Annotated in this window: 204 protein-coding genes and 2 pseudogenes (2 of these 206 cut by a window edge); 108 read left to right on the top strand and 98 right to left on the bottom strand. The window is 47.9% G+C overall.

The genetic code is table 11. The annotated features are described in order from the left end of the window. A protein-coding gene (locus EXU85_RS17735; RefSeq protein ID WP_142773363.1) for a DUF6089 family protein crosses the window boundary here: on the bottom strand, positions 1 to 816 show its 5' portion. The gene continues 123 nt to the left of window position 1, outside the view; the window shows 816 of its 939 coding nt (coding positions 1-816); it begins with the start codon at positions 814 to 816; its stop codon lies off the left edge, out of view. A 374-nt stretch (positions 817 to 1190) separates the two neighbouring features. Between EXU85_RS17735 and EXU85_RS17740 the strand changes: the two genes are divergently transcribed. The 6 genes from EXU85_RS17740 to EXU85_RS17765 all read left to right on the top strand — a co-directional run bounded on the left by EXU85_RS17740 (position 1191) and on the right by EXU85_RS17765 (position 14513). After that, the gene (locus EXU85_RS17740; RefSeq protein ID WP_142773364.1) at positions 1191 to 2615 is read left to right on the top strand and encodes a DUF5723 family protein; all 1425 of its coding nucleotides are present in this window, start codon (positions 1191 to 1193) and stop codon (positions 2613 to 2615) included. Positions 2616 to 2812: 197 nt separating this feature from the next. Continuing rightward, positions 2813 to 4921 (top strand): ATP-dependent DNA helicase RecG, encoded by a 2109-nt coding sequence (gene recG, locus EXU85_RS17745; RefSeq protein ID WP_142773365.1) that lies wholly within the window; start codon positions 2813 to 2815, stop codon positions 4919 to 4921. A gap of 164 nt (positions 4922 to 5085) precedes the next feature. Then, positions 5086 to 8388, top strand: a complete 3303-nt coding sequence (locus EXU85_RS17750) for a TonB-dependent receptor (protein WP_142773366.1) — start codon at positions 5086 to 5088, stop codon at positions 8386 to 8388. A gap of 18 nt (positions 8389 to 8406) precedes the next feature. Continuing rightward, entirely contained in the window at positions 8407 to 10260 is a 1854-nt protein-coding gene (locus EXU85_RS17755) for a RagB/SusD family nutrient uptake outer membrane protein (RefSeq protein WP_142773367.1), read from the top strand. Positions 10261 to 10345: 85 nt separating this feature from the next. Then, positions 10346 to 11053, top strand: coding sequence for a hypothetical protein (locus EXU85_RS17760; protein ID WP_142773368.1), 708 nt, complete (start codon positions 10346 to 10348; stop codon positions 11051 to 11053). Positions 11054 to 11075: 22 nt separating this feature from the next. Then, positions 11076 to 14513 carry a VCBS repeat-containing protein gene (locus tag EXU85_RS17765; protein WP_142773369.1) on the top strand — a complete coding sequence of 1146 codons (3438 nt, stop codon included), beginning with the start codon at positions 11076 to 11078 and terminating at the stop codon, positions 14511 to 14513. Positions 14514 to 14607: 94 nt separating this feature from the next. On the opposite strand, the gene EXU85_RS17770 is transcribed toward EXU85_RS17765, so the two are convergent. Together EXU85_RS17770 and EXU85_RS17775 are read right to left on the bottom strand one after the other, a co-directional pair. Further along, positions 14608 to 15909: an amidohydrolase family protein gene (locus EXU85_RS17770; RefSeq protein WP_142773370.1), complete on the bottom strand. Its 1302-nt coding sequence runs from the start codon at positions 15907 to 15909 to the stop codon at positions 14608 to 14610. A gap of 108 nt (positions 15910 to 16017) precedes the next feature. Continuing rightward, positions 16018 to 19110, bottom strand: coding sequence for an amidohydrolase family protein (locus EXU85_RS17775; RefSeq protein ID WP_142773371.1), 3093 nt, complete (start codon positions 19108 to 19110; stop codon positions 16018 to 16020). A 168-nt stretch (positions 19111 to 19278) separates the two neighbouring features. Between EXU85_RS17775 and EXU85_RS17780 the strand changes: the two genes are divergently transcribed. From EXU85_RS17780 to EXU85_RS17805, 6 genes are all read left to right on the top strand, one after another. Beyond that, positions 19279 to 20025: a hypothetical protein gene (locus EXU85_RS17780; RefSeq protein ID WP_142773372.1), complete on the top strand. Its 747-nt coding sequence runs from the start codon at positions 19279 to 19281 to the stop codon at positions 20023 to 20025. 159 nt (positions 20026 to 20184) lie between these two features. Further along, positions 20185 to 21426 (top strand): BamA/TamA family outer membrane protein, encoded by a 1242-nt coding sequence (locus tag EXU85_RS17785; RefSeq protein WP_142773373.1) that lies wholly within the window; start codon positions 20185 to 20187, stop codon positions 21424 to 21426. 217 nt (positions 21427 to 21643) lie between these two features. Continuing rightward, positions 21644 to 22099, top strand: coding sequence for a MarR family winged helix-turn-helix transcriptional regulator (locus EXU85_RS17790; protein ID WP_142773374.1), 456 nt, complete (start codon positions 21644 to 21646; stop codon positions 22097 to 22099). 7 nt (positions 22100 to 22106) lie between these two features. Beyond that, the gene (gene ppsA / locus EXU85_RS17795) at positions 22107 to 24800 is read left to right on the top strand and encodes a phosphoenolpyruvate synthase (RefSeq protein WP_142773375.1); all 2694 of its coding nucleotides are present in this window, start codon (positions 22107 to 22109) and stop codon (positions 24798 to 24800) included. A 73-nt stretch (positions 24801 to 24873) separates the two neighbouring features. After that, complete coding sequence (locus tag EXU85_RS17800) at positions 24874 to 25572, top strand: SDR family NAD(P)-dependent oxidoreductase (protein WP_142773376.1); 699 nt, start codon at positions 24874 to 24876, stop codon at positions 25570 to 25572. Between the two features lie 34 nt (positions 25573 to 25606). Then, on the top strand, positions 25607 to 25891 hold the full coding sequence (locus EXU85_RS17805; protein ID WP_142773377.1) for a TIGR03643 family protein: 285 nt from the start codon (positions 25607 to 25609) through the stop codon (positions 25889 to 25891). Positions 25892 to 25939: 48 nt separating this feature from the next. Here EXU85_RS17805 and EXU85_RS17810 read toward each other — a convergent pair whose 3' ends face one another. Together EXU85_RS17810 and EXU85_RS17815 are read right to left on the bottom strand one after the other, a co-directional pair. Next, positions 25940 to 27055: a Gfo/Idh/MocA family protein gene (locus EXU85_RS17810; RefSeq protein WP_168207813.1), complete on the bottom strand. Its 1116-nt coding sequence runs from the start codon at positions 27053 to 27055 to the stop codon at positions 25940 to 25942. Positions 27056 to 27137: 82 nt separating this feature from the next. After that, a complete protein-coding gene (locus EXU85_RS17815) occupies positions 27138 to 28613 on the bottom strand; it encodes a DEAD/DEAH box helicase (protein ID WP_142776752.1) in 1476 nt (491 codons plus the stop codon). Positions 28614 to 28818: 205 nt separating this feature from the next. Between EXU85_RS17815 and EXU85_RS17820 the strand changes: the two genes are divergently transcribed. After that, the gene (locus tag EXU85_RS17820) at positions 28819 to 30051 is read left to right on the top strand and encodes a mandelate racemase/muconate lactonizing enzyme family protein (RefSeq protein ID WP_142773378.1); all 1233 of its coding nucleotides are present in this window, start codon (positions 28819 to 28821) and stop codon (positions 30049 to 30051) included. A 66-nt stretch (positions 30052 to 30117) separates the two neighbouring features. Here EXU85_RS17820 and EXU85_RS17825 read toward each other — a convergent pair whose 3' ends face one another. Beyond that, positions 30118 to 31470 carry a hypothetical protein gene (locus EXU85_RS17825; protein ID WP_142773379.1) on the bottom strand — a complete coding sequence of 451 codons (1353 nt, stop codon included), beginning with the start codon at positions 31468 to 31470 and terminating at the stop codon, positions 30118 to 30120. Positions 31471 to 31544: 74 nt separating this feature from the next. Here EXU85_RS17825 and EXU85_RS17830 point away from each other — a divergent pair, with 74 nt between their 5' ends. From EXU85_RS17830 to EXU85_RS17845, 4 genes are all read left to right on the top strand, one after another. After that, positions 31545 to 32621, top strand: a complete 1077-nt coding sequence (locus tag EXU85_RS17830; protein ID WP_246859141.1) for a major royal jelly family protein — start codon at positions 31545 to 31547, stop codon at positions 32619 to 32621. 188 nt (positions 32622 to 32809) lie between these two features. Further along, entirely contained in the window at positions 32810 to 34921 is a 2112-nt protein-coding gene (locus tag EXU85_RS17835; RefSeq protein ID WP_142773381.1) for a TonB-dependent receptor, read from the top strand. Between the two features lie 144 nt (positions 34922 to 35065). Beyond that, complete coding sequence (locus EXU85_RS17840) at positions 35066 to 35701, top strand: ATP-binding cassette domain-containing protein (protein ID WP_142773382.1); 636 nt, start codon at positions 35066 to 35068, stop codon at positions 35699 to 35701. Positions 35702 to 35708: 7 nt separating this feature from the next. Further along, positions 35709 to 36767 carry a hypothetical protein gene (locus EXU85_RS17845; protein WP_142773383.1) on the top strand — a complete coding sequence of 353 codons (1059 nt, stop codon included), beginning with the start codon at positions 35709 to 35711 and terminating at the stop codon, positions 36765 to 36767. Between the two features lie 44 nt (positions 36768 to 36811). Here the strand turns inward: EXU85_RS17845 and EXU85_RS17850 are convergent, their stop codons facing one another. Continuing rightward, the gene (locus EXU85_RS17850) at positions 36812 to 39475 is read right to left on the bottom strand and encodes an ABC transporter permease (RefSeq protein ID WP_142773384.1); all 2664 of its coding nucleotides are present in this window, start codon (positions 39473 to 39475) and stop codon (positions 36812 to 36814) included. Continuing rightward, positions 39472 to 39807 carry a PadR family transcriptional regulator gene (locus EXU85_RS17855; protein ID WP_142773385.1) on the bottom strand — a complete coding sequence of 112 codons (336 nt, stop codon included), beginning with the start codon at positions 39805 to 39807 and terminating at the stop codon, positions 39472 to 39474. The genes EXU85_RS17850 and EXU85_RS17855 overlap by 4 nt, the downstream gene beginning before the upstream one ends. Before the next feature lie 199 nt (positions 39808 to 40006). Here EXU85_RS17855 and EXU85_RS17860 point away from each other — a divergent pair, with 199 nt between their 5' ends. Both EXU85_RS17860 and EXU85_RS17865 read left to right on the top strand, forming a co-directional pair. Then, positions 40007 to 40201 carry a hypothetical protein gene (locus EXU85_RS17860; RefSeq protein ID WP_142773386.1) on the top strand — a complete coding sequence of 65 codons (195 nt, stop codon included), beginning with the start codon at positions 40007 to 40009 and terminating at the stop codon, positions 40199 to 40201. Positions 40202 to 40394: 193 nt separating this feature from the next. After that, positions 40395 to 40694, top strand: a complete 300-nt coding sequence (locus EXU85_RS17865; protein ID WP_142773387.1) for a DUF6169 family protein — start codon at positions 40395 to 40397, stop codon at positions 40692 to 40694. Positions 40695 to 40701: 7 nt separating this feature from the next. Here EXU85_RS17865 and EXU85_RS17870 read toward each other — a convergent pair whose 3' ends face one another. The 6 genes from EXU85_RS17870 to EXU85_RS17895 form a co-directional block, all read right to left on the bottom strand. Then, positions 40702 to 41682 (bottom strand): Gfo/Idh/MocA family protein, encoded by a 981-nt coding sequence (locus tag EXU85_RS17870; RefSeq protein ID WP_142773388.1) that lies wholly within the window; start codon positions 41680 to 41682, stop codon positions 40702 to 40704. 120 nt (positions 41683 to 41802) lie between these two features. Continuing rightward, positions 41803 to 43119 carry an aminotransferase class V-fold PLP-dependent enzyme gene (locus tag EXU85_RS17875; protein WP_142773389.1) on the bottom strand — a complete coding sequence of 439 codons (1317 nt, stop codon included), beginning with the start codon at positions 43117 to 43119 and terminating at the stop codon, positions 41803 to 41805. 189 nt (positions 43120 to 43308) lie between these two features. Further along, complete coding sequence (locus tag EXU85_RS17880; RefSeq protein WP_142773390.1) at positions 43309 to 44385, bottom strand: endonuclease/exonuclease/phosphatase family protein; 1077 nt, start codon at positions 44383 to 44385, stop codon at positions 43309 to 43311. A gap of 79 nt (positions 44386 to 44464) precedes the next feature. Continuing rightward, on the bottom strand, positions 44465 to 45376 hold the full coding sequence (gene bla / locus EXU85_RS17885; RefSeq protein ID WP_142773391.1) for a class A beta-lactamase, subclass A2: 912 nt from the start codon (positions 45374 to 45376) through the stop codon (positions 44465 to 44467). Between the two features lie 166 nt (positions 45377 to 45542). Beyond that, entirely contained in the window at positions 45543 to 46367 is an 825-nt protein-coding gene (gene menB / locus EXU85_RS17890; protein WP_142773392.1) for a 1,4-dihydroxy-2-naphthoyl-CoA synthase, read from the bottom strand. Positions 46368 to 46444: 77 nt separating this feature from the next. Next, positions 46445 to 46915 carry a DUF2452 domain-containing protein gene (locus tag EXU85_RS17895; RefSeq protein WP_142773393.1) on the bottom strand — a complete coding sequence of 157 codons (471 nt, stop codon included), beginning with the start codon at positions 46913 to 46915 and terminating at the stop codon, positions 46445 to 46447. 119 nt (positions 46916 to 47034) lie between these two features. On the opposite strand from EXU85_RS17895, the gene EXU85_RS17900 reads away from it, so the two are divergent. From EXU85_RS17900 to EXU85_RS17915, 4 genes are all read left to right on the top strand, one after another. Further along, positions 47035 to 47502: a ubiquinol-cytochrome c reductase iron-sulfur subunit gene (locus EXU85_RS17900; RefSeq protein WP_168207815.1), complete on the top strand. Its 468-nt coding sequence runs from the start codon at positions 47035 to 47037 to the stop codon at positions 47500 to 47502. Between the two features lie 98 nt (positions 47503 to 47600). Beyond that, positions 47601 to 48713, top strand: coding sequence for an AMP-binding protein (locus EXU85_RS17905; protein ID WP_142773395.1), 1113 nt, complete (start codon positions 47601 to 47603; stop codon positions 48711 to 48713). Positions 48714 to 48739: 26 nt separating this feature from the next. Next, on the top strand, positions 48740 to 49480 hold the full coding sequence (locus EXU85_RS17910) for a hypothetical protein (RefSeq protein WP_142773396.1): 741 nt from the start codon (positions 48740 to 48742) through the stop codon (positions 49478 to 49480). Further along, positions 49480 to 50634: a P1 family peptidase gene (locus tag EXU85_RS17915; RefSeq protein ID WP_142773397.1), complete on the top strand. Its 1155-nt coding sequence runs from the start codon at positions 49480 to 49482 to the stop codon at positions 50632 to 50634. Before EXU85_RS17910 ends, EXU85_RS17915 begins: the two co-directional genes overlap by 1 nt. A 46-nt stretch (positions 50635 to 50680) precedes the next feature. Here the strand turns inward: EXU85_RS17915 and EXU85_RS17920 are convergent, their stop codons facing one another. From EXU85_RS17920 to EXU85_RS17990, 15 genes are all read right to left on the bottom strand, one after another. Next, positions 50681 to 51325, bottom strand: a complete 645-nt coding sequence (locus EXU85_RS17920) for a class I SAM-dependent methyltransferase (RefSeq protein ID WP_142773398.1) — start codon at positions 51323 to 51325, stop codon at positions 50681 to 50683. A gap of 49 nt (positions 51326 to 51374) precedes the next feature. Next, positions 51375 to 53831 carry a hypothetical protein gene (locus EXU85_RS17925; RefSeq protein WP_142773399.1) on the bottom strand — a complete coding sequence of 819 codons (2457 nt, stop codon included), beginning with the start codon at positions 53829 to 53831 and terminating at the stop codon, positions 51375 to 51377. Next, entirely contained in the window at positions 53788 to 54852 is a 1065-nt protein-coding gene (locus tag EXU85_RS17930; protein ID WP_142773400.1) for a hypothetical protein, read from the bottom strand. Before EXU85_RS17930 ends, EXU85_RS17925 begins: the two co-directional genes overlap by 44 nt. A 31-nt stretch (positions 54853 to 54883) precedes the next feature. Next, entirely contained in the window at positions 54884 to 55240 is a 357-nt protein-coding gene (locus EXU85_RS17935) for a hypothetical protein (protein WP_142773401.1), read from the bottom strand. A gap of 181 nt (positions 55241 to 55421) precedes the next feature. Beyond that, on the bottom strand, positions 55422 to 55961 hold the full coding sequence (locus tag EXU85_RS17940; protein WP_142773402.1) for a hypothetical protein: 540 nt from the start codon (positions 55959 to 55961) through the stop codon (positions 55422 to 55424). Positions 55962 to 55968: 7 nt separating this feature from the next. Beyond that, positions 55969 to 56418 (bottom strand): hypothetical protein, encoded by a 450-nt coding sequence (locus EXU85_RS17945; RefSeq protein ID WP_142773403.1) that lies wholly within the window; start codon positions 56416 to 56418, stop codon positions 55969 to 55971. Positions 56419 to 56616: 198 nt separating this feature from the next. Then, positions 56617 to 57252, bottom strand: a complete 636-nt coding sequence (locus EXU85_RS17950; protein WP_142773404.1) for a response regulator transcription factor — start codon at positions 57250 to 57252, stop codon at positions 56617 to 56619. Between the two features lie 37 nt (positions 57253 to 57289). After that, the gene (locus EXU85_RS17955) at positions 57290 to 59248 is read right to left on the bottom strand and encodes a tetratricopeptide repeat protein (RefSeq protein ID WP_142773405.1); all 1959 of its coding nucleotides are present in this window, start codon (positions 59246 to 59248) and stop codon (positions 57290 to 57292) included. Between the two features lie 112 nt (positions 59249 to 59360). Beyond that, the gene (locus tag EXU85_RS17960) at positions 59361 to 60002 is read right to left on the bottom strand and encodes a hypothetical protein (RefSeq protein ID WP_142773406.1); all 642 of its coding nucleotides are present in this window, start codon (positions 60000 to 60002) and stop codon (positions 59361 to 59363) included. 122 nt (positions 60003 to 60124) lie between these two features. After that, the gene (locus EXU85_RS17965) at positions 60125 to 60538 is read right to left on the bottom strand and encodes a Uma2 family endonuclease (protein ID WP_142773407.1); all 414 of its coding nucleotides are present in this window, start codon (positions 60536 to 60538) and stop codon (positions 60125 to 60127) included. 38 nt (positions 60539 to 60576) lie between these two features. Beyond that, on the bottom strand, positions 60577 to 62907 hold the full coding sequence (locus tag EXU85_RS17970) for a glycoside hydrolase family 65 protein (protein ID WP_142773408.1): 2331 nt from the start codon (positions 62905 to 62907) through the stop codon (positions 60577 to 60579). Continuing rightward, on the bottom strand, positions 62907 to 63497 hold the full coding sequence (locus tag EXU85_RS17975; protein WP_142773409.1) for a DinB family protein: 591 nt from the start codon (positions 63495 to 63497) through the stop codon (positions 62907 to 62909). Before EXU85_RS17975 ends, EXU85_RS17970 begins: the two co-directional genes overlap by 1 nt. 86 nt (positions 63498 to 63583) lie before the next feature. After that, entirely contained in the window at positions 63584 to 64138 is a 555-nt protein-coding gene (locus tag EXU85_RS17980) for an NTP transferase domain-containing protein (protein ID WP_246859634.1), read from the bottom strand. 160 nt (positions 64139 to 64298) lie between these two features. Further along, positions 64299 to 65057 (bottom strand): tRNA pseudouridine(38-40) synthase TruA, encoded by a 759-nt coding sequence (truA, locus tag EXU85_RS17985; protein ID WP_142773411.1) that lies wholly within the window; start codon positions 65055 to 65057, stop codon positions 64299 to 64301. A gap of 296 nt (positions 65058 to 65353) precedes the next feature. Beyond that, a complete protein-coding gene (locus EXU85_RS17990; protein ID WP_246859142.1) occupies positions 65354 to 66643 on the bottom strand; it encodes a helix-turn-helix transcriptional regulator in 1290 nt (429 codons plus the stop codon). 124 nt (positions 66644 to 66767) lie between these two features. Between EXU85_RS17990 and EXU85_RS17995 the strand changes: the two genes are divergently transcribed. Both EXU85_RS17995 and EXU85_RS18000 read left to right on the top strand, forming a co-directional pair. Next, complete coding sequence (locus tag EXU85_RS17995) at positions 66768 to 68198, top strand: aldehyde dehydrogenase family protein (RefSeq protein ID WP_142773412.1); 1431 nt, start codon at positions 66768 to 66770, stop codon at positions 68196 to 68198. 60 nt (positions 68199 to 68258) lie between these two features. After that, entirely contained in the window at positions 68259 to 71207 is a 2949-nt protein-coding gene (locus EXU85_RS18000) for a hypothetical protein (RefSeq protein WP_142773413.1), read from the top strand. An 89-nt stretch (positions 71208 to 71296) separates the two neighbouring features. Here the strand turns inward: EXU85_RS18000 and EXU85_RS18005 are convergent, their stop codons facing one another. The 5 genes from EXU85_RS18005 to EXU85_RS18025 all read right to left on the bottom strand — a co-directional run bounded on the left by EXU85_RS18005 (position 71297) and on the right by EXU85_RS18025 (position 76246). Then, a complete protein-coding gene (locus tag EXU85_RS18005) occupies positions 71297 to 72619 on the bottom strand; it encodes an ABC transporter permease (RefSeq protein WP_142773414.1) in 1323 nt (440 codons plus the stop codon). Positions 72620 to 72726: 107 nt separating this feature from the next. Further along, positions 72727 to 73638, bottom strand: coding sequence for an ABC transporter ATP-binding protein (locus tag EXU85_RS18010; RefSeq protein WP_142773415.1), 912 nt, complete (start codon positions 73636 to 73638; stop codon positions 72727 to 72729). 167 nt (positions 73639 to 73805) lie between these two features. Beyond that, complete coding sequence (locus tag EXU85_RS18015) at positions 73806 to 74225, bottom strand: RDD family protein (RefSeq protein ID WP_142773416.1); 420 nt, start codon at positions 74223 to 74225, stop codon at positions 73806 to 73808. Positions 74226 to 74329: 104 nt separating this feature from the next. Beyond that, positions 74330 to 75577 (bottom strand): dicarboxylate/amino acid:cation symporter, encoded by a 1248-nt coding sequence (locus EXU85_RS18020; RefSeq protein WP_142773417.1) that lies wholly within the window; start codon positions 75575 to 75577, stop codon positions 74330 to 74332. A gap of 216 nt (positions 75578 to 75793) precedes the next feature. Beyond that, positions 75794 to 76246, bottom strand: a complete 453-nt coding sequence (locus tag EXU85_RS18025; RefSeq protein ID WP_142773418.1) for a hypothetical protein — start codon at positions 76244 to 76246, stop codon at positions 75794 to 75796. 157 nt (positions 76247 to 76403) lie between these two features. Between EXU85_RS18025 and EXU85_RS18030 the strand changes: the two genes are divergently transcribed. The 7 genes from EXU85_RS18030 to nth all read left to right on the top strand — a co-directional run bounded on the left by EXU85_RS18030 (position 76404) and on the right by nth (position 85133). After that, a complete protein-coding gene (locus EXU85_RS18030) occupies positions 76404 to 80405 on the top strand; it encodes an ATP-binding protein (RefSeq protein ID WP_142773419.1) in 4002 nt (1333 codons plus the stop codon). A 220-nt stretch (positions 80406 to 80625) separates the two neighbouring features. Continuing rightward, positions 80626 to 81015 carry a LytTR family DNA-binding domain-containing protein gene (locus EXU85_RS18035; protein WP_142773420.1) on the top strand — a complete coding sequence of 130 codons (390 nt, stop codon included), beginning with the start codon at positions 80626 to 80628 and terminating at the stop codon, positions 81013 to 81015. 335 nt (positions 81016 to 81350) lie between these two features. Continuing rightward, a complete protein-coding gene (locus tag EXU85_RS18040; RefSeq protein WP_142773421.1) occupies positions 81351 to 81869 on the top strand; it encodes an RNA polymerase sigma factor in 519 nt (172 codons plus the stop codon). After that, positions 81853 to 82638, top strand: coding sequence for a HEAT repeat domain-containing protein (locus EXU85_RS18045; RefSeq protein ID WP_142773422.1), 786 nt, complete (start codon positions 81853 to 81855; stop codon positions 82636 to 82638). The genes EXU85_RS18040 and EXU85_RS18045 overlap by 17 nt, the downstream gene beginning before the upstream one ends. 123 nt (positions 82639 to 82761) lie before the next feature. Then, positions 82762 to 83541, top strand: a complete 780-nt coding sequence (locus EXU85_RS18050) for a DUF4097 family beta strand repeat-containing protein (RefSeq protein WP_142773423.1) — start codon at positions 82762 to 82764, stop codon at positions 83539 to 83541. Between the two features lie 24 nt (positions 83542 to 83565). Next, on the top strand, positions 83566 to 84273 hold the full coding sequence (locus EXU85_RS18055) for a hypothetical protein (protein ID WP_142773424.1): 708 nt from the start codon (positions 83566 to 83568) through the stop codon (positions 84271 to 84273). Between the two features lie 128 nt (positions 84274 to 84401). Continuing rightward, positions 84402 to 85133, top strand: a complete 732-nt coding sequence (gene nth / locus EXU85_RS18060) for an endonuclease III (RefSeq protein WP_142773425.1) — start codon at positions 84402 to 84404, stop codon at positions 85131 to 85133. A gap of 75 nt (positions 85134 to 85208) precedes the next feature. Here the strand turns inward: nth and EXU85_RS18065 are convergent, their stop codons facing one another. From EXU85_RS18065 to EXU85_RS18075, 3 genes are all read right to left on the bottom strand, one after another. Continuing rightward, the gene (locus EXU85_RS18065) at positions 85209 to 85958 is read right to left on the bottom strand and encodes a hypothetical protein (protein ID WP_142773426.1); all 750 of its coding nucleotides are present in this window, start codon (positions 85956 to 85958) and stop codon (positions 85209 to 85211) included. 119 nt (positions 85959 to 86077) lie between these two features. Beyond that, a complete protein-coding gene (locus EXU85_RS18070) occupies positions 86078 to 86566 on the bottom strand; it encodes a hypothetical protein (protein WP_142773427.1) in 489 nt (162 codons plus the stop codon). Positions 86567 to 86676: 110 nt separating this feature from the next. Beyond that, entirely contained in the window at positions 86677 to 87669 is a 993-nt protein-coding gene (locus tag EXU85_RS18075; RefSeq protein WP_142773428.1) for an OmpA family protein, read from the bottom strand. Positions 87670 to 87915: 246 nt separating this feature from the next. Here EXU85_RS18075 and EXU85_RS18080 point away from each other — a divergent pair, with 246 nt between their 5' ends. From EXU85_RS18080 to EXU85_RS18090, 3 genes are all read left to right on the top strand, one after another. Further along, a complete protein-coding gene (locus EXU85_RS18080; RefSeq protein ID WP_142773429.1) occupies positions 87916 to 88953 on the top strand; it encodes a low specificity L-threonine aldolase in 1038 nt (345 codons plus the stop codon). Between the two features lie 148 nt (positions 88954 to 89101). Next, positions 89102 to 90703, top strand: a complete 1602-nt coding sequence (locus EXU85_RS18085; protein WP_142773430.1) for a carbon-nitrogen hydrolase family protein — start codon at positions 89102 to 89104, stop codon at positions 90701 to 90703. Positions 90704 to 90843: 140 nt separating this feature from the next. Next, entirely contained in the window at positions 90844 to 91569 is a 726-nt protein-coding gene (locus EXU85_RS18090; RefSeq protein WP_168207816.1) for a hypothetical protein, read from the top strand. Between the two features lie 10 nt (positions 91570 to 91579). Here the strand turns inward: EXU85_RS18090 and EXU85_RS18095 are convergent, their stop codons facing one another. The 5 genes from EXU85_RS18095 to EXU85_RS18115 all read right to left on the bottom strand — a co-directional run bounded on the left by EXU85_RS18095 (position 91580) and on the right by EXU85_RS18115 (position 96028). Beyond that, a complete protein-coding gene (locus tag EXU85_RS18095; RefSeq protein ID WP_142773432.1) occupies positions 91580 to 92737 on the bottom strand; it encodes a DUF819 domain-containing protein in 1158 nt (385 codons plus the stop codon). 178 nt (positions 92738 to 92915) lie between these two features. Next, positions 92916 to 93590, bottom strand: a complete 675-nt coding sequence (locus EXU85_RS18100; RefSeq protein WP_142773433.1) for a chitosanase — start codon at positions 93588 to 93590, stop codon at positions 92916 to 92918. Between the two features lie 66 nt (positions 93591 to 93656). Continuing rightward, on the bottom strand, positions 93657 to 94475 hold the full coding sequence (locus tag EXU85_RS18105; RefSeq protein WP_142773434.1) for a peptidoglycan-binding protein: 819 nt from the start codon (positions 94473 to 94475) through the stop codon (positions 93657 to 93659). 263 nt (positions 94476 to 94738) lie between these two features. Then, on the bottom strand, positions 94739 to 95137 hold the full coding sequence (locus EXU85_RS18110; RefSeq protein WP_142773435.1) for a DUF2809 domain-containing protein: 399 nt from the start codon (positions 95135 to 95137) through the stop codon (positions 94739 to 94741). Between the two features lie 12 nt (positions 95138 to 95149). Further along, positions 95150 to 96028: a glycerophosphodiester phosphodiesterase family protein gene (locus EXU85_RS18115; RefSeq protein WP_142773436.1), complete on the bottom strand. Its 879-nt coding sequence runs from the start codon at positions 96026 to 96028 to the stop codon at positions 95150 to 95152. A gap of 199 nt (positions 96029 to 96227) precedes the next feature. Between EXU85_RS18115 and EXU85_RS18120 the strand changes: the two genes are divergently transcribed. After that, a complete protein-coding gene (locus EXU85_RS18120) occupies positions 96228 to 97244 on the top strand; it encodes an LLM class flavin-dependent oxidoreductase (RefSeq protein WP_142773437.1) in 1017 nt (338 codons plus the stop codon). A 34-nt stretch (positions 97245 to 97278) separates the two neighbouring features. Here EXU85_RS18120 and EXU85_RS18125 read toward each other — a convergent pair whose 3' ends face one another. The 3 genes from EXU85_RS18125 to leuS form a co-directional block, all read right to left on the bottom strand. Further along, on the bottom strand, positions 97279 to 97803 hold the full coding sequence (locus tag EXU85_RS18125; protein WP_142773438.1) for a transposase: 525 nt from the start codon (positions 97801 to 97803) through the stop codon (positions 97279 to 97281). Beyond that, positions 97758 to 98492, bottom strand: coding sequence for a hypothetical protein (locus tag EXU85_RS18130; RefSeq protein ID WP_142773439.1), 735 nt, complete (start codon positions 98490 to 98492; stop codon positions 97758 to 97760). The genes EXU85_RS18125 and EXU85_RS18130 overlap by 46 nt, the downstream gene beginning before the upstream one ends. Positions 98493 to 98695: 203 nt before the next feature. Then, the gene (leuS, locus tag EXU85_RS18135; protein ID WP_142773440.1) at positions 98696 to 101596 is read right to left on the bottom strand and encodes a leucine--tRNA ligase; all 2901 of its coding nucleotides are present in this window, start codon (positions 101594 to 101596) and stop codon (positions 98696 to 98698) included. A 210-nt stretch (positions 101597 to 101806) separates the two neighbouring features. Between leuS and EXU85_RS18140 the strand changes: the two genes are divergently transcribed. From EXU85_RS18140 to EXU85_RS18190, 11 genes are all read left to right on the top strand, one after another. Beyond that, positions 101807 to 103627 (top strand): hypothetical protein, encoded by a 1821-nt coding sequence (locus tag EXU85_RS18140; RefSeq protein WP_142773441.1) that lies wholly within the window; start codon positions 101807 to 101809, stop codon positions 103625 to 103627. Between the two features lie 137 nt (positions 103628 to 103764). Continuing rightward, positions 103765 to 104952 carry a S8 family peptidase gene (locus EXU85_RS18145; protein ID WP_142773442.1) on the top strand — a complete coding sequence of 396 codons (1188 nt, stop codon included), beginning with the start codon at positions 103765 to 103767 and terminating at the stop codon, positions 104950 to 104952. 182 nt (positions 104953 to 105134) lie between these two features. Next, positions 105135 to 106202, top strand: coding sequence for a sulfite exporter TauE/SafE family protein (locus EXU85_RS18150; protein WP_142773443.1), 1068 nt, complete (start codon positions 105135 to 105137; stop codon positions 106200 to 106202). Between the two features lie 68 nt (positions 106203 to 106270). Then, positions 106271 to 107464: a PLP-dependent aspartate aminotransferase family protein gene (locus EXU85_RS18155; protein ID WP_142773444.1), complete on the top strand. Its 1194-nt coding sequence runs from the start codon at positions 106271 to 106273 to the stop codon at positions 107462 to 107464. 190 nt (positions 107465 to 107654) lie between these two features. Then, positions 107655 to 107948: a hypothetical protein gene (locus tag EXU85_RS18160; RefSeq protein ID WP_142773445.1), complete on the top strand. Its 294-nt coding sequence runs from the start codon at positions 107655 to 107657 to the stop codon at positions 107946 to 107948. Then, positions 107945 to 108397, top strand: a complete 453-nt coding sequence (locus EXU85_RS18165) for a type II toxin-antitoxin system VapC family toxin (protein WP_142773446.1) — start codon at positions 107945 to 107947, stop codon at positions 108395 to 108397. Before EXU85_RS18160 ends, EXU85_RS18165 begins: the two co-directional genes overlap by 4 nt. Before the next feature lie 7 nt (positions 108398 to 108404). After that, positions 108405 to 109511 carry a Gfo/Idh/MocA family protein gene (locus tag EXU85_RS18170; RefSeq protein WP_142773447.1) on the top strand — a complete coding sequence of 369 codons (1107 nt, stop codon included), beginning with the start codon at positions 108405 to 108407 and terminating at the stop codon, positions 109509 to 109511. Positions 109512 to 109609: 98 nt separating this feature from the next. Further along, positions 109610 to 110341, top strand: a complete 732-nt coding sequence (locus EXU85_RS18175; RefSeq protein ID WP_142776754.1) for a phosphoadenylyl-sulfate reductase — start codon at positions 109610 to 109612, stop codon at positions 110339 to 110341. An 80-nt stretch (positions 110342 to 110421) separates the two neighbouring features. After that, positions 110422 to 110919 (top strand): four helix bundle protein, encoded by a 498-nt coding sequence (locus tag EXU85_RS18180; protein WP_246859144.1) that lies wholly within the window; start codon positions 110422 to 110424, stop codon positions 110917 to 110919. Between the two features lie 34 nt (positions 110920 to 110953). Then, positions 110954 to 111850 (top strand): sulfate adenylyltransferase subunit CysD, encoded by an 897-nt coding sequence (gene cysD, locus EXU85_RS18185; protein ID WP_168207817.1) that lies wholly within the window; start codon positions 110954 to 110956, stop codon positions 111848 to 111850. Between the two features lie 92 nt (positions 111851 to 111942). Further along, positions 111943 to 113193 (top strand): sulfate adenylyltransferase subunit 1, encoded by a 1251-nt coding sequence (locus EXU85_RS18190; RefSeq protein WP_142773449.1) that lies wholly within the window; start codon positions 111943 to 111945, stop codon positions 113191 to 113193. A 75-nt stretch (positions 113194 to 113268) separates the two neighbouring features. Here the strand turns inward: EXU85_RS18190 and EXU85_RS18195 are convergent, their stop codons facing one another. Then, positions 113269 to 114765 carry a glycine--tRNA ligase gene (locus tag EXU85_RS18195; protein ID WP_142773450.1) on the bottom strand — a complete coding sequence of 499 codons (1497 nt, stop codon included), beginning with the start codon at positions 114763 to 114765 and terminating at the stop codon, positions 113269 to 113271. A gap of 197 nt (positions 114766 to 114962) precedes the next feature. On the opposite strand from EXU85_RS18195, the gene EXU85_RS18200 reads away from it, so the two are divergent. The 6 genes from EXU85_RS18200 to EXU85_RS18225 all read left to right on the top strand — a co-directional run bounded on the left by EXU85_RS18200 (position 114963) and on the right by EXU85_RS18225 (position 121853). Next, a complete protein-coding gene (locus tag EXU85_RS18200; RefSeq protein ID WP_142773451.1) occupies positions 114963 to 115904 on the top strand; it encodes a ribose-phosphate pyrophosphokinase in 942 nt (313 codons plus the stop codon). A 127-nt stretch (positions 115905 to 116031) separates the two neighbouring features. Next, a complete protein-coding gene (locus EXU85_RS18205) occupies positions 116032 to 116601 on the top strand; it encodes a 50S ribosomal protein L25/general stress protein Ctc (RefSeq protein WP_142773452.1) in 570 nt (189 codons plus the stop codon). 995 nt (positions 116602 to 117596) lie between these two features. Next, the gene (locus EXU85_RS18210) at positions 117597 to 118118 is read left to right on the top strand and encodes a papain-like cysteine protease family protein (RefSeq protein ID WP_142773453.1); all 522 of its coding nucleotides are present in this window, start codon (positions 117597 to 117599) and stop codon (positions 118116 to 118118) included. A gap of 36 nt (positions 118119 to 118154) precedes the next feature. Then, a complete protein-coding gene (locus EXU85_RS18215; protein WP_142773454.1) occupies positions 118155 to 119606 on the top strand; it encodes a hypothetical protein in 1452 nt (483 codons plus the stop codon). Positions 119607 to 119636: 30 nt separating this feature from the next. Continuing rightward, positions 119637 to 120806, top strand: a complete 1170-nt coding sequence (locus EXU85_RS18220) for a hypothetical protein (protein WP_142773455.1) — start codon at positions 119637 to 119639, stop codon at positions 120804 to 120806. A 66-nt stretch (positions 120807 to 120872) separates the two neighbouring features. Beyond that, positions 120873 to 121853, top strand: coding sequence for a hypothetical protein (locus EXU85_RS18225; RefSeq protein ID WP_142773456.1), 981 nt, complete (start codon positions 120873 to 120875; stop codon positions 121851 to 121853). 111 nt (positions 121854 to 121964) lie between these two features. On the opposite strand, the gene EXU85_RS18230 is transcribed toward EXU85_RS18225, so the two are convergent. Both EXU85_RS18230 and EXU85_RS18235 read right to left on the bottom strand, forming a co-directional pair. Next, on the bottom strand, positions 121965 to 124292 hold the full coding sequence (locus EXU85_RS18230; RefSeq protein WP_142773457.1) for a cation-translocating P-type ATPase: 2328 nt from the start codon (positions 124290 to 124292) through the stop codon (positions 121965 to 121967). 15 nt (positions 124293 to 124307) lie between these two features. Further along, a complete protein-coding gene (locus tag EXU85_RS18235) occupies positions 124308 to 124514 on the bottom strand; it encodes a heavy-metal-associated domain-containing protein (protein ID WP_142773458.1) in 207 nt (68 codons plus the stop codon). 224 nt (positions 124515 to 124738) lie between these two features. On the opposite strand from EXU85_RS18235, the gene EXU85_RS18240 reads away from it, so the two are divergent. Beyond that, positions 124739 to 127837: an efflux RND transporter permease subunit gene (locus EXU85_RS18240; protein WP_142773459.1), complete on the top strand. Its 3099-nt coding sequence runs from the start codon at positions 124739 to 124741 to the stop codon at positions 127835 to 127837. Positions 127838 to 127869: 32 nt separating this feature from the next. Here EXU85_RS18240 and EXU85_RS18245 read toward each other — a convergent pair whose 3' ends face one another. Further along, positions 127870 to 128199 carry a hypothetical protein gene (locus EXU85_RS18245; RefSeq protein WP_142773460.1) on the bottom strand — a complete coding sequence of 110 codons (330 nt, stop codon included), beginning with the start codon at positions 128197 to 128199 and terminating at the stop codon, positions 127870 to 127872. 110 nt (positions 128200 to 128309) lie between these two features. Here EXU85_RS18245 and EXU85_RS18250 point away from each other — a divergent pair, with 110 nt between their 5' ends. Further along, positions 128310 to 128987: a response regulator transcription factor gene (locus EXU85_RS18250; RefSeq protein ID WP_198174813.1), complete on the top strand. Its 678-nt coding sequence runs from the start codon at positions 128310 to 128312 to the stop codon at positions 128985 to 128987. A 94-nt stretch (positions 128988 to 129081) separates the two neighbouring features. Beyond that, complete coding sequence (locus EXU85_RS18255; protein ID WP_142773461.1) at positions 129082 to 130500, top strand: cell wall metabolism sensor histidine kinase WalK; 1419 nt, start codon at positions 129082 to 129084, stop codon at positions 130498 to 130500. A 106-nt stretch (positions 130501 to 130606) separates the two neighbouring features. Here the strand turns inward: EXU85_RS18255 and EXU85_RS35665 are convergent, their stop codons facing one another. From EXU85_RS35665 to EXU85_RS18300, 10 genes and pseudogenes are all read right to left on the bottom strand, one after another. After that, positions 130607 to 130789, bottom strand: coding sequence for a hypothetical protein (locus tag EXU85_RS35665; protein ID WP_210422381.1), 183 nt, complete (start codon positions 130787 to 130789; stop codon positions 130607 to 130609). Positions 130790 to 130808: 19 nt separating this feature from the next. Then, positions 130809 to 131126, bottom strand: a complete 318-nt coding sequence (locus EXU85_RS35670; RefSeq protein WP_210422382.1) for a hypothetical protein — start codon at positions 131124 to 131126, stop codon at positions 130809 to 130811. A gap of 203 nt (positions 131127 to 131329) precedes the next feature. Then, positions 131330 to 131512: a hypothetical protein gene (locus EXU85_RS18265; RefSeq protein WP_142773462.1), complete on the bottom strand. Its 183-nt coding sequence runs from the start codon at positions 131510 to 131512 to the stop codon at positions 131330 to 131332. Further along, positions 131499 to 131942, bottom strand: coding sequence for an ISAs1 family transposase (locus EXU85_RS18270; protein ID WP_246859145.1), 444 nt, complete (start codon positions 131940 to 131942; stop codon positions 131499 to 131501). The genes EXU85_RS18265 and EXU85_RS18270 overlap by 14 nt, the downstream gene beginning before the upstream one ends. Next, entirely contained in the window at positions 131939 to 132160 is a 222-nt protein-coding gene (locus EXU85_RS18275) for a hypothetical protein (protein WP_142773464.1), read from the bottom strand. Before EXU85_RS18275 ends, EXU85_RS18270 begins: the two co-directional genes overlap by 4 nt. An 81-nt stretch (positions 132161 to 132241) precedes the next feature. Then, positions 132242 to 132442 carry a transposase family protein gene (locus tag EXU85_RS18280; protein WP_142773465.1) on the bottom strand — a complete coding sequence of 67 codons (201 nt, stop codon included), beginning with the start codon at positions 132440 to 132442 and terminating at the stop codon, positions 132242 to 132244. Positions 132443 to 132755: 313 nt separating this feature from the next. After that, the gene (locus tag EXU85_RS18285; protein ID WP_142773466.1) at positions 132756 to 133442 is read right to left on the bottom strand and encodes a hypothetical protein; all 687 of its coding nucleotides are present in this window, start codon (positions 133440 to 133442) and stop codon (positions 132756 to 132758) included. Beyond that, positions 133442 to 133816, bottom strand: a complete 375-nt coding sequence (locus EXU85_RS18290; RefSeq protein WP_142773467.1) for a GntR family transcriptional regulator — start codon at positions 133814 to 133816, stop codon at positions 133442 to 133444. The genes EXU85_RS18285 and EXU85_RS18290 overlap by 1 nt, the downstream gene beginning before the upstream one ends. A 2-nt stretch (positions 133817 to 133818) precedes the next feature. Beyond that, on the bottom strand, positions 133819 to 134655 hold the full coding sequence (locus EXU85_RS18295) for a hypothetical protein (RefSeq protein ID WP_142773468.1): 837 nt from the start codon (positions 134653 to 134655) through the stop codon (positions 133819 to 133821). Continuing rightward, positions 134652 to 135422, bottom strand: a pseudogene (locus EXU85_RS18300) (ATP-binding cassette domain-containing protein); the annotation flags it as partial. The pseudogene EXU85_RS18300 and the gene EXU85_RS18295, both read right to left, overlap by 4 nt. A 571-nt stretch (positions 135423 to 135993) precedes the next feature. Between EXU85_RS18300 and EXU85_RS18305 the strand changes: the two are divergent. Continuing rightward, positions 135994 to 136179 (top strand): hypothetical protein, encoded by a 186-nt coding sequence (locus EXU85_RS18305; RefSeq protein WP_168207819.1) that lies wholly within the window; start codon positions 135994 to 135996, stop codon positions 136177 to 136179. Between the two features lie 120 nt (positions 136180 to 136299). Here EXU85_RS18305 and EXU85_RS18310 read toward each other — a convergent pair whose 3' ends face one another. The 6 genes from EXU85_RS18310 to EXU85_RS18335 form a co-directional block, all read right to left on the bottom strand. Then, positions 136300 to 138552: a xanthine dehydrogenase family protein molybdopterin-binding subunit gene (locus EXU85_RS18310; RefSeq protein WP_142773471.1), complete on the bottom strand. Its 2253-nt coding sequence runs from the start codon at positions 138550 to 138552 to the stop codon at positions 136300 to 136302. A gap of 106 nt (positions 138553 to 138658) precedes the next feature. Further along, on the bottom strand, positions 138659 to 139114 hold the full coding sequence (locus EXU85_RS18315) for a (2Fe-2S)-binding protein (RefSeq protein WP_142773472.1): 456 nt from the start codon (positions 139112 to 139114) through the stop codon (positions 138659 to 138661). Positions 139115 to 139173: 59 nt separating this feature from the next. Further along, on the bottom strand, positions 139174 to 140307 hold the full coding sequence (locus tag EXU85_RS18320) for an XdhC family protein (protein ID WP_142773473.1): 1134 nt from the start codon (positions 140305 to 140307) through the stop codon (positions 139174 to 139176). A 456-nt stretch (positions 140308 to 140763) separates the two neighbouring features. Continuing rightward, positions 140764 to 141132, bottom strand: coding sequence for a hypothetical protein (locus EXU85_RS18325; RefSeq protein WP_142773474.1), 369 nt, complete (start codon positions 141130 to 141132; stop codon positions 140764 to 140766). 237 nt (positions 141133 to 141369) lie between these two features. Continuing rightward, positions 141370 to 143811, bottom strand: coding sequence for an alpha-L-rhamnosidase C-terminal domain-containing protein (locus EXU85_RS18330; RefSeq protein WP_142773475.1), 2442 nt, complete (start codon positions 143809 to 143811; stop codon positions 141370 to 141372). A 12-nt stretch (positions 143812 to 143823) separates the two neighbouring features. Beyond that, complete coding sequence (locus tag EXU85_RS18335; RefSeq protein WP_142773476.1) at positions 143824 to 145485, bottom strand: carboxylesterase/lipase family protein; 1662 nt, start codon at positions 145483 to 145485, stop codon at positions 143824 to 143826. Between the two features lie 307 nt (positions 145486 to 145792). Here EXU85_RS18335 and EXU85_RS18340 point away from each other — a divergent pair, with 307 nt between their 5' ends. Further along, positions 145793 to 147391, top strand: coding sequence for a carboxylesterase/lipase family protein (locus EXU85_RS18340; protein WP_142773477.1), 1599 nt, complete (start codon positions 145793 to 145795; stop codon positions 147389 to 147391). 80 nt (positions 147392 to 147471) lie between these two features. Then, positions 147472 to 148728, top strand: coding sequence for a PQQ-dependent sugar dehydrogenase (locus tag EXU85_RS18345; RefSeq protein WP_142773478.1), 1257 nt, complete (start codon positions 147472 to 147474; stop codon positions 148726 to 148728). A gap of 103 nt (positions 148729 to 148831) precedes the next feature. Here the strand turns inward: EXU85_RS18345 and EXU85_RS18350 are convergent, their stop codons facing one another. From EXU85_RS18350 to EXU85_RS18360, 3 genes are all read right to left on the bottom strand, one after another. Continuing rightward, positions 148832 to 149590: an SDR family NAD(P)-dependent oxidoreductase gene (locus EXU85_RS18350; RefSeq protein ID WP_142773479.1), complete on the bottom strand. Its 759-nt coding sequence runs from the start codon at positions 149588 to 149590 to the stop codon at positions 148832 to 148834. A gap of 112 nt (positions 149591 to 149702) precedes the next feature. Continuing rightward, on the bottom strand, positions 149703 to 150329 hold the full coding sequence (locus EXU85_RS18355; RefSeq protein ID WP_142773480.1) for an NADPH-dependent F420 reductase: 627 nt from the start codon (positions 150327 to 150329) through the stop codon (positions 149703 to 149705). 52 nt (positions 150330 to 150381) lie between these two features. Beyond that, a complete protein-coding gene (locus tag EXU85_RS18360; RefSeq protein ID WP_142773481.1) occupies positions 150382 to 151134 on the bottom strand; it encodes an SDR family NAD(P)-dependent oxidoreductase in 753 nt (250 codons plus the stop codon). A gap of 106 nt (positions 151135 to 151240) precedes the next feature. Here EXU85_RS18360 and EXU85_RS18365 point away from each other — a divergent pair, with 106 nt between their 5' ends. Together EXU85_RS18365 and EXU85_RS18370 are read left to right on the top strand one after the other, a co-directional pair. Then, positions 151241 to 151654: a helix-turn-helix domain-containing protein gene (locus tag EXU85_RS18365; protein WP_142773482.1), complete on the top strand. Its 414-nt coding sequence runs from the start codon at positions 151241 to 151243 to the stop codon at positions 151652 to 151654. A gap of 168 nt (positions 151655 to 151822) precedes the next feature. After that, positions 151823 to 152842 carry an LLM class flavin-dependent oxidoreductase gene (locus EXU85_RS18370; RefSeq protein ID WP_142773483.1) on the top strand — a complete coding sequence of 340 codons (1020 nt, stop codon included), beginning with the start codon at positions 151823 to 151825 and terminating at the stop codon, positions 152840 to 152842. Positions 152843 to 153005: 163 nt separating this feature from the next. Here the strand turns inward: EXU85_RS18370 and EXU85_RS18375 are convergent, their stop codons facing one another. Continuing rightward, on the bottom strand, positions 153006 to 153908 hold the full coding sequence (locus EXU85_RS18375) for an AraC family transcriptional regulator (RefSeq protein WP_142773484.1): 903 nt from the start codon (positions 153906 to 153908) through the stop codon (positions 153006 to 153008). A gap of 156 nt (positions 153909 to 154064) precedes the next feature. Between EXU85_RS18375 and EXU85_RS18380 the strand changes: the two genes are divergently transcribed. Further along, positions 154065 to 154913: an aldo/keto reductase gene (locus tag EXU85_RS18380; protein ID WP_142773485.1), complete on the top strand. Its 849-nt coding sequence runs from the start codon at positions 154065 to 154067 to the stop codon at positions 154911 to 154913. Between the two features lie 106 nt (positions 154914 to 155019). On the opposite strand, the gene EXU85_RS18385 is transcribed toward EXU85_RS18380, so the two are convergent. Beyond that, positions 155020 to 155958 (bottom strand): AraC family transcriptional regulator, encoded by a 939-nt coding sequence (locus EXU85_RS18385; RefSeq protein ID WP_142773486.1) that lies wholly within the window; start codon positions 155956 to 155958, stop codon positions 155020 to 155022. 263 nt (positions 155959 to 156221) lie between these two features. Here EXU85_RS18385 and EXU85_RS18390 point away from each other — a divergent pair, with 263 nt between their 5' ends. The 18 genes and pseudogenes from EXU85_RS18390 (at position 156222) to EXU85_RS18470 (ending at position 173731) form a co-directional block, all read left to right on the top strand. Next, on the top strand, positions 156222 to 157313 hold the full coding sequence (locus EXU85_RS18390; RefSeq protein ID WP_142773487.1) for an aldo/keto reductase: 1092 nt from the start codon (positions 156222 to 156224) through the stop codon (positions 157311 to 157313). 25 nt (positions 157314 to 157338) lie between these two features. Next, a complete protein-coding gene (locus tag EXU85_RS18395) occupies positions 157339 to 158187 on the top strand; it encodes an aldo/keto reductase (RefSeq protein ID WP_142773488.1) in 849 nt (282 codons plus the stop codon). A 127-nt stretch (positions 158188 to 158314) separates the two neighbouring features. Continuing rightward, positions 158315 to 158698, top strand: coding sequence for a nuclear transport factor 2 family protein (locus EXU85_RS18400; protein ID WP_142773489.1), 384 nt, complete (start codon positions 158315 to 158317; stop codon positions 158696 to 158698). A gap of 351 nt (positions 158699 to 159049) precedes the next feature. Next, positions 159050 to 159520, top strand: a complete 471-nt coding sequence (locus EXU85_RS18405; RefSeq protein ID WP_142773490.1) for a cupin domain-containing protein — start codon at positions 159050 to 159052, stop codon at positions 159518 to 159520. Positions 159521 to 159531: 11 nt separating this feature from the next. Continuing rightward, positions 159532 to 160011 carry a nuclear transport factor 2 family protein gene (locus EXU85_RS18410; protein ID WP_210422383.1) on the top strand — a complete coding sequence of 160 codons (480 nt, stop codon included), beginning with the start codon at positions 159532 to 159534 and terminating at the stop codon, positions 160009 to 160011. Positions 160012 to 160131: 120 nt separating this feature from the next. After that, positions 160132 to 160437, top strand: a pseudogene (locus tag EXU85_RS36195) (cytochrome c); the annotation flags it as partial. A gap of 405 nt (positions 160438 to 160842) precedes the next feature. Further along, entirely contained in the window at positions 160843 to 162066 is a 1224-nt protein-coding gene (locus EXU85_RS35805; RefSeq protein ID WP_246859146.1) for a sorbosone dehydrogenase family protein, read from the top strand. 102 nt (positions 162067 to 162168) lie between these two features. Further along, entirely contained in the window at positions 162169 to 162654 is a 486-nt protein-coding gene (locus tag EXU85_RS18420; protein ID WP_142773492.1) for a nuclear transport factor 2 family protein, read from the top strand. Positions 162655 to 162891: 237 nt separating this feature from the next. Further along, complete coding sequence (locus tag EXU85_RS18425; protein ID WP_142773493.1) at positions 162892 to 164067, top strand: aldo/keto reductase; 1176 nt, start codon at positions 162892 to 162894, stop codon at positions 164065 to 164067. Between the two features lie 102 nt (positions 164068 to 164169). Beyond that, complete coding sequence (locus EXU85_RS18430; protein WP_246859147.1) at positions 164170 to 164799, top strand: flavodoxin; 630 nt, start codon at positions 164170 to 164172, stop codon at positions 164797 to 164799. A 10-nt stretch (positions 164800 to 164809) separates the two neighbouring features. After that, positions 164810 to 165793, top strand: coding sequence for an aldo/keto reductase (locus EXU85_RS18435; RefSeq protein WP_142773495.1), 984 nt, complete (start codon positions 164810 to 164812; stop codon positions 165791 to 165793). 315 nt (positions 165794 to 166108) lie between these two features. Further along, positions 166109 to 166921 carry an alpha/beta hydrolase gene (locus tag EXU85_RS18440; RefSeq protein ID WP_210422384.1) on the top strand — a complete coding sequence of 271 codons (813 nt, stop codon included), beginning with the start codon at positions 166109 to 166111 and terminating at the stop codon, positions 166919 to 166921. Between the two features lie 234 nt (positions 166922 to 167155). Continuing rightward, positions 167156 to 167638, top strand: coding sequence for a (2Fe-2S)-binding protein (locus EXU85_RS18445; protein WP_305851947.1), 483 nt, complete (start codon positions 167156 to 167158; stop codon positions 167636 to 167638). Between the two features lie 71 nt (positions 167639 to 167709). Continuing rightward, entirely contained in the window at positions 167710 to 168351 is a 642-nt protein-coding gene (locus tag EXU85_RS18450; RefSeq protein WP_142773496.1) for a hypothetical protein, read from the top strand. Beyond that, positions 168287 to 170524 carry a molybdopterin cofactor-binding domain-containing protein gene (locus tag EXU85_RS18455; RefSeq protein ID WP_246859148.1) on the top strand — a complete coding sequence of 746 codons (2238 nt, stop codon included), beginning with the start codon at positions 168287 to 168289 and terminating at the stop codon, positions 170522 to 170524. Before EXU85_RS18450 ends, EXU85_RS18455 begins: the two co-directional genes overlap by 65 nt. Before the next feature lie 23 nt (positions 170525 to 170547). After that, on the top strand, positions 170548 to 171273 hold the full coding sequence (locus EXU85_RS18460) for a carboxymuconolactone decarboxylase family protein (RefSeq protein ID WP_142773497.1): 726 nt from the start codon (positions 170548 to 170550) through the stop codon (positions 171271 to 171273). A gap of 41 nt (positions 171274 to 171314) precedes the next feature. Next, positions 171315 to 171809: a cupin domain-containing protein gene (locus EXU85_RS18465; protein WP_142773498.1), complete on the top strand. Its 495-nt coding sequence runs from the start codon at positions 171315 to 171317 to the stop codon at positions 171807 to 171809. A 350-nt stretch (positions 171810 to 172159) separates the two neighbouring features. Then, on the top strand, positions 172160 to 173731 hold the full coding sequence (locus EXU85_RS18470) for a glycoside hydrolase (protein ID WP_142773499.1): 1572 nt from the start codon (positions 172160 to 172162) through the stop codon (positions 173729 to 173731). A 227-nt stretch (positions 173732 to 173958) separates the two neighbouring features. On the opposite strand, the gene EXU85_RS18475 is transcribed toward EXU85_RS18470, so the two are convergent. The 5 genes from EXU85_RS18475 to aroQ all read right to left on the bottom strand — a co-directional run bounded on the left by EXU85_RS18475 (position 173959) and on the right by aroQ (position 179820). Next, complete coding sequence (locus EXU85_RS18475) at positions 173959 to 176148, bottom strand: glutamine synthetase III (protein WP_142773500.1); 2190 nt, start codon at positions 176146 to 176148, stop codon at positions 173959 to 173961. Positions 176149 to 176279: 131 nt separating this feature from the next. Continuing rightward, entirely contained in the window at positions 176280 to 177311 is a 1032-nt protein-coding gene (locus tag EXU85_RS18480; protein WP_142773501.1) for a glutamine synthetase beta-grasp domain-containing protein, read from the bottom strand. Positions 177312 to 177696: 385 nt separating this feature from the next. Continuing rightward, entirely contained in the window at positions 177697 to 178272 is a 576-nt protein-coding gene (locus EXU85_RS18485) for a MarC family protein (protein ID WP_142776759.1), read from the bottom strand. A gap of 42 nt (positions 178273 to 178314) precedes the next feature. Continuing rightward, positions 178315 to 179322, bottom strand: coding sequence for an aminotransferase class V-fold PLP-dependent enzyme (locus EXU85_RS18490; protein ID WP_142773502.1), 1008 nt, complete (start codon positions 179320 to 179322; stop codon positions 178315 to 178317). A 72-nt stretch (positions 179323 to 179394) separates the two neighbouring features. Continuing rightward, positions 179395 to 179820: a type II 3-dehydroquinate dehydratase gene (gene aroQ / locus EXU85_RS18495; protein ID WP_142773503.1), complete on the bottom strand. Its 426-nt coding sequence runs from the start codon at positions 179818 to 179820 to the stop codon at positions 179395 to 179397. Positions 179821 to 179921: 101 nt separating this feature from the next. Here aroQ and xerD point away from each other — a divergent pair, with 101 nt between their 5' ends. Then, the gene (xerD, locus tag EXU85_RS18500; RefSeq protein ID WP_142773504.1) at positions 179922 to 180839 is read left to right on the top strand and encodes a site-specific tyrosine recombinase XerD; all 918 of its coding nucleotides are present in this window, start codon (positions 179922 to 179924) and stop codon (positions 180837 to 180839) included. Positions 180840 to 181012: 173 nt separating this feature from the next. Here xerD and EXU85_RS18505 read toward each other — a convergent pair whose 3' ends face one another. Then, a complete protein-coding gene (locus EXU85_RS18505; RefSeq protein WP_142773505.1) occupies positions 181013 to 181549 on the bottom strand; it encodes a hypothetical protein in 537 nt (178 codons plus the stop codon). A 93-nt stretch (positions 181550 to 181642) separates the two neighbouring features. Here EXU85_RS18505 and EXU85_RS18510 point away from each other — a divergent pair, with 93 nt between their 5' ends. Continuing rightward, positions 181643 to 182836: an aminotransferase class V-fold PLP-dependent enzyme gene (locus EXU85_RS18510; RefSeq protein WP_142773506.1), complete on the top strand. Its 1194-nt coding sequence runs from the start codon at positions 181643 to 181645 to the stop codon at positions 182834 to 182836. A gap of 72 nt (positions 182837 to 182908) precedes the next feature. Here EXU85_RS18510 and EXU85_RS18515 read toward each other — a convergent pair whose 3' ends face one another. From EXU85_RS18515 to EXU85_RS18525, 3 genes are all read right to left on the bottom strand, one after another. Next, the gene (locus EXU85_RS18515; protein WP_142773507.1) at positions 182909 to 183298 is read right to left on the bottom strand and encodes a VOC family protein; all 390 of its coding nucleotides are present in this window, start codon (positions 183296 to 183298) and stop codon (positions 182909 to 182911) included. A gap of 5 nt (positions 183299 to 183303) precedes the next feature. Continuing rightward, positions 183304 to 183495 (bottom strand): hypothetical protein, encoded by a 192-nt coding sequence (locus EXU85_RS18520; RefSeq protein WP_142773508.1) that lies wholly within the window; start codon positions 183493 to 183495, stop codon positions 183304 to 183306. 111 nt (positions 183496 to 183606) lie between these two features. Continuing rightward, complete coding sequence (locus EXU85_RS18525) at positions 183607 to 184107, bottom strand: histidine phosphatase family protein (RefSeq protein WP_142773509.1); 501 nt, start codon at positions 184105 to 184107, stop codon at positions 183607 to 183609. 163 nt (positions 184108 to 184270) lie between these two features. Here EXU85_RS18525 and asnS point away from each other — a divergent pair, with 163 nt between their 5' ends. Beyond that, positions 184271 to 185710, top strand: a complete 1440-nt coding sequence (asnS, locus tag EXU85_RS18530) for an asparagine--tRNA ligase (protein WP_142773510.1) — start codon at positions 184271 to 184273, stop codon at positions 185708 to 185710. 77 nt (positions 185711 to 185787) lie between these two features. Then, positions 185788 to 186870, top strand: coding sequence for a complex I subunit 1 family protein (locus EXU85_RS18535; protein ID WP_142773511.1), 1083 nt, complete (start codon positions 185788 to 185790; stop codon positions 186868 to 186870). A 78-nt stretch (positions 186871 to 186948) separates the two neighbouring features. Here the strand turns inward: EXU85_RS18535 and EXU85_RS18540 are convergent, their stop codons facing one another. Beyond that, positions 186949 to 187524: a dihydrofolate reductase family protein gene (locus tag EXU85_RS18540; protein ID WP_142773512.1), complete on the bottom strand. Its 576-nt coding sequence runs from the start codon at positions 187522 to 187524 to the stop codon at positions 186949 to 186951. A gap of 256 nt (positions 187525 to 187780) precedes the next feature. Here EXU85_RS18540 and EXU85_RS18545 point away from each other — a divergent pair, with 256 nt between their 5' ends. Beyond that, positions 187781 to 188596, top strand: a complete 816-nt coding sequence (locus EXU85_RS18545; RefSeq protein WP_142773513.1) for an ion transporter — start codon at positions 187781 to 187783, stop codon at positions 188594 to 188596. Between the two features lie 213 nt (positions 188597 to 188809). Beyond that, positions 188810 to 189469, top strand: coding sequence for a phosphatase PAP2-related protein (locus tag EXU85_RS18550; RefSeq protein ID WP_142773514.1), 660 nt, complete (start codon positions 188810 to 188812; stop codon positions 189467 to 189469). 97 nt (positions 189470 to 189566) lie between these two features. On the opposite strand, the gene EXU85_RS18555 is transcribed toward EXU85_RS18550, so the two are convergent. Continuing rightward, the gene (locus EXU85_RS18555) at positions 189567 to 190658 is read right to left on the bottom strand and encodes a BamA/TamA family outer membrane protein (protein WP_142776760.1); all 1092 of its coding nucleotides are present in this window, start codon (positions 190656 to 190658) and stop codon (positions 189567 to 189569) included. A gap of 229 nt (positions 190659 to 190887) precedes the next feature. Here EXU85_RS18555 and EXU85_RS18560 point away from each other — a divergent pair, with 229 nt between their 5' ends. The 3 genes from EXU85_RS18560 (at position 190888) to EXU85_RS18570 (ending at position 194280) form a co-directional block, all read left to right on the top strand. Beyond that, a complete protein-coding gene (locus EXU85_RS18560; protein ID WP_142773515.1) occupies positions 190888 to 191703 on the top strand; it encodes a phytanoyl-CoA dioxygenase family protein in 816 nt (271 codons plus the stop codon). A 122-nt stretch (positions 191704 to 191825) separates the two neighbouring features. Continuing rightward, the gene (locus EXU85_RS18565) at positions 191826 to 192599 is read left to right on the top strand and encodes an SDR family oxidoreductase (protein ID WP_142773516.1); all 774 of its coding nucleotides are present in this window, start codon (positions 191826 to 191828) and stop codon (positions 192597 to 192599) included. A gap of 196 nt (positions 192600 to 192795) precedes the next feature. Continuing rightward, a complete protein-coding gene (locus EXU85_RS18570; protein ID WP_142773517.1) occupies positions 192796 to 194280 on the top strand; it encodes a DEAD/DEAH box helicase in 1485 nt (494 codons plus the stop codon). Positions 194281 to 194382: 102 nt separating this feature from the next. On the opposite strand, the gene EXU85_RS18575 is transcribed toward EXU85_RS18570, so the two are convergent. Then, entirely contained in the window at positions 194383 to 195048 is a 666-nt protein-coding gene (locus EXU85_RS18575; RefSeq protein ID WP_142773518.1) for a GDSL-type esterase/lipase family protein, read from the bottom strand. 171 nt (positions 195049 to 195219) lie between these two features. Between EXU85_RS18575 and EXU85_RS18580 the strand changes: the two genes are divergently transcribed. Both EXU85_RS18580 and EXU85_RS18585 read left to right on the top strand, forming a co-directional pair. Further along, complete coding sequence (locus tag EXU85_RS18580; protein WP_142773519.1) at positions 195220 to 195564, top strand: single-stranded DNA-binding protein; 345 nt, start codon at positions 195220 to 195222, stop codon at positions 195562 to 195564. Between the two features lie 260 nt (positions 195565 to 195824). Further along, the gene (locus tag EXU85_RS18585) at positions 195825 to 196565 is read left to right on the top strand and encodes a carbon-nitrogen hydrolase family protein (protein WP_142773520.1); all 741 of its coding nucleotides are present in this window, start codon (positions 195825 to 195827) and stop codon (positions 196563 to 196565) included. Here EXU85_RS18585 and EXU85_RS18590 read toward each other — a convergent pair. Further along, positions 196562 to 197965: a four-carbon acid sugar kinase family protein gene (locus EXU85_RS18590; protein WP_142773521.1), complete on the bottom strand. Its 1404-nt coding sequence runs from the start codon at positions 197963 to 197965 to the stop codon at positions 196562 to 196564. The genes EXU85_RS18585 and EXU85_RS18590 overlap by 4 nt on opposite strands. Positions 197966 to 198142: 177 nt before the next feature. Between EXU85_RS18590 and denD the strand changes: the two genes are divergently transcribed. Then, on the top strand, positions 198143 to 199090 hold the full coding sequence (gene denD / locus EXU85_RS18595) for a D-erythronate dehydrogenase (RefSeq protein ID WP_142773522.1): 948 nt from the start codon (positions 198143 to 198145) through the stop codon (positions 199088 to 199090). Positions 199091 to 199126: 36 nt separating this feature from the next. Here the strand turns inward: denD and EXU85_RS18600 are convergent, their stop codons facing one another. Further along, a complete protein-coding gene (locus EXU85_RS18600) occupies positions 199127 to 200146 on the bottom strand; it encodes a TrkA family potassium uptake protein (RefSeq protein ID WP_142773523.1) in 1020 nt (339 codons plus the stop codon). A 291-nt stretch (positions 200147 to 200437) separates the two neighbouring features. Here EXU85_RS18600 and EXU85_RS18605 point away from each other — a divergent pair, with 291 nt between their 5' ends. After that, positions 200438 to 201757 (top strand): glycoside hydrolase family 2 TIM barrel-domain containing protein, encoded by a 1320-nt coding sequence (locus EXU85_RS18605; protein ID WP_142773524.1) that lies wholly within the window; start codon positions 200438 to 200440, stop codon positions 201755 to 201757. A 44-nt stretch (positions 201758 to 201801) separates the two neighbouring features. Further along, entirely contained in the window at positions 201802 to 202653 is an 852-nt protein-coding gene (locus tag EXU85_RS18610; RefSeq protein ID WP_142773525.1) for an FkbM family methyltransferase, read from the top strand. A 19-nt stretch (positions 202654 to 202672) separates the two neighbouring features. On the opposite strand, the gene EXU85_RS18615 is transcribed toward EXU85_RS18610, so the two are convergent. The 4 genes from EXU85_RS18615 to EXU85_RS18630 form a co-directional block, all read right to left on the bottom strand. Then, complete coding sequence (locus EXU85_RS18615; RefSeq protein ID WP_142773526.1) at positions 202673 to 203989, bottom strand: gluconate:H+ symporter; 1317 nt, start codon at positions 203987 to 203989, stop codon at positions 202673 to 202675. A gap of 120 nt (positions 203990 to 204109) precedes the next feature. Beyond that, positions 204110 to 205402, bottom strand: a complete 1293-nt coding sequence (locus EXU85_RS18620; protein WP_142773527.1) for an McrC family protein — start codon at positions 205400 to 205402, stop codon at positions 204110 to 204112. 7 nt (positions 205403 to 205409) lie between these two features. Continuing rightward, positions 205410 to 206171 (bottom strand): HpcH/HpaI aldolase/citrate lyase family protein, encoded by a 762-nt coding sequence (locus EXU85_RS18625; RefSeq protein WP_142773528.1) that lies wholly within the window; start codon positions 206169 to 206171, stop codon positions 205410 to 205412. Positions 206172 to 206235: 64 nt separating this feature from the next. Further along, positions 206236 to 207138: a histone deacetylase gene (locus EXU85_RS18630; protein ID WP_142773529.1), complete on the bottom strand. Its 903-nt coding sequence runs from the start codon at positions 207136 to 207138 to the stop codon at positions 206236 to 206238. Between the two features lie 147 nt (positions 207139 to 207285). Between EXU85_RS18630 and EXU85_RS18635 the strand changes: the two genes are divergently transcribed. The 5 genes from EXU85_RS18635 (at position 207286) to EXU85_RS18655 (ending at position 211831) form a co-directional block, all read left to right on the top strand. Then, positions 207286 to 208035 carry an SDR family oxidoreductase gene (locus EXU85_RS18635; protein ID WP_142773530.1) on the top strand — a complete coding sequence of 250 codons (750 nt, stop codon included), beginning with the start codon at positions 207286 to 207288 and terminating at the stop codon, positions 208033 to 208035. Positions 208036 to 208109: 74 nt separating this feature from the next. Beyond that, positions 208110 to 208550, top strand: coding sequence for a hypothetical protein (locus EXU85_RS18640; RefSeq protein ID WP_142773531.1), 441 nt, complete (start codon positions 208110 to 208112; stop codon positions 208548 to 208550). A gap of 47 nt (positions 208551 to 208597) precedes the next feature. Then, positions 208598 to 208921, top strand: coding sequence for a hypothetical protein (locus tag EXU85_RS18645; protein WP_142773532.1), 324 nt, complete (start codon positions 208598 to 208600; stop codon positions 208919 to 208921). A gap of 457 nt (positions 208922 to 209378) precedes the next feature. Continuing rightward, positions 209379 to 211538, top strand: a complete 2160-nt coding sequence (locus EXU85_RS18650; RefSeq protein ID WP_371732050.1) for a DUF5916 domain-containing protein — start codon at positions 209379 to 209381, stop codon at positions 211536 to 211538. 98 nt (positions 211539 to 211636) lie between these two features. Beyond that, the gene (locus tag EXU85_RS18655) at positions 211637 to 211831 is read left to right on the top strand and encodes a hypothetical protein (protein ID WP_142773534.1); all 195 of its coding nucleotides are present in this window, start codon (positions 211637 to 211639) and stop codon (positions 211829 to 211831) included. 56 nt (positions 211832 to 211887) lie between these two features. On the opposite strand, the gene EXU85_RS18660 is transcribed toward EXU85_RS18655, so the two are convergent. After that, positions 211888 to 212910 carry a hypothetical protein gene (locus EXU85_RS18660; protein ID WP_142773535.1) on the bottom strand — a complete coding sequence of 341 codons (1023 nt, stop codon included), beginning with the start codon at positions 212908 to 212910 and terminating at the stop codon, positions 211888 to 211890. A 194-nt stretch (positions 212911 to 213104) separates the two neighbouring features. On the opposite strand from EXU85_RS18660, the gene EXU85_RS18665 reads away from it, so the two are divergent. Next, positions 213105 to 213728, top strand: a complete 624-nt coding sequence (locus EXU85_RS18665) for a hypothetical protein (RefSeq protein WP_142773536.1) — start codon at positions 213105 to 213107, stop codon at positions 213726 to 213728. 42 nt (positions 213729 to 213770) lie between these two features. Here EXU85_RS18665 and EXU85_RS18670 read toward each other — a convergent pair whose 3' ends face one another. After that, the gene (locus EXU85_RS18670) at positions 213771 to 214196 is read right to left on the bottom strand and encodes a hypothetical protein (RefSeq protein WP_142773537.1); all 426 of its coding nucleotides are present in this window, start codon (positions 214194 to 214196) and stop codon (positions 213771 to 213773) included. Positions 214197 to 214303: 107 nt separating this feature from the next. Between EXU85_RS18670 and EXU85_RS18675 the strand changes: the two genes are divergently transcribed. Next, entirely contained in the window at positions 214304 to 215209 is a 906-nt protein-coding gene (locus EXU85_RS18675) for a LysR family transcriptional regulator (protein WP_142773538.1), read from the top strand. Positions 215210 to 215390: 181 nt separating this feature from the next. Here EXU85_RS18675 and EXU85_RS18680 read toward each other — a convergent pair whose 3' ends face one another. The 3 genes from EXU85_RS18680 to EXU85_RS18690 form a co-directional block, all read right to left on the bottom strand. Further along, entirely contained in the window at positions 215391 to 215804 is a 414-nt protein-coding gene (locus tag EXU85_RS18680; protein ID WP_142773539.1) for a cupin domain-containing protein, read from the bottom strand. A gap of 16 nt (positions 215805 to 215820) precedes the next feature. Beyond that, a complete protein-coding gene (locus tag EXU85_RS18685) occupies positions 215821 to 216864 on the bottom strand; it encodes an NAD(P)-dependent alcohol dehydrogenase (protein WP_142773540.1) in 1044 nt (347 codons plus the stop codon). Positions 216865 to 216934: 70 nt separating this feature from the next. After that, positions 216935 to 217348: a cupin domain-containing protein gene (locus tag EXU85_RS18690; protein ID WP_142773541.1), complete on the bottom strand. Its 414-nt coding sequence runs from the start codon at positions 217346 to 217348 to the stop codon at positions 216935 to 216937. 441 nt (positions 217349 to 217789) lie between these two features. Here EXU85_RS18690 and EXU85_RS18695 point away from each other — a divergent pair, with 441 nt between their 5' ends. Then, positions 217790 to 219343 (top strand): serine hydrolase, encoded by a 1554-nt coding sequence (locus tag EXU85_RS18695; RefSeq protein ID WP_168207821.1) that lies wholly within the window; start codon positions 217790 to 217792, stop codon positions 219341 to 219343. Positions 219344 to 219419: 76 nt separating this feature from the next. Here EXU85_RS18695 and EXU85_RS18700 read toward each other — a convergent pair whose 3' ends face one another. Together EXU85_RS18700 and EXU85_RS18705 are read right to left on the bottom strand one after the other, a co-directional pair. Continuing rightward, on the bottom strand, positions 219420 to 220388 hold the full coding sequence (locus EXU85_RS18700) for a zinc-binding alcohol dehydrogenase family protein (protein ID WP_142773543.1): 969 nt from the start codon (positions 220386 to 220388) through the stop codon (positions 219420 to 219422). 153 nt (positions 220389 to 220541) lie between these two features. Next, on the bottom strand, positions 220542 to 221528 hold the full coding sequence (locus tag EXU85_RS18705; protein WP_142776761.1) for an aldo/keto reductase: 987 nt from the start codon (positions 221526 to 221528) through the stop codon (positions 220542 to 220544). 326 nt (positions 221529 to 221854) lie between these two features. On the opposite strand from EXU85_RS18705, the gene EXU85_RS18710 reads away from it, so the two are divergent. The 3 genes from EXU85_RS18710 (at position 221855) to EXU85_RS18720 (ending at position 224412) form a co-directional block, all read left to right on the top strand. Further along, a complete protein-coding gene (locus tag EXU85_RS18710) occupies positions 221855 to 223021 on the top strand; it encodes an MFS transporter (RefSeq protein ID WP_371731915.1) in 1167 nt (388 codons plus the stop codon). A gap of 222 nt (positions 223022 to 223243) precedes the next feature. Next, positions 223244 to 223756 (top strand): RNA polymerase sigma factor, encoded by a 513-nt coding sequence (locus EXU85_RS18715; protein ID WP_142773545.1) that lies wholly within the window; start codon positions 223244 to 223246, stop codon positions 223754 to 223756. Between the two features lie 2 nt (positions 223757 to 223758). After that, on the top strand, positions 223759 to 224412 hold the full coding sequence (locus EXU85_RS18720; protein ID WP_142773546.1) for a hypothetical protein: 654 nt from the start codon (positions 223759 to 223761) through the stop codon (positions 224410 to 224412). Positions 224413 to 224486: 74 nt separating this feature from the next. On the opposite strand, the gene EXU85_RS18725 is transcribed toward EXU85_RS18720, so the two are convergent. Together EXU85_RS18725 and EXU85_RS18730 are read right to left on the bottom strand one after the other, a co-directional pair. Further along, the gene (locus EXU85_RS18725; protein WP_142773547.1) at positions 224487 to 225401 is read right to left on the bottom strand and encodes an AraC family transcriptional regulator; all 915 of its coding nucleotides are present in this window, start codon (positions 225399 to 225401) and stop codon (positions 224487 to 224489) included. A gap of 547 nt (positions 225402 to 225948) precedes the next feature. Next, the gene (locus EXU85_RS18730; RefSeq protein ID WP_142773548.1) at positions 225949 to 226746 is read right to left on the bottom strand and encodes a hypothetical protein; all 798 of its coding nucleotides are present in this window, start codon (positions 226744 to 226746) and stop codon (positions 225949 to 225951) included. Between the two features lie 266 nt (positions 226747 to 227012). On the opposite strand from EXU85_RS18730, the gene EXU85_RS18735 reads away from it, so the two are divergent. Next, entirely contained in the window at positions 227013 to 228059 is a 1047-nt protein-coding gene (locus tag EXU85_RS18735) for a sensor histidine kinase (RefSeq protein ID WP_168207822.1), read from the top strand. Then, on the top strand, positions 228059 to 228787 hold the full coding sequence (locus tag EXU85_RS18740; protein ID WP_142773550.1) for a LytTR family DNA-binding domain-containing protein: 729 nt from the start codon (positions 228059 to 228061) through the stop codon (positions 228785 to 228787). Before EXU85_RS18735 ends, EXU85_RS18740 begins: the two co-directional genes overlap by 1 nt. Positions 228788 to 228802: 15 nt before the next feature. Here EXU85_RS18740 and EXU85_RS18745 read toward each other — a convergent pair whose 3' ends face one another. Continuing rightward, positions 228803 to 230059, bottom strand: coding sequence for a thioredoxin (locus tag EXU85_RS18745; RefSeq protein ID WP_142773551.1), 1257 nt, complete (start codon positions 230057 to 230059; stop codon positions 228803 to 228805). A gap of 130 nt (positions 230060 to 230189) precedes the next feature. Here EXU85_RS18745 and EXU85_RS18750 point away from each other — a divergent pair, with 130 nt between their 5' ends. Next, a protein-coding gene (locus EXU85_RS18750; protein ID WP_142773552.1) for a M81 family metallopeptidase crosses the window boundary here: on the top strand, positions 230190 to 230686 show its beginning. The gene runs 1081 nt beyond the window's last position; only the first 497 of its 1578 coding nucleotides appear in the window; it begins with the start codon at positions 230190 to 230192; its stop codon lies off the right edge, out of view.

The raw sequence follows: 230686 nt of genomic DNA on the forward strand, positions 1-230686 counted from the left end.
CAGCGTATTCAAGGCTGTAGTCCGATCGCTTCCTGTACGGGCAGCAATGACTTCGTTACGTCGGTCAGCAAACGTAGCCGACAGGGCCTTGGGCAAGTCAGCTGGGTTTGGATAAAGGCCGCCTACATCGTCTAAGTAATCAGTAAACGTATACCGAAAGCTAATTTCTGCGGCCAGGTTCAGGCTTTCGGTGAGTTGCCATCGGATACCGGCTCCGGCGGGTATCGCTACTGTAAGGAGTGAGTACGGTTTGGCATAACCGGGTTGGCCCTGTCCTTCTGTACCCAACGGCTGTAAGGCTACCCAATCGCCAAGTGACCCATCCGCATTAACGGGCATACGCGCTTTTGGATTATGCGCTACCAAGGCTACACCCAGCGTTAGGTAAGGCGTAACCGCAGGGCGCTGATTGGGCTTACGTCCTTCCGACTGGAATTGGTATATCCCACTAAATGCCAGTTCTTTCAGGTCATTACGAAAATGCAGATTCCGTTGAAACTGTATCGGATGCAGGTTTGGTTCATCCTTGTTGAACGAGTAATCATCTCCAGCCAATCGTACTACAGTAAAGGATGCCCGAGCGGAAAAATGGGGGCTAAGATGACGAATAAAACTCCCCCCGAGATTCCAGCGGGGCAGGAGCGAAAAACTTTGAAACGTTTGGCTGGGAGGAGACAGATCACCTAAATAAATAGAAGCTCCTCCGCCTAATCCAACTTCAGAATACGGGATAAATTGTGAGTTCCCGCGACGCTGTGCCTGGACATTCGATAGACAAAACAGCACTAGAAAAAGGAGAGTCAATAAAAATTTCATGTACGTACAATTCGGTAGGTATCCAAATAACGTAAAATAGCGCCTTATACAGATAAAGTCCGGGAAACTTTGTTGTGAATTAGTCCAACATCAAGTGGAAGAAATGGGGTGCCTCGTTCTCGGTATAGGAACGTAGCCTTCTAGTATGGGCTGGGAATTGGTACAATTGGTGGTTTACTGATATTGTTGGTAGCCGTTTGCGAGTATTTACCATTATTTCCCCTACGAAACGTACAAGTATCAGCACCACTTACTTAGGGAAACTTATCACCCCAATCTTTACCGATCAATCAAAATAAATCCGTCTCGATCTAACCCTGGCGTCGGAATTGCGTTTCATTTGTAGAACGCTTTTTCATTCATTTATTCACTACATGAAGTATTTGCTCAGTTTAGGGCTGTTTTTGCTCCTAGCAACATCAGGTTTTACCCAAAATCTTCTTGGTATTTCAACCAGCCGGTATGGCGGAACAAACCGATTGTACATAAACCCCGCTTTAGCCGCTGATTCACCGTCCAAACTTTACGTAAACGTATTTACAGGCAATGGACACGTTGATAACAACTACGTACGCTACCAGGCACCGTTTTCATTACTTAGCCTGATAGCTGGGACTGTGCCCGCTCAGTATAAAAATGCAAGTGGCACTATTAAATTTGAAAAAGAGTACACCCAGGAAACATTGAACGGCAGAACTAAGAACGGGACAATTTGGGGTGAAATCCGTGGGCCTTCACTTTTGATACGAGCGGGTTCAGGTGGCGCATTTGCCATAACAACCCGCTTTAGGGGCGTTGCTCAGGTAGTTGGCGCATCGGAGAACCTACTCTCGGCCGTTCGGGCTAGTTTAAACGATGGGGCCTTATACAGCATTCCTAGTAACGATAATAAATTCAATGCCAATACCAATACGTATGCCGAGTTGGGTCTTACCTATGCGGGAACTGTTATGGAGGGCGATGGGCGAAGACTCCTGCTTGGGGCCACTGCCAAATTTTTGTTGGGATATAATGCCCAACAGTTAATTAATCGGGGTTTGAACTACAGAATTATAGAGGATCCGGCCAATGCAAATAGTGCCCTACTGGAAGTCAATAAACTAGACGCGACCTTTGCTTATACAACCTTCCTTCAGAACCGTAGTTTGACCCCCTCAACCCTGTTTAGCACATCAGTACCCGGCCGTGGCTTGGGCTTCGATTTGGGTCTGACGTATATAGACCAGTATGATGCGGAAAGTCCGAAATTACAATTGGGTTTGGCTGTTACCGATATTGGCGGATTAACGTATCAAGGCCAGACATATACGTATACCAATATCGGCGCGAATCCAGTCAACTTCAGAAGTAGCGATTTTAATAACCTCAATGGAACCGGTTCGATCATTGAGGTTATTCAAAACAAATTAAACACTGGTCGAACTCCCGACAGTAATACATTCAGGGCGGGCCTCCCAACCTCCCTTAATCTTACCGCCGATTATCAATTGCCCGGCGGTTTTGGAATAAACCTGACCTACCTGCAGGACGTTCGGGCGGTGCAGGCAGCCTCTATCCATCAACCTTCCCTGCTGGCAGTCACCCCCCGCTATGATGTGCGATGGCTCAGTTTAGCCTTACCCGTTGCCTACCTAAATGGCGGGTTAACTGCTGGGGCGTCAATACGTGTAGGGCCGGGCTGGTTGGGTACAGATAATTTCCTGGGCTTAGTGGGGACCAAGTCCAACGGTATCCAACCCCGCGGGCTGGATATCTATGCTGGCCTCGCCTTTGGAATCGGACGTTTGGATGAAGAGTAATTTAGTGGAGTAAGTGAAGTAGGTGGAGTGAGTGCAGTATGTGAAGTGAGTAAAACGAATTGGCCTTACTCGACTCATTCCACTTACTGCACTCACTCCACCTACTTCACTTACCCCACCCACTCCACATCATTTCCAATAGAAATCCGTATTTTTGGTCAAATCCTGCCAATAAACTGGGGTTTACCGGGTCTGTTATGACCGAACGAGCTACTTTTTTCGACACACCGCTAGTATACCTGAAAGGGTTAGGACCGCAGCGTACGGAACTGCTCAATAAAGAGTTGAACCTGTTTACCTACGGTGACTTAATTCAATACTACCCCTTTCGCTACGATGACCGATCCCGATTTTATACCGTCAGCGAACTGATGGATTCGATGCCTTCTGCTCAGATACGCGGGCGTCTGCGCGACTGGTATCTGGAAGGTGAAGGTTCAAAAAAGCGCTTAGTTGCCACGTTTACGGACGGAACCGGCTCGCTGAGTCTCGTCTGGTTTCAGGGCATCACGTACATTGAGAAAATTCTCCGGCGTGACGGCGAATACGTTGCCTACGGCAAACCACAGTCATTTAACGGGCAGTTTAGTATTATCCATCCTGAACTGGAAAATGCGAATACCGCTTCGGAAACCGAGCCCGGCTTTTTCCCGGTATATAACCTGACTGAAAAACTCCGCAAACGACATCTCGACAGCAAAGTCCTTGGCAAGGTGATGCGGATACTGCTGGAACTATCCTGGCAACACATTCACGAAACCCTGCCCGATTCGCTTGTTCAGCAATACCGGCTCATCGGGAAACGGGAGGCTATGTGGAATATTCACCTGCCCCAAAATCAGGCCTGGTTGAAGCAGGCCCAACGGCGACTGAAATTTGAGGAATTGTTCTACAACCAGCTCCGACTGATCAAGAATAAACTCATTCAGAAAGAGGAGTTTCCGGGTCAGGTATTCCGGGATACATCGCTGATGAAGCACTTTTATAACGAGCTGCTACCCTTTGAATTGACGGGGGCACAACAGCGCGTTATTAAGGAAATCTATGCTGATTTTCTAACCGGTAAGCAGATGAACCGGCTGTTGCAGGGGGATGTGGGAAGCGGCAAAACCATTGTGGCTTTCATTGCCTGTCTGCTGGCTATTGGCAATGGAGCGCAGGCTTGCCTGATGGCCCCTACCGAAATTCTGGCCGATCAGCATTTTAACGGACTAAAGCCGTTCGCCGATGCCATGGGGCTTAATCTCGGCATTTTAACTGGCTCCACGAACAAGAAACGCCGGGTAGTCCTGCATGAAGAACTACAATCAGGCAAGATGCACATTCTGGTGGGCACGCACGCCTTGCTCGAAGATGCCGTACAGTACAAAAACCTTGGGCTTTGTATCATTGATGAGCAGCACCGTTTTGGCGTTGCACAACGGGCCAAACTCTGGCGGAAGAATGAAGTTGTTCCCCCGCATATTCTGGTCATGACCGCTACGCCAATTCCGCGGACGCTGGCCATGACGCTTTATGGCAACCTCGACGTATCCGTTATTGACGAACTGCCGAAAGGTCGAAAACCCATCAAAACTGTCCATAAATACGATAAACACCGCTCAGAGGTATTTGGATTCATGCGCCAGCAGATTGAATTGGGAAGGCAGGTGTACGTAGTGTATCCCCTCATTGAAGAGTCGGAGAAGCTCGATTACAAAGACCTGATGGATGGCTTTGAGAGTATGCAGCGGGCATTTCCTCGTCCAACGTATGAAGTCGGAATGCTCCATGGCAAAATGCTTCCTTACGAAAAAGATGACGAGATGAAGCGGTTTCTAAAAATGGAAACCCAGATTTTGGTAGCTACCACTGTCATTGAAGTAGGCGTAAATGTACCTAATGCCAGCGTAATGGTCATTGAAAGTGCCGAACGCTTTGGTCTGTCTCAACTGCACCAGCTTCGTGGTCGAGTTGGTCGCGGAGCCGAACAGTCGTATTGCGTGATGATGACCGGCTACAAACTCAGCAGCGATACCCGTACTCGACTGGAAACGATGGTGCGAACCAACAACGGCTTTGAGATTGCGGATGTGGACCTCCAACTGCGCGGCCCCGGCGACCTGACTGGCACACAGCAAAGTGGCGTAATGGATTTGATGATAGCCGATTTAGCCAAAGACGGTGCTATTCTGGCAGCGGCCCGCGAGTCTGCCCAGGCAATTCTGACTGAAGACCCTGAGCTTTTGCTGCCCCAGCATGCACCTATCCGAAACCACGTAGATAACCTGAAACAGAGTGAAAATAACTGGGGAAGGATTTCATAAAATATATTATTAACCTCCAAACTTCCTCTAAAATAATATGAATATACCATGTTTTATTTAAAATATTGTTAAAAAACAGTCGATATTGAGTAATATTTGATAAGTAAAAACCCCTGAGTAGTAAGCTTTCCCTGTTGTTACAAACCCCTATACAGGTTAAGCTTATGCAAAAAGAATGTACACACCAGAAGGTCTTCTTTCTACGAGATGACACCTTCCTAACCAATGCGATCCGACCCAGGCGAATCGCGTTCTGTTCTCTCCTCCTGTTCAGTTTATTTTGCTCGATAGGCGCTTTTGCTCAGTCGAAGCTAACGGGCAAAGTGATTGATGCGCAGGGCTTAGCTCTGCCAGGTGTTAGTATTGTGGTGAAAGGAACCACTACCGGTACGGTTACCTCCGCTGATGGTGGTTACACACTGAATCTGGCACGAGGCACCGAAACGCTTGTGTTTTCCTACATCGGCTATGTAAGCCAGGAAATCGCTGTGGCTGGCCGAAGCTCACTTGACGTCACGATGGCTTCCGACGACAAAATGTTGAATGAAGTTGTTGTCGTGGGTTATGGTGAGCAGAAAAAAGAAACCGTAACGGGAGCCGTAGCCACGGTAAAAGGAACCGATCTGATCAAGTCACCAGCCGTAAACCTGAGTAATTCCATTGCGGGCCGGATGCCAGGCGTTATTGCCACAAATTCCAGTGGTCAACCAGGGAATGACGGTGCTGCCATTCGGATTCGTGGGTCAAACACCCTGGGAAATAACGATGCTCTGATCGTTATTGATGGTGTACCCGCCCGGGCCGGGGGTATTGATCGCCTGAATCCGGCTGATATCGAAAGCATGTCGGTTCTGAAAGATGCCTCGGCAGCTATCTATGGTTCGCGGGCGGCCAACGGGGTAATTCTGGTAACGACCAAACGGGGTAAAAGCGGTAAACCGGAGTTGTCATACAGCTTCAATCAGGGCTTTGCTCAACCAACTGTTATTCCCAAGATGGCATCAGCGGCCGAATATGCTCAGTTGAATAACGAGATTAATCTGTATAACAACCTGCCTTCGCAGTATTGGAAAGATGCTAATGCAGCATTCAATACTACGGGAAGTTACACCCGGCCCGACAATGGAGCTATTGTTAAAGCCGCTTACTCTCCCGATGATATCAAGAAGTTTCAGGATGGTTCAGACCCCTGGGGACACCCAAATACTGACTGGTTCGGCGCAGCTCTAAAAACCTGGTCGCCCCAAGTGAGGCACACATTGCAATTGGTGGGTGGTTCGGAAAATATCAAATATCTGACCTCCGTCAATTACCAAAACCAGGATGGCTACTACAATAAATCGGCTACAGGTTATAAGCAATACGACTTCCGCCTGAATCTGGATGCCAAAATCAGTAAGTATATTAATCTGGTTACGGGTGTGGTGGGCCGTCAGGAGAATAGGTTCAATCCAACGGTAGACCCAGGGGCTATTTTCCGGATGCTCATGCGGGGCTATCCAAACAAACCCGCTTTCTGGCCAAATGGGCTACCTGCTCCTGATATCGAGAATGGACAACAGCCCGTACTAGTCACGACCGATGCAACAGGTTATAACAGAGACACACGCTATTATGTGCAAAGTAACGCCAGTATTAATATTACGAACCCCTGGATTCCAGGGTTAAAGTTAACTGGTAGCGTAGCGTTAGATAAGTACATCCAGCAGGGTAAAACCTGGCAAACTCCGTGGTTCGTTTATAGCTGGGATTATACCTCCTACGACCCAACCACAAAGGAACCGCTTCTTCAGCGCGTACAGAAAGGACCAGCTCAGGCAACGCTTAACCAGTACACAAACGATCAGTTCAACTCGTTGCTTTCCGGTATCTTGTCTTATGACCGCACTTTTGGGGCAAATCATGCCGTTACGCTGTTGGCCGGTATTACCAAAGAGCAATCTAATTCAAACGGTTTCCGAGGTTTCCGCCAGTACTTTAACTCGACGGCTATTGATCAGTTATTTGCCGGGGGGAGTTCCCAACAGGTTGCCACCAATGATCCAACTCAAACACCAATCTGGCAACGGGCTCGCATGAGTTACTTCGGTCGGGCCGCCTACAATTACAAAGAGAAATATCTGGCCGAATTCCTGTGGCGGTACGATGGGTCGTACATGTTCCCCGCTTCAAGCCGATGGGGTTTCTTCCCCGGTGTAACAGCGGGCTGGCGTATCTCAGAAGAAGATTTCTTCAAGAAAGCCCTACCAGTAGTTAGCTCCCTGAAACTGCGGGCATCCTGGGGCCAGTTGGGTAACGATCAGGTATATTTCAATAATACCCTGCGCGAATATGATTACTTGCCAACGTATGCCTACGGCGACCGCGTCAACTCGAACTGGGGCTATGTCATAAATAACCAGGTTTCGCAAACGCTCTACGAAAATGGTGTTCCCAACACGTCTCTAACCTGGGAAGTAGCCAACAATTCGGACATTGGTCTGGAAGGCTCTCTGCTCAACGGGAAGGTGTTCTTCGAATTCGACGTGTTTCAGAATAAACGGTCGAATATCCTGTGGCGCAAGAGTGCGTCTATCCCGCAAACAACGGGTGCCACCTTACCCGCTACCAACATCGGTAAGGTTACCAACAAGGGTTATGAATTCCGGGTTGGCTATAATGGACAGGCTGGCGACTTGAAATACAGCGTCAGCGTGAATGGTGGCTACGCCAAGAATGAAATTACGTTCTGGGATGAAACGCCAGGTGCCCCAGAGTGGCAGCGTTCAACGGGTAAACCCATTCCATCTGATGTAAATAACCCCAACAATGCCAATGGTACGCTCCTCTATCAGTACGATGGCATTTTTAGTACACAGGCCGAAATTGATGCCAATAAACTGGATTACAGCGGTGTAGGTGCGAGTCTGTTACGCCCTGGTGATATGAAGCTGAAGGATATCAACGGTGATGGTAAGATCAATGGTGACGATCGTGTACGGGCCGACCGCAACAACCAGCCTCGTTTTCAGGGTGGTTTGAATGCCAGTGTTCGGTACAAAAACTTCGACCTCAGCATCCTCTTACAAGGCTCAACAGGCGCTCAGATCTTCCTCCAAACTGAGTCGGGCACGATTGGTAACTTCCTGAAGTACAGCTACGATCACCGCTGGACCGTAGATAATCCAAGTACCGTTGACCCACGCATTGTAGATCGGAGCAACCAGTATTTCTCCAATGGTACCAGCTACTGGCTGAGAAGCACAGACTATCTGCGCCTGAAAAACCTGGAATTAGGCTACACGTTGCCGAATACGATTTCAAATAAGGTTGGCCTGAGTAACCTGCGTGTATATGTAAACGGCCTTAACCTGGCAACTTATTCACCTGATATGAAAGGTATATTCGATCCAGAATCGACTAACAGTGGTGGCCAGTATTACCCACAGGCGCGGGTTATCAACACGGGTTTAACAGTTAGTTTCTAAACGATTAATCAGACAAGTATGAACTATATAGCAAAGTGTCTATCGTTTAGCCTGTTATTAGGCACAACGATGATCGCCTGTAACACCGATTTCCTGAATACGAAACCGCTTGATAAGGTGTCGGGCGACGCTGTCTGGTCCGACCGTTCCCTTTCCGAAGCGTTCGTAACGGATGTGTATAACGGAATTCGGGATGGTCTACTGGATCAAATGAGTTTTGACTGCCAGACTGATAATGCCCTGTATAGCTTTGGCAAACAGGACGTTAACGAAGCAAACGTTAGCCCATCTAACACGGGTACGGTTAAAAGTACGATGGAATGGCAGGAAATGTACGCCCGGATTCGGTCCGCTAACATTGCCCTGTCAAAATTAGCCAAGCCCACATTTGATAATAGTGGTGATCTGGCCGGACGGATGCGCGGTGAAATGTATTTTATGCGCGCCTACTTCTACAATCAGTTGCTGCGTTATTATGGGGCGGTGCCCATCATCAAAACGCCTTATACGCTGGACGAACCAGATTTTACGATTGCCCGGAATACGTATGAAGAGTGCGTCAACGCCATTGTTACGGACCTGGATTCAGCTTCTACGCTGTTAAAAGGCAGGAGCATGGCCGCTGGCCGGGCTACGATGGGCGCTTCCATGGCCCTCAAGGCACGGGTACTATTGTATGCCGCCAGTGATCTCCACGACATCCCAACGGCCAAAGCCAAGTCGAGTGTAATTGCCGGCTTCGCTAAGCCTGAACTGCTGGGTTATGTGAGTGGCGACCGGACAACTCGCTGGAAAAAAGCTCAGGATGCAGCGAAAGCCGTAATGGATCTGAATCTGTACGGTTACAAATTGAACCTGACCGCTCCTGTTACAGCTGCCGAAGGGCAACAGAACTATATTAACTTGTCTCTGTCGCAAAACGGTGGTGAAACGGATGGTATTTTCCTGAAATACTACATCCGGGCATCCAATGACGACTGGGGTTCCTGGTTCCCGCGCAATAACCAGCCTAACGGATACCATGGCTGGACTTCCAGCGAACCAACCCAGCAAATGGTCGATAACTACGAAATGATGGACGGCACGAAGTTCGATTGGAAAAACCCGACCCATGCTGCAGCTCCTTACGAAAACCGCGACCCCCGCTTCTATGCCTCGATCCTGTACGATGGTGCACAGTGGAAACCCCGCACGCCCGATGGCGCCGGTATTGATCCTGCTGGGCAAATTCAAATGGGCGAATACGAAGTAGGTACCTCAGCCGCCCCTACTAAGTTTTCGGGCTTAGATACACGTAACAGCACAATCGAAAACTGGAACGGTACCTGGACAGGCTACGCTATTCGTAAGTTTTTCAATACCGACGTTTCTATTGTGGATCAGAACATCCGTCAGGAAATTCCGTCTATCCAGATTCGCTACACGGAAGTGGTGCTTAACTACGCTGAAACCTGTTTGATGCTGGGTCAGGAAGCGGAAGCCAAGAAATGGATCAACGCCGTTCGCTTCCGGGTGGGTATGCCCGCCATCACCGAAACAGGTGCTGCCCTAATAGCGCGCTACCAGAATGAGCGAAACGTTGAAATGTTTTTGGAAGATCAGCGTTTCTACGACGTTCGTCGGTGGATGATTGCGCCAACCGTACTCGGCCAGCAAGCCCGAATTATTTCGATCACGGGTAAACTCAAACCGGGCAAATCGGTCACGACCTATAAGTATAGTAAAGAAAACTACAACTATACCTATAGCGTACAGGATCTGGGCACAGGTAAAGAAAACCGAAAGTGGGACGATAAAATCTATTTCCTACCCATCAGTCGGGATGAAATCAACCGGAATAACAAACTAGTTCAAAACCCCGGTTACCAATAACCAATAGGTTGGTTGTAATGCAGAACTGGTGTCGGCGCAGCAATGTGCTGGCACCAGTTTTTTGCTGATAATTCGTTTTACTGCTATGAAACCTCTCTTAATTGCCTTAATAGTCGGGATAGTGATCCACCATACGTCTCAGGCTCAGTCAACTCGTGTGATTCGGGTGAAAGGCGGTATCAGTGAGGTTAGAACGATTCCCATACCAGACCGATACCGATTTGATCAGTTTCGCGATGGTTCAATTTTATTCCAGAATGGAACATCAGGGACAGCCCGGTTCAATTACAATGTTTTATTGGGCGAAATGCAATTCATTGATTCACGAGGTGATACACTAGCCGTGGCTGATCAACCCACAGTCCAACTAGTTGGGATTGGGAATACTGTCTTCTGGTATGATCAGCGATCAGGTTATCTGGAAATTATTGGCGACTATACTTCGGTGAAGCTAGCGGTAAAACAAGGGCTGAAAACGGCAAAAAATGAAAAGTTGGCCGCTTATGGACAATCGTCGGGAAGCTCGTCCATAACTAATTATCAGTTTTATTTATCGGATAATACGTCAGTAAATAAGCTTGACCCAAAAGGTGATCTTCTATTGATAGTTGATAAAACTTACTTTATTATTGATCAGAATAAGCGCTCTAACCCCATTAATAAAGCTAATCTTCTAAAGGTATTTGGCAAACACCGTGAACAAGTACTGACCTACCTAACAGGCAAATCCATCGACTTCAAGCAGGAGACTGACGTAAAAGAACTACTTACTTATTGTAGCAGCTTGCTATAAACGCCACTTTTCGTTTTTATCTATGAAACTAATTCTACGTTCAATATACAGTGGCTTACTACTGATAGCCTGTCTATGGACGAACAGCTGCCAGGATTCTTCCTCCGACGAACATTCCAACGCTACAGATACTCCTGTCCTTTTCACCTCGCTATCGCCCGAACAAACCGGCGTTACTTTTTCCAATAACCTGACCGAAGGACTGAATACCAACGTCCTGATGTATGAATACTTCTACAATGGCGGTGGTGTTGCCATCGGGGATTTGAACGGTGATGGACTGGAAGATATTTTTTTCAGTGGTAACATGGTTCCTAATCAGTTGTATATCAATAAAGGAGGGCTACAATTTACCGATGTAACGGCAACAGCAGGTGTGGCCGGACGGGAAGGTCCCTGGCGGACAGGCGTGTCAATGGTCGATGTCAACGGCGATGGTCGACTTGACTTATTCGTCTGCTATTCAGGAAGTTTGCCGCCCCAAAAACGAATCCCCCAACTCTTCATCAACGATGGCCCCGATGCACAGGGCATTCCGCATTTTTCTGACCAGACGGCCCAATACGGCTTAGACAGACCCGGTCAGAGTACACAAGCAACGTTTTTTGATTACGACCGAGATGGTGACCTCGACCTGTTTTTGCTCAACCATAACCCTCGCCTGTTGCCCATACTCGATCCGCAGGCCACGGCGGCCATCATGAAACAACCGAATCCAGAAATCGGGGTTCGACTCTTGAAGAATACCGGCAATCATTTTGACGATGTTACGGAACAGTCTGGACTGAGCAGTTCGGTGCTAAGTTATGGCTTGGGGGTTGGCGTGGCCGACCTGAATGCGGACGGCTGGCCTGATCTTTATATCTCCAATGATTATGGTGTGCCCGATTACCTATACATCAATAACCAGGGTGGCCGGGCGGGGGGGCCTACCTTCACCAATCAGTTAAAAAACAGCATTGGGCATATATCCCATTTTTCGATGGGAAACGACGTGGCCGATGTAAACAACGACAGCCGCCCGGACATCCTAACACTCGATATGCTGCCCGAAGATAATCGGCGGCAGAAGCTGCTGATGGCTCCCGACAACTACGACAAATTTGACCTCAGTGTCCAATCAGGCTTTCATTACCAGCACATGCGCAATATGCTTCAGATTAATGAAGGGTTGATGCAGGGAACTGCCATACGCCGTGCTCGGGGCGCCACGCCTTTATTCTCCGAAATGGGTCAGTTGGCTGGTGTATCGAATACCGATTGGAGTTGGTCTCCCCTATTGGCCGACTATGATAATGATGGCTGGAAAGATTTGTACGTGACCAATGGGTACGTTCGGGATTATACCAATCAGGATTTCCTGAAGTACATGACCGACTATATGCAGAACCGCCCGGCCAATTTCAGGCGCGAAGATGTTCTGGAACTGGTGCATAAAATACCTTCCTCTAATGTCGTGAATTATATGTTCCGGAATCGTGGGGGCGAACAGGCCGATGCCGTTACCTTCGCGAATGTTGGCACAGCCTGGGGACTAACGCAGCATTCCAACAGCACAGGGGCGGCCTACGCCGACCTCGACAACGATGGCGATCTGGATTTGGTGGTTAATAATACGAATCAACCCGCCTTTATTTTTCAAAATGAGGCCAACAAAGAACTTCATCATCATTACCTAACTGTACAACTGACAGGTAACGGGGCCAATACTCAGGGCGTTGGCACCAAAGTGACGCTTTATCGAAAGGGTAAGCTACAGTACGTTGAGCAAATGCCAACCCGTGGCTATCAGTCCAGCATGTCGCCCCGGCTTCATTTTGGCTTGGGAACTGACCCAGTCATCGATTCTCTTCGTGTTGTATGGCCAACGGGTAAAGAGCAGCTACTCACCAATGTGAAAGCGGATCAGATGCTCACGGTACAGGAAAAAAATGCGCAGTCTCCTGGTAAAACGGTACCAATTGCCCCTTCCCTATTCCGGCCCGTACAATCACCGATTGCCTTCACCGATCCTATTAACAAAGTCAACGACTTCAAACGACAGACCCTCCTGGTCAATGCCCAGTCATTTAATGGACCTTGCTTAGCGAAAGCCGACGTAAACGGCGACGGTCGTGAGGACGTGTATGTAGGTGGGAGCATCGAACAGGCTGGCGCGTTGTTTATCCAACAGGCTGGTAGCTCGTTCAGTCGCAAGGCTGAGTCCGCCTTTGAGGCTGACAAATTGAGCAATGATGCCGATGCTGTTTTCTTCGATGCCAACGCTGACGGTTTCCCCGATCTTTATGTTTGTAGTGGTGGCTACGGTAACCTACTACCTGGTGATCCTCTTCTACAGGATCGGCTTTATCTGAATGACGGGAAAGGGAATTTCAGCAAAAGCCCCAGTGCCTTACCTGCAATGAACACCAGCGCAGCCTGTGTTCGGGTAGCCGATGTAAATGGCGATGGACGCCCGGATTTGTTCGTGGGTGGTCGGGTGGTGCCGGGACGTTACCCCGAAACACCAAAGAGCTTTTTGCTAATAAACAATAGTAAAGGAACAGGCGGTCAACCAACCTTTAGTGATCAGACAGCCAAGTTAGCACCCATGCTGTCTACGCTGGGCATGGTAACCGATGCCGCCTGGGTTGACCTGAACGCCGACAAGAAGCCAGAACTAATTGTTGTCGGCGAGTGGATGCCTGTCATTGTCTTGGGGGTCGGTAACGGAGGACAACTAACCGAACAGACGAAAACCTACTTCAACAAAGAGTACCGCGGCTGGTGGAATAAACTACTGGTAGACGATTTCAATGGCGACGGCCGACCTGACCTTGTCGTCGGGAATCAGGGGTTGAATACTCAGTGCCGCGCCAGTGACAAAGAACCTGCCGAACTGATTTACAAAGATTTCGACAACAATGGCAAGATAGATCCAATCCTGTGCCTGTATGTTCAGGGCAAAAGCTACCCCCACGCCACCCGCGATGAACTACTGGATCAACTGGGCATGCTGCGCCACCGCTTCACGAATTACGACAGTTATTCGAATGCAACGCTGGATGACGTCTTTACTAAAGAGCAATTAGAAGGCTCGAGCAAATTGATAGCAAATGAGCTAAAAACAACGCTTTTCATGAATTCGCCAGGTGGTAAGCTGACCGAGAAAGCCCTTCCTTTAACGGTTCAGGAATCCCCAATTTTCACCATTACTTCCCTGGATTATGATCAGGACGGGCGAAAAGATCTGCTTCTGTGCGGTAATACGGCACAAGCTCGCTTACGGTTTGGTCGGGCGGATGCCAACTATGGGTTGTTATTGCGGGGCGATGGGAAGGGGAATTTTTCGGCGGTGCCGCAGCAACAGGCGGGATTTCAACTGACGGGCGATGTGCGCTCTGTGCTAACAGTTGGAAGCAATTTGCTCTTCGGCATTAATCAACAGTCTTTGCGGACTTACCAACTCGCTCATCCATAAAAAAAGGATTAACCATAGAGGCACGGAGAATACAGAGTTTAGGACTGTCTAACTCTGTATTCTCCGTGCCTCTGTGGTTAATCTCTTTTATCTATTACTTGCCTTCGTATTTGTCTTTATACGTCTTGTAAAGGCGCTTATGGCGATCATCCAGATTTACCTTCCGACCCTGAATAAACACCTGTTCAATTACATTAGTCCGCATATCTAACGCATCGCCCGCCGAAACAAACAACGTAGCCTGTTTGCCCTTTTCAAGTGTACCCACGAGGTTATCGATACCCAGAATTTTAGCTGTGTTCGAGGTTACCATTTTCAGGGCCTCTTCTCGATCTGTCACGCCAAAACCAGCGGCTGTACCGGCCAGAAACGGCAGATTACGTGTCCGCCACCAGCCATCGGCATAACTCAGTCCAACCAGAATACCAGCCTTTTGCAGAATACCCGGCATTCGATAGGGCATGTCAACGTCTTCGTCTTCGCGGTTAGGCAAGCGGTGTAATTCACTCAAGATAACCGGAATATTGTTTTCCTTCAGGAACGCAGTGACACGGTAAGCTTCTTCACCCCCAACGATCACTACTTTCTGCACACCCAATGACTTGGCGAACGTAACGGCTTCCATAATGTCCTTACCATAATCGGCCCGGATGTATAGATTCTGTTTCCCCGTGAATATGCCCTTCATCGCTTCCAGCTTGAGGTTCATTGGGGTTGGATTCGTGAGCGCTGCATAAGCCTTAGCATCGGCAAACGTGGCTCGCAACGCTTCAATGGCAGGGCCGCGTCGTTCGTTTTTGCGAACAATTGTTGAGAAGTCTTCCAGGTTAAAGTCTCTTGCTAAATAGGCAGGCCAGTTGAGCCAGAGACCATCGTCTTTTTTAAGCGCAGCATCTTCCCAGTTCCAGCCGTCGGACATCATGACACTCGAACTTCCCGAAATGGTACCGCCTTGTGGGGTGGCCTGCGAAAACAGCACACCATTATTTCGAATGGTCGGAATGATTTCAGAATCCGTATTGTAGGCAATCAAGGCCCGAATATTGGGATTCAGAATACCAATTTCCTGCTTATCGACTGTAGCGCGAACGGCCCCGGTTTCCTGTAAACCCACCGTTGATACCGGAGAGATAATGCCCGGATACACATGCTTGCCCGACACGTCGATCACCTCCACATCAGTCAGATTGAGCTTAACCGTCGTTCCATCTACGACATTTGTAATGACGCCATTGCTAAACAGGACAACACCGTTGGGAATTACCTGTCCGGTACCCACGTGTACAGTACCACCTGTAAGCGCAATAGCCTTCGTCTGCGGCTTAGCCGGAGCGGGGTTCTGGCCGTAGCTCGTAAGCGCGACCAGGGTTAATATGGGAATTAAGATTTTTTTCATGATAGTTTTTTAAACACAGAGGAACAGAGGATTCACAGTGGCCACAGACAAGCGAAATCTGTTTTAATCCATAAATCAGCTAAATCCCGCGGGGCCGCCCGTGCGGTTCTATTTTTCCTCCTCTTCAGCCATAACACCTTCTACATCTTCGCAATGGAACATACGAGCCCGACGGAAGTTAGGTCGAACGGTGGATGCACCACCGGCTTTAGCCGTTAGCATCTTCTGAATAATCCGGGCACGTTCGGCTTGCAGAGCGTCCCGCTTGGCGTCTTCATCTTTAAGGCTGAAGTAGGTGGCTCCTTCAATCATCGTGATTTCAGGGCGGGCATAAATAGACAATGGATGGGCATTCCAAAGCACCAGGTCGGCATCTTTACCGGCTTTGATACTACCTAGCTTGCTATCCAAGTGCAGCAATTTAGCTGGGTTAAGCGTTACCATTTTCCAGGCATCCTCTTCAGGTATGCCACCGTATTCGACCGTTTTAGCTGCTTCCTGATTCAACCGACGGGCCATTTCGGCATCATCGGAGTTGATAGAAACCGTTACACCCTGGCGGTGCATAAGGGCCGCGTTGTACGGAATGGCATCGTGCACTTCCATTTTGTACGCCCACCAGTCGGCAAAGGACGAACCACCAACCCCATGCTTCGCCATTTTGTCGGCCAGCTTATACCCTTCCAGAATGTGGGTAAACGTATTTACTTTGAATCCCAGTGAATCGGCCACTTTCAGCAACATATTGATTTCAGACTGCACGTAGGAGTGACAGGTAATGAACCGTTTGTGAGCCAGAATTTCAGCTAATGCATCGAGTTCAATATCCCGATGGGGAGCAATAGCCGTGGCTTTTTCTTTAGCCGTCAGCTTATTGTAATCAGCCCATCCTTTCGCATACTCCTTTGCACGGGTAAAGTGGTCCATATACACCTGCTCTACGCCCATACGCGACTGTGGGAAACGGGTTAGCACGTTCGGGTTTGGGTAGTTGGCTTGTTTGACGTTTTCGCCAAGGGCAAACTTGATAAACCCATCGGCACCTTTGATGAGCATCCCATCTGCCGACTCACCCCACTTCAGCTTCACAATAGCCGACTGCCCACCGATGGCGTTAGCCGAGCCGTGCAACAGTTGCGACGTAGTAACCCCACCGGCTAGTTGGCGGTAAATATTGATATCGTCCGGGTTGATTACATCGGCCATGCGTACCTCCGCCGAACTGGATTGCCCCCCTTCGTTAATGGACAGCAACGCAATGTGTGAGTGTTCGTCGATAATACCATTGGTCAGGTGCTTACCGGTTCCATCCACCACTTTCACGTTTGCTGGAACGGTGAGACTTTTACCGATTTTAGAAATCTTACCACCCTCTACCAGCACATCTGTACTGGTCAGGATACCGTCTTTCTCATTCGTCCAAACCGTCGCATTCTTAATCAGTACGGTTTCAGCTTGTGGCTTTTTCAGATTACCCATACCCACAAATGGATACAGTAGCGTGGCCGCAGTGATGCTACCCGGTGCAGTAGCCGTTGTGGAGGCTATTGCCGAAGTCGAACTCGTTGCGGATGTAGACGTGGCTGTTGTGGAGGCTGGGGCATCACCGGTACGAACTGCCGACCAGGTAATTGCCTTTCCATCCGGCGATTCGCCATCCCCTTTGATTGTCGTGTCTGTACGGTAGCCTGTCAGGCGTGTCGTACCTGGTCTCCGCCGATCCAGTTGAACCTGAATCGAAATAATATCCCCGGCTACCGTTACTTTAGGCGTTAGTTTAACCGTATCGACTACAATCTGGTAGTCAGGCTTATCCAGGGTCTTGCCGGTGATATTCAGCTTAAGGTTGCTTCGGTCACCAACGGTCAGATTCCAGGTTCCCCGTAAATCGGCTGCGTTTTTATTGGCAACAATGTACTGCTTACCCTGCATCCAGTTCTCATAAATCACATTGTCGGCACTGAATAGGTTACCGGATGTGATGATGAAATTCGCGACGCGACCTTTCTGCAAGGTACCCAGCATATCGTCCGCGTGGATTAACTTAGCGGGTACAGTTGTCAGAGCTTCCAGAGCCTTTTGTTCCGACAAACCACTTTCAATCGCTTTGCGAAGATTAGCCCAGAAATCAGCCTTATTGCGTAGTCCGGCGGTTGTCAGTGCAAAGGGAATATTCGCCATGGCTACCCGCCCGGCGTTCAGTGGGGCCATCTCCCAGTGTTTAAGTTCGGACAGAGAAACGTTATCAGCATCCCAGGAATCTTCAACATCATAAGGCTGTGGGAAATTCAGCGGAACAATCAGCGATGCGCCCGTAGCCTTCACCTCATCCAGACGCTGGTATTCATCACCCGTACTTCGGATAATATACTGAATACCAAACTCATCACCAATTTTGTCGGCCCGTAAAATCCCTAACTTATCGTTTGCCTCAAAAATGGTGGGTAACGATCGGGTACGGTTCAGTGCCGCAAGCGACATATTTTCCTGCTCTTTACTACCGGCCTGTTTATACCAGTCGGCGTCGTACATCGCCTGCCGGAGCAGCGCCACCGTACCCATCATGGAGTTTGGGTACTGCTGTCCTGATGTACCCTTGCTGAAGGAATAGTGTGCGGTTATATTGGGTTTCAGCACCAGCGTGTTTTCACGATCATCGGCAAGCGTCACTAACGATCCAGTTCCACGGGCAATACCATCATGGGCATGCGTTAACACAGCCCCAAAGCCTAGTTTACGAAGTTCGTCGGCTTTGGCTGTATTCGCTTTAAAGAGTATACTGGCGTCGTTTTCCGGTTGGATTGCCTGGTTCCAGTAATATGCTCCTTTTTTGTTCGATTCATACTGAGGAGCTCCCCCACCCCCTCGGCCACCACCACCGGGGGCACGCGTGATTTCAGGCATTCCATAATCGGAATCAATGTCAATCAGAGCGGGGTAAATTCGCTTGCCTTTCAAATCGGTTACGACGGTTCCGGCAGGTACGCTGACTGCCGTACCAACGGCTTCAACTCGCCCATTGCGAATCAGAAGCGTTGCGTTCTGTAAAGTAGTTTGCGGATCAACAATAATGGTTGCGTTGGTGAAGGCATATAGCCCCGGTCGTTCGTCGTAAACGCCATTTCGCGGAAAGGTCGTCTGAGCCAAAGAGGAGCAGGTCAGACCGACTGCGAACAGCCCTGTCAGGAGAGGTTTTAACATGAAATTGATGAGTTGATGATTGGGATAACTGCCAAAAATACAGAAATAAATGGGGCATCTGCCAGTATATCCAAATAAGATTTCGTTAAAGAGGATAAAGAAATTTAGTTTATTTTAGCAGAGAAAACTGATTCTTTATTCCGTAATAACCATTCTTTTTTTTCTACCATGCGTGCTCTCATTTCTCTTCTTTGTTTTTTATTTATCTCGTTCTCAGCGTTCCCGCAAGCCCAAACGGAATACATGACGCAAACCACGCGCGACCGGATAAACTTCACCAATTTAAGCGTCACTAATAATGCAACGTTGTTTACGATCAAAGGCCCAGCGGGTAAGTTGATCGGCGATCCTTATCTGGATACAACCTGGCAGGCTGGTAATGTGAAGTTTCATATAAAACCAGGCGTTTCATTAACGACCGATTCGCTGGCGGGTGTGCCCGTACGACTGGATTTATCGACCAATGAAGTAGAGATTAAGGCTGGCGCTAAAGACATCAAGGCTGTCAAGTCAACATCCATTCGCTACGTCGACATAAATAACACCTTCGGGTCAGTGAGTCGATTTGTGAGTGTGCATGATTATCAGGATGAAGCGGAAAAGCTGAACGGTTTTTTCGAACAGGTAGTCCTGGGTAAACTTGATCTGCTTCAGCATCCTTCTGTTTATATCCGACAGGCTAATTTCAATGTAGCCATGAACACCGGCACGAAAGACGATGAATACATGAAAAAGATGGACTGGTATGTAGCCCGCGACAAGAAAGCCACTAAGTTTTCGCCGGGCAAAAAAGCGTTACTGGAACTCATGATGGACAAAAAAGGCCAGATAGAGGCTTTTCTGAAAACCGAAAAACCCGACCTTAAATCCAGAGCAGGACTACAGGCCGTGTTCCTGTATTACAACAAACGTTGAGAATGAACGGGTGTAGAACAAGTTTTTCACCCAGGCATTTTCACTTGCAACATTCAGGCGTTTTTTTGCGTTTGGGTATGCGTGGAATACGATCAACCCGGTGCTAATTTCACATTAACACACTGTTTTTCAATCTATGCCTTCTATTAAACCCCACTCATGAAATTTTGTACTCAATTGTTGGTGGGGTTATTGATTTTCGTGGGTACTCCTCGTTGCCTGGCTCAGATGCCATTGGCTGATACACTAGCCTCAAAAAACACTCGCCCCGTTAGTCAGCCTGCCTATCACTTACAGGATGTAGCTGATCTGGTAAAACGCTGGTATCCCCGATTGCATATTACCCCCCACGACTCATCTACACTACAGGAAGGTAAACGATTTGTATTAGTCATCCCTCAGGTGGGCTATACCCTGCAAACCAGAGCACTGGTGGCCGTTCTGGTCAATACCCCGTTCAGAATGCCCGGGGCCAATATGTCGTCGATGAGCGGCCAGCTCTCGTATACCCAGAACAACCAGATTATTCTTACAACCAATTCGATGATCTGGAGCCGGGATAATCGATTTCTATGGACCAGCGACTGGCGACTCATGCACTATCCACAAGCCACTTACGGACTGGGCATGTATACCTCTACCGACACGCGGGTTGTCGACATGGACTATTCCTACTTTCGATTTTATCAGAGTTTTTTAAAACGGCTTGCTGTTAATTTTTACGGAGGTATTGGGTATTACCTGGATCTCCACTGGAACATCGACAGCTATAATAACGTCCGGGAGTTTACCCGCATTTCCCGATATTCGGCTGGCGTACAGGGACGCTCGGTATCATCGGGACCAGCCATCCATTTGCTCTATGATAACCGCCAGAACGCCATCAATCCTACCGGTGGCCTATACATTAACGCGGTGTTTCGGGCCAATATGAGTGTTCTGGGCAGCGATGACACCTATCAGTCACTCTTACTGGAAGCCCGAAAATACCTTCACCTCTCTCCTACCACAGATAATGTGCTGGCCTTATGGTCGTATAATGCGTTTACCCTAGATGGCGACCCACCGTTTCTGGATTTACCAAGCACCGGCTGGGATAACACCGGGAATGTTGGCCGGGGGTTTATTCAGGGAAGATTCCGGGGTAAGAATTTCCTGTATGGTGAAGCCGAATACCGTTTCCATATTACCAACGACCGGCTGCTGGGCGGGGTCGTTTTTGCCAACGCCCAGACTGTTACTGAATTAGGGAGCGGAAAGTTTGAAAAAGTTTTACCCGCCCTAGGAGGTGGACTCCGCATCAAAATGAATAAAATTTCCCGCACCAACCTCTCCGTCGACTACGGTTTCGGGATGGATGGCTCCCATGGGTTATTCTTCAATCTAGGGGAAGTTTTCTGAGAACCGTTTTTTAGAGTTCAGCAGGTTTTATTCGAGCTTAGGCGCTTGCTACCTAATTTCTCCCCCCTTCATAACCAGTTTGGTTTTGCTCCCAGTTACTGCCACGAGACTTGCGGTAGGGTTATGCGATAGGTCCTTAAAACCCACAAAAATTAGTTAGGCACATTTCAGATTTGCCATTATCTTTGTAACTAAGATATTTAGTAGATAAGATACTATGCAGGAAGACCTAATCAAAAAAATAAGGAAACTGAGTCAGCAGTATGCATACACTTCTATTCAGATGCACGAAGCCGTTGCCCGTAAGGCCGGACTTTCCGGGACCGACCATAAATACTTAGGATTTCTATTAGAGAAAGGGCAGATGACAGCGGGTGAGTTGTCATCGTTAACCGGCCTGACAACCGGTGCTGTAACTGGTTTGATAGACCGATTTGAAAAGAAAAACCTGGTGAAACGGCAATTCGCTCAGGACGACAGACGGAAGGTGATCATTGAACCAAACACCGAAATTATAATGGCGCTTTTGGTTCCGCTTTATAAAGACTACCGAACTAAGTCAGAACAACTGACTGCTTCATTTTCGAACGAGGAGATCAAAATCATAGAGACCTACTTGTTAAAAGCAATTGATATAATGAACGAAACCACCAATACACTCAACGAAAACTAATCGTCCAATGAAAAGCACCAGCCCATACATACTTAATTTTCAAGACATTAACAAGTCAAAACTTAGTCTTGTTGGGGGTAAAGGCGCAAACCTGGGCGAGCTTACCCGGGTGGAGGGAATCCACGTGCCAGATGGGTTTTGTATCTCTACGGAAGCGTTTAAACGAATCATTGAGAAATCGCCATCAATGAACGAACTGCTTGATCAGTTATCACTGCTGACGGTGGAGGACCGGGATAAAATCGCTGAGATTAGCGCTGAGATTCGCCACGTCATTGAAGAAACAGCCATTCCTCAGGACATCGTTGATGAGATAACCCAATTCCTCTTCAGACTTGGGGAAACTAACGCCTACGCAGTACGATCCAGCGCAACCGCAGAGGATTTGCCAACGGCCTCCTTTGCAGGCCAACAGGATACGTTTTTAAATGTTATCGGTAAAGAGGAAATCCTGTCTCATACCAGTAAATGCTGGGCATCGCTATTTACCGAGCGGGCCGTTATTTACCGCCTTCAAAAAGCATTCGATCACCGTAAAGTCCAACTGGCGGTAGTCGTTCAGAAGATGGTCTTCCCGCAGTCAGCAGGCATATTATTTACCGCAGATCCCGTCAGTGGTAACCGAAAGGTGGTATCCATTGATGCCAGCTTTGGGCTTGGTGAGGCCTTGGTTTCCGGCCTGGTGAATGCGGATAACATTAAGGTTCGCAACGGTGAGATTATCGATAAGAAGATATCCACCAAAAAACTGGCTATTTATGCGGCAAAAGATGGTGGCACGAAAGAACAGGATATTGAGCCTGAGCAACAGAACAGCCAAACGTTGACGGATGAGCAGATTTTACAGTTGGAACGCATCGGCAGAACCATCGAAACCCATTTTGGTAGCCCCCAGGACATTGAATGGTGTTTTGTTGGTGATACGGTTTACGTTGTCCAGAGCCGTCCAATCACCACGTTATACCCCATTCCTGAAGCGAACGATCCAAAAAATGCCGAGCTGGGGCAACGGCCCGATGGTCCGACCAAGCGCGGCCTGCACATCTACTTATCTGTTGGTCATCAACAAATGATGACCGATGCGATGAAACCACTGGGGTTGTCTTGTTGGCTCTTGATGACTCCCCCCTCTACGCGAATTGCCGGTGGAAGGTTGTTTGTTGATGTTACACCGATGCTGGCTTCGACTACCGGCAGGAAAACGATAATCGATATGCTGGGGAAATTTGATCCACTCGTCAGAGACGCACTGACTACCATCGTAGAGCGGGAAGATTTTATAAAATCGTTACCGGATAATCCCGATAGCTATCAGAAAGAATCCGACACCGGAAAAAGCAATCAAGCCAGACCACTCCCGAATTATCAGGCATTAAATGAATACGATCCAACCATCGTTTCTGAGTTGATCAGTCGTAATCAAACAGCGGTAGAGTCATTAACGAAAAACATCCAGACAAAATCAGGGTCAGATCTATTTGATTTTATCCTGGAAGATATTGAGCAGTCCAAGACAACAACTATTCATCCACAGAGTTTTGGGGTGATTATGACCGGCATGAATGCAGCAGCATGGATCAATGCCAACATGAACGAATGGCTGGGTGAGAAAAATGCCGCAGACACGATTTCTCAATCCGTACCTAACAATGTTACTTCAGAAATGGGACTGGCCTTATTGGATGTCGCTGATGTAATCCGTCCTTATCCGGAAGTCATAAACTATTTCTCCCAAATTCAGCCTGGAACAAAACAGGATGACTTTTTGGATGAACTGAACAAGCTTGATGGCGGTAAGGAGAGCCGGGATGCTGTCTATGCTTTTCTCAACAAATACGGCATGCGCTGTGCCGGAGAAATTGATATTACGAAAACTCGTTGGAGCGAAAAGCCAACTATACTTGTCCCTACGATTCTTAGTAATATCAAAAACTTTGAGTCTGGTGAAAGCAAGCGAAAATTTGAGCATGGCTTGCAGGCCGCGTTGAAAAAAGAACAGGAGTTACTGGAGCGATTAAGGCAATTACCGGAGGGTGAACAAAAAGCCGAAGAGACAAAACGAATGATCGAACTGGTCCGCAATTATGCCGGCTATCGTGAATATCCCAAATACGGCATAATTAGCCGCTTCTTTGTTTATAAGCAGGCGTTATTGAAAGAGGCCGAAAAGCTCGTGCTAGCTGGCGTTCTTCATGAAAAAGAAGATAGCTACTATCTCACGTTTGACGAGCTTCGTGAAGTCATTTCGACAAACAAACTGGATTACCAGATTATCGACCAGCGAAAAGACGAGTTCAAAATCTATGAAAAACTAACTCCGCCACGGGTGATTACGTCCGACGGTGAAATCATTACCGGTAACTACAATCGAAAAAATCTCCCGGCTGAGGCTATTGCCGGTCTGGCAGTTTCTTCCGGCGTTATTGAGGGGCGGGCGCGTGTTATCTTACACATGGAAGAGGCTGCTATTGAGGAGGGAGATATATTAGTCACTTCCTTTACTGACCCCAGTTGGACACCTTTATTTGTAGCTATAAAAGGTCTGGTCACCGAAGTGGGTGGACTGATGACCCACGGAGCGGTTATCGCCCGTGAATATGGTTTACCGGCCGTTGTGGGCGTTGAAAATGCCACCAAACTGATAAAAGATGGCCAACGCATTCGCGTGAATGGAACGGAAGGGTATATAGAAATCCTATAAACTGGGGATGGCAATAAAACAATATCGTTTGACAAACTATTGGTCAGGAAACCACAATTTGCTACGATAAAACATGCCAACTCATTTACTAATTGGTGCCTCGTCAGGAATTGGTCAGAAACTAGCAGAACAACTCGCTCATTCAGGCCAACAGGTATATGCAACCTATTACAAGAACAAAGTCGATTCAGATACTGATTCCATTGACTATCAGTATCTAAATGTTCTGGATGAAACCATTGCGCTGGACTTTTTACCCGACACTTTGGATGGTCTTGTCTACTGCCCCGGCAGCATTAACCTGAAGCCTTTCGAGCGAATTAAACCCGCCGATTTTGCGCAGGATTTTAACTTGCAGGTACTAGGTGCTGTAAAAATAATTCAGGCCGTGTTGCCCAAATTGCGAAAGTCAGCGAACCCGTCCATTGTCTTATTTTCTACAGTTGCTGTTCAAACAGGTTTTAGTTATCATACACAAGTGGCTACCTCAAAGGGGGCTATCGAAGGGTTAACCAAGGCCCTGGCGGCCGAATTTGCGCCAAAGATTCGTGTCAATTGCATCGCGCTATCCTTAACCGATACGCCCCTTGCCGCACCACTAATCAATACCGATCAAAAACGGGAAGCGAATGCAATGCGTCATCCTTTGAAGAAAATAGGTATGCCTTCCGATATTGCCCATATGGCTGAATTCTTACTTTCAGAAAAGGCGGGTTGGATTACCGGGCAAATTTTCCATGTCGACGGTGGTATGTCCACCCTGAAAGTTTAGGTAGGTGGTCATTAATGACCATCAATGACAACAAATGACCATTAATAACAATGAACGAATGGATATCAACCGAATTATTGAAATGGCCTGGGAAGACAGGACGCCATTTGAAGCCATCAATAGTCAATTTGGGCTTAGTGAAGCGGCCATCATTGTGCTCATGCGCAGGGAGCTTAAACGAAGTAGTTTCAACCTTTGGCGTAAACGGGTGAATAGTGGCGTTAGCCAGAAACACCTTAAAAAACGAAACCCTGAAATTGAGCGATTTCACAGCACCAGCCAAAGGGCTATTACGTTGAATAAAATCAGTAAGCGGTAGGTTATTCCGTGTAGTACCGACCGTCCCGGTCGGTACTACAAAAAAACTTCATTTTCCCTCTCCCCAATCGAGTTGGATCTTTCGTCCCGTTTCGGCGGCTTGTAAAATGGCTCCGATCAGTTTCATATCTTTCCAGCCCTCCTCCCCCGATGCTTCGGGTTTGGTTTTCGTTCGAATGGCCTGAACGAATGCATCCATCTGGGCAATTTGCTGATAATGCGGAGAGGGTAGCTCCATGATTCCCCGGCTCGTAACACCCTGAGCGCCCGTCGCGTTGTAGGAAGGCTCCAGTTTAAACCAGCCTCGCTCGCAGGTAGCGTAGAGCCGATCTACATAGGAAGAATAGGTCGTACTGCAATGCGCTACGGTGCCGCCCGGAAATTCGAACTGCCAGAAGACCGTTTCGTGAATGTCTTTAAAATGTTCTTTATCAAACGTAAATGCCTGGGCTGTCACGCTGATCGGGTCCAGATTCAGCGTTCGACGGGCACCCTGAATGGCATAAATCCCTAAATCCATGATGGCACCTCCCCCACCAATTTTCTTGTCCAGGCGCCAGGAGTTTGGTCCCGGAACGGTGAATCCTAACCCCGATTCAACGACTTTTACATGCCCAAACGTGTTCTCGGCGGCTAACCGGCGCATCTCCAGATGATGCGGCTCAAAATACAGTCGATAGCCTACAGATAGCTGTACACCCGCTTTTTCGCAAGCCGTGATCATCTGCCGGGCTTCGGTTGCGTTCATGGCCATCGGTTTTTCACAAATCACATGTTTTCCCGCCTGAGCTGCCCGGATGGTGTATTCGGCATGCATGAAATTGGGAAGCACAACATAGATAATATCAATGTCGGGGTTATTCCGAATCTGGTCGAACGTTTGGTAATTGTAGATGTTCTTGGCTGGGATCGAATACTTCTCTGCCCAGGTTTTAGCTTTATCCGGCGATCCTGTTACAATGCCTGCCAGATAACAATTCTGGGTTTCGAGCAGTGCCGGAGCCAGTTGATTGGTGGCGTAATTCCCCAGGCCCACCAGCGCAATACCTACCTTTTTTGGTGCATCTTGCTGATTGGCAAACAAATCAAGAGGCCTTGCTAGCAATCCGCCAGCGGCCAGCGACAGAGTTTGAAGAGACGTTCGGCGTGAGATCTGTTGGGACATGAGATTCCGTTTTCAACTAATAGATACTAAAAATGACAGCCCGTTGCAACGATCAGGCTGTCTAATAAAGATTTAGTAACGTCTACTCCTCAACGGGTACCGGAACGGATGATTGATTGGAATCAGTAGGCCGGCCCTCTCCTTTTGGGCCTTTCCGACGTTTTTTCCGGCGTTTGGCTTTTACCGCTCCATCGGCATTCACCGGACGAGACTGCACAACACCGTCAGCTGTCCCAGACACTGGCCCTTCAGCCACGGGTGCTGTTATTTCCGGGCGGGGCTTCCGTTCCGCATCAGCCGATTGATCACGACGACCTTCACGTCGCTCGCCCGAAGCTGGTTTATTTCCTTCGCTCCGCTGGCGACCATCGCTTCGGCGTCCATCCCGACCGCCACGACCCGAACTACTAGTTCCCCGAGGGCCACCTTTGCCGCGCAACCCACTAAACCGTTTCGGATCAAAAACGGGCGATTTGCCCATCTCTAATGCTTCAGTAATCGACTGTTTATCAACCTCACGCTCAATTAGTCGCTCGATATTTACGATACGGTTCTGATCCTGATCGCTGATAAACGTAATAGCGGTTCCGGTGGTAGCAGCCCGCGCCGTACGACCAATTCGGTGAACATAATCCTCGGCATCGCGCGGAATGTCGTAGTTAACTACGTGGGTCAGATTGTCAATATCGATACCGCGCGACAGCACGTCGGTAGCCACCAGAATCGGAAATGCTTTGTTTTTGAAATCGCGGAGGACCACTTCTCGGTCGTCCTGTTCCAGATCAGAACTGATGCCACGTGCATCATACCCCAGTTTACTCAACGCCCGTACAATACCATTTACTTCTGATTTTCGAGACGTAAACAATACCATACTCAGTACTGGCTTGGTGCTGGTTTTAATTAGATGGGCCAGTAAAGGCAGTTTCTGATTGTCGAAGGCTAGATAAAACTGCTGGTCGATACCAGCAGCTGGCTTGGACACAGCCAGTCGGATTTCTTCGGGATCAGTCAGTATCTTTTTCGAAAACTCCCGGATTTTATTCGGCATTGTTGCCGAGAACAGCAACGTCTGCCGCTTCAACGGAATTTTCTCAACGATGTTCATGATATCGTCCGAGAAGCCCATATCGAGCATTTTATCGGCTTCATCGAGCACCAGATAGTCAATCTTATCGAACTTAACATAGCCAAGCTGAATGTGTGCAATGAGTCGGCCAGGGGTGGCAATGATGATATCAGCCCCGGTTTCGAGCGCCTTCCGCTGCTTGTCCCAATCATCGCCTTTGCCACCACCATAAATAGCGATGCTGTTGGCATTCACAAAATAACCGAAGCCCTCAACCTGCTCGTCGATCTGCTTGGCGAGTTCACGCGTAGGCACCAGAATGAGTGTACTGGTATGGTCGTGATTAGCATGGGAGATTTTATCGAGAAGCGGGATAAGGTAAGCCGCCGTTTTTCCGGTTCCGGTCTGGGCGCTGGCAATGAGATCACGTCCTTCGAGAATTTTGGGAATAGCCAGCTCCTGAATGGGCGTGGCCTTTAAGTAGTTCATGGCGTCCACGCCGGCCAGCAGGTCGTCGTGGAGATTGAATTCCTGAAATGTCAAGGTAACAGCTGAATGATGGTGAAACACAGCTGACCTTAACTTCCCGGTCAGCAAACCGCTTGATTTGAAACAAATATAACGAAAAATCAAGATTTAGCCAGTAAGCGCGTTCTGAAGCGTCCTTTCCCAATTACCTCCTCGACTCAACCGTATGCACCGCCGACAGTTTCTCCAAAACACCCTGGCAGGCAGTAGCCTGCTCACTAATACCAATCGCTTAGCGGAAACCCTGACATCTATTACTGATTTACCCAACTGGAAACTTCCCGATTTGCGTAAGGCGATTCCCGACTCCGTGCTTATTCGGTCAGTAGAGTTGTTAAAGACGCAACAACAATTGATGCTGGTGGTAACAGCCCAAAATGGAACCCGGGGCATCACGCAGTGTAACGATCGGATGCAAAATCTATCCTCATTACTAAAAGGTCTTGTTATCGAGCATTTTGTGGGGAAAGATGCCCGCGACCTACCGGAGTTGGTCGACAATGCGTATCGACTCAATTCGAATTACAAATATGCCGGTATGCCGCTCTGGAACAGTATCGGCTCGGTCGAAATAGCCGTCTGGGATTTGTTGGGTCGAATAGCCAGAAAACCCGTGTATGAATTACTCGGAAAACCCATCCGAACGCAATACGGTGTCTATATTTCCGATTTCGACCGCGGCACTGATTCAGCGGAGGTAGTTGTGGATCGATTAGCTCAGAAACTGGCTGCTACGGGTGCCAAAGGGGTAAAAATTAAGGTTGGTGGACGCATGCGTAACACACCCGAGGACGAGCACCGAACGCGGGCATTTGTCCCCTTAGTCCGAAAGAAATTAGGCGACAGCATCACCATATACGCCGATGCCAACGGATCATACACACCCGAAGAAGGTATTCAGATTGGGCGCATGCTGGAAGATAATGGAGTCGCAATTTTTGAGGAACCCTGCAACTTTGAAGACGAAGACGGTATCCGTCGGGTTAATAAAGCCCTAACAAAACTGGTGATGGCTGGCGGTGAGCAGGATACGAGTTTGTACCGATTCGAGCGATTGGCCCGAACGGATGTGTATGATTTGCTGCAAGCCGATGTCTATTATAATGGTGGCATCCTTCGCGGGTTGCAGGTGGCAGAAATAGCCCGAAGCTTTGGCAAACACATAGCTCCTCACACCCCCAAAGCGGATCCACTCATTGCTCCATTCTGGCATTTAGCGGCAGTTTGCCCAAATTTATATGGCCTACAGGAGACTGTTTATGAACTAAACAGCAAAGCCCCTACCTGGTACGAACCAGCGATTCATGTCCAGAATGGCACCATGCATATACCCAATACGCCAGGGCTGGGGATCGACTACGACGACAAAATCTGGAAATCAGCGGAGCGGATTGGTTGACAAGTTTCCAGAATCAGGCGGGTTCCAATTCGGATTGACTGGTGGAGGAACGGACAACGTAGCTTTTCAGAAGCTATAACCTACCAGTATTCCTGCTGAAAGCATTGACGATTTATTATCTACATATTCCTGAACAGCATTACTTTTTGCCCAAGGGCCTGATAAACTTTGTTCTATTTTTACTTCAGCAACTATTTTATGCTTATGTGCAAGCATTCGTTGCACGCCGGCAGAGCCAGAGAGACTTACCGTTATTAACCTGGGAATAAAGGCTGCTGTTGAATAAGTTCCGGTAGATGCATTTTCTACCTGCAACATATAGTCAGCCTGATTTTTACTGTATATATTTATGTTTGCATTTAACCCAGCAGTTCCATAATAGCCTGTAGTTTTTGAGTCTGGTGCCTGAACACGAAATAGTACTGGAATTTTAAAATGCCAATACCGAATATTTACCTCGCTTTTATACGTGTAATAGTATTGAACACGCGGAAATACTGGAAAATATTTTATAACTTCTGACGTAGGGATATAGGATATAAAACTATATCTATCAGGATAATCTCCAGAATTCAACCGATTGCTGGTGTACTTACCATTAAAGTTTTGGTATTCCATAAAAAGGCCGGTTTGAAAACCAATTTTTTTATTGAGCCTTGGGTACCTTACAAAAAACTGCACACCTATAGTTGGAGATATTGAGAAGTTGTAATTCTGCTTTACTAAATAATCATAACGTTCTTCCAAATTTGAAAATTTAATAAAATTTGTACTCCCACCAATATATAAATAACGCTCAATCTGCAACCAGGGCAGGTGTTTTTGCGGTATGTATGACGTTGATCCTACACAACGGTTATAAGACTCAAACAACTTTATTAATATATCCTGCCGCAAAGAATTACCAAGAAGTAGGCTATCAATATTGCCACAATCAGCCATTAAATAATATTTCAGATCATTGTAGTATTTTTTATCAGTAATAGAATAATGTTGTCCGTCTTTATAGCTCTCTTGTTGTACAATTAGTAAAGGAATAATAGCCGAAGTATCTTTTTGAGCAAAAAATATATTGCTATATTTATACAATGTAGCCTTCCCTGAAATCAGCAATTCAGCAAATACTTTTTTCTTGCCCTCTGATAGAGGCATATCTATTACATAATACGTTTTATCATTATTGATTGTAAAGGATTTTACATCGTCTGGATAGATAACTTTTGGTTCACTACTTATCTGTTTTTTGAAAAAGCACTGCTGCTGAGTCTTCGTGAATTTATAGTCGATAAGGCCATACAGTGTATCACTTTGGTTGTTAACTATGTATCCTTCCCGATATGGATTCGCTTTGCATGGGACAATTAAAATCGAAAAAATAAGTTGGAAAGCAATGAAAATTAAACTTAAAATTGATTTCATATATTAGTGTTATGTCACTCCAAATATATACACTTTAAGGAGATTCTATGATTAATAGATTCAAATTCACAGAAATGAATGAGATACTGGGTATTATATTTGCCATGGTTGTCTCAATTACAATTGCGAGATCACAACAATTACCCAAGCTGGAAACGGTGGCTGCGTTTGGCAAGTACCAGCCCATTGGTTTAGGCGTTTCCCAGACCAATCGCATTTTCGTTACGTTTCCAAAAAATCCGGACAACTACGATTACGGCCTGGCAGAAATCGTCAAGGGTGAACGACGCCCATATCCGAATGCCGAATGGAATCAGTGGGATTCGCTGAAAGCCCAAAGTCGATTTATCAATGTGCAGGCACTTTTCGTTGACCAGACCAATACGCTTTGGGTACTCGACCCCGCTAGTCCAGCTGGGCAGAAAGCGATTCCAGAAGGCATTAAACTTGTGAAAATCAATCTCGCTACCAACAAGGTCAAGAAAATTTATCGCTTTGAAGATTTACCCCGCGAGCGAACCGGCCTGAACGATGTGCAGGTTGATTCAAAACAACAGATTGCGTATTTGTCGGACCCTGGACGAGCAGCCATTGTGGTATTGGACCTGAAAACAGGGAAAAGCAGATCTGTACTAGAAAACGATAAATCGACAAAAGCTGACCCGAATTTTGTACTTACCATCGATGGAAAAGAGGTGCGCGACACAAAAGGAAATCCTTTCCGAAGCAACGTCAACGGCATTGCCCTGACACACGACTACAAATACCTCTATTTCAGACCAATTACCCAGACAAAGCTGTTTCGGATAGCCACTACTTATCTATCAAATCCAACATTATCTTCTACTGAGTTAGCCTCTCACGTTGAAATAATGGGTGAAACCGGCGTTTCTCATGGTATGCTGGCAGATAAAGTCGGAAACATCTACCTGACAGATTCGCCTGATAAAGCCATACGTTATTTTACGCCTGATCGCCAGTTAAACGTCCTCATTCAGGATAACCGACTGCTCTGGCCCGACAGTTTTGGCATTGGTACCGATGGTTATTTATACGTGACAGCCGCGCAACTACACCGCGGGAAACGATATAATAATGGGGAAGACAAAGTCGACTATCCATTTCGGTTGTATCGGGTAAAGTTGCCGTGATTTAAAAGGCCCCCTAATTTTGACTTAAAAAATCTAAAAAGGTCTGTGAATTTGTCATTCCGACCTTGGGAGGAATCTCAAGATTCGTATCAGTCAAGCTTGAGATTCCTCCCAAGGTCGGAATGACAAATTCTCTGCATTCATTCGCTGCTTACGTTGTACTTTTACGCTACAAATCCCGTAGCAATATGCTCAAACGTTTCCTTCCATTAACTTTAGTTACTGGCCTTCTTTTCCCATCAATTCTACTTGCACAAACCCCAACGCCATCAGCGTTAGATGACACGCTTCAACTCAATGAAGTTGTTGTTCGGGGCTATGCAACTAACCGGCGATTGCTGGAAACGCCTGCATCAGTAGGGCTCCTCACGCGCCGGGATTTGAACCAGCGTTTTGGTATACCTACACTTGTGCCTGCACTCAACACGATACCGGGTGTACGGGCCGATGAACGCTCGCCGGGGAGTTACCGGCTGGCGATTCGAGGAAGTGCCATCCGGTCGCCGTTTGGGGTTCGAAATATCAAAACATACTGGAATGAACTGCCACTAACTGACGCAGGAGGCAACACGCCCTTAAATGCGTTAGACGTTCGGGCACTGGGGCGAATTGAGGTTATTAAAGGCCCGTCGGGTAGTTTATACGGAGCCGGAACGGGCGGCACTATTCTGTTTAGCGGGCTGGCCGTTCCAGCGGGAAAGAGCAGCGTTGAAGTATCTGCGTTAGGTGGTTCCTATGGACTGTATGGCAATGGCATAGCGCTGCAAACCGGCAAAAATAATTCGGCCATATCACTCAACTATAATCACTTACAATCGGATGGATATCGCGATCAAAGTGCCATTGTACGCGACAATCTCAGCTTAATCGGGTCGTTCAATGTTAGTCCGAAACGAACAGTTTCAGTACTGGCTTTATATTCCGATTTACACTACCAAACGCCCGGTGGCCTGACCGAAGCGCAGTTTCTGGCCAATCCGCGCGCTTCCCGTCCGGCCACGGCAACGCTCCCTAGTAGTGCAGCTCAAAACGCTGGCATTTATCAGAAAGTAGGCTATTTCGGTTTGTCGCACGAATATAAATGGAGCGACCGCATTCAGAACACAACGGTCATCTTTGGCTCTACCACCGACTTTGCCAATCCGTTTATCACAAACTACGAGAAACGAACGGATCAGGGCATTGGCGGTCGAACAGTTACGCAGATTCGTTTCCCCAATAGTCCGTTACCAACGGTCGTTACGGTGGGCGGAGAGTTCCTGCGCAACTTTACCGTCGATCGAAATTTTGGCAATCGGGCCGGGGTGTCCGATACGATCCAGACGGACGAAGAGCTAATTTCGCGGCAAACCACCATTTTCGCTCAGGCCGAAACCGAATTACCAGGCCACTTTCGTCTGACAGCGGGCCTGAGCCGTAATGACGTTCAGTACGATTTTACCCGGTTCAAGGTTCGGGCCAATGGATTACCGACCGCGCTGATCACGCGCAATTTTGACCCCGTCTGGTTACCTCGAATAGCCCTACTGCGTACGTTTGGGCCAACTATTTCGGCTTTTGTAAGTATCAGTACCGGTTATTCGGCCCCATCGAGTCAGGAGGTACATCCATCGGCGGGTGGTTTCAGTACAACACTCAATGCGGAACGGGGTACCAGTTATGAAGTGGGCGTGCGGGGGTCGGCCTTCAATAGCCGATTGCGTTTCGATGTCGCGCTGTATAAATTGCAACTGCGCGAAACCATTGTTCGTCGGTCGGATGCTGCCGGAGCCGATTATTTTGTCAACGCTGGCCGGACTGATCAGCCGGGTTTAGAAGCGCAACTCGCCTACGATTTCGTTCTTCCTTCGGCATTCTCCAGCCCATCCGCATTTTCCCTTCTGCGTTTATGGAATAGTATGACACTCACGAATTACCGGTATCGTGATTATCAACAAGGCACCGTCGATTTATCAAACAATCGAATTCCGGGCGTGGCTCCCACCACAAACATAACCGGTATCGATGCCGAGACTAAATCGGGTTTTTACGCCCACTTAACCTATCAGTTTCTGCTGGAATTTGCGCTCAACGACGCCAATACGGCCTTGTCGAACCCAACCCAATTATTACAGGCGACCCTGGGTTTTCGGCGAAATCTGGGCCAGCACTGGATGATTGATGTATATGCGAGTGGAGACAATTTACTCGACCGAAGCTACTCATTAGGCTATGACCTGAACGCCGTTGGTAATCGATATTACAATGCAGCTCCCGGCCGGAATGGCATGGGCGGTGTGCGGTTAAGTGTGAAATGGTGAAGAAAAATAATGTAGAATGAAAAATGCACAATGAAAAATGATGGGTGGTAATTATAGGATTGTCCCTACCACTTAACTTGCCATTCCACATTATCTATTATCCATTATCCATTATCCATTATCCATTCTACATTAATCAAAAAGTTGCTCACCGTCTCCAACCTCACCAAAGCCTATAATGGGCATATTGCCCTGACTGTGCCGGAACTCCAGTTGCCCACTGGCTTTCATTATTTTCGGGGTGGCAATGGGTCTGGCAAAACCACCCTTTTCCGTACCGTAGCGGGCCTACTTCCGTTCTCAGGCGAGATTGTATTGGATGGAAAGTACGAAATCAGTCGCGATCCGGTGGCGTACCGAATGCGGGTCAACTATGCCGAAGCCGAGCCTCTGTTTCCGTCTTTCCTGACCGCCCGCGATCTGGTCGGCTTTGTCAGTACCGCCAAGCAATCGCCTGGGGGGCAAGTCGATACACTCGCTGGCTTACTGGGGGTCGATGCGTTCTGGACGAAACCAACTGGCCAGTTTTCGAGCGGCATGCTCAAGAAGCTATCCCTTCTTCTGGCACTACTTGGAGCTCCCCAACTAGTGTTACTGGACGAACCACTTACGACCTTAGACGTAGCTACAGCCGAGAAATTATTCGAGTATATCCGTCAACTCCATACGAACGAGGGAGTGTCGTTTCTGCTAACTTCCCACCAGGATGTCAGTCTGACTGGCTTGCCCATCACCAGTATTTGGCAGGTAAGCGCCGGGATTATTACACCCACAACTTAATCCTGCCATGCTGACCGTTCTCAATCGGGTTTTCATTGGCCCCTTCTACGCCAAAAACGCGGGCACATTCCTGGTAATCATTCTGTTAGCGTTTGGTTTTCTGAGTGCTGTCGAACACAAGGCCTTGATCACAGCCGCCCTTGGCTCACCATTCTTTCTGGCCATTGTGTTCGTTTTGTGGTTCCTGTACCTCCTGAAAACGATTTCATTTATCTGGCAGGAGTTAACGGCTCCAGAACACCTGTTTATGCAAACATTCTGGCTCATACCAACACCCAGGCGTTGGGCGTTGTGGCTGACGATTCAAACGGGTTTATTGTTTCCCATTATTGCCTATGCGGGCTGGATGGTGCAGTTAGGTGTTCATTACCAACGCTGGGATTCATTAAGTGCAATTGTTCTCATTATCCTGATCCTGATTGGTACTGGTGCCGCTCTGGCCGACTATCGACTCCGTCACCCCAGCCCCGATTCACTCCGGTTACCGCATCTCAACTTTCAACTCCCGTACGAACTCTTCTTTCCAACTTACTGGCTGCGGCACGAACCACTCTCGCTCGTGCTAACAAAAGCCTTTTCGGGGCTTTTACTGGCTGGCGTTTGCCGACTCTACCCAACCGACGATTACGACCAACGATTGCTCCTCATCGGTTTGTTATTGGCCGTATTAGGCCATTCGCAAGTGGGCGGACAGGTCAGCGCGTTCGAGCAGAAGTATTTGCTTTTTCTGCAAAACCTGCCTCTGTCCTGGCTACAGCGATTCGGTCGGTACGTACTCACCTATGGCCTGATCTGGCTCCCCGAACTCCTGATTTTAGTTCGCAACTGCCCAACCGAAATCCGGCTCGATTACGTCATCTGGCTCTGGCTGACGGGCTGGGGTGCGTTGTTACTCCTGCACAGTCTTGCTTACGGCCGCACGATTGAACCCGACCGCTGGCTGTCGGGCATTTTAGCCACGTTTATTGGTGGCTTGCTGGCGATCATGTTTGGCGTACCCGTTGGCGTGTGGCTGGTATTAGGCTGGCTAGGCGCCGTTGGGGCTTGGTATCGGTCGGTTAGATAGCGCGAACGTCTGCATCGGCGGCCCGGTTCGTTCGCGCTATCTTCCTACTCGCTCTTCAACACCTTGGCGGGATTATTCCGGGCTGCTTTTAACGTTTGGGAGCCAATCATCAAGAAAGCAAGAAGCATTACCAGCCCAATACCGATTACCAATTCACTCAGGCCGATGGGCTGGTGGTAGGCGAAATTGGTTAGAACAACTTTGTCGAAGAAGAAGTAAGTAGCCGGAAGGGCAACTAAGCTAGCGACCAGAAGTAGCCCTAAAAACCCTCTACTCAGCAAAAAAACCAGTCCCCCTTCGGTGGCTCCCAATACTTTACGAATACTAATTTCCTTTAAACGAGTTTCGGTAGTGAATACCACCATCCCAAATAGACCCAGAGAAGCAATGCAGATGGCCAGGAACGCAATGAAGCCGATCACCTTCACCATGACCGAGAACTGGCTATAAGCCTCTTCAATCTGATCATCATAAAATTTGGCCTCCAGCGGGTGAACTTTATCAAGCTTCCGCCATGCCTTGTCGATACTCGCCATGGTAGCAGGCAAATCGGTCGATGCGATCTTGACGTTTAGGTATCCCCAGGGCTCGTCGGCCGAATACCGGAACATGACAGGTTCAATCTTCTTATCCATTGTTCCATAATGAAAATCCTTTAGTACGCCCACGATGGTGAGCTTCTTCCCATCGACAGTCACCACGTTGCCCAGCGCTTTTTCAGGATCTCGTTTGGCAATGTTGAACCGTTTCAGCACTTGTTCATTCACGATGGCTTCGCTTTCTTCTCCTTTCTTTGGGCGTAACGTAAAGTTTTTACCAGCGACCAGCTTATGATTATGTACGGGCAAATAATGCTCATCAACCTGGTTGAGCCATACCATTGCCGAGTCGCGAGGGTCGGTATATTTCATGTTTGTTCCATGAATACTGCCCAGACTGGTAATCATCATGGATTGAGAAATTTCACGAACAGCCGGAATTTCCGATAGCTCTTTGGCCAATACATCCCCTTTATTCCCCTGCAACCGAATATTTAAAATATTTTCAGTTGTAAAACCTAAGTCGAACAGAACCAGGCCCCGGTATTGATTGTAGCCGATCAGGGTTGTGGCAATAAAAATCAACGAGAGTGTATATTGAATAACAATCAGTGCTTTACGCATACTGATCCGCTGGAACACCTTTACAGTTGACGCATCTTTTATGACTTGGAGTGCGTTGATCCGGGAGAAAAACAGGGCCGGTAAAAACCCGGCAGCAAGACCGACCACCATCGCGAAAACGAGAAAATACAGAATGATTCGGGGTGACAGATCAAGTGTAACCAGATCACCGATGTGGGGATCGAGGGCCAGGAATTGCGTTCGTAAGAACAAAAACAGGCCAAAAGAAAATACCAGGGCCATTAGGGCAATGATCACCGATTCGGCCATGAACTGCCCGAGTACATGGCTTTTCATCGCACCGATAATTTTACGGATGCCTACTTCCCTAGAGCGTCGGAGTGAGCGGGCGATGGAGAGATTGGTGTAATTAAAACAGGCAGATAGGATAATAATGAAAGCAAGCCCCCCTAAAATCCAGATAGCAATTGGCCGCATGGTGGGCCCAATCGAATTATCGAGTCGCTTGCTTAATACAACTTCGTTTAACGGCTGAAGCGCCACAGTAAACTTTCTATTTTTTAGCGCAGCATTCTCTTTCGCATTCAGTTTATCGAGCGTCGGTTGTAACGATGCAGGATCGCTGGTTGAGGGCAGAACCAGGTAGACATAGTTCTGCCAGACGTTTTCCCAGCCATGAAAATTAGGATCTTTTTTGGCTAGCAACGCATCAGCCGTAGCAAACGAAACAAGGGCATCAAACCGTAAGTGCGACAGTTTGGGAACATCTTTCGCAATGCCCGTAACCGTATAATTCAGCGAATCAAATCGGACGAACTTGCCTAGCGGGTCAACATCACCGAACAGCTTTTTTGCCGTTTTTTCGGTTAACACCAATGAATAAGGCTCTTTGAGAGCCGTAGCCGGATCTCCTTTTAGTAATGGGAATGAAAATACCTTGAAGAATGAATTATCTGCCCAATAGGCCTCGAATGGTACAACCGTTTCACCTACATGGGCATCGCCCGAAAAACCATTGCGAAGAATCGTTAGCTCATCTATTCCGGCTACCGTTTTCCGAATTTCCTGCCCAACTTTTACCGAAGTAGACGCTAATTCCACAGCGGGCTCATCCAGGTTCTGATACGACGTAATGACCCGGTATGTTCGGTCTTTTTTTAGTTGAAAGTCATCGTACGAGAGGAAATCGGAGATCAGGGAAATAACGAGCAAGCCCACCGACATGCTAACGGCCAGTCCGAAGATGTTGATGAACGAAAATAATTTGTTGCGCACCAGACTGCGCCGGGAGGTTTTGAGGTAGCTGCCAATCATGATCCAGTGAATAAAAAGGTTGAGGAAATCAGGTTTCCGAATGGTGTATAGTCTGAAAAACTTCAGGGCATCGAGGCAATAAATCCACCGGGCACGTCCAGGCCCTTTGGTTTTCAGGTTGCGCTCAAAATATTCATTCAGATCGCCCTGTAAATCTTCAAGTAAGTCGGGCCGACAATACCACCGAATCAGGTGTTGCGCCCAACGGGGCGGTTGAGCTACCTGCGATTTGTCGCCTGACCGATTGTTCTGGTTATCGAATCGGTTCATATGGAGCCCTCCAGATTAAATCCGGGAATTATACGCCAGAGGGACTCCCGTACATCTTTAGCGTTGGTTAACGCCACTTTACCCGCGTGTGTCACTTCGTAATAGCGTTTGCGCTTACCCCCTCGGGTACTGGTCGCTTCCCCCATCCGGCTTTTCACCAACCCCTTCTCTTCCAGTCGATTCAGAACGGCATGCACAACGCCCAGTTTCGCAGCCCGCCCGGTGTGTTTCTCCAGTTCATCGCAAACGGCCACACTATAGGCGTCGTTCACAAGTGCAGCTATCGTTAGCAACACTAATTCTTCAAATTCCCCCAGGTTACTCCCCTTCATGGGATTATGCTTTTGATTTAATTAATTCTCCAAATGTATGTAAAATGGAATTATTAATTCAGCATTTGTATGTAAAATATCTTTGTGACTGTGATTATCCCTAGCAAATGGTGTTAGTCACCTTTTTGCCCAACAACGAGCACTATACAACTTTTCCAATGAAAAATTTGTATCTTCGATGGTATAAATCAAGAAGACGATGGAAACGCAACAGCCAACAACCACTAATCGGGAAGCGTACGAACGGTTCTTAAAGGGTGTCAAGCGCATGGTCGCTGAAAAAGAAGAAGAGCGGAAGACGGCAGTCGAACGGTATCAGAACGACCCTCATTTACAGCAAACTATAGCTGAACTCAGACAATTGAATGGAACCAAAGAATCCACTGCTAACTAATTATCCTTTTCGCTTTGAAGGAGGTAATGACAATAGCTACGCGTTTATAACATCAACTGGCATAGCCTATTTAGTCCGCTTTAAACCCACTCCATACATTATTAATGAGTAGTGGGTTTTTCATACCGATGTTTACGAATTAGTAATCGATCTGATCGATAATCCTACCGGAAAGCCTCCTTCACTTGATCTTGTGGTTCCGGCAACACTTGCCGCCATAATCCGAGATTTTTATACCCGTACGAGCCTAGCCATCACCATTTACATCTGCGACTCATCGGATGGGCGACAAAAGTCGCGGGAGCGTAAGTTTGCCAGCTGGTTCCAGGCCTATAATCCGGGCAATATGGTTCGCTTAGATTATATGATCCAAGATAAGAATGACGGGCATGCCTACTACATAACCTTAATAACCAGCCTCTGGAATCCACATATTCACGATATCATTACCGAATTCCAGCGGGTTGCCAATGGGTATAACGACCCAAAGTAATCAACTGTTAGTGCGCCGTAATCTGATCAAGAATAGCATTGGCGTGCGCTCCGGTTTCTCCCGTGCTTGGGCATTTTCCTTCGCCCCGAAGTTCGTTCACAATCGACTCAATGAGAGGTTGTTGTATGTTTTCTGGGGCTGGAATGGTGTATTCGACGGTTCCGGCTTCCGTTTCTACCCTAATGAGTTTCATCTCAAAAAAGGAAAAGGAGATTTTCCCTTTAGAACCAATAAGCTGCGTTTCTTCGATGCGCTGTTCTTTATTCACCGTGTAGCACCAGGTGCCAGTTCCCAGAACGCCCGATTCGAATTCAAAATTGGCCACAACAATGTCGTCGGCCTGATATAAGCCAGCCTGATTTCGGGCGATTCCGCTGGCGGTTTTGATGGGGCCAAGCACATATTCCAGGTAATCGAACTGGTGCGACGCCAGGTCGTGAAAATGCCCGCCCCCCGAAATTTCGGGATCTACGCGCCATCTTGGTTTTGGATTTTCACCCACTTCTTCGTCATAGGGTTGCCAATTCAACTGAACCCGAACGTACCGAATGTCGCCAATAACTTTCTCATCGATCAGCTCTTTTATCTTCAGAAAATACGGCAGCGCCCGACGGTAATACGCGACTAACAATGGCATACCGGTTTCCCGGCTCACCTGATTCATGGCTTCGCATTCGGCCGCATTTCGGGCCATCGGTTTTTCTACGTAGACCGGTTTACCAGCGCGCATCGCCCGAATAGCATACTCGGCATGGGTGTCGGGAGGGGTGGCAATATAAACCGCATTGACATTGGGATCATTGATCAGAGCATCGGCATCATCGTACCAGGTAGGCACATTGTGGCGTTTGGCATAATCGGCGGCTTTCTCGGTATCTCTCCGCATAACAGCCACTAAACTCGAATTTGGCACTTTAGTAAAAGCCGGGCCGCTTTTCACTTCGGTCACATTTCCGCAACCAATAATCCCCCATTTCAATTGATCCATAGTCTAACAAGGAGCGCTACTGGCTTGATTGGTTTCTCGCATACGCTCAAAAATAAAAGCAGATTTACGCAGAATCTATTCATCCGCTGCGTAAATCTGTCAAATACACTAAACGTTAAATTAGCTCTTCTTCTGCTTACCGGCCAATGCCTGCTTCTCCGACATCTGGGTGATAGCCGTTACCAGTCGGTCGAGGTCTTTTGGAGAATGATACACGTGGGGGGTTACCCGTACGCCATGAATATTTTCCCAGTCAATGCCGGTTGTGTGGATTTTGTACTTATTCAACAGCTGCCCATCCACCTCGCTGGTTTTCATCCCGTCGATGGAAAACAGGCCAACGGCACCCGCAAATTCAGGTTTGAGCGAGGTGTGGATTTTAACACCGGGTAAGTCCTTAACCCGCTCCATCCAGTAATTTTTAAGGTAATGTGCGCGGGCAAACTTACGGGCAGAACCAATGCTATTGTGAAAATCAACGGCTGTACCAATGGCCATTTCAGACGCAAACGAGCGTGTACCTAAACTCTCAAACTTCCGAATGTCGGGACCGTCGGGTTCGTTGTTCGACAATAACGCCCACACGTTGCGAATCTTGTTTTGCTTGATGTACAGCATGCCGCTGCCGAAGGGCGCACATAGCCATTTGTGCAGGCTGGTAGCATAGTAATCGGCACCCAGGTCGGGTATTTTGAAATCGAAAAGGGCAAATGAATGGGCACCATCGGCAATTACTTCAATGCCGCGCTTGTGGGCTTCATCGGCTATTTTCCGGACGGGCATTACCTGCCCGATCCAGTTGATCATGTGGGTAATATGCACCACTTTCGTTCGGGGTGTAAATGCCTTGACATATTGTTCTGTCAGGTATTTATCGTCCTCGCTGGGCAGTTCTAAATCCAGAAACACGAGCTTGATGCCATCCCGTTTTTCGCGCTGTTTCCAGGCGTTAAGCATGTTGGGATAATCCTGTTTGGTCAACACTACCTCATCACCCGCTTTCAGATTTAGTCCGAAAATAACCGTATTTAGTCCTTCAGTAGCGTTTCGATTAATGGCGATCTCTTCCGGTGAGCAACCGCCTAAGTCAGCCAGTTTTTCGCGCAGGGATTCGCGACCCTGATCCAGAATCCGCCACATGTAGTACGATGGCGCTTCGTTACAATACTGGTAAAACCGGATATGCGCATCCTGCACCACTTTGGGCTGCGGACAAACGCCCCCGTTGTTAAGGTTAAGTAACGTCGGCGATACCGTATATTCCGATTTTACCCACGACCAGAAGTCTTCATCCTGCGCCCATTGGGCCGCTGATTTTAGCCCGGAATCGGCGGTAGAAATAGGGCTGGCAAAGGTTTCAGGCAAAAACTGTGGCAGTGTGAGGGCACCGGTTGCTACGGCTGCCGTTTGGCGGAAGAAGGTCCTGCGAGTAGACATGACGAGGTATATATCTGGAGATGAACGAGGCACAGTAAACCTACACATTTTTACCCAAAATAGCCCCAGAAAGCGCTTATTTGGCATAAAATTCTCCAATAAGCTATAATAGCCAATGATTATATAGATGTTGGGGGAGATTTCAACTAAGAATAACAACCAGGCCAGAATTTTTACGCTTCATTCTCTTCAGCTCGCTTCCGCTATTTTTTCGTGAGCTTCTTCCAGATCCTCTTCATCGGGCTTGGGAATCTCGACTTCTGCTTCCACAGATTTAGCTACGTATGCTAATGAAATAAACATTGGAAAATGATCCGACCCACAATTGGGCAACCGTCGGATCGCCCGTAGTTGAAAGTGCCCCGAAACAAATACGTGATCCAGGGGCCAGCGAAGAAAGAAATAGCCTGCATGAAAAGTATTGAACAGGCCTCGCCCAACACGAGGATCTAATAATCCACTAATTCGTTGAAACAGACGGGTGGTGTGCGACCAGGCTACATCATTTAAATCGCCGGCTACAATGACGGGCCCAGACTTTGTTCGCGCTTCTTTACCAACCAGCAAGAGTTCGGCATCCCGTTCGGTAGATCGGTAGTGCTCTGTGGGGCTGGGAGGCATCGGATGAACCCCATAAAAGTGGATTAACTGGCCTGAGGGTAATTCAAGCTGAGCATAAACAGACGGAATATCGTCCTGAATTAAAAAACGGAGTTCATGGTGCCGAATTGGAAAACGAGAGTATAGTAGAAGCCCATAGGTATTCTCTAAAGGATACAGTATTTGGTACGGATGGGTCTCCTGTAAAGGAGCTAGTTCATCCTGCCATTTCTGGTTGGCTTCCAGCACAAAAAGTACATCAGGTTTGTATTTGTTGGCTAATGCCAATACTTCCGGCATCTTGGTATTTTCCATAAACACGTTTGCCGTTAGCAGCCGTATAGTACTGTTTTCCAATTCCTCATGGTTCTTTCGACTGGATAAAGAGAGAACCTGCTTTGGATGGAGAGGGGTAAACGGATAAATTAACCAGCCCTGATAAAAGAGCGTCGCCAGAAGCCCTATGGGCACAATGATCAGATAACCATCCCGATGATGACCCACTAAAAGCCACGCAAGAAGGCCAAGTGCAGCCAGTACAGTAAGTTGTAAATGCGGAAAATCCCACATTCGAATCCACCAGTAATCGAGCCTGATTAAGTTTATAAATGAAGCCGTTAGTATAAAAAGAGAGTAACCAAGCAGAAGAGAATCAAGGGTGAGCATAGTGATCGCACTAAGAGTAGTTGGGAACCTAACTTAAAAGTGCATGGCGAAGTTTAATCAACTGTACTCTCCTTACTGCTCACTTCCAATAATTCCATACAGCTTGCGCAACCTTAGCAATTACACCTTCTCGCGTAGTCTGATCCGCTTTAGAGTCCGAAACAAACACAGCAATCGCGGTATGATGCCCATTGGGTAAGGTTATCAACCCCACGTCGTTGGTGGCGGCCGTTAGTCCATCTATGGTCCAGGATGTACCGGTTTTGTGCGCGACTATGGTTCCTGCTGGCAACAACCCTTTCAGCCGGTGAAGGCCCGTTTCTGTTTCCGTCAATAAGCGCAGTAATAGCGTACGACTGGAAGCAGAAAGCCCCTTACCTTCCTGCACAGCACGCAGCAAGATAACAGCTTCGTTGGGTTTGGCCCAGTTACGGTATTGAACCGCGTTATCGCTACCAATTTCCTTTTCGGTATTGGCAACGATGATTCCATTGATACCCAATGTATGTAAGTAGTTCATAACCACTTTCGGTCCACCAAGTACACGCAACAACACATCACTAGCCGACCCATCGCTCTCTGATACAGCATAACGTAATAACTCGGCAACGCTGACATCCGCACCAGTTGGATATTTGTCCCGGAGTGGGCTATGTTGCCGTTCTGATACATATTCGCTCGGCGTCACATGGACAACTTGCTCCAACGTCAATTTCGTCTGATCGACCTGCTGTAATACAGCCATACCAATCGGCATTTTGTAGACGCTTTGCATCGGGAATTGCTGGTCGCCATTCAGGGTTACCGTTTCGCTTGTTTCGAGAACGGTGGCGGTCACCCCTACCCGCCCCTGAGCTGTTCGGGCAATCTGCTCAAGTTGATTACGAAGGCTGTTGATCGACCTCCGCTTCGGTAACGGGTTAGACGTTGACTGGCCCGATAAGTTTATAGTAACGAAAAGAGCAAGTGCAAGCAACGTGAATTTTGTCATGAAACTGGTTGATTGCCCGTGAAATTAGTACAAGCAACTGTAGTTAGTCAGGTGGCTACATTGGTTTTTCTGGCGAGGGTAATAATTCTCGCCAGAAAAACCAAAAGCAACTTTCAGAGTCGCTTTTGGTTCATAATCTAAAAAAATCCGGGTACTTAACCTCCCATTACGGAAACTTCGGAAACTTACTGAAGTCTGGCTTTCGTTTTTCCAGAAAGGCATCTTTTCCTTCTTTCGCTTCTTCGGACAGGTAATAGAGCAGTGTGGCATCACCCGCCAACTGCTGAATACCCGCCTGACCATCTAATTCAGCATTGAACGAGGCTTTGAGCATCCGAAGTGCAATCGGGCTTTTTTCCAGAATTTTATGGCACCAGGCAATTGTTGTTTCTTCCAGTTGATCGAGAGGAACAACCTTGTTGACCAAGCCCATGTCCAGCGCTTCCTGTGCATCATACTGATCGCACAGGAACCAGATTTCGCGGGCTTTTTTCTGACCCACCACCCGTGCCAGATACGAAGCGCCAAAACCGCCATCGAACGAACCCACTTTAGGCCCAGTTTGCCCGAACCGGGCGTTATCGGCGGCAATGCTCAGGTCACAAACGACATGCAGAACGTGCCCCCCACCAATGGCATAACCCGCCACCATAGCGATAACAGGCTTCGGAATACGCCGGATTTGCATTTGTAGATCCAGCACATTCAGGCGTGGTACTTTGTCTTCGCCTATGTAGCCACCATGCCCACGGATGGACTGATCGCCACCGGAGCAGAACGCTTCACCACCTTCGCCGGTAAGGATAACGACACCAACCCGTTCGTCCTGGCGAGCTAACTCCATCGCTTCCGACATTTCCTTAACCGTCAGCGGAGTAAAGGCGTTTCGTTTGTGAGGACGATTGATACTGATCTTAGCAATTCCGTCGTAATAGCTAAACAGAATTTCCTCATATTCTTTAATGGTTTCCCAGGGGTAATTGCTTTGCATATGACTTATAGATAATGGATAATTAGTAATGAATAATGGATAATGAATGCTTAGATAGACTCATTGTACATTATGCATTACTCATTATCCATTTTTTCATAATTGGTTTCGTGATACTGTACATCCCAGGTATGATCGGCCATCATGCGGACGGTGGCGAGGCAGCGTTCAAACGGGAACTTACGGCCCCATTCGTTTGGGCCGATCATTGAGAGCAGATCGGTGCCGTTTTTTCGCTGATAAAAATGATAGGTATGGCCAACCACAGGCTCAAAATTCATTTGAGCCGAGTAAATCCGCTCCGAGATTTCGACCCGGTTCCGAATGGCCGTAGCCTGTTCGGCCAGCAACTGCATTTGCTTGTACAGCTGACTAAGCTGCATGTCCGTTTGTTCGCGCATGGCCGCCACCGCCCGTCCTGTAATCTTACCCTTGTCTTCGGGGCGAATAACAGCACTACCGGCTGTGTGTGCATAGGCCAGCAGGCCCGGTGCTTCGGCAACTTTATCCGGCGAAATCGGATTGATGATAACTTTCGCTTCTTCCATAGTTGTTAATTGGGTAACCGCCCTGCAAACGTGTTTGTTCGCTGTCGTTGAATGACAAAAAATAACGCATCTTTACACCGTAAAACGGCACAATGCCACAAAAGTACGCGAAAACCGTTATGGAAACTACCCTTCCTACAATGGATCAGTCAACAATGCATCGGCAGGAGTTTCTGCGGCTAGTCGGCACCAGCATTGGCGCCATTCTGCTAACGCGCTGTATGGCCGGTTGTTCTGGACAAGGCAATGCGGACCCCACTCCTGATCCAAGCCAGAAAGTCGATTTTACCCTTCGATTGGATGATAAAGCAAACGAAAACCTGCTGGTAAAAGGCGGATACGTGATCGCGAATGGGGTTATTGTGGCTCAGACGAAAGATGGCCAGTTTGTAGCCGTCTCAGCCGACTGTACCCACGAGGGAACCCAACTCGTCTATAAATCAGCGGATAACATGTTTTACTGTCCGCTTCATCTCTCCCGTTTCGACACGTCTGGCAAAGTAGTTGTTGGTCCCGCCACGCTCCCCCTAACTAAGTATACGACCGAGCCAAATCTTACAGCGGGTACCGTGCGGGTGCATAATTGAATTTTATAATGGATAATGTAAAATGAACAATGGATAAGGTTGAGGACTATCACTCATTATCCATTGTTCATTTTACATTATCCATTTCCCATTTCATCATGTTCCTCCCCCCCACCCATTCTGACTCGTGGCCTTTACCGCAAACACCGTATGAAGCGGAGGCTCTGGAATTTTGTCGAGCCTGGTTGAGTGGTCAGACCGAATTTACGCTTCATACCTCTGGCTCGACCGGAACGCCTAAACCAATTCGGCTCACGCGGGTGCAAATGCAGGCGAGTGCGTATCTGACCGGGCAAACACTTGGTTTACAAGCGGGTGATGCCGCCCTTGTCTGCCTGAACATTCATTATGTAGCGGGTGTCATGATGCTTGTTCGTGGGCTGGAATTGGGCTTACCCATGACCATTATTGAACCAACCAGCAATCCACTGCTTGATTTTTCTACAGAACGGTTTGCGTTTACAGCCTTCGTACCCCTGCAACTTCAGGCTATTTTAGCATCTAGCAGTTCGCCAGATTGGTTAACCAAACTAGCTATACTGAACGGCATGAAGGCCATTTTGGTGGGGGGAGCAGCCACGAGCCCATCTCTGGAAAAAGCGCTACACCTAATAACCGCTCCTGTGTATGCCACCTATGGCATGACCGAAACCGTCTCCCACATCGCTCTCCGACGACTCAATGGCCCCAATGCCAGTGACTTGTTTACGGCCCTCAAAGGAGTCGAACTCGGCACTGATGAGCGCGGGTGTCTGCACATCACCTCAGCAGCTACGAACGGGGAGCGGATTCAGACAAACGATGTTGTTGATTTAATTGATCCCACACATTTTCGACTAGTAGGTCGGGCCGACCGGGTTATTAATAGTGGCGGAGTAAAAATACAGCCCGAACAGGTAGAACACGTGATCATGAATCAGCTAGCTAAATTAGACTTAGGTAGCGAAAGCACGAATAGACGCCTTTTTGTAACGGGTTTGCCAGACGAACGGCTGGGGCAACGGGTGGCGGTCGTTTATGAGCGGGGAGCAGGGGGCAGGGAGCAGGGTAATTATAACCTGGATAGCGATACCTGGGTGCTTCTGCAGGAAGCCGTTCGGAAAAAATTAGGCCCCTATGCTGTACCAAAAGAACTCATTGCAGTGGCTCACTTTTCAGAAACACCCACCGGTAAGGTTGATCAAAAAGCGACAGTTGCACAAATACGCTAACTTTGCGACCTGTTAACCGACGTTTTATGTCTTTCAAAAGTCTTCAGATTCGCTTTCAGACCGCCCGGTCCTTACCTGCACCTTATGCGTATTTTTATACCCTGAACCTTGATAAAGTTGCTGGTAACGCTATTCAGGTCAATATCGACATCACCTATCCCGATCGTGATGATATCGACGACGATGAATTAATTGCGGAAGGGTTCACGCGTGATGACGATTATGTATGGTCAGGTCAGCTACCCAAAACCTGGTGGGAGGCCATCGCTAATCTGGTCCGTAAAACGCGTCTGCAACCAATTAACGAAGACGAACTGGACGAAGACGATGATTTCTGGGACATAACGCTTGAGACGGATAACGGAACCAAATCTCAGGGAAAGCCAGCCAAAGCCGATGATTGGCAGTATTTAATGCAGGAACTCATCCAGGCGACTTATGAAGCCGTTGGGCGGGAACGGCCATTTGACTTAGTATATCTGAGTATCGGAGGTCAGCCGGGTGAGCAGGAAATTAGGCTAACCGCTTCCTTTGCCGACCGAACCGTTAAAATAACGACGGTAGAAAACCGACGCGAACAGACCAAAATGCTTCCGTGGTCAACGTTGCAACACGTTATGGGGCAGGTTTATAACAACGACTACGACCCTGATGATGCCCTGCTCAAACGCCCGAAACAGGAAGGCCAATGGCTCAATCTGGGTACGGAAGAATGGTACGACATAAGTGGCCTTAAGAACCTGGTGAAGATGTTCCGGGGACTTTGATGAACTATCTGCTTACTCTCCTACTTTTTGCGGCTACAACTGTACTGGCGCAGACTGCCAGTAAACCCAGAGCCCGTGATTTAGGCATTCCATTCAATGGGACGCCGGGAAAATTTAATGCCATTACGGATGTACCAGGTGTGCTGGTTGGATACAAAACCAGAATTGAAGGGTCAGGCAAATGGGTTCTGGGAAGCGGTCCCATCCGAACCGGCGTAACGGTGGTGATGCCCGTTGGTAAAACTGATAAAAGCTACCCGGCGGGTTATTTCATTTTCAATGGCGACGGTGAAATGACCGGCATTCCGTACATCCATGATTACGGAACGGGTTACGGCCCAATTGGTATCACGAATACCAACAGTGTTGGTGTTGTCAGAGATGCCATTGGTGCCTGGTGCCACCAGAAATTCTCGACCAAAAATCCGCTTGATTTTTCCTTTGGACTACCCATTGTCGGCGAAACCTGGGATGGTGTGTTAAACGATATAAATGGCCTCCACATACAGAAGGAGCACGTATTTTCGGCTTTAGAAAGTGCTGGTTCCGGCGCGATTCAGGAAGGAAATGTGGGTGGAGGTACGGGTATGGTTTGCTATGCATTCAAAGGTGGAACCGGTACAGCTTCACGAACCTTTACAATTGGTAATCGAACCTATACCATTGGTGTTTTAGTGCAGGCCAATTTCGGCCGCCGACCCGATTTGTTGGTTGCAGGCATGCCTGTTGGAAAGGAAATTTCGGATCTGATGCCCGTTATCAACGAGAAAGATGGCTCGATCATCGCTATCGTAGGAACGGATGTGCCGCTTGTGTCTTCCCAATTGAACTTAGTCGCAAAACGCGTTACCATGGGGATTGCCCGCACGGGTACGTATGGTACCAACAGCTCGGGCGACATTTTTATGGCCTTTTCGACCAGGCAAGCCGAACAGGACTCCACAACCAAATTAACAACCTACCAATCCGTTGATAAGTCAAGTCTGGACCCGGTGTTTAAGGCAACCGTAGAAGCCACAGAAGAAGCCATCATCAATGCCCTCGTTGCAGCAGAAACAATGGAGGGCATCAATAATCATAAAGTGTATGCTCTCCCCCACGACCGAATGCAGAGCGTTTTGAAGAAATACAATCGACTGCAAAAGGTCGATTAAATGTTGTGGCTTTGGGCACCGGCTACCCAGCCCAACACCACGACATTTAGTCGACCTGCCCCCAAACCTCCGCCGAAACCATCCCGCCTACTTCGGTCTGTCGCTTTTCACAGCGTAAGCCTGCTTCCGAAAGAAGTTTTTGCCAATCGGCCAGGTGCTGAGCCTGGATACCTGCTGTGAGCCGAAAAAAGCGAATCATCACCCATAACAAGGCTTTCTGCCAGTTGGATGGAGGCTTTACAAAATCAGTGGCGAGCCATAACCCACCGGATTTCAAGACGGTACGAAGTTGAGGAATAATAGTAGTCTGTAATGTTTGCGCAGAAAACAGATCCAGCACAAAGGGCGTCAGGATGACATCAAAACGTTCGTCTGGCTTGAGGCTTGACTCATCCCCTACCCGAAACTCAACTGACCCAACCAGCGCTTTCTGAACCATGCGCCGACTGGCACGAGCAACCATCTGTGTCGATGTTTCGAGGTAAACGATTCGTTTAGATTGGCAGCGACGTAATACCTGTTCCAACAACCAGCCCGTTCCTCCACCAACGATCAATACCGAAGCACCCGTCGGGATACGATTCAGGAATACGGCCTGCGCCTGTTGTAGTTTATGACCGAAGACAATGAAAGCAAGGGCATCGTATACCGGAGCAATCCAATTAAAATTTCCTCCTGCGCCAGTGCCCATAGTTAAAAAAGGTTGAGAGACAGAGCTGTATGCAGTTCCGTGTTAACTTCTATTGATCAGCCCGCTCCCCAAATGACAGGAAATCTTTGTACATCGCACACTCCCGAATCATTTCTTTGTGAAAGGCTGTACGCCTGTGGTTTTTAAAGAAGTTAGTATACGCGCTGGCAAATTTAGCCTTACGCAATGCCAGCATAGTCTTCACAAACGTAGAATCCTCTTCGTACACATACCCATTGCGCATCTGCTCGATGGAACGTTGTAAGGAAAATGAATGTGCTTCGCAACGGGCAGCCATGTAGGCAGATCGGTCGGTAATGGCGGGGGTTTTACCTGCTTTCACAGACTGCTCAAAATACCCTTTGGCGTGTGCTGTTGTATAGTAATCCGTATTCATAAGCTGATCGATGCGTTTTTGTTTCGCAACTGGATTGGATGGAAGGTCGTAAACCGGGGGTTCGCCTGCACTCCAGTACGATTTTACCAGCAACCACGCATTACCATACCAGCTCAGGTTCCAGGCTCCACAGCCTAACTGGTAATACAAGTCAGCGGCTTTATCGCCCGAAGCCGCTTTGGCTTGCTGTTCCAGTTCAGCCATACGCTTAGCAAACTGAACAGGTGTATACGGGTTTTCTTTTGCTTCAGCCGGAAAGTTCACACTCCCATCGGCCGTTTTTACCTGAGGCATTTTAATGGCAAATGGATTCTGCTGAAAGTACATCGAGAAGGCCTCATTCGCCCAGGTTTTCGGGTCCACGTTTGCAAATGCATCGGCCGCTTTTGCATACTGGTGCTCCATCATCAACCGACGCCCTAACAACAGGCTCAGGTAATCCCTGGTCAGGCCTGATAAGTTCAGCAATCGTTTGTCAAAATCAGTTTTAGGCTGGCTGGCAAAGGCAATTGTCTGTTCTACAGTAGCAGCCGAAACCGTATCTTCAATCGTATTTGGATCTGTTGTGCTGGCGAAATAGCTATCACTTCCTGCCTGTGTGGTAAGCATTGTCAGCAAATAGGCTTTGGCCTCACTTGGCCCATCAACCGGCTCTGTTTTGGAGCGACTACATCCAGTTAACCAGCCGCTTTTCGGCTCGGTCTTGTTCCGGTAGGTAGTTGCAAACTGCTTACAAACAGACACAAAGGCATTATTCAATCGGAAGTTGCCCGTCGTATCAAATTCTTCCAGATACCCAATCAGTTGATTTTCAGTCTCCGGTGTAATCGTTTCCGTTTGTGCAGCCAGCAGTAACATTCGCTGCACGGTGATCTGTTTTTTTAGATTGGCATTGGTCGATGGCACTAGTACAGCTTCATCCAGGTGCGATTGCGCGGCTTTATAGTCTTTCCCGATGTAATCCAGATACGCGGCCGCGGTGTACCAAAATGAAGCATTACCAAGCGCTTGATTCTCCGCCGACTCTAGTGCAAACGACCGCAGTTTATCAAAGTAGGAAGCCGACTCATTCTTTCGATTGATGAACCGCACCGAATCCGGATTCTCGCTCAGACTGTTTCTTACGTACTGCTCATCGGTTATAAAAAAGTAATACTCATTCCGGTTGATCTCCCGGGCCATGACCAGCTCAATTAGTGGACTTTTCGGAGTTAGTCGCACCATTTCCTTCAGAAACTCCAGCGCATCCTGGCCCGGTTGAATGGCACAGAGGGCGTAAACGGCCGCCCGTTCGTTATCCGTTTTTGCGAATTGCTGTGCCTCCTCCCGAAAGCGGATGCCATACTTACGCAAGCTGGTTTCAGCCGCTTTCCGGCGCGATGGGCACCGGTCGAATACCTGCGCAAATTCATAGATGGCTTGTGCGGTATCGCCCAGTGCCAGCGTAGCCCCCGCCCGACGGCATAAGGCCCAATCACTCATAAACGTATGTTTAGATAGCGGTTTAACCAACTGATCATACAGTTGCTGCGCCTGCTTATACGCTTCGATTTCGCAGGCTAGTTTGACGGCTTGAAAGGCGTATCGCTCCTTCAAAAAAGCATCTGTCGTTGTCCGATAACCCGTTCTGGCATCCTCAAGCAGTTCAGGCAGTTTCGTGCTATCAGCCTGAGTTGGATTTGGCTCCCAGGGATTTCCCTGACCATCATCAGCAGCCCAGGCGAAATCCAGGTACGCTACCGCAGGGGAATTGGTACGTTCCAACTTCGCCTTTAGTGCACTGACGGCCTCAGGCTCTTCGCGGTACAATGCCTTATAGATTTGCGTTTCAGACAGGCTATTTCTCACGTAACTTGCCCATGCCGTTATGTTTTCATCCACTATAATGCTATCGCTATACTGCTCCGCGATTTCGGGATCATTGTAGAACTGCGGGGTAAAAAAATAGCGACTATCCTCTGGTTGACTTGTTGCCGATTCAGGCATAAAAAAGCTCATAAACTCGTTCAGATCGAACGAGGGGCCACAGGCAAAGCCAAGTAAGATAGCCACTAAAAGGGCTGGTCTACGGAAGTTTCGGAGACTGAAGGAGGGTTTGAAGCGTTTCACGCGGATACGAAGATAGAATGGTAGAGTCTAGGTGGTATAAAGCAAATGTAAGCCGTTGGTTGGAAATCTGATTGAGTAAACGGGCTTTTTCCTGAAGTAGCCGATCGGACGGAACCGCTTCGGACCGGAACAAATCACCCCGACGAATAGCAATACCAAATGCCGATGTATCGCGGGTGGCAACAAATCGGGTACTATCCGACTGGGGAGCCAGAAAGTGACTTTTTGCCAGCGTTTGCCGATCAAGGTTAGTTAAAAAGATCAGGAAACGATTGTTGCGATACACGATCGTCCAGCGAAAAAGTGGCATCACCAAATCGAGCGGCAAAGGGTATGTTGATACAAACGACAGGTATTGGTTTGCTACGTCTGGATCGTAAATAGAGTTACGCGTGTCGGCCCGTTTCCAGTCATCCACATTATAGAGCATCAGCATACCACGTGTAACGGGTGGAATACCGGTCTGGTCGGTGTATTTAATCTGGTGCAGCCGAATCGTTGCCGATAGTGGGCAGTTGAGCCGGTTTTTAAGTAGCGTCAATAACCGAAAGTATCGGTCGCGGGTGCTTGTACTCCAGTCACAGTCAACCTGTACTTCACTGAAAGCCAATCCACTTTTCTGGCTGATCCTTTTTATGGCCTGGGTAATATGGGTTGCCAGTTCAGGAAGTCCGTTTGGCGACACATTCATCAGGGTTCGGTTCGTAATAAACACGACCGGCACGATGGTGCCAACGGGCTTTTGCTGAAATTGAACAAAGGCTTTAGGTACAGGCTGGCGAGTGCGGGCATCCCAGTCTACATCGAAGAAGTGAACATACAGCTTATTGACAGTCAACCGTTTAAGTTCTCTTACTTCTGAACGGGTTGGATTATAAGCGACTTTCCAATGGTAGAAGGCAGAGGTGATTTGTTTCTCCAAGTCATCCGTATGGCTGCTCGATGATTTACAGGCGATGTTATTCAGGCATAGCAGTATAAAGACAACTACATACAAACGCACGTCATTTAGTTTTCCCATCCGACACAATTTACGCGGGCAAAATAGCCGTTTACCCCTTATACCGGTACAGTTCCGACGGGTTTTCAAGGCTATTTATCCATGTTTCTACTTCTGGTATCGTACCAGTAAAACTACCAGCCTCCCCACTAACCTGGCCCTGATTTAGTGCTACATCCAATGTTAGATCACAGGCTAGTAAACCAGGATATAGCCGCAGGTACATGGTAACCGTTGAGTCATTCACCCATTGAATTCCCGACCCAGACCAGAGATGCTCCAGTTCAAATAAAGTCTTGTTATCGCTAACCCGAACAAGATAGGGCTGATCAATCCAATGGCTCATGCGAATTTCCGTACTGCAAATGCTAACCATGTATTGATGATCAGGAGAATAAAACTCGCCCATGATGAATCCAGCTTATTTTGATGGAGCAAAAGTAACCCGATGGGTATCCATCAACCAGAACTAGTTAGTAACTGGCGGATGCGCGTAAATAATTGGCCCCAACCGACGAACAAAGGCCACTATAAAAAAAGCCCGAATGATTCACCATCATTCGGGGCATAAGCTCTTGTATACTGGTACCTCATCGACCCAGATTCAATCCATACGCGAAATTGAAGGAGAAGGCTCCACTACCTTCGCCAAAACTGGTAACGAAACTGGTTCCTATATCAACGTAGTTCTGATTTGGCAAGCGAATAGCATAACCAAAAGCTGGTTCGAACCGGAAGGCGGTAGCCGCAATCCGGCTTACGCCAATATCGACCCCCAGGTTCAAACCAGCATGCAGGCCATCGATGATATAAAAACGGGGACCAACCGTTATAGGAATCGAGATACCAGAGGCCGATCCATAATAGTAGCGAAAATCGTCTCTGTAGCGTCCCTTTACCAGAAAGAACTCCATACCCGTTTTGCCCGTGATAGTGAAGTTGGCGCCTAACGGTTGCTGGTAGCGAATGTCGAGACCTGTTGTAAAGCCAGTTGCATTATAACGGCCTACACCAACAGCCATCGGTGTTCCTATAAATAAAATCTGGTTGCGTCCCTGCGCCTGAACCTTGATTTGCGTGCTACTAAAAACCAGCAGCAGACTAACGAAAATGCGTGTGTATGTTTTCATGGCTGGCTTATTTAGTAGCGTTAAACTTCAGTTCCAGCGATTCGCCCGTTTGGGCATCGGTTTCCGATACATTGAAGATGATGTTATTGCCATCCGCATCGGCCACGAGTTCCCCATCCAGGTATAGGCCGTAGGCTTCACTGGTTTTCCGGACCTCGATATTATCAATATCTATAGTTGAGTTTTGCTGGCCCGTAATCTTTAGCGTGAGTGTTAGCGAGACAGTCTCCTCCGAAGTTGAGGTTAGTTGTACCGTACCCGAAATGGTTTGTCCGCTTTGCGTATACGGCATTTTGGGAAGGTTAATGGCATCAGAGCCAGATGCATAGCGGAACGATGTCAATGTATAGGTGCCCGCCACCGCATCGGCTGGTTTTTTCGGCGCAATGTCGTTTTCACCTTTTTTACAGGCGCTGAACGCCAAAAGGATACAGAGGAAAAGAATGAGCTTTTTCATGGCATTTGATTGTTTTACTTCAGCGATTACCGTCAATCACCGAGGCAAAACTATCGGCTCATCTAAGGGCCTACAATACCACATTTGTATGATTTTCTGAGTTTTAAAGAGAGAAAGAATGAATGAGTGAAAGAGCGGAAAGCTGAAATAAACTATTTTTCGCTCTTTCACTCATTCATTCTTTCTTTAAATCGCTATTTATTTTCTCCCCAGATACTTATTGACAGCCTCAACTTTGGAGTGGACCTGGAGTTTCTCGTAGATATTAAAGATGTGTTTACGAACCGTAGTAGGGCTCACAAACAGTTCATTTGCTACTTCTTTGTGGCTATGACCTTTTGCTAATCGGTCCAGGATTTCCCGCTCACGGGGAGTCAGTACATCGAGCTCGCTGGGCGTGGAGGTGTTGACATGAAACGAACCGGCTATTTTACGGGCTATGGTGCTGCTCATAGGTGCTCCCCCTTCGTGGAGTTCTGTGATGGCTTCGAGGAGCTTATGGGGTGGGCTACGCTTCAGAATATAGGAATTGGCACCTGCTTTAAGGGCTTCAAACACAGTTTCGTCTTCGTCGTACATGGTACACATCATGAATTGTGTATCAGGGCAACGGGTCTTTAAATGCCGTACACAATCGATACCGTTCATGCCGGGCAAGTCGATGTCCATTAGCACCACATCCACGCAATGGCCTGGCAAATACTCAAGGGCCGCTTCAGCCGTTTCGAAGGTGGCCTGGCACGAGAAACCATCCGCCCCATCGACCAGAATGGCCAGCGACTGTCGGATGGGCTCTTTATCTTCAACGATGGCAACCGTAATGGAGGTTTTCATCCGGCAATATTGAGCGATTTTTTAGTTCTATGCTATACTACGTTTGTAGTATTTTCTCTGCTGGGACAATTGGGTACGGGTAACAGATTTTCACGCAGGTGCCCGTTTCTGAAGGCACAATTTCGCAACGCCCACCCGATTCAGCCATTCGATTCTGCATATTACTTAACCCATTCCGCAAATTCGATTTCGCGTTGGGGGTAAAACCCCGTCCGTTGTCACATACTTCGATCAACAGCTGTTTATCGTCTGGTTGCATTCGGAGGATAACCCGGCTCGCCTGTGCGTGTTTGACTACATTATTCAGGGCTTCCTTTACGGTCAGAAATACATTTCGACGGTCGATACCCCGCATCGTAATTTCACTGGGCGACTCTTCCACCTCAGTTTGTAACATGAGATCGGTATTTTCGATAAATTCACTAGCGTAGGCACGGGTGTACGCGATCAGCCCATTCAGGCTATCATTTTTGGTATTAAGCGACCAGATGATCTCGTTCATCGTTGTGACCATATCAGCCGAAATACTCGAGATCTTTTCCACTTCGGGCGTTGTATTAGGCCCCATGCGGGTTTTCACCACCTCACTTAGCAATCCAATAGCTGTGAGTGATGCCCCCAGATCGTCGTGCATTTCTTTTGAGATACGGAGTCGTTCTTTCTGCTGGCCCTGTAATTCAGATTGTACCAATGCCAACTCGCGTTCACGCTCAGCAGCCAGTAAGGCATTTTCGGCGGATCGTTGACGCTGCTGGTAGTAGAGATATCCAAAAATACCCCCACCAACAATACTAATAATCAGCAAACCTGCCAGCAACAGCCAGAAGTTCTGTTGCTGACGGGCCAACTCCAGCTGATCAATCTGGCGTTGTTTTTCAGCCAGTTTCTGTCGACCCTCGGCTTGTTTGAGTTGTAGTTCATAGTTTTGAAGGAGTTCTTTCGTTTCCTGATTATTCAGGGAATCGTTGGTTCCAATGTATTTATCGAGCCACTCGGCCGTTGCTTTATACTGGTGAAGCCCCTCGTTCGCAACCGCATACTCCCGGTAAATATTTCTAAATTCGGCTAAACCAACTTCGTTTTTTGTAGCAATCTGATTCGATTTATCCAGCAGCGTTTTAGCCTGAGCAAACTGCTTCATTCGGTTGTGCGTTTGTGCCAGCGACATCAGCATATGCAATTCGTGGCGCGGGTTACCTAACTGCCGACTCATTCGGAGTGCTTCGCCCTGATAATACAAGGCCGAGTCATAGCGTGCCTCCGCACTGTATTGATAGCCTATATTATTGTACAGATTGATCATAAAATCAAGGTCATTCGTCTGCTCGATCCACTGCTTTGCCTTCAGATAATATGCCTGCGATTCCTTTAGTTTATTCTGTTTGCTCAGTAGGTTTGCCATGCTGAAATAGTCGATGGCAATAGACCGTCGATCTTTTTTATCGTTAATATCGAACGACAGCGCCCGTTTATACTGGTCTAACGCCTGGGAATACATTTTTTGCTGTTCATAGATGTAGCCCAGATTTTGATTGATAACCGCTACGTTTTTCAGCTTGCCTATTAGCCGCATATAGTGAGCGGCCTGCTGATAATTGGGGATAGCTTCGCTCAGCTGACCCGAAAACAAAGCGGTATTGGCCAATGCAAAATAGCTTAGTCCCAGGTTCCGTTTCGAGGTATCCTGCTTTGCCTTCTGTAACGCATCCTGCGCAATTTTCCGGGCTTCGTCGTGCCGACCGAGGTTGTTCAGCAAATAAGCCATTAGTCGAACACTTTCGAAATAGCCCTTTGTGTAGTTTATTTTCTTTGAGAATTCGTAGGCTTTCTGATAATTAGTGAGTGCCACTTTACTCTGATTCGTCTCAATAACTTCCCCTTTTTTCAGCAACTCCATCACGTAGCTGGTATCCGTGGGGCTGGGCACCAACTGGCTAAACGTCGGGAGAGTGCACACCGACAGCACGACGATAAAAACCAGCAGCGATTTAATCATCAGTCAAGTTTGGCTTTTCTAACCAAACTATGAATCAGTTCGTATGTTATTGGCAATTTATGAAGGATATAATGCAGTATCTAAAAGACGGCGTTACCATCAAATAAATGGCTTACTTCTTAAAGTCTACGGAAGCGATAAAGGTAATCCAGGCTTCTGCCCGGTCACGGTAATGATTAATATCTTTAGGAAGTTGAGTAAACGCAGTTGGGTTTTCAAGTTGAAGTAACTGGATTGGGGCAATTAAAACCGGATTTGGGTCATTCGCGCTCGTGCCATAATTCAAAGCGAGTTTAAACATCACTCGGTTCGGGCGAATGGTGGCGGGAGGTAAATTTGGCGATACCTTAATAAGTTTATCAATCTCCGTTGTCTCGCCCGGCGAAATAGGATCCGTGATGCTTGCTTTACTTAATGTGTAGGTAGATGTTATAAAGGAAGGTTTGTGTATCCGGCGAAAATCGACCGATACATTATAAAACAGTGTTCCTCCTGACGTATTTACTGAACTGCTTAACGCCTTGCTTTGCGGTAATTTAATGGACTTTTCTGTTTGTGTAATCTTCCCCAGCACCTCCCCATTTTTGCCTATAAACCAAAGCGTCAGGAGGTCAAACTCGCAGGGGTAGGGTTTGGGTTTACCTGTAATCGTTTTACACCCGTTGGTAAGTGGAGCTACGGCCGTTTCAGAAGCAGGAGCCGCTTTCATCGCAAACAAAGCAGGAATCAGGAATAACAACAAGCTGGATTTCATACGGGAAGATGGCTAAAACTAGGATGGAGATGATTCGCTAAAACTAGTACACTTTCTTCCATAAAAATAGTCTCGCCGGTTTAGCAACGAGACTAGTTAGGTATCGGTAATTAAACTACCCGTTAAAACAAAAACTCATTAAGCGAATGACCAACTGCCTGACAAAAGGATGATTCTTCGCCAGAATCGGGACCATCCAGTTCATACCGATGCCAGATATTCAGTTTATAATCATAGACAAATCCTTCAGGTACATCATAGGTTGTCATCAACTCTTTTAGCTTCTGCGTATCCTTCTTAACACCCTGAGTATGGGTCACCTCAATCAATACCTCGGTCAATTCAGTTTCAGGATTGGCTAACAATAGATCTGGAACAGGGCTTGTTTGGCTCTGATCTATCATTGCTTCAGGGTAGGCAAAAAGCTGTGTCTGCCGATTACGATACAGATTCATTAATCCTGTAACGAGTTGGGCAATTATGGCCTGGTGAATTCGGGGTGCGTTAACGCCCATGTAAACAATATTATCGTTCATGTCCTTTCCCGTTTATGACGTTAAGGTACAAAAATTGGCTATACTTTCAGATTACTGACTTTTATCTCCACCGTTTTCTTCCCCTCTCCTGCCACAGTTACCTCTTTACCATTCAACTTGATGGTGATGGGTTGTGCTGAAGAATTTTGAACCGTTACATTCTGCTGAGTGGTTGTCACCTGCAATAAGGCCCCCCGGAACCGAATCTTGAACGAAAGCGACTGCCAGTTATCAGGACAGTAAGGATCCAAAACAACCTTTTCATGTTCAATACGTAGCCCCCCAAATCCTTTCACAACTGCCAACCAGGTACCAGCCATCGACGTAATGTGGCAGCCATCTTCGGTGTCGTTGTTGTAATCGTCGAGGTCAAGCCGGGCGGTGCGGAGGTACATTTCGTAAGCCTTTTCTTTCATCCCCAGCTTCGACGCCTGAATGGAATGAACGCAGGGCGACAACGATGACTCATGCACTGTCATGGGTTCGTAGAATTCAAAATTTCGCCGGAGTGTATCGGTATCGAACTCATCTTCAAAGAAATAGAGTCCCTGCAATACATCGGCCTGTTTGATAAAACATGACCGCAAAATCCGATCCCATGACCAGTTCTGGTTAATAGGCCGCTGACCTTTCGGGATGTCCGAAACAGGCATCAGGTCTTTATCCAGAAACCCTTCCTGCTGAAGGAAAACCCCCAACTTCTCATCCTGAGGCAGGTACATTCTTTCAATAATCTGCTTAGCGGTAGCCAATTCCCTCTCTTCGCGAAAGTGAATCCGATCGATCAGTTCAGCATATTTATCCCAGTCAAGAGCTTTTACTTTGCCAACAGCCTCTACCGTGTAGCGAAGGGTCCAGGCGGCCAGGTAATTGGTGTACCAGTTGTTGTTAACGTTGTTTTCGTACTCGTTGGGGCCAGTTACGCCCAGCATAACATACTGCTCTTTTGCTTTCGACCAGTTGACACGCTGACTCCAGAAACGGCTGATGGCAATGAGTACTTCCAGACCGTATTCAACCAGATACTGCTCATCACCCGTGTAACGAACGTAATCGTAAATGGCGTAGGCTATGGCCCCATTTCGGTGAATTTCCTCGAAGGTAATTTCCCATTCGTTATGGCACTCTTCGCCGTTCATCGTCACCATCGGGTAAAGCGCAGCACCCGCTCGGAAGCCTAGTTTTTGTGCATTTTCGATGGCTTTACCGAGTTGTTTGTACCGATAAACCAGCAGGTTTTTGGCCACTTTCTGGTCGGCAGTTGACAGGTAGAAGGGCAGGCAGTAGGCTTCTGTATCCCAGTAGGTCGAGCCACCATATTTCTCGCCCGTAAAGCCTTTGGGACCAATGTTCAATCGCTCGTCTTCGCCGGTATAGGTTTGATTCAACTGGAAGATATTGAACCGGATACCCTGTTGGGCCGCCACATCCCCGTCGATGATAATGTCGTTGGTTTTCCACTTATCCGCCCAGGCCTGCTTTTGCTCAAACAGCATTTTCTCGAATCCCTTCCGCGTAATCCGCTGGATATATTGATGGGCATCTTTGATGATGGTATCCGAATCGTAATTAAGCGACGATAGGTTGACCGCGTATTTGTAAATAACTGTTTCCTGCCCCTTTCGACAATCGAGGGTCATGCGGTTGGCGACGTACTTTTCGTACTTGATCGGCTGCGACTGAAAATCTACCTTCACGCCATCCTGCTCAATTTCCACACACATACCGGTAGCCACGTGGAAGCCCGTTTTACGGGTACGAAGTTCAATATAGGCTTCGCCATAAGCTGTTTCCTTACGCACTTCATCCCAGAACGTTTCGTCGTAGTTGGCGTCCCGGTTACGAATATCGCCATCAATGTAGGGCGTAATAGTGATTTTAGCGTCGAAATTCAGCGGTTTGATGGCATAACGGATTGCCCCCGACTCATCATCAACAATGGAGCAGAACCGTTTGGCATTGATCTGAAGTTCTTTACCGCTTTTGAGAACAGCTACAAAGGATCGTTCAAGATACCCCTCCTGCATGTTCAGCACACGCCGAAAATCACGGACTTCGCATTGATTCAGATCCAGAGATTCGTACTCGATATCAATGTCGATACCAATCCAGTTAGCAGCATTCAACACTTTAGCGAAGTATTCGGGGTAGCCGTTTTTCCACCAGCCCACGCGGGTTTTGTCGGGATAATAAACGCCGGCCACATAATTCCCCTGTAGGGTTTTGCCGGTAAATTTCTCCTCGAAATTTCCCCGCTGCCCTAATCGGCCATTGCCAATAGACATGAGGCTTTCGGTAATCTCATTAAAGTCACGGTAAAACCCTTCTTCAACAATGTTCCAGGGATCTTGAGTAATGTAGTGTTTCATCACAGGTTATTAGTCGTAGTCGCAAAAGTAGCCATTTCCGCTTTTACGCGCATGGCCTGCTTCATGTGTCGTTCGGTATGGGCCACCAGCATCAGAAAGGCATCACCCAGTCGGATTTTGAGCCAGTTACCAAACAGGGTCATTACCTTATCCTGATTCCAGTCCAGGTAAACAGCTTTATCCAGTAGAGTTCGAAGTAAGGTTTGTAGCTCAACAAACTGGCTCATAACCTCCGTAGGCACCAGGTCGGCGGCTGGCCGTGGACGAACCATTCCCGGCGCAGGAATTTTCATTTTCACCTGAGGATCAACAGCATACAGCATTGCTTTACCAATCCAATCGCTGTTAAGTACCTGATCGGCTGGATTAGCCTGTAGTAAACCGAGCTTATCCACCTTATGCTGAATGTTTCGGATATAGAATCGTTCAGCCAGGTTCAGGTGCTGCAGGCATTCCAGAATACTCCAGCTGTCAGGTGCGGGTTTCCAGCGCAATTGAGCATCCGTGAGCGGTGAAAACTCGGTTTCGACCGTTGCTAAAACAGCCGAAAGGCGCGTTTGGAGTTCCTGGGCAGTGGTGAGTTTTTGCATGGTTTAGGATTTAACCGCAAAGAACGCAAAGGTTATCGCAAAGAGCGCAAAGCACTAATTTGTCTTAAACTTCGCGCCCTTTGCGGTTAAGAAAATTGTGCTTGTTGAAACAAATCAACGTCGCGCTTTGAGTCGAGGTCGATGGCTCCGGCTTCGAATGGCACTTCGGAGCAGTCGTTGCGATGCTTCCCGATGACCCATTTTACACCTTTATCCCCCTGGAGCTGAAGCAGTTCATTTATGTAATTGCGATCGAACAGGGCAGGTACGCTGAGTTGCGTATCATAACGGCAGGCAACAATCTTTTTCCCTTCCTCCTTCCGAACATCGAACATATGCAGGAGTAGTCCAAGAGAAACAAGTGGTTGATCGGTATGCAATACCAATACGGCTTCAATATCTTTATGGGTCAAATAAAGTCCTGCCAGCCCTGTCTTCAGCGATGAGGCCTGCCCCGTTGGCCAGCTTGGATTATCGACCAGTGTAATTGGCAAACCAGCCAGCTCAGGCACAATCCGGGCACGATTGGCACCCAATACCACCACCACTGGCCCTCGTTGCAAGGCCAGCGCATTTTCGGTTACCCGTCGAATCAGCGACTGGCCTTTATAGGTTAATAACTGTTTTGGTTCACCGCCCATACGAGAGGAGTCCCCAGCGGCTAATATGATCGTTCCAATTTTCAAGTGCACTCATTTTTGTTTGTGACAAGATAGCGAAAAATGAGTGAAGAGTGTAGAACGAAAAGTGAAGAATAAAAAAGGTAGACCGTACTATTCTTCATTTTTCATTCTACACTCTTCACTCATTTTTTCGCTTTTTAAACACCTCTTCAGGATACCCTACTTCCATCAACGACAGCCCTTCGGCAGGAGCTGCCCGACCGGCACGACGGCGATCCCGGGCCAGAATTATCTGTTCAAATTCGGAACTACTTATCCGCCCCTGCCCTACTGCCAGCAACGTACCGACAATGGCACGAACCATGCCGTGTAAAAACCGATTGGCTTTAATATGAAAAACTAAATCGCCGGTGGGTTTTTCCTCCCAATAAGCCAGTTCAATCTGACAATTGAAGGTCTTCACATCCGTCTTCACCTTGCTGAAACTCTCAAAATCGGCATGATTCAGCAACGTTGCAGCCGCTTCATTCATGGCCTTTACGTCCAGCGGCAAGGTGAACACATAGACTAATCCATCCCGAAATGGGTCTTTTCGTCGGCTAATCTGGTATTGGTAATAACGAGAGGTAGCCGTGAAACGGGCGTGATCGTCTGCTCTCACCGGAAAGCACTCATAAACGGCGATATCGGGTGGAAGCAAACTATTCAGCGACCGAATCAAGTATCCGGTTAAGGGTGCATCGAACTCAAAGTGAGCAAATTGCTGGCCAGCATGAACACCCGCATCGGTTCGACCACTCCCAACGATAGAAATGGGTTGCCGGAGCACGGTTGCTAAAGCTGATTCAAGAACCTCCTGCACACTGATGCCATTCGGCTGTCGCTGCCAGCCGTGATACTTTGTGCCCCGGTAAGCCAGTTGTAGAAAATAACGCATATTGCCAACAAAAGTACGGGTTGTCGGCTTTGCCAGAAACAGTGGAGGCTTTGGTTTCAGGAAAATGATTCCCAAACGCCAAAGCCTCGATTAAAGAGGAAGGAACGAAAAACGATACGGAATCAGCAGGAAAATTAGTCCTGTTTTGATTACCGAATGTCCACGCCGAGTACTGGTATACTTACTTTCAATACAGGTTTTACGCAAACTACCCCCTGCTGCTACGTAGCAGAAGAGTTATGACAAACATACAAAAAACATGCCCAATAACCACTAAAATGGCCTTTAATTGACGTTTAAAGACGTTCAACTTCGAATCTCAGTTCATCAACAAGCTGCCGTAGGCGATCCGTATTTGGTGCTGGAGGTGGTAATTGCTGGCTCACGAAAGCGCAGATTTCCCACACTTCCAACACATCTTTTAACGCTATTTCACGGTTTGGCAAGTCGGCACGGTCGGCAGTGAGTAGTAAAGTGCCTTTAACTTTCACCTGGTTATAGACCCGGCGGCAGCAAATACCAGAACCAGTGGGCGGCTGATGTATAAGCAGGACATATAATTTCCCATCGGCAATATCGAACCAGTTCCGGATAAACTTCCCAACAAGCAACGCCCCAGGAAAGCTAAAGTCGTCGCCAGCCTCAAACGCGCGATAATGGCCTTCAGGCAAGGTTGGTAAGTGCATAGCCGGAAGCCGATGCAGAAAATCGGCCTGCTGATACCGCTGCCCATATTCGGCAAACTGCCGTTGGACTACTACAGGAATGGTAGGCGCAACGGTTTGGGCAGGCGCATTCGAATAGGCAGAAGCTGCCGATCCCTCATATACGTTGTTAAACGTCAGCGATTCCGTTTGCCGGGTAGAGGGTGTTGGACTACTCGGACGAACAGGTTCAGGCCGTGGTTCTGGTTGTGAAGCAAATAGCCGATCAACAGCCTGTTGACCGGACCGATCAGATTGCCTGACATCAGGCTGGGGTTGAAAGGACGATGGCTGGGGACGATCGTTTCCTACGCCGGGACGCACGGGTGACGTGATTACGGGAGGAACCGGTGGATCTTGTGACCGACGTGGCTCTTCCTGCGTTTTGTAGTATTTATTCAACACCGACGATAGCGGCTGTGGTTCGGGTGTCGGGGGCGAAGGCTGCGAAAATATATCGGGGAAGTCGGGGTGCTGAAACGGATCATCATCGTCGGCTAATTTACCATCCGATCGAATGGCGGAACCTGTTTCATTCGTGCGCCGATCATCCCGATGCGCATACACATCCGTTGTTTTTTGCCCTAGTGGAATACTGAGGTTCGGTGTTTCGCGAAGTTTACGCAAATCCTGTCGCGTTAGTAGTTCAACCGTTGTATTGAAAGCTTTGGCAATTAACTGTATATTTTGCTGATTCGGGTTGGCACGACCCTCCTCATAAGCCCCTAACAACGAGCGCTTTATATTTATTTTTCGAGAGAATTGCTCCTGCGTTAAGCCGTTTAGTTTACGTAGGTAGCGGATGTTGTCACTGACGAGCGTCATCCAGTTTGGGGTGGCTAAAGTTTCAGCTAAGATAAACGATTCATGTTTTAAATCCATATCCTCCGCTTTTTTGTATTTTTAGCATAAAAAGTAGGCAGTAACCTTTCGATTTAGGGTGGACCTACGCCAACGTCTCTTGGGCACCAGCCCACCGTAAACCGAACACAGAAAACTCAATGCCATGACCACTGTACCCAGCGAAACCGATTTACACGAAAACATTCAGATCGCCTTTGATCGGCAACGTCGGCATGCACCCCAGATGGCGCTGACAACTGCCGAACAACGGATTGAACGAATCAGGCGGATTCAAACCTGGGTAAACGCTCATGAGACCGATATTCAGCAGGTTATGTACAATGACTTTCGGAAGCCTTCGGCGGAGGTCATGCTGGGTGAGTTAATGGCGCTTCATGCCGAGATAACGCATACGCTACGGCAGTTGAACCGATGGATGAAACCACAGTCGTTGCCTACGCCGATGGCCCTAATTGGCACAAAAAGCCATATCCGTCATGAGCCCAAAGGAAACGTCCTCATTATTTCGCCCTGGAATTACCCGTTTGTCCTTTGTATCAGACCGTTGGTATCCGCTATTGGTGCAGGCAATGTAGTGATGCTGAAACCCTCAGAACTGACGCCACATACCTCCAGCCTGATCAGAAAGATGATTTCTGAACTGTTTCCGCCCGAGGAAGTGACTGTTTGGGAAGGTGATGCTCATGTATCACAAGCCTTGCTGGAACTGCCCTTTAACCATATTTTCTTTACTGGAAGTCCTACTGTCGGGAAGGTTGTAATGACCGCTGCGGCAAAGCATTTGGCGTCTGTTACGCTGGAACTAGGCGGAAAATCGCCAGCCATTGTTGATAAGTCGGCCGATGTAAAACAGGCGGCTGGCCAGTTGGCCTGGGGTAAATGCCTCAACAATGGCCAAACCTGTATTGCGCCCGACTACCTGCTTGTCCATGAGTCTATTAAACAACCCTTCATGCAGGCGTTTCGCGACTCGATAACGGCCATGTATAGCCCCGACGGCAAACTCGTAGAAGCCTCCGAGAGCTACGCCCGCATTGTTAACAAACGGCATTTTGATCGTATTCGCACCCTGGTTGACGATGCGGTTGCCAAAGGGGCTACCGTTACGCTGGGAGGCAAGATGAATCCTGACCAAAATTTCATTGAGCCAACGGTTCTGGAAAACGTAACCAACGATATGGACGTGATGAAAGAGGAGATATTCGGCCCGGTGCTACCTCTACTTACGTATACCAATCTGGACGATGCGCTCCGTATGGTAAACCAGCGGGAAAAACCGCTCGCTCTGTACATTCACAGCCGAAATCGAAAAACGACGCAGTATATTCTGGACAGAACGTCGGCGGGCGACACGGTTGTAAACGATACATTGATCCAATTCGGCAATGTGGAATTACCTTTTGGCGGGGTGAATAACAGTGGATTGGGTAAATCGAACGGTTTCTTTAGCTTCCAGGAATTTTCTAATCAGCGAGGGGTTATGCAACGCGATTTTGGAACGATGAAATTCATTTATCCGCCCTACACCGAGAAGGTGAAAAAGTTGATCAATTTTATTGTAAAGTACCTGTAGGATTCAACACCATCAGCACACAGATCATTTTTTCGTTAAAAATCCGTATCATTGATACTGATGTTTCAACGACGATTCCTGACGGCCCTGCTTCTGTTTAGTACACTTACAGTCTCGGCCCAAACCCTACCGATTCTCGATCAAAACCCTACCAGCCTGCGCTGGTATAGGATTAACACGCCCCATTTTCGCGTTTTATACCCCAGGGGTCTCGATTCCACCGCTCAGCGAACAGCCAGTCGACTGGAAAGCCTGTACGAACCAACCAGTGCTTCGCTCGACAAACAACCCCGACCAATTTCAGTTTTGCTGCAGAATCAGAACACAGTAAGCAACGGCTTTGTAACGCTGTTTCCACGTCGGTCGGAGTTCATTGCCGTAGCCCCACAAGATCCTGCGCTGATGGGTACGTACAATTGGCTCGATTTGTTGGCGGTCCATGAATATCGACATGTTGTACAGTATGAAAAATCACTACAGGGCTATGGACGTGTACTCCATACCTTGTTGGGCAGTACAGGTCAGTTTCTTCCCACCTTAACGGTCCCCGACTGGTTTGCCGAAGGGGATGCCGTTAGTAACGAAACCCTGCTAAGTAACAGCGGTCGTGGCCGGATTCCCAACTTCGATCTGGGTATGCGCGCCAACCTGCTCGCCGGAAAGCCTTTCGATTACCCCAAAGCGGTGGCTGGTTCGTACCGCGATAATGTACCAAACCATTACGTACTGGGTTATTTTCTGACAACCTATCTCAAACGCACCTACGGCCCGGATGTCTGGAGTCGGGTGCTTGACCGCAACTACCGTCGGTTTCCGTGGCCCTTTGCCTTCTCGGCCAGTATTAAAGAAGAAACCAAGTTGCGAACGGAAGATATGTACCGCAAAACGATGGACGATCTAACCGAAATCTGGCAAAAACAGCAGGAAGGGTTAACGATCACCCCCTCAACAGGTTTCCTCGTTAGCGCCGAAAAACCAAACTCGACAAGGCCGAATCCACGGCGGCCGATCTTTACTAACTATCAGCATCCGCAGTTCCTGAACGACTCGACTGTTGTATGCGTAAAAAGCGGCCTTGGTGATACGCCCCGACTGGTAATTTTATCAAAGAACAAGCCTGAAAAAACGATTCATGTGCAGGGTTTCCCGAATGACCCCGATCTGCTTTCGGCCACGCCCACTAAAGTATGCTGGATTGAATTAGGATTCGACCCACGCTGGGGTCAGCGTGTTTACTCCAACATTCGTCTGCTCGATCTCAGGACCGGAAAGCTTACCCGCCTGACGCACCGCACCCGTTATACCACGGTTGCTCTTTCACCCGACAATACGAAACTGATTGCTGTTGACAATACAGATCGGTACAAAATCAACTTGCTGGTGCTTGATGCAAAGTCCGGCAAGGTCATAAAGCAATTACCCAACCCCGACAATGAGTTTTACCAGCATCCGCGCTGGCAGGATGACAATCGTACCGTTATAACGGTTGTCCTGAAAGATGGGCAGAAAACTATTCAGGCTATTGACACTGATGGCAATACAAAAACTGATCTACTGCCCCGCATAAATGAGAATATCAGCCACCCACAGCCCTGGGGTAAGTATGTACTATACAACTCACCCCGATCAGGAATCGACAATGTGTTTGCCGTAGATATCAACTCGAAGCAAGTATTCCAGGTCACCTCTCGCCCATTGGCGGCTTATCATGCAACCATATCGCCATCAGGTAAGCGGCTCGCGTTCGAAGATTTTGCCGCAACGGGCTATCGGATTGCTGACATGCCCCTTGCTCCTGCCAACTGGAAACCTATAAGCGCGCCAGCACAGGAGCAACCCATTCGCTACTTTGGTTCATTGCCCCAACAGGAACCGGGTGCCGCCCTGGGGCGTCGTATTTTGGCAGATTCGGCAACAACAGCAACCCGTTACCAGCCGACGCGCTTTCGGCGGCTGGCCCATGCCCTTAATGTGTACAGTTGGGGGCCAACTATAGCCAGCACCGGGCAAGCCTTGACGGTTGGGCTGAGTTCGCAGGATTTGCTGAGCACGACGCAGATTGGCGTGGGTTATACCTATAACCAGACCGAACAGGCTGGCAACCTCTATGCCCTGCTCAGTTATCAGGGACTTTTCCCGATCATTGATGTAAGCTTTCAACGCGGCACACGCAGTACTTCTCTCTTCATCGACCGGATAGAACCCGCCGACAGCCTGCGTTCGGATCGCTGGCAGTACAATCAGTTGACAGCCGGGTTTCGGTTGCCTCTTCAATTCACCAATTCGAAGTACATTCAGGGAATAAATCTGTCAGCTTACTTCAACTACCTTCAGGTAACGGGCTACGACCTCCCTTATCGCTATCCAACGGAGGTCGGCTCTTCAGGGTCGATCAGCGCCTTAACGTATGGATTTAGCTACTCTCACCTGTTACGGCAAAGCAAACGGGATGTTGCTCCCCGTTGGGGTCAATCGCTGTCGGTCAACTACCGCACAACCCCCTTCGGCGGGAAACTCACTGCCGAACAATTAGGGGTTCAAGGCAATTTATTTTTCCCAGGCTTAGCCAAGCACCATTCGCTACGCTTACGGGCAGGCTATCAGCTACAGGCACAGGGAACGTACCAGTTTGGCGCACTCGTATTTTATCCGAGAGGACAATCCTATATTGGCTTCGACCAGATCAAAGCAGGCAGCGTTGAATACCGATTCCCGCTGGCTGATACCCACTGGTCGCTGGGGCGATGGCTGTATGTGCAACGGATTAAAGCAGGCGGCTTTTATGATCTTGCCAAAGGGCAGAGTAATGTGGAAGTGCGCGATGTGTTTGGTCGCCTTCGTGGTTACGAAACGCAGTACCGTGATTTTCAGACAACCGGGCTCGACGTCTCCTTTGTCTTCAACACCCTTCGTTTACGCAACTCCTTCGAAGCCGGTTTCCGAACCATTTACAACGTAACCACCCGCCAATGGCTGATTCAACCGTTAGTGATTGATATTGGGTTTTAAAAGAGGAGAAAAGGGAGGAAAGGGAAGAGAAGTATTGCTTTCGCATCAATTCCTTCGTCCTTTCCTCCCCTCCTCCCTTTTCTCCTCTTTTACCCTTTGTAAAACACCCATTTCGCCAATTCGCGGAAGGAGGTTTTCTTACCGTACATGAGAATACCCACGCGATAGATTCGGGCGGCTATCCAGGTCGTGCCGATGAACCCAATGACCAGCAGCAGCATAGACAGGATAAGCTCCCAGGCCGGTACGCCAAACGGAATCCGAACCATCATGACTACGGGCGAGGTGAACGGAATGATGGATGTCCAGAAGGCCAGCGGTCCATCGGGGTCCCGCACGGCAATCTGCGCAAAGGCAATGGCCGCAATAATGGGCATCATGATTGGGAACATGAACTGTTGCGTCTCCGTCTCGCTATCGACGGCAGCTCCAACCGCGCCAAACAAGGCGCTGTACAAGAGGTATCCACCTAAGAAATAGAACAGAAAACAAGCTATAATCATCGGGAGATTCAGGGTTTCAATAGCCGCCATAACGTCGGCAACCGGGTTTTTTGCCGTCGACATTTTGTGTTGAACATCCTGTCCGCCGGGCATACCGTTCATGCGAGTCGACATAGCCGATTTGGCGGTTTCTTTCTGTCCCATAACACTAGAACCCAAGGTGATCAACCCAACGGTCAGAATAATCCAGAGCATAAACTGGGTTAAACCCACCAGGGCAACACCAATAATTTTACCCAGCATCAACTGGAAAGGTTTCACCGACGAGATGATAACTTCTACGATCCGGCTGGTTTTTTCTTCCATCACCCCCCGCATGACCTGCGTTCCGTAGATGAGGACAGAAATGTAGATAAGTAAGGCGCAAAAGCCACTGATAATAGTAGTGGCAATCCCGTTGCTATTCTTTTCTCCCGCGTCGCTCAGGCTAATGGTTTGCGCATCTACGTTCACCTTGGCATCCTCGATGATTTTCTGAGTAATGCCCGCCTGTTCCAGTTTTATGGTTTCAATTTCCTTGCCAATGGCCCGCTCGATACCACTTTGCATTGAGAGACTAACGCTTTTTTCAGCAAAAATCTGTACTGTTTTAGGTTGCTCAATAACATCTTTCGGGATAAAGACCAATGCATCGTACCCATCCTTGACGAATGATTTTTTAGCCGCCGTCAGCGATAGCTTTGGGTAGGAAAAATTCGTTTCATCATCGTTTTTAAACTTATTGACAAAGCGACCACTCTCATCGACCACCGCAATTTTTTTCTGGTTGATAGAGCTAACAGCCGCCCAGCCAATGATGGCATAAAAGCCAAAAATCAGTACCGGCCCCAAAATCGTCATAATAATGAATGACTTTTTGCGCACCCGTACCATGTATTCGCGCTTGATAATCAGGAAAATTGTGTTCATATTAGTAATGAGTGAAAGAGCGAATGAAGTGAAAAATGAAGAGTGTAGAGTGATGAATAGTTTGATTGCATCAGTTTTTATTCATCACTCTTCATTCTTCACTTCATTTAATCATTGGTTTCGCCAACAGTCTGGATGAAAATATCATTTATACTGGGTATGTTCTCGCCAAAAGACCGTACGGTGACGCGATCGAGCAAGTGCCGAATCAGTTCATTAACAGCGGCATCGGGAGGAATTTTAATATCGGTCCTCAGAAATCCGTCATCCGTTTGGCGGGTAGTCAACACGTCAAATGCCGTTGGGAGATTCTCCAGTACGCCCTGGTATTCCACATGATAGGTATGGGTTTTAAATTGCTCCTTGATAGCTCGCTTGGGGCCGTCGAGCACTTTATGCGACCGGTTGATGAGTGCAATATAATCGCAGAGTTCTTCCACTGATTCCATGCGGTGAGTCGAGAAAATTATTGTTTTCCCTTTATCACGCAGTTCCAGAATCTCATCTTTAATCAGGTTGGCGTTGATAGGGTCGAAACCGGAAAAAGGTTCATCCAGAATAATCAGGTCAGGCTCGTGCATAACAGTGGCCACAAACTGTACTTTCTGCTGCATCCCTTTCGATAAGTCCTGCACCTGTTTATCCCACCAGGTTTTGATATCGAACTTGATAAACCAGGTTTTTAACTTGTCCATTGCCTGCTTTTCGGTCAGCCCTTTAAGCTGAGCCAGGTATAGCAGTTGCTCACCAACCTTCATCTTTTTATAGAGCCCCCTCTCCTCGGGCAGATACCCGATCCGTTTAATGTGGCTTGGATTCAGGCGTTCGCCATCCAGAATGACCTCACCTGAATCGGGAGCTGTAATCTGGTTAATGATTCGAATCAGCGAGGTTTTACCCGCACCATTAGGTCCGAGAAGGCCAAAAATGCTGCCTTTAGGCACAGCTAAACTGACGTCATCCAACGCCCGATGCTCGGCATACTGTTTTACAATGTGGTGGGTTTCGAGAATATTCATTTAGTTTAGGGAAGAACCGTTGGTTGCAATTCGTGGGCTCAAGCTACGAACTTTGCTTGATCAACAGCAATCAAATTACGGATGAACTGCCAATCAGCTATACAGACGGTCATAAAAAAGGCCACAACCGTGTGGGTTGTGGCCTTGTCAAGTACTATCAGATGAAATTAGACCTTTACAACAATAGTTTTAGCCCATTTATCGCCAAACCGTTTCCCTTCATCGCTGAATACCATTAGCGCATCTACGAACCCGAAAAAAGGGATCATCAGCGATACCTGCCGGGTAATAGCAGTTCCATAATCACCAACTAGACTAGCACCCGTATCTTCTTTGATGGCTTTGATACCCATCAGTTTTTTACCAATACTCTGCCCACCCAGAAAGCCTCCTGTTTCAGGCAGTGCATCCTTGGTAAGCATATAGGCAATCGCAATGGCATACCCCACCATTCCGAGACTATAGGATACCATAATCAAGATCCAACAGGGTATGTAAGCAATAATACCGTCAATGAATGCGGCAACGAAACGCTGTACCGGTGTAGCTTTAACGTGGGTACTAACAGGAGTGTAAGAGGGTTGCACGAGCTTAGGGGTTTAGGTAAAACAACTAAAAAGTAATTACATCCCCAACCTACGAAATCAGCCGGGAATACCCATGCATTACTTCCTAAACTTTTTCCGATTTATCAAGCGGTAACTTCATCAGTTTCAATGGGCTGCGTCCTGAACTCCCCTTCCCACTTGGAAATTACACAGGTGGCTACAGCATTACCCGCAACACTGGTAGCCGAGCGTCCCATATCAAGCACCTGGTCGATTCCCAGCAACAGCGCCAGCCCTTCGATCGGCAAATTGAATAACGACATGGTTCCGGCAATAACGACCAGAGAAGCTCTGGGGACTCCCGCAATTCCTTTGGAGGTTATCATTAACGTAAGCATCATAGTAATTTGCTGCTCAAGGCTTAAGGGCACATGATACGCCTGGGCAATGAAGGCCGTAGCAAACGTCATATACAACATCGACCCATCGAGATTAAACGAATAGCCCAGTGGTAGTACGAACGAAATAATCCGCTCGGAACAGCCAAATCGACGTAAAGCCTCAATCGTTTGTGGAAATGATGCCTCTGAACTGGCGGTACTAAAGGATAGAATAACGGCGGAACGAATTTCTTTCAGCAAAGCGAAATACGGGATTCCTACCACCAAACATATAACCGCCAACACCACGAAAATGAAGAACAGAAGACCCCCAAAAAAGCATAAAATCAGGTACACATAGCCTCCCAGAATACCCAGACCCTGTTGGGCTACAATAGCTGCAATAGCCCCAAGTACACCAAAAGGAGCAAAAGCCATCACATAGCTGGTAATTTTGAACATAATGTGGGAGAGTGCATCCAGCGCTTTTATCATGATTTTGCCCTGTGCCCCTACAGCGCCTACAGCAATACCGAAAAAGATACTGAACACCACAATCTGAAGAATTTCATTCGTTGCCAGTGCCTCAATAAAGCTGGTTGGAACAATGTGCTCAATAAATGTATTGAACGACATTTTCTGTACTGCCACACCAACATCAGTCCCTTTAGCAGGCAATTGGGGAATATTCATTACTTCGCCAGGTCTCATGATGTTGACCACCAGCAAGCCAACAACCAATGAAAGAATAGTAGCAAAATAAAAATACGCAAGGGTTTTGAGCCCAATCCGTCCAACGGTACCAAAGTCGCCAAGTTTAGCAATTCCCACAACCAGTGTAGCGAATACAAGGGGCCCAATAATCATCTTGATAAGCCTCAGGAAAATCTTGGACAGGATATTCAGGTCACTACCCGAAAAACCAGAGCCTGTATCCGGGAAAAAATAACCAATAGCAATACCGAGCACCATGCCCAGAAAAATTCGTGTAGTTAAGTTGGGAAGTTTCATGCAGTGAGATTAAAAGACACTAGTATACAAAGTTAACGTAGTCCATGCAGTTCCGAAAATACGGCTGCAATGGTTACAAAGCCAGAGTTATACCTTTTTTTCAAATCGATTAATAAACAGTTAAGCCAAAAACGCCTTTTTTTTGCATGTTTAGCTTCCATGACGTATTATGCGACTAAATCAGTGGACTAAATCAACAAAACCATTGAATCAGAATCAGTTGAAGACCCGCCGGTAAATTGGCTTTCGGCATGCAAATTGTAACCAAAGAATCGGATAAAATAGATAATTGGTCAGTAAAAATGGGGTTTTGAATGTGATATCGTCGATTACTATCGTCTGTTCACTACCCGTCTGGAGGTCAACGAAACGGCGGAGACCATGCCGATGTTTCCAATGGGAAAGGAAAAAGGGAAGTTGGGTGCCCTGATCAATAAAATAAATTTCCTCTTGATCTGCTTGTTGATCAACAATGAGACTGATCCAGTCCTGCCGGAAGAACAGAAAATTTAGCTGTAGATGAACTACATCACCCCGTAGGCACCCATCAAAGCGAACAACTTTCACCGGTGGAAACGCTGGCGTGAGCTGTTCGAACAGGGCACGCGTAAAGCCAGCCCAAACAGCAAGCAAGGGTTGGTTAACCCTGGTTTTAAGAACAATATGCATAACAGGTGCAGGAATTGTGGAGCGGAAAGCAAAAGAATACAGTTACCTTTCACGAAATAAGACTCTTTTCGAGTTGCCGAAAGCGACTAAAGGTAGATATTTGTTCGTTCATATTTCGCTTTATCCAAGCCCATCTGGGCAAACTCATGATCAGTTTATGCACCGACTTACTCGCCGGTTAGTTTGTTGGCTGATTATTGGACTGCTCGGTTTAGTAAGGCAGGTGAGTGCCGCTGCCCCTGAACCAGAATACTTAACCGTACGAAATGGCTTACCGCAGGGATTCGTTAACTCGATTATTCAGGATCGGGGCGGATTTATCTGGCTGGCAACGCGCGATGGGCTCTGCCGATACGATGGCATTCGGTTTCGCATTTATACCCACGATCCTCAGCAGGCCCAATCATTATCCTTCAGCAGTATTTACGAGATTCAGGAAGATCGTAGGGGCAAACTCTGGATTCGAACCGAAAATAACCAAATTGACTGCTTTGACCCGGTTACAGAGCGATCAACTCGAATTTCTAACTCGCCTGCCTTTAAACAGGCATTAGGTCGCGACCAACTCGTTGGCATAAAGCCCGATCAGGCGGGTAACGTTTGGGTGGCTACCTATACGAATGGCTTTTTCCGACTCAATGCCAATGGAACGGTCTCGCACCGGCACTGGGTTGCGCAGGGGGATACGAATTATCACCTGATCCACTCACTCGTAGTTGACCGAACAAACCGCCCCTGGTTGGCAACCCAGGATGGGCTAGTTCGATATAATCCTGCGTCAGCACAACTCGATCTCTTTCAGGAAGCACAGGGCTTACCCCAAAATGAGGTTTACAGAGTACATGAACGAAAAAACGGCGAATTACTTCTGGGCTTTCCGGGCCAGTTTGCCCGCTTCGATCCCGTAAGTGGCCGTGTTCGACAACTGATTACACTTCCTGATGAACCCGGCTTACCGTTGTTCGCAACGGACCAGAAAGGAATCGACTACATTAATCAAAACCGCTATACTGATCAGAATGGCCTGGTTCCGTTATGGCCCGATCGGACGTTGGAGTCGCCTAAGCTAGCCCGCTTCTCGGCATTGTCACTATTAATAGACCGCTCAAATGTGCTCTGGATGGGTCTTAACGGTGACGGAGTGATAAAATATGATCTGAATAAACGTCCGTTCCAAACCTGGCCATATACCAGCAATTTCCAGACCGACTGGTTAAGTCAGCAGTGGGATGTTCCAAGAGATGCGATTCCTGCCGACATTCGCCAGCAATCGCCTGCGGGTATTCGATACCAGTTCGACCGGCGTAAAACGCTCTGGATTAGCAGTCAGCAAACCATTCCCTATCGTTTTGATGCCTCCAGTAGGGCATTTGTTCCGGTGCTACCAACTGGCATTGAAACCCGCTGGCTCCCGAACGGCGAGTTCCGTCTAACCACGCTGGCAGCCGGGGCACAAGGTGAACTCTGGGGCTTACTTGGCCCTACGAATCAGGTGATCGTACGTCATAATCCCGATCTGGCCACCTTTACCGCCTTTCCGCTACCCCTCCCCCCTAACCATCCTTACGAGATTACAGCGATGGTAGTCGATGGGGGGCGGATTTACCTGGCTACCGAAAATCACGGGCTACTCCGGGCCGACCTATCGCAAAAACGACTTATTCACTGGGACAATATAATGGGCGATCCGAAATCCTTACCCGGAAATGCCCTACTATGCCTGGCCCAGGATCCGCTTCAGTATAAGTATCTCTGGATAGGAACCTTTGGCGAAGGACTCTGCCGACTCAATAAAATGACTGGCCAGATTCAGCGGTTTACGGTTGGGCAAGGCTTATCGAATAACGTCATTTACGCGATCAGGCCCGATGGTGATGGGCACCTATGGCTAAGTACCAATCGAGGACTTTGCCGCTTTGATGCCCGCTCCAACGAGGTGCGAAACTATATGACCGACGATGGGCTCCCAAGCGAAGAATTTAAGCAGTACTATGATGTAACCCTACCAGATGGCAGGCTCATTTTTGGTGGTATTGGCGGTTACACGGCCTTCGACCCGCGCCAAATCAGCGAGGATCCGATGAAGCCCACTGTGGCGCTCACGGCACTACGTATCAATAACCTGCTGGTAAGCGCAACTACACCAGATTCCCCTATTCAGAAGGACATCAACGAGACAACGGAGATCGTTTTAACAAACCGTCAAAACTTCCTATCCATTGATTTTGCCGCTCTTGAATTTAATCAAACCCATAAAAATCAGTACCGGTATAAATTAATTGGGCTCGATAAAGACTGGGTCTATAGTGGTAATCAGGCCACGGCAACTTACACAAACCTCCCCCCAAACACTTACACATTTGTTGTTAATGCCTCGAATACGTCTGGCGTATGGAGCCCCAACATACATTCATTGCGATTGATTATAGAGCCGCCGATTTGGGCAACGTGGTGGGCCTACACGCTCTATGGACTGCTGCTGATTGGCGCGTTAGTTCTCTATCTCCGAGTCCGAATCCGTCGTATTCAGCAGAAAAGTCAGATGGAGCTTCGCGAGCAGGAGTCGATTCAGTTAAAACACCTGGATGCCGTTAAAACACGGTTCTTTGCCAATATCACCCACGAGTTCCGAACTCCCCTTACCTTAATTCTAACACCGTTAGAACAGGTATTAAATGATACGACTAACTCACCTTATCACAGTCGGCTTACGCTTATTTACCGGAATGCCAACCGGCTCCTGCGACTGATCAATGAGCTGCTCGATCTGGCAAAACTCGATGCAGGAAACCTGACTATTACCCCAACTCCTGCCGATTTGCCCGAGTTTATCCGACGAATTGTGACGGTCTTTACAGAAGAAGCGCAACGGAAACACATTCAATTGCAGTTAACTGACCAATTCAAACAGCCCTACTATTGGTTCGACCCGGATAAAATCGAAAAAATTCTAAGTAATCTTTTATCGAATGCGTTAAAATTCACGGAGGAAAACGGCTCCGTGAATGTGTTGATTCACGTTGAACCTATTGATCCAACCGTAGCCAGTTCCGCGAAAACGGATTTAGTTCGCTTAACGGTTCATAATACTGGATCGAAGATTCCTGACCAGAAATTACCCCGTATTTTCGACCGATTTTATCAGGCAGATCCTCTCGAAGGAGCTATGGGTGGATCAGGTATTGGCCTGGCTTTAGTAAAAGAGTTAGTTGAGATGATGCAGGGTACGGTTAAGGTAACGAGTCTGCCGGATAAGGGCACTAGCTTCACAGTTGAGCTACCCTGCCGTCAGGCACGTGCTGAACTTGTTGTACAAACTCCTCCCAATGAGTCCGCATCAACAACGGCCCCTGGGCAAGCTCCGGTTAGTCCAGACTCTACAGATGATAAACTACATCGGATCTTATTGGTAGAAGATAACGACGAACTAGCCGAATATATAGCGTCTACGCTGAATACCGAATGGCGGGTTAAACGGGTCAGTAATGGCCAGTTAGGGGTTACAACCGCCATTGCTGAAGGTCCTGATTTAATCATAAGCGATGTGCTGATGCCCGAAATGGATGGCTATGAACTCTGCCGACAACTGAAGGCCAATCCGGTTACAAGCCATATCCCTATCATTTTACTCACGGCTAAAGTATCTGTAGAAAGCCGATTGGAAGGATTAACCGCCGGTGCAGATGATTATTTAGCAAAACCTTTTCAGGTTGATGAGTTACGCGGGCGGGTTAGAAACCGGCTGGATCAGCAATCGCGCACCCGTCAGCATTTCCGGTCTCAGTTGTTACGGGAAGGCAACCTGCCTACAACTAGCCTGGACCCTCAGGATGAGTTCATGAATCGGGTCTATAGCATCCTGGAAGAACGTCTGGATGACTCCACATTCGGTGTTGAACCACTGGCTACAGCCATTGGCATGAGCCGTATGCATCTGAACCGGAAAGTTAAAGCAATGACTGGCCTATCGCCGAATGAACTAATCCGAATTGTACGACTGAAACGGGCAGCGGAGTTGTTACTAACGGGCGTATCTGTATCAGAAGTGGCCGACCGGGTAGGCTTCGATACACCTGCTTATTTCTCCAAAGTTTTTAAAGATCAGTACCACCTGACCCCCTCTGAATACGTCGATCAAAACCGGCACGAAATTGCCTGACGTCACGCTCATTCTAGAGATACGTTGCGTTTTTCGCACTTTAGACACCTCCTGGCCTTCTTTGAGTAGCATTTGTTCCCTTATTAACAAGTGATCATACCTGATGTTACAAATTTTATAGTCCTTGTTACGAAAGAGCAAGACAAGGGAAGTCATTGGGTTTAGTATTGCGTAAGTATTCTTTCATCATTACTCTGAAAAGTAATACACGCCTATGTCAATGTCTGTCTTTTCTTTATCCAATCGATCCATGCCAACGGATTGGCCTCCGCTAAAACTCTACCTTCGTGAAACGGGTCGCCAGTTTTTTTCTGTATCGGACTTAGTGTATCTACAGGCAGTTGCTAACTATAGCTGGTTAAACTGGGCAGATGGTCGCCGAATGTTAATGCCCCGAACGCTGAAATATTATTCGCCCCAGCTTCCTACCGAATTGTTCATCCGGCTTCATCGAAACTGTGTTGTTAACCGTCAGTTTGTGGAGCGCCTGGAGCGTACAGAAACCGGCGGATTAGTTCACTTAAGTACGGGCGATGTACTCCCTGTGTCACGTCGGCGCTGGAGTCTGGTTCGGCGTCAACTGGCAAGCCATCGGTCTTACCTAAGTTAATTAGTTGTTACCTCTTATAAAGAGACCTTTCTCTTGAATTTTCTGGCTCACAGTAGCTGGTACAATTCAGGAGAAAGGTCTTTTTTGTTTGCCTTTTCTGGCGCGGGTCGATTTAGTGTTCCAGTTGCTATAAACAGTTGACCCTATCAGGGTCAAGTCCATTGAGTGAAGCTACTTCGTACATAGCTTGTCAAAGATAATTGTCCACAGAGGCACAGAGAACACAGAGAAATAAACGTCTGATTAACTCTGTGTTCTCTGTGCCTCCGTGTTCAATAAAAATAATTTGAATCAATCTGTAATGTTTCCCCAGTCCAGTCGTCTATGTGATTGATATGGATTTACAACTGTTCAAACAACGCATACTTCCGGTTCAGGGTCGCCTATTTCGGCTGGCTCAGTTGTTTCTTCGTAACCGCGAAGAAGCAGAGGATGCCTTACAGGATGTGTTGCTCCGGCTTTGGACAAATCGGCAACAGTTAGATGCCTATCATAGTGTAGAGGCTCTGGCGGTTCAGATGACAAAAAACCTGTGTCTGGATCGACTAAAGTCACACGCTAAACAAAAGACGACCGATGACACAGCTTTGCTGGGACTGGCAGGAGAAGAAATCTCGCCTTACCGACAAGTAGAATTAGCCGATAGTGCCGAGTTGATCCGGCTGTTAATAGATGATCTGCCCGATCAGCAAAAGCTCGTCTTGCATCTGCGGGATGTAGAAGAATATTCCTTTGAGGAAATCGAACAGGTTACCGGCCTGAGTGTCAATAATATTCGAGTGATTTTGTCACGGGCCCGTCAGCGCCTGCGCGAAAATTACCTAAAAGCCAACGACTATGAATCAGGACATTGAAAAGCTACTGGAGAAATATTACGAGGGGGAGACTAGCCTGCAGGAAGAAAAACAGCTGCGGCAGTTTTTTCAGCAGGAAGCTGTACCGGCTCATTTGCAAAGTCATGCTGCTCAGTTTAGCTATTTCGCAAACGCCCGAAATTCGCACCCTTCGCTTGCCTTTACAACTCAGCTAGCCACGAAATTAAGTGCGCCGGAGCCGGGTCGGGTTATAAGTCTGACAAGCTGGAGCCTTCGATTAGCCGCCAGTGTGGCCTTGCTTATCCTTGGATTCAGCGCTGGCTTGTTTTATGCGCAACGCCGGTTCAGCTCAACGGATTTGGCCGCATCTGCAACCGATGCACCCTCAGCTTTGGCAATGAAAAAGGTGCTTAGGTTTGAGCAAATAACAAAGACATCGGCTAGTGAACGTATTCAGGCGGTCAATCAAAGTTACGACCTCAAGCAGGCCGATCAGGAGATTACGCAACTACTCATCAATACGCTGAACTTCGATGCGAATGTGAACGTACGGCTGGCGGCTTGTCAGGCACTGATTCGCTTCGAAAACGAGCCCGATGTGCGAGAAGCACTGATTCAGTCACTCAAAATCCAGACAGATCCCAATATTCAGATTACCCTGATCGACGCGCTGGTAGCCATTAAAGAGAAACGGGCCGTCAACGAAATTCAGCGATTAGTTCAGGATCAGAAAGTGCTGGATGTGGTGCGCCAGAAAGCCGAAGAAGGCATTAACCAGTTAACCCACGAAGCAACTACACCCTCCTAAAAACTTGATAACAAAATGATTCTATTAATTCCAGGCTTCCATAGAATCAATAGAATTTAAAGCCCTCCAATCAGTAAACAAACACAAGTCAATTACCTTAAACAACCGCCCTGGCGGACTAGTATGAAAAAGCTCCTAATGTTGAGTGCAGGATTCCTATGCCTTTTAATGAACGCGCAGGCTCAGGAATACAAAACCAAATTGACGAATTCCAAAGACCACAAAGTGACACTTGAGATCGACGCGGGCGACATCAAGATTGAAGGACACAACAGCGATGACGTCATTATTGTAGCATCGTCAGGCTACGAAGCACCGCCCGAACGCGCAAAAGGGCTGAAACCTCTCTACTACCAGGCGGTTGATAACTCAGGCATTGGCTTGGCGGTAACCCCTGAAAATGGCGGGTTGAAAATTGAAAAAGCCACTCGGAAAGCAATTAAATACACTATTAAGCTGCCCCGTAAAGTGGCCATTCTGTATCAGCAAACCAACTGGCAGAGTGCTGGCGTTGCCATCAGCAACATGGATGGCGATCTGGAAGTACGCACCAACAATGGGTCGATCGACCTTATAAATGTAACGGGTCCTATCGTAGCCAACACCACAAACGGCGAAGTAAAAGTTGTGTATTCAAGTCTGAGCCAGGAAAAGCCGACGGCCATCTCAACCATTAACGGCCCTATCGACATTACCATGCCTGCCAATTCTAAAGCCAATCTCAAACTCCGGTCGATTCAGGGCGAAATGTACACCGATTTCGACCTTGGTATGAAAGCCTCCAAAGAAGGTATGCCGAGAGTTGGAGGAGGTAATAACATCGACGGTAGCACCAACGGTGGCGGGGTTGAGGTCCAGCTCAAGACTATCAACAGCAATATCTACGTACGCAAGCAAAAGTAAGCCACCTTTATTTCCTCTACTCGTATGAAAAATCCCTTAATCCTGTTTTTACTTGGGCTGCTGAGTTTGCTCGTTCAGCCAATTTTCGGGCAAAAAATCATTGAAAAAACCTTGCCCGTAACCGCTGACCAAACGGTAAACCTCAATCTGAAATTTGCCGATAGCATCAAAGTCCGCTACTGGGACAAGCCAACGGTAACCGTTCGCATTGAGGTAACCATTAACGGAGGCAGGCTTAACGATGCGCTGCTGGTAACTACCGGATCTACTTCTCAGGAGGTCAGTATTAAAACGGATTTCGACAAGGAGATGATCAAGCAGGGTAAGGCAGAAGACTGCCCCGACCAGCGTCACTCCTGGAGTTCTGATCAGGATGGTAAACGGTATTACGTATGTAGTACGCTCAACTATGAGGTATTTGTACCGCGCCAAGCCCAGTTGAAGCTAGAAACCATCAATGGCAATATCGATATTCAGGGCGCAACGGGACCCGTATTTGCCAAAACCATCAGTGGGTTCGTAGATATGAGCTGGCCCAAATCCAAAGGAGCAAACGTGGCCATGAAAACCATTACCGGAGAAGTCTATTCGGATATGGACATCAGCTTCAAAAACAAGAAGGAAAAAAATCCAATTGTGGGCTACCAGTTAGAGGGAAGCGTTAACGGTGGCGGGCCAAAAGTGCAGCTGGAGTCGATCAGCAACAATATTTATCTACGTAGAAAAGATTGAGTTCGTCATTATTAGTGAGATTATGATAGTATAAGGCTACTGCCGTTCACCAACTGGTGGAAACATTCTCGAGCAGGCTGGGTTCAAACAGGTACACATTCGTAGCCGTTTAACCCAGCCTGTTTTGTATGCAGCCCAGTTCCAGTTTAGCCCATAAAACACAAGACGCCCATGAGCGACTGAATGAGGTATATGACATGCAGGAAATACATGGGTATTCAGATCCGATGCATGAGCTAATTGGCACTATTTTGTCGCACCGCACGACGCATGCGAATGAAGTATTGGCTTATCGCACAATGCGGGAACGATTTCCAAGCTGGGAACAGGTTCGGGATGCCCCCCTCCCCGACCTGATTAACGCCATACAGTCAGCGAATTACCCCGAAATCAAAGCGCCTTATATACAAAATCTGCTGACACATCTTTTCCGGGAAACGGGCGCGGCCAACGTTGATTTTCTGGGTGATTTGTCAACAGAAGAGGCCATGACCTGGCTAACGAGTCTTCCTGGAATTGGATTAAAGACCGCAACGATTCTGCTTCTCTTCAAATTCCACAAACCTGTACTGCCCGTTGATACGCATGTTCATCGGGTTACACAACGGCTAGGGTTAATTGGCCCCAAGGTGAGTGCCGATAAAGCGCATGCAATTTTACTGGCCTACCTGCCACAGGATCCACTGGTATTGTTTAATTTTCACAAGCATTTTTACTGGCATGGCCAGCGGGTATGCACCTGGTATTATCCAAAATGCAGCGACTGTGTTTTACAGTCGATATGCGATTTTTATCAATCAGGGGGAACTGCGTTACTGAGTAGCACGCCCATTCGGAAGCAAAAGTCAGCCAATCCATGACCAACTCGTTATCTACCACAAGGGCCTGTCCATACGCATGGACAGGCCCTTGTGGAACTGGTTAACTCAGGAACCTTAGCTCTTACTGCCGTATTTTCGGTCGTAAAACTCTTTCGATTGTTCGACCCAGTTGTCGCGTTCTATACGACCGGGGAAGAATTCGATGATTTCATTGACCTTGTCAATATCCTCTTTCGTAAAATTAGCGACCTGCCGAAATGTGTAGATGCCTAGGCTATGGAGTTTACGTTCCAGAAATGGGCCTATGCCTACAATATCCTTTAGGTCATCAGCTTCGGATGCCACGGCCCGCCCAATTCGATCAAAGTTAATTTCGCTCGCCCTCGATGCAATCCGATTCAATACAGCAGCCTCTGAATTACCAGTTGTTACCCTAGCCTCAATAGGCATTGGCGAACCAACAGGGGATAACTCCGGTGCCGGTGCAACAACAGGCGGCACGACAACCACCGGCACATCAACCGGGGCACTAACAACTAGTGGCGCTTCCACTACATCAATTGGATCGGGCGTATCATCGAAACTAATGGCGGGTAGTAATGGATCAGCGTGGACAAAGGCAGGTGGTGTTTCTACAACGGGTACCGAACGAACTGGCGGTACCACAGTCGCTTTGCCAGCTACTTTTGACCGTCGGCATTCTTCCAGTTCACTCTCTTTATCCGCTATCGATGCCCGTAGCGAACTGATACGGCCTGAGGGTATCAATCGACCCAACAACCAGCCAATAAACGCGGCAAGTGTTAGTAAAAGTAGTATTTCGGTGATGGCCACCGGACGACTAAAGGGATCTAATCCAAACATGACGGGATTGAAGTTTAAAGGGGGTTATAGGTTTGAGGTTTACAGTATTCGGTTTACGGCCCAATGAAACTAGAAATGCGGTAGCCACCGTAAACTGAAAACCGTAAACTGATCATTCATTACTTTTTTGCCAGTTCAGTTGCCTGACCAACCCAGTTGTCTCGCTCGATACGCCCCGGAAAAAACTCGATAATGTCATTTACTTTCTCGATGTCTTCCTGATTGAAATTGGCAATCTGCCTGAATGTATAAATACCGATGGCATGTAGTTTCTTTTCCAGAAATGGCCCAACGCCAACAATGATTTTCAAATCGTCGGCGTTGGCAGCCGAGGCCAGACCAATCCGGGCAAAGTTGATTTCATTGGCCCGGGCGCGAATCCGATTCAGCACGATCGTTTCGCCATCTGCCACTGGACCGGCAGCAACTGGAGCCCGCAGGCAGTCGTCAACAGCGCGCTCGGTGCTGGCCAGTTCACCTTCCAGTTCCCGGATGGTTCGCTGCCGGGAAATATAACCAATTATAAACCCCAGCACGGCCGACACGATCAACATAATCCCCAATTGTATCTGGGCATCGGGCAGGTTTAATGGATTTAAAGTAAACATAATTCTTGCCTGTTTATGGTTATTCGTTTCTGATTTGATGATTCAATTGCCAAGTTTTAACAGACCTACTCGGCGGAACATGTACCATCAAACCGGAACCAAGTTTTGTTTTATTGAACAACTACTGTTACACGCCGATTGGCCTTACGACCCGATATTGTACTGTTATCAGCCTTAGGCTCCGTTTCGCCTTTAGCCTTCACATTAATCTGATCCGAGTCGATACCGGCTTTTCGTAATTTCGACTTCACATCATTGGCCCGATCGAGGGATAAGCGCCTATTCACTTCATCAGGACCGGAGTTATCAGTATGGCCGGTTAGCAGGAGCTTTTTGTCTTTGTGAGCAGCCAGGTACTTAGTGGCCTCCTCGAAGAATTTTTTTGTTTCTCCCGTTTTAATGTAGTTAGCCTCACCCAGTGGGAAGTAGAGATCGATAGGCTTAAATACAGACGTAAATTTTTCGGCTTCAGCTAACGCTTTCTCTGTCGTTGGCTCCGTAATCTTGATTGGTTCGGCTGGTTTTTCAGCAGGCTTTTCCGTCACGGCGGGTTCATCAGCAGGTTTTACTTCGTTAGCCTCTCCCCCAAAACCAAAATAAAGTCCACCCCTAAGTGAGTCACCTTTGGCTGTAAATGGCAGATTGCGTTCCTCCCCTTTGGTTGTAATTGACCCAGCAGGAATACCCTGTTGTACTAAATACTGTTTGATTCCTTCAGCCCGAGCCAGACCCAGATTTGGGAAACTGGTTGTGTTGGTTTCGCCCGGTGCGTAGTAACCTGTCAGTTCGAGCGTTCGGCCGGGATTCTCTTTCAGGTAGGTAATAAGCGTTTCCAGCGACCCTCCCAGGCTATTCATATTAGCATTGGCTCCCGATTTAGCAAAGTCAAAATTGCCGGGAAGATCCAGCCGAAAGCGTGTACCATCGGCAATCGTAAAGGCATCGGCGCCAGGGGGCGTCGTCTCTATGGTTGTTTCGGTTGAGGCTGCCGAGGGATTGATATCGTCACCGCATAGCTGCTTAATTTTGCAGACATGCCACCAGGTCGAGCCGATCATCCACAGAACGAGAAGGACGATCCAGGGAGCTTTGTTTGTTAGCATAATAAAGGTAGGGGGTTTACAGACACCGAATTTTCGGATTCCTGATTGAGACGGAATTGAACGAAAAGGTTGCTCAAAAATACATGCAAGTGCTATAAATGCAAGACTATCAACGTTTTTGACAGTATTTACAGCAAACTTCAGTTCTAAACAGATTTAAGCTGTCCACTCAGGGTTTCAAGTTGGCGCTTAATTTATCAACTTTAGGGCTTTAAACTGCATCAACCTGATTCTTGAATTCTTAAAATGCTAATTGATCTTCGTAGCGATACGGTTACACAACCTACGCCCGCCATGCGCGAGGCTATGTTTACAGCGCCCCTTGGGGATGATGTGCTTGGCGATGACCCAACGGTAAATGCCCTGGAAGCCAAAGCAGCTTCGCTCTTTGGTATGGAAGCCGCTCTCTTCTGTGCATCGGGCACCATGACCAACCAACTCGCCATTCGTACCCACACACGGCCCGGTGATGATGTTATCTGCGATTACCTGTCGCACGTGTATCAGTACGAAGGTGGAGGCATTTCAGTGAATTCTTTAGCCTCCACCAGTCTGGCGCATGGCGAACGGGGCAAGCTCACTCCTGAGCTTATCCGTGAGCATATTTATAGCCCTACTGATTCACACAAACCACTTTCCCGTCTGGTTGTCCTGGAAAACACGGTCAATAAAGGGGGCGGCTGTTATTATACCATCCCCGAAATTGCCGCGATCAAACAGCTCTGTACCGAACAAGGTTTGATTCTGCATTTAGATGGTGCCCGTCTTTTCAATGCCCTTGTCGAAACCGGTGAACCTACCACAGCCTACGGACAGTTATTTGACTCCATCAGTATTTGCCTGTCGAAAGGATTGGGCTGTCCGGTGGGGTCGCTCCTACTCGGAAAAGCAGATGTCATTAAGCAGGCTCGCCGTTTCCGTAAACTAATGGGCGGAGGCTGGCGGCAGGCAGGTTTTCTGGCCGCAGCGGGCATCTACGCACTCGATCACCACATTGACCGGCTGAAACTGGATCACTCCCGCGCCCGTAAAATTGGGGCCATTCTCGAACAACTCCCCGAAGTACTGGAAATCCTGCCCATTGATACCAATATCGTCATTTTCAGACTTCCCGAAACCATCTTAGCCGCCGATTACGTTCAACAATTAGAGACAAAAGGTATCCGTGGTATCCCCTTCGGTAAACATTTGGTGCGCTTTGTAACGCATCTGGATTTCACCGATAAACATCTTGAGCATTTAGCGACGGTATTAACGCCTTCAACAATTGGGAACACCATCTAATCCAATAAAAAAGCCCCTGCCTATCTTACCGTGGGGTTAGTTTTTTTATTCCTGGTGTCTCCATGAAAAGTAGGGTCGCGTTTACGGGTGTCGGAGCGGCTTTCCTCTATCTTTATTACAGACAGTCCAAGAAAGTAAAAGAGCAGTAATGCATATACAAACCAGAACATTACAGAAATCGGACTACCACGACCTCAAAGAAACAATGATTGAGGTATATAGTGGTATTGGCGGGGATTATTGGCCTAAAAGCTCAATTAACAAACTACTCACTATTTTTCCAGAGGGTCAGTTTTGTGTAGAAGTAGATGGCAAGGCAGTAGCCATTGCGCTGGCGATCCGGGTAAAATATGGCGATTTCGGAGATAACCACACCTACTTCCAGATTACGGGTGGCTATACCTTCAAAACTCATAATGATGAAGGCGATTACCTGTACGGTATCGAGGTTTTCGTGCATCCTGACTACCGGGATTTGCGCCTGGGTCGGCGGTTATACGATGCCCGTAAGGAGCTCTGCGAGCAGTTGAATCTCAAAGGGATTCTGGCCGGAGGGCGCATTCCCAACTATAATAAATTTTCGGACGAGCTGACCCCCCGCGAGTACATTGCCAAAGTGAAACAGAAGGAGATCTATGATCCTACCCTAACATTTCAGCTTTCTAATGATTTCCACGTGAGAAAGGTGTTGCGGGGGTATCTGCCCGGCGATTCGGAGTCGAAAGAGTATGCAACCTTGTTAGAGTGGATCAACATTTACTATGTGATCGAAAAAGACAAACGGCCGCATACCGATTCCATTATTCGGCTGGGTGTGATTCAGTGGCAAATGCGTTTGTTCAAAAACCTGAACGCTTTTCTGGAACAGGTTGAATTTTTCGTCAATGCCGTCAGCGATTACCGGGCCGATTTTATGGTGTTGCCCGAGTTTTTCAATACTCCGCTCATGGCCGATTTCAACGACCTTCCCGAGCCGGTAGCCATTCGAAAACTAGCCGACTTTACGGTGCCCGTTCGCGAAAAACTTTGCGAGCTGGCCATTTCGTACAATGTCAACATTGTGGGAGGCAGTATGCCACTGGTTGACGACGATGGTAAGCTGTACAACGTAGCCTACCTCTGCCGGCGGGATGGATCATTTGAAGAATACCGGAAGATTCACATCACGCCCAACGAGGTGAAGCACTATGGTATGGTGGGTGGCTACGAGATTCGGGCGTTCGACACCGACTGTGGAAAAATCGGGATGCTGATCTGCTATGATGTGGAATTCCCTGAGCTGGGCCGCATATTAGCTCAGCAGGGCATGCAAATCCTGTTCATCCCATTTCTAACCGATACCCAGAATGGCTATTCACGGGTACGGCATTGTGCACAGGCGAGGGCTATCGAAAACGAATGTTACGTAGCAATTTCGGGCTGTGTGGGAAACCTGCCGCGTGTACAGAATATGGACATCAACTACGCCCAGTCGGCGGTGTTTACCCCCTCCGATTTCCAGTTTCCGACCAACGCCGTGAAAGCCGAAGCGACTGCCAACACCGAAATGGTACTCATTGCCGACGTTGACCTGAGCTTGTTGAAAGAGTTACACGAACATGGTTCCGTGCAGGTGTTGAAAGACCGCCGGACGGACTTATACGAAGTCACATTGAAGAAAGCAGCTAAAAAAGCACTAATCAAACAAAAGAAAGCATCGGCCGACAACGACCCGGAACAGGTTGCTCCGGTGATCGTTGTGGCCGATTAGCCTTTCGCCTTCACCAGTTAAAATGCCGTAGTGTTGAGACTACGGCATTTTTTATTTAGTAGAGCAGGCGGAAGCCCGCGCTACTAATTCCAACCCTTTTTCCATCTATGGTGTCTAGTCATGCACACACACGCCCGGCTATGTTTATCAACCGTTTTGTCGTTATACTTTTCCTGATCGGGGTTTGCAGTTGCCAGCACCAATCAACCCAACCGGCTCCTATTGTACTCAAGGATGCCCCGTGCGATTGTCCGTTTATAAGCGATCAACCAAGCTATACCGTTAACCAGACGCCCGATTCACTAACTCAGTATTACCTGGCCGTCTGGAAACGTAAGTTTATTCAGCGTAATGGTCTCGACGACGCCCGTTTTAATGCGGCCATTAAGTACGTCAGCGGGACACTCTTCAATTGGCAGTTAGGGGTTTCCTTTCGGGTTGATTTTATGTATCAACTGGATTGGTTAAGCATCCGTCATCATGAACAGTTTATGGTCTACTATGATCCGGGAACTACCAAAGACTTTGCCATTAGTTTACCCCGTGGCGTCTACCTAACCGAAGCGCAAATTCCTTCGCGTGGACTCTGGGATGATTACCAGCCTATTCAGATTGGTGCCAAGCTGGCGTTTGGTTCCTGTGCAGCAGCCTGCCAGGCCTTGAAAACTAAAACTGGCTTCCCGGTACTTAAACCGAATGGCGTTTCATTTTACCCCTCATTTCAGCTTCCCGCCCTCCCCACTGGCGAACCCTATTTATTTAGTGCGGGAACGATTGATTCAACGATGAACAGATGTGTTTCTGGTCGAATTAATCTGGTAACCGGGTCAGCACAGGCAGAAGAAGGCCCCTGCCGGATTGAATAGCCCTATTAGTTTACCGAAGTAGCTCTGCCACAAGTATACCAAGGTAAGTACCAATGGCATTACCAAGCGTTCCCACCAATACCGCCGGAAGCTGTAAATCAGGCCGATTGAGGCTACGCGCCAATGCCAGCGCGGATGTAGCCCCGCCAATGTTTGCCTGGGAAGCAATACCCAATATATCCCAATCCAGCCGAAAGAACGCGCCGATACCAAATACAATACTAGCGTGAATGAGTACAAGCAACAGAATCATCCCGAACAATACAATGGCCAGTTTTCCATCGTGGAGCAGAGCAGCAATATCACAATACGCGCCAATCACGGCCAGAAAAATATAAATCCCAAAAAGGCCGATTAGCCGACTTCCACGCAGTTTATTGACGACTCGAAACTGAGCTAACACCAGAGCAAACGTAGTCAGGACCAGCACGAACGGAATGACAGGTACTACATCAGCAATTTGTTTAGAAAGAAAAATAGAACCAAACCCCAATGCCAGTAAGATAGCCAGATCATTCGGCGTCATTGTTTCTGAATCCGAGAATGGATCATCATCCACCAATGTTTCCGAATGGGAAGCTTTGCTTGTATCTAGTTGATGGGCCAACTGCTGACGCGGGTAACGTCGTTGAAAAAAACGCGGAAGAGCCAGTGTTGCAATCATCCAGAGTGCCGTCATGATATTATCGGCAGCGGTAGCGGCTACGAACAAATTCCCGGCTTTCGATACGCCGTAATGAAGGGCTACGGCATGGAAATTAATGCCTCCTCCAATGTACGTTCCGGTAAACATTCCCGCCAGTGCAAAGAATAGTTTCCCAACGGTTTGTGGTGCCGCAAAGGCCCAAACACTCACAAAAACGCCGATAATTGTGCCCGCTGAACCGACTAGAAACATCGTTAGCATCGGCAATCCAGCCTGACGAAGGTCTTTCAGGTTTACACTCAACAGTAACAGGAATAATGAAAACGGGGCTATGTAGCTAAAAATGCTTTCGTAAACTGGCGTTTCGGTCGTTGGTATGAGACCCAGATTGGCCTCGATAGCCGTCAGAATAATCACCAGCAAAGCCGTTCCAATATGACGGAAACCGGGCTTTTTATTCAGCCATTCGCAGATGATAATAGTTAAACAAAGAACGAAGAGAATGAAAATAGAGTCAGTCACAGGATGAAGTGATTAAGACTGTAAACTAATCAATCTTCAGCTAAATCTGTGGCATATTCCTACTTTTACCCCTATTTAATTCTTTCTTCCTACAAAACAGCCAAACGGCACTAAACGAATATGTTTGTTCAGTGCCGTTTGGCTGTTGATAAACTATTACCTGGTCTATAGCAGGCGATCAGGGCACAACAACACCATGTGCATTCACGGGCTTACTCAGCGTCCAGTTGTCATTTTCTAGTTGAGTTAAGAAACAGCGGGTTCGGTACACTGTGCCGCGAAGGATAATTTTCTTATTCGTGGCCAGCCATTCGTCTCTTGTTTTTACGTACGCTGTTACCCAGGCCTTTTCGTTTCCTCCTCGGGAAGGAGGTCGCTCCGGGAAGCGCTCTCGTAAAAAAGTAGGCACACCCCCAGAGTGAATAAAACTATCGTAGATAACTAATAGGCTAAGCGGCAAGGTAAAGTCAAAGCCCGTAAAAAAGTTCAGCGCTGGCATGTAATAAAGGATGTCGAAAAATTCATCCTGCGTTGACCGCATAATGGCATCCTCTCTGGCCGATTTTCGTAACAGGTCTTTAAATGTAGCATCATCGACCAGGGGCACAGTCCCTATTTTAGTACGATAAGGAACAAAATCATCCGCAAACTTGCCATCACGGTTTATATATAGTTCGATCAATGTTTTCAGATTGCCCTGCTCCGTTGTCTGGCTACGTCCGTACGTAATTTGGCGGGTATTATCTTTCCCATCTTTAAAGATTACCAGCGCATCGTATTTACCTTCGGCGGTGCCCGTTTCAAATACGTTGACGATCTGCTCAATTTTAGATTTTATGGCTACTGTAATCATGATGTTAGAAACTAAATGATGTGGTTAAAATCTATTTTTTTCGTTTGCTTAGTTACTCAGTATGGATCACACCAGGCTTTCAATAGAGAATACATCGAGCTTCGATTTCCGGAAATTACGCACTCGTTTTAGTACAGCATTTCCATTATTAGACCCGCCCTCGTTGGTATTCCCCTCAATGGTTTCAAAAATATCATCATCTACTGCCGAAATAATGCCGGCATGTATCCAGTCATGAGGTGCCTGTTGCAGAAGGAAAATATCGCCTGGTTTCACTACAGAAGGGTCATTTCGAATCTGTGTGTACCGAGAAAGAATTCCCTTTTGCAAACCCGTCATACCAACCGTATCACAGCTATAGGTCAGCGGCATAAGCTTCTTGAAATTTTTTCCCTGTACAGAAGCCGCCTGATCAAGGATAGCCTGTACAAACCCCATACACCAGAACCATTCCGAGCCTTCGTTCCCATCCATATACGCCCGTACCCATGGACCCGAATTTGGCTGCTGATCAATAATCAACTCAAAGGGGCGGTTAACAAGATGGTTTTCGGCAATAGTTAGAATCAGCTCCCGCAATCCAGCACCCTGACCAGCGCCTAAAAAAGCTGCCCGCATTGGAGCCGATAATAAGTCGAATGTGGCCTGGTCCACCAGACCGGTTTCGGCAACACCCTTTGCTTTCTGGAAATTCTTGACAGCCTGTTCTGTGGCTTTCCCAAAATCGCCATCAATCCCTGTAGCCGTAGCCGAACCTGGGTGTGACATGGAGAAAAGCGTTAGCCAGGACTGAATTTTCCGGACTTCTTTTCTGGAGTTGCTGGCTCCATTCCGTTGTTGGGTACTACTAATCGTTAATTCGTTTTGAAAGGAGGTCTTTTGCATGGTCGTGGTTTCAATAAGCAGGCAAGAGTAAGTAAATCAATTGCTTGATTAATCTTACAAAAGCGATCCGTATCAACCGTAAATTTTTGAGTAAACGGTATAGGAAAATAGGATTAGGAGAAATGCACATTAATTTACTATCGCGTTCACTATCAGCCAATAACACGAACAGCTCCCAATTGGGAGCTGTTCAAAAATCCTGTCTGTAAAGGAAATTTTAACTGTATAGGCCATTAAGTCCATCTAACTAGCTATTGCGCTGATCAACGCTGATAACGACCTGGAATTAGGAACGTTTCAGCAACAAAACCGATCATGACACCCAGGCTATAGCAGAGCAGATCGCTCCAAACGAATGTAAAACCCAGCACCAGTCCGCCCAGTCGTGTAGCCCGCAGGCTATCAATCCAGGGGGCGTGATACAACTGGCTACTCTCAATGCTGAATGAGAAGATGAGTGTTGCCAGAGCAATGGCTTTGGTGGGCCATCGGGTAAACAGGAAGGCGAAGCCAAAGAACACCATTAATGCCCACAGCACATCACCTATATAAGTTTTTACAAATGGGATATCCCCCAGAAAACGCCTGGAGGCCAAACCCATGAGCAGAATGATCAGGGTCAGTAATCCGTAAATGGTTCGGTTTCGATGGATAGAAGGCATTTTATCGGTTTCTCATTTGTACAATGTCTTCGCTATTTCCAGCGGTCTGTCGGTCGACATAATATCGGCTCCGTTGTCGGCGAATGTTTTATAGACCTGATCACCTTTGGCCGCGGCCTGTTTATCGAGGTTACCAAGGGTGCCCAGAATACAGGCAATGCCTTTCTGATGTAGAAATTTATACAAGTCGGCATCGGGTTCTTTGACGCCCACGAAAGCCACCATCCGGTTATCGGGGACACCTAATTCACGCAGTCGGTCATATTCAGCCTGATTGCGGATCGTTACCGAAATCATCAGATTTGGGTCGAGTTTAGTTAGTTTGGCCGCATCCTGCGCGTTATAGGTAATCACGGCAGCATAGTCGCCCATGCCCGTTTTGTGAATCATGTCCACCACTTTTGCGAAGGATACATTCCGTTTGACATCGAGGGTAAACGTAACTTTGTTCTTCCCCCAACGCAGTACATCTTCGAGCGTCGGAATTTTATAGGGTGTTACGTTGCCCATATTATCCTCCAACCGATACGGGCTTAGTTCCGCGTATGTTTTGTCAATTAGTTTCCCTGTACCGGTGGTTGTGCGGTCGAGGGTGGCGTCGTGCATCATCACCATGACGCTGTCTTTGGTCAGGTCGATATCGCATTCAATAATGACTGGACGATTTGGCTTCCCTATGGTTTTTGCCATGTAGGCAAACGATTCGATACAGTTTTCAGGATAACCCTTCAGATCACCCCCACCCCGGTGCACCGAAATCTTTACCTCCTGATTGGGTTTGTAACTAAAGAATTCGTAGCCCTTACCAGATGAGATGTTGGTATAAGTCTTTGGGGAACAGGCAATCAGGCCGAAACTAAGGCCAAGGACGATAAATTGTTTTGTGGTCATTCTTGTTGCTGATGATATGATCAGGGCGTGTTCTGGAACCGTTCTGATAAAGTGGATTGTTGAAAGATAGACCGCAGATTGTTATGATTTTTATGATTGATTATGATTTTTCCTTAAATCAGAATGATCATAAAAATCATAACAATCTGTGTTCGATAATATGCCGTAAAAATAAGGCAACCAGTTAGAACAACGTCGTATGATTCCCTTTTCAGTTCTGGATTTATCGCCCATTGTGGAAGGCAATACAGCCTCCCAGGCGCTACAAAATACACTCAGTCTGGCTCAACATGCTGAGCAACTGGGTTATAACCGTTATTGGCTGGCCGAGCACCACAACATGCCGGGTATCGCCAGTGCTGCTACCTCTGTTGTAATTGGCTATGTAGCTGGTGGCACAAAAACTATTCGGGTGGGTTCGGGTGGTATCATGCTGCCGAATCACTCGCCCTTAGTCATTGCCGAACAATTTGGCACGTTAGAATCGCTCTACCCAGGCCGGATTGATTTAGGACTGGGTCGGGCTCCCGGTTCCGATCAGCCAACAGCGCGGGCACTCCGACGCGATGCCACTGGGCCAGACACATTCCCACAGGATGTACTTGAGTTACAGCGTTATTTTCAGCCCGATGATTCCAACCAATTTGTTCAGGCAGTGCCTGGGAATGGTCTGGATGTACCCATATGGATACTGGGCTCTAGCTTGTTTGGCGCACAATTAGCGGCTATTCTTGGGCTTCCTTACGCCTTCGCGTCGCACTTTGCGCCCAATGACTTGATGCGGGCTCTGCATGTGTACAGAACGCAGTTTAAACCGTCGTCCCATTTAAAGGAACCGTATGCCATGGTAGCCGCAAATGTAATTGCGGCCGACACCGACCAGGAAGCCGAGCGTTTATTCACCTCTGTGCAACAGCAGTTTCTGTATATCCGCCGGGGAAAAGCCAGAAAAATGCAGCCACCGGTCGACGATCTTTCGGCGACCTGGCCCGATTACGAACTGGCGGGAATTGATTCCTTTTTTCGTTGCTCAGCCATAGGTTCACCAAGAACCATTCAGCGGCAGTTAGCGAATATTATTGAGCAAACACAGGCCAATGAACTGATATTCACGGCTCCTATTTTCGATCATGAAGCCCGAAAGCACTCACTTACGCTCACGGCGCAGGTGCGCGATGCGCTGGCAGTCGAGAAAGGAGAAGCGGTTGGGGTGTAAGCATACGTAGATGTGACGTCGGGTTCTTCAACCATTATTGTCCGAAATGTTTTTTCAAGGCATCGTCCAGTAAGGTTGGCTCCCCGTGGCATGCTACAATAAGTGTTTTGACCAGATCAGCTTCGAGTTCATAGACAAACAGCAATTTGTTGATCTTGAACCCAGGCCGATCATTAAACCGACCATATAACCCAATCAACATAGCGCCAATGAGCATCACATACGCCATGATTTTGATCCCGTTAAAGGATCGGGACAGAAAATGAGAAAAATTCATCTGCTGCTTGATGAACCGAAAGAATTTCTCGATCTGCCAACGCTGTCGATAAATCTGACTCACCTCCAATGCGCTGAGCGAATCGGGCAGGCTGGTCAAAAACAGCAAAGATTGCTCAGGTTTGTCTTGTAGGTGAGCACTAATCAGGCGAAATGAGTCCGTAAGGAGTCGATTCGAACTCGTATAGAGCTTGATCAACGACTCCTTCTCTAAGACAAGTGTGTCGGTCGAGCTATCTATACGCTGCTCAGCCAGAAGCTGGTAACGACTGTTGGCTTTGATGCGGGTAACAAAAAAACGTTTCTCCTCAGGGGCTTATTGAACTGCTCAAAGGTGAGTCGATTTTGCAGCCCAGCGTCAAAAACGGCTACATCTTTGGCCGAGAAAGCCAGCGATTCAATGGTTTCTTTGAGGGGTGTTTCATCGCTGGCATGGGTTTGTTGATCATAAAATCGAATCGTTTCGGGCTTTAAGCCATCATAGCCGATACTAAATTTGATATGCTTATAACGATGGGTTTCATCGTTGGCTTTACGGCCCAGTTGAATACCCAGGCCCAAGAGTTTGGCTGAACAAGCCACTAGGGTTGAATCAACCAGATGGAGTTGATAGCCCTGGACGGTGGGTGTGGGCCAGTGCTGGTTGACCAACTTGAGAACTTGCTTAAAAATAGCCTTCAGGTAGCCACAATCGAGTTGAGCCAGCCGGTCGGCTAAGGAGTTTCGTTTGGTGGTAAAGTGAGCATCCACGCCGATTAAGTGGCGAATGCCCACTTTTTCCAGCAGGGCCATAAGTACATTCAGACTCAACTCATTGGTGGTCAGAACGCCATAGAGCAATAACTTAAAAACCAGGGCTCCGCGGAGTTTTTTGACGTGTTTATCGACTTGATAGTCTAGGGCTAATGTTTCCAGCACCTCATCCGGCAAATAGCCTAACAGCGTTTTTACGGGTAATTTGGCGGTGTTCATTGGTTTTTAGACTTAAAACAAATCGACAAGAAAAAACATTTCGGACAATACTGGTTTAAGAACCCGACGTAGCGAGGTTTCTCAAAACCTACTGTGCCCTATTCGGTTTTGAGAAACCTCAACAGTCAGGTTGAAGAACCTGACTTCACCTGCATAGAGCTAAGCTAAAAATGGGTCGGTTTCTCAAAACCGACCCATTTTACTTAAATCACTACGTTCACAATTCGTTTCGGCACCACCACCACTTTTTTGGGTGATTTGCCTTCCAGCCACTTCTGCACGATTTCGTCGGCCAGCACTTCGCGCTCGATTTCGGCTGGAGCCCGGTCGATGGCGAAACTGATGGTTGTGCGCACTTTGCCATTGATCTGAATCGGGTACTCGAAGGCGTCCTCAACCAGATAAGCTGGATTGAATACGGGAAACTCCGCCTGCGAGATTGTGCCGGGCTCATTGCCTAACGCTGCCCAGAGCTCCTCCGTAATGTGGGGCGCGTAAGGCGACAAGATCAGTACCAAATCCTGCAAAATTGCCCGTTTGTGGCAATTCAACGTAGCCAGTTCATTTACGCAGATCATGAACTGACTCACCGATGTATTGAACGAGAACGCTTCAATATCATTTCCGGCCTTCTGAATCGTTTTGTGTAAAACCTTCAGTTCAGCCGGTGTTGCTGGTTCGTCTGTTACAATCCAGTTGCTACTTCCGTCTGCATTGTCCTTATAAAACAACCGCCAGAATTTACGGATGAAGCGATACACACCGTCGATACCATTGGTACTCCAGGGCTTAGCCTGTTCCAGCGGCCCGAGGAACATTTCGTAAAGCCGCAACACATCAGCGCCGTATTTCTCGACAATCGTATCGGGATTCACAACGTTGAACTTCGATTTCGACATTTTTTCAACCTCATTCCCAACGATGTATCGTCCATCAGGCTCAGTGATGAACTCAGCATTTTCGGCAAAATCAGGGCGAGCCTTTTTAAACGCGTCGATATCCAATACGTCATTTTCAACAATATTGACATCAACGTGAAGGGGAGTTACCTCCTGGCCGCTAATCTGGTTCAGCGATAAAAACACGGCTGGCGCACCTTCCCGTCCTGTACCTGCTATCCGATACACAAAATTGCTCCGCCCCTGAATCATGCCCTGGTTGATGAGCTTTTTGAACGGCTCTTCCTGCGGCACGTAGCCCCGGTCTTTCATGAACTTGTTCCAGAAACGACTGTACAGCAAGTGGCCCGTGGCGTGTTCGGTACCACCGATGTACAGATCCACATTCTGCCAGTAGTTAATGGCTTCTTTGCTGGCAAATTCGTTGTCGTTGTTCGGGTCCATGTAGCGGTACCAGTACCACGACGAACCTGCCCAACCCGGCATGGTACTTAATTCGTAATCGTAACTATTCAAGTCCCCTTTAGGGGATTTAGGGGTATACTTCCATCCCTCAGCGCGTCCTAGTGGGGGCTCACCGGTTTCGGTAGGCAGGTATTTATCAACGGCGGGCAATTCCAACGGCAGGTCGCTTTCGTCAATCAAATACGGTAAGCCGTCTTTGAAATACACCGGCACCGGTTCACCCCAGTAGCGTTGGCGGCTGAAAACCGCATCGCGCATCCGGTAGTTGATTTTGCCTTTACCCAAACCTCGTTCTTCAAGCCACGCAATCAGGGTTGCCGTAGCTTCCTTGTAGGTCATGCCATTGATGATACCCGAGTTAATATAATGGCCTTCTTTGGTGTTGTCAGCCTGTTGGTCAACGTCTTTCTGGGCATCCAGAATCGGGATGATGGGTAGGTTGAAGTGGGTTGCAAAGTTCCAGTCGCGCTGATCGCCCGAAGGAACGGCCATAACCGCACCCGTACCGTAACCCGCCAAGACGTAGTCGGCCAGAAAGATGGGGACTTGCTCGCCATTGAACGGATTGGTGCAGTAACTACCCGTAAATACGCCCGAAACAACTTTCGTTTCGGCCATCCGGTCGCGCTCCGACCGTAGTTTGGCCGCGTTTACATACGCATCAACGGCTTCCTGCTGCTCAGGCGTTGTCAACTCAGCCGCCAACTCATGCTCAGGCGCCAGTACCATAAACGTAACACCGTAAATGGTATCAACACGGGTAGTGAAGACTTCAATATAGGAGGAAGGGGAAGAAAGGGACGAGAGGGAGGAATGGGAGATTTCCACTCGTCCCTTTCCTCCTTCCTCCCTTTTCTCCCCAAGAGGAAATTTCACACTGGCACCAACCGACTTTCCAATCCAGTTCCGCTGCTGTTCTTTGAGCGATTCGGTCCAGTCAATCGTATCTAAGCCGGTCAACAAACGGTCGGCGTAAGCGGTGATGCGCATCATCCACTGACGCATCAGTTTCTGTTCGACAGGATAGCCACCCCGCTCCGAAACGCCGTCTTTTACTTCGTCGTTGGCCAGAACGGTACCCAGCGCCGGACACCAGTTTACTACCGCATCGGCCAGATACGTCAGGCGATATTTCAGGGTTATTTCATAGGACTCCCGCGTAGACATGGCGTTCCACTCGGCAGCGGTGAATGTGGGCGTGTCATCGGCACATACGGCGTTGACATCTGTCGTACCGTTCATCGCGAACTTATTCGTCAGTGTTTCAATGGGTTCTGCCCGGTCGGTATCTTTGTTATACCACGAACGGAATAGCTCCATGAAAATCCACTGTGTCCATTTGTAATAGGATGGATCGGACGTGCGGACTTCGCGGCTCCAATCGTAGCTGAACCCAATATTTTTCAGTTGCTCAATGTATCGTTCCCGGTTTTGCTCCGTTGTGATGGCCGGGTGTTGGCCCGTTTGAATCGCGTACTGTTCGGCCGGAAGACCGAAGGAATCGAAGCCCATTGGGTGCAACACATTAAACCCTTTCAGCCGCTTGTAACGCGACACGATATCGGAGGCAATGTAACCCAGTGGGTGGCCAACGTGCAGCCCCGCTCCCGATGGATACGGAAACATGTCAAGAACGTAGTACTTTGGCTTAGTCGTCTGTTCTGCGGGTTTGTAGGTGTGGTGATCGTCCCAAAACTGCTGCCATTTCTGTTCAGTTTCGCGGTGGTTGTAGTCAGCCATGAGTAATGAAAAATTGATAATGGAAAATGTATAATGGAAACGAAAGTAGAGTCATTATCCCGGTCATTTTTAGGAGATCCATCGGCTAATTGCCCGGAGAACAGTATTCATTTTACATTATACAGTAGTCATTGAGTGGTTCAGGTTGCAAAAATAGCCGATTACAAAGACTTTTGCCTATCGGCCAGTCGATGAATGTATAAACACCTAATGAATCAAGCCCAATCCACTGCTCCTTTGCCCCATACAGATCAGCAGCCTATCGTCGCGGGCTCATCATACTGGTTGTGGTCCGTTGGATTAGGGCTTTTGGCTATGTTGCTCGGCATCTGGATCGTTGGCGATTTTCATCATCCTCTTTCCGATGGCAACGACACCGACCAGTTCGAATATGTGGGCTATTTTTTCCAGAAGAATCTTACGTTCTGGCCGTTTCCGCACCTTAATCTGATCAATACGCAAACCTTTTATCCGTATGGCACGAATCAGGTATTTCTGGACTGGGGTTTCGAGCGCGACTACTGGTATACGGTCTGTTATCGGATTTTGGGCGGCCCCGGCCCGTATCTCCAATATTATTATGTGTACAGTCTGGTCGTTGCAGCCGCTGGAACGTTCATGTTGGTAAGCCCTCGCTTTGGCATCGGCAAATCGGTTATTCTTGGTCTGGTTGTCTCGATTTTTAATTTTTATGCGATCTACAAGTTCCCTGTCCACATGAACGTTTGTGTAGGGCACTGGACAACCCTTTGCGTAGTAGCCACATATCGACTTTTATATGATTTGGTGACAGCCAGATCGATCTCGCTCATCTATATACTGGCCTGGATATGGCTTCATGTTCAGGTATTGAGTCAGGAACTGGCCTACGTGGCGGGCTTTGCATTAACATTTACCACACTGGCCTTCCCAGTTATAATCGTTATTCTGTACCAGCGATTCCGTATGAAATCCTGGTTTATGCTGATTCTTAGTTACCTACAGGAACAATGGAGTCAGTATAAAGTGGGCGTTGTAGGCTGCTTACTAATCATAGGATTTAGCTTATTTCTGTATCTGCCCCTAACCCTTCAAATTGCCTTTACAGCCTGGCAATTCGACTTTAGCACCGTCCCTGAATTACGCGCCTGGTCGCACCCGCTGCGCATATTGATCCCCCATCTGCCTGGCTTTCACACTTATGATGTTGATTATGGCCGTCTCTTCCATGACACGTTTGAGAGTTACGGGCAAGGGAGTCCTGGGCTGTATTTGACGGTAATGGCGGTTATCGGTTGGTGGCAATTCCGGCGATGGATAGCTGTTTGGTTACCTATTGTATTGATGGTAGGCCTATGCCTGCTCTACCACCCCGTTTTGTTACCAACGCTGAAGTTGTTTCCCTGGTTTAGTTTCAACCGACATGGCGGACGGGCCAGCCTGATCTATCCGGTACTTTTAGGCCTACTAGCCCTGCCAATTCAATGGCCCCGCCGACTATCCGCGCAACTTATCGGGATTCTATTACTTGGCCTGATGGGTATGGAGTGGTACACGGGCTATGTTCAACGTATAGTCTATCCGGCCAACGTAGCCTCCGATAGTCTTTTACGCTATTGCGCCCTGGTGAGGCAACAACCGGGTACAGCTGTCCTCGACTGGCCATTCTGCACGGTTGGGGGTGATGGAGTGGGCATGAACGAAGGACTTTGTCCTTATTATGTTCAGCAAAACGCGGTCTTTACCTTCCGGCGATTCTATGATAAAAGCGGAGTCGGGCAATATTTCGGGCGACTACATCCCGGCCAGATACAACCGTTTCTGCGCGATGGGTGGCCCCGCCTGCTAACACCGGGGCGGCTATTTACAGCACAGGACTGGCAGTTTCTGGATGCATTTCTACGCCAGAACAACTTCGCGGGTATCAACCTATATCCTGATTTACTGACACCCGAACAGGTCGCCCAGTTTTACCAGCATTATGGCCAGCCCATTGCCGAAACAACGTTTCCGGCTGCAGGTCGAGTGGCTTTTATCGCACTAAAAAGGTAGACTATTTGTTCGTATTGACGAGCGTGCAACGCCCCTGCGGCTTTTGGCGTATACTTTCTTGAACCAACTCCTGTACCGACGCATGGCATGACTTTTTACGATTGATATTTATCCAACTATCCAATTCGTACGTACCCATGCGACGTTCTTTATCGTTCGCGACGCTGACCCACGTCGCCCTACTTGGCTTTAGCCTTTTTGGTTGCCAAACCGATAGTAGTGTAGAGCCTACAAGTGTTGACTGTCTGGTTAAGGCCTCGTCTACCAACGGGACGGCCATTGCCGGTTCTTACATTGTTACCTATCGACCCGCGCTATCAACTTCCTCGTCTTCCAACGCCCGCCTTGCCAGCACCGACGCCCAGGTGGAGCAGTTTCTTACCGATGCCCAGGTCACTAATGCACAGGCGGAAGTGCTAGCAACCGGGGATCAAACCAGTTTTCTGGCTCAGCTAACCGAACGTGAGTCAGAAAAGCTAAAGCAGGACCCATCGGTTTTGCTCATAGAGCCTGATCAGATTATGTCGATGTGTAATTGTGTCGACGTTACAACGACAACCACGTTGCCCTGGAATATTAGTCAAACTGGCTACGGTCGGGGCGATTTACAAACGACAAAAACAGCCTGGATCATCGATACAGGTATAGACCTCGATCACCCCGATCTGAATGTAGATGTCACCCGAAGTAAATCATTCGTTAGTGGTACGACCTCGGCCGACGACGAAAATGGACACGGCACGCACGTAGCGGGTATTATTGGGGCCAAAAACAACAGCATCGGCGTAACCGGCATTGCCTCGGGGGCAACGCTGGTTTCGTTAAGGGTTCTGGATGATGAAGGTGAAGGTCGGCTGTCTGGAATTATTCAGGCCATCAATTACGTCCGACAGAATGGAAAAGCGGGCGATGTGGTCAATCTGAGTCTGGGTGGCGAAAGTACGTCAACGACACTCGATCAGGCAATCACCCAAGCGGCCAACGCGGGCATTTTATTCGCCATTGCGGCAGGCAACGACAGCAAAAACGCCGATAATTATTCGCCCTCACACGTCAATCATGCCAATGTGTTTACGGTTTCAGCGATGGACAGCAAAAACCAGTTCGCATCATTTTCCAACTTTGGCAGCAGTGTCGACGTTTGTGCCTATGGTGTTCGTATTACATCGACTTACATGGGTGGAAAGTATGCCACCTTGAGCGGTACCTCTATGGCAGCTCCGCATGTAGCCGGTTTATTGTTTATCCGTGGAAACACCTTCCCCAAACACGGTACGGTTACCGGCGATACCGACGGAACGCCTGATCCGATGGCAGGTGAGTAAAAGGTTCAGACCAGTAGATTCTTCTGATTCCTTGCATCTTTCCTGATCCCTAACGTATCTTTGTGGCACGTTCAGGCCAGTCTATACGTTGCTGACCTGAATCCGATTGAAAACATGCGGCACGCTGACGTGCCGTTTTTCATAAATAAAATACTCCATTAACTCGATAGGCATTATACTGTATGAGTCAACAGATAGCCTCTACCGCCAATTCGGCAGACACTTCACTAAGTCTGGCAGAGCCAGGAATCGACCTTAATGGACTGACGATCAGCCTTCAGGGAGACAACGCTGCGAAACAGGCCGATGCGATACGGGCCGCATTCCCAACGGCTACTGTGCAAACGGGCTTATCCCGGCCACTTCTCCGACGCAGGAATCGCACAGAAATTGCCATTTATGTTTTTTCTGCCCTCGCGCTGATGGTTGTCGGGCATCTGTTATTCAGCTATTTCACGCTGGATCGGCTGACGGTTATGGCTAGTTCCATTGACCTAACGCCCCAGATTTTCTACTTCATTCTGGCCGGATTTGTTGCCCAAATGATCGATGGAGCATTGGGCATGGCCTATGGCGTAACGGCTACTACATTCCTGACAAGCGTGGGCATCAGTCCCTTATTCGCTACTGCCAGCGTACACAGTTCCGAAATTTTCACCTCGGGGGTATCGGGTTACATGCACCTGAAGTTTGGCAATGTTAACAGCCGGTTGTTTAAGATTGTCCTGATTCCTGGCGTTATAGGCGCTGCGTTAGGTGCCTTTCTGATTACAAAATTGGCCGACATGGAAGTGGTTGCCAATTACTTATCACCGGCTATCTCTGTTTACACGGCCATTCTGGGTATTTTGATTCTGAAAAAAGCGCTGGCGAAACAAACGAAGAAAAAACCCGTTCGCCAGATTGGTCTGCTGGCCTGGTTCGGAGGTTTTGTCGATGCCATTGGCGGAGGTGGCTGGGGCCCCATTGTGAATTCTACGCTTATTGCGTCGGGCCGTCATCCACGCTACACAATTGGGTCGGTTAATCTGGCCGAATTTTTCGTTTCGTTTGCCAGCTCTGTTGTGTTCGCCCTCTATGCCGGATTGGATAATTATGGCATGGTGATCCTGGGTCTGATTCTGGGTGGCATGATTGCTGCCCCTATTGCTGCCCGGTTGGCACAAAAACTACCTGTCAAGACCATGATGATTTTGGTCGGAATTGTCGTTATTCTCGTAAGTTTGCGGAAGATTATCAAGTTCTTTTAGTGTCTGGGCCAAGTTCCTGCTTGGCCCGTGAAAATTGACAGGCCAGGCAGGAGCTTGGCCCAGACAGCATGCAAAAACAAACCAAAGCCATCCGTACCCAGGCGCAGCAATCGCAAAACCGCGAACACTCTGTTCCCCTGTATCTGACATCCAGTTTTACCTTCGAAAACGCTGAGCAGGGAAAAGCCTTGTTTGAAGAAACGGAAGAGGGTAACATTTATTCACGCTTCTCGAACCCCAACGTAACAGAGTTCGTCGAGAAGGTCTGCATGTTGGAAAATGCCGAAGACGGCATCGCAACAGGAACGGGCATGGCTGCCGTATTTGCCAGCATGGCTGCGTTGCTAAAATCGGGCGATCACCTGGTTGCCTGCCGGGCATTATTTGGCTCAGCACACCAGATTATTACGCAGATTCTGAGCAAGTGGGGTATTACGCATACCTATGTCGATGCAACCGCCACCGAAGCCGAATGGGAAGCCGCTATGCAGCCCAACACGCGCATGGTCTACCTGGAAACACCTTCCAACCCTGGTTTGGAACTGGTTGATCTGAAAATGCTGGCTCGTCTGAAAGCGAAATATGGATTCATCCTGAACGTAGACAATTGTTTCGCTACACCGATCTTACAAACTCCAATCGACTTTGGAGCTGATTTATCGGTGCATTCGGCCACGAAGTATATGGATGGACAGGGTCGGGTATTGGGCGGTATCGTAGTCGGTCGTGCCGATTTGATCCAGCCAATCCGGTTCTTTGCCCGGCATACCGGCCCATCGTTGTCGCCGTTCAATGCCTGGATCTTATCGAAAAGCCTGGAAACTCTGGACCTCCGCATGGAGCGCCATTGTCGCAATGCCTTGCAATTGGCCGAAGCGCTGGATGGGCACGCAGACGTTGAGCGTGTATTGTATCCGTTCCTTCCCTCTCATCCACAATATGATCTGGCTAAACGGCAGATGAGTGCGGGCGGTGCCATCGTCACCATTGAACTGGAAGGCGGTTTCGAACGCGTAAAAGCCTTCTTCGATGCACTGACAATTCCTACCCTTTCCTCAAATCTGGGCGATTCCCGTACTATCGTGACCAACCCAAACACAACGACCCATGCCAAATTGAAACCTGATGAGAAAGCCGCATTAGGTATTACGCCAGGCCTGATTCGGATTTCGGTTGGACTGGAAGCCATCGAGGATTTGATTGAGGATTTCACGCAGGCCGTCGAGAAATCAGCAGAAGCCATTAAAGAAAAGGTAGCCTAAGTAACAGCGTTTCACCCAGGCTCATCAATCAGGTAATTGACGAGTCAAACGAGGTCGTTTTCGGTGGGTCTACGAGTTCGCCGATTTGTCGGGGCAACACTTTTTACTTTCAGAAGTTTCTGTCCAGCCTTGATGCAATGAACTGATTCGGTCCGAGAAGTTTTTAGTACAATAAAGCCCTGAAGATGCCATGAAAACACTGACGCTCAATGTTCCCGACACATTAGACCCAACCGAAGCTCGTTGGGAAATGGCCCGTGCGCTCTATGAAAAAGGCAGTTTAACCCTGGAACAGGCTGCTTCTCTGGCTGAACTGGCCCCGACGTATTTTAAAATGCGATTGGCAGGTATACTGACAGGAGTAAATCTATCAACAAGCAACTTACCTACTCAACCTTTCGATCCCGAACGAATTAGGAAAATTGCAGAAAAAATGGACATACAGGAATCTTGGGAAGAACTGGTGGCAATGATTGGCAAATGATTTATTTCTTTGATACAAATATTGTTTTGGCTTATGTGCGACAAACGAAGATCGTAGATGCCATCGCGGATATTTTAAATTTGACCGATAATAATCATGTCCAAATTTCAGTAGTCACTGCTGGCGAGCTTTGGTCAATTGCACAGCAAAATAATTGGGATAGATCCAAACGAGCCATACTACAGGACTTGCTGAATAGTTATATTCGGATAAATATAGCTGATAATGAGCTGATTCAGCGGTACGCTGACATTGATGCGTTTAGTCAGAATAAATTAGCGGATCGATCATTGGGTACATCGGCCCGAAATATGGGCAAAAATGACTTATGGATTGCAGCATCAGCATCATTGGCCGGAGCTACCCTCATAACAACAGATAAAGACTTCGATCATCTGCACGGTCAGTATTTAGAAGTCGTCTGGCTTGATCCTAGTACGTATAAATAATACCCCAATGTTCCTACGCCCCGCCTTTTACAGTATCTTACTCTTACTGGCTCACTTGGCCAGTGCGCAGAGCCCTAAAAAACCACTTCGGGTGGGTATAGCGGGGATGGCTCATGATCATGTACATGGCATTCTGAATAAAGCGTTCCGGCAAGCGGGGCAAACAGACATCGAAATTGTAGGCATCGCCGAACCGAATCGTGCCCTGGCCGAACGACTCGCCAAGCAGCATGGGTTTAGTATGAGCTTAGTCTATCCAACTGTTGCTGAAATGCTCGACAAAACCAAACCCGAAGCCGTAACAGACTTTGGTCCGATTGTCGATCATAAGAAAACGGTAGCTATTTGTGCGCCCCGCAGTATTCATGTCATGGTCGAAAAACCACTGGCTACGACCTTTGCCGATGCAAAACAGATGGCTGCGCTGGCAAAAAAACACAATATTCAACTCCTGACGAACTACGAGACCACCTGGTACGGCAGCAATCATAAAGCCTATGCGATTACCAATACCGACAAGTCAATTGGCGATGTACGGAAGATTGTTGTGCATGACGGGCACGAAGGGCCCAAAGAAATTGGCGTAAGCAATGAATTCCTGAGTTGGCTCACCGATCCGGTTACCAATGGAGCCGGGGCCTTATTCGATTTTGGCTGCTATGGAGCCAATCTCTCAACCTGGCTTATGCATAATGAGCGGCCGATTTCGGTAATGGCCGTAACCCAGCAAATCAAGCCTGACATTTATCCAAAAGTGGACGACGAAGGAACAATCATTCTAACGTATCCGAAAACGCAGACCATCATTCAGGGATCGTGGAACTGGCCATTTGGTCGTAAGGATATGGAAGTGTACGGTCAAACGGGGTATGTATTTACGGTAGATGGTTCGCGTATGCGCATACGCCTTAAGGGTGATAAAAGTGAAAAAGCGGCTGAAGCTCCGCAAACCGAGGCTCCTGCTACTGACCCATTTGCCTACTTTGCCAGACTGCTACACGGCGAAACTAAACCCGATGAATTAACGTCATTAGAAAATAATATCATCGTCATGGAGATTCTGGACGCTGCCCGGCAGTCGGCCAAAACCGGCAAGGCGGTAAACTTAAAATAGTCATTTGCTATGCGTCATCCAATGGTCATTCGCTATACGTCATTTGACAATTAATGACTAATGATGACAACTTAATGACAATAAATGACCACCACAATATGATTGCCGAACCAACTTACACTCTCGAAAGCCTGACCGAACAACTGAACGGTCTGAGTAATGTCGAAGCGCTTCGGACGCTGGCTGAATTATTTCCCGGTGAGGTCGTTTTTTCGACCAGCCTGGGCTACGAAGATCAGGTTATCACCGACTTAATCCTGGCGAATAATATACCAATCAAGATTTTTACACTCGATACGGGTCGGATGTTTTCCGAAACCTATTCGGTCTGGAAAAAAACCAACGATCGGTACGGTGCCAAAATTGAAGCGTATTTTCCTGATGCGCAGGCCATTGAAAAACTGATGACCACCAAAGGTCCATACAGTTTCTATGATTCCGTTGAAAACCGGAAAGAATGTTGCGGCATTCGAAAGGTTGAGCCGCTCAATCGGGCACTGAAGGGTCAGAAAATCTGGATCACGGGCATCCGCGCTGAGCAGTCGGCCAATCGCCAGAGCATGCCCCAACTTGAGCGGGATGACGCTCACGATCTCTTTAAATTTCACCCCTTAATGGACTGGACATTCGAAGAGGTAAAACAGTATATAAAAGACCATCACGTACCCTACAATCCGCTCCACGATCGCGGCTTTGTAAGCATTGGTTGCCAGCCCTGCACGCGTGCCATTCAGGAAGGCGAAGATTTCCGGGCCGGGCGCTGGTGGTGGGAAGACAACTCCAAGAAGGAGTGCGGTTTGCATAGCCGCGAGGAAGCCTTTAAAGCGTAAATTAGTCGTCATTTACTTCGTGTCATTATTGGTCATTCAGTAATCATTTTTTGTTTTAAAGCTCTATAATAAAATGACTATTGAATGCCAATGAATGGCTGCCAAATGACGATAATAATATGGGACTAAACGATTTGCAGATTTACCAGTTGGCGATGACCCTAGGAGAGCAAGTTTGGTTCGTGGTAAATAAGTGGGATTACTTTGCAAAAGATACTGTTGGAAAACAGGTAGTCCGATCGGTCGACTCCGTAGCTGCCAATATCAGCGAAGGCTTTGGGCGCTATCACTATAAAGAAAATATTAACTTTTGTTACATCGCTCGTGGTTCATTACTTGAAACTCGAACCTGGTTAGATAAAGCAAGAAGGCGGTCGTTAGTTGGTGACGATCAATATAATCAGTTTGACAAAGACATTAATACGTTAGGTGTCAAGCTAAACAATTACCTAAAAACACTAGGTAAAAAAGCTAGCGATTCGGGTTATAAAGCTGAAGAACCCGGCATTTTTTACGAAAATAGTCAGATGAGTATTGATTGGGACAAAGTTTTCCAAACACATAACGACGAAAAATGACCGTCAATGACCATCTAATGACCACTAAATGACTATGAATTATTTAGATCAGCTCGAATCCGAAGCCATCCACATCATGCGGGAGGTTGCCGGTCAATTTGAGCGGCCTGCGCTCCTTTTTTCGGGCGGCAAAGATTCCATTACGCTCGTGCATCTGGCGCTGAAAGCGTTTCGTCCGGGTAAATTTCCGTTTCCCCTCGTGCATATCGACACGGGCCACAACTTTCAGGAAGCGCTCGACTACCGCGATAATCTGGCTGAGCGGATTGGCGAAAAACTCATTGTTCGCTATGTTGAAGATACAATTCGCGAGAAGAAACTGAAGGAGCCAACGGGCCGGAATGCGACCCGGAATGGCCTGCAAACATTCACGTTGCTGGATACGATCGAAGAGTTTGAATTCGATGCCTGTATTGGGGGTGCCCGTCGGGATGAAGAAAAAGCGCGGGCCAAAGAACGGGTATTTTCGGTGCGGGATGAATTCGGTTCCTGGGACCCAAAACGCCAGCGCCCTGAACTTTGGAATCTCTATAACGGCCGGATTCACAAAGGCGAAAACGTTCGCGTATTTCCCATCTCGAACTGGACCGAACTCGACGTTTGGAATTATATCCGTCGTGAGAAAATAGCACTGCCCAGCATCTATTTTGCCCACGACCGTGAACTACTCATTCGTGACGGCAAGCTGATGGCCACTGCTGGGGGCGTTATCAAACCCGAAGCCGACGATCAGTTGGTAACACGCCGGGTACGGTTCCGTACCGTTGGTGACATTTCCTGCACAGCTGCCTCAGAATCGACCGCCGAAACCCTCGACGCCGTCATTGACGAAATTCAGGCGACACGCATCTCTGAACGGGGCGAGACCCGCATGGACGACCAGCTTAGCGAAGCTGCTATGGAAGACCGCAAGAAGGGCGGGTATTTTTGAATAATGTAAAATGAACAATGAATAATGATTGGATATAACACTATCCATTTTACCGCACGGGCGGCCCCAATTATTCATCATACATTCACTAAATGGATCTCCTTAGATTTATAACAGCCGGTTCGGTTGACGACGGCAAAAGCACGCTTATCGGGCGGCTTCTTTACGATTCCAAATCCATCCTGGCCGATCAGCTTGAAGCCATTGAACGCGCCAGTAAAAGCCGTGACGATGGTGAAATTGACCTCGCGTTACTTACAGATGGCTTACGTTCAGAACGTGAACAGGGCATTACGATCGACGTAGCCTATCGCTATTTCCAGACGCCAGCTCGTAAGTTCATCATTGTGGATGCGCCCGGCCATATTCAATATACCCGCAACATGGTAACGGGTGCGTCGAATTGCCAGTTAGCCATTGTACTAGTCGATGCGCGGCATGGTGTGGCCGAACAAACCCGTCGGCATTCGTTGATTGCGTCGCTTTTGGGAATCCCTCACATTGTGGTGGCTGTTAACAAAATGGACTTGGTTGGCTATTCGCAGGATGTGTTCACGGATATCTGCATTAACTACGCGGACTTAGCCAAAAACCTGAATGTCAAGCACGTAACCTATATTCCGATGAGCGCGCTCAATGGCGATAACGTTGTTGATCGGTCGGAGTCAATGCCATGGTATGATGGACAGACATTGCTGGAGCATCTGGAAACAGTCTTGATCGACGATGATGTGAATCTAACCCAGGCTCGCTTTCCTGTGCAGTATGTCATTCGGCCGCAAACCGCAGAGTTACACGACTACCGGGGCTACGCTGGTAAAATTACCAGTGGCCAGTTCCGGAAGGGCGATGCTATAACGGTATTCCCGTCGGGCGAAACCTCAACTATCGACGCCATTGAAATCGCCGAAACGCATCTGGAGGAAGCCACAACACCCATGTCGGTTGTACTGCACCTGGCAACAGATGTAGACATTAGTCGGGGAGATCTGATTGTTCGCTCGGACAGCCAGCCGCTTAGCAGTCAAACAGTTGAAGCGATGCTTTGCTGGATGGATTCCAAGGAGTTCAAAGTGGGTAGTAAGTACGTATTACAGGTTGGCACCTTCCGAACCCGTTGCTCAGTTCGTGAGATATCGTATCAACTGAACGTAAATACCTACGAACAGATTGAGGGAGTTGAACAATTGCGGCTAAATGATCTGGCCAAAGTCGTTCTACGGACTGCACAGCCAATCAGTTTCGATCCTTATACAACCAATCGTGCGTCGGGTGGTGCGATCCTTATCGACGAAACATCCAACGTAACGGTAGGTGCGTTGATGCTGGTTGGCGAAGCGTAAAGCGATAATTCTTCATATACAGAAACGCCCCAGAGAGCAATCGCTGGGGCGTTTTGTTTGTTGTAAAAGTAGCGTTTACATTTTCTCTAAAACCCGTTCCATCGAAACCTCTTGCCCAATTTTGGCTTTCAGTTCACTGATCGGAATGCGAATTTGCTCGGTTGTGTCGCGGTAACGAATTGTCACGGTATCGTCTTCCAGCGTTTGGTAATCGACCGCAATACAGAAGGGTGTACCAATTAAATCCTGCCGGGTGTAGCGCTTACCAATAGCATCCCGCTCTTCATACACCACCCGGAACTCCGAACGGAGGCTCTTCACGATTTCCTCTGCTTTTTCGGGCAAACCATCTTTACGAACCAGTGGGAACACAGCGGCTTTCACAGGAGCCAGGGCGGGGTGCAGTTTCAAGTATGTGCGCTCTTTCTGTTGATCGCCCTCTCCCACTGTTTCTTTCGTAAAGGCATTGCAGAATACGGCCAAAAACAAACGGTCGGCCCCTACAGATGTTTCAACTACATAAGGAATGTAGTTACCGTACGGCTTACCCGTTGCTTCGTCGATGTCGTTGTCGAAGTACTGCTGTTTTTTACGGCTCAGTTCCTGATGGGCTTTCAGATCGAAATCGGTGCGGGAGTGAATACCTTCCATTTCGCGAAAGCCAAACGGAAATTGATACTCGATATCCACAGCGGCATTGGCGTAGTGAGCCAGTTTCTCGTGGATGTGGAATTTGAGTTTTTCAGCGGGCAAACCAACCGCCTGGTGGAACTTCATCCGGGCATCGCGCCAGGTTTCGTACCACTTCATTTCGGTGCCAGGACGTACGAAAAACTGCATTTCCATTTGCTCGAACTCACGCATCCGGAATGTAAACTGACGGGCAACGATCTCGTTCCGGAATGCTTTCCCGATCTGAGCAATCCCAAACGGAATCTTCATCCGGCCCGTTTTCTGCACGTTCAGAAAGTTAACGAAAATACCCTGTGCCGTTTCTGGACGCAGGTAAATCAGGCTGGCGTCTTCAGCTAACGAACCAACCTGAGTCGAGAACATGAGGTTAAACTGACGGACTTCGGTCCAGTTATCCGTACCGGAAACAGGATCTTTAATGCCTTCGGCAATGATTAAATTCCGTACCCCTTCGAGATCGTTTTCGCCGAGCAAACGACCCATTTCCTGCAACAAGGCAGTACTTTTAGCTTCGTCGCCCGCGTTGGCATAGGCTTCGGCTTTCAATTCCAGGAGTTGGTCGGCACGGTAGCGCTTCTTGGAATCCTTGTTGTCGATCATCGGATCGTTGAACGAATCCACGTGACCCGACGCTTTCCACGTCAGTGGGTGCATGAAGATCGACGCATCAATGCCCACAACATTGTCGTGGAGTTGCGTCATGGCCTTCCACCACAGCGTTTTGAGGTTATTTTTGAGTTCAACGCCATTCTGTCCATAGTCATACACAGCCTGTAGACCATCGTAGATTTCGGAGGATGGGAATACGAAGCCATATTCTTTGGCGTGGGCGATAATGTCTTGTAAAGTAGTAGCCGGGGAAATTTTCTGCTCTGTCATAATCAGTTACTGATACCGCAAAGATAGCGTTTACGCCGAAAATCCCTTCGCGATCGTACTTTACCAATTACACGATAAACGTGAATTCGGGATTAACTTGATTAGGAGTTCTGCATAGTATCTCAAAGAAACTCTACTCTCAATCGCAAACCTGCCCATTTTTTCCGTACCTTTGCGGGAAATTTGTCTGGCACACAATGGCATCGTTTAATCCAGTTAAGATTTTTTCAGGAAGTCAGTCTACTTACTTAGCTGAAAAAATTGCACATTATTACGGAAAAGACTTAGGTGGGTATACTTGCCGACGGTTTAGCGATGGTGAAATGTCGCCTAGTTTTGAGGAGTCCGTACGGGGTTGTGATGTATTTTTGATTCAGTCCACTCCCCCACCCGCCGATAATCTACTGGAACTGTTACTGATGGTCGATGCCGCCCGTCGAGCATCTGCCCACTATGTTACGGTTGTCATTCCTTATTTCGGGTACGCCCGGCAGGACCGGAAAGACAAACCCCGCGTGTCGATTGCCGCTAAGCTAGTTGCAAACATGCTGGCCGCTTCGAAAGCTGATCGTCTGATGACGCTTGACTTGCACGCCGGACAAATTCAGGGCTTTTTCGACTTTCCAGTCGACCACCTGGAAGGTACGTCGGTTTTCGTACCCTATATCAAAAGCCTGAATTTAGATAATCTGGTAATTGCCTCACCGGATGTAGGGGGTGCCAACCGAGCCCGCGTGTTCGCGAAACACTTCAATGCCGATATCGTGCTGTGTGATAAGCACCGTAAACGAGCCAATGAAATTGCCTCTATGCAAGTCATTGGCGATGTTGAAGGCGCCAACGTCGTGCTGGTCGATGATTTGATTGACACGGGGGGCACCATGGCGAAAGCGGCCCAAATTATTATGGACAAAGGCGCTCAATCCGTACGCGCCGTTTGTACGCACCCGATCATGTCGGGCAAAGCGCACGAAAACATTGCGAATTCTGTGTTGGATGAGTTGGTAGTATCTGACACCCTGCCTTTAAAGCAGACCAACGAAAAAATCAGAGTATTGTCTGTGGCGGAGTTATTTGCCAAAGCCATTGGCCGTATTCGAGACCATGAATCTATTAGTTCACTGTTTATAAAATACTAAAGAGCGGACTTAAAGAGTGAAAGAATGAAAGAGCGAAAGAGTGGAAAAGCGAAAGCAATAATCACTCATTCACCCTTTCGCTCTTTCGCTCTTTATCCTGCTCTTTCACTCTTTTAATTTTTAAGTCATGAAAAAAATCGAGATTGTAGGGTATCAACGAGCGAATCTCGGCCGCACGGAATCACAAGCGATTCGGGCCGAGGGCAATGTTCCGTGTGTGTTATACGGTGGTAATGAGCAGGTGCATTTTTATGCGCCAGCGATTCTATTCCGCGACTTAGTTTACACGCCCAATATTTTTGAAGTAGCGCTTAATATTGAAGGCACTGAGTACCGGGCTATTCTTCAGGAAACCCAATTCCATCCAGTTAGTGACGTGCTTATGCACGCCGACTTCCTGCTGGTGACGGACAAAAAGCCTGTTAAAATTGCTGTTCCTGTTCGGTTGATTGGTACAGCTCCAGGCGTACAAAAAGGTGGTAAACTGGTAACGCGCGTTCGGAAACTGCGCGTGAAAGGTAATGTCGAAAACATTCCTGATTTCATTGATGTAGATGTATCGGGCCTTGAACTGGGCAAATCTGTTCGGGTTGGTCAGATCTCGGTAAAAAACGTTGAAGTGCTTGAGCAGGCGTCAAACCCAGTAGCTAGCATCGAAATTCCACGTGCACTTCGTGGAACGGTTTCTGCCAAATAAATCCGGCATATTGCCAACTATTTACACTAATAGATGCACAAAAAATGCCCTACCAGAATCTGGTAGGGCATTTTCGTTAATAAGCTTATTTATGGTCTCGAAACATAGGGGTGTATTAGGAAATTATATTTAGTTCAGTAATAAGATGCGTTATAAGATGATCTGATGTCGACTAAAAGTAACCAGTCCAAGTGAAAAGCGAATTCTGGTAATAGTTGAGGTTTCGATGGAAACCATTTTACCCAAGTAGTAGTGCTTTTACTACACCGCGTTTGACTAGTAGCACCAAGCTCTGCGTTGATTTAGGAAGAGCAATCGAACTGACCAATTCCCTAAATAAGTAGTGTATTAGAAACCACTTTGATTGTTTAGGGTGTAATCGCCAGATACATTCAGATAAAGCTCGTCAACAGCTCTTTGTATAACGGGAGAAACCCCAACCTGAACTTAAAAGCGGTCAAATAGCGATCACCACTTAGCCTTAAAAACCAAGCATTCAGCCACTTAGGAAAAAGCTTGCAATGTATCTTGAACAAATAATTAGTTGAAAAGTGGCTTAAGATCAGCACATACCCTCCCCATTGAAAAGAGAAATAGGCTTTGGCACAAATTAATTCTCGATTCTGTAACTGGAAAGTACCCTCATTTCACATTGATAATCGCTAAACAGATATCACTGCTAGCACTGCCAGTGCTTCTGTTGATCCCCAAACAGGCTCTTAAATGCGGTTAATCACCTATACGTTGTACGCTTGTCTGGGCTATAACTACCGTTAACTCATTTCGCTAAATTAATATAGGAAATCATTTTATACATATGTTACTTTACACTATTCATTAAATAATATACAAAAAAATGACTTACTTCACCTTGAACATTAAATTGTTTTAGTTTAATGACGTTGCATTTTTATAGTCATTATAAAAAAAAGGTGTATTTATAGTGCCGATTTAGAGTGGATTTAACCTAAAACTTAACTTAATAATTCTAAACTATGGCAGAAACAATGTACTTTACTATAGCTGGTGAAATGCCAAAAATAGCACAACCCTCAGACAGTACATGCTGGGCAGCAGTTGGAACGATGATGGTTTCTTGGCGAGATCAAGTATCATATTCGATTGAAACTGCAATAGATAACCTTGGTTCTGATTTTCGATATTTATTTGACAATAATTTATCATTAATGCCAGATAGAAATGAGGATTTTGCAACCGCTACCGGCATGAAATTTAATTGGCCCAGGTGTGAAACACCAGAGAGCATCTTACAATTATTGCAGAATTATGGGCCATTACTAGTCATTGATGATGAAACCCCTGATTCAATAAATTTTCTCAGACATGCGCGTATAATTATAGGTATAGATGGCGAAAGTACGCCATCAAAAATCTATCTATCTATTATTAACCCAGACGGTGGCTTTACGCAAGATGAATTATTTGAAACATTTACAGCCAAATATGAATCGTTGGCTGATGATAGTCGGTATAAAGTGCAAATGATGCACTATTGATATCTAAATTTTATAAACCCCTAACTAATTACAATTATGGCACTTTTTGATACAGAAAACCTAATGAAAGGAACATTAGGTAAATTAAATGAAATAATTACAGGTGGAGATGAAAACACGCAAGCAAATATCAATAATTTCATTTCATGGTGTACGCCAGGAATTCCATTCACAAGCGAAGATTTTAATTTTCTAACAAAAGGTTTGTCAGGATCAACTGGTGAAGAAACAAGAAGTTTAATTAAAAATGCTGCCCTTTTTTCGATGTTCATAGACTTAGTACCAGATCCAACTGCTATTTATAAAACAGATCAAGGTCAGACTCTTGACAGAAATAGTCAAGAAAGGTTATCCAAAATATATGAAAACATACTACAATTCGCCAAAATATCAAACCTTGAACCGACTGAATCAGAAAGAATAAAGATAGAAAAATTCAGAAACCTTCTGTCTAAAACGATAGAGGTTCCTGATTTAGTAGATGATACAAAAAAAAGCTATCGTATTGAGTATGGGCCGGTTAAACAACTCTATAATCAATACGAAAAAGCCTATAACGACGCATTATATCTGTACAATAATGCTAGAATATCGGCATTGACTGCTGCAAATTCAGAAGCAGTCTTAAATTTCATGTTAAATGGTCCAATTCTATTAGCTAATGTAAATAGTGCAAACGATGAGTGGGAGGCTAATGGATATAAATCAACAGTAAATGATATGGAAACATATATTTCCCAAGTTACTAATCGAAGTATGTCTATTTGGTTTTCTCATTTAAAAGATATCTTTAATATAGCTTCAAATAATTTAGATCCAACAACAGGTCAGAAGTTTTGCCCTAGTTTTTTATACCCTTCTAGTTTTGTTAATAACCCAGATTGGCCCGCTTTTAATTTCCACGAATCTGAATGTGAAACGCATTCGAGCAAAAGCTCAAATGCCTGGGGTGGTAGCGCTAGTCTTAATTTAGGATTGTGGAGATTTGGGGCAAATGCGGGTGTTCAAAACGAGAAAGAAAACCAATCTTTTCAATCATCAACCTATAAAATGTCTTTTAAAATTGCCATGGTTAAAATCCTTAGGCCCTGGCTTGGCTCAGAATTATTTTCATGCGGAGGATGGAACTTAGAGCCTGGAACTTGGCAGTTTGGTAGTTGTCAATTGTCAGATGGAGGTAATCCTCCAATTGGCAACTTTATCGCCTATTCGACGCACGCTATTTTCGTAAAAGATTTGGTTGTAGAATTTGACAAGTCTTCGTGGGAAAGTAGTTCATTAAAAAAATCTATTAATGCTGGTGGTAATGTAGGATGGGGGCCTTTTAACTTAGGGGGTTCTTACAAGAAAAATGAAGAGACTCATGATTTTAAAGCCCAAGACACAGGCTCAGGATTTAGCTGTGAAGGCATGCAATTAATTGGGTTTATAAATAGAAAAGTTGGAAAAACCCCTAACCCCTCTCCTAATGCTAAGTTTGATAACTAGTACAATAAACACTACTAAAATTCAGCTCAAATGGAAGAAATTGACAGAACCTTAATCGCTTGTATTTTAGAAACCATTTACCAATCAGATGACACTTTTTTAAGTCATCTGATTGGGCCAACTCCATTTGAAGTATATGACAAAAAGCACATTGCCGATTTAATAAACCCCGCAGCAACTATTGGTACTTTGAATAGAACCTCTGATTTTTCAAGATTAATCCACCAAATACCAACGCGCAAAATATTTGAGATTCATGATAGTTTGATGTGGGAAAATTATAGCTTACTATTCAATAAAGCAATATTAGCTAAAGACAAAGAAGGTGGAAAAAAGGTAGGGGAATGTATGCCTGATAATCTAAAAAAGAAGTATGAGGAATTTTATAAACCTATACGAAATGAACTATATGACCAATTGACAGCCTACAATAAAGCATATAGCGAGAACAAAGATGACAAAATTTGGAAACAAGAGTTCATGCCAAAACTGATTTCAGCTATAGAAGAAACTCAAAGAAAATGGATTAATGAAGGGTTTAAGATCGAAATAGAAGAATTTATTGACACACAAATAGCTGACAATGTATTATCATACAGCTCTTTGTGGTCTAAATGGAAAGGCAAATTTAGTGAATTCTTATCGTTAAATGCCGATTTAAAAAGTGCAGGTTCTTGCTTTGCTACTTTCTATGTTGATTTTGATGAGCTCAATCAGGAGGAGAAGTGGCAAAAAAAATCATTTACACATGATTCAATCACTTCAGTCCTATTAAAGAACCCTTTTGATGAGATGACGGAAGACCTAACAAATTATGCCAAGGACGTTGAACTCTTTGAGATCAGTTATATTAGGCTTAATATTGAACGAATATGGCTTATTCCGCAAGTTTTTGAATCTAGATTCTGGAAAATGAGCCCTAACTTTAGCGACGAAATTGTATCTGGCGAAAAGTTTACGGGCACAATCCCCACTTACATAAAAGATGTAATTTTCATCAAAAGACTTTCGAAACAGATTAGAAAATCCTTTATTGAAGATGCTTTAGAAGGTCTTGGGAAACCCTTGGAGTGGGTTTTCAACAAATTCTCAAAAAAACAATCAACTAACAAGGTAGATGAAAACTTTTATTTAGCAGCTATGAATTGTAAGTTAATAACTAAATGTCCTAATCCTGATCCTAATTTAAACTGGACTTGATTAAACCCAAAATTAGAATTTATTAATGTAACTAATTCATGCATCCATTTAATTGAATACACTTACATGTCAAGACAAGCACGTTTGGGGGTTTTAATGTTAGGAATAATAATAGCCATTATGAGCACTTTGGTATATTTTTACCTTATACCTAAACCAAAATTAATTATTAAAGCACCAACGGCTGATACCTGTTTCACTGATCAACCAATCATAATTTCCTGGGATTATAGAGGGTATAAAGGGAAAGTTGATTTATTTTTTATTGATGACTCAACTAATGAAGTTTTAAAAAAAATGGGCAGTAAAGAGAATAACTCTCAGGGTGATACACAATTTGAGTGGAAAGCTTCAGACTTTAAAAGTCTTGAAAACAAAACAGGAAAAATAAAGATAATTGGTGGTGTCACTGAAATATCAGAAAATAAATTCTTAATATTTACAAAAAAAATTCAAAAACCAATTACAAAAGAAGCATTATACCTCTTATCTACCTTTGAGAATGATGGCAAAAAATTCAAAATTACAGCATTTGATGAATCTGCTATTCAACCTATTTCGGGTGGCATTGTGTATTTAAATGAAACACCTATTGGTGTTGTTGGGGAATCCATTAATACAACTAGTATTAATGTAAGGGCTACGTCAAAAAATCAGAAGACTTGCGATGGAAAAAAAGAAGATGGCAATGACTGCCAGAGAATTGAGTCTTTTACAACATTTATTGGAAATGAGATTAATGTAAGAGTTAAAGGCTATAAAATATCTAAAACAATACCTATTGAGACTTTCTTAAACTCTCCTTTAAATGACGATTGTAAATGTTCAACTGTTGAAAATAAATATAATTTAAAAATTACCCTAAAGAATATCACAAATTACCATTTAGAAGTGCTTAACAGTGTTCCAGTCCCAGAAATAGTTCAAGAAAAAATAGACAGGAAAGTTCCTGAAAAAGTTTTAAGGATGAATAATAATTTTGAAGTAAATAAGTTTAATAGAGAAATAATTAAGTCAGGTAGGGTTATGCCTCATATTGTCGAATAACTGCCCTGGCAGGCTATGCCTATAACCTGGCTACACTAGTTGCGTTCTAAATGGTGGCTTCAAGTGGGCTATCTAAACAATTACTTTTTTCGTTACAAGGTTAGTCTAAAATCAGAGTTTCATACCCCGCAGCCGCAGGCTATTACTTACAACTGATACCGAACTCAATGCCATAGCGGCTCCGGCTATCATCGGATTTAATAAGAATCCAAACGAAGGATACAGTAGGCCAGCAGCAATAGGAATACCGATAATATTGTAGATAAAAGCCCAGAACAAATTCTGCCGAATAACCCGGACGGTTTGTTTCGACAATTGCAGGGCTTGGGGTATACTGTTCAAATCGGATGTAATCAGCGTCATACGGGCTACGTCCATCGCAATGTCTGAACCTTTACCCATGGCAATACTTACATCGGCCTGAGCCATTGCCTGCGAGTCGTTAATACCATCACCAACCATGGCGACTATCTTTCCTGTAGTTTGTAACTCGTTCACAAAATTGGCTTTATCAGCAGGCATCATGTTGGCATTATAGTAGTCCACTCCTACCTGCTTCGCTACAGAAGCGGCCGTTTGGGCATTATCGCCCGTCAACATATATACGTCAATACCCCGACTTTGTAAGGTATCAATCGCCTTCTTCGAACTAGGCTTAATAGGATCGGCTATTGCAATTGTGGCTAACACTTCTGCTTGCTTCTCATCAACCCTACGCTTTGCAAAAAACACAACCGTTTTGGCCTGGCTCTGTAGTTTAGAAGCTTGTTGAATTTGTGTTTCAGACAATTCAATTTGGTTCTCTTCCAGCAGACTCTGATTACCAACAAAATACGTTTCACTTTGGTAGTGGGCCTTCACACCTCGCCCCGTTACACTTTCAAAAGAATCTACTAGTACTGATTTCGTATCGGTCAGCTTCAGTGTGACAGCCTCCGCCAGTGGATGCTCCGACAGTGATTCCAACGTATATAATACGCGCTGAAGCATAGGAAGTTCATCTTCAGAAGCTGTCCAATATAAATCGGTTACGACGGGTTTACCCTCAGTAATGGTACCCGTTTTATCTAAGATAAGGGCATTTACCCGATGGGCGACTTCGAGGCTCTCGGCATCTTTAATTAGGATATTATGTTCAGCTCCCTTGCCAATACCCACCATAATAGCGGTTGGTGTTGCCAATCCCAATGCACAGGGACAGGCGATGACCAGTACCGTTACAGAGGTCAGCAGGGCCGTTGTAAACGGATCGGCTTCAGGAGCCAGGTACTGTCCAAATACCATCCAGACCACAAATGTCAAGAGCGCAATGCCAAGAACTACCGGAACGAAGATGCCTGCAATCCGATCAACCAGCTGTTGCACGGGGGCCTTGCTCCCTTGGGCATCCTGCACCATGCGAATGATTTGCGCCAGGAGCGTGTCGGCACCTACTTTTTCGGCCCGAAACCGGAAACTCCCTTTCTGGTTAATCGTTCCGGCAAAAACGGTTGTACCTGCCAGTTTTTCAACCGGCAGAGGCTCTCCGCTTATCATACTTTCATCGACATACGACTGCCCCAACTCAACCCGACCATCAACCGGAATTTTCTCGCCAGGGCGAACGACCAGTAGCTGACCGACCTGCACTGACGAAATTGGCACCTCCCGTTCGGTATCACCCTCAACTAGACGAACCGTTTTGGGTTGCAAACCCATCAGTTTTTTGATGGCTGAAGAAGTCGTTGATTTAGCCCGTTCCTCAAGTACTTTTCCCAACAAAATAAAGGCAACCACTACCGAGGCCGCTTCAAAATACACATGCGGGTGCTGGCCACGGTGATGCCAGAATTCAGGATAAACCGTATTGAATGCACTGAACAAAAACGCAATACCCGTGCTGAGCGCTACTAACGTGTCCATGTTTGCGCGTGCATGAAGAGCCTGCTTCCAAGCATTGACAAAAAATGAACGTCCTAAGCCAAACACTACGGCTGCCGACAGGAACATCATCAGGTAATTGGCGTAAGAAGTCCACTTCACACCGTTGGGCTGATCCATGAAAAACATACCGATCACAACAATTGGCAGCGACAGAACCAAAGCCCAGATTGTCCGTTGCTTTAGCTGTTTATAGTGTCGTTGCTGAGCTTCTGCCTGCACCTGCTGTGGATCGGCCTGGGTCGGGTCTTCCGACTCGATAACGATATCATATCCAATAGCACGTACCGCGTTTTGCAGGTCAACCACGGTAACGGCCTTTGGATCGAACTGTACCCAGGCAGATTGATTGGCGTAGTTTACCCCCGCATCGCTAACCCCTGGCGTACTTTTCAGAATTGATTCGACGCTGACCGCACAGGCGGCACAGCTCATTTCCAGTACCGGAAAGGTTTTCCGAATTTCAGCGTTCCTGACTATGTCGTTTCCTGGGCTTGTCTTAATTGGGTTGGTTGTCATGGCTATAGCTGGCTGTTAGTTCAGCGGCTCTGCTTTATAGCCCGCTTTTTCAATTGCCTGCTTAACAACTGCGGCATTGCTGGCCTCGGCAGTCAGTATTTTATCAGGAGCTTGCGTATCAACCTGCCAGTGTCCTTCGCCAACCGCTTCGTTTAAAAAGGGAGTAACCGCAGCGATGCAGCCGCCACATTTAATATTGGTTTTGAATTTTAAGGTTTCCATTCGTTTAATTGTTCTGAGTTCGTTTTTAGGATAACAGAATTTACCCAACAAAGGTCACATATATGCCCGTTGGAATGATTATACAATTGCGGGTGGGTCGTATAAAATTAATCCTATTCATGGCCCCATGTTTTAACCCACTTTTAACAACAGATTAAGCCTAATTTAAGTCGCAAAAAGGACTTTTGCCGCTGTACCATTATCTGCGCAGTTCCGCCACCGGCATGAATAAGTTCATAAAGAGTATCTTGTCTTTCTCGCTTAAGAACAAGTTTTTCATTTTTTTCCTGACAGCACTATCTGTTGTAGCGGGTGTCATAAGTTATCAGAATACACCCATAGAAGCCTTTCCTGATGTTACCAATACACAAATTACGCTCATCACCCAATGGCCAGGTCGATCGGCGGAGGAAGTTGAAAAATTTGTCACTATTCCCATTGAGATTGGCCTGAACTCCGTTCAAAAACGAACCGATATTCGCTCGACGTCCCTGTTTGGCCTGTCAGTTATAAAAGTTCTGTTTGATGATGGGGTAGATGATGCTTTTGCCCGCCAGCAGGTTAATAACCTGCTTAGTGGAGTCGAACTACCCGAAGGCATACGACCCGATGTACAGCCTCCTTATGGGCCGACTGGTGAGATTTTCCGATATACGCTTCAATCTCCAACCCGTACAGCCCGCGAACTGAAAACCATTCAGGATTGGGTGATTGACCGCCAGTTGAAAAGTGTACCGGGCGTAGCTGATGTTGTTAGTTTCGGGGGCGAAGTCAAAACCTATGAGATTTCTGTAGATCCTCGCCGATTGATGGACTATAATATCACTCCACTTCAGTTGTACCAGGCGGTAGCCAACTCCAATGTGAACGTAGGGGGTGATGTTATTGAGAAAAACTCTGAGGCTTATGTAGTTCGCGGCATTGGCTTACTACGAAATCAACAGGATATTCAGAATATTACGATCAGGAACATTAAGGGCACTCCCATTATGGTGCGCAACGTAGCGCAGGTTTCCGAATCGGCCTTACCCCGACTTGGACAAGCTGGTCGGGATCGAAAAGATGATGTTGTCGAGTGTATCGTCGTGATGCGTAAGGGAGAAAATCCCAGCGAAGTAATTGAACGGGTAAAAGACAAAATCAACGATCTGAACAACAACATCTTACCGTCTGATGTTCAGATCAACACGTTCTACAACCGCGAAACGCTCATTAATTTCGCAACGCATACGGTCACGCACAACCTGATCGAAGGCATTATTTTCGTAACGGTCATTGTCTTTATTTTTATGGCCGACTGGCGTACCACGGTCACCGTATCTATTGTTATCCCGCTAGCCTTACTGTTTGCCTTTATCTGTCTGCGACTTAAGGGCATGTCGGCTAACCTGCTATCAATGGGTGCTATTGACTTCGGTATCATTGTCGATGGCGCGGTGGTGATGGTGGAGGGAATTTTCGTGACACTCGATGAGATGGCTCATAAAGAAGGGATGGCGAAATTCAATAAGCTGGCCAAATTGGGAATTCTTCGAAAAACGGGAACGGAAATGGGCAAGGCTATTTTCTTCTCCAAACTAATTATCATCACTTGTTTGGTCCCTATATTCTCGTTCCAGAAAGTAGAAGGTAAAATGTTTTCACCCTTAGCCTGGACATTGGGGTTTGCGCTGCTTGGCGCGTTAATTTTCACATTGACACTTGTACCCGTGTTGGCCAGTATTCTGCTCAAGAAGAATGTCCGCGAGAAACACAATCCGTTCGTTAACGTCGTGACCAAATACGCTACCCAGGCATTTGGCTTTACGTTCGCTCACAAAAAAATGAGCTTGCTCGTTACGGCAATTATTGTGGCTGTTGGATTGTCAGGATTTAGCTTATTGGGCACGGAGTTTTTACCCGAATTGAACGAAGGGTCGATCTATGTACGGGCCACGATGCCCATGAGTATTTCGTTACCTGAATCGGTAAAGCAAACCGTACAAATGCGTCATATTTTCGATCAGTTTCCCGAAGTGAAAGGGGTTATTTCTCAGACAGGGCGACCAAATGATGGCACTGACCCGACTGGCTTCTACAACATCGAATTCCTGGTGGACATTTACCCACAGGACGATTGGAAAAGTAAACTCACCAAGGAGGAGTTAATTGATAAGATGCAGGAAAAGCTAGCCGTTTTTCCTGGCGTGAACTTCAACTTTTCACAACCCATTATGGACAACGTTGAAGAAGCTGTTTCAGGGGTAAAAGGCTCTATTGCCGTTAAAATATACGGCCCTGATCAAACGGTTCTGGAGACTAAAGCGGGGGAGATTCAGAAGCAATTAGCCACCGTACAGGGTATTGAAGACTTGGGGGTTATTCGTACTACGGGCCAACCCGAAATGCGGATCGAATTAGATGAACGAAAACTAGCTTTATACGGCGTCAATAAAGCAGATGCAGAAGCCGTAATTGAAATGGCCATTGGTGGTAAAGCCGCCACGCAGATTTATGAAGGCGAACGGAAGTTCGATCTACGAATTCGTTACGACCAACCCTTTCGATCTAATGAACAACAAATCAGCCAGTTAATGGTTCCAACAGAAACTGGAAGCATGATTCCGATTAAGGAAATAGCGAATGTGTACACCCAAATGGGCCCAGTACTGATTTTCCGTGAAGCCAGCCAGCGCTATGGAGCCGTAAAGTTCTCCGTTCGGGGCCGTGATATGGGGAGTGCCGTTGCCGAAGCCCAACAGAAGGTACTCGAACACGTAAAACTGCCATCCGGCTATACGGTTAAGTGGGCAGGTGATTTTGAGAACCAGCAGCGGGCTACGGCTCGTTTAGCCCAGGTAGTACCCATTAGTTTACTGGCTATTTTCTTTATTCTGTTTGTCTTGTTTGGCAACGTTAAAGATGCGGGCCTTGTGCTGTTCAACGTACCATTCGCTATTATTGGTGGCATTGCGGCCTTGTTGATTACCCATGTTAACTTCAGCATCTCGGCAGGTATCGGATTCATCGCCCTGTTTGGAATTTGTATTCAAAATGGTGTAATTTTGATCTCGGTTTTTAAGAAGAACCTGCGTAACAGTTTACTGCTCAACGACGCTATCCGGGAAGGGGTTATCTCGCGTATTCGACCTGTAGTGATGACAGCCATGATGGCAGGCATTGGTCTAATTCCAGCAGCCGTTTCGCACGGTATAGGCTCCGAAACGGCCAAGCCATTAGCCATCGTTGTTATTGGTGGATTAATCACGGCGACCTTGCTAACCTTGTTCATTTTCCCGCTAATTTTCTATGCCTTTTACCGGCAAAAATTAGATGATAATTAAGATTTAGCCGTTTTTATATACGTTAGGTAATTTTAGCCGATGATTTTCGTTTTTAATGAAATAAATTTTAACATTTGCAGTATACTCCAGCCCAAATAAAAATTGCTTTTTTGTGCTGTGTGAAAGAAATTGCGTAGTTTCGCATAACAATCCTTTACAAAGGGAAGGTTGAACATCAAGATCCGGCGGCCGCCCGGTCGTCGATCTTGAAATGGTGTGGATAGAAGCGGAAAGCCGCCCCGATTTTCGGAGCGGCTTTTTTGTTTTATTTTTTTGGCCCTCACCAAGTTAGCAACTTGCTTTAACGCTCTTTTAATGCTGTTTTCAATCCCTTTTAATGCCATCGGTCGACCTTGAGCCATCAAGTAGTTGAGCCCATTTGGTACAACGTCCAGAAGGCTTAACTGAGATTAAAAACTTTTAATTTATTCTGCCGTTTTTAAATCAGACAAGAGCTATGTATGTTGCCGATATGAAAATTCTGGTGGTGGAGGACGAGCCCAAATTAGCCTCGTTTGTACGGAAAGGGCTGGAAGAACAATCCTGCGAAGTAGATGTGGCTTTCGACGGTCAAGTTGGGCGAACAATGGCTCTTAATAATCTCTATGATGTGATTATTATGGACATAAACCTGCCTAAGATGAACGGTTTCGATGTGGTACAGGCTATTCGACAGGAAAAGAACCGAACCCCTGTACTTATGCTGACGGCCATGGGCTCCGTTGATGATAAGCTAACTGGTTTTGAAGCGGGTGCCGATGATTATCTAGTTAAACCGTTCGAATTTCGGGAGCTGATGGCTCGGCTACGCGCCCTTACCAAACGAAGTAGCGAAGCCGGTATGCAGGCTAACGTATTAAAAGTAGCCGACCTTGAACTGGATCTTAATGAAAAAATAGCTCGTCGAAGCGATAAACGAATCGAGCTGACAGCCAAAGAATTTGGTTTACTTGAATACCTTATGCGCAACCGGGGCCGCGTTGTGTCACGCGTCGACATTGCGGAGAAGGTTTGGGATATTCACTTCGATACGGGAACCAACGTAATTGATGTATACGTAAATTTCCTTCGAAAAAAAATTGACAAAGATTTCCCCAAAAAACTCATTCACACCGTGATTGGGATGGGGTATATGTTAAAAGAGGAGTAAAGGGAGAATGGAGGAAAGGGAAAAGGGGATATGCAGTTGATCTTCTCTTTTCCCTTTCCTCCATTCTCCCTCTCCTCCCTTTACTCCTTTTTCTATGAATATCCGTACTCGCTTAACACTGCTGTTTGTGTTGCTGGTCGCTTCGATCATGCTGCTCTTTACGGTTTCCGTTTATTACCTGTATGACCAGTTCAGGCAGCAGGAGTTTGAACAGCGACTCGAAGAAAAAGCATTTACAACGGTACGGCTTCGAGAAGATGTAGGCGAAGTCCCCCAGGCCGACCTGCCCATTCTAGTTAATGAACAGGTTACGGTTTATAATGCCAAGGGTATCGTTTTATACAATCAGGGTAATCAACGGCCTCATTTCCCGGTTACACCAAACTTTCTCAGTAAAATCACCCTTCATCAGCCCCAATACAGTCGCCTGGGCGATTTGGAAGCTGTTGGCGTTCGACACCTCAACTCGCGGGGAGAATCGCTGATAATTGTGGCCTCTGGTAATGACCGGTATGGGTTAAGTAAACTCGATAGGCTCCGAGAGATTCTGTTTTCTGGCTGGCTATTGAGCCTCGTCATCGTTGGCATTGCAGGGTATTTGTTTGCCACAGATGCGCTTAGGCCCGTAGCCGAATTGATTGGCCAGGTAAATGCCATATCCGCCAAGAACATCCACGAGCGGTTACGTGTGGGACGGCAACGGGACGAGCTGGCCGATTTAGCGCGCACATTCAATGATCTTCTAAGTCGGCTGGAAGAAGCATTTGTATTGCAAAAGAGCTTCGTTTCCCACGCTTCCCATGAGTTACGTACTCCGTTGACCGTTATGATGGGCCAGATTGAAGTAACCCGCTTGCTGGCCCGCTCAACGGATGAGTATGAATCAGCTTTCGACGCTCTTCTGGACGAAGTAAAAAGTATGATCCGGCTCGTCAACGGTCTTCTTGAGCTGGCTCGAGCCAGTTCCGACGCTGTTATGCTCAACCATCAACCCCTACGAATTGATGAGTTATTATGGCAGGCTCAGAGCCAGATTACGCACACCAAGCCAGAGTATCAGATTGACATTGATTTTGATAATTTGCCTAATCAGGAAGAAGAGCTGGTGATCAATGGTGAGGAATCACTCCTTCAGACGGCGTTTCAGAATCTGATGGAGAATGGTTGTAAATATTCACCAGACGAGAGTGTATCAGTCAGAATTTCGTTTGAGAGTGGGTACGTGCAACTCACCTTTACAGATCAGGGTTATGGGATTCCGGAATCTGATTTACCACATATTTTCGAACCCTTCTACCGTTCCGAAACAACCATGACGGTTAAGGGCCACGGTATTGGCCTGGCCCTCACCAAGCGTATCATCGAACTGCACAAGGGCAATATTAAAGTTGAATCCGTTGTAGGAAAAGGGACTAAGTTCTGGATAACCTTACCTATCCCCTACCGTTCGGAGAAGGTAGCCGAAACCGCGTACCCTCCTGACGAACAGGTTAAAATTGAATCAGCTAATTGATAGTTCTTCCAGGCTTCTGTAAACGGGATCAAGTCCCTGATTCCGTTTGAGCCAATTTCAAACTGATCCATTTTGTTGGTAGGTAACTGCTTACTGCCCGTTGATTTCAATAAGACCGATAGGCCATTTCGTACATCGACTTCTGGTAAGGGCCAAGAAAAATCCGGGCGTAAATTCGCATGATAGCCAGACCATCAATAATGAAACTTAGCGAGGTAAAGAAAGCCAGAACTGCCTGGTTCTCATGGATATGGGTAAACATCAAATCCTCCCCAACAAACGTAGGCATAATTGGAAAACCCGATACCCTAAGACACGACAGTAAAAAAGCAAAGGCTAATACAGGATGCTTTCGCGAATACCCCATGAAACTGCTTCAATTTGAGACTTTTCTCAATCGATTTGAGTCGGCTTAGGCAAACAAAGCCTACAGCGCCCGCAATAAAAACACCACTCAGATAGAGTAACCCCTGAGAAGAGTAATCAAAAGATTCATTGAACGAGATAGCCAGTACGACAAAGAAATGATTCATGATCGTCAGCAACCACGCCACGCGGGCTCTCTTCCGCTTTGTAAAAGATTTGAGCACCATAACGACAGCCGTCAGCGAGAAGAGGATGGACAAACAAGTCAATATTGATGCTGGAATGAGGTCTCTGTTATATAAGCAAACTAGACCAATGAGGTAAAAGGGCACAAACACTATCAACAGCTAGTTCAGGGTCATAAAATTCAGGCGATTGCCTACCCACTTTACTGGATTCCATAAGTATCGATACATAAGCGAATCCAGATTCCATTCTTTAATGCCTAACAGGTTGAACGCATTTAAATAAGGGAGAGTAGCTTAATCAGATAATTGTCATCCCAGCCTGCCAGTTTGCGTCGGCTCTTGAGGCTCTCTTTGTCATCTATTCGATGCAACAGCTGAAGGGCCATCTTGCGAATCGTGGCGAAATTTTCCGCCCCATTGCCCACCCGGATTCGCTGTTGATCTTCATGGAAGACCATGTCCAGACACCAGTGTAACCGCTCCGGCGGCCCGGTGATTCTCGATGCCCCAATGATGGCGAACGGCCGAGTTGAAATGGGCAGCAGGTAGGACCAAATCACTTAGATAATAACGAGTCTGATGATTGATAAGGCCGTTGATTTCCCGGCTAACTTCGATCATAATCACACTTTGACATGATGGCCAATCCTGTAGATCATCATACAAGCTCAGGTTACTCTCCACAGAGCAACGACGTGTTTCGATGCGGCCACTACCAAAATCAATATCCTCATCAACAGGAAGTTGCAATTTATTTTGTTGCATTCTCTGGGTTACTTGCTCATAAAGTAGCCCCTGATTTTTTTTCAACGCCAGCAGATAATGTCCTTTCTTTTCCACGATTAATTCCGCATTGCTTTGTTCACAAGCGATGGCATCAATGCTCACGAAGGTGTTACGCAAGTCGAGTGTCTTGAGTAAGTCAGGAATGGCCGTCTGGAGCTGCTTTTGGAAGCAACTTTCTCCTGGCCCAGTACCAGGCGGTGTTCACCTGCCCAGGCACTGACCATACACAAGCCTGATTTTTTCTTACCCGCTTTAGCGGTGGCCCGCAGGACTTTACTATCCACAGTAAGTTGGTTCATCATCGGCTCAAGGGTAGTCATAATCTGTTTTGACCAGCGGTATAAACACGCTGACAAGGCCTTCTTATCCAAAAATTTGAGTACTCGATTGAACGTATCATGCTATGGAATGCCATTGGGTAGACTCAGGAATGTGCGCAGGAAGGTTTCTTTTTGGCGGCCATAGAGGGCGATTTCTTCACAATAATCGGCTCCGCAGATAACAGCTAACAAGCTGATTACTAATATATCAAGCAACAAATGACGTTTACGGCGGTTCAATCGGAAGTCCGGTACGTCGGCAAAGAAAGTAGGCCATTCCATACCACAAAGATCGGTATGACAGCGAAAACCTCTATTTTAATGCGTTTAACCTGATAATTTAAGAGTATGCGTGCGGCTTCCCAATTTTTCATCGCATTTTAATAAGATCACCTAATTTCCAGAAAATAGTCAGTTTACTAGTTAGAAGAGACAATCATTTATTAAGAACCTGTCATATTAGAGAAATAAGGCAGAAAACAAAAAGAGAGCGTACGACCATTGGCATGAATAGCCCTGACCGTACGCTTCGAACGAATACCTAAATACGTTAATCTCCTACGTTAATTTCGCTTACTCGAAAAAGGTATCTACTCTATTTCAGCCACTTCATAGCTTGTCCGCGCAGATATATTTCAGCTTGTGGCGACAGCTCCTTATTAAATGCATTGATCTGCGTATTATTGAGCTGCACACCACTCGAATCGTGCGCAATAGTATGTAAGGATTGATAATGATCAGGCCCAAGCTCAGCAAAACTATTGTTACGCACAGTTAAGTCAAACAAATTTAAAACGTCCAGTTTATTCGTTCGCAAACGACTGTTCTGGATTGATATAGCTAGTTTCTCCGATTTGAACTTCCGCACGGTAAGTCGCCCGTTGGTAATGTATAAACTTTGCAGATCGGGTAGCCGAAGCACCATACCCGGAGGTAGTTCAGATCCAATATCATTGTGGGGGTTACGGACATTTCCATCATAATTCATTAAAAATGAGATAAACAGCGTATCATTATGAAGCCGGGCACGGTATGAGTTGGCCATCGATGGGAGTAGTGATACCTGAGTTGTATCGGTACTAGGCTCAACTATGATTTCGGCTACAGGAGCAGCCTCAATACGAATATGCTTTGCTGTTGGTAATGCCCGATGCTCAAATTCCTGATACGGATTTGTCCAGTCAATTTTGTCATATTGCTGCTTAAGCAATACATCAGTAGCGACCATTCCTGTCAGTGCCATAACAGCAACAATAGCCAGAAGAATATAGCTTGTTTTCATTATACGTTCGTTGTCGTGTTTATATATTCCTCGTATCGTGTTTCGATTTCGCGCAGGTCAATACCTAGTAAGGTCAAATTTTTAAAAAACAGGGGCAGGTCATTCTGCAAAAACTGCTCGCGCCGAAACGTGAGAATTTTGTCAGTAGCATCCTCGGATGAGAAATAGCCCATGCCTCGCTTGCTGGTAATAATACCCTGTTGGCTTAGAAACTCGTACGTTCGCATAACCGTGTTGGGGTTCACTTCCAGTTCGGCTGCCAGTTCACGTACCGATGGAATCTTCTCTCCTACTGGCCAGCGGCTCAGTAAAATCTGCTCACTGACGTAGTCTGCGATTTGCAGATAGATGGCTTGTTTATCTCGAAAATCCATCGCTATACCTCCCGCTCTTTAAGTCGAACATAGGCGGTTATGTACAATAAAACGATAACCAGACTTCCCAATACATACCGTAACTGATTACTCATCGGCTGCGGGAGTTTGACCTTGCGATATGCGTATTGGTTTAGGGGAGACTCAACAATAGCTTCTGCAAAAGGGGTAGCACTTCGTATAGTTCCAGAACCAGTCAGATTATGCAGTAGACTATTATTCCCCATCCAGCCAATAATAATCAGCGTAAAGGCTACTACCACAACCAGAGGGACTGTGTATCGTCGGAGAAGTAATGAAAAAGCCATTGAAAACGGATGCAACAAGGCAGTATAGACCCATAATTCTGTTGGTACATCACGCAGGTTTTTTCCGTCAAAAAAAGGATTAATTTTTAATAAGCCTCCCTGCCGGTTGATCATGGCAAGTTGTTCTGGCGTCCAATGACGATTGTTTACAAACGAAACACCTATTTTATCCAATACGCAAAACAGCGATACATAAATGACAACAAATCCTACTCCTGAAACTAACCAGACAAGCGTTACCTTCTCAAGTTGTGAAGCAGGCAGCATCAGATAGTTTATGGCCTTTTCTCTCTGATTAAGAACCGTTGTTTGCTGCACGGTAAAAATGTACCAGCACGGCCAGCCTAAAACAAAAAATAGTATCGAACGAATATTATTCACCTCTACAGGAGAGCTCTGGTAAATAATTACACCTAGCACAAATAAAGCACCTATCAATAATCCAAGGTTTGCCAATAGTTGCCCCCGGCTATCAATTAGGTATTTGCGCAACAACCGCCCAAAGCGAGTAATCGAAACTATCTGGTTCATAGTGTTGCGTAGGTCGAGGTGGATGAAAACAATTGCTTAATTCGCGAAGGTTCTGCCTGTACAGTGTTAAAAAGCCGTTCTAAATCAAGGCGACTCGATTCGCCCATTGGGTTTTCGGCTACAACTGCATACCCACCTACGGCTCGTTCTGAATAAAGAGTTGCTTTGTTGGTATCCAGTTCAGGGACCATGCCAAACCACAGCTTCGACGTAATTTCCTCAACACTAGCCTGCAAGGCCACTGTCATATGGGAGCGTGACCGCTCAGCCAGAATAACGATTGGATCTATTAGCGCTTCCAGATCCCGCACCTGATGCGTTGAAATCACTACTGTCCGTCGATCATCAATCGCTCCGGCCACTAACCGCCTGAACTGGCCCTTTGAGGGAATATCGAGGCCATTGGTTGGTTCGTCCATGAGCAATACAGCCGTATTGGTAGCCAGCCCAAAGCCAATTAAAACTTTCTTTTTCTGCCCGTATGATAGTTCATGTATTTTTTGGCTATCGGCTAACCCAAATTCCCGAAGATAGCCAGCCATTTGCGCCGGGTCGAACCGCGGGTAAAATGGGGCATTTGACTCAATAAACTGTTTAATGCGTACTGGCGGCATATAAAATTCCTCTGGCACCAGAAACAGGTCTTCCAGAAATGCTGTCTGGCGGTCGCCAGGCGTATAATCACCTACCCGAATACTGCCCCTTTTCGGATATAGTAAACCCGCTATCAATCGAAACAGAGTGGACTTCCCGGCCCCGTTTGGACCCAATAACCCATAAATTGAACCTGCGGATAAGGTCAAGTCCAACCCTTCATACAGCGGCTTCCCACGTTGGTAGCCAAAGGACACATTGCATAGCTCAATCATACTCGCCAGACGATTAGTGTATTAGTTAAATAGTACACTGCAATAGTAAGCACGATTGGTGTTACATGTCAAGTAGTTAAGAATTTTTAATTTTTAATGTAGAAAAAAGGGTTCCTTTGAAAAGAGGAGACCTTTTTTCTACATTAAAAATTATCTATCTGTTTATCAGTTTTTTAGCATCTTTTTTTCATCATTTTAGCATCATGTTTCAAGTCTTTTGCAGCATCCGCTTCCATGTGATCTCCTTCTATTTTAGCTTCCTTCTTTGGCTTATCCTCAGCAAACGAAGCACTAGATATTGAAAGCTGACTCACTGGTACTCGTCCAATTTAGATTCTATTTTGGCAAAGCACTAGTGAGTTGAGAGGTTAGTATACAGTCAGTTGCAAAAGCATACGTTCAGAACAAACGTTTCGGTTTGCAGTTGAACTAATTGACATATACGTCTTAAAGTCGACACGCTATGAAAATGAAGCTCGTATTAAAACTACTCACAGTCTCTTTACTAATTGGTGGTCTACTTGCCTGCAATTCGACCGACAAATCGACCAGTCAGTCACCAACCGATACGTCGGCCAGCGTGACCAAATCAGATACGGTAATAAATACTGAGTCTGTTATGGAACACCCTAATCCACCAAAACCGGCTAAGTAGTCAGAAAGGCTTACGTTGGTACCGACAAGCAGATACTAGTATGCCACTTATCTGACCAAAACGCAGAAAGCCGGAATTGATCTACTCAGCTCCGGCTTTCTGCGTTCTAGTTAACTATCCTTAAATCCGCTTGTCCAGCTCAGGCTTAAAGGGCTGATTGTAAAAACGCTTCCCCTTGTTTTTGTACAGCGCATTGGCCACTGCGCCAAACACCGGTGGGAAAGGCGGTTCGCCTAAGCCAGTAGGATCGAGGTCATTTTCCACGAAGTGAACCTCAATCTTTTGTGGGGCCTCGTTATGCCGGATGAGCCGGTAATTATGAAAATTACTTTGATCGGCAGCCCCATTTTTGTGCGTCAGGGCACCGTAGAACGCATTCCCGATTCCGTCGACTACCGCGCCCTGCACCATGTTCCGGGCCGCATCGGGATTTACCACAATACCGCAGTCCATCGCACTGAATACGCGTTCTACATACGGTTCCCCATCCCGAGTAACCATGTCGACCACGTGGGCTGCGTAGGAGTTATGGCAGAAATAAGCCGCGACGCCACGATTGTATTTCTCGTTACCCGGCTTATTCCAGCCCGACTTGTCGCGTACGAGCGTGAGTACACTCGCATATCGGTCGGCATCATACTCATTGTTTTTGCCAACGGGAGCCGTCTTTGCCTTTTTTAACAGGTCGAGTCTAAACTCGATGGGGTCTTTGCCCATAGCCTCGGCCACTTCGTCCAGGAAGGATTGCTCGGCAGCTGCGTTGAAGTTGGAGCGCGGAGCCCGGAAGGCCCCAATGGTGATATTAGATGGAATCTCCCAGCCTTCAGCCAGGTAGTTATCCACGGCTCCGGCCGGGAAACGATTGGCATGAATGGCATGTTCCGGTATGCCGCCCCCTTTCACGTGGAAGGCAATCAGATTCTTGTTGGCATCCAGAGCCGCTCGATACGTAGCCGTGTACATGGGCCGATAGATGCCATAGGTCATGTCATCTTCGCGGGTGTAGATCAGTTTGATGGGAGCTTTGGCATGTTTGGAGATCAGAGCCGCTTCATACATATATTGACTATACGCCCGACGACCGAAGCCCCCGCCCATCCGCGTCATCTGAATCTCAATCTTGTCGGCAGGCAGGTTTAACAGTTTCGACAGCGTGGGTTCGGCCCAACCTGGCGCCTGTAAAGGTCCGGCTACTACCGCTTTTTCATCCGTCACATGGGCGAAGAAATTCATCGGCTCCATGGTGTTGTGGGCTAAAAAGGGCGCATTGTAGGTGCGTTCGATGACCTGAGCCGCATTCTTGAAGGCCGTTTCAGGGTCGCCGTCTTTCCGTAATTGTTGCGCGGGCTTTTTGGCCCATTCCGCCATTTTTTCAAGCTGGGCAGCGGTACTTTCCAACTCACCGGGAACCGCCACTTCCCGTTTGCCGCCCCGGCCCATCATGGTATCCTTAGTGTCGCCGATGGGTTCCCATTGCACTTTCAGCTTCTTGCGGGCATTCATGACTTCCCAGGTGGATTTTCCCACCACAACCAGCAACTCATTGAAGGTACGGGTGTCGAAACCGCCCTGTTCGAAACCATCCGGGTACAGTTTTAGGGTGAACACATCCTTTATACCCGGCATTTTAATGGTTTGCGAGGCATCGAACGATTTAAGTTTCATCCCGAAGCCAGGCGGATGCTGAATCATAGCGATCAACATCCCATCTGCCCGATAGTCCAATCCGAAAAGGGGCTTGCCGGTAACTATTTTTTTCCCTTCAACATTCTTCTTGGAATTACGGACAATGGTAAAGTCTTTGGGGGCTTTCAGCTTCATGCCTTTGGGAACAGCCAACGTAGCAGCTTTACCGGCCATTTCGCCATACTTGGCCGACTTCCCGCTCGCGTGATGCAATACGCCCGCTTTTGTCGTCACTTCGCCAACGGGCACGCTCCATGTCTGAGCGGCTGCTTCGCACAACATCTGGCGAGCGGCTGCCCCGGCTTCCCGGAGTGGTTTCCAGTACATGCGAACCGAGTTACTGCCTCCCGTAAACTGGGGACCTAATTTGGCGTTGTCGTGCGGTCCCATTTCAACCACCACGTTTTTCCAGTCGGCATCCAGTTCTTCGGCCACCATCATCGGCAGCGACGTCATCACGTTCTGCCCAAACTCCGGGTTAGGGCATATGAGTTTGATAATGTTATCGGGGGTAATCTGTATATAACCGTTCAGTTGCGCCCATTGCTCGGGTACATTCAGCGCCTGTAGTTTATCGGCCGCTTTCGCGTTGGATAGCCAGCTCACACTGAGTAGCATGCCACCACCTGACAGCAGCGAAGCCTTTAAGAAAGAACGCCTGGTAACGGATGTTTTATTTGTAGTCATGTCATTAAGGGATATGAATAATGGATCGCACGGGCGGCCGCGGATGCATAATGTAAAATGGATAATGGCTGATAATCATTGTGCATTATCCATCATGCATTAGGCATTATTTTTTAGATGCTGATTTGATAGCCTCTTTGATGCGTAAATACGTTCCACACCGGCAGATGTTGCCACTCATGGCCGCATCGATGTCGGCATCGGTGGGCTTTGGGTTAGTCTTCAATAACGAAGCCGCGCTCATCATTTGCCCCGACTGGCAATAGCCACATTGAGCCACATCGTGTTCCAGCCACGCTTTTTGCACCGGATGGTCGCCATTCGCCGACAGCCCTTCGATGGTGGTAATGGCTTCTTTCCCTACAGCCGAAACGGGTAGTTGGCAAGAACGTACTGCTGTTCCGTTTAAATGAACCGTGCAGGCTCCGCACTGGGCAATGCCGCAGCCGTATTTGGTGCCGGGCATATCCAGGTGATCGCGTAGCACCCAAAGCATGGGCGTGGCTGGATCGACGTCCAGCTGCCTGATTTTACCGTTGATTTTTAAGCTATATTTTGCCACAGTGGTAAGAGATAAAGGGTTTAAATTGAACTAGTATTGGTCGATTCGTACAATCGCGATTAGGCTAAAAACTGTTCCTCTTCAAGCGATATCCGCTCATGAATCGGTCCGGGTCGGTCAGTTAAAAATCCGCCGTTCCGCTGGCTGAAAAAGGCTTTGATCTCACTTAAAATGGACAGTGCAATCTCATCGGGGGTTTCGGCTCCCAGGTCTAAGCCAATGGGTGAATGCACTCGCTTCAGCACTGATGGGGCAAAAGACGGGCCCGTTTTATCCCACTGGTTCTTCATTTTATCATAGCGTTTCCGCGGACCAAGTACGCCAATGTAGGGAACTTGGGTTGATAGCAAGTTGGTCAGCACCGCCAGGTCGTACTTGTAGTTGTGCGACATTAGGATCGCAGCTGTCCGATCCGTAAAGGCAAGTTTGTCGGTCACTGCATCGGCATCGGCGTAGAGCAGGCAGGTCGCTTCCGGAAAGCGTTTGGGTGCCAGGTGGGCAATGCAATCTTCGGTCACCGTAACCCGCCAGCCGATTTCGGTAGCTAGCCGGGTGAGCGGAATCGCATCGTAACCCGCCCCGAAAATCACCAGCTCAATACCCGGATCCAGGCGCTCGATAAACACGTCGACGAAACCACCAACAACCGGTATAATTGACGTCAACGGCTTGCCGACCTCCATGACCAGTTCCATATCCTGCCGAAGCCAGCCTGGAATCTGATCCGTTGGTTGCCCCGTGAGCACGAAGCGGCTCCCCTCCCATATGCCTGTACCACTTGTGCTACGGCAAACGCTGGCAATAACGCGCCGGTCACGAAGCAAACTAAATTCGCGCAACAAGGCAATCGGGTTGGTTGAATCGGCGGGATCGATAGGCTCAATAAATACGTCGATGATGCCATTGCAACCCAGGCCAACCCCCAGGCTATTGGCGTCATCATCCATGGTATCGTAGCGCACGACCATGGGCTTGCCATCGAGCATGACCTGGCGGGCTTTGCGCAGGGCATCCCCTTCCAGACAGCCACCACTGATGGCTCCTTCCCAGCGGCCATCGTCACTCACCAGCATCCGGGCACCGGGCCGTCGGTAGGCCGACCCTTCTACATAAACGACCGTTGCCAATGCCACTTTACGCTGAGCATGGTCAATCTGATCATAAATGGCCAGTATACGGTTAATTTCTTTCATGCCCTTATGCTCCGTTGAGATGGTGCCAGCAACGCTCGAAAACAAGATCTGAGCGGGCCGCCATCCGCTAATTGAACTCGATAGTATCCGAACAAATGTCTCGTTTATACGCCTACCGATTGGTATACAGATTACGGATATTACTACCAATATTACTGATTTAACCGAGACAAATCACCCTGAATTTCTGTTAAACCTACCTTAGACGGTAGTAGACATTAGTTGAGAAAAACCCAGGAAAAGTTCCACTTAAGCAAGATAATACACTATTTCCAGATGCAGGAGAACTTTTAGACAAACGACCGACAAACACCGCCAAACAACCAAAAAGAGCAACCAGTGCAGTTGGTCGTAAAAATCGGTCGTTGATCTGATTGGCGAACTGGTTGCCCTATATACCGCTAAACCAGCCTGGCTAAAATCCAGGCTAAACGAGACAAGGAATTCAACTTACGATCAGCCTAAATTGTCGTGCGAAAACCTTTTACGACGTTCATTGTATAGGTCAAGCGCCTGATCACCAACGATTTTAGTGAGTTTCAAATCATATTTCAATGCATCCTCTCTGTTTCCGTCGAAGGTTATCGCCATAACTTCAAAAAAGAGTTCATTTTCAACCCAGGCTGACGTTTTATCTAAGTCAATAGCCTGACTAAGCACAGCCATGAAAATTTCTCTGGTACGATCCCTGTCCCGAGTTATGAGTAAGAGTTCAGCAATCAGTTCAATGCAGTTACCGTAGGATATACGCTTACCGGGTAGCCTGGCTCTGGCCCATTCATAGGCTAATTCCAGAATTAGCTCTTTATAGTCCTCTGAATTCATATCAGCTGATCTGGCTTCAAGTGCTGAAATTAATTTAGCTCGTTCGACCTATTAGGATCATTGGCTAGGCACAACTGCCCGGTTTTAGCTGGGCTCGTTTTGCCCCTACCGTCGCGTTTTTTTAGACCGGGAAACAGATCATCACGAGTAAGAAAGACTGATAATCAGACTAGTACGTATAGACCAATTTATTGTATTGTCAATTATAAAATACTGATAGTCAGACAAGAGTTTGCTTTATAACGCAAGGCTATTTTTTCCAGCTTTGAGTACATGTGTCTTCCCTTTCCAGACAAAACTACCGGTAGTTTTTGGCGGAAGTGAAATGTCAGCCCGTAGTGCCCCTTGCTGAACCCTGTAATTAACAGCAACTTTCCCATTGGGATGGGGTATTTCCCCACTAATCGAACGAATGGAACCCAGGTGTGGCGTAATCCTGACGCTGGTAAAGCCGGGAGCACCGCTTTCTATACCAAGAATGGTGCGGAAGAACTCAATGTTAGGGCTGGCTCCCCAGGCATGGCAATCGGAACGGGATGTGTTCACGTCTGACGTTTCGGCCCAGGTGGTTAGCCCCATCGCCATGTTCTCTTTCCATTTGCCCAACCAGTTTAGGTAATCATTACCCAGGCCCGCCTGAACGAGCGCCTGGTGGAGATAATATTTAAAATAGATCGAAGCGGGTGCCAGCGTCGTATCCGTCAGCATTTTTCCGGCAATCAGCTTAACCTGGCCTACGGGCGGTACGCCTGCTAAGATGGCTAACGAATTAGCATGCTGGGAATAGGTGTCCTTAGCTTCCGTATCAGCGTACAATTGCTTACCCGGATGCCAGTATTTTCGCTGAATGGTTTGTTTTAATTGCTCAGCCCGGCGCAGATAGAGCGTGGCTAACTCGGTTACGCCCAACTGCTTTTCGAGATCAGCGGCTAACTGGTAGGTCCACATGAGCTGCATATCCAGCACCGCCGATTCGCCCTGCTGACCGATTGGAGCCATCCCGAAATTCCACCCTTTTCCCTGTGTCCAGTCTGTAAATACCCAGTAGGGAACGTTCTTCAGCGAGCCATCGGCCTGCTGGTAGCGTTCAAAAAATGACAACACTTGTCGGGCACCGGGTAACTTGTCTTTAATAAACTGGCTGTCGGGCCGGTACATATAATAGTCGTGAAGCATAGCCACCCACCACAGCGAAAACGTGGGAATTTGCTGATGCAGATCAGTAGGGTACCGGCTCAGCGTGATGCCTTCGGGAATACGGGAATGGTCCATCAATGTCAGCCCATAACGCGCTAACCGGTCGTCGCCCGCGTAGAAAAGCGAAACCATTGCCTGTATCCGCGCATCGCCAATGTACTGCAACTGCTCATAGTAGGGGCAATCCATGTAGGTTTCAAAGGCGCACAACCGGGCTGTTCGCCAGCCGATGTCGAGCATCTTGCCAAGTTCCGCATTCTCCGTCTGAAGTTTGGCTTTTGCCTCGAACGGATAGCCGGTAAACGTGCCATACAAGTCATCAATGACCAATGGTTCTGTTTTCGTGTTGATCACCAGGCGTATATAGCGATACGTTCGCCACCATAGCGGACTATACACCTGATTGGCTGATCCATCGGATAACACACTATCCGCTTTACCGATGAAGGTCTTCCCGTCCACGTCGTTGCGGTTCCCTTTGGCGGGTGGAGCCGGGCGGCCTGAGCCTGTACTGGGTGCTCTCGGCAAATAAAGGGCTTCCGCATAGCCCATCGAAAGCGTGGCCTCCTTCCCACCGCTAAAAGCGAGTGTTGGATAGGCGTTAGTGAGCATTCCCTGATCGAGCAGAATTGTCGCCTTTGTGTTGGCCGGGATGATTACTTTCGTGGGCGTAGCGGGGAAACTCGCCGGTACGTCGACGCCTTCGGCTTTGCGGGTGGCCACCAGCCGCTGTTGAGTCATTTCCATGGGTGGCAGGGGCGACGGCACCAGCATCCAGCCCGTCGAGTTGACGGCCGTAGCTTTGGTTATACCTGGTCCAATCGTACGCGCTTTAGTCCAGTTGCTGTCAGTAAAATCCACCCGCTCCCACCCTTTCAGGTGCTTGCTCATGTCGACCAGTTCTGAAGGACCGGCCACGTAATATCCCGGCACACGCACCGGCAAGGGTTGGTAACTGTCGTCTTTAGCAGCCTTCCAGCTATCGTCCGTATTGAGGATTTCTTCGGCGGCCGTATTACCCTGCACGATAAACCCGGTCAGATACGAAATTTGGGCTTCCGGCTTTTGACGACCATCGTTCCAGACCACAGCCGCTACCAGATTATTCCCCGCCTGTAGGTAGGGGGCAATGTTAACCGTCTCAAAATTCCAGAAGTACAGATCGCCACGGGCGGGCCCCTGCCCCACCTGCCTGCCATTGACAAACAGCTTGTAGCGATTATCCCCCGACACGTGAATGACGAATGACGTGGGTTTGGCGGTCAACGTGATCGTTTTTCTGAATTTGACAACGCCATACTCTTTCAGGGTGAGATCAGAGGCTGCCGTGAACCGATTGATGGGTCTACCGGGTCCGGTGATCCATTGCGCTTTCCAGGGCTTTGTTAGTATGTCAGGATTTATTGGCTGGGCGGGCAATTGGAGGGCCAGCAGGAAGGACGTTGCCCAAAAGCACGCTCCGAGAATTTTAGTCAATTTCATAGTCGGAGTTAATTACAATTTCCCAATGGACCGCCATAGTGCCAGTTCCTGGCTGAACCGATTGTCAATCACTTCACAGGTGGCATCGATCCGCATCGTGGGTCGGGTTTTGAGGTTATAGGCTGGCCACTGGGGCACATCGTTGGCAGCTGGTTTACCTGTCCGGGCGAAGGTGGTCCAGAGTTCGGCAAAGTGATGCGAAGCCACGAAGCGTTCGGGTCGATTGCCCCCGAAGAAGCTTTCCTTAGGCGCAGAGCCGTCGCGGGGCGGAATTTCATTGTTGAACTTGAAGGAAATATCCATGGCGTGGGGCGTACCCATCGGATAATCCGTACCGGGAATCGGTTTCTCGGACTTGTAGCCGAAATTATACAGGTAAACCGGCGCTCCCCCCTGTTTGACCTTTTTTTCCGCAATGTCTACCGAGCCCAGGCCCATCATCGCAATAGAAGAAATGGCAATATAGAGTTGCGGGGCCGTCGCGTTGGGTGTGGCTTTGCGATAGGCTTCGATCAGTTTAGGCGTATCCTCACCGTACTGGGGCTCCAGCCGTTTCTGTAATCCCTCGAAATCCAGCTTGGCAAACTCCGTGTCTTTGCGCTCCCAGGCAAAAAAAGTGAACTCATCCTCATTCCAGCCAACTAACAACGGTTTATTTCGAGATAGGTCAGGGGCAGTCGGGTCAAAGGGATGATGGGGTAGCGCATGGCCATCGACAACAGGACCAAATCCTCCAGCCCGACGGGGCGCGGCTCCCTTCGTGTTACTTTTCCCGAGAAACGGGGCAACGGAAGGCAGTTTGCCCTGCATGACCAGCAAGTCAGCCGCTGGTATATCCAATAATTTACGCCAGTCTTTAGGCGCAATGTTTAGTTCTTTCAGCAGTAGAGCAGTTGTTTCAGCAGCCGTCTCCTTCGGCGTCATCCGAACTCCCGGCCCACTTTCAATGGAGGCTTTGTTAAAATAAGGAGCTGCTGAAGGCATGGCATATAAGCAGGACGTTTTGGCTCCCCCACCCGATTCACCCCAGATCATCACATTATTCGGATCGCCCCCAAACTGCGCAATGTTGTCATGGACCCATTTTAGCCCATCCACAATATCGAGCATGCCCATGTTGCCCGACCCGACATAGTCGGACCCGGCTAGCTCGTCCAGATACAGAAAGCCCAGCAAGCCTAAGCGATGATTTGTTTCAACGACCACGACGTCGAAGTTACGAGCCAGATTCGATCCATCCTGACCGCCCGAAGCCCCCGAGCCAATCACAAACCCACCGCCGTGGCTGTAGAACATCACCGGGCGTTTGCGATTGTCGCTGGCGGGCGTCCACACATTCAGGAACAGGCAATCTTCGGCTGGAGCGGGTTCGTTCCGACGCGGTGCCTGGATGGCGGGTGCACCAAATTGCAACGCATCCCGAACGCCCGTCCAGGGTTCGAGGGGAGCCGGTCGCCGAAAGCGCCGATCACCGGAGATACGCCCTGCGTACGGTATGCCTTTGAAGACACTTACCCCCTCATTTCGCATACCTTTAATACGGCCATGCGTGGTGTTCACCTCAACAAACTCGTCGGCTTTCGCAATCGACGAAAACCCGTATCGGGGTGCGACCACAGCGGCCGTAACCAGCGACAGATTCCCTAAAAATGTTCGGCGATCAATTCGGTTCATAAGCTTTATTGGTCAGGGTTTAGACTAAATGGGGTTCGAAACTATCGGCAAAGCCCGGCGATAGACTAGGAAGGAATTCAATCCGTTCGCGTATTGCCAGAAACTACACTTTACACGTATTAAATAGGAAGTTTCCACGATCGCCAAAGATAGTCTTTACAGACCTGCTGGCGTGGTTTGCCCCAATTAAATCAGTAATAATGGTAGTAACATCCGTAATCTGTATACCAGTTACTCCATACATATAGGTGACCTTTGTGGGGTAGCCTAATCTGCTGCAACCTATAATCACCTAAACGCGAGTACTGTGAAGCAACTAATTCTGGGGTTTTCCTTTTTGATTACTTATGCCTTACAGGCACAACAAACTGGGCCTACGGTTCAGACGGCATCGGGCGTCGTGCGTGGTGTGACCGAGGGAGATGTTTCCAGCTTCAAAGGCATTCCGTATGCAGCCGCCCCGATTGGGGCTAATCGCTGGCGCCCACCCCAACCAGCTCCTACCTGGCAGGGAGAGCGTGATGCCAGTCAGTTTGGAGCCGATCCCCCGCAGCGGGGCTTTGGGCCGGGTGCTGCCGCCATGTCGACAACATCCTCCGAAGATTGCCTGTTTCTCAATTTGTGGAAACCAGCCAATGCAACGGCCAAAACAAAGCTTCCGGTTATGGTGTGGATTTACGGAGGAGCCTTCGTATTTGGCAGCGGCTCTCAGCCAGATTACAATGGGACTCAGTTTGCGAAACAGGGCGTCATGCTGGTCACGTTCAACTACCGGCTGGGTCGGCTTGGCTTCTTCGCGTTCCCCGCGCTGAGTAAAGAACATCCGGAAGAGCCCAAGGGCAACTATGCATATATGGACCAGATTGCTGCGCTCAAGTGGGTACAACAGAACATTGCCGCGTTTGGCGGAGATCCCAAAAACGTGACCATTTTCGGAGAGTCGGCCGGTGGTGTCTCGGTGCTTTCATTGCTGTCGATACCGTCTGCAAAAGGTCTTTTCCAGAAAGCAATCAGCGAATCAGGTGGTGCCCGCGACGGTGTGCTGACCGGGCGACCGATCAACAAAGAAAACGCGGATGTCAATTACCCAATTTCAGCAGAAACTATGGGCGTAAACTTCGCCAAGCGATATAGCATTGAGGGTACAGATGCCGCTGCGCTGGCCAAACTCCGGGCGCTCTCTGCGGCCGAGATTGTTGATGGAGGGCAGGAAACGGCTGGTCAGGGTGGACCGCCAACCTACTCAGGCCCGATTCTCGATGGTAAGCTCGTGGTAGAAACGGCTGAGAGTGCGTTTAAAGCGGGCAGGCAGGCGAAGGTTCCGCTGCTCATCGGGTCGAACAGTGCCGAAGTGCCCGCTGGCTTTGTCAATGCCCGATCGAAGGAAGAGTTGCTGGCTTTGTTCAATCCTTTGAAGGACGAGATAAATGCGGCCTACGATCCAGATGGAACCACTGATTTTGCCAGGATGCTGTCCCTGGTCAACACGGATAAAGTGTGGGCAGAACCAGCCCGCTTCTCCGCGAGGTCCTTTGTCGCAAAGGGCGCACCGGCTTATCTCTATCTTTTTTCGTATGTCCCTACCGCCTTGCAGGCCAGGATGCGCTTTGGCGCAGCACACGCATCCGAAATTGGGTATGTGTTCGACAATCTGAGAGACCGGAATGGCGTTACTGTGACACCGAAAGACAAAGAAGTGGCCAGCCTGATGAACACCTACTGGGCCAACTTCGCCAGGACGGGTAATCCCAATAGCAAGGGACTGCCCCAATGGCCGGTCTACGATCCAAAAAAGAACGAGGTCTTCGAATTCAAATCCGATGGAACAGCCGCCAGTACGCCCGATCAACGGAAAGCCAGACTGGATGTGATCGAGAAGGCTGCTAATTCGGCGAAGGCAAATTAGCGAAAACACAGACTAGAGAAGGCCGAATCAGTTAATCCGGCTTTCTCTACTTATTGACGTTACCACTCAACGCAACAACTATGAAAACTCAACTGCTCATTATTGCCGCCGGTACCCTACTAGCGGTGGCCTCTTGCAAAACGGATAGCGATACGCCAGCTACCCCTACAGGAACAACTCCGCCGACTTCCGGAACAACGACAACAAGTACATCACCGGTTGAAACGAACCCGCCCAACTCAACCTACAGTCCCGCATTTTCGGGACAAACCCGAGTGGCAGGTGTTCGTACCACCACCCCCTTCACAAGCACCGTTTTAACGTCAACCCTTGCGAGTCCATGGGGCATTGCCAGCCTGCCGGACGGCCGATTCCTCATCACCGAAAAAGCAGGCACGATGCGACTGGTCACGGCTTCCGGGCAAGTGAGTGCTCCGCTTAGCGGCATACCGGCGGTCAATAGCAGTGGTCAGGGTGGCTTGCTAGGCTTGTGCGTCGATCCCGCCTTTACGACCAATCGCATGGTTTACTGGAGCTTTTCGGAGCGGGGCGCTACGGGTAGTCTACTGGCCGTTGCCAAGGGTAGACTTTCCACCAATGAAACCGCACTTGAAGGCGTAACGGTTATCTACCGGGCTACGCCAGCGTATACAGGCGTTAATCAGTACGGCAGCCGGGTTATTTTTGACCGGACCGGAAACCTGATCGTCAGTAGTGGCGACCGTTCCGATCCGGGCATTCGGGTACAGGCCCAAGCCCTGAACTCAGCAGTGGGTAAGATTGTCCGGATCACAACCGATGGCGTGGCTGCTCCCGGTAATCCATTTGCCGGGCAGGCAGACGCCCGCCCCGAATTGTATTCCATTGGCCACCGAAATCAGCACGGACTAGCGATCCATCCGGTAACGGGTGATTTATGGGAAGGCGAACTAGGTCCTCGGGGAGGAGATGAAATCAACCGCATCCAGCCTGGGGCGAATTATGGCTGGCCCATCATTACATACGGGATCGACTATAGTGGACAACGCCTGGGAGATGGCATCCAGCAGCGAGCAGGCATGGAACAGCCCGTTTACTATTGGGACCCGGTGGTATCGCCCAGTGGCATGACCTTCTACACCAGTAATCGTATTCCAGAGTGGCAAAACAATCTATTTATTGGGGCGCTGAGTGGGATGCACATTGTTCGGCTGGTGATCGAAGCTAATCGGGTAGTTGGTGAAGAACGATTGCTGGCGAGTGAAGGGCAGCGGTTTCGGGATATAACCCAGGGACCGGACGGAGCCTTATATGCCATTACGGACGCCGGAAGGCTGTATCGAATCGATAGGCGATAAGTGGATACGTCTCCCAAACAAGTTGCCCTAAAAACAAAAAGCCACAGATAACTGGTGTATCTGTGGCTTTTTGCTTAAGGGCGAGGTAATTGGTATTACTGATTTAAAAACCATACATACCACCCGAAACCGAAAGTTGCTCGCCCGTGATCCACGCAGCATCATCGGAAGCCAGAAAAACGGCAGCTTTCGCAATATCTTCGGGCTGGCCCCTGCGACCCAGCGGGGTATTGGCAATAAATAGTTTCTCATACTCACTACCAGCCGTTACACCCGCACTAGTGGCCCCTTCAGTTTCCGTAGCGCCCGGCAAAATCGAGTTGATACGAACGTTTTTTGCCCCCAGTTCTTTCGATAATGAAATCGTTAGGGCATCTAAGGCCGCTTTCGTAGCCGAATATAACGACACGCCCGCCATCGGCGATTTGCTGGCACCCGAACTGATATTGATGATCGTGCCGCCCGTAGAACCAAACAGGTTTAAAGCTGCCTGGATGGTCAGGACAGGCCCTAACACATTGACGTTGAAATGCTGATGAAAAGCGGCTACTGAGGCCTGTTCAACCGGTAAAAATTGCTGAAAAACCGCGTTGTTGACCAAAATATCCAGGGTGCCGAACGCCTTCTTTGTTTCGTCAAACAGCCTGGCGACATCGGCTTCATTCGATACATCGGCCTGTGCCGCAATGGCGACTCCTCCCTTGTCCGTGATCTCCTTTACCACTCTATCGGCCCCTTCTTTACTGGAGGCATAATTCACAACCACTTTTGCGCCCTCTGCCGCAAGGTGTTTTGCAATGGATGCACCTATCCCTTTTGACGCACCGGTAACTACCGCTACTTTGTTTTTTAATTTACTCATTCCGTTTATTAATTTATGGTTGAGCGACAAAATCAGTTTAGTCGCTTCAATTAACCTGTGGTTTTATTTGTCTACCAGGCCGGATCACATTAACAGTTGCGATCACGACTCATCAGTCGAACTTGACCAAGTCCTTAAAGATCAGTTTACCCCAGCTTTTACCGCGCGCCTGCACAAGCAGTCCGCCTTCCGAAAGTCCGCCAAGTTGGACAGGTGCAAAACCGAGGTTTTCGGCAAGCGCACCAACCTCCGCTGCTGCGTCGTCATCGTCACTTGCCAGGAACACAACTCGCCTGCCACCATGAACGGCCGGATCTTGTTCAAGGATGGCAGCGCCCAAATGGTTGAAGCCCTTAACCAGTTTTCCACCCGTGAAGGCCTGCGCCACGACCCTGGCGGAAGGTTGTCCTCCCAACTGCTCAGGGGGCACGCCGTAAGCATTGGTCACATCGACGATGGTTTTCCCCTGCCAGGTGGGCAGCGCCTTGGCAACATCCGGGTGCGCGTCAAAACGCACCGCCAAAAAGATGATGTCTGCCTTAACAGCTTCCGTGAGTGTGGTGGGAATGATCGTGGAACCGATCGCGGCCGCATCGGCTGCAAAGCGTTCCGGGTCGCGCGTGGTGGCAACGGATACCTCGATGCCTTTGCGGGCAAACGCCTTGGCCAGGGCCTTGCCGATTTTGCCGAAGCCGATAATGGCGTAGCTTCTTGCTACGTTGTTTTCTGATGTACTCATGTTGAAAATCAGTTAATGGCACGAACTTGAACGCGTGCCCGTGTGTACTCAATTATTTAGACAAATAGGTCATACCGCCATCCACTAGGAGTTCGGCACCCAGCATAAACGAAGAATCATCGGAGGCCAGGAAAACCGCTGTTTTACCAATGTCAGCGGGTTGCCCGATTCTGCCTATTGGCATGACACCTGCATAGTGTTTTTTTACTGCTTCAATTTGTTCGGCGGGAACAAACTTGTCAAAGGCCGGTGTATCGGTTGTACCGGGTGTTATGACATTTGCCCTGATCTTTCTATCTAAAAGGTCGCTTGACAATCCTTTTGCTAAAAAGATGACAGCCGCTTTGGCAGCACCATACAGCGTAAAAGACGAATAGGCCCGATGCGCGGCATTTGATCCGATAAGAATAATAGAGCCACCATCATTCATATAAGGCAGTGCTTTTTGAACTGTGAAGTAGACACTCTTCAGGTTGAGATCCATTGCCCTGTCATAGTCGGCTTCGTCAGTATCTGCTACTGTTCCTATTGTTCCACCACCCGCATTGGCTACAATCACATCTATTTTACCAAATTTTTCAGCGGTTTCGTTAAACACCCTTTCCAGGTCGGTAAGGTTGGTTACATCGGCATTGATGGCTATAAACGTATCGCCAAGCAGAGCCGCAGCACTCGCTAACGTTTCCTGATTCCTGCCGACAATAGCGCCTACTGCCCCTTCCTGTTTAAACGCCTGGGCAATGCCCAATCCAATGCCACTATTACCACCTGTAATCACGGCAACTTTACTTGTTAGCTTACTCATTTTTTAGCTACTTTTACATTTGTTTCACAAAGGAACTATCAATAGTTTATTTCTGAAACTATAACAGTTTATTCTGGTTACTATTGGGTAACTACAAATTTTAAGCATGAGAGACGACCGCTTTTGCAATGCGAATTGCCCATTTACGAGAGCTATTGGCACCATTGGTAATAAATGGAAGCCGATCATTATCAATGTAATTGGCACCCGGACCATGCGTTTTGGTCAGTTAGATGCCATTGTACCCCACATTTCAAGGAAAGTACTGACCGAACAGTTAAAAGAGTTGGAAGAAGACGGCTTATTGGAACGATTGGCCTATAAGGAACTACCGCCAAGGGTAGACTATAAGTTGTCTGAAAAAGGCTTGGCTTTTTTACCAATTTTAGAAGCCATAAAAGAGTGGAATTTAAAATATGAAGTCTCGCCAATCCACAAAGAGGGTGATTACAAATGGAGTAAACTTCCCATTGATGGCTTGCCTAAAAAGACCGGAACTGGCCCATTATCAGTTAGCTAAAAATGGGTTTGATGGCTGGTCCTATTCCGTAATTTGGTCTTTTGCCAGTAGTCAACCAAAGCGGGGAACGCTAACAGGCCGACTCGGCTTTACTATATAGCTTGCCGTGTAGTACGACTAGCCGTAAATCTCAGGCCTGTTGGTAGCCTGACCAACTAAGATTGTAGCATGGAAATAGGAATAGATAGTTTCGCGTCTGCCATGTATGGCTCCCATACGCTTAGCAGCGTGGACGCGATGGAGCAATTACTAGATCGGATTGTTTTTGCGGACCAGGCTGGTCTGGATGTATTTGGTATTGGCGAGCATCATAAAAAGGAATTTCTGGATTCGGCAACGGCGGTGATACTGGCTGCTGCCGCCGGACGGACAAAACGGATCCGACTGACGAGCGCCGTAAGCGTGCTGAGCACCGCTGATCCCGTGCGGGTTTACCAGAATTTTGCCACCTTAGATCTGGTCTCCAAAGGACGAGCCGAACTCGTGGTGGGGCGGGGTTCATCCGTGGAAGCCTATCCGCTCTTCGGGTTTAATTTGAACGACTATGATGCGCTGTTTCAGGAAAAGCTGGATTTATTACTAAAAATACGCGATAACGAATTTGTTACCTGGTCAGGGAAGTTTCGCCCGGCCATCCAGAACCTGCCCGTCTACCCGAGGTCTGTACAACCTAAACTGCCCGTATGGCTCGGCGTAGGCGGTACCCCTGAATCATTTATTCGGGCGGGCAGCCTGGGCCTTCCGTTGATGGTGGCCATAATCGGCGGCTATACTGCCCGATTCCGGCCCCTGATCGATCTCTATCGGGAAGCCGGTCGAAAAGCCGGATTTACGCCTAACCAATTAACCGTTGGTTTGCACTCACCTGGTTATGTTGCGCGCACCAATGAGCAAGCGATTGCTGAGTATTACCCTGGTTATGCTGAATTATGGACGAAACTGGGCCTTGAACGCGGCTGGCCTCCGGTAACAAAGGCTCAGTTCGATTCCCTGATGGGGCCGGAAGGCGTATTAGTGGTTGGCGGACCTGAACAGGTTGCCGAAAAACTGATGCGGCACAGTGAAGCCCTGGGGGGTGTTGACCGGTTTACCTTTCAAATGGACAACGCGGGCCTCACCCATTCGCAGTTGATGAACGCCATCGAGCTGATTGGCAAAGAGGTTATGCCCCTGATCAAACCGAAATAGACATTTCGATAGTAACAAGAAGGGGTAGTCCTGTATCCCGTCAGCCTGATTCTTAAACTAGCTTAAGTTTATTTCTTAAGCTAGTTTATTGGTCCCCATATACGACTGATCACGTTTGACCGATCGTAAAAATTGGCAGCTTACCTCCCGTCTGAATTGGACGTTAATTGTAGTGGAGCATCCGGTACTCATTGGGTGATTGTCCCACCCGTTGCTTAAATAATCGGATAAAGTGTTGGGGATATTTGAAGCCTAATTCATAGGCGACTTGGCTCACCGATTTGCTTTGGTCAAATATGCGTTCTTTAGCCAGATCAATCACCTTCGCCTGAATGTATTCCTGCGCGGTTTTGCCCGTTTCTTTTTTGATCAGATCCCCAAAATAGTTGGCCGACAAATTCAATTCACCCGCGCAGTAGGTTACGGAAGGTAAGCCGATCGTCTGTGGTTTGTCGGTCTGAAAATACTCGTTCAACAAGGTCTCGAAGCGTTCCAGAGTACCTTTGTGGGCCGTTTCCCGGGTAATAAACTGCCGATCATAAAACCGGGTGCAATACCCCAAAAAGAGTTCAATTGTCGCGACAATCAGCTTTTTACTGTGCTTATCAATGGCATGTTCTAATTCGTACTCGATTTTAGAAAAGCAATCCATCACAATTTGCCGCTCCCGACCCGATAAATGCAACGCTTCATAGAATTGGTAGCCGAAGAAACTATATTCCTGAATATGTCGTCCCAGGGGTGTCCCATGAATTAAATCAGCATGAAAAACCAATGCGTACCCTTTGGGCTGATAGGTTTCCCCGTTACTATTTAGACCGGCCACCTGTCCCGGTGCCATAAAAACCAGCGTTCCTTCCTGGTAATCATAGGTATGACGGCCATACACCAAATCACCGCATTTGAGATCTTTTAAGAAGATACCGTAAAAGCCAAAATACATCCGGGAGCCTTGTCGGGGATCGGCCTTAGACAGATCAACGACACTCACCAGTGGGTGAAGGGTTTCATTATTATTGAAGACGTTATAATCGGCAATTGTCTCGAATCGTCGCAGGGTATCCATAGCACGGTTGGTTATCTACACCAAAATTACCGCATTCTTATCAGCCTACCAGATGGGTAAACATTAATCTGTAATAATGGTAGTAATGTCCGTAATCTATATACCATTCGGGCGAAGAAATGAAGAGACCTTTGCCCTGTAAACTAAGTAAGTACAATGCAACACGTAGTTTTGAACAACGGGATATCAATGCCCATCCTGGGATTTGGCGTTTTTCAGGTGCCTGATCCAGCCGAATGTGAACGTAGCGTGCTGGATGCTATCGCTACCGGTTATCGGTTAATTGACACAGCCGCTTCGTACGGGAATGAAGAAGCCGTGGGACAGGCCATTAAAAAAAGTGGTGTAAACAGAGAAGAACTATTTATTACCACCAAGCTCTGGATTCAATCCGATGGCTACGAAGGGACCAAAAAAGCTTTCGAAACTTCGTTGAAAAAACTACAGCTCGACTACCTGGATCTGTACTTGATACACCAGCCTTTCGGGGACGTATACGGCGAATGGCGAGCTATGGAGGAGATTTACAAAGCGGGTCAAGTGCGCGCCATTGGCGTCAGCAACTTCCAGCCCGACAGATTGATTGACCTGATCATTCACAATGAGGTTGTTCCGGCGGTCAACCAGGTGGAAACCCATCCGTTCCATCAGCAGATCGACACCCAGCAGTTTATGATCGACAACAACGTGCAGATCGAATCATGGGGGCCTTTTGCCGAAGGCAAAAACGACCTGTTCCACAATGAATTGCTGGGATCAATCGGCGCGAAGTATAACAAATCCATTGCTCAGGTTGTGCTGCGCTGGCTGACCCAGCGGGGTGTTGTGGCCATTCCCAAATCGGTTCGCAAAGAGAGAATGGAAGAGAATTTTAACAGTCTCGATTTTGAGTTAAGTGCTGAGGACATGGAAGCCATCAAAAGTCTGGATACAAACGCCAGCCTCTTCTTCGACCATCGTGATCCGGCGATGGTTAAATGGCTTGGCGAACGTAAACTGAATTAGTAAAACCCCATAACGGCTACAAGTATGCACAATCCAAAATTGGCCATGCTTGTAGCCGCAGTTGTTCTGTCGGCTCAGGGAATAGCCCAAAATTTCAAAGTCTGAATTAATGTACGCTTAGGGCGTTAAATTCACTACCCGCAGACCGACGGTATTCACTGGGCGATTGCCCAACCCGCTGCTTAAACAGGCGAACAAAATGCTGCGGGTACTTATAACCTAATTCATCAGCGACTTGAGTGATCGGTTTATTACGGTCATAAAGTCGCTCTTTCGCCACATCAATCAGCCTGGAATGGATGTACTCCTGGGCAGATCTACCCGTTTCTTTTTTCACCAGATCGCCAAAATAGTTAGCGGACAAATTCAGTTGTTCAGCACAGTAGCTGACCGATGGCAGGCCATTGTGTTGAGCCATATCGGTTGAAAAATAGTGCGTAAGCAGGGCTTCGAACCGCTCCAGAACGCCCTGATAGACATGATTCCGGGTTATAAACTGGCGGTCATAAAACCGGATGCAGTAATCCAGAAAGAGTTCGATATTACTCACAATCAGCTTTTTGCTGTGCTTGTCGATCGCATGTTGAAGTTCATAGTTGATCTTAGCCAGACAATCCAGGACAATTTGCCGCTCCCGTTCCGACAAATGCAGCGCTTCATTGGATTGATAGCCAAAAAAGGTGTACTCCTGCATATGTCGTCCCAGCGACGTACCATGGATCAGATCGGGGTGAAAGGCCAGGCCATAGCCTTTCGGTTCTAAAACGTCTTCACTACTTTCAATCGTAACCACTTGCCCAGGTGCCATGAACACCAGCGTTCCTTCCTGGTAGTCATAGGTGTTCTTTCCATACCGCAGGTCACCACATTTTACTTCTTTCAAAAAGACGGTATAGAAATCCATGGAAAACCCCACGGATTCACTGGACGCCTTCCTTGGGGCTGCTTTTGACATATCAACGACACTCACCAGCGGGTGTAATGTTTCCTGATTGCTCAGGGCATTGAATGCTCTGATTGTTTCAATGCGGTGCGGAGTATCCATAAGCATGATCGGTTTATCTATCTCAAAAATAACGCTTAATCCCTCCCCCCGTTAGTCGGCCAGTCCGAATCAGTAATAATGGTAAGTATACCCGTAATCCGTATACCTATCCGGCCAGAAAGCAGCAAGACCTTTGTCAAACAAAAGGGCATTCGCCTGGTCAACTAAAGCCAGATAGCCCAAACAGGGTGGCAAATATCAACCCTGGCTGGGGTTCCTGATGCCCTTTTTAGTACAGTCGTATTCACTTAAAATTACGTTTCATGTCACTTAATTCGTATGTAACCCTGGGTCGATCAGGCCTGCGGGTCAGCCCGCTCTGCCTGGGTACCATGACCTTCGGAGAAGGTTGGGGCATTGGCTCATCGCCCCAGGAAGCAGAAGCAATTCTCGCCCGTTATCGGGAGTTGGGCGGCAATTTTTTAGACACCTCAAACGCGTATAACAACGGCCATTCGGAGAAAATTATTGGCGATTCGATTGGTCGCGAATCCGCTAAACGCGACCGGATGGTCATCGGGACCAAATTTGCCAATAACCTGTATCCGGGCGACCCAAACGGAGGGGGTAATGGTACCAAGGCGATTATCGAACAGTGTGAGCAGTCACTGCGTCGGTTGCAAACCGATTACATAGACCTGTACTGGATTCACCATTGGGACTGGAACACGCCGGTGGAAGAAACCATGAAAGCCCTCAACAATTTAGTTACGAGTGGCAAAGTGCGTTACATCGGTGTTTCCGACACACCTGCCTGGCAGGTAGCGCAGGCCCACACCATGGCCCTGCTACGGGATTGGACGCCGTTTATTGGCCTTCAGATTGAACACTCGCTGCTGGAACGGACGGTAGAAGACGAGTTGCTGCCTATGGCCCAGGCGTTGGGAATCGGCGTGACGCCCTGGTCGCCGTTAAAGTCGGGACTCTTATCGGGCAAATTCACCCGGACCAATGCGGGCCAAGTGAGTGGCAGTCGTGGCGAAGTGATGGGAATGGTGTCATTGCTGGATGAGAAGGCCTTCACCATTCTGGACCGTCTGGCCGAACTGGCCGAGACCCATCAGACGACCTCTGCTGCCATTGCGTTGGCCTGGGTAATCAGTCGTCCGGGTGTTACCTCAACTATTATCGGTGCCCGAACACTCGACCAATTGACGGCGAATGTTGCGGCCCTGGATATTCGACTTTCGGCGGAGGAGCTAGCCTCGCTGGATCAGCTTTCGACGCCACCAGCCATGTTCACCACGATGCAGCAACGAGTCACCAGCAGCTTCCAGCACGGGGGCATATCGGTGAATGGAGTCACGCCCTACGAATACCCGATGACGCCAAAATCAGACAAGGACCGGTACTAATCATTACAATAAATAGTAAATACCTATGCAACAAGTAACATTAAACAACGGAGTAGAAATGCCCATCCTCGGGTTTGGCGTATTCCAGGTTCCCGATCCGGCTGAGTGTGAACGCAGTGTGCTGGATGCCATTGCCACCGGCTACCGATCAATTGATACGGCTGCTTCATACGGCAATGAAGAAGCTGTTGGACAGGCCATTAAGAAAAGTGGGGTACCTCGGCAAGAACTATTCATTACCACCAAACTCTGGATTCAGTCGGACGGCTACGAAGGCACGAAGAAAGCCTTCGACAAGTCGCTCAAGAAGCTTGGACTCGACTACCTGGATCTGTACTTAATACACCAGCCAATTGGCGATGTGTATGGCGAATGGCGGGCTATGGAGGAGATTTACAAATCGGGTAGGGTTCGGGCCATCGGTGTGAGCAATTTCCAGCCCGACCGATTGATTGACCTGATCATTCACAATGAGGTTGTTCCGGCGGTCAATCAGATTGAAACCCATCCGTTTCATCAGCAAATCGAAACGCAGCAATTTCTCGGCAATAATAATGTGCAGATTGAGTCATGGGGACCGTTCGCGGAGGGCAAAAACGACCTCTTCCACAATGATTTACTACGTTCGATTGGGGAAAAATACAACAAATCCATTGCTCAGGTTGTGCTGCGCTGGCTGACCCAGCGGGGCGTGGTGGCCATTCCCAAATCGGTTCGCAAAGAGCGCATGGCCGAAAACTTTAACAGCCTCGATTTCGAGTTAAGTGCCGACGATATGGAAGCCATCAAAAGTCTGGACACCAAGGCAAGCCTGTTTTTCGATAATCGTGATCCAGCCATGGTCAAATGGATGGGTGGATTTAAAATTGACTAACAACGTACTGACACACGGTAGGCAGAGGATCAGGAATAATTTATTCCAGAGCCTCTGCCTGACGCTTTCCCCTCTTTCTATTTATTGTTCAAAAGTCATCTCTCAATTCTAAAACACAAACTATTTTATGACAACCAACCCGAATACCGAACAGGAACTGATTACCCTTTCCAAAGACAAGTGGCAGTGGATGGCCGACAAGAATGTAGACAAGCTAAATGACTTATTCGATGAAAAAGCGATGTTTGTTCACATGGGTGGTAGCTTCGACAAGAGCCGTGAACTAGAGATTATTAAAACCGGATTCGTCTGGTACAAGCAAGTGGATATCCATAAAGTGTCGGTCAATATCATCGGTTCAACGGCCATCCTGTTGACTAAAATTACCTTATTGGCGGTAGTTAACGAGCATGAGATTACCACTGAATTTGAAGTGACGGAAGTCTATATTCAGCAACAGGCAGGTTGGAAATTAGGGGCACTCTCGTTTACCAAGCTACTGGTTCCCTAGCGCATTTCTCCCATCGGAGTCACTAGTCGATCCATTGATCCTGAGTTCTTTACAAACTATTCTACGACATTGGCCTGGACTGTACTTAGGATAAATCCAGGAGAATCACCATCAGTAGACGGGCGGTTTCGTGCTGATTGAAAGAACACTAAGTTAAGTTGTCCTACAGTTTGCTAAGCAGTCCACTTAAATCAGTAAAACTGGTAGTTATATCCGTAATCTATATACCATTCTGCTGGGTTAAAGGACGGAACTTTGCGGAGTGATTGGTTACAGAGTTAGCAGTCACCACAATCCGGCTAGAGTCAACTAGCCGGGGAGCGCGAACTAAACTAATAAAACACCCTAACAATGAATCGTAGACATATCAGTAAACTGATCATGCTGGTAGCCGTAGCCACACTCTCGACGCAGGCAATGGCACAAAACACCTCCATCTTTCCCAAAGGGGAGCTGGCGACCACCAAAACCCACGTGGGCGATGTCTGGCTAAGCGAGGTCAGCGGTCCAGACAGCACCTTCGCATTCAGCATTGCACAGGCCGTTTTTGCCCCCGGTGCCCGGCTCGACTGGCATTCGCATCCGGGTGGACAAATTCTTCTTTTTACCGACGGAGAAGGCTACTATCAGGAACGGGGTAAACCCCGACAAACCCTTCGTAAAGGGCAGATGGTCAAATGTCAACCGGGTGTGGAACATTGGCACGGAGCCACCCCGACTACGGGTGTTACGTACCTGGCCACCAGTCCGGCAAAAGGAAAAACAATCTGGTTGCAACGGGTGACCGACGCAGAATATACGGCCAAAAAAATAAACCCCTAAACGATAAACCTATGCAACGACCAACCGTGGTAAAATCCTTCCTGGCCCTATCCATTCTGGGGTTTTGTTTTACGCTGCTAAGCGCACAAGCTGCCCGCGCGCAGGCAACGCCGAATTCAGAACAGGAAATCATTGCGCTCTCGAAGGATAAATGGCAATGGATGTCTGACAAGAATGTGGACAAACTAACAACCTTATTTGACGACAAGTCGATGTTTGTTCACATGGGTGGCAGCTGGGGCAAGGGCCAGGAACTGGATGTAATAAAAAGCGGAAATATCTGGTACAAGAAAGCGACGGTTCATTCAACGACCTTCCATATGATTGACAATACGGCCATTCTGTTGAGCGACCTCGATCTGGTAGCCGTCGTAGGCGGCAACGAAGTGGTCAATCCCTTCATGGTGACGGAGGTCTATGTGAAAGAGAACGGCAAGTGGATGTTAGGGCAACTCTCCTTCTCCAGACTGATGCGGCCCGTCAAAAACTAGTCGCATTTCTGCCGTTCGCGCAGAACCAGAGATCATCATGCCTACAGAAATCAGGCTCTCTGCTTTTACTGTGCTCATTGTGAGCGAATTTCAATGCTTTATCAGATGAAGCAACGTCTAATGAACATCGCCAACGGATTCGTGTCGTCTTTGCTACTTGTCGCCACAGTTACGACATCAGTTAGATCGCAGACATCGCCCCAATCACTAGCTGACGGGCAGCGTCTGTACGCTGTCAATTGCGCCAACTGTCACGGCGATCGCGCTCAGGGAGCGGTCAAGGCGGGCGCCGAGATTTCCATCATCACGGAGCGGGGCGGAAAGCAGCCGCCCGACCTCACCGATCAGGCTTGGGATCACGGTTCGACCGACGCGGCTTTTTTTACCGCAGTCAAAAAAGGAATTCCGTCAAGTATGATGCCACCCTTCGAGGGACGCCTTTCGGACGTTCAGATCCGAAACGTGGTCGCGTATGTTCGTTCGCTCGTGTCAGCTCAGCCGGGGGCCACCGCAGCAGTACCGAAAGCTGAGGCACCTACCGCACCAACTACGGAGCATACGCTTGAGTTAGCTGACTACGTTGAGCTGCCGATCACCGGCGACATGTCGGCAGATCGCGTCACTGGAGTGCTGGCGCGCGGTAGCATCCTGCGTGACGAGCCGGGCGGCAAACGGTTCTTTGTCAACGACCTGAACGGTCCGCTCTATATCCTTAACAAGCAGACCAAACAACTCACGCCCTATCTAAACTTCAACGGCTCGGGCGACCACGCTGGGTTGTTCCCCAAATTCGCGGCCTCCACGGGATACGCATCGGGTCTGATGAACTTCGTGTTCGATCCGGACTATGCGCGAAACGGCATTTTCTATACGCTGCACATGGAAAATGCCACTACGCCTGACGAGAGCGCTATGCCGAAGCCCGGTGTATTACCCGGACTAAATTTGGCCGGCTACACCACCACACCGGCACTGGCCAAGCCGACAGTAGCTAGTGATGCGCGGTTTGCGCGTGAGTTGGTCATTGTCGAGTGGACGGATCGGCAACTCGGCAATATGACGTTCGAAGGGACGGCACGTGAGGTGTTTCGTCTGTATGTACCGGGGCTCTTTCATCCCCTCAATGAAATCACATTCAATCCGGCGGCTCGGCCGGGCGACCCAGACTGGCGAGTTATGTACCTGGGCATTGGGGACGCTGGTACGGGCGAGCGGCCAGGCCCTATGCGGTTGCATGCCCAACGGCTCGATACGTACCAGGGAAAGATTCTTCGCATCATTCCGACACTGAGCGATCACGTGTCGACGAGTAAAGTCAGTGAGAATGGCCGCTATCGAATTCCCAACGACAATCCCTTCGTCTCGGTTGAGGGCGTGCGAAAGGAAATCTGGGCGTATGGTCTGCGCAATCCGCACCGCCTGACCTGGTATGTCGACCCCGCACGGCCACGCGAACCTGTATTGCTTGCCTTCAACATTGGCCTCGTCAGTTGGGAGACCGTGGCGATTATCAAAAAGGGGGCGAATTACGGCTATCCATTTCGCGAGGGAACACAGAGTATGTCAGCGAGCAACGGGATGGGGGCGTTGCCGGCTGACGATGTGCTTCCTGTCCAGGTCTCAGATACTGTGACACATGGCACCGTGAAGCCTACCTATGCTGTTATTGCCTATCCTCACACGCCCGGCGGTGGCGATGCGATTGCCAACGGCTTCGTCTATCGAGGGAAGCGAATTCCAGCGTTGAAAGAGACGCTAGTGTTCGGTGATATTACGACGGGTCGTATCTGGTATGCCAACATGAAAGACGTGTTGGCCGCCGATGACAGTAATCCGCTCACTATGGCACCACTACACGAACTGGGCACACGGGTCCGAGCGCTGTCGGAGGAGACTTACAGGCGTCGCGGTGGCCGAAATCCGAGCCTACCGGGCCGGGGAGCCGTTGCAGGGGCCGGTCGTATTGACCTACGATTGGCCGAGGATAACGACGGAGAACTGTACGTGCTGACCAAAGGGGACGGTATGATTCGTGCTTTTATAAGCGTTAAATAGCCCCCCGTCAATACCGTTCGAGCTGAATCAGGCCTTATTGTCTCTACAGAAAGTAAGAATTACTACTAAACAAACAGTTAATCTTTCCATCAATCGCGTACTATGAAAGCATCAATTCTCGCTCTGGGTTTCCTGCTTACGGGCATGCAGGCCTCCTTCGCTCAAGCCCCAACGTCAACTACTGCTACTATACCCCCCACGAAAGCCCAGCAGGAAATCATTGACCTCTCAAAGCAAAAATGGCAGTGGATGGCCGATAAGAATGTGGACAAACTGGCGCAGCTCTTCGACGATAAGTCAAAATTCGTCCATATGAGCGGCACCTGGAAAAAGGACGAAGAGCTCGATATTATCAAAACCGGGAGCATCTGGTACAAGAATGCGGATGTACACGATGTGGCGGTAGAGCTATTCGATGCTAACACAGCTATCATCTGGAGTCGGATTACGCTGGTGGCCATGGTTCGGGGCACGGAGGCCAAGACGGAGTTTACTGTTACCGAAGTCTATAAAAAACAAGGCCGTTCCTGGAAAATGTTGGCCCTGACATTTAGTAGTGTTCGGGACACTCATGTGATTAAGCATTAACGAGGTATCTCAATTTTCGAATCACTGAAGATAAAATCGAAGCTGTTTAAACTTTTCTTAAGCTGGTGCAAAAACGATTATTTTTTGTCATTCCGACGAAGGAGGAATCTTAATGCCGCACGTTTGGGAAGTTTAAGATTCCTCCTTCGTCGGAATGACAAAAAAAGTCACTCGCTTTGGGCCGAAAACAGAAAGTTTAAACAGCTTCACCTTTATCATTTTAGCAACCTATTAACCATGCAATCGACAAACAACCAACAAGCCAACACCGAGTTAACTCGTCGGACCATACTAAAATCGGGCCTGGCGCTGGCAGGCGGTACCTTGTTAGGCCAGGAGGCTAAAGCTCTTTCGGCTCCCGATCCATCGAGTCAGCCAGCGTCAATGGCCCCAAACACCAAACCTGGACGTCGTAAACTGGGTACACTGGAGGTTTCAAGCATTGGGCTTGGCGTGCAGAACATGAGTCGTACCTATCAGACGACGATCCCTTCCCGTCCCGAAATGCATAAGATCATCCGGACGGCGTTCGACCGGGGAGTTACTCTATTCGATGCCGCCGAAGCCTACGGGCCTTTTGAGGTGGAACGCATTCTGGGTGAAGCGCTGGTCCCGATTCGGAACAAAGTGGTTATCGAAACCAAGTTTGGCTGGAACATCGACCAGAAAACAGGTCAGCGTTTGCCTGGTTTGAACAGTCGTCCCGAGCATATCAAGGAGGTCGTGGAAGGTATGCTGAAACGTCTTCGTACTGATCGGATTGATTTATTGTACCAACACCGGGTCGATCCGACGGTTCCGATTGAAGACGTAGCTGGAACGATCAAAGACCTGATCAAAGAAGGGAAGGTACTGCACTACGGCCTGTCTGAACCCGGACCGCAAACCGTACGGCGCGCCCATGCCGTTCATCCGGTTACAGCCATTCAGAACGAATACTCGCTTCTCTGGCGTGGACCGGAACAGGTCATTATTCCGCTCTGCCAGGAACTGGGTATCGGCTTCGTACCCTGGAGTCCGCTGGGCGTAGGTTTTCTGACCGGCGCTATCGACGCCAATACCCGGTTCGCGCCCGGCGACATTCGCGGAATGGAGTCCCGGTTTTCGCCCGAGAATATAACCCACAACCTAGCCCTGCTGGACTTCGTGAAAAGCTGGGCTGCCAAAAAGAAGTCCACACCCGCGCAGGTATCGCTGGCCTGGCTGCTGGCGCAGAAACCATGGATCGTGCCGATTCCGGGTACCACGCAGATGGAGCACATGCTCGAAAACGTTGGGGCCGCCGATGTCCGGTTTACTGCCGATGAGCTAACCCAATTTAATGCCGAATTAGCCAAAATCGAGGTTAAGGGAGAGCGTTTGCCGCAAATGGTGCTTGCGTTCTCGAATGTGGAAGCACCGGCGAAGAAGTAAACCTGATTGCGCTTCATTCACTGAGGTGAGTTATAGCCTTTGTGCTTAGCTACGCTAGTCGCCACGAAACATCCGACCGGAATGAGAATAACTGCTTTTATAATGCACATCCTGTTGTCATTACTTCTGTTGATTGGAGCTTGCTCTTCTTCCCAAACGGAGAGCGTTCAGGTTACCGATCAGCCTACTGTAAAGCCCGGCAATACCTTGCCGGGCAAGGTATTGATTGTGTATTTGTCCCGAACCAATAATACCAGGGCCTTAGCGGACATCATTCACAAGCATGTGGGTGGAACATTGGTGGCCCTTGAATTGTCAACCCCCTACCCCGCAAACTACCGGGCTACCGTAGAACAGGTAGCGAAGGAAAATGAGACTGGTTTCCTGCCCCCGTTAAAAACAAAAATTGACAGCATCCAAGCGTACGATATTGTGTTTGTCGGCTTTCCAACCTGGGGCATGCAGTTGCCCCCGCCCATGAAAAGTTTTTTGCGTCAGTATGATTTCAGCGGTAAAACCATCATTCCGTTTAATAGCAATGGGGGCTACGGTATTGGCAGTACGTTCCAGACAGTTAAGGAACTATGTCCCAACAGCAATATACTGGAAGGTTTTACGATGCGGGGTGGCTCGGAACGGGATGGTCAATTGCTGGTTATTCAAGGCGATAAGGCCAAAGAAGCCGAAACGAACATAGTGAAATGGTTGCGTACGATTAACCTATTGAAATAAATCAACTATAATGGAAACAAGATTAGTAGGAACTAGTGGCCTACGGGTGTCCGCATTGGGCTTAGGCTGCATGGGCTTAAGCTATGGCTATGGCCCGGCAACCGATAAGCAGGATGCGATTAACTTGATTCGTGCTGCGTTCGATAAGGGCATTACGTTCTTCGATACAGCGGAGGCCTATGGTCCATTTGTCAACGAAGAATTGGTAGGTGAAGCGGTGCAGCCTTTCCGGGACCAGGTGGTGATTGCCACTAAATTCGGGTTTCAGCAGGGAGATTCCACCAAAGGGCAGGATAGCCGCCCCGAACGAATCCGGCAGGTGGCCGAAGAAGCGCTGAAGCGATTACGAACCGACCGCATCGATTTGTTTTATCAGCACCGTGTTGATCCTAATGTGCCGATCGAAGAGGTGGCCGGAACGGTCAAAGAGCTGATCCAGGAAGGCAAAGTAAAGCACTTCGGGATGAGCGAAGCGGGTGTACAGTCGATTCGTAAAGCCCACGCCGTACAACCCCTGGCCGCCTTGCAAAGTGAATACTCGTTATGGTGGCGGGAGCCGGAAAAAGAAATCTTACCAACCCTGGAAGAACTGGGCATTGGTTTTGTTCCGTTCAGCCCGCTGGGTAAAGGGTTTCTGACGGGAAAAATTGACGAAAATACGCAGTTCGACAAAACCGATTTCCGCAATGTGGTTCCCCGTTTTTCGGAAGAGAACCGGAAAGCCAATCAGAAGTTAGTTGACCTATTAGGCGACATGGCCAGGCAAAAAGCGGCCACACCGGCGCAGATTGCCCTGGCCTGGTTACTGGCGCAGAAGCCCTGGATTGTCCCGATCCCCGGCACGACCAAGCTGCACCGTCTGGAAGAAAATAGTGGAGCAGTCGATGTTGAACTGAGTCCTGATGACATTAGTCAGATTGATTCTGCCTTTTCCCAGATTCCGGTACAGGGAGATCGTTACCCGGCACACCTGCAAAAACGGGTGGGTAATTAAGAGCAACGCCCTCATGACACCGCTATGTAATCCTTACTATCACCTGTCTGGATAGATATGAAACAGCCCTGGGATTTTTTTCAGGCAAAAGCACTGGTTTTGCCCTTTGGCTTCTCGGGGAAATTACTAGTCGGATTACTCTTTCTGATACAAACTATAGATGCGGAAAGAGTTATGGTCAGTAGCAACAACACACAGATCGGACGTAGACTAAACAATGGTAGAATGGCAACACAACCTAAAAAAGGTCATTTAACTACCACTAATTACGTCCGGGACATTGTCAATCATTAGGCCTTTCAGGGCTTTGGCGAGTTGCTGTTACCCTGGGATGACAATACCCGTTATTACGACACGCGCCTGCGGGATGTGGGTTCACTTATGCCCTACCACAGTCACGTGATCCCCGACGTTGTCGTAGGCGCACTGAACCGAATGATCGATGATGTTGATGCCAAAAAGAGGGTCTTTTACGATGTTTACACCGACCAGCAAAAGCAAACGGATCGAGCCAAAACTAGAACGGGTCTGTTTTTTTACCGGGGCAAGCCGGGCGCTCCGTTCGCTATCGTTTGTCCGGGGGGTGGCTTTTCGTACGTAGGTTCGTTGCACGAAGGCTTTCCGCTCGCCGAAGAGATCAGTAAAGAAGGACTGAACGCGTTTGTAATCCGGTACCGCATTGGAGAACAGGTTGCCACCGAAGATCTGGCCGCAGCTATCGCGTATATTTTTCAGAACGCCCAAACTCTTGGTGTCAGTACAAAAGGTTATTCCTTATGGGGCGGGTCGGCAGGTGCCCGAATGGTTGGTAACATTGCGCTAAACGGCGTAGCCAGTTACGGCGTAGGCAACCTGCCTCAACCGGCAACTGTTGTTATTGCCTATACCGGCCAGTCCAGTTACTCGCCCAATTTTCCACCGACATTCATAACCGTTAGTGCCAATGATGGGATCGCAAACGCAGTAACGGTGGACCGGCGTGTTCAGAATTTAAAAAACGCGGGTGTAGCCGTCGAATACCGTCGATACAACCAGGCTGGTCATGGCTTTGGGACGGGGATAGGCACCGATGCCGCAGGCTGGATGCAGTACGCCATCGAATTCTGGAAAAACCATCTCGCCAACTAGATAATCAGGCAAACCAAAAGCGAACATCGGGCAATTTCAAGCATTCCGGGATGGATGAGTTACTGACCTGTGCCCGCCAAATCAGTGATTTTGGTATGAAATACCGTAATTTATATACCATTCAACTGAAGAAACAGCAGGAACTTTGGCGATTAATCGGTTAAACATACGGCAAGCATGAGCTGTTGTTACGACTATAATGGCAACTGAATGTATTTTCTCAACAGCAACGTTATGGCAATCATTAAGTTAACGATCAACGGCAAGGAGCAATCGATGGATGTCGATCCGCAGATGCCCCTCCTGTGGGCCATCCGGGACGTAGTGGGCCTGAAAGGTACGAAGTACGGCTGTGGCGTCGCCCAGTGTGGGGCCTGCACCGTCCACCTGAACGGTGAAGCGGTGCGTTCGTGCGTCACCAAAATGAGCCGGGCCGCTGGCCAGCAGGTGGTCACCATTGAAGGGCTCTCTCAAAACAATGATCACCCCCTGCAACAGGCCTGGCAGCAAATCGACGTGCCCCAGTGTGGTTACTGTCACTCCGGACAGCTCATGTCGGCCGCGGTGCTGCTTCGGGAGAACCCCAACCCGACCGATGCGGATATCGATGCGGCTATGGCGGGCAATATTTGCCGGTGCGGCACGTACCCCCGCATTCGGAAAGCCATTCATGTAGCGGCCAGTGGAGCGGATCGAAAGCTCGGCAAAAGCGAGTAATGTTACGTCGTCAACAATAAAGCCGGTAGCCACCTCCATAAACGCATTCAGAAACGAAAGCACGTCCGTCTATGCCTTTACGAACAATCTATAACCTGGCCATTCTTCTGTCGATGACAGGGATTATGGCCTCTACGTTTACCACGCATACTGATCCGATCAGTACCAGCCCGATGAACACAGCAGCCCATGTTGCACCCATCAAAAAAGATCCGGTCCGGAGGGACAGCGTTACGTCGGTGAAAGCGTTTGCCAATGTCTACAAAGTGCTGATGAGTCCGCGCTGCATGAACTGTCATCCATCGGGTGATATACCGCTCCAGGGCGACGACAATCACCTGCACACGATGGGCCCTCGTCGGGGTACGGATGGCAAAGGCATTTATGCCATGAAATGCTCGAACTGCCATCAGCCAACCAACACGCCGGGTCTGCATACGCCACCAGGAAATCCAGAATGGCATTTACCCCCGGCAACCATGCGGATGGTTTTCCAGGGACGAACACCCCGCCAATTAGCCAAACAACTGGTCGATCCCAAGCAAAATGGGAATAAGAACGTGGAAAAACTGCTGGAACACGCAGACGATGGCCTGGTAAAGGCTGGCTGGAACCCCGGTGAAGGCCGGACGCTGCCCCCCATGAGTCATGCTGAATTTAAAAAAGCCTGGACGACCTGGATCAACACAGGCGCCTACGCCCCTCAACGGTAACAAAAGCAACATCAACATGGACACACAACCCGTATCCAGACGCCATTTCCTGAAAGCCTCGGGCCTGACCGGTCTGGCGCTTTCGCTGGGATTCTATATCCCGTCGAATGCCGAAGAAGCCGAAATGATCAAAGCGGCTGAAGCCGATAGTTTTGGTATTGAAATGAATGCCTGGGTCCATATCGAACCGTCCGGCCAGGTGACTATTTTCTCGCACCGGGCCGAAATGGGCCAGGGGGTTTATCAGTCCATTCCTCAGATGGTTGCCGAAGAACTTGAAGTCGATCTGGACAAAGTAAATATCGTTTTTGCCAAAGGGGATTCTAAAAAATACGGCAATCAGGTTACGGGGGGTAGTTCAACCGTGCGGGGTTCCTACAAGAACTTGCTGACGCTGGGCGCTACTACCCGCCAAATGCTGATTCAGGCAGCCGCAACCAAATGGAACGTGCCGATAGCGGACTGTTATGCCGAATCAGGACAGGTCATTCACCGGCCCAGCAACAAGCGATTCCACTATGGAGAACTGGTGGCAGACGCGATGAAGCTGGAAACGCCCAAGAACGTCGTCTTAAAAAAGCGATCCGACTACAAGCTCGTTGGCAAGCCGTTGCTTCGGCAGGATACCAAATTAAAAACCAATGGGACGGCCACGTTTGGGCTGGACAAAGAAATTCCGGGTATGCTCTATGCCGCCGTGGAACGTAACCCCCGTCTGCGGGGTAAAGTCAAGAGTTTTGATGATACGGCTACTCGTAAAGTACCCGGCGTCAAACACGTGTTCAAAACCAAAATGCTGGTATTTAATACGTACCGTGAGGGCGTAGCAGTCGTAGCCACCTCAACCTGGGCCGCCTTGCAGGGAAAAAAAGCCCTGAAAGTTGAATGGGACGATAGTGGATTTGAGCACCTAAACACCGACGAGATTTTCAAACGCCAACAGCAAGCCTTAAGAACACAGGAAGGACTTTCCTTTAAGCAGCAGGGCGACGCATCAGCCGTTCTGGCCCAGGCACCTAAGAAACTCGATGTTGTCTATGAAACGCCCTATCAGTATCACGCGTGCATGGAACCGTTGAACTGCATTGCCCACTATCAGGACGATAAACTCGAAATCTGGGGACCAATCCAGGCACCCGAGTGGGTACAGGATGCCATCAGCAAAGAAATGGGGCTGGACCGCGAAAAGGTAATTGTCCACATGACCTTTCTGGGGGGTGGATTTGGCCGAAAGGCATTTATGGATTACCCGCATGAAGCGGCCGTAATCTCCAAAGAAATAAAAGCGCCGGTGCAGGTGGTCTGGACTCGCGAAGATGATGCAACGAATGGCCCGTATCGACCCGGTATTACGTACCGGTGCGAGGGGGTTGTCGATAAGGGGAAAATCAGCGCCTTCAAGCTTCGCATGGCTGGTCAAAACAATGACCATTGGCGCGGAGGACCGAAAGACAAAGCCAATCGGAGTACGTCGGAAGGCTTTCTGAAACCCTATGCCGACGGCATCAAAAACCTCAGCATTGCCGATGTGCCTTTCGAAACACCCATTCCAACCATGTGGTGGCGCTCAGTGTATGCATCGACCAACGGCTTTGCTTATGAGAGTTTCATCGACGAACTGGCCCATGAAGCCAGGCAGGATCCAATGGCCTTCCGCCGGGAACACCTGCCCGATGAGCGACTGCATCGGCAACTCGACAAACTGGCCGAGGTATCGGGCTGGAAAACCCGCAAACCGGGCGAGGGCTACGGCATGGCTATCACTGAGTGTTTTTCCAGTACGGTAGGGCAGGTGGTGAAAGTATCAAAAGGCACGGACGGAAAGCTCAAAATCGACCATGTCTGGGCGGTGATGGATTGCGGGTGGTACGTTAATCCCGATACCATCAAAGCACAGGTGGAGGGGTCTATTGTGATGGCATTGGGAGCCGCTACCCAGCATCAGGTGACATTTAAGGATGGCGTGCCCGTAGACAAGAATTTCTACTCGTATCAACTGCCCCGCATCACCGATATTCCACCCATTGATGTGTATGTCATGGACAACGACGAACCAGCGGGTGGTGTTGGCGAACCGGGTTTGCCTGCCTTTGCTCCTGCCCTGACCAATGCTATATTTGATTTAACCGGCAAACGCATTCGTAAGCTACCGTTTAATCTGGCATTGGTATAAAGAATACTCATCTCATTACCTATATGCGGATCGCTCTAGTATGTATGCTTGTCAGTTGGGTTATCTCAGTTAACCAGCTCCACGCGCAAAACCAACTGAGTCAGCCAACCACCTTGTCGCCGAAACAGCAACGTATTGTCGCTATTGCTTCCCTGACCGCCAAGGGCGATCTGCAAAAACTACAGCCAGCCCTAAACACAGGTCTGGATGCAGGGCTGACTGTCAACGAAATCAAGGAAGTGCTGGTCCATTTGTATGCCTATTGTGGATTTCCACGAAGTATTCGTGGGTTACAGACCTTCATAACGGTACTGGACGAACGCAAGAAAAAGGGCATCACCGACAAGGTGGGCCGGGAAGCCTCACCGATTACCAGCAGCGAACCGAAGTACGAGCGCGGCAAAAAAGTCCTCGAACAACTGAGTGGGCAGCCCGAAACCGGGCCGAAGCGAGGGTACTCGGCGTTTAGTCCGGAGATCGACGTGTTTCTGAAAGAGCATCTGTTTGCCGATCTGTTCGAGCGGGATGTGCTCAACTATACCGACCGGGAGCTGACGACCATTTCGGTGCTGACCAGTATCGGGGGCGTTGAGCCCATGTTGCAAAGCCACCTGGGCATCTGTTTGCACCTGGGACTGACCGCCCCCCAGCTACAGCAGGCGATGGCACTGATCGAAACAACCGTCGGTAAATCGGAAGCCGACGCTGGCCGACTGGTTTTGACGCAGGCTACAGCAGCCAGACGGTAAGTGAAATTATATACAAGGAGAGCGCTTTTACAGTGAAATCAATGAAAAACAACGTGATAGGCTTACTAGCTGTAGGTTTACTGATCTCATTGATCGGTAGCGAGGTAAGGGCGCAAACCCAACCGGCAACGCAAACGGACGCGGGTGCCATTTTCCCAAAAGGCCAGCGGGCACCAGCCAGCAACTTTACCGGCACCGTCTGGGTGCAGCAGTTAATCGAGCCCGACAGCGCGATCAATATTCCCGTGGGCTACGTGACCTTCGAGCCGGGTGCCCGCTCGCACTGGCATCGCCACGCGGGCGGGCAGGTACTGCTGGCGCTGGGCGGCATTGGTTACTATCAGGAGCAGGGTAAACCCATTCAAATCCTCCGAAAAGGCGACGCGGTGAAATGTCCACCAAACATACCCCATTGGCATGGAGCTTCGCCAACGGTCGAATTTAGGCAGGTAGCCATCACACCCAACACGGCAACAGGGCGGGTAACGTGGTTGCAACCGGTAACGGATCAGGAGTACAACAACGTTAAGAAGTAAGTTTTCACCAAGTTGATCTAGCAATTCACTGAAGAATACCCCAGTAATTTTATCAGTCAAGTCTGTTTGGCACCGGGCAAGTCAACAGGCCAATTTTGGGCAATAAATGTATCCATTAGTGAACCAGTTTATGGTCAACTTTTTCCAGGACAGGATAATTCCGCGCTGACACGTTGACCGTTTAATTGGTAATGGCCTCCCGTCAGGATACTCAGCGTCGGTAAATTGGCTACAGGCTATCGGTTAGCTCATGAATCTAAAGAGCTAATTACGTAAAAATACATGCTGTTCGTATGCGAATTGATGAGTTAATCCTAGTTTAGGCAATCTAAATCTGGCCCTCCTCATTTATGCAACTTCCCGATTCCTATTCTTTCCGACTACTAAACGTGCTTTGCCTTTTGCTGGTTGCTATCGTTAGCAACGCCAGTCCTAGAGCAGACATCCTGACGAAACCAGGAGCTACCACAGGAATAACGGTTACCATCGACCCCACAAAAACAGGCCAGACCATCGATCATTTTGGGGCTTCCGATGCCTGGTCCTGCCAGTTTGTGGGTCAGTGGCCAGAGGCAAAGAAAACAGCCATCGCCGATTTGCTCTTCAGTAGGGATACCCTGCCCAATGGAAAACCTAAGGGAATCGGCTTGTCGCTCTGGCGGTTTAACATTGGCGCGGGAACTGCTGAACAGGGCATTGAGAGTGGTATTAAGGATGAATGGCGACGTGCGGAATCATTCCTCAACAACGATGGAACCTATAACTGGTCTAAGCAGGCTGGGCAAGTCTGGTTTTTAAAGGCTGCTAAAGAACGCGGTGTCGCTACCTTTTTAGCATTCCCAAACAGCCCGCCCGTCCAGTACACGATCAATGGCAAAGGGTATGCAAGTAAAGCAATCCCTAATCTGAATGCGGATAAGTTTGATCAGTACGCCGGGTTTCTGGCTACGGTGATTACAGGCATCCGCAACAAAACCGGGATTTTGTTCAATTACATCAGTCCGGTCAATGAACCCCAATGGGACTGGAGCGATGGGGGTCAGGAGGGCACTCCTTTTTACAACAACCAGATCGCCAGTATAACCCGGTCGCTCAGTAGCGCCCTATTGAACAATAAACTGGCTACCCAGATAAATGTCGCCGAAGCGGGTCAAATTGAATTTCTGTATTCAGAGCACAATCGTCAGGGAAAAGGCAAGCAGATCAGTTCATTTTTCAACAAAGCCTCAACGGACTATATTGGTAATCTACCGAACCTCACGAAGGCGGTCTCTGCTCATAGTTATTTTACGACCTCTCCGTACAACATTGCCGTGCAGAAGCGCAACCAGCTTGCGACTAGCGTATCCGATGTTCCGAATCTTGGCTACTGGATGTCGGAATACTGCATTCTGGGCGACAACAGCGGGGAAATAAACGGATCTGGACGAGAACTTGGTATTGACCCCGGCTTGTACGTCGCGAAAGTGATCCATACTGACCTCGTCAATGCATATGCCTCAGCCTGGCATTGGTGGATTGCCATATCGCCTTACAATTACAAAGATGGGTTGATCTATATCGACAAAACGAAAACGGACGGCAATTACTATTCATCGAAGATGCTCTGGGCATTCGGCAATTTCAGTCGATTTATACGTCCCGGTGCCGTGCGGGTAAATACGTCGGTTACGCAAAGCAATGAAGGGCTTCTGGTATCATCGTATAGGAACAAGAACCAGCAACTCGTTACCGTATGTATCAACGCGGGGAGTGAGGACCAATTAGTTAAGCTGATTTTGGCATCTGGCAATTTATCCAACGTAACACGCTATACAACGTCGGCAATGGCAGATCTTGACCCTGTTTCTATCAGGAACTACGATGGTAGCCTAACTATTGGAGCGAAAAGCATCGTTACAGTCGTTGGGAATTTAAACTAAATAAACGCTCAGTTTATGCGTGTTAATTGACGGACTGGAAATTACAAATGCCATTGCAGATGGGTGAACCATTGAAATTAGCATTGATCTTTTAACGAGAATGGTCAGCTTTAGAGCTGACCATTCTCGTTAGTAATCACCTGATAACTAGACACTAATCCTCCCGTATAAGTAATCAGCTTCTTCGTTCAGTAACAAAGTTATGACCACGGGCATCGGTCTTAACTCTATTTCACAAATAATAATTCGCGGTACTTTATTAATGGCCAGTCTTCATCGTCAACCACTTCTTCGAGCTTATCCACTTCGTAACGGATCAGGTCAAAGTGATCCTTTACTTCGGTAGCGTAGAGTTTGGCGCGTTCGGCAGTATCGGTTACATTGTTCGCTTTTTTGCGGGATTCGATCATGGCTTCCACTCCCTTCTTGATCACAATGACCCGGGTTGAAATTTCACGCAGGATATCTTTAATCGGTTCAGCTTCGGCAGTCATGCCTAACTCAACCAGATTCCGGGCAGTTTCGGCTAACTTGTTCTGGTATTTCAGTGCGGTTGATACTACGTGGTTCATGGCCAGATCGCCCATCACGCGCGACTCGATCTGCACGTTTTTGATATACTTTTCGAGTTCAATTTCGTAGCGGGATTCAACCTCAGCGTGGTTCATAACCCCCGTCCGCTCAAACAGGGCCAGCGATTCGGGCTGAACAAACACGCCTAACGCTTCGGGCGATGATTTGATGTTTGACAAGCCCCGTTGAGCCGCTTCGTCAACCCACTCGTCCGAGTACCCATTGCCTTCAAACAGGATGCGTTTGCTGTTGGCATAGTATTCTTTTAAAATATCGACGATAGCCAGTTCCTTCTTCTCACCCTTTGCTAACCGTACATCCAGATCGGTTTTAAATCGGTTCAACTGATCGGCTACAATGGCGTTCAAAACGGTCATAGTCGACGCCGAGTTGGCTGAACTTCCCACTGCTCTAAACTCAAATTTATTACCCGTAAAGGCGAAAGGTGAGGTTCGGTTCCGGTCGGTATTGTCGCGCATCAGGCTGGGAATACGGTTGAGTCCCAGCTTGTAATACACGTTATCGCCCTTATTCACGGTCACTTCCGACTTGGTTTCCAGATCATTAAGAGCCAGCGTTAAAGCTTCACCCAGGAAAATCGAGACAATGGCCGGGGGAGCTTCGTTAGCACCCAGCCGGTGTTCATTACCCGCCGAGGCAATACTGGCACGTAGTAAATCGGCATTATCGTGAACCGCTTTTACTACATTCACCAGAAACGTCAGAAACCGTAGACTTTCCTTTGGTTTGGTGCTCGGAGCCAGCAGGTTAACGCCTGTATTGGTCCCCATCGACCAGTTATTGTGTTTGCCACTCCCATTAACTCCGGCAAATGGTTTTTCGTGGAAGAGCACCTTCAGGTTATGCTTCTCCGATATCTTTTCCATTAAATCCATCAGCAGCGCATTGTGGTCAACGGCCAGATTGACTTCTTCGAAAGTCGGGGCTACCTCAAACTGACCCGGTGCCACTTCATTGTGTCGCGTCCGAACCGGCATGCCAAGTTTCATGGACTCGAACTCAAAGTCCACCATAAACGCATTGACGCGGGGCGGAATAGAACCAAAATAGTGATCTTCCAATTGCTGGCCCCGTGCGGGAGCATGTCCAAATACCGTTCGGCCAGCCAGTACCAGATCAGGGCGGGCATAGAACAGCGCCCGGTCAACCACAAAATATTCCTGTTCTGGACCGAGTGTGGGGGTTACTTTCGTGATATTCCGATCAAAATACTGACAAACAGCCGTTGCCGCTTTATCCAGTGCATTCAGTGCTTTCAGCAAGGGTGTTTTGTAATCCAGCGCTTCCCCCGTATACGAAATAAAAACCGATGGAATACAGAGCGTTTTTCCGCCTGCTCCGTTATCCATCAAAAACGCAGGTGATGAGGGGTCCCATCCGGTGTAACCCCGAGCCTCGAAGGTATTCCGCAGTCCTCCATTCGGAAACGACGATGCATCCGGTTCCTGCTGTACCAATGCACTTCCTTTGAATTTCTCGACGGCTTTACCGTCGAGGGTAATATCAAAAAAGGCATCGTGTTTTTCGGCGGTTTCGCCCGTTAGCGGCTGAAACCAGTGGGTGTAGTGGGTTGCGCCTTTGGAGGTTGCCCACGATTTCATGGCACTCGCTACTTCGTCGGCAATACCCCGGTCAATCTGGCCATTGGTGCTGATGGCTTCGGTAACTTTTAGGTAGGCTTCGGGCGAGAGGAGTGCCCGCATGACTTCATTATTGAATGTATAACTGCCAAAAAAATCACCAACACGTTCAGTAGGAGCTGCTACCGGCATAGCCTGACGACTTTGGGCAATTTCGAGGGCTTTGAAACGAAAATTAGACATCGAACGGCTTTAAGGTTTTAGGTTTTTAAATATTTGTCAAACTTACACGCCTTCAGCACAGATTACAATGAATACCACAAAAAAGCCCGGCTACTCGCGCAGCCGGGCTTTGTACCAATAAGTATGTTGGCTTATGCCGCTACAACATCAGCCGATTTAACGGTTTTGATAATGATAGCTGCCACTTTGTATGGATCGGCAGCCGAGTTTGGACGACGATCTTCTAACCAGCCTTTCCAACCACGTTCTACGGTAGCAATTGGGATACGAATTGAAGCACCCCGGTCAGAAATACCGTACGAGAACTGATCGATCGACTGTGTTTCGTGCTTACCTGTCAGGCGCATTTCGTTGTCGGCACCGTATACAGCAATGTGCGCTTTGATAACGTCTGCTGGAGAGAAGGCTTCGCAAATTTTAGAATATACATCCTGGCTACCCGATGTGCGCAGCACTGAATTTGAGAAGTTAGCGTGCATACCCGAGCCGTTCCAGTCGGTAGCACCCAGAGGTTTGCAATGCCAGTTGATAGAGATACCGTATTTCTCTCCAATCCGCTCTAACAGGTAACGAGCTACCCAAATCTGATCACCAGCAGCTTTAGCCCCTTTAGCGAAAATCTGGAATTCCCACTGACCAGTTGCTACCTCAGCATTGATACCTTCTACATTTAGACCAGCATCCAGACAAACATCAAGGTGTTCTTCAATGATATAACGGCCATAGGCATTTTGAGCACCTACCGAGCAATAATAAGGACCTTGTGGACGTGTTGGGAACCCTTCAGCCGGGAAGCCAAGTGGTTTGTCAATTTTCATATCCCACAGGAAATACTCCTGCTCAAAGCCAAACCAGAAATCGTTATCGTCATCTTCAATCGTGGCACGACCGTTGGTTACGTGAGGAGTACCATCGGCATTCAACACTTCACACATGACGAGGTAACCGTTTTTGCGCTGTGGATCAGGACAGATGAAAACTGGTTTCAGCAAACAGTCTGACTTACCACCTTCAGCCTGTTCGGTTGAAGAACCATCAAACGACCACATCGAGCAGTCTTCAAGGTTGCCTGAGAAATCATCCTCAATTTTAGTTTTGGAACGCAGGCTTTGGGTGGGCTTGTAGCCGTCGAGCCAAATGTACTCTAACTTCGATTTTGCCATGATGTACAGTGGATTATTTTGAATAGGGGTTTCGTTAACAGACTTCCGGCAAATATAATACGGCTTTACAATAAAATATAAAGGCCAACATAGGCTCTAACCATATTTTTTACTGTTTCTCAGGAAATATTATAATTTTAATTCGTTTGATCCAGTAAATCACAACATTTTCGGAAAAAATTTATCACTTTATAATTGTAAGGATTATTAACCCAAAAAAGTGTATAAAAACAAATACTGGTTTCAGAAACACGGTTAGTTTGGTGAAAAGCAAGCTTTTTTCACTAAAATACCCTTTCGCCGGAGGGTACATTCCAGCAAAAGGGTATGTTGCATTCGTAGACACGCAGCCTCGTTGAAGGCTGGTTTCAGCCAATGGTTTCGATTAGAAATCGGCAATCAGATTCGTCTTGAATAGCTTGATAGCGATGGCCAGCAGTATGATCCCAAAGATTTTGCGTAACACTGCCAGCCCACCCGAGCCAAGCCGCGTTTCGAGCCAGCCCGACGATTTCAACACGGCATAAATCAGCACCAGATTCAGTACAATACCGACAATGATATTTACCGTCTGGTATTCAGCCCGGAGTGAGATGATGGTTGTTAATGTTCCTGCTCCAGCAATCAGGGGGAACGCAATTGGTACAATATGGGTAGCCCCCCCTGTGGTTTCTTCCGATTTGAAAATGGTTCGACCGAGAATCATCTCCAGCCCGATCAGGAAAATAATCAGGGCTCCAGCCACGGCAAACGATGCCACATCGACGCCAAAAAGCTTCAGGATTCGTTCCCCAACGAACAGAAAGGAGATCATCAGGGCGCCCGATGCAAACGTGGCTCGTTCTGACTCAATCTTACCGGTCTTCTTGCGCAGGTCAATAATAACCGGCAATGACCCGATAACGTCGATCACCGAAAATAGTATGAGTGTAACGGAGATAATTTCTTTAAAACTGAGCATCATAACAAATTGATCTTAAAGGCACTCGGACTTCAGCCCGCGCTACCTGTACGACCGAAGAAATTGCATCAAAGTTCCAATCTCATCATCGGTTATGGCCGGAAAGTTCGCAATTCGGAAGGTGGTGTTTTTCCAGTCGCCGTACCCATTGCCCAGCGTAATCCCTGCCTGCTGAGCGGCTGCTTTAATTTCCTTAACTGCTTTCTCTGAACCTTCTACGGCAATTACCGTATCGGAACGGATAGCGGGGTCGTGGATCAACAGCCGAAAGTCTGTGCCAAACTGGTCAAAAAAAGCATACCAGTCAGTGGCTCGTTTCGTTGTCATAGCGTGCACCGTGGTAATGGGGGGCACCTGCTGCAAAACGCGCATAAGCATGTAGATACCCAGGCCATTGGGCGTATAGGGTGTCTGAAATTTCGAGAAGTTTTCGTGAATGAATAGCAGACTATTGTAATGTGCCTTCTCGCCAATTTCCTCCGCCTGTTTAAGAGCGGCTGGCGAATAAACCATGACTGCCAAACCAGCTGGCAATCCAAAACACTTCTGTACGGAAGCAAACCAGACATCGGCCAATGACCAGTCGAAAGCAACCCCCGCCATTGAGGAAACGGCATCGACCGCAATCAGCGACGAGAAATCTCGTCTGAACTGGGCCAGTGTTTCCATGTTAACCTGGGTGCCATTGGAGGTTTCGTTCTGAACAATACACAACACATCGGCTTCGCTCAGGCTGGTTGGTGGTTTGATTCGATAGGTATACTCAGCCCACTTTTTACCAAACGCGCCACTATAGGGATGCAGGCTGGATTCTGCCGTCAGCGACTGGGCCACAATTTCCCAGCACTCTGTTGCCGATGAAACCAACGCGACGTGGTAATCAGCTGGAATGTCGAGTTTTTCGTGAAGCAACCGAACCGTTTCCTTTACGATATCCATAAAACCCGCACTCCGATGGTTCAGGCTCACTAGGCCCTGCTGGATTGCCTCAGCCGCATACTCAGCGACTTGCGGATAGACTTTTGATGGACCAGGATAGAAGGTGATCATAATAATGTAGAATGTAGAATGAACAATGGATAATGCTTGAAGTCAGAAGAAACTGTCATTATACATTTTCCATTATTCATTGTTCATTAAATACCGTACTGCCATTTCGTACCCCATCAGCCCAAGGCCAACCACAATGCCTTTGCATTTCGCGGATAGGTAACTATGGTGACGGAACGACTCGCGGGCATGAACATTGGAAATATGCACCTCTATGGCAGGAGCTGTTACGGCCGATAGTGCATCAGCAATGGCAATGGACGTATGCGTATAGGCACCGGCATTGATCACGATGCCATCGATATCAAAACCCAGTTCGTGAATTTTATCAATCAGTTCGCCTTCGTGATTCGACTGAAAATAGCGAAGTTGCACGTCGGGGAACTTCGCTTCGAGCGTTTCCAGGTAGTCAACGAAGGAGCGATTACCATAAATAGTCGGTTCACGCTTGCCCAACAAGTTGAGATTAGGGCCGTTAATGATCAATATCTGTTTCATATAATGTATAATGGTTAATGAATAATGTATAATGAACACTGAAAAACAGACCTTAGCCAACCATTATTCATTAACCATTATACATTATTCATTCGCTTGCTATGTGGCAAAGTTATATAAACGCCTTTAAGAACTACCTCAAACTCGAACGGTCACTGGCCGAAAATTCCGTTGAGGCTTATTTGCACGACGCCGACAAACTTCATGAATACATTCTCCTGACTGATCCGGCCCGCACGCCCATGCAGGTGACCGAAAAGGAATTGATGAATTTCCTGAAATACCTTGGCGAGTTGGGCTTATCGGCGCATAGTCAGGCACGGATGTTATCGGGTATAAAATCGTTTTTCAAGTACCTGCTGCTCGAAAACTTAATTGACCGCGACCCAACTCAACTGCTGGAAGCCCCTAAGTTGGGACGAAAACTGCCCGATACGCTCAGCTTTCCCGAAATTGAAGATATGCTGGCGGCTATCGACCTATCGACACCCGGTGGTACCCGCGACCGCGCTATGCTCGAAGTACTCTATAGCTCAGGATTACGCGTTACGGAACTATTGAACCTTCGCCTAACCAACTGTTTTTTTACCGAAGGTTTTGTACGGGTCCTGGGCAAAGGCGACAAGGTTCGGCTGGTACCCATTGGCGAGGATGCGATGCACTATACCCGCATCTATGTCGAGCATGTGCGTAGTCAGCTGGATGTTCAGAAGGGCGACGAAGACACTATTTTCCTGAATCTGCGGGGTAAACAGCTTTCTCGAATTACCGTCTTTACCACCATCAAAAAACTAGCAGAGGAAGTAGGCATCAAGAAGACAATCAGCCCGCACACCTTCCGCCATTCATTCGCGACCCACCTCATCGAAGGGGGTGCCGACCTCCGGGCAGTTCAGCAAATGCTTGGCCATGAATCCATTACCACTACCGAAATTTACACTCACCTCGACCGGGATTATTTACAGCAGACGCTCAGGGAGTATCATCCGCGGGCTGGTGGGGGTAAGTGGAATAAGTGAAGTAGGTGGAATGAGTGAAGTAAGTGGAGTACGTCAAGCAGAGGCACACTCATTCCACCTACTCCACTTATTACGACCACTTCACAAAAACAAAAAAGTCCCCGCTATCGAAGCCGACGGCGGGGAACCCCCAATCTAACTAACCCAAAACTATTTGAGACAAGTATGCCAGACTACACGTCGGCGGTGGTTTTCTCACCAACGAACTGTTGGTGTTGGTTTTTAAACAATAGATTGAACGATGTCAGGCTACCGTAAATCCGGGTGATATATTGTTGAATATTGATCTTCTCTTCATCGTCAAGTTGACTGGCGTTCACCCGCTGTTCGAGTACGCGCAACCGGTCTCGAACCATCACGATTTTATGAAAGAAGCCATCAATCGGCATTTCTTTCTGTGACAAATCGGCCCGGCCTGGTTTTAGGATGAGCTTCCCTCCTTTCCATTTATCTCCCAGCGGAACCAGTTCCGTTTGGTCAACCCATTTTTGGAGAATCCGCGTCAGGGATTGTTCTACATCAAACAGACTAACCAGATCACTGTCGGGCTCAAGGGCTTCAATGATGGTCAGGGGCGCGTCGAATTTGAGTATCTTCACGCCATGCTGAAGAAACGTAATGGTGTACCCATTGGATTTCAGGTTAATAATAACTCCATCACCAAACTCAGCATGATTAACACGGGAACCAATGCCCAATAGGGTATTCATACAACTAGGACTGTTTACAATTTACTTGTATCCTAAACAAACCCCGTGCCAGATTAAATTTTCATCATCCAACTAATTCGTATCGGTCTGTTTATGTCTCCTGTTGAACTACCCCTTCTCGCCTGTCAAACCAATGAGTTTAACTTGCCCGAAGGCATCCACTATCTAAATTGTGCTACCCGATCACCCTTTAGCAAAACTGTTGAACAAGCGGGCCACTCAGCACTTTCTCAACAGGCAAATCCCTTCGGATTACGCCCTGATGATTTCTTCAGCGGGGCCATTCGTGTACGGGAGTTGTTTGCTACCCTCATCAATTCTGATGATCCAGATAGGATCGCTATTGTACCCTCCGTATCATATGGGATGGCTGTGGTAGCCCGAAATCTAGCGTTAAAACCAGGCATTCAGGCTGGGCAGACAATTGTACTTATTGGCGATGAATTTCCGAGTGATGTATATGCCTGGGGGCGTGTTTGCACCGAGCTTGGATTAACTATAACCACCGTTGGCATGCCCGACGAATTCCCGAAAGGAGCCCACTGGAATGAACGGTTGCTCGATGCAATCGGACCCGAGACCGCACTAGTGGTTGTACCGCCCGTTCACTGGATGTACGGCATCCGTTTTGATCTGGAAGCGATTGGGCAACGGGCCCGCGAGGTTGGAGCCTGGGTTGTGATTGATGGAACCCAGGCCATTGGTGCCTTACCGGTTGATCTGGCAAAAATCCAGCCCGATGCCGTTGTTTGTGCAGGTTATAAATGGCTGATGGGGCCTTATTCGCTTGGATTAGCCTATTTCGGGCCCGCTTTCGATGAAGGTATTCCACTCGAAGAAGGCTGGATGAACCGACTCGACAGTAATCAATTTCACCGATTGATGGATTATCAACCCACCTATCGGCCGAAAGCATACCGCTATAACGTAGGCGAACACACCCATTTTCTGCAAATGCCTATGCTCGAAGCCGCCCTAACTCAGCTCATTGACTGGCAACCAGTCCGTATTCAGGCATACGCCAAAGCCCTGTTAGCAGACGCCTGGCCCCAATTGGAGCAGCTCGGGTGTCGCCTTGAACCTGAGAATGGGAGTTCGGGGCGCAGCCATCATTTAGTTGGGTTATGGTTACCCGATCAGGCCGACCCGATGGCCGTTCAGCAGGCACTCCTGAAAGAAAACGTATCGGTTTCAGCCCGAGCGCGCGTTCTACGCATAGCCCCACACCTGTACAATACACCCGATGATGTGGATGCGTTGGTTAGGGTATTGACAAGAGTGCTTTAAAGGCGTGGAGCAAGGTGCACGGAGTAGAGGTTTTTACTGGATACCCTGCTCCGTGCACCTTGCTCCCGGCTTCTAAGCTTCGTACAACTCCAGCGGCAACTCATCGGGGTCGGCGAAGAAGGTGAAGCGCCGACCCGTGTGCTCATCTACCCGGACTGGTTCCGTAGAAACACCTTGTCCGTTTAAATGCACGATGGCGGCATCGAGGTCAGTAACAGCAAACGCTACATGACGTAAGCCAGATGCTTCGGGTCGCGAGGGGCGTTTAGGCGGGTTGGGAAAGGAGAAGAGCTCAATCAGGTACTGCCCATTCAGGGCCAGATCCAATTTATAGGATTGTCGTTCCGCCCGATAGTATTCTCCCAGGATAGTAAAGCCTAATACCTCGGTATAAAATCGTTTGGAGACTTCATAGTCCGAGCAGATTATGGCAATATGATGTACAGCAGCGAGTTGAAGCATTGGCGTTAGGGAGCAAGCAACGTATCCGTTGCCATAGTGTCTGTAGCTGTGCCGTCTTTAGCGGGTAACGCGCGCTCAAGTTCCCGATGTTTGTTCCAGGGAGCGGTTGTACGTCGGGCCATGTCGATAGCCAGCAAGGCGACGACGGTTGTAAAGACAATGAAAACAACGATGAAAATGCGACGGTTACGGTTCATGTTGGTAAATGGGTAATGAATAATGGTCAATGTATAATTAAGTCCGGCTGTGCGGTCATATATATAATAGCTTTGACTAATCCATCAACACCCATTATTCATTTTTCATTATTAATTTACAATCTGTTTCGGTCCAATTTGGAACACCATACTGCCAGTTCGGCCAGAAACCTCCGCCCAGGTCAACTCCTTGAACGAAACAGCCACAACCTCTCCTTTACTCATGGAGCCAATACTTTGGTGGGTCAGAAATTCGGCCAGATAGGATACATCCGGATTATGTCCCACAATCATGGCAGCCTCCGTTGTATCGGGAAGTGCATTAATGGCTGCCAGATAGGCTTTGGGCCCACCTTCATATAATTTTTCATTCAACTGAACCTGTGCCACATCATAGCCAACCTGCTCAGCAACAACCTTTGCGGTACTTTTTGCCCTTGGTGCTGGGCTACTTATAATGATGTCGGGCTGAATGCCTTTCTCATGCAAATAACGACCGACTCGGGCGGCAGCCATAATACCATCGGAGGTCAGTTCCCGATCAAAATCAGACATAAAGATGGCTCGGTCCTCGGCTTTAGCATGACGGACGATATAGAGCGTAATTGACATACGGATAGGTTTCTCGTTGAGAGGGGTTTTGGTGCAAAAATAGAAGGTCAATTGGCATGTAACTAATTATCCGAGTTTTTGGGGATTAAAAAATGTCTGTGGGCGATTCGGACGACAATCCGTACTTTTGCACCCACAACCACCATCTGGTCGCCGTTCTAGTATGAGTTATTTACCTATTCAGCAATTATTAAAAACTGCCCCGGTCGGCACTACTGTGACCGTAAAAGGCTGGGTGCGCACCAAACGCGAAAGCAAAAACGCCGTTTTCATAGCCCTCAACGATGGCTCGACCATTAATAATATCCAGGCTGTAGCCGAAGCAGGTCAACTTCCCGAGGAAACATTAAAGCTTATCACAACCGGGGCCTGCGTTGCCGTTACAGGCCAATTGGTAGAATCGCAGGGTGCCGGGCAAGCCGTTGAAGTCAAAATCAGCGATGTGCTCATCTATGGCCCCGCCGACCCAGACAAGTATCCGTTACAACCCAAGCGGCACTCGCTGGAGTTTCTGCGCGAGATTGCCCACCTGCGACCTCGTACCAACACGTTCAGTGCCATTTTACGTATCCGGCATGCCCTGGCGTTTGCTGTCCATAAATACTTTAACGACAACGGATTCTTTTACCTCAATACGCCCATCATTACGGCCTCTGATGCCGAAGGAGCCGGTGAAATGTTCCGCGTCACGACACTTGATGCCACCAACCCACCTCTTACGGAAGATGGTAAGGTTGATTATAGCCAGGACTTCTTTGGCCGCGAAACCAACCTGACCGTATCGGGGCAGTTGGAAGGCGAGTTAGGTGCCATGGCCCTGGGTAAGATCTACACCTTTGGCCCTACATTCCGGGCCGAAAACTCAAACACAACACGCCACCTGGCCGAGTTCTGGATGATTGAACCTGAGGTGGCCTTCTATGAGCTGGAGGATAACATGAATCTGGCCGAGGATTTCGTCAAAACCGTTATCCGCTACGCCATTCAACACTGCGCCGACGATCTGGCCTTTTTGGATAACCGACTGAAAGAAGAAGAAAAAACCAAAAAGAAAGAGGAACAAAGTGAGCTTGGTTTGCTCGAAAAACTTCAGTTTGTCATTAGCAACGAGTTCGTTCGGTTGACTTACACCGAAGCCATCGACATTCTGGTCAACTCGAAACCCGCCAAGAAAGGTCAGTTCCAGTATGAAGTAAGCTGGGGTGTCGATTTGCAGTCGGAGCACGAGCGGTATCTGGTCGAAAAACACTTCAAGAAGCCCGTTATTCTAACCAACTATCCCCGCGAGATCAAAGCGTTCTACATGAAGCAGGACGAAGACGGTAAGACCGTTCGGGCGATGGATGTGCTTTTCCCCGGCATCGGCGAAATCATCGGTGGTTCACAACGCGAAGACAATCTGGAAAAACTCGAAGCCCGGATGAAGGAAGTAGGTATTGAACCGGAAGCCATCTGGTGGTATCTGGATACCCGTCGATTTGGGTCAGCACCGCACGCAGGCTTTGGTCTTGGTTTCGAGCGGCTGGTGCTGTTCGTAACCGGCATGGGCAATATCCGCGATGTGATCCCATTCCCACGCGCTCCGAAAACGGCAGAGTTTTAATTAACAGTGGAGAATGAAGAGTGAAAAATGAAGAATAACCTATTCATCACTCTTCATTCTTAATTCTTCACTTTTTTATGCTCGCACTCCCTATTTTCCTGGCAATGGCTTCCGGCTTCGTGGTCGTTGGCGTGTACACCGAACGTAAGATTTCGGCGTTTATGCAGGATCGGCTCGGCCCCATGGAAACGGGAAAGTGGGGATTGCTGCAACTCTTTGCCGATTTACTGAAACTGCTTCAGAAAGAAGACATTGTGCCCACAGCCGCCGACCGGCGATTGTTTCTGCTGGCTCCGGCGGTCATTTTCGCATCAGTATTCGCGGGCTTTGCCGTTCTGCCCCTAACGCCCGATTTGCAGGGGTCAGGCGCGTCGGTGGGTGTTTTTTACCTGATGGCCATTGTTTCGTTCGATGTGGTTGGCATACTCATGGCCGGTTGGGGGTCTAATAACAAGTATTCCCTGTTTGGTGCCATGCGATCGGTGGCACAGATCATTTCGTACGAGATACCACTTGGGCTGACCATTCTGTGCGTGGTGATGATCTGTCAGACACTCAACTTGCAGACCTTGAGTTTCCAGCAGGGCATCTACACCCACGAGACAAACTATCTCTTCGGCCTGAAAGCCCTGGGAGTTGACGTTACGGGCTGGGGTGGAATTTTCTCCTGGAATATTCTGCGAAACCCATTTCTATTTTTCGCCTACATTATCTTTTTCATTTGTACCCTGGCCGAAAGTAACCGTGCTCCCTTCGACCTGCCCGAAGGTGAATCTGAAATTGTAGGTGGCTTCCATACCGAATATTCAGGGATGCGGTTCGCGTTGCTTTACCTGTCCGAGTACGCCATGATGCTGCTGGTGTCGTTTCTAGGCGCTGTATTATTTCTGGGTAGCTGGAACACACCCCTCCCCAATATTGGTCCTGTCCGTCTCGCCGACTGGACAAGTGGCGCACCAGGCACTCTCTGGGGACAGCTCACGGGCGGATTCTGGCTTCTGTCAAAAGTCTTCTTTGCAGTACTGTTACAGATGTGGGTACGCTGGACACTCCCCCGCATTCGGGTCGATCAGATGATGCATTTGTGCTGGAAAGTGCTGACACCAATCGGACTGATTCTTCTGCTTATTTCGGGTGTTTGGCGGCTGTTAATGATTTAACCATTCGCTTCATTATAAATCCATGCGCTACACAATCGGCTGGCTCCTGGCGAGCAGCAACGGCTTATTGATGCAGGATTAGACTTGCAGCGATCCAACGTGCCGGTATGTGTTTATCATCACGCCTGTTGGGGTAACCTTCGTACTGACTAAAGCAAGTTCGCACGGGTCGACACTGTCCGAAAAAAAGCGTTTGCCCCGCCCCAGCAAGACGGGGTAGACAAGCAGCACAACCTCGTCGGCCAAGCCCTGGTCCAGCAGGACAGATGTCAGCGTTGAACTTCCCCAGACGATCAGGTCAGGACCGTCCGTTGACTTGAGGCCGCGAATACCCGCCAGGATGTCCGTGCCTAAGTCCTCAACCGGTCCCCAGGCGAGGCTGTCTGGCCTGTGAGTGGCGACGTATTTAGTCGCAGCATTCAGGCTGATCGCGATTGGACTATTCCCAGCCGTGGGCCAGTATTCGGTCCACAAATCATAGGTGTGACGACCAAGTAGCAGATCAAAAGGGTTTCCCTGTGCTTCAACGACAGCCTCTAACCCAGCCGGACTTCGATAGGATGTCGTCCAATTACCATACACGAAGTTTTCGTCGTTTTCATGCTGGATCACCCCGTCCAGTGAGATATGTTCTATGATTCTGATGGTTCTCATGTTGTTTGTTATTCGTTTACTGTTTGCACAAAGTTAGGCCAGACCAGGGACGCTCATGGGGGCCAATCGCGACAATATGAGGGCGTCTTTGAGACAATTTGCCCCTGCCCAAAATGAGGCCAGGCCACCGGAGCGGCAACAATGGATACATTTGTAAGTAGGTCAATCTAATAAAGACGGAAGGTAGAAATCTACTCGGCTTCGTCTTGATAGAAGTACGCGATCAATTACATTAGTCGCCTAAATTGTGCGCATTATGAACTCCCTCTGGCAACGATTCCGACACCGATTACACGAGATCGTCTTTGAAGCCGACACCTGGGCCGGGCGGGCATTCGATATATCATTGCTTTTTCTGATCGTATTGAGTGTGCTTGCTGTCGTTCTGGAGAGTGTTCCATCATTGGCCCGGCCATATGGTCATTTCTTTGACAAAATTGAATGGCTATTTACGATCCTGTTCACCATTGAGTACATCCTGCGGATTATTAGTATTCGGAAACCGCTTCGTTACATAACCAGCTTTTTCGGGCTTGTCGACTTGCTGGCTATTTTACCAAGTTACCTCGGCCTATTTCTGTTTGGTGCCCATGAACTGGCCGCTGTACGTATACTTCGCCTGCTACGCATATTCCGGATTTTGAAGCTGGGGGAATATACATCAGCAGCGGCCCTACTTGCTTATTCACTACGCGAAAGCCGAGCCAAAATCACCGTCTTTTTCGTGGCTATTTTCACACTGGTGATTACGCTTGGCGCTATGATGTACGTGGTAGAAGGGCGTTCCAACGGATTCGAGAGCATTCCGCTCAGTATTTATTGGGCCGTTATCACCATCACAACAGTTGGTTACGGAGATATTGTACCCAGTACACCCATGGGTAAGCTCATTGCCACCCTCATTATGCTACTGGGGTATGTCATTATTGCGGTGCCAACGGGTATTGTGGCTGTCAGCTTGACGGCTGCCAGTAAAAAGAAGGAAATCTCGACGCAGGCTTGCCCAAACTGTGGCCGTCAGGGCCATGATCCCGACGCGGTGCATTGTAAATATTGTGGTGCGGCTTTATGAGTAGTAACCGTTACCGTATAGTACCGAATAATCATCTACTATCCGTACCAATTGAACCAACTAATCCAGTAATGGTTAGACTGGTTTACGAGCAGCAAGGCGGATATTCCACCAAGTTCGTAAATTTGCACCCTTTTACACGTGTTTATGTGCGGTCTTACCAAGAAACAGTTTAATGTTCTCTACATAGGATTAGATCTTTTATAGTATTTCATGTCACTTCTTACACCTGATCCTACCGGCGATTTAGCTTGGCAAGCCGCCTGGAAATCACCCATATTCCGCAGAAAGTTCATCATCGGCATGATTGGTATTATCGCCTTACTGTCGACGTTTTCTTACTTTTTCCGAACCATAGAACAACATACGGGTCCTGTTCTGAACGATTGGTTAATTGCTCAGATTCCTCCATACGATGTGTCATTGATTATTTTCGGAGTGATCTGGGCAGCGGGTTTACTGATCCTCATCCGTGCCCGTCGGAGCCCCGCTGTGTTTATGATGTTCATCTACAGCTACATCATCATCACGCTAACCCGTATGATCAGTATCAATCTGGTACCGCTTAATCCGCCAGTTGGCCTGATTCCGATGATTGATCCGATCACCAATGCGTTCTATGGCAAGGTGTATATTACCAAGGACCTGTTCTACTCGGGTCATACCTCTACCATTTTTCTGATATTTCTATGCCTTCGTGGATGGTGGGATCGGCTACTTATTCTGATCGGTTCACTCCTTGTAGGCATTTTACTACTTGTGCAGCACGTTCATTACACGGTGGATGTATTGGGCGCCTTTGTATTCACCTATCCGCTCTACCGCCTGGGGAAATGGCTGGCCCTCAGTGGCTGGAATGAACTAAAGTTGTAAGGAAGTTTACGATTTTTGGTTTACGGTTGGCTGACGCATCAATCGTTTTCGCTGACTCACTGGGGCAGTCACCCAACCGTAAACCTAAAACCGTAAACTAAAACGCTTCACCCAATTGAAAATATAGTCCATTCGATAGACTCTGGCCCAGCCCCCAGCCATAGTCGATGCGGAGATTCAATCGTTCTTTCCGATTCAGCGCCAGACGTACTCCCCCACCCGCGGAGTACTTGACTTCCTGCAAGTTCAAATCGTTCAGGTGGTCTCCTACATTCCCGAGCCCAAAGAAACCAACAGCTCCCAATCGCCAGAACAGCGGAATTCGGTATTCAACCTGAGCGACAATCTGGTCTTTGCTCCGAAATCGACCATCGTAGAAACCTCGCATGCTATTCGACCCACCAAAACTGGCTAAACTCCGCAAGGGCACATCACCCGAGTTAAAGAAGCCATAAGCCTGTATGGCCAGCACCTGCTGCCTGTAGATCGGAATGAATCGCCGGAAATCAATTACATAATTTGTATAGCGAAAATCGGACCCCAGCAAGGGGTTAAAGTGGTTGAAATAGACTTGCAGGAACCCACCCCGATCAGGCGCAAAGGCATTGTTTCGCGAATCGTAGGTGAGACTAAGGCCCGCTCCCGAAATATGATAGGCATTACGGCCTGGTACCGCTAGCTGATCGAAAAGCTTACCGGGCTGATAATCGATGCTCAACAATCGCTGATATTCATAAACTAAGCCAGCAAAAACACGATCTTGAACTTTTCTCTGAAAATGTAGGTAAACATAATACTGTTTGAACGTGTATGACTCCTCATTTTCATTCGGAGCATTTTTACCAAGACCCCAGAATTTATCGGGGAAGTAACTGTAGGAAAGCTGGTGATTCAGAATAATCCGTTCACCAGGAAAATAAGTTGTTCCGTTTATGGCTGCAATAAATTGTTTCCGAAGTGAGTACAGGGCCAGTGCCTGGGTATTCGATGTCCGCGTTGTGAGCGTATCAGAATGCTTAAATCGAAATGTGAAGGAGCCCGCTACCCCCAATGACCAGTCTGTTTCGATAGATCGGGCGACTAATGGTAAAATTAGCGTATTTCGCGTTCGCAATAATTGGTTGGGTATGGGTTGACGCGGTACCGGAATACTATCCGACTGAGCCAATAGAGTACCCTGAATACCCATTAATAAGCTGATTAACAGCAAAACCAACCTTTTATCAAGTAAAACAGTCACAAGAACTTGAATAACCGTTAATTAAAGTCGTATTAATTAAATTGCGGCAAAGTAATCCTAAAATTGTAAATTTCGTAGATTTGGGCGTTTATTAAACCGATTAAGCCTGCGCCTATCCAACAAAGCGCGGTCGCCGGTTGGCATCAACTACGGAACCTCCGATTTGTAAACCACCGATATGAGCAAATTAAACTTGCCGCCCTTTAAACTGGGCGAAACAATTACCCCGGAACAACGCCAGTTTTTCAATAAACATGGTGTCATCGTTTTCCGTAACTTCATTGAACCCGAAACAGTTAAACTTTTTATCAGCGAAGTTGAACGAATCGAAAAAGAGTGGCTGGCCGAAGGGCGCGATAAAGTGAATGGCGTACCCTTGAAGTTTGGCCAGGATGAAGCCGGGAACCCCATGATTCAGCGGATGTGCTTTTTATCACAGCATAGCAAAGCACTCCACGAATTTTTGCAGGACCCACGCCTTCAGGCCGTTGTTGATCTGCTTCAGCCGTATGAAGGGCGAATTGCCGAAATTGAAAAAGATGGGCTTATTCTGAACCATTACATCCGCACTCCAAACAGTAAGTTCTCACAGATGGGCTGGCATACCGATAGCCCGCGTGATATTTTCCTGGGTCAGCGTATTATGCCGATGCTCAATGTAGGCATCCACCTCAACCCTACCCCCTACGAAAACGGAGGGCTACGTGTTATTCCGGGCACGCACAAACAGGGTATCTTCAAAATGTTGTTCCGCAAAAAATATTTTGTGGATAACGACCCCGACAAACACGAAATTGGTTTCGACATGAACGCGGGTGACCTATCGGTACACGATGGACGGCTTTGGCACCGGGCGCAGCAGTCTCCCTTTGTTGGCGAAGCAAGTCGTCGGCGTGTGATGTACGTACCAGTTGTTACGGGTAAGTACATGCCTAAGAATGAGCACAGCAAAACGCCATTCTACCACCGCTTCATTTCAAAAGTAAACATTTAAGTAATTACGAATTACGACCGCACGGGCGGCCCCGGTACGAGTTACGATTTTCGGCACTTCATAAATCGTAATTTGTACCGGGGCCGCCCGTGCGGTCGTAATTCGTACATCGTAATTCGTAAATGTCATACGCCCTCATTACGGGAGCCAGCCGGGGCATTGGCCTGGCCATTGCCAACGAACTGGCCCGTCAAAAATTCGACTTACTACTGGTAGCCCGATCAACCTCATTACTTCAGGAAGCGGCTCAGCAGTTAACCTCCGACCACGGCATTAAAACCGACTTTCTGGCAATTGACCTGGCCGAAGCTGGAGCCGCCCAACAGGTTTATGACTGGTGCGGCAAAAAAAAATATACGATTCAAATTCTGGTGAATAATGCGGGGTATGGTCTGAGTGGCCCCTTTGAGAAACATGCCCTCGCTGAACACACCAACATGATGCGGGTGAACATGACGGCTCTGGTCGAATTGAGTTACCTGTTTCTTCCTCAGCTTCGGCAACAATCCAAAGCGTATATTCTTAATATTGGCAGTTCCGCAGCGTATCAGGCGGTGCCCGGCCTGAGTTTGTATTCTGCGTCTAAATCATTTGTGCTGCAGTTTAGCCGGGGGCTCCACCAGGAACTTAAACGTAGTCCCGTTTCGGTGACCTGCGTTTGTCCTGGCTCCACGGACACCAACTTTGCCGATCGGGCACAGATTGGCGAAAAGGGACGCAAGGCCGCCGAGAAAGTAAATATGACCCCTCAGGATGTGGCAAAGCAAGCCGTTGATGCCATGTTTGCCGGGAAAGCTGAACTCGTAACAGGCCTGCTGAACAAAGCGGGGAAACTGATGGCCTGGCTGCTACCCAAAGGGTTAGTAGAAAAAACGGCCGGAAGCATTTACGAATAAGTTATTCGTTTTAGATAAACAAAGAGCTGTCATTATCCAGGGTAATGACAGCTCTTTGTTTATAAATTGTACTTCGCTAATGAAATGGCACTTTATTTGCCATACTACAGTTATACACATATAACTTTACAAAGACGTTGGATGCTGGACCATGCTTACTACCCTATTCCACTACTTGCCGACGTCCAACCAACACATGCAATTTTCTGATTTATCCTTAATAGACCCTATCCTCAAAGCGCTTGCTGAAGAAGGATACACCACACCAACTCCCATCCAGGAACAAGCCATACCAATTTTATTGAGCCGCCGGGATTTATTGGGTTGCGCCCAGACCGGCACTGGAAAAACAGCCGCTTTTGCTATTCCAATTCTGCAATTGCTGAACGAAGAACGCAGCAAAACACCCAATGGTCCACGGCGGATTAAAACGCTGGTGATGACCCCCACCCGTGAATTAGCGATCCAGATTGCCGAAAGCTTTGCCGCCTATGGCCGTCACCTGAATTTACGACATACGGTAATTTTTGGCGGTGTTTCGCAACATGCACAGGTAAATTCCCTCAAGGCGGGTGTCGATGTACTGATTGCTACACCCGGTCGTTTGCTCGATCTGATGAATCAGGGCTTCATATCGCTCCGTGATGTGCAGTTTTTTGTACTCGATGAAGCCGACCGGATGCTTGACATGGGCTTCATCCACGACGTTAAGAAAGTCATAACGAAGTTACCCGAACGTCGGCAATCGCTGTTTTTCTCAGCAACCATGCCGCCCGACGTAGCTAAACTAGCCGATACTATTTTACGGAATCCTGCCAAGGTTGAAGTAACACCTGTATCCTCTACAGCCGATACCATTGCGCAGGCCATGTATTTTGTGGGACGTGAAGACAAACGTAAACTGCTGGTACACATCCTGAACGACCAAAAAATCAAATCTGCTCTTGTCTTTGCCCGTACCAAGCACGGTGCCGATAAGGTTGTGAAAGATTTATTGAAAGCGGGTATTGGTGCCGAAGCCATTCACGGCAACAAATCGCAGAATGCACGCCAGCGGGCGCTCTCGAATTTCAAGAGCCGTGAAACACGGGTGCTTGTCGCAACAGATATTGCAGCACGGGGTATCGATGTTGATGAACTATCGCACGTAATTAATTACGAACTACCAAACATTCCTGAAACCTACGTTCACCGCATTGGTCGGACGGGACGGGCTGGTCATGATGGCATTGCCCTATCATTCTGTGATGCGGAAGAAACTGAGTTCCTGCGCGACATTCATAAATTGATTGGCAAGCGCGTTCCGGTCATTGAAGATCATCCGTATGTGCTTGACATTTCTACAGCTGCCGTTTCACCGGCTCCGGCACAACGCCAGGGCCAGAATCGGAATGGAAATCGGCAAGGTGGCGGTGGCCGCTCAACAGGATCATCCAATCAGGGATCGTATCGGCGCGAGGGTGGCAACAACAGCCGCCAGGCCGATTCATCTGCTGGCGGAGGTCAGCCCCGGACTAACCAAAGTCGGCCTGCTCCTGCTAATCAGGAGCGGAGCACACCATTCCGGCGTGATGGCGGGAACTCCAATCAAAGTCGGCCTAGTGGTACCAACGCGGAACGCCCAAGTCGGGGCACCGGCAATAGTCGGTTTAGTAATACAAGTTCCGACAAAAATTATTAGAAAGTAAGTGGTGCCGCCTGGAGTCTGCTTTGAGAAACAGACTCCAGGCGGCACCACTTACTTTTTTAATGTATTCTGCTCCAGATAACATCTGGGGCTTTTTTATTTTCCGGCCGTCAGCACTTTCTGCATTTGCTCAGCCACAAACTGATTCCCTGCTTCGTTCAGGTGAACACGGTCGGTGGTTAAAATGCCCCGGTCTTTATTTTCGGGGTTATTTTTTAGATCATACGTTAAAAACTCCTTTCTCAAGTCAACCACAGGCAGATCCTGCCGTTTGGCAATATCACGAATAAACTGGCTGTATTGGTTTAAATCGCCATCCTGTTGGTTGGTCATATCCGTTTTTTCGCCAATAGCAGCTGGTGTGCAAAGGACAACACGAATATTAGCCGCCTTCAGCTTCTTCACTACAGCCTCATAGAACTTCACGAATTTATCAGGATCTGTGCCGGTGCCGGAGGTAGCCTTATGCCAGACATCATTGACACCCACCCAAATCACGACGACATCGGGCTGTTTTGCCAGTACGTCATCATCCATACGCAGGAACAAATCATAAATTTTATTCCCACCAATTCCAGCGCCAATCAGTTCAAATTGATCGGCGGGCATTGATTTTTTCAGGCGGTCAATATAACCACCCGGATTTACTCCGGCCTGGGTAATGGAGTCACCAAAGAAGATGACGCGAGTGGGTTTAGCCGCGCTCATGGCGAGCAAACCAGCGGTTAACAGGAAAAGCAGAGATCGATAAACTGTAGTCATAGTTCTTAAAGCAGTAAGGGAATTACCATTACTCATTTATACCTTCCATCACAGGATAAGTAAACCAATGTTACCTAAATAGTTTCTTTTCGTCTGATGGTTGATTGAGTCAATAATCGCCTAAAATTAGACCCTAGCCTGAAATCAGGCAACTACGAAAAACAAAAAACGATGAGAGGCCTAAACAAAGTAACACTAATTGGCAATCTGGGTAAAGACCCCGAAATTCAGCAACTCGACGGGAATATCAGCGTCGCAAAGTTTTCATTGGCTACTACCGAATCCTACAAAGATGATAAAGGCCAGGTGCAGTCAAACACTGAATGGCACAGCATTGTGGTTTGGCGAGGCTTAGCCGACTTAGCCCACAAGTACCTGCACAAAGGCAGTGCCGTGTATCTGGAGGGCAAACTCAAAACGCGCCAGTTTGAGGATAAAGAGGGGAATAAAAAATATGTGACGGAAATTATTGGCGACAGCTTTATCATGCTCGATAAGCCTGAGCACGAAGCCTAGCTTAAACTAACTTACCTTAAGCCGTACCTTATTTACTACACACAATGCAGTAAATAAGGTACGGCTTTCAATTGATATAATTCTCTGATTATCCATCAACTATAGCCAATAAATCAGGGCTGCTAGTGCCATAGTTGATGGGATGAGCTCTGTCAAATCGTTTACGTTCCACTTATATTTGGCATACGAATGAGGCTTAAAGCAAAAATATACCTTTACAGATTTCCATTCATTTCCAGCAATTTCCTTCGGATTATAAAATGAAAATTTGTGTAGCGCAGACAAGACCAGTCAAAGGCGACATTGAACGCAATCGTATCAGGCACGAGGAATTGATAGCCCTTGCGGTATCCAATGAAGCTGATATCATAATTTTTCCTGAACTCTCACTAACAGGTTATGAGCCACAGCTGGCAAACGAATTAGCAACGGATCAGAACGATAGCCGGTTTGATAGTTTTCAGAAAATCAGCGATACCAACAACATAATCATTGGTATTGGTGTGCCAACTCAGACTCCTACAGGCATTTGTATTAGCCTCGTTATTTTTCAACCTAATCAAGTCAGGCAAACGTATTCAAAAAAATACCTGCACGCCGATGAAGTACCCTTTTTCAAAAGTGGCCAAAATCTCACAGGCTTACTTGGTAACGAAGCTGCTATTGCTTTAGCCATTTGTTATGAGCTTTCGGTTCCAGAACATGCCGAGGACGCGTTTAAGCAGGGGGCTAAAATTTACATAGCTAGTGTAGCAAAGTCTATAGAAGGTGTTGAAAAAGCCACCCAACGTTTAGCTGAGATTGCCGCCACCTACTCCATGACCGTATTCATGTCAAACTGCGTTGGACACTGCGATGATTTTGACTGTGGTGGAAAAACGTCTATCTGGAATACAGGTGGCTTACTGGTTGGGCAACTAAATGACAGCAGTGAAGGCATTTTGCTTATTGATACCGAAACACAGGAAATAACTGAGCGGATTCTTTACACAGAACGCTAACCTCTTAATTTCCAACACACCTCCGCCAGCGCTGTTTCATCACCTACATTGCCCGGAAAAACTACATACATAATGCCCGGAAATTTACTTTTCACATCCATCTGCCAGACAGGAACACCGGGAATTATAGGCCCAAGAACAAGGGCTTTTTCGGCAGAGAGTCCCTTTGAGGCCAGATCACTGGACGTAATCCCCCCTTTGGCAACAATAAATTGGGGGCGCACACTGATCCCATTCAGGATGTTGACGAGGAAATCGGAGACAAGCGCATTAATCGTCAGACTACTTTTTGTATCCTGTCCAACTTCCAGTTTACGACTGGTATGAATAACTACGTTTTCTCCAGAGACAAGCCACTGATCCGCTTGCCTGCTTATGGCTTCAGCTTTCGAAACCAGTTCCGTTGAATGCAGAACCTCACCAACGTTTACTTCAATAGATTGATATATTCCTGTTGCCAGGAGAACATTCAGTTGGCCAGTTGTTTTAGGGACATGAGACCCTACTAGTACGAGTGAACCCGTAGGAGATTCTACGTCCTCTATTTGGGGAACAAAGGGTTTGCCAGATTCCATCCCGGCCCGGATCGGTACCAGCGTTGCTGAACTCCGGTATAAAAATTTCTTCCCTGATTTTTCGGCTACCAGCAAGCCCATTACCGCTACCTCCAGGTCTCTGTAACTGGCGGCATTGATAATACAGACGGAGCCCCTGGCACAAGCGTTCAATTTATCACCAACCACTTCTGGTCCTCCCTTTCGTATATCGTCAATTGAAACAGACTTTACGTCTGATGCCTTAATCCGTCCCCTGGTTTTTTCTTCTACCCATAGTTTCAGGTTTGAATTTTTGTAGCCAAACACCACATCTTTGGCAAATGGCGTATCGGAAACAGGCACCAGCTCCTCATTCTCTACCAGATAATGAACATCATCCAGGGTGAACCGACCGCCTTCAATAAAGGCTGGCACCAACACAATAACAGCGTCCTCTATAGCCAGCGTTCGGGCAATAGCCTCTACTTCGGCGGGAAAATGGCCTCTTAAGGTGGAGTCACTTCGGCTGATCACGACGATCTCCCGTGCGCTATCGGTAGCAGCCTGCTGTACGTTAGTGCCTATTTCCTCAATAAGCTCAACTGCTTCCTGTTCGGGCAGACTACGCGAATTGGTGAGGATAAATAAAATTGACGGCTTTTTCTTCAACTCCTCCGTAATCAACTCCACCCGCCAGGATGTAAGTACAGGTACATCGTAACAGGTTTGGGTGCCGGTCGGATCGTCGTCGAGCACAATAATTGTTTTTCCGCTCTTACTAAACGCTTCGCGAATAGACACAAGCATATCTTCCGGGTAGTTGGTAGGCAGTTGCGCCATTTTCTGATGTACATTCACAACCATTGACAATTTTTAGTAACCCAATACAATACGTGTTTAACCTCATAAATTTGGCCACGCTCCCGTAACCAATAGGAGTTTTTCGGGTAAACCTACTTTATAAGGAAAACAGCCTGCTGATTTCCTTTTATGCCGACATCCTGTTAATCATAAAAATCAGCGTTCAAACAAGTTAACACGATGCAACTAATCATAACAGGAGGAGCCGGATTCCTTGGTCAACGGCTGGCTAAAGCACTCCTAAACAGTTCGGTCGTTTTTGATGCATTACTTCTGGTCGATATTGTGCTGCCTCTCAACCCAGGCAATGACACAAGAGTAACGTGCCAGCAGTTAGATTTATCGGAAGAAGGAGTCGCTAAAAATCTCATCACGAACCAAACAGGGCTTATTTTCCATCTGGCTGCTGTGGTGAGTAGTCAGGCAGAAAAAGAGTTTGATTTGGGCTGGCGGGTGAATCTTGATAGCACCCGATACCTACTGGAAGCCTGTCGCTGTCAACATCCGGGTATTCGGTTTGTGTTTGCCAGCTCCCTGGCTGTCTATGGCGGTCAGTTGCCTGCTATTGTCGATGACCTCACCGTTGTTACGCCACGGTCATCCTACGGAGCCCAAAAAGCCATGGGCGAATTTCTGGTCAATGACTATAGCCGAAAAAACTTTGTGGATGGGCGCGTGTTGCGATTACCAACCATTTGCGTTCGGCCGGGTCGACCCAACCAGGCAGCCTCTTCATTTGTCAGTAGCATTATCCGTGAACCCATTCATGGGGAGGAAGCTATCTGCCCTGTATCGCCCGAGCTGGCCCTCTGGCTCTCGAGTCCAGACACTATTATTGACAACATTATTAAAGCAGCTACGCTACCCGGCACTGTCTTTGGCGACTGGCGTACGGTAAATCTACCGGGTATTGGTGTCACTGTGCAACAGATGCTTGACTCACTTGAGCGAATTACGGATCAGGAAACACGCGCCAGAGTCCAGTTCAAACCCGATCCAGCCATTAACGCCATTGTAAGCAGTTGGCCTGGTGTTATCGATAACTCGAGGGCTCTTCAACTCGGGTTCAGGGTTGATAGTCATTTCGATCAGTTCATTACCCAATTTATTGCTCAAACTAACGTGTAACTTGTTAGTCTGGGTTTACAATGCACTCTTTGTTATCTATACAACCCGCTCAGCCAAAACCGGACTGTTTCGAATGGATGCCTGATGCAGAAAAAATAGTTTCATGTCTGCCTCCAGTAGTAAACTGGGTTCGGGAGTAATCAAAAATCCGGTCGCGGTTCGGATCGCGACGATTAATCCCTCGGCCAGGTTATCGTCAATAAGTTGTTGCAACGGAAGTCCCCGGTAATCTTTGGCCAATTTGTTAATCTCCTTCACATCCATAATGGAGCCATTTTCGACATTACCCGTCAGATAATCGAGAAACTCCATAATATCGGGCCGACTGACAATACTGGCCATATGGGCACCGCCAATCTTGTCGGGCATAACAACGTTGTTAGCACCCGCTTTCCGTAATTTGTTCTGGGCAGAGTAGTGCGATGCGCGGCTAATGATGGTTAGTTTATCATTCAGGCTGCGAGCACTGAGCACAATAAACACATTATCGGCATCCGTTGGCAGGGCGGTCAATAAGGCCTTCGCACGTGTAATTCCGGCTTTTAAAAGGGTTTCATCTTCAGTGGCACTCCCAATCACATAGAGCAGCGACGCGTCTTTAGTCTCGTACGTACGGATACGTTCTTCATTTTGCTCGATAACAATAAACGGCACTCTGTGCTGGCGCAGGGTAATAGCCGCTTCCTGACCGCTACGCCCAAGGCCACACAGAATCACATGGTTAGCGAGTGTGTCTATCTGGTTCGCCATTTTCCGTTGTTTAAAATAGTGGGAGAATTCGCCACTGGCAATGTATTGGGTAATAAGGGCCAGCGCGTAGGCAAAGGTTGTAAAACTGGAAATCAGTAAAAAAACAGTAAACAGCCGCCCGGCTGGCGATAGAGGTCTCACTTCGGTATAGCCTGCCGTTGTAATGGAAATTACGGTCATGTACAGGGCATCAACAAAATTGTATTGCTCGATAGACATGTACCCCGCAATTCCCAAAATAGAAATGCCCAGTATAACCAACAAAGGGGAAAGGAGCGAGAAGGGCTGCTTTAATTTCGATAACACGCTATTTTTTGGTATATAATTTCAAAATTATTTAAAATATAGAACAAAAAAGATGAGTTAAGTCATTAAATAAAAATAGTATCTCCAGAACCCTTCTTTTCTTCCAACGTTTATCAACTAATCAAAATAGCATCCTCTGAGCAACGTAGACGTCACATACGCACCGATTACAGTTTATCTGAGATCAATGTGTAGTCTACCTACCGCTTACACGATTTTGACCCTAAAATGGTGACTAAAAGTTAAAGCATTAGTCAATAAAGCGTACATATTTCATTAATTACGTTCCTAATGCGGTCATTTTCTTGTGTCTTGTTTTTGATAGTTAGCATCCTCATCAGTAGCTGTACCGAGACCCAAAAGTCCCATTTAGCAACATCGACAGAAACTAAACCGACATCCATTCAACATACGGGAGACTCCTACCAGCTCTTACGGTACGGCAAGCCTTATTTCATTCAGGGAGCGGGGGGCGTAAGCCATTTGGCTCAGTTAAAAGACTGTGGAGGCAACTCGATTCGCATCTGGGATGATCTGGAGGCAGGTTCTATTTTGGACCAATCCGAGAAACTTGGATTAACGGTATTCTTTGGCCTTTGGGTAGAGCGGGAACTGGAAGGGTTCGATTATGATAACCAGGAAGCTGTTGACCGGCAGTATGAACGCATTCGTAAAATCGTACTCAAATACAAAAACCATCCTGCGGTACTCATGTGGTGTGTGGGGAATGAATGGGCAATGGAAGCGAGTAACTTCCGGGTGTATGACGAAGTAAATCGACTTGCCGCTTTAGTCCATGAACTGGATCCAGACCATCCGGTTGCAACCGTTATTTCGCCTGATAGTGAACGGGCTATCTGGCTCGTTCAGGAACGTTGCCCAGCCATTGATGTGTTGGCCCTTAATTCCTATGCGTTAACGGAAAAGCTACCTCAATTTTTAAAAAAAGGAGGATGGGATAAACCTTATCTGATTTCTGAATATGGAGCCCAGGCCTATTGGGAAACACCCGTCACCCCCTGGAAAGCGCCTATCGAGCCTACCAGTCAGGAGAAGTATGATTTTGTGAAAAAATTCTATCGCCAGTACATTGGTTCACGCCCTCCAAATTGTTTAGGCGCTTATTTATTTTATTGGGGCTTTAAGCAGGAAGAAACCCATACCTGGTTTAATGTATTCGATGATCAGGGCCGGGCCACGTCATTGGTGGAATTAATGCAATTGCTTTGGTCGGGGAAACAAACGCTCAATAAAGCTCCCGTTGTTAAAGGGCTGTTGATTGATGGAAAAGCAAGTACTTACCAATCGTATATACCCTCAGTTGCCGCTCATCAGGCCCAGATTTTGACCAGTGATCCCGAAGGAGATACCCTAACCTACTATTGGGAAATCAAACGGCGTGCTCAGTTTTCGGCAGATTATGCAGGAACACCACTTCCCGCTTTAAAAGGGTTGATACAGAACCCTAACCAGTCTGCTATTTCATTTAAGTTGCCAACTAAGCCCGGCGCTTATCGTCTGTTTGCTTACGCCTACGATACACATAGACATATATCGTCAGCCAATTTTTCCTTTGAAGTAAGGCCGTCCGATTCGGCTAAAGATGAGTAAGTCCATTTTCCCACTAAAGCGTTTCCTCTTAATTGACACAGTATATGCGAACTATTACTGGCTTGGCCAAAAAGGCATTAGGTATCCATCCGCAACAGGGCGTAAATCCACTAAAGAACCTGACACATATTGGTTCCCATTTTCATGGGTATCATGTACCCAGCAATTTTCTGACAAGTGAGTCAATTTGTTACTGCATCGGAGCGGGTGAGGATATTTCGTTTGACACCGAATTAAAAGTTATTTACGACGCGCAGGTGTTCATTTTTGACCCAATGCCAGAAGGTGTCAATCATTTCCGTAAACTGAAAGAGTTTACCAAAAATCAGCAGCCCCTAACGATTGAACCAACCGTACCGTTTACGTACCGAATCTCAGAAAAACAGGTAGAGGAGATTACGTTTGTTGAAATTGGTGTTTGGGATCAGAAAACGAACCTGAAGTTTTTTGCCCCCGAGCGTGACGATTATGCCTCGCACTCGCTTTATCTATTCCAGGAGTCCAACGACTATATTGAGGCTCCCGTCGACCGGCTAAGTAATCTGATGAACATGCTGGGACACAGCAGCCTGGATGTAGTCAAACTGGAAATTGAAGGGGCTGAATATACCGTAATTGATACGATTGTTAAAGACAAGCTAGATATCAAAATAATCCTGGTGGAGTTTGACGAAGTTCATAATGCCAACGATAAATCGTTCCACTTTCGGATTAAAAAAACCTGCAAAAAATTAAAAGAAGCAGGGTACGTACTGGTCCATTCTACCCACAACTTAAAGCGGACATTTATTCGGGAAGATGTCTATAAGTCGCTAAAGAACCAGGAGAATCTGCCCGTGAATTTCACAATCAACAAAGCAGCTGACTATTCATCGGCTCCAATTACTTCACGATAAAAACGGGTCAACTCAGGGTTTATACAACCAGATTTAACAGCAAAACGCCTATCAGCCCAACAATGGATACGATGGTTTCCATCAGCGACCAGGTTCGGATGGTTTGCCCGATGGTTAGGTTGAAATATTCCTTAAAGAGCCAGAACCCGCCGTCGTTGATGTGCGAAAACATCAGGCTTCCTGAGCCAATGGCCAGCACCATCAGTTCGGGTTTGATAGGCTGCGATTGTAATAAAGGCAAAATAATTCCCACGGTAGTTAACCCGGCTACCGTGGCCGAACCTACACATACCCGGATAAAGGCGGCAATGCCCCAGCCCAGCAACAACGGCGGAATAGCGGCATCGGCCAGTAAGCTACCAATATATTTACTGGTGCCACTGTCGCCGAAAACCTGCTTTAATGCACCTGCTCCGGCAATGACCAGAAGAATCGGGGCGATAGCTTTAACGGCTTCTTCCATGTCTTTGGTGATAGCCTTCATCGACTGTCCCTGACGGAGACCCAGTGCGTACATTGCCACCAGCACCGACAACAACATACCGATATAGGGCTCGGCCAATAACGTAACAATGGTTTTCAGGAACGACTCACCAGGCATCGCATTTTTCAGCGGGCCAAATGTCGTTAACAGCAATACGGGCAGCAGGGCGACAAAAAAGCTGATTCCCGCACCTGGTAAATTCTGGGAAGGTACTTCGCGTATATTAAACAGATCCCGATTCGGCGACGCCTTGATATTGACCAGCGTTCTACCAAACAACGGCCCAGCAATAATGATAGCGGGAATAGCAACAATGATCCCATAAATAAGGGTTTGCCCTATGTTCGCGTTGAGCTGACCTGCCACTGCCGAGGGCGATGGGTGCGGGGGCAAATAACCATGTGCGACTGATAACGCCGACAGCATGGGTACCGCTACCGACATAAGGGGTAAGCGAGACGACGCTGCGATGGTAAAAATTAGGGGAACAACAATAATGAAACCCGCATTGTAGAATAGTGGGATACCAATAACAAAGCCCGCTAAGGCTAGTCCCCAGCGAATATTTTTTATACCAAACCAACCAATCAGCACATCGGTGATTCGTCGGGCAGCCCCACTTTCGGCTACCAGACGGCCCAACATTGCCCCAAAACCGATGATCAGTACCAGTTCGCCCAATGTACCACCAATACCACTCTGAATCGACTTACCAACAGCCACCACATCCATACCCGATGCCAACCCAATACCTAAGGCGACAATGACAAATGAGATGAAGGTATCTAAACGGACAAAGGCAACTAAAAAAACAAGCGTCAGAATCCCGATCAGGGTGAGAATAAGGGGCATAATAGTTACGAGGGTCTGGGGCATTTAAACACAGAGAAAATGGAGATAAACATGGAGCACATGGAAAAAGCCCTCTGTCTACTCTATGCTAATCTCTGTTTTCTCTGTGTTTAAACACGATCATTCGAACGACAAAGCGTAAGTTGCTAATTTTTCTACTTCATTCGCTAACGAATTGGTCAGGTCGAAGGGCACAACGTGCAGGCGAGTGGTAGCATCGTAGCCAAACACGGGCAACGGCTGACGAAACGATTCATTTGCCGGGTAAATCAGAAACAGGTCGTCGGCTGCGTATTTTTTCCCATAAGCGTACAATTGATACATGTCGGCCTGCTCGATGCCGTAGTTACCCGAAACAGGATTAGCACCTGCCTCCCGGCCCTTGATCTGCTTCCATTTTGTATCAAGTACCAGTGTTTGGCTCTTGTGACGGATGACAATATCGGGACGAAGCTTAAATTTTGGTGCCCCTACATGTTCATCCACCAAATGTGCTGAAGATTCCTGAACCCGAACACTGTCGGTATCGGGCCAGTAAGTCCGAATGCCATACGCGACGTAATCTTCAAAAACGCGCTCCATCGGGAACAATAGCGATAAGCTTGGCGTATGGCCCGTTTTGATACCAAATCCCCTACCCTGAAGCAATGCATCGGCCCAGCGCAGTGCCGATTCGTACCGAAGAAATAACCGACTTGACCGCCGAATCAACCGTAGATCATCCGGTAACGAGTTCGTCTCCGGCACTTCATCCAGCGCCCAAAGTACCTGTCGAATCCGGCGCTGGCTAACGGGGTTATTCGTTGCTCCGTTTACGTAAACCATTGCCGTTTTTAAAATACGATTAGCGGCAACATCAGCCGTGAGGCAATCGTAGGTCACTGCCAGTCGCTCGGCGTGCCAGGCATTCTCCCGCTGCTGTCGGACAGCCTGAAATTTACCTTTCCAGAAGCGTTCATTGCTATCGACCGATACGTACGCGTGCTGGATTCCCTGTTGCACTAATGGCTCTACGGCATCCAGAAAAGCCGAAATGAACACGTCCCACAAAGGCAATTGAATAGCCCGCGTATGGGCTGCCGGGAGCGTTCGAAATGGGCTATGACGAAGGTGCCGCAGCATGGTCAGTAGCAAAGGCCGGGTGTTGTCGATCTGCCCAATCTTTGGTAGAATTTCCAGTTGCGTATGATTGGGCAGTGGAAGCAAACCCACATAATTTCGAACTTGAATCAATTCACGACCTTTTTGTATAGAGAAGGCCAGCAAGCCCTCAGCCTGTTCGTCGTCAAACACAAATTGGCGGAGTGCCTGAAAAACAGCATCAAGCACCAGTACCCCACCTAATGGCGGTTCGGACCACTGATCAGCTGAGCCAATCTGGCTGTTTTCAAGAACCAAAATCGTCGTGATCATACGAAGGTTACACTCGTCCTTTCATAAACTCCCCAGCGGCCGACTTCAGCAAGCCAGCAAAGGAATTCAGGCAAAACAGGACACCCCGATCAATCAACGCCCTGGCCTGATCGCCGGTGGCCGCTGTGGTTCCTGCAATCAGGCCCGCTTTTCTGATTTTTTCAACGACGCCCGCAATGGTTCGTTTTACCTCATCGTGGCCGGGACCATCGTAGTATCCCATACTCATGGCCAGATCACGTGGGCCAATAACAAAGCCATCTATGCCGTTTACCTGGAGCAGATCGTCCAGGTTAGCAATAGCTTCCTTATCTTCGATCTGGGCTAATACCAGAATTTGCTCGTTGGCAAATTCGACAGACTCGCCCTGATTCATATTGCCCAGGAGGTAATCGTTAGCCCGTGCGGGTGCAAATCCCCGCAAACCCAGGGGCGGATAGTTAACGGCCTGGACCAGAGCTTCGGCTTGGGCAACGGTACTAACGCCTGGCATCATAATGCCCATAACGCCCGCATCCAGAAATTGCAAAATCAATTTGGAATCATTACTGCGAACTCGGGCTAAAGGCGTAATACCACTCACCTCACAGGCCCGTACAATATCCTGCACCTGCGCCGTTGTTACGGGGCTGTGTTCGCCGTCGATCATATAAAAATCCAGTCCCGAGAAGCCGCACAATTCGGCAACGGTGGGATCGCTACTATTAGAAAGAACACCCAGAACGGGCTGGCTGCTTTTGAGCCGGGTTTTAACAATGTTTTGCTTCATCTGAAAAAGGGCGAAAAAATGCGCTTAGCTAAGGGCTCGACTAGTTTGGCAAGATACGACCGAATCAGAAAAACATATCCGATGCCAGCCGAAATGTGTTACAGTGAGCTTCAACAATATCAGTCAATCGGGGTGAGTACCCTCCGCCCATCGAAACGACAATCGGCAGATTATTCCGTTGAGCCTGTTCAAACACGAACCGATCCCGTTCTTTGCATCCTTCCCGGCTAACACTCAGTTTACCCAATCGGTCGGAGGCCAGAATATCAACACCCGATACATAAAATAAGAAATCGGGCTGCTCGCGCTGAATCAGCCCCGGCAGGGTATTGTAAAGCGTGTTTAAATAAACTTCGTCCGAGGTGCCAGTCGGGAAGTCAATATCCAGGTCCGACTGTTCTTTTTTAAGTGGATAATTATCTCGACCATGCATACTGAACGTAACTACGCGCGGCTCTTTCTGAAACATCACTGCCGTTCCGTTACCCTGATGCACGTCTAAATCGATCACCAGAATTTTCCGGGACTGACTAGTCTCAAGTAGGTAATGAGCCGCCACACCAACGTCGTTGAGCATGCAAAATCCCTCTCCCCGATCCGGAAACGCATGATGGGTTCCTCCAGCCACATTCATCGCGATGCCATCCGTTCGGGCAATATGGGTACCATCAATTGTCCCCTGCGTAATGATCCACTCGCGTTCAATAAGTTCGGGCGTTACCGGAAACCCAATCCGGCGAACCATGGCAGGCGGCACGATCAGGGTTTGTAATGCCTGCACATAACTGGCCGTATGAACGCCCAATACCCAACGGTCATCAACCGGAGCAGGCGCAAAAAAATTGGCCTCGGTGCAGGTACCTTCGTACAGAAGTTGCTCATGAATCAGTTCGTATTTAAGCATCGGAAACCGGTGTCCTTCAGGCAATTTGAGTCGGTACACGGGCGAAAAGGCAATCTGAAGCATGAAGTAAGGAAGCCGGTGAGCGGTAAAAAATCAATTGTCCCGTTCGATAAGGATACGCTTTAGTTAACCCATCTTCGCCAGGTTGTGTTACCAAACTACCTGATTTGTTCGTTTGTAGGGTTTATCCAACTTGATTAACCGGCTTGTATGAAAACAGCTATCATTACTGGGGGCGGCCAGGGTATTGGTCGCGTGGCAACGCAATATTTACTTACGCACGGCTATCGGGTGGCCATCTGGGAAACAGACACCGACGCCCTGGCCGAGCTTCGCGAAGCCTTTAAAGCCTCTTCGGCACAGATCTTGTTCGTTTCCTGCGATGTATCCAGTGAAGCCAACGTTCGTAAAGCAGCCGAACAAACCATTTCGCATTTTGGGCAAATCGACGCGCTGATTAACAATGCGGCCATTATGATTGAAAAACCACTCGACAAACTAACCCTCGACGAGTGGAATCGGGTTATCAGCACCAATCTAACCGGCACCTTTCTCTGCGCCAAGCACACAGCTGCCTATCTGGCCACCCAGAAAGGCAGCATCATCAATATCTGTTCGACCCGGGCGTTTCAATCGGAACCAGATACGTTTGCTTATTCGGCCAGTAAAGGGGGCGTACTTTCCCTCACGCATTCGCTGGCCGTAAGTCTGGGGCCCGATGTCCGCGTGAATGCCATTAGTCCCGGCTGGATTGATGTATCGGCACTGAAGAAAAAAGCGAAAGCAAAATCCGACGATCTGCGCCCTGAAGACCACACTCAGCACCCGGTTGGTCGTGTGGGGCAGGCCGACGATATTGCCCGCATGATTCTGTTTCTGATTGCACCCGAAAACAGTTTTATCACCGGTCAGAATTTTGTGGTTGATGGCGGCATGACCCGTAAAATGATCTACGTATAACTACGCTAACAAAAAGGCCAAAACATCCTCACCTTTGCCTTGTTTAGTATGTAGATTAATCAGCTTCATCCCCTATGACTATCGAACTTTCCACCGCAACCGACCAATCTCCACTGGAAGTACTTGATTTACAAGTAACCTCCCGTCGGAGTTCTGGCAAATCTGTTTTGTCCCTTCGATTTCTGTGCAACAACGACCGCTATACCAATCACATGCAGATACCCACGCTGTCGTGGTTTGATGCGAGTCAGATGCAACGTTTTTCGCAGAATTTAGCCGTTGCTCATTATCCGGAAACCTGCCAGGTTGATTTGCTGGATGCAGGCATACGGTTAACCGGGTCGGTTCGGCAATTAGCGGGTCGATGGACTACCGGACGCACAGTTCGGATTGAACCGCTACCCTCGGCAATGAAGCAGTTTGAACCGTTTACGATCCATGCATCCTCCCTCGATGTGAAAACGTACTCCGGAAAACTGTACAACCGTTTGTGGGAATTGTTCACGAAAGGCTAACCTGAAGATCGCTTTTCGGATTATGTTGTAAAAAGTACCTACTTACCATGGAAAATGTAAATCAGGATGCGATGCTCAACGAGCAATCGCAAACGTTCCGGCCTAGCAAGGGCGGAACAGACCAGACACCCGATGATAGTATTCTCCTGAATGAAGATTACAATCCGACCGATCTGGCTGGCGATGTAAACTCTCCTCCCACTACGCCGACCGATGAAGAGGAAGCAGCCACCGGCAACGATGGAACAGGTGCTTTTTCGGGCAGTCCCAATATGGAGATTGACCGGGACTCGTACGGCAATGATGATTCCATTGGCAACAACGATGGAACCGAACCCGACCCCGCCTGGACAGACGAAGAACAAGTTTAATGAATTAGTGGTATCAGATGCTTACAACTGATACCACTAATTCACCAGTCACCTTCACCCTTATTTCCGGCACCGTAAGATTTGCACCTCCATTGGGTGCAGTCCTACCCGAAGCCCACGCGCCGGTCCCTTTGTTACGCTACGGTACACTAGATCGGACTACGCCTGTGCGCTGGAATCTGCAGAAGAGTGGACGAGTTCAGCATACGGTCAGACTTTCCAACGAATTCGCAAAATTGCTTTTACGAATTCGTTGAAGAGCAAACCTCTCTACATCGAAACCAATAGCAACAACAGACTCAGAAGAAGCTAAATTGGCCAACTACACGTGTGGTACTTCGTACGCAATGGGGTAAATCTGCCTTACCTTTGCGTTTACTAGTGGTACCCTTAACGTTGTTGTTTGGTGAAATTTTTTCCTGTTTGTTTACTCTCTTGTTTGTTACTAAGCCATACAATTTTATTGGCTCAGAAAAAAAACGAAAGCTATCAGCTTCATATCAACCGGGCTACCTCGCCCATTATTGTCGATGGTAACGTTGAAGAACCGGCCTGGCAGGCAGCTGAGGTTGCCTCCGACTTTTGGATGGTTCTTCCTATGGATACCAGCCGCGCCCGCGTTCGGACCGACGTGCGCATGACGTACGATGACCACAACGTGTATTTGAGTGCCGTTTGCTACCATGGTGATGTACCTGGCCCGTATATGGTGGAGTCGCTTCGGCGCGACTGGGCGTTTGTCAAAAATGACAATTTCATCTTTTTCATGGATACCTTCGATGACCAGACGAACGGTTTTACGTTTGGCACCAATGCCGCTGGCGCACAATGGGATGGTCTATTGTACGAAGGCGGAAAAGCAAACCTGAGCTGGGATAATAAATGGACTTCTGTCGTTCGAAATCATGCGGATCGGTATGTGATCGAACTAGCCATTCCTTTTAAAACGATCCGGTATAAAAAGGGAATTACCCGCTGGGGGATCAACTTCAGCAGGCAGGATTTAAAAACAACCGAAAAATCATCCTGGACACCCATACAACGCCAATTCCCAACGGCCTCACTGGCCCTAACCGGTGTATTGATCTGGGATCAGCCTCCGCCACAACCCGGCCCCAATATCTCGATTATCCCCTATGCGCTGAGCGGCCTGACGCGCGACTACCAGAATGGCGTTCCAACAAAAGGCAAGTTTGATGCCGGGCTGGATGCCAAAGTAGCCGTTACCTCATCACTGAATCTTGACCTGACCGTTAACCCCGATTTTTCGCAGGTAGACGTTGACCAGCAGGTTACGAACCTCGACCGGTATGAGCTGTTCTTCCCCGAAAAACGGCAGTTCTTTTTAGAGAACGGGGACCAGTTTACCAATTTCGGGTACGCCACCATTCGCCCGTTTTTTAGCCGTCGAATTGGTTTGGGCGGGGTACCGATTCGGTTTGGTGCCCGACTCAGCGGCAAACTCAATAAAGACTGGCGAATTGGGGTTATGGACATGCAAACCGGACGTGTTGATGATACTGGTTTGCCCGCCCAGAATTTTGCGGTGGTGGCTTTGCAACGCCGGGTTTCGGCTCGTTCGAATATCGGGATGATCTTCGTCAATAAAGAGTCGCTGGCATATACCCCAACGCCCGATAAGCCCCTTTACTCCCGCTATAATCGAAATCTGGGCTTGGAGTACAACCTGGCATCTTCGAATAACATCTGGACTGGTAAGGCCCTGTATGTTAAGTCGTTTCGGCCTGAGCAACCGGGTAATGATGCCGTTTATGCCGCTAACGTACAGTACTTTACCCGACGATGGCTGATTAGCGGACAGGTAGAATCGATCGGCAAAAACTACACTGCCGAAGCCGGTTACGTTCCTCGGGTTGGCTATGAGCGTGGGATGGCCACGCTCGGGTATACCTTCTTACCCACGGGAAGTGGCGTACTCAACCACGGCCCGGTATTAACCTCAACCTACTTTTTCGACCCGGCCTGGCGGCAAAGTGACAATGAAAGTCTGCTGAGTTATGCCATCACCTTCCGAAACCGAAGCGTGTTCACGGCCTGGGTTGCTACCGATTACGTTCGACTACTGCAACCCTTCGACCCGACCAACACGGGCCGCGAAACGCTGGCAACTGGCACCGAACATAACTGGACGGCGTGGGGAACCGATTTTGACTCCAAGCCTCAGAGTGTCTTTACCTATGGGTTTTCGTCTCGCTATGGTGGCTATTATGCCAACGGTACCCGCCTGAATCTCACCGCCGATCTGGGGTATCGGATTCAGCCCTACGTTAGTTTAGCAGCCAGTTTCAACTACAACGACATTCGTCTGCCGCAACCCTGGGGCAATACCACCTTCTGGCTCATTGGGCCCCGCTTCGATCTAACCCTCACCAATAAGCTCTACCTGACAACCTTTGTGCAGTACAATGAGCAACAGAAAAACATGAATGTGAATGCACGTGTTCAGTGGCGCTACAAGCCGGCGTCGGATTTTTTCCTGGTGTATACCGACAACTATTTACCGAATTCCGCCCAGATTGGACAGGATGTGCCGGGCTTCTTTTCAGTCAAAAACAGGGCGTTGGTACTGAAGTGGACATACTGGTGGAATCTCTAATGTTCAGTGTTTTAAACAAACTGAATCCGTGTCTGTTTAATTGACAATCCGCCGAAAAGTGAGCGGTAAATTACTACACTAAAATTCAGTCAACGTTTATGAAAACCCTGTTGCGTTTTTTTCCGACGGCTCTTGTAGCCTTGTTTCTAACTCTATTTCTGACCAGTTGTGCGGCTATTGGTGATATTTTCAAAGCCGGAGCCTGGACGGGTGCCATCCTAGTTATTCTGGGTATAGGTCTTGTGATCTGGATCATTTCTAAACTCTTTGGCGGAGGGAGCAGCAATTCCTGAAAATCACCTGTTAATAAACCATTAAAAAAGCCGAATCCTGAGTGGGTTCGGCTTTTTTAATGGGCCTCAACAATGGATAGACTTTCCCAGACTAAATCGCCCATTGTCTCACATTTTAAAAAATTCTGACGCTTGTAATATCGGGCCAACCCCTGCCGGAGTGTCAGGACGTGGCTATGGGGGGCCAGTTCATCCTGGCGCATAACACTGATAAGATCACGAATTCGGATAGACTCGGCCCGAATTCGGCTGGCAATTAATGCCCGCTCTTCAATCTGATATTGCCGAACGCTCTCTGAAGTCATGTACCGAAAGCCCAATTCAATAATAGGCTGGTTCTGTTTATAGTATTGTGGCATATAAACCGACCGATGGCCTTCGTACGACTGCTGGTCAAAATCAATAGCCCGAATCCGGTAATAGGTTTCATCGAAGTCGGGGGTTATATCTACCACAAAATTACTGGAATGCATATCGCCCAATAAGCGAACGAAACACCGCTCATTGAACTTAACGAACTCCTTACACAATCGAATCGGATTCAGGGTAGGGTCGTGAAGCTGGTTCTCAAAAAACATATCACCGGGGATCCCGGCAATATGCTCCTCCACTAATGTTTGCCCACTGGTCAGATAATTGATCCGGTTTGGCGAGAGTATGTGCTCCAGCTCCAGGCCATAAATCCGGGACGCATCGGCTCGTTTAATGTAGAAGTAGTCGAAGTTATCATTGACCAGATTCCGAATGCGCACCCGAAATGGCTTTGTGTTGCCATACATACACATATCGACCCGGTCGATGGTCAGATGGTTTGTCACCGATAAATCCCCGTTTGCTTTTAGGTACGCGTAGATTGCCTTTAACGAAAGGCGCATCTCGTCGGCTTCTGTTGCGGCATAAAATACCGTTTCCCAGAGGGTGTCATGCCCTCGTTTATCGTATAGACTGATCGCATTGCCATACCGTAGCAGATCGTCATAGTGCGTCGGTAAGACCAGCTCCCGGTCATAGGCATGCAGGTATGACCGGAGCGGGTCCCGAATTGGATAAACAAGCTTTTTTCTGGATATAACAGGCATTGAATACAAATGTAGAGACGCCTAGCAAGTTCGTCGTTTTCCAGCAATATTTATGTCTAAATTACGTACGAAGGCCTTTCGTACAGAGCTGTGCCATCCCAACAGCGCACCGTGGTTGATTTAAGTCCTGCAAGAACCGTGGCACTACTCTGTGGGAAAAAGACCTGTTCATAAACGAACAAAGACAGTAAACTATGAGGAAAATTTTCATTCTACTCTTCCTATTGCCTTATATAAGCCAAGGTCAGGATATAATTAGTACAAGCTCAAAAAATGATAGTTTACTTACGGCTGTCGATACGAGTAAACATCAACCTGTTATACTTAAAACTTATCTCAGAAAAGATGTCTGGCGGATTGATTTTTTGGGTCCGGGCTATATCAACGAGCATCGCCTTGGGAAGAAAACAACAGTAGTTTCTCAGCTTCGGCTAGTAGGTTCTTTTCGTATTGAAGATAGACTCGATATGTATGGCTACAGCCTCACTGTCAAAAAAGTACTCGCCTTAAGCATAAATCCAGAACTAGCTTTAGCTATTCGCCATTTTTACAATTTAGCCAGGCGAAAAGAAAATGGTAAATCTATTCGCTATAACTCAGGTAGCTATTTTGCGGCAAAAGCGGGATACGTATTGCCACCCATCCTGAATAACTCAAATATTGATATTCAGGGGTTAGGCGTTAGCGGACTTTGGGGTGTTCAACAAACGTATCGTAAGTATTTCTATCTGAACCTGGAAGTAGGGGTTGGGGTTGCCCAGTATTATGAGCACACGATTTCGCCAACCGGAAATTTTTTACTAGGCTATACATTTTAAACAACAGGGTTCTCAACTAAGAAAAAGGTGGAGAACCCTGACTCAAAAATTAATTTGCGGGCCGTAGGTGATGTAGCGCTGTGATTCAACGGCTGGCATATACACTACTTCAACCCGACGCACAATGGTTTGCTGATCGTCGCTGATTTCGAACTGATATACGCCAGAGTCAGACTCACTAAACCTGAATTTGAGTCGGTAGTTGGCGGGTATCTTCTTCAGATAATCCCGAAATAGCAGGGCGCCTTTGTCATTTTTCAGCGTAACAAGAACCCGCTTCGGTTGGTGAACGGCCAGCATCAGGTTGATTGTCCAGTTCGACTCCATAAACATGCCCACCTCAAAGGAGCTCTGCTTCGATAGAGAGTCCTCGGGTTCGTTAGTGGCAGGCTGTGCATTAAGTGCTGGCGCTACCAAAAGCAGACTTAGCAGTAGCGCATTCATAATTAGTTGTGTTGTTGTTTTCATTTTTTTGATACCGTTTGTAGCGGCTTGATTGACAGGCTCAAAGGTGGGAGGTTTTGATATATTAGCAAAACGAATTATTTTTGTCGAAATCATGAATATTATTCATCATGGAAATCAGGCACCTTCAGATGGTAAAAGAAGTAGCCAGCAGCGGCAATTTGACCAAAGCTGCAGATCGGTTATTTCTGACCCAATCCGCACTGAGTCATCAGTTGAAGGAACTGGAAAGCTATTTCGACACGCAGCTGTTCATCCGCGACAAAAAGCAGATGCTACTAACGCCAGCGGGCGAAGTGGTTCTACAGGCGGCTGAGAAGATTTTGCAGGAAGTAATCGAAACGCGGGCGAAAGTCCGCTGCCTGACCGATAAGGAAGCCGGAGAGGTCCGCCTTTGTACACAATGCTATACCTCCTACCACTGGCTGGCGGGTTTTCTGCGGGAGTTTCAGGCTATATATCCAAAAGTGGATATCAAGGTAGAATTGGAAGCCGCTACCCAGGCCGCCGATCATCATCTGTTGGCCAACAAGATCGACGTCGCTATTACGGAAGGAGATGAAAATCCGAAGTTCAGTTATACTCCGCTGTTTCAGGATGAGTTTGTGGCTATCGTTGCCCCCGATCATGCCTGGGTGGGGCGTAGCTGGGTAGAAATTGATGAGTTTGCCAGCCAGAATTACATCATGTACAATGTTCCGGACGAGGAAAGCTCGAACTTCTTGATGCTTTTCAAGAACCGACGCCCCCTGAAAGTCTATAAAATTACGCTGACAGAAGCCATTCTGGAGATGGTAAAGGCGGGCTTGGGCGTTGCGGTACTGCCGAATTGGGTGGTACGCCCCTACCTGCAATCGGGCCAGCTTTCGGCCGTTCGGATAACGAAGCAACGGGTACTGCGGACGTGGTATGCAGCTACCTTAAAGACGAAACAACTCCCTCCGTATACAACTGCTTTCATCGAGCAACTGGCCTCGTATATGGCTGAATTAGACGGCTATGCCTGTACTGTTTAAGGATAAATAAATGCCAATACTCCGGTGTAATGGGTTAAAATTAGCCGAGTACATGGTTAGGATAGATTACAGTGGATTCTATTGGACCTACCTCTATTGATTATTAACAAAATAGTACCAAAAGAATCCACTAGAATCTATAGGATCAAGATTGAATACGTACGTTTTTCATCCAGTCGGACTAAAAGTGGTTGTATTCTTCGTCTGTGACGGGTTGTAACCAACTAACGGCACCTCCCTTGCTCACATTCGGATTGATCGCCAGGTGAGTAAACCGGCTATCTGGGGTGGCACCATGCCAATGCACCACATCAGGGGCAATGTTTACAGCCTCTCCTACCCGTAGGAGTTGAATGGGCTTGCCCTGTTCCTGATAATAGCCTGTCCCCTCGGTAACCACTAAAATTTGTCCGTTGGGATGCGTATGCCAGTTATTTCTGGCCCCCGGCTCAAAGGTTACATCGCTTACTGTACAATCCGTCAAATCATTAGATCCCACAAGCATTTTCACCCAGGCAATCCCAGTAAAGTAATCGGAAGGGGCTTGCACCGCTCCTTCGGGTACCGTCGGTTGTTTATTTTCGGGCTGATTCATAACTTTATTTAGGTTGCTATAGTGTTGCCATGTCAATGACAAACCGATACCTTACATCGCCTTTCAGCATACGCTCATAAGCTGGGTGGATGTTATTGATGGCAATCACCTCAATGTCGGAAACTATGTTATTTTCAGCACAGAAATCAAGCATTTCCTGCGTTTCTGCAATGCCCCCAATACTCGACCCGGCAATGCTTTTTCGGCCCGGAATCAGGCTAAAGGCCAAAAGTGAAGAAGGGGTTGGTGGAGCGCCTACGCATATGTGTACACCGTCTGTTTTTAAGAGATTTAGGTACAGATTGTAATCGTGCTCGGCGGAAACCGTATCCAGAATAAAATCAAAATATCCGGTCGCAGATTCAAGCTGAGCCGGATCGCTCGTAACAATAAAATTGTGTGCGCCCAGTTTCCTGGCATCGGCTTCTTTTTTGGGCGATGTACTCAGAACGGTCACCTCCGCGCCGAACGCCACCCCGAATTTTATACCCATGTGCCCAAGGCCACCCAGGCCCAGAACGGCCAGTTTATGTCCTTTGCCTACTTTCCAGTGCCGAAGGGGCGAGTAGGTCGTAATACCCGCACAAAGCAATGGGGCGGTGGCTGCCAGATCCAGCGTTTCAGCAATGTGCAACACAAAATCCTCATTCACCACAATGGTGTTGGAATAGCCGCCATAGGTAGGCGTTTTATGATCTTGTTCCAGACTGTTGTAGGTGAGCGTATTGCCGTTGGTACAATACTGCTCCAGGTCGTTCTGGCAATTGTCGCAAACGCGGCATGAATCGACCATACAGCCGGTACCCGCCAGATCACCAACCTTAAATTTAGTCACCTGGTTACCGACCCCGACAACCCGGCCCACGATCTCGTGACCCGGAACCATCGGAAAAATGCTGCCGCCCCATTCATCCCGTATCTGGTGAAGGTCGGAATGGCAGACGCCACAATATGCAATATCGAATTGAACATCGTGTGGGCCAACCTCGCGTCGGTCAAAATTCCAGGGTGCCAGTGGCGTCTCTTTGGTTTGAGCTGCATAGCCTTTTGCTGCAATCATATTGTTCTGTTGATTAATTATCTAGGTTGTTTTTGATTGTCAATTTACTGACGATCATTTCCCCCCGAGGTTAGGGTTGATAGCTGTTGTATTCATCGTCCGTCACCGGCTCCAGCCAGTCGGCCGCCCCCATTTGTGCATTGGGCCCGATAGCAATATGTGTAAACTCACTGGTTGGTGTGGCCCCATGCCAGTGGATCAGATTCGGCAGAATTTGCACGACATCGCCTTTACGGAGCAACTGAATAGGCTTGCCTTTTTCCTGATAATAGCCTTCCCCATCGGTACAGATCAGGATTTGACCACCTTTATGGCTGTGCCAGTTGTTTCGGCAACCCGGCTCAAAAACAACGTTACCTACGGTGGTATTGAACGTTGGATTATGGGGAACCAGCATGTTTAGCCAGGCGGTTCCCGTAAAGTAGGCGGCCGGCACGTGTTCGCCTTTTGGAAAAATGGCGTTTTTAGTTTCTGTGGTATCCATACATGTTTCTGGTTTGCAGGTATAAACAGCGTATCCATCGAATTTGATTACGCTTACCGCAACGACTTTATCAATTCGTTGAGTGTCTGACACAAAACTAGCGTAGCCTGCGCACGGACGAGTAACGATTATCAAACCAAAACGTAAGAATTTTAACTAATCACCCGAATGTACAGGCGCGTACTGGTAGCAGGAATAGCTTGATATTACTGGACTGATTAGCGACTAATTCAGCCACATAGGCCTAGCCTAAATGAGTCACAAACATGTTTCCCTTTCGTCCGTAAGCGTACATCTTATGTCCAGTAATGGACATAAAAAAAACAAGAAAAATTACACAAAATTCTCACAATCAGCACATTAAGCTCTACCAGTCAGCTATTGGTAAGGTATTTGTTCTACAAAAGTTAAATTAATAATTTCTGTTTACCGACGATGTATATGAAAACTTGGCGTCTTCTATCAGGCCACTGGCTTTTCTGGAAACTGAACATTTTTGAAAATGTACCTTTAACATTGCTAACCAGTTTGCTGACCATCTGTCAACTGCCCACAACTGCCCAATCGACCACCCAACGCTTAGATAGCCTTTTTGCTGCTCTACAAGACGAACAACGCCTAAATGGTACTGTCTTAGTAGCTGAGCAGGGAAAAGTTATTTATCAGAAATCGTTTGGATTCGCACAGGTGAATACCAAAATCCTTAATCGGGACGACACGCGTTTCCAACTGGCCTCCATTGGTAAGACGTTTACAGCTGTGGCTATTTTACAACTTTATGAACAGAAAAAACTGAAACTAGATGATGCATTGATCAACTATCTACCCGACTTCCCATTTGCCACCATCACGATTCGACAACTGCTCTCCCACACGGCTGGGCTGCCCGACCTGCAAATTTTTGAACCCTATATCCGTGATAACCCGGCTCGCATCCTAACGAACGCAGACGTCATACCCGCTTTAAAAAAGTTCGGTAAACTCCCATTCGAGCCGGGTGAGCGGTGGAGTTATTCCAATCCGGGCTATTGTTTATTGGCACTCGTTGTCGAGAAGCTTACCAAAATGCCCTTTCACACCTATCTAAATAGCCATGTCTGGCAGGCATCATCAATGCCAAACACGTACCCATGCTCTATTCCAACCGCTAAAGTTGACCCCAAACGAGCTGAAAGTTACCAACCTATTTTTTTCTCTTCCCAATTACAATTGGTTGATACCATGCAGCGATACCATCCCCTACTGGTCAATTTTGGGGGATTGCAGGGATTGGGCTTTATTGCGAGTACGGCTAACGATTTATGGTCTTTTGACCGGGCATTGTACAGTGGTCGGCTTCTAAAAGCCCAAACCCTGGCACTAGCGTTTACGCCTACTCGATTAAAAAATGGAAACCAGGCAGACGTTGAACGCAACAAGGTGACTTACGGATTAGGCTGGTTTATTGGGCAAGATACCACCATAGGTAAGCGAGTTTGGCATTCGGGGTTCATTCCGGGAGGAAGCACTCTTTTTCTGCGAAATCTGACCAGGCAACAAACCGTGGTAATTTTGACGAATGCCGAGAGTGACGGCCTACAAGAGTCGGGTGAAAATGTACTTAAACTCCTGACGAACCGGCATCTGGCACCCGAAAAAAAATCATTGGCTAAACAGTATGTTAGAGCCCTATTTGAACAGGGACCCGATTATGGGGCAGCACGCTTTATGTCAATGAGAACAGATACGGCTCATTACCGTTTTTCACCGGCTGAGATGGATTATGCCGGTCATCAATTTTTGCTGAATGGCTACACAAGTCAGGCATTGGAGACGCTCAAAATACTAACGTTTGCCGAATCTCAGGCCTGGCAGCCCTATACCAGTTATGCAGAAGTCTTACAGCTAATCGGTAAAAAAGCAGAAGCGGTGATCATGTATCAAAAGTCGCTGAGTTTAAATGCAACCAATGAGCGGGTCCGGCAAGCCCTTACCCAGTTATTGAGCGAAAAATAGACTTAAAGAATTTCGACTAATCACCCACATAGATACCGATACCCTTTGCTTGTAGAAAGCTAAGAAATAGTCCAGGCTAAGGCAGAACAACAATCTTACCGGCTCCCTGATTACTCTCCATAAACTGGTGAGCCGCCACGATCTGGTCCAGTGCAAACGTCCGGCTGACAGCGAGCTTTACTTTACCCGATTCAACCTGCCGAATAAACTCCTGAAAAACTGCCGTCGGGCTACTGATCTGGCCACTATCGTAGACCGTAAGTCGCACGGTGGCAGGAATGAACTCCATTGGGGCAAAATCGGGAATTGCCCAGCTTTCGGCCAGCATCCCGGTCATACAGCCGGTACCGCCGGGTTTAAGGCAACGCAATGAATCGTGAAGGGTAGCGGTGCCCACCAGTTCCAGAACTTTATCGACCCCTTCCGGATATAAAGCCCATACGGCCTCATTCAGCGTTCCATTATCGATCAATATATTCGCGGCCCCGTTCTCACGTAATACCGATTCTTTCTGCGGGTTACGCGTGGTGGCTAACACTGTCAAGCCTGCATTTGCAGCCAGCTGGGTTGCCAGCATTCCGACGGATGACGTCCCCCCCCGAATCAGAAGGGTTTCGCCGGGCTGAATGCCCAGCGCTGGATAGAGCGAGCCGTAAGCCGTTTGAAACATTTCGGGAATTGCCCCCAGCAGGTCCCAGGGTAGCTTGCTCTGGAACGGATGTAGTAGGTGTTTAGGCAACACAGTGTACTCAGCATAACTCCCGTCGAAATCCCGGCCCATCCCACCCATGAGCGCCATTACCTGCTGGCCTTTAGCGTATTGGCCGGAGGGGTCGAACTCTACTTCGCCGACGCACTCGATACCCAGTATGCGTGGAAACCGAACGCCGGGCGAGTACCCTTTCCGGGTCATCAGTTCTGAGCGATTCAGGCCAACGGCTTTTACGTTGACTAAAACCTGTCCATCCTGGGGCGTTGGTACAGGGCGCTCCTCCAGACGAAACTCCTCAGGCGACCCTGGACGATAAATAACAGAAGCTTTCATGGTAACTACACTTTATTGCGTTAGACATGGGGATATGCTCGCCCTTCTAACAGTTGTTTCTCGCTTTATTTTAAGAGAATGTAGCTGTCAAAATGGCCGATAAGCGGCTGTAGCGACATTCGTTTAGGGCTTGAAATTCGTCATCGTTACTGATTACAGCCCGGTCGATTTCTCCATTTGTTCGGTGTAGCGGGTGCCCACCACATCGATTTGTGCAGAGGCCGTCTCAATCTCCCGCAGTTCGTCGGCCGCTAGTTGAATCGCAGCGGCTCCGTTATTTTCTGTCAGACGGTTCAGCTTCGTGGTGCCCGGAATGGGGACAATCCAGGGTTTCTGCGCCAATACCCAAGCTAACGCAATTTGTGCGGTCGTGGCAGTATGTCGTTCGGCAAACTGATCAAGCAGATCCAATAGCGCTTTATTGGCAGCACGGGCTTCTTCGGTGTATCTCGGCAGAATGTTACGAATATCACCGTCGGCAAATTTGGTGCTTTCATCAATTTTGCCGGTAAGGAATCCTTTACCAAGCGGGCTGTAAGCTACCAGCCCAATGCCCAGTTCCTCGATTGTCGGAATGATTTCTTTTTCGTGCTGACGTGTCCAGAGCGAGTATTCACTTTGCAGAGCTGTAACGGGCTGGACGGCGTGCGCCCGGCGGATGGTTTGCGCCCCCGCTTCCGACAAACCGAAGTGTTTTACTTTACCTTCCTGAATCAAGTCTTTCACGGTTCCCGCTACGTCTTCGATGGGTACGTTCGGGTCAACGCGGTGTTGGTAGAACAAGTCAATGACATCGACACGCAGTCGTTTCATGGAGGCTTCGGCTACTGCTCTGATGTTTTCTGGACGGCTATTCAACCCAGCCTGTTTTCCATCCTGGAAATTAAAGCCGAATTTAGTGGCAATGATCACTTGCCCTTTAAAGGGCTCAAGGGCCTTGCCAACCAGTTCTTCATTACTATATGGGCCATATACTTCGGCCGTATCGAAGAACGTAATACCCTGATCGACAGCAGCGTGAATCAGTGCAATCATCTCGTTGGTGTCCTTAGGCGGGCCGTAGCCAAAGCTCATACCCATACAGCCAAGACCAAGGGCTGATACCTCAAGGCCTCTGTTTCCCAATTTGCGTTTTTGCATTGTTGTACTCATAACGATGTTGGTTAATTCTAGTACAAACCTATAATGATAGCAGTTGGTTAACCAACGAAAAGCAAACAGGAAGTTACGAAAATCAAACAGATTAAAGCTACAGGTAGGGAGCTCAATGCAGAGACCTCCTTCCCCTATTACTGAATAAGTGCCTTTGGCTTATTTCTATGTGTGTGACGATGCAATTACCCGATCTCATATTGAGGAGTATATAAAAGCAATAAGCTATTTTACAGAACGATTAGATTACGTTAAACGCCAATTTTTCTCCCGTTAACCTTGCTTTTATAGATATGGTTTTACCAGCAGCGTACGTGTCAAGGGCTAGGACAGCCACTCAGTTGATCTTTCTGGTTTGTGGCCTGGGTATGTCGAGTTGGGCACCAATGATTCCCCTGGCTAAAGATCGGTTAGCGTTGAACGATGCCAACCTTGGCTTACTACTACTGCTATTGGGTGGTGGCTCCATGCTGATGATGCCGATCTCGGGTTGGTTGGTGAATCGCTTTGGCAGCCGCCTGGTCATGGCTTGTGCGGCTCTGGTCATGGCTCTTGTCCTGCCGCTACTGCTGATTCTATCTTCCACCACAGCTATGGCGGTAACTCTATTTATATTCGGGTCAAGCATTGGTACCATTGACGTAGCCATGAACGCCCATGGCGTACAAGTGCAGAACCTCTTCGGAAGACCAATCATGTCGTCCTTACACGGCCTGTTTAGTGTGGGTGGACTGTTTGGCTCCCTGGGTTTGGGCTCTTTGATGAAGCTGGGCCTTAATCCGGTTTACGCCATTGTCAGTATTGCCGTCCTGATGATCCTGATTACCCTAACCCAGTATAAAAAATTATTTCCTTTAGAGCTAGAACAACAGGCAATTGCCAAATTCTCGGCTTCGGATGAGCGGCCAGCAACGGTCAATCGGCGATTCAACTGGATGCATAGCAGTGTCTTATACCTGGGACTACTATGTTTTGCTATTTTTCTGGCTGAAGGGGCCATTTTGGACTGGAGCGCTATCTTTCTGCGGGACATCAAAGGAGTCACAGCGGAGTTTGCGGGGGCAGGCTATGCGGCCTTTTCCATTGCGATGGCTACGATGCGGTTAGCGGGAGATAAACTAGTGGCAAGCTTAACGAGTAAAATAGTTGTAGTAGGCGGCAGTGTACTAGGTGCTGTCGGTTTAAGCCTTGCCGTGTTGAGTCCCTGGGTAGTTGGAGCCATGTTGGGCTTTGTGCTACTCGGTCTTGGAGTGGCCAATATCGTACCGGTGTTTTTCAGTGAAGCGGGCCGGCTGCCCGGCATTCCACCCACGACCAGCTTACCGGCCATTACGACAATCGGGTATACCGGTTTACTGACAGGGCCGGCTTTATTGGGGTTTATCGCTCACCATTTTTCCCTATCCATCGCATTTGGATTCATAATCTTGCTGTTAGTAGTAGTCGCCGTGAGTTATGGCATAAAAGGGGCAGCTAATTAACTCACCGAAAAGCATTGATTAGAAAGATTTCAGGTAAAACACTTATGCAAACAAAAGACACTAAACCCTATTTACGTTGTCTAGCAAGCGTTGTACAGCCGTAGACTGTAGCCACAAGTGTTTTGCGAGATGGGCAAGTCGACTGTTATTCTCTCCCGCTCTTGTGCTTTTTTCGCCCTTCCTGCGAATAATTGGGGTAACCAATAAATCGAACACCAACGCATGCAAGCAACGGATCAAGCGGAACGGTTTCTGGTGGTTCTGCAGACCCACAAAGGCATTATCTACAAGGTAGCTCATTCGTACTGCGCAGACGCAGAAGATCGGAAGGACCTGGTGCAGGACATCATAGTCCAGTTGTGGAAATCCTTCAATACGTATTCCGATCAGTATAAATATTCTACCTGGATTTACCGCATCGCCTTGAACGTCGCAATTTCAGTTTATCGGAAAGAAACCCGTCGAAAACCGTTGTCCCAGCCTCTCTCGGACAGTATTCTCACCTTGGTTGAATTACCTGTTGCCAACGAAGGCGAAGAGAATCTGGGGTTGTTGCAGCAATTCATTACGGAGCTAAAAGAACTCGACAAAGCCCTATTGCTGCTCTACCTCGACGAAAAAAGTCATCGCGAAATCGCCGAAATCATGGGCATGTCCGAAACCAACGTATCCACCAGAATTGGACGAATTAAAACCGTATTACGACACAAATTTTCAACGATCAAAGCCCAATAACCATGCAGGATATCGAACTCATCAACCTCTGGAAATCGTATAGTCAGAAACTGGACGACAGCCTGGCCCTTAATCGAAAAAATGCTGAAGACCTCACCAAAATCAAGGTTCAATCGTTGTTAGCATCCATGAAACCGCTGAAACTCTTTACCCTTCTGGTAGGTATACTCTGGGTTATTTTTGTCGACAGTTTACTCATCGTTTTATTTCCATTCGCTAGTCCGTTTTTCCTGGTTTCCGCGGCAATTCAAGTGTTGCTGACCAAACTGGCAATCGGTATTTATCTATACCAATTGATCCTGATTCAGCAAGTCGATATCAGCGAACCCATTATAAAAACGCAGGATACGCTGGCGCGTTTAACAGCATCTACACTTTGGGTTACACGTCTGCTGTTTCTACAACTTCCAGTCTGGACTACGTTTTACCTGACGACCCGTTTAGTTGAAAATGGCACTGGTGCCTTTTATCTCGTCCAATCGGCTATTACACTGGCTTTTACGATTCTGGCCATCTGGCTTTTCAGGAATATAAATTATGCCAATCGGGATAAGCAATGGTTCAGACTAGTATTCGAGGGTAAGGAATGGAGTCCGGTGATGAAGTCGATGGAATTGTTGAACCAGATTGAAGCGTATAAAACAGGTACACACTAGCTAATTTTTAGGATAAAAAATCATAGTTGATCTTACTACGTCTAAAAATCTGCGCTCTATGAATCTTACAGAATTCAACCATTTCTAAACTTCAACGGACTGAGTTGAGTATGTTTTTTAAAGAAGTTATCGAAATGAGTCACTTCCGAAAAACCCAATCCGAAGGCAATTTCCGATACGCCCCAGCTGCTTTGCTTAAGCAGGACTTTCGATTCCTGTACAATACGCTCCGCAATGAGTTGGGAGGTTGTTTTTTTTGTTGTTTCCTTAACCGCCCGGTTCAAATGGTTAACATGAACATTCAACTGGTTGGCAAAATCAGAAGCAGTGCGAAAGTTCACTTGCTGATGGGTATCATCAAGCGGAAACTGGCGCTCTAAAAGCTCCAGAAACAGCGCCGAAATTCGTTGGGCAGCATTGATCGGTTGCTTATCAAAGGTAGAGGATGACTGCATTTTCATGGCAAAATGCAGCAGTTCAAAAACAAGATTCCGCAACACATCATACTTATGAATGTACTCAGAGGTGATCTCGTCAAACATACGCTCATAAATATGGGAAACCTGATTTACCTGCTCATCGGTCAGTTCAACTATATGCGTGCCGTTGGGCTGAAAAACGGCATACTGATTCAGGTTGCCGAACTGATCGAAAAAGTGTTGATTAAAAATGCAGAAAAAACCCCTCCGGATGTCATCCAGATGTTCCCATTTATACGGTATATGTGGATTGGAAAACGATAGTGCCTGCTTTTTTACATCGATCACTTTATCGGCATAGTGTACCTGACTAGTACCAACAACCAGCATGATTTTGTAATAGTCCCGTCGTTTATAGGGTACGGGCTTAGCTTTATCTCCCACGAAAGGGTCTAACCGAAACACATTAAAATGCCCGATTTCATTTCGAATGGTATCAGGCATCCAGTGGAAGGCCGCCCCATCAAACTTCCGTTTATACAGATCTTCTAAAGTTTCAGCTTTGTTCATCAAGCAAATCTAAATATTTCAAATAGAACGCAGATTATTATGATCTTTATGATTGTACAGACATTAATCATAATCCATCATAAAGATCATAATAATCTGCGTTCTATTTTCTTCATTAAACTGCCCCCCAACTTAAACGGTAGTTTTCTTATCCGTTTACTGGTCAAGTCAAAACTGGCATTTGTCAGAGCAGATACGAAGGCAGGTTCGCTGACTCCACGGACATCGGTATCATTCTCCATAATGTGCACATCAATGATGTTACGGCTGATCGTTGCCATAGCCATATTTCTGCAGTAAGTATCTGTTGTAGAACCAGATGCAATAAAAGATGTTCTGTATTTTATACACGGGACTTACTGATTCATATGTATACCGCTAAACTATAGGTGTATATCCTCTTTGCCTTATTGTATTCAACTAATGACTTACGAAATTCAAACACTTCGCTACCCTACTATCGACATGTAGAGTGAAGTTAACTCTTTTATAAAAACCTAATAAACAGAGGGTTGGAGAAAGTCAGGCTAGTTCATTCCCCAGTTCTTCAAAAATTGATAGTCATTGGAACAATCGAGGGGCTTGTATCAGTTCGATTTGGCTCAACAGTGTCCTTTCGGCTCACACCTGTTGATGGCTGAATACTGTAGGCAAACCGGGCATCCTGCCTTTTTATTGTATAGATGAATGGTTTGTTATCAATCTGAACAATGACTTGATAGGCATCACTCGGCAGGGCCGACAGATCTAACCTGCGCCGGTACTGATTGTGGTTCGTAAACTCCTCGTATACTGTCCTATTTTTTTGATCAGCCACCCGAATTTTGTAGCGCAATTGGTCGGGATTATTGACAATCAGGTACAGCTTACCGGTCGGGTTGATGTAAGCATGCACCTGATAAGCGGTTATTGCCGACTCAAAATACGAAGCGGTGTTTGATCGGACGGTTACTTTGGGAGCTATAGGTTCCACCGGCGTTGGGGGAAGGAGTTCTGTTTTGATTTGTGAGGCTACGAGTTGATTAGCCAGTAAGTGGTCTAATATCCTGTCGAACTGCTTCTGATTTTTCCGACTGAGTTTGACCCACTTTTCGGGCATGATCTCCTCATATAGCAGTTTCCCGTTGGGTTCAAAGAACTGAATCAGCGTACTACGGCTAGCCGCCTGGGTTTTAAGTCGCCAATAGCCCCGTTTGGACTCAGTTTCCTCAACATTCTGTTGAGCCGTTTGCTCGCTCTGGGCCTGGCTCGTTTGAGTATGCAGGAGCAGCATGAGTACAGGAAGCCATAAGGGTGAAGCGAAGTGGGTTAGCCATTGGCGCGGGCTGATTCGTTGTGGTAGCATAGTCAATGAGTTTATAGTAGGAGGTTGTATTACCTGTAGCAAAGCAACTGGCTATGTCCATACGTAATAGGAATTTTAGACTAACGACCAACTCACTCATCCACATAACAGCCAGTGCTCATCCATCGCTGTTGGTCGAGAAAATTGGTTGTTGGTCGAAGGATTCCTCTGTTGAGGAGTTTACGTACGTTGTTGGGCCAATTAACCGTCTTCTAACCAGAAGTAGGTGTAATTTTATCCTTTCATTCAGAAACAACTCATTGACAATGGCTCGTTTCAGTGCGCTTAAAGCCTACCGGGAAGCCTGGCAGCAAGGGCTTTTCTGGCTGGGTTACTTTCTTTTCGAATGGCTCAATACAGGGGCTTATATGGATAACTTTCACCAGAGTTTCTATAGCATTGCCCTGAATATTCCCCTCTTGATTATAGCGGGTTACTGGCATCTGCTGGTTACTGTTAAGCGCTTTTTACTGGCCGGTCGTTTGGCAGGTTTCTGGACAAGCTTACTGGGAGGTGTACTGGTTTTTGGGTTGCTTCGGCGAGCCATTAACTATACCTGGCTGTATCCGGCCTATTACCCGGCTGGTTTACAGAAACCGTACTTGTATTGGCCTAAAATTCTGGCCGAATCCATGCAGCTACATTTAGTGGTTGCCCTCTTTGTAGCAGCGAATCTGGTCCGGCATGCCCTGAATCAGCAACGATTAAGTGAAACGTACCGACGAGAAAAACTTTCCGCCGAATACCGTTTGCTTCAATCTCAGGTTCAGCCCCATTTTTTGTTTAATACCCTCAACAACCTGATCTCGGTTTCGATACACCAGCCAGCACAAATGCCGCACTTATTGCAACGACTGGCCGGCTTACTCAGCTACCAACTGCATGAAAGCCATCGACAGACGGTGCCGATCACAAAAGAACTAGATTACTTGACGGATTATATTTCGCTGGAGCAGATCCGGTACGGGGATCGTCTGGATGTACAGACAAATTTTCGTGAGTTGACAAATTTGAACCAGCTCATGGTACCGCCCATGTTACTGTTACCCTTTGTAGAAAATGCCTTCAAGCATGGGGCCGCCCAAACAGAAACCGCCTGCTGGATTCAACTACATTTGGCCCGTAGTGGCAATCGGCTGGTTTTTTCGGTCGAAAACTCCCTACCGGATGGGATTATGTATCCGTCTACAACAGGTTTAGGCTTAACAAATTTGAAAAGACGGCTGGATATTCTGTTTCCCGGCAATTATGAATTAGTGACCCTGCCAGAGGATAGCCAGTTTCTGGCCGTTTTAAAATTCACGCTAACTTAATGGCTATTCGTTGTTTTGTACTGGATGATGAGCCGCTGGCCACCGATTTGCTGACTGATTACATCAGCCGGTTACCCGATCTGGACCTGGTAGGCGTATCCACAAGCCCAACTCAGGCCCTGCGGTTTTTACAGCAAACGCCAACGGTCGGCGCACCGGTCGATGTTATCTTTCTGGATATTCAGATGCCCCGCTTGTCTGGATTTGATTTACTACGCCCGTTAGGGTACCGGCCCAAGGTTATTTTTACAACGGCCTTCCGCGAGTATGCACTGGATAGTTACGAATTTGACGTGCTTGATTTTCTGGTTAAGCCCATCTCGTTTGAACGCTTCCTCCAGTCAGTGGGCAAAATTTATCGGTTTTCATCCGCAACATCGGCTCTGCCGGAAACACCTGAACCGATAAAAACCGGAAAAGACTACCAATATTTTAAAGTCGACAAAGAGATGGTCAAACTATTTCTGGAGGACATTTTATGGGTTGAGAGTCTGAAAGATTACGTGCGAATTCATACCGTGTCGGGCACGCTGGTTTCTTACCTTCGGATAAGTTATCTGGAAGAAAAACTGCCACCGGATCGATTTGTCCGAATTCACAAATCATTCATTGTAGCCCTGGATCATATTCAGGCCGTCAGCGCAACTTATATCCGAATCAACAACGAGGAAATTCCCATCGGTCGAATTTATAAAGCCAAACTCGAGGAAGTTATCCAGCGAAGTTAAGACGCTGATCAGGCTTTACTTCAGACTAGCTACCTGCTCCTCATATCGTTTGGTATCCAGCTTAGCTTTACGAGCCGTATCAAGCCCCTGCTGGGCCTGTTTATAGGCTTCAGCTTTTTGTCCCATTTTCTGATAGGCCACCGCTAGCTCATACTGAATATCAGCCACCTGCTGGCTCATTTTCCCATCAGCTGGCGCAACGTTCAGCCCATCGGCTGCCCAAACGGGCATTTCCGTAAGGTAGGATGTATCCGTCGCTTTTTCGTTGAAATAATGCATGAGATACGCATAGTCGGCAATCCCAATGGCTTTATTCTGCGCCCTATACTCATTGAACCGTTGCACGGCTCCTGGGGTACTCTTCGCCCGTAGGTGAGCATCCAGTTCCTTGAGTAATGTACGACCCGCGGCTTCATTGGCTGGCACACCCAGGGCAATCATATAGGTACGCATCTGCACAATTTTCTGTAGCGGATTCTGATCGCCGTTCATCCCGTATAAAGTGCGAAAAACCACGCCTTCTCCGGCTTCTTTCACATCTTTTACCGGGAATGCAGCTGTGAACTCACTCAGGTGACTGAAGAAATAAACGGCTAATGGGTTATCAATATCATCGACCAGTCGTTGCAGGCAGTAGAACCCGGCAGGGCTTTTCATTTGCCCGGGTGATTGAAGTAAGTTTCCAACTGCATCGCTAATGGCATGTAGCTGGGCATTGTCCTTCCTGACTTTACAGTACTTCCCATAATTAATTAAAAATCCCAAATCCCGGTCGCCAGCTTCAAAACGAGCGGCATAACCCGCTGTGCGCTGAGCAGGATTGAGTGCAGTACGACCCGCCGAGATAACCTCCTCAATAAACGCGGGCTTAGACGTCTGTTCGGCTGGAGTAGCCATGTGGATGAGGTTGCCCTGGGAATCAAAAAATAACAGCAGGGGAAACTCTGGATACGCAATTCCCTTTTCCTTTTGTAAAGCCACGGATTCGGGCGCGTTGGCTTCGACTTTCCAGTTCACAAAATTGGCGTTGAAGTAATCACCCACAGCTTTTTCGGCCAAAATAGGCGCCAGTGCTTCGCAATGAGGGCAACCCGTTAGGTAGACTTCAACAGCTAAGGGTTTGCGCGCCGTTTTGGCAGCTACTACGGCCGACTGGAATGTTCCCGGCAGGAAACGAATTCCGGGTTTGGGATTAACAGACGCTTGCCCATAGGTTATCAATGGACTCGTAAAGAAGGCAAGCAAACTAAACAAAATCACCCGAAATTTCATAGGGTAGAGAGGATATTGGGTTAGTAAACTTATAGAACGAACCGCACGGACATAGGTTCCCTTTAAAACAATCGTCGGCAAAGTCAGTGCCAGTTTTTGTTGAGCCGCTTCATACGCCTAAATTGGGGTCATGAAACAGATCTTTTTAGGGTTCGCTGTCGGGCTGTTTGCCCTGGGCGGAGGATATGCCCAATCAACGACCACCCCAGGAGCCAGTACGCTACCGCGTATTGCCATTGCGGGTTTAGGTATCGAGTCCAGCACCTTCTCCCCGGCGGTTACGCAGGAGGAAGCCTTTCACGCCCGCTATGGCCCCGAGGTTTTCAATGCCTATCCGTTCATGATGCCCATATCGCCCCTGCGCAAACAGGCCATATGGCTGCCTGCCATTGTTGGCAAATCGCTGCCCGGCGGAGCCGTGACCCGCGCTGCTTACGAATCGCTGGTTAACAAAACCCTGGATTCGCTCAAAAAATACGGCCCCTACGATGGCCTTTATTTTGATATTCATGGTGCCATGAGCGTGGTAGGCCTGGATGACCCGGAAGGCGACTTTCTTACCCGAATCAGAAACGAGATTGGCTATAAAACCCTCGTTTCCACTTCCATGGATTTGCATGGAAATGT

The sequence above is a fragment of the Spirosoma sp. KCTC 42546 genome (assembly GCF_006965485.1).
In the GTDB taxonomy this organism is placed as follows: Bacteria; Bacteroidota; Bacteroidia; order Cytophagales; family Spirosomataceae; genus Spirosoma.

Excerpts from the sequence above, each read along its gene's own strand:
- EXU85_RS18075 (WP_142773428.1), bottom strand. The coding sequence starts at position 87,669 with ATGCTAACAAACAAAGCTCCCTGGATCGTCCTTCTCGTTCTGTGGATG.
- EXU85_RS18295 (WP_142773468.1), bottom strand. The coding sequence starts at position 134,655 with ATGAACCAGATAGTTTCGATTACTCGCTTTGGGCGGTTGTTGCGCAAA.
- EXU85_RS18580 (WP_142773519.1), top strand. The coding sequence starts at position 195,220 with ATGAGAGGCCTAAACAAAGTAACACTAATTGGCAATCTGGGTAAAGAC.
- EXU85_RS17740 (WP_142773364.1), top strand. The coding sequence starts at position 1,191 with ATGAAGTATTTGCTCAGTTTAGGGCTGTTTTTGCTCCTAGCAACATCA.
- EXU85_RS18625 (WP_142773528.1), bottom strand. The coding sequence starts at position 206,171 with ATGAAGCAAAACATTGTTAAAACCCGGCTCAAAAGCAGCCAGCCCGTT.
- leuS (WP_142773440.1), bottom strand. The coding sequence starts at position 101,596 with ATGGCTGACTACAACCACCGCGAAACTGAACAGAAATGGCAGCAGTTT.
- EXU85_RS18265 (WP_142773462.1), bottom strand. The coding sequence starts at position 131,512 with ATGGTCTTCCATGAAGATCAACAGCGAATCCGGGTGGGCAATGGGGCG.
- EXU85_RS18570 (WP_142773517.1), top strand. The coding sequence starts at position 192,796 with ATGCAATTTTCTGATTTATCCTTAATAGACCCTATCCTCAAAGCGCTT.
- EXU85_RS18445 (WP_305851947.1), top strand. The coding sequence starts at position 167,156 with ATGGCAATCATTAAGTTAACGATCAACGGCAAGGAGCAATCGATGGAT.
- EXU85_RS35665 (WP_210422381.1), bottom strand. The coding sequence starts at position 130,789 with ATGCCTACGTTTGTTGGGGAGGATTTGATGTTTACCCATATCCATGAG.
- EXU85_RS17915 (WP_142773397.1), top strand. The coding sequence starts at position 49,480 with ATGAACTATCTGCTTACTCTCCTACTTTTTGCGGCTACAACTGTACTG.
- EXU85_RS18285 (WP_142773466.1), bottom strand. The coding sequence starts at position 133,442 with ATGAAAACAAGCTATATTCTTCTGGCTATTGTTGCTGTTATGGCACTG.
- EXU85_RS18330 (WP_142773475.1), bottom strand. The coding sequence starts at position 143,811 with ATGAAATTGACTAAAATTCTCGGAGCGTGCTTTTGGGCAACGTCCTTC.
- EXU85_RS18220 (WP_142773455.1), top strand. The coding sequence starts at position 119,637 with ATGGAAGAAATTGACAGAACCTTAATCGCTTGTATTTTAGAAACCATT.
- EXU85_RS17855 (WP_142773385.1), bottom strand. The coding sequence starts at position 39,807 with ATGAAGGGGAGTAACCTGGGGGAATTTGAAGAATTAGTGTTGCTAACG.
- EXU85_RS18735 (WP_168207822.1), top strand. The coding sequence starts at position 227,013 with ATGGCTCGTTTCAGTGCGCTTAAAGCCTACCGGGAAGCCTGGCAGCAA.
- truA (WP_142773411.1), bottom strand. The coding sequence starts at position 65,057 with ATGCGTTATTTTCTACAACTGGCTTACCGGGGCACAAAGTATCACGGC.
- EXU85_RS18225 (WP_142773456.1), top strand. The coding sequence starts at position 120,873 with ATGTCAAGACAAGCACGTTTGGGGGTTTTAATGTTAGGAATAATAATA.
- EXU85_RS17775 (WP_142773371.1), bottom strand. The coding sequence starts at position 19,110 with ATGTTAAAACCTCTCCTGACAGGGCTGTTCGCAGTCGGTCTGACCTGC.
- EXU85_RS17815 (WP_142776752.1), bottom strand. The coding sequence starts at position 28,613 with ATGAACTACTTAAAGGCCACGCCCATTCAGGAGCTGGCTATTCCCAAA.
- EXU85_RS17810 (WP_168207813.1), bottom strand. The coding sequence starts at position 27,055 with ATGTCCCAACAGATCTCACGCCGAACGTCTCTTCAAACTCTGTCGCTG.
- EXU85_RS17875 (WP_142773389.1), bottom strand. The coding sequence starts at position 43,119 with ATGTCTACTCGCAGGACCTTCTTCCGCCAAACGGCAGCCGTAGCAACC.
- EXU85_RS17930 (WP_142773400.1), bottom strand. The coding sequence starts at position 54,852 with ATGGGAAAACTAAATGACGTGCGTTTGTATGTAGTTGTCTTTATACTG.
- EXU85_RS17980 (WP_246859634.1), bottom strand. The coding sequence starts at position 64,138 with ATGGGCGGTGAACCAAAACAGTTATTAACCTATAAAGGCCAGTCGCTG.
- EXU85_RS18605 (WP_142773524.1), top strand. The coding sequence starts at position 200,438 with ATGCGGTCATTTTCTTGTGTCTTGTTTTTGATAGTTAGCATCCTCATC.
- EXU85_RS18355 (WP_142773480.1), bottom strand. The coding sequence starts at position 150,329 with ATGAGTACATCAGAAAACAACGTAGCAAGAAGCTACGCCATTATCGGC.
- EXU85_RS17945 (WP_142773403.1), bottom strand. The coding sequence starts at position 56,418 with ATGAAAAAGCTCATTCTTTTCCTCTGTATCCTTTTGGCGTTCAGCGCC.
- EXU85_RS18480 (WP_142773501.1), bottom strand. The coding sequence starts at position 177,311 with ATGGCAAAATCGAAGTTAGAGTACATTTGGCTCGACGGCTACAAGCCC.
- EXU85_RS18020 (WP_142773417.1), bottom strand. The coding sequence starts at position 75,577 with ATGAAACTTCCCAACTTAACTACACGAATTTTTCTGGGCATGGTGCTC.
- EXU85_RS18145 (WP_142773442.1), top strand. The coding sequence starts at position 103,765 with ATGCGACGTTCTTTATCGTTCGCGACGCTGACCCACGTCGCCCTACTT.
- EXU85_RS18255 (WP_142773461.1), top strand. The coding sequence starts at position 129,082 with ATGAATATCCGTACTCGCTTAACACTGCTGTTTGTGTTGCTGGTCGCT.
- EXU85_RS18565 (WP_142773516.1), top strand. The coding sequence starts at position 191,826 with ATGTCATACGCCCTCATTACGGGAGCCAGCCGGGGCATTGGCCTGGCC.
- EXU85_RS17765 (WP_142773369.1), top strand. The coding sequence starts at position 11,076 with ATGAAACTAATTCTACGTTCAATATACAGTGGCTTACTACTGATAGCC.
- EXU85_RS18700 (WP_142773543.1), bottom strand. The coding sequence starts at position 220,388 with ATGAAAGCTTCTGTTATTTATCGTCCAGGGTCGCCTGAGGAGTTTCGT.
- EXU85_RS18170 (WP_142773447.1), top strand. The coding sequence starts at position 108,405 with ATGTTCCTACGCCCCGCCTTTTACAGTATCTTACTCTTACTGGCTCAC.
- EXU85_RS18140 (WP_142773441.1), top strand. The coding sequence starts at position 101,807 with ATGAATCAAGCCCAATCCACTGCTCCTTTGCCCCATACAGATCAGCAG.
- EXU85_RS18200 (WP_142773451.1), top strand. The coding sequence starts at position 114,963 with ATGGCATCGTTTAATCCAGTTAAGATTTTTTCAGGAAGTCAGTCTACT.
- cysD (WP_168207817.1), top strand. The coding sequence starts at position 110,954 with ATGAATTATTTAGATCAGCTCGAATCCGAAGCCATCCACATCATGCGG.
- EXU85_RS18365 (WP_142773482.1), top strand. The coding sequence starts at position 151,241 with ATGAGAGACGACCGCTTTTGCAATGCGAATTGCCCATTTACGAGAGCT.
- nth (WP_142773425.1), top strand. The coding sequence starts at position 84,402 with ATGCAGCCCAGTTCCAGTTTAGCCCATAAAACACAAGACGCCCATGAG.
- EXU85_RS17780 (WP_142773372.1), top strand. The coding sequence starts at position 19,279 with ATGCGTGCTCTCATTTCTCTTCTTTGTTTTTTATTTATCTCGTTCTCA.
- EXU85_RS18520 (WP_142773508.1), bottom strand. The coding sequence starts at position 183,495 with ATGAACCGTAACCGTCGCATTTTCATCGTTGTTTTCATTGTCTTTACA.
- EXU85_RS18335 (WP_142773476.1), bottom strand. The coding sequence starts at position 145,485 with ATGAACCGAATTGATCGCCGAACATTTTTAGGGAATCTGTCGCTGGTT.
- EXU85_RS18635 (WP_142773530.1), top strand. The coding sequence starts at position 207,286 with ATGAAAACAGCTATCATTACTGGGGGCGGCCAGGGTATTGGTCGCGTG.
- EXU85_RS18245 (WP_142773460.1), bottom strand. The coding sequence starts at position 128,199 with ATGGCTCAAGGTCGACCGATGGCATTAAAAGGGATTGAAAACAGCATT.
- EXU85_RS18665 (WP_142773536.1), top strand. The coding sequence starts at position 213,105 with ATGAGGAAAATTTTCATTCTACTCTTCCTATTGCCTTATATAAGCCAA.
- ppsA (WP_142773375.1), top strand. The coding sequence starts at position 22,107 with ATGAAAAGCACCAGCCCATACATACTTAATTTTCAAGACATTAACAAG.
- EXU85_RS18590 (WP_142773521.1), bottom strand. The coding sequence starts at position 197,965 with ATGGTTGTGAATGTACATCAGAAAATGGCGCAACTGCCTACCAACTAC.
- EXU85_RS18720 (WP_142773546.1), top strand. The coding sequence starts at position 223,759 with ATGCAGGATATCGAACTCATCAACCTCTGGAAATCGTATAGTCAGAAA.
- EXU85_RS18045 (WP_142773422.1), top strand. The coding sequence starts at position 81,853 with ATGAATCAGGACATTGAAAAGCTACTGGAGAAATATTACGAGGGGGAG.
- EXU85_RS18405 (WP_142773490.1), top strand. The coding sequence starts at position 159,050 with ATGAATCGTAGACATATCAGTAAACTGATCATGCTGGTAGCCGTAGCC.
- EXU85_RS18560 (WP_142773515.1), top strand. The coding sequence starts at position 190,888 with ATGAGCAAATTAAACTTGCCGCCCTTTAAACTGGGCGAAACAATTACC.
- EXU85_RS18475 (WP_142773500.1), bottom strand. The coding sequence starts at position 176,148 with ATGTCTAATTTTCGTTTCAAAGCCCTCGAAATTGCCCAAAGTCGTCAG.
- EXU85_RS18640 (WP_142773531.1), top strand. The coding sequence starts at position 208,110 with ATGACTATCGAACTTTCCACCGCAACCGACCAATCTCCACTGGAAGTA.
- EXU85_RS18680 (WP_142773539.1), bottom strand. The coding sequence starts at position 215,804 with ATGAATCAGCCCGAAAATAAACAACCGACGGTACCCGAAGGAGCGGTG.
- EXU85_RS18535 (WP_142773511.1), top strand. The coding sequence starts at position 185,788 with ATGCTCGCACTCCCTATTTTCCTGGCAATGGCTTCCGGCTTCGTGGTC.
- asnS (WP_142773510.1), top strand. The coding sequence starts at position 184,271 with ATGAGTTATTTACCTATTCAGCAATTATTAAAAACTGCCCCGGTCGGC.
- EXU85_RS18435 (WP_142773495.1), top strand. The coding sequence starts at position 164,810 with ATGGAAACAAGATTAGTAGGAACTAGTGGCCTACGGGTGTCCGCATTG.
- EXU85_RS18150 (WP_142773443.1), top strand. The coding sequence starts at position 105,135 with ATGAGTCAACAGATAGCCTCTACCGCCAATTCGGCAGACACTTCACTA.
- EXU85_RS17860 (WP_142773386.1), top strand. The coding sequence starts at position 40,007 with ATGGAAACGCAACAGCCAACAACCACTAATCGGGAAGCGTACGAACGG.
- EXU85_RS17835 (WP_142773381.1), top strand. The coding sequence starts at position 32,810 with ATGCTCAAACGTTTCCTTCCATTAACTTTAGTTACTGGCCTTCTTTTC.
- EXU85_RS18725 (WP_142773547.1), bottom strand. The coding sequence starts at position 225,401 with ATGAACAAAGCTGAAACTTTAGAAGATCTGTATAAACGGAAGTTTGAT.
- EXU85_RS18670 (WP_142773537.1), bottom strand. The coding sequence starts at position 214,196 with ATGAAAACAACAACACAACTAATTATGAATGCGCTACTGCTAAGTCTG.
- EXU85_RS17790 (WP_142773374.1), top strand. The coding sequence starts at position 21,644 with ATGCAGGAAGACCTAATCAAAAAAATAAGGAAACTGAGTCAGCAGTAT.
- EXU85_RS18685 (WP_142773540.1), bottom strand. The coding sequence starts at position 216,864 with ATGATTGCAGCAAAAGGCTATGCAGCTCAAACCAAAGAGACGCCACTG.
- EXU85_RS17970 (WP_142773408.1), bottom strand. The coding sequence starts at position 62,907 with ATGAAACACTACATTACTCAAGATCCCTGGAACATTGTTGAAGAAGGG.
- EXU85_RS18630 (WP_142773529.1), bottom strand. The coding sequence starts at position 207,138 with ATGCTTCAGATTGCCTTTTCGCCCGTGTACCGACTCAAATTGCCTGAA.
- EXU85_RS18025 (WP_142773418.1), bottom strand. The coding sequence starts at position 76,246 with ATGCATATTGTTCTTAAAACCAGGGTTAACCAACCCTTGCTTGCTGTT.
- EXU85_RS18155 (WP_142773444.1), top strand. The coding sequence starts at position 106,271 with ATGCAAAAACAAACCAAAGCCATCCGTACCCAGGCGCAGCAATCGCAA.
- EXU85_RS17910 (WP_142773396.1), top strand. The coding sequence starts at position 48,740 with ATGTCTTTCAAAAGTCTTCAGATTCGCTTTCAGACCGCCCGGTCCTTA.
- EXU85_RS17965 (WP_142773407.1), bottom strand. The coding sequence starts at position 60,538 with ATGAACGATAATATTGTTTACATGGGCGTTAACGCACCCCGAATTCAC.
- EXU85_RS18490 (WP_142773502.1), bottom strand. The coding sequence starts at position 179,322 with ATGATCACCTTCTATCCTGGTCCATCAAAAGTCTATCCGCAAGTCGCT.
- EXU85_RS18325 (WP_142773474.1), bottom strand. The coding sequence starts at position 141,132 with ATGAATTCAGAGGACTATAAAGAGCTAATTCTGGAATTAGCCTATGAA.
- EXU85_RS18070 (WP_142773427.1), bottom strand. The coding sequence starts at position 86,566 with ATGTTTACTTTAAATCCATTAAACCTGCCCGATGCCCAGATACAATTG.
- EXU85_RS18585 (WP_142773520.1), top strand. The coding sequence starts at position 195,825 with ATGAAAATTTGTGTAGCGCAGACAAGACCAGTCAAAGGCGACATTGAA.
- EXU85_RS18655 (WP_142773534.1), top strand. The coding sequence starts at position 211,637 with ATGAAAACCCTGTTGCGTTTTTTTCCGACGGCTCTTGTAGCCTTGTTT.
- EXU85_RS17760 (WP_142773368.1), top strand. The coding sequence starts at position 10,346 with ATGAAACCTCTCTTAATTGCCTTAATAGTCGGGATAGTGATCCACCAT.
- EXU85_RS18195 (WP_142773450.1), bottom strand. The coding sequence starts at position 114,765 with ATGACAGAGCAGAAAATTTCCCCGGCTACTACTTTACAAGACATTATC.
- EXU85_RS17845 (WP_142773383.1), top strand. The coding sequence starts at position 35,709 with ATGCTGACCGTTCTCAATCGGGTTTTCATTGGCCCCTTCTACGCCAAA.
- EXU85_RS18230 (WP_142773457.1), bottom strand. The coding sequence starts at position 124,292 with ATGACAACCAACCCAATTAAGACAAGCCCAGGAAACGACATAGTCAGG.
- EXU85_RS18510 (WP_142773506.1), top strand. The coding sequence starts at position 181,643 with ATGTCTCCTGTTGAACTACCCCTTCTCGCCTGTCAAACCAATGAGTTT.
- EXU85_RS17905 (WP_142773395.1), top strand. The coding sequence starts at position 47,601 with ATGTTCCTCCCCCCCACCCATTCTGACTCGTGGCCTTTACCGCAAACA.
- EXU85_RS18410 (WP_210422383.1), top strand. The coding sequence starts at position 159,532 with ATGCAACGACCAACCGTGGTAAAATCCTTCCTGGCCCTATCCATTCTG.
- EXU85_RS18400 (WP_142773489.1), top strand. The coding sequence starts at position 158,315 with ATGACAACCAACCCGAATACCGAACAGGAACTGATTACCCTTTCCAAA.
- EXU85_RS17880 (WP_142773390.1), bottom strand. The coding sequence starts at position 44,385 with ATGCTCACCCTTGATTCTCTTCTGCTTGGTTACTCTCTTTTTATACTA.
- EXU85_RS18350 (WP_142773479.1), bottom strand. The coding sequence starts at position 149,590 with ATGAGTAAATTAAAAAACAAAGTAGCGGTAGTTACCGGTGCGTCAAAA.
- EXU85_RS17940 (WP_142773402.1), bottom strand. The coding sequence starts at position 55,961 with ATGAAAACATACACACGCATTTTCGTTAGTCTGCTGCTGGTTTTTAGT.
- EXU85_RS18040 (WP_142773421.1), top strand. The coding sequence starts at position 81,351 with ATGGATTTACAACTGTTCAAACAACGCATACTTCCGGTTCAGGGTCGC.
- EXU85_RS18360 (WP_142773481.1), bottom strand. The coding sequence starts at position 151,134 with ATGAGTAAGCTAACAAGTAAAGTTGCCGTGATTACAGGTGGTAATAGT.
- EXU85_RS17935 (WP_142773401.1), bottom strand. The coding sequence starts at position 55,240 with ATGGGCGAGTTTTATTCTCCTGATCATCAATACATGGTTAGCATTTGC.
- EXU85_RS17975 (WP_142773409.1), bottom strand. The coding sequence starts at position 63,497 with ATGCAAAAACTCACCACTGCCCAGGAACTCCAAACGCGCCTTTCGGCT.
- EXU85_RS18380 (WP_142773485.1), top strand. The coding sequence starts at position 154,065 with ATGCAACACGTAGTTTTGAACAACGGGATATCAATGCCCATCCTGGGA.
- EXU85_RS17995 (WP_142773412.1), top strand. The coding sequence starts at position 66,768 with ATGACCACTGTACCCAGCGAAACCGATTTACACGAAAACATTCAGATC.
- EXU85_RS18705 (WP_142776761.1), bottom strand. The coding sequence starts at position 221,528 with ATGCAAAAACGCAAATTGGGAAACAGAGGCCTTGAGGTATCAGCCCTT.
- EXU85_RS17990 (WP_246859142.1), bottom strand. The coding sequence starts at position 66,643 with ATGGATTTAAAACATGAATCGTTTATCTTAGCTGAAACTTTAGCCACC.
- EXU85_RS18280 (WP_142773465.1), bottom strand. The coding sequence starts at position 132,442 with ATGGAATGGCCTACTTTCTTTGCCGACGTACCGGACTTCCGATTGAAC.
- EXU85_RS17830 (WP_246859141.1), top strand. The coding sequence starts at position 31,545 with ATGAATGAGATACTGGGTATTATATTTGCCATGGTTGTCTCAATTACA.
- EXU85_RS18010 (WP_142773415.1), bottom strand. The coding sequence starts at position 73,638 with ATGAATATTCTCGAAACCCACCACATTGTAAAACAGTATGCCGAGCAT.
- EXU85_RS17960 (WP_142773406.1), bottom strand. The coding sequence starts at position 60,002 with ATGAAATCCAGCTTGTTGTTATTCCTGATTCCTGCTTTGTTTGCGATG.
- EXU85_RS18660 (WP_142773535.1), bottom strand. The coding sequence starts at position 212,910 with ATGCCTGTTATATCCAGAAAAAAGCTTGTTTATCCAATTCGGGACCCG.
- EXU85_RS18240 (WP_142773459.1), top strand. The coding sequence starts at position 124,739 with ATGAATAAGTTCATAAAGAGTATCTTGTCTTTCTCGCTTAAGAACAAG.
- EXU85_RS17825 (WP_142773379.1), bottom strand. The coding sequence starts at position 31,470 with ATGAAATCAATTTTAAGTTTAATTTTCATTGCTTTCCAACTTATTTTT.
- EXU85_RS18395 (WP_142773488.1), top strand. The coding sequence starts at position 157,339 with ATGCAACAAGTAACATTAAACAACGGAGTAGAAATGCCCATCCTCGGG.
- EXU85_RS18455 (WP_246859148.1), top strand. The coding sequence starts at position 168,287 with ATGCTGAATTTAAAAAAGCCTGGACGACCTGGATCAACACAGGCGCCT.
- xerD (WP_142773504.1), top strand. The coding sequence starts at position 179,922 with ATGTGGCAAAGTTATATAAACGCCTTTAAGAACTACCTCAAACTCGAA.
- EXU85_RS18310 (WP_142773471.1), bottom strand. The coding sequence starts at position 138,552 with ATGACTACAAATAAAACATCCGTTACCAGGCGTTCTTTCTTAAAGGCT.
- EXU85_RS18215 (WP_142773454.1), top strand. The coding sequence starts at position 118,155 with ATGGCACTTTTTGATACAGAAAACCTAATGAAAGGAACATTAGGTAAA.
- EXU85_RS17895 (WP_142773393.1), bottom strand. The coding sequence starts at position 46,915 with ATGGAAGAAGCGAAAGTTATCATCAATCCGATTTCGCCGGATAAAGTT.
- EXU85_RS18420 (WP_142773492.1), top strand. The coding sequence starts at position 162,169 with ATGAAAGCATCAATTCTCGCTCTGGGTTTCCTGCTTACGGGCATGCAG.
- EXU85_RS18105 (WP_142773434.1), bottom strand. The coding sequence starts at position 94,475 with ATGCAAAAGACCTCCTTTCAAAACGAATTAACGATTAGTAGTACCCAA.
- EXU85_RS18080 (WP_142773429.1), top strand. The coding sequence starts at position 87,916 with ATGCTAATTGATCTTCGTAGCGATACGGTTACACAACCTACGCCCGCC.
- EXU85_RS18645 (WP_142773532.1), top strand. The coding sequence starts at position 208,598 with ATGGAAAATGTAAATCAGGATGCGATGCTCAACGAGCAATCGCAAACG.
- EXU85_RS18115 (WP_142773436.1), bottom strand. The coding sequence starts at position 96,028 with ATGACCACAAAACAATTTATCGTCCTTGGCCTTAGTTTCGGCCTGATT.
- EXU85_RS18210 (WP_142773453.1), top strand. The coding sequence starts at position 117,597 with ATGGCAGAAACAATGTACTTTACTATAGCTGGTGAAATGCCAAAAATA.
- EXU85_RS17800 (WP_142773376.1), top strand. The coding sequence starts at position 24,874 with ATGCCAACTCATTTACTAATTGGTGCCTCGTCAGGAATTGGTCAGAAA.
- menB (WP_142773392.1), bottom strand. The coding sequence starts at position 46,367 with ATGCAAAGCAATTACCCCTGGGAAACCATTAAAGAATATGAGGAAATT.
- EXU85_RS18555 (WP_142776760.1), bottom strand. The coding sequence starts at position 190,658 with ATGGGTATTCAGGGTACTCTATTGGCTCAGTCGGATAGTATTCCGGTA.
- EXU85_RS18165 (WP_142773446.1), top strand. The coding sequence starts at position 107,945 with ATGATTTATTTCTTTGATACAAATATTGTTTTGGCTTATGTGCGACAA.
- EXU85_RS18120 (WP_142773437.1), top strand. The coding sequence starts at position 96,228 with ATGATTCCCTTTTCAGTTCTGGATTTATCGCCCATTGTGGAAGGCAAT.
- EXU85_RS17870 (WP_142773388.1), bottom strand. The coding sequence starts at position 41,682 with ATGGATCAATTGAAATGGGGGATTATTGGTTGCGGAAATGTGACCGAA.
- EXU85_RS18175 (WP_142776754.1), top strand. The coding sequence starts at position 109,610 with ATGATTGCCGAACCAACTTACACTCTCGAAAGCCTGACCGAACAACTG.
- EXU85_RS18205 (WP_142773452.1), top strand. The coding sequence starts at position 116,032 with ATGAAAAAAATCGAGATTGTAGGGTATCAACGAGCGAATCTCGGCCGC.
- EXU85_RS18730 (WP_142773548.1), bottom strand. The coding sequence starts at position 226,746 with ATGCTACCACAACGAATCAGCCCGCGCCAATGGCTAACCCACTTCGCT.
- EXU85_RS18740 (WP_142773550.1), top strand. The coding sequence starts at position 228,059 with ATGGCTATTCGTTGTTTTGTACTGGATGATGAGCCGCTGGCCACCGAT.
- EXU85_RS18460 (WP_142773497.1), top strand. The coding sequence starts at position 170,548 with ATGCGGATCGCTCTAGTATGTATGCTTGTCAGTTGGGTTATCTCAGTT.
- EXU85_RS18235 (WP_142773458.1), bottom strand. The coding sequence starts at position 124,514 with ATGGAAACCTTAAAATTCAAAACCAATATTAAATGTGGCGGCTGCATC.
- EXU85_RS18050 (WP_142773423.1), top strand. The coding sequence starts at position 82,762 with ATGAAAAAGCTCCTAATGTTGAGTGCAGGATTCCTATGCCTTTTAATG.
- EXU85_RS18030 (WP_142773419.1), top strand. The coding sequence starts at position 76,404 with ATGCACCGACTTACTCGCCGGTTAGTTTGTTGGCTGATTATTGGACTG.
- aroQ (WP_142773503.1), bottom strand. The coding sequence starts at position 179,820 with ATGAAACAGATATTGATCATTAACGGCCCTAATCTCAACTTGTTGGGC.
- EXU85_RS18485 (WP_142776759.1), bottom strand. The coding sequence starts at position 178,272 with ATGCTCAGTTTTAAAGAAATTATCTCCGTTACACTCATACTATTTTCG.
- EXU85_RS18615 (WP_142773526.1), bottom strand. The coding sequence starts at position 203,989 with ATGCCCCTTATTCTCACCCTGATCGGGATTCTGACGCTTGTTTTTTTA.
- EXU85_RS18745 (WP_142773551.1), bottom strand. The coding sequence starts at position 230,059 with ATGAAATTTCGGGTGATTTTGTTTAGTTTGCTTGCCTTCTTTACGAGT.
- EXU85_RS18465 (WP_142773498.1), top strand. The coding sequence starts at position 171,315 with ATGAAAAACAACGTGATAGGCTTACTAGCTGTAGGTTTACTGATCTCA.
- EXU85_RS18305 (WP_168207819.1), top strand. The coding sequence starts at position 135,994 with ATGAAGCTCGTATTAAAACTACTCACAGTCTCTTTACTAATTGGTGGT.
- EXU85_RS18190 (WP_142773449.1), top strand. The coding sequence starts at position 111,943 with ATGGATCTCCTTAGATTTATAACAGCCGGTTCGGTTGACGACGGCAAA.
- EXU85_RS18110 (WP_142773435.1), bottom strand. The coding sequence starts at position 95,137 with ATGCCTTCTATCCATCGAAACCGAACCATTTACGGATTACTGACCCTG.
- EXU85_RS18345 (WP_142773478.1), top strand. The coding sequence starts at position 147,472 with ATGAAAACTCAACTGCTCATTATTGCCGCCGGTACCCTACTAGCGGTG.
- EXU85_RS17770 (WP_142773370.1), bottom strand. The coding sequence starts at position 15,909 with ATGAAAAAAATCTTAATTCCCATATTAACCCTGGTCGCGCTTACGAGC.
- EXU85_RS17920 (WP_142773398.1), bottom strand. The coding sequence starts at position 51,325 with ATGGGCACTGGCGCAGGAGGAAATTTTAATTGGATTGCTCCGGTATAC.
- EXU85_RS18525 (WP_142773509.1), bottom strand. The coding sequence starts at position 184,107 with ATGTCAATTACGCTCTATATCGTCCGTCATGCTAAAGCCGAGGACCGA.
- denD (WP_142773522.1), top strand. The coding sequence starts at position 198,143 with ATGCAACTAATCATAACAGGAGGAGCCGGATTCCTTGGTCAACGGCTG.
- EXU85_RS17805 (WP_142773377.1), top strand. The coding sequence starts at position 25,607 with ATGACCATTAATAACAATGAACGAATGGATATCAACCGAATTATTGAA.
- EXU85_RS18550 (WP_142773514.1), top strand. The coding sequence starts at position 188,810 with ATGTCACTTCTTACACCTGATCCTACCGGCGATTTAGCTTGGCAAGCC.
- bla (WP_142773391.1), bottom strand. The coding sequence starts at position 45,376 with ATGACAAAATTCACGTTGCTTGCACTTGCTCTTTTCGTTACTATAAAC.
- EXU85_RS18620 (WP_142773527.1), bottom strand. The coding sequence starts at position 205,402 with ATGATCACGACGATTTTGGTTCTTGAAAACAGCCAGATTGGCTCAGCT.
- EXU85_RS18610 (WP_142773525.1), top strand. The coding sequence starts at position 201,802 with ATGCGAACTATTACTGGCTTGGCCAAAAAGGCATTAGGTATCCATCCG.
- EXU85_RS17750 (WP_142773366.1), top strand. The coding sequence starts at position 5,086 with ATGCAAAAAGAATGTACACACCAGAAGGTCTTCTTTCTACGAGATGAC.
- EXU85_RS18470 (WP_142773499.1), top strand. The coding sequence starts at position 172,160 with ATGCAACTTCCCGATTCCTATTCTTTCCGACTACTAAACGTGCTTTGC.
- EXU85_RS18275 (WP_142773464.1), bottom strand. The coding sequence starts at position 132,160 with ATGACTACCCTTGAGCCGATGATGAACCAACTTACTGTGGATAGTAAA.
- EXU85_RS18035 (WP_142773420.1), top strand. The coding sequence starts at position 80,626 with ATGTCTGTCTTTTCTTTATCCAATCGATCCATGCCAACGGATTGGCCT.
- EXU85_RS18690 (WP_142773541.1), bottom strand. The coding sequence starts at position 217,348 with ATGGATACCACAGAAACTAAAAACGCCATTTTTCCAAAAGGCGAACAC.
- EXU85_RS18575 (WP_142773518.1), bottom strand. The coding sequence starts at position 195,048 with ATGACTACAGTTTATCGATCTCTGCTTTTCCTGTTAACCGCTGGTTTG.
- EXU85_RS17950 (WP_142773404.1), bottom strand. The coding sequence starts at position 57,252 with ATGAAAACCTCCATTACGGTTGCCATCGTTGAAGATAAAGAGCCCATC.
- EXU85_RS18290 (WP_142773467.1), bottom strand. The coding sequence starts at position 133,816 with ATGGATTTTCGAGATAAACAAGCCATCTATCTGCAAATCGCAGACTAC.
- EXU85_RS18055 (WP_142773424.1), top strand. The coding sequence starts at position 83,566 with ATGAAAAATCCCTTAATCCTGTTTTTACTTGGGCTGCTGAGTTTGCTC.
- EXU85_RS18320 (WP_142773473.1), bottom strand. The coding sequence starts at position 140,307 with ATGAAAGAAATTAACCGTATACTGGCCATTTATGATCAGATTGACCAT.
- EXU85_RS18540 (WP_142773512.1), bottom strand. The coding sequence starts at position 187,524 with ATGAGAACCATCAGAATCATAGAACATATCTCACTGGACGGGGTGATC.
- EXU85_RS17955 (WP_142773405.1), bottom strand. The coding sequence starts at position 59,248 with ATGATTAAATCGCTGCTGGTTTTTATCGTCGTGCTGTCGGTGTGCACT.
- EXU85_RS18715 (WP_142773545.1), top strand. The coding sequence starts at position 223,244 with ATGCAAGCAACGGATCAAGCGGAACGGTTTCTGGTGGTTCTGCAGACC.
- EXU85_RS18065 (WP_142773426.1), bottom strand. The coding sequence starts at position 85,958 with ATGTTTGGATTAGATCCCTTTAGTCGTCCGGTGGCCATCACCGAAATA.
- EXU85_RS18005 (WP_142773414.1), bottom strand. The coding sequence starts at position 72,619 with ATGAACACAATTTTCCTGATTATCAAGCGCGAATACATGGTACGGGTG.
- EXU85_RS18385 (WP_142773486.1), bottom strand. The coding sequence starts at position 155,958 with ATGGATACTCCGCACCGCATTGAAACAATCAGAGCATTCAATGCCCTG.
- EXU85_RS18370 (WP_142773483.1), top strand. The coding sequence starts at position 151,823 with ATGGAAATAGGAATAGATAGTTTCGCGTCTGCCATGTATGGCTCCCAT.
- EXU85_RS18675 (WP_142773538.1), top strand. The coding sequence starts at position 214,304 with ATGGAAATCAGGCACCTTCAGATGGTAAAAGAAGTAGCCAGCAGCGGC.
- EXU85_RS18130 (WP_142773439.1), bottom strand. The coding sequence starts at position 98,492 with ATGAACACCGCCAAATTACCCGTAAAAACGCTGTTAGGCTATTTGCCG.
- EXU85_RS18390 (WP_142773487.1), top strand. The coding sequence starts at position 156,222 with ATGTCACTTAATTCGTATGTAACCCTGGGTCGATCAGGCCTGCGGGTC.
- EXU85_RS18425 (WP_142773493.1), top strand. The coding sequence starts at position 162,892 with ATGCAATCGACAAACAACCAACAAGCCAACACCGAGTTAACTCGTCGG.
- EXU85_RS18505 (WP_142773505.1), bottom strand. The coding sequence starts at position 181,549 with ATGAATACCCTATTGGGCATTGGTTCCCGTGTTAATCATGCTGAGTTT.
- EXU85_RS17820 (WP_142773378.1), top strand. The coding sequence starts at position 28,819 with ATGCACCGCCGACAGTTTCTCCAAAACACCCTGGCAGGCAGTAGCCTG.
- EXU85_RS18100 (WP_142773433.1), bottom strand. The coding sequence starts at position 93,590 with ATGATTACAGTAGCCATAAAATCTAAAATTGAGCAGATCGTCAACGTA.
- EXU85_RS17900 (WP_168207815.1), top strand. The coding sequence starts at position 47,035 with ATGGAAACTACCCTTCCTACAATGGATCAGTCAACAATGCATCGGCAG.
- EXU85_RS18090 (WP_168207816.1), top strand. The coding sequence starts at position 90,844 with ATGTTTATCAACCGTTTTGTCGTTATACTTTTCCTGATCGGGGTTTGC.
- EXU85_RS17785 (WP_142773373.1), top strand. The coding sequence starts at position 20,185 with ATGAAATTTTGTACTCAATTGTTGGTGGGGTTATTGATTTTCGTGGGT.
- EXU85_RS18085 (WP_142773430.1), top strand. The coding sequence starts at position 89,102 with ATGCATATACAAACCAGAACATTACAGAAATCGGACTACCACGACCTC.
- EXU85_RS17850 (WP_142773384.1), bottom strand. The coding sequence starts at position 39,475 with ATGAACCGATTCGATAACCAGAACAATCGGTCAGGCGACAAATCGCAG.
- EXU85_RS18430 (WP_246859147.1), top strand. The coding sequence starts at position 164,170 with ATGCACATCCTGTTGTCATTACTTCTGTTGATTGGAGCTTGCTCTTCT.
- EXU85_RS18250 (WP_198174813.1), top strand. The coding sequence starts at position 128,310 with ATGAAAATTCTGGTGGTGGAGGACGAGCCCAAATTAGCCTCGTTTGTA.
- EXU85_RS18000 (WP_142773413.1), top strand. The coding sequence starts at position 68,259 with ATGTTTCAACGACGATTCCTGACGGCCCTGCTTCTGTTTAGTACACTT.
- EXU85_RS17755 (WP_142773367.1), top strand. The coding sequence starts at position 8,407 with ATGAACTATATAGCAAAGTGTCTATCGTTTAGCCTGTTATTAGGCACA.
- EXU85_RS18160 (WP_142773445.1), top strand. The coding sequence starts at position 107,655 with ATGAAAACACTGACGCTCAATGTTCCCGACACATTAGACCCAACCGAA.
- EXU85_RS18695 (WP_168207821.1), top strand. The coding sequence starts at position 217,790 with ATGAAAACTTGGCGTCTTCTATCAGGCCACTGGCTTTTCTGGAAACTG.
- EXU85_RS18515 (WP_142773507.1), bottom strand. The coding sequence starts at position 183,298 with ATGCTTCAACTCGCTGCTGTACATCATATTGCCATAATCTGCTCGGAC.
- recG (WP_142773365.1), top strand. The coding sequence starts at position 2,813 with ATGACCGAACGAGCTACTTTTTTCGACACACCGCTAGTATACCTGAAA.
- EXU85_RS18545 (WP_142773513.1), top strand. The coding sequence starts at position 187,781 with ATGAACTCCCTCTGGCAACGATTCCGACACCGATTACACGAGATCGTC.
- EXU85_RS18375 (WP_142773484.1), bottom strand. The coding sequence starts at position 153,908 with ATGGATACCCTGCGACGATTCGAGACAATTGCCGATTATAACGTCTTC.
- EXU85_RS18450 (WP_142773496.1), top strand. The coding sequence starts at position 167,710 with ATGCCTTTACGAACAATCTATAACCTGGCCATTCTTCTGTCGATGACA.